The sequence below is a fragment of the Myxococcus sp. MISCRS1 genome, from assembly GCF_026626605.1.
Lineage (GTDB): Bacteria > Myxococcota > Myxococcia > Myxococcales > Myxococcaceae > Myxococcus > Myxococcus fulvus.
Map to the genome: position 1 here is coordinate 5,968,013 of NZ_JAPNKB010000001.1, position 229,213 is coordinate 6,197,225.

A 229,213-nucleotide genomic window follows, 5' to 3' on the forward strand; every position below is an offset into this window, starting at 1 on the left:
GGACGCCTGCACGCTGGCCTGCGCCTCGCCGGCCGAGGCCACCCGCCGCTTGTTCTTCACTCCCGCCATCTTGGTCCGGACCGCCATGTCGCCCTCCTTCCCTGGAGAGGTAAGGACGGCTCCACGGCTTGTCCAACCCGGAGGCCAGGGGCTCAAGGGCCCCACCCGTGACGCCCGCCTGGCCGCCCGCGAGGGCTCCCCCGAGGGAGAGGGCCCGGCCACGGGGTCGACCCGGAGCCGTGGGGCCCGCTGCCCTCGGCGGAAAGAGGATGCCGCGCTTTACGTCGACGAGCGCTTGCCGCGCCGGGGAGGCCGCGTGCTCGTGGTCGTCTCGGGCGGGAACAGCCAGCCCTCCTCGCTGTGCGAGGCGGTGTTCGTCTGGGTCGACTCGCTGGGCTCCAGGTGCTGGCCCCGGCAGCCGCGGCACCAGGACTGGGGCCGGCGCTCGCCGCGCATCACGCGGAAGCCGAAGTCCTGCTCCGTGGGGCCCACGTGGTCGCACCGCGGGCAGCGGCTCAGCGACGTGACGCCAATCTCCTTGGCCTTCTGGCGGCCATGCTCCACCACCAGCGCCAGCGCCGCGGCGAAGCCCAGCCGCTTCTCGGAGGCGACGTGGAAACGACGGGCGCGCTTGCGCCCACCCCGGCCGAGCACGGGCATGAGGTCCATCCCCCCGAGCAGGTTGCGCTGCTCGAGCACACGCGACGACGAAGAGCTGTCCTGGGTTGATCGGCTCACCCGACAACTCATAGCGGAGGGGTCTGACACGCCCTTTCAGAGGGGAGATGCCTGCCTGCCCTCACGCAAACCCTACTGAACGAAAATCCAGTGAGTCCGCGCACTTGGGCCTCCCCGAGAGCAGCCAGGCGAGCTCGGGGAGGCCTGGTGGGCCGTGGGGCTACTCGGCGTCGGCCATGCCCCCGCCGCTGTCGGTGGCGGGGAAGACGGGGGTGCCGCCGGGGAGGCTCGGGTCGTGCGGCAGGCTGCCTCGGGGGCTTCGCAGGTAGACGAAGGGCGTGGCGAACAGGAAGTTGGAGACGCGCGACGTGTAGATGTCCGCGTAGCGCTCCACCTGGCGGGCCAGGTGGCTCTTGTCGTTGCCGGCGCGGGTGAGCAGGCCCCAGATGGGGTTGGACAGCTCGGTGGCGGCGCGGGCCATGGGGCCCAGCTCCGCGTCCAGCGCCTCCAGCTCCTCGCGCAGCGTGCCCAGCTTCGCCACCAGCTCCTGCTCGGTGGGCGAGTCCGTGCGCGGGCCGTAGTCACCGCGGCGGCGCTGCAGCTCCAGCCGCAGCTGGCAGCTGTCCCACTCCAGGCGCTCCTTGAGGACCATGCGCTCGGCGAGCCGGGCCTCGGTGGGGCGGAACGACGCAATGGCGCGCACCTCGTCCTCCAACTCGCGGAGGATGAGCGCCGTGCGCCAGCGCAGCGCGCTCTTGGACACGTGCACGTCGCCGAACATGTGGTCGCCCACGTAGAGGACCTCGTCGCCGCTGATGCCCAGGTGGCGCTCGAGCTCCACGGCGCTGCCGCCGAAGTACGGCTTGCCCTCCTTGAACGGCCCCGAGTGCGGACGCAGGAGCGCCTCGCCGTTGGTCTCCACCACCTCGAACAGCGCCGAGCGCGTGGTGAAGAACTCCGGCTTGCGCGCGGAGACGATGACCACGTCGAACAGCTGCCGCCACGTCATGCCGGCGGGCAGGTGCTTGTCGAAGGCGAAGTGCATCATGGGCTCGGTGTAGGCCCACTCGCTGTTGGTGATGAGCAGCAGCTTCTTGCCCGCGTTGCGCTGGTCCAAAAGCGCCAGCGGCGTCTCCGGGTCGTCGATGACGTAGCGCTCCGGGTCCGCGATGATTTCCGCCTTGAGCCGGCCCTGCATGTGCGTGGCGTCCAGGTTCTTGCGCACGTGCTCGTAGAGGTCCGCGTAGCCCATGGGGCCGGGCAATTGCCCCGCGTCCAGCCGGTCCACCAGCTGCGCGTAGAGGCACGCCTCCGACAGGGAGAAGAGCGTGTTGAGGAACACCCACCGCCGCTCGTGCAGGTCGATGACGACGTGCGAGTACTCGTCCCGCTGGGTGATGAAGTCCAGGGTGCGCGTGCCGTGCAGCGCCTTCTTCACGAACCCGAAGCGGTTGGCCTTGAGCAGGTTGCCCTTCTCGGTGTCGATGATAAGGCCGCGGATGGCGAGCGCCGGGTCGAACTGGAGGTCACCCACGGGCCAGCCCTGCGCGACGAGCCGGTCCCGGATGTGCTCGTACGCGCGGCGCTCCCACGCCTCCACCCGGTAGTGGATGAGCGTGTAGTCCATGTCGTAGCCCACGGCCTTGATGGCGCGCAGGTTGAGGGTGCGGTTGCAGAACAGGCCCCGCTCGGGCGGGGGACCAGCAGGTTGCGAGCGCATAGGAGGCTTGGATTGCCCCGTCCCGAGGCAAAAGTCGATGCCTCTGTGCGGGCCCGTCCGCTGCCTCGCACCGCCGGGTGGCGTTGGCCCCATTCCCAGGCGTGTCGGATGCACGGCACTCGCCCCCGGGGGCCAGGGAGGGAGCGTGACTTCCTTGACTAGTTTGGTCGACCTCTCAACCCCCTGAAGCGAGGTCCGTGCATGGCCTGGATGATTCGCGGTCTGTTGGTGAGCGCGCTGTTCATGGTGGGGTGCAGGCACTCGGCGCCCGCCGTCACGCCGGAGCCGTCGACGCCGGTGGCGCTGAGCTGTGACGAGCGGCAGTCGGAGCTCTCCCGGGAGGCGGACCAGCGGGCGTCGCCGTACGGCATCGAGCAGCACCTGGCGAAGAACTTCCCGGAGGGCTCGGTGTCGTGGCTGATGAAGGATACGCAGTATCAGCAGTACGTGGTGCAGACGGGGGCGACGAACTTCGGGCGCTGTGACGACAGCGGCTGCTACCTGTTCGCGGCGCCGTCGTCGGTCATCCGGGACGCGGTGAAGAAGGCGTCGTCGGGCGGGACGCATGACCCGGCGGTGCTGGGGCAGGCGCTGGGGCTGCCGGCGAAGAACTTCGAGGGTCCGCTTCGCATGATGACGTTGGATTTGCGCGCGGCGGCGCCGTGCGTGCGGCTGCCGGTGGACAGCGACCCGGGCGCGTGGAAGTGCCAGTCGGAGCAGGACACGGACTGCTTCAAGTTCGGCGGCTACACGTCGGGCGGGTTGCCGGAGGTCATGATCATCAACGCGCCAGTGTCCCAGGCCGTCGTGACCGAGGTGCCGTGAGCGCCGAGCACGTCATCCACCAGAGCCCCTTGCTCTACCGCGTGCTTCGCGAGGAGGGCGGGGGCCTGGTCATCGAGGTCGTCGTGGGCGGCGTCGCGATGACGGCGGTGCGCGTGCGCCTGACGGCCGAGGAGGCACGGGCCTTCGGCCGTGAGGGCCCCGCGTATAGTGACAGGCTGGCCCGGGACATCATGGCGCGGCCGTCCTTCGGGGGCAGGTCCTACGACGCGCCCGGGTGAACGTTCCCCTCGCGCGCGCGGGTGATGGACCCCTGTTGGGTGATGCGCAGGTTGGCGTGTGGCCATGGGGAGGGGACGGATGCGCGGGGTCGCCTGGATGTTGATGGGGTTTTCGCTCGTCCTCGCGAGCGGGTGTGCGTCCTCGCAGCGCGCGTCCACGGACGACACGGCGCGGGGGCACGCGGACGTCGCGGCGTCCTCGAAGGACCCGCTCCCCTCCTGGACGGAGGGCCCCACGAAGGCGGCGCTCCTGGACTTCGTGGAGCGGGTGACTCGCGAGGGCGGACCGGACTTCGTGCCCGCCTCCGAGCGTATCGCCGTGTTCGACAACGACGGCACGCTGTGGTCCGAGCAGCCCCTCGTGGCCGAGCTGGCCTTCGTCATCGACCGGGTGAAGGCGCTCGCGCCCCAGCACCCCGAGTGGCGCACGCGCCAGCCCTTCCAGGGCGTGCTCGAGGGTGATGTGGAGTCGGTGAAGGCGAGCGGCAAGCGCGGGCTGATGGAGCTGTTCGCGGCCACGCATGCGGGCATGACGACGGAGCAGTTCGAGCGGACGGTCTCGGACTGGCTCGTCACCGCGCGCCACCCCACGCTGCATCGCCCGTACACGGACCTCGTCTACCAGCCGATGCTGGAGCTGTTGTCATTCCTGCGGGCGCGGGGCTTCAAGACCTTCGTCGTCTCCGGTGGGGACGTGGGCTTCATGCGCCCCTGGATGGAGCGGGTGTACGGCGTGCCGCGCGAGCAGGTGGTGGGCAGCCGGGTGAAGCTGCGCTACCAGGCCACCGGAGGCGCGCCCTCGGTCCTTCGACTCGCGGAGCTGGACCTGCTCGATGACGGAGCAGGCAAGCCCGTGGGCATCGAGCAGGGGGTGGGACGCAGGCCCCTGGCGGCCTTCGGGAACTCCGATGGGGACTTCGAGATGCTCGAGTGGACCACCTCCGGTCCGGGGCCGCGCCTGGGGCTGCTCGTCCACCACACCGATGCCGAGCGCGAGTGGGCCTATGATCGGGAGGCCCGCGTGGGGAAGCTCGCCCGGGGGTTGGACGAGGCGCCTGGACGGGGCTGGCTCGTCGTGGACATGCGGCGTGACTGGAAGGTCATCCATCCGTTCGAGCGCGCGACGCCGCGGTGAGGGCGGGCCGCAAGGGCTGCGGAGCCTCGTCGGGGCGCGCGCAAGGCTTGCGGAGGGGCTGGGGGGAGGCATGAGGGCCCCACGTGGCATGGTTTCTGTACTGCTTGCTCCCCACACGCCTTCTTCTGGGAAGTGCGTCGCGATGAGCGCGGCGGCGGTGCCCGGCGAGGGTCGCGGGAGGCGAAGATGGACAGTCTGGCTCGTGAGGCGCGTGACGCCCTGGTGCAGCGCGGCGAACGGCTCCGGTCACGGACGCGTCTCGTGGCCGTCCGGGGAGCGGACGAGCTCCTGTCCGAGGCGGAGCGCCAGGAGCTGCTCGACATCGAGGCGGCGCTCACCCGCATCGCGGTGGGACAGTTCGGCCGCTGCGAGCGGTGCGGAGGCGCCATGGGACGCCACCGCCTGCGCGCCATCCCCGAGGCCCGCTTCTGCATGACGTGCTCGGCCCTGGGCCGGTGAGTCCGCCCCGTCAAAGTTCGGGGAAGCTCACCGGGCCCAGGTGCAACGGGGGCGAAGTGGTGTCCTCGCGCAGCTCGAGGAGGTAGCGGCCTCGGAGCTCGATGGATTTGGCCTCGGTCTCCAGGACGAGCAGCACATCGGTGTCCTGGTCTCCGAGCGGACGTGACTGCCAGACGAGGAGCTTCCGGACGTGACGTCCCGTCGCGGTGATGAGCGCCGCTTCTCGCGGAGTCCACGGCGAATGCCCTCCAACGGAGGCGAGCAGCAGCACCACTGCGACCCGTGAGCTCGTCCGGTGTGCGTATGCGGACGTCGAGGTCGACAGGATGGGCGTGGTGGGTGCGACGATGGGGCCGAGCGGACGTGTGGCGAGGCCCCGAACATCGAGTGCTCCGGCGATGTACATCACGCTGAATGGCCCTCGCGAGGGTGTGTCGGAGGATCGCGTGGAAGGGGCTTGAACGCTCGGGGCCTGCGGAGCGGAGACGTCAGGCTCGATGGCACGCTCCTGAAGAGGGGAGCCTCCGGTGTTGGAGGCGTGGAGCAGGACGAGCCAGGTCACGAGGCGCAAGCGCCTGGCTTCATCACCAATCCTTCCCACGAATCTCCCGGAAGCGCTCCACGACGCGGACGTGCAGGAGGTTGAAGATGACCGCGTGTTCCTCGTCTCCCCCCGGGAGCCTCTGCCGCCCCACGTCGCTGAACTCGTAGAACACCATGCAGACCGGATACACATCGTCGCCGACACGCATCTCCCGGATGCGGCCATAGACGCGCTCGTTGGTGAAGATGATTTCGGTGACGAGTTGTGCGCCCGCGGGGAGCTTCTTGAATTTGCGGTGCACGTTCGTCATCAGGTACCCCTCCTTCACCGTGATGTTCCGGAAGGGCGTGCCGAAGTTCTCTCCGATGGAGCCCTCGAACTGGTCCCCCTGGTCGAGTCCGAAGCGCTCGATGGTCTCATCCGCGCCCGCGGGGCACTCGGCCACGGGAGGGATGGGCCGATGCTGCACGTAGGGCGTGCTGCTGGAGCAGGCGAGCCCGGTGCAGGCCAGGGCCACCTTGGACAGACGGGCGAGTGACAACGCGCGAGGCTTCGCGGGGAGAGCGGGAGGCTTCATCACGGGAGTGGGGTCCTGGAGTGGCGGCGCCACGGGGGCGACGGTCACGGGGATGGGATTCGCCCGGGGCGAATCGGTGACTGACTCACTGTGATGCGATTCCGCATGTCTGGCTATTTTCTGACCTCCCAGGGAGTCGATTTGTTGGGCGACTCCTGGAGTTGTCTGTCTCCAGCCGTGGAGGAACCACCCCACCGCCAGGAGCAGGAGCACCGCGGGCAGGGCGAGAACCCGGGGGTGTAGGAGACGGGTTCGCAGGCGCTGGACACGTGCGCGCGCCGGGGAGGGGGGCTTGCGCGGGGGCGCGGGTGTGTCCGTGCCGAAGAGCGGCGTGTCCCAAGCCTCGGCGGTGAAGCGGCTGGGCGCCAGGGCGGAGGCAAGCTCCGCGCCGCTCTGGAAGCGTTGCTCCGGGAGCTTCTCGAGGAGTCGCAGGATGATGGCGTCGAGCTCGGGAGGGATGCGCGGGTTCAGCTCCGACGGGGCGGCGGGTGGCTGCGAGGTGATGGCGGCGCACAGCACGTCCGCGGGCCAGTCCGGAGGGAAGGGGTAGTGGCCCGTGGCCGCGCGGTAGAGGCACACGCCCAGGGCATAGAGGTCATCGGTGGCGACGGACAGGTAGCGGGCGTCCGGGTGGCGCCAGTGGCGCTGATGGAAGCGGATGGCCTCGGGGCTGCGCAGGTGGCGCGTGCCTGGAGGTAGGGGACCCGTGGTCAGCGTGGGCGCGCCGATGTACGCGCTTGCGCCCAGGTCGATGAGGACGGGGTCTCCTTCGGTGTCTCGCAGCAGGATGTGCTCCGGCTTGAGGTCCCGGTGCAGCACGTCCCCGGCGTGCAGGGTGTCCAGCGCCAGGGCGACCCGGCGGAAGGTCTCCGCCAACTGTCGGAAGGAGGGGTTGTGCCGCTCCGCCCAGACGTGGATCGGTGGCCCGGGCACCCAGTCCATGACGAAGTAGAAGTGGCCCGTGACGATGTCCGGCCAGCGGCCGCAGGCGTGGACCGCGACCACGTTGGGATGGACGGCCCGGTCCAACAGGAGCGTGAGCTCGCGCAGGGCGCGGCCCTCGGCGGTGTGGCGAGTGAGCTTGAGCGCGAAGTAGCGCCCCGGCGAGTCCACCGGCTCCACGCGATAGACGACGCCGTAGCCGCCCACGCCCAGTCTCTCGAGGATGCGCCAGCCTCCCGTCAGGACGAATCCCGGGGGCAGGGCTTCCGGGGGCATCGACGATGGATGCGGACTCATGGACGTCAGAGGTCTCCTGGACTCTGACGAATCTAGCAGGTTGAATACCTCTGGGGTGGCCCGCTGCCATGGCCATCCCACGAGTTACCCTGACGTCAGGGCGCGGGGCGCTCCTGGGAGACGTGTGTCAGCGGGGGCTCGAGGTGAGGTCGCGCATCATCACGACCTTGGGGTAGGCGACGAAGAACCCCAGGCGCTCCATGTTCCGCTGTGAGGGACTGGCGGGCAGCGTGCTGCTCGACGCCAGGGTGCAGCCCTGACGGGTGGCCCAGTCGAGGCGGGTGGAGATGAGGGCCTGCTGGAGTCCTCGGCCGCGGAAGCGCTCGCGCACGCCGGTGCCGGACAGGGTGGCCACGCCGTCGTGTATGGCCACGGTGCCGCCTCCCGCGGGCTCTCCGTCCACGAGCGCGAGGAAGCACGTGGTGCCGGGCATGGTCGCGGTGCCCAGCATGAGCGAGGCCTCCTCGTCGGAGACCTCGTCACGTCCCATGAAGCCCTGGGCCACGGTGCGCGAGAAGACCTGGGCCTCACCGGGGCGGAGCGGACGAAGCTCGATGCCGGGTGCGGTGGGAGGAGGCGGACTCGCGGGCAGGGCGCGCACGAACACCTGCTGGAACTCACCGACGCGGTAGCCACGACGGGCCAGCTCCTGCGCGAGCGACGGGTCGGCGAAGGGGAGCAGGTCGAGTTGGAGGAGACCGCCCTGTTGTCCCAGGTGGGCCTCCACACGGTCGAGGGACTCGGCGCTGACGGGACCTTCGAGTCCGAGCGCGAGCGCCTGGGTGAGGGGCGAGTTGGCGCCATTGAAGAGGGCGAGGCCGCCTGCGAGCTCGAGGATGCCGTGTGTCGGTGTGGCGGCGCGGTTCTGCGCGGCCTGGGCCAGCTCCACGCGGCGGACCAGCGCGGCGTCCACGGTGGGGCGAGAGGAGGGGAGTGACATGGGGCCACCCTCGTCCACGTCGCGTCGGGGCGTCTATCAGGTTCCTGCTTCGTCTATCGGGTTCGTGCCATTCGCTGAGTCCGTCACTTCGCGGCGGAAGCGGGCGGGCGTGAGCGCGTGGCGCGCGCGGAACAGGGCGGTGAAGTGGCTCTGGCTGGAGAAGCCCGTGGCTTGCGCGATGTCGCTCAACGGGAGCGCGGTGGTTTCGAGCAGCTCGCGTGCGCGTTCCAGGCGCCGGGTCAGGACGAACTGGTGTGGCGTGTTGCCGGTGGTTCGTTTGAAGCCTCGCGAGAAGTGGGACGGGCTCAGGTCGACCACGGCGGCGAGGGACTCCAGGCCGAGGGCCGTGTCCAGGTTCGCCTCGACGAAGTCCGTCACGCGCCGGAGCTGCCAGGGCGCGAGCCCCACGGGCTTCACTCCGGACCTCGGGCGCTGGCCGTCGAGACGTAGCAGTCGCAGGCCCAGCACGGTGGCGAGCGCGTCCACTTCGAGTCGCGAGGGTGGACGTCCCTCGTGCAGTGCCTCGCCGCTGGCGCGCAGCAGCTCACGGAGCACCGGGTCCGTCAGTCGTGATGGGCCCACGGAGCACAGGGCGTGCTCCAGGCCATGTTCTCCGGCGAGCGAGGACAGTCGCTCGGGGGGGAGGAAGAAGGACACCACCCGCGCGCCCGCGTCCCAGGCGAAGGCATGCGGCAGGTCGGAGCCGACGACGCCCACTTCCTCGCGGACGAGTCGCACGTCCACCGCGCGGTCGACGGAGCGCCAGCGCCCACGGACAGCAGGACGGCCGAGGGGCATGAGCAGTTGCAGCGACCGGTGTTGATGCTCGCCCGTGTCTATCTGCTGGTGGCGGTAGAGGGCAACGCCCATTCCCTGCCACGCCACGGTGAGCGGCTTGTCGGCTCTGTGCTCCATGCGTCGGTCGACTCCGCCTATCGAGCAAACTCCGCTGGAAGCTCCCAGGCAAAAACAACGACACACCCGGCTTCGTGATTCACGACCACGCGATAGCTGCCTTCAGGAAACTCCGCGACATCCCCTGCGGCGAACTGGACAGCCTGCGTGCCGAATTCCATCTGGCAGTGCCCAGCCAGCACGTAAACCGTACCGGCCCGCATCGAGCCACCAAAATCCTCTACCGATGAATACCGATCAACGCTCACCCGATACTTCTTCGCGGGCAAGTGCAGCGCACGCACACTCTCTTCCGAGAGGGGTTGGTTGGAGAGTTCGGACCAGCGTCGCACCGTGACCTGTTTCGATTCCATCCTGCACCTCACTGCGGAAAGGTCATGCCAATCTTGGCGAACGCAGCCCGAGTTGACGCCACGTTCGGCAAGCCGCTGTTCTCAGTGGCAGCGAACTCCGTGCCCTGGAGGCAAGCCTACATCGACTCCGTGGATACCCGAGCTTTGACGAACGGGCCATGGATGGGAGACAGCGAAGAATGTCGACTGCGAGGACTCATTGATTCGGATCGAGTTCGAGACTGGGGCGGTGCTCGAGTTGGATCTCGAGCACCTGGTCGGGGCGGACCTGCGCGGGCTGTCGCTCCACCGGGCGCTGCTCGGCAAGCTGAACCTCTCACGCGCGAACCTCCGAGAGGTCGACCTGCGCTCCGCTTCCCTGGACGAAGCGGACCTGTCCGAGGCCAACCTCGAAGGTGCTCGGCTCATGGCCGCGGGGCTTCGTCGCGCGACGGTGATGCGAAGTCGCCTGCACAGGGCCTGGCTCAACGGCGCGGACCTTCAAGGTGCGGACCTGCGGGACGCGGACCTGAGTGAAGCGGACCTCGGCGGCGCCAACCTGTCCGGCGCGGACCTCCGGGGGGCGGACCTGCGGACTCATCGCCTCGACCTCGCGAAGCTGGACGGCTCCGTGTCCGATGCCACGGCGAAGTGGCCCTCGGGTTTCGACCCCAGCGCGCACGGAGTCCTCATCCGCTGACGCGGCCGTGGCCCAGGCGAGCGAGGGCCCCCCTCGTGGCACCCCGCACCCTGTCGTCCACAGGTCGCCCGGCAGCCCACCCTCCGAGGGGGCGGAAAGAAGCCGTGCGCCCGGGCGTGTCTACGGGTATAGACAACCCCCTCATGTGTCCCATGGTGAAGACGGAAGACCTCATCGACGCCCAGGGCGTGGCCGGCCTGCTGCAGCTGCGCCACACCAACAGCGTCAGCACCTATCTGCGCCGCTACCCGGACATGCCCCGCCCCATCCTGGACCTGGGCACCGGACGCCCACGCTTGTGGCTGCGTCCCCAGGTGCTGCGCTGGCTCCGCGCCCGCAGGTCCGACATGGCTTCCATCGGAGTTGAGAGATGACCACCGCCATTCCCCGTACCCCTCCCGCCGTCCTCCCCGGCCCCAATGACACCTGCTGGTGCGGCAGCGGCACCAAGTACAAGAAGTGCCACCGCGGCGCCGACGCCGTCGAGGCACGCAAGAAGGGCCCCGACGTCGCGCGCAAGGGCATCCGCCCGGGCCTCATCAGCCCCCGCCGCGACGTGCCCCTGCACATCCCCCGCCCCGACTACGCCGTGTCCGGCCGCCCCCAGCGCCGCCCGAGCGACTCCGAGATCCGCTCGCCGGATGTCATCGCCCGCATGCGCAAGGCCTGCAAGGCCGCCGCCGAGGTGCTCCAGGAAGTCGCCTCCCACGTGCGCCCGGGCATCACCACCGACGAGCTGGACGCCATCACCCACGAGGCCTACATCCGCCGGGGCGGCTACCCGAGCACGCTCAACTACCACGGCTTCCCCAAGTCCCTGTGCACCTCGGTCAACGAGGTCATCTGCCACGGCATCCCCGACAACCGCGCGCTCGAGGACGGTGACATCGTCAACCTGGACATCACCATCTACCTGGATGGCGTCCACGGCGACTGCTCGGCCACCCACTTCGTGGGCAAGGTGGACCCGGAGAGCGAGCGGCTGGTGCGCGTCACCCGCGAGTGCATGGAGCTGGGCATCGCCGCGGTGAAGCCCGGCCGGCCCATCAGCGACATCGGCCGCGCGATTGAAGACCACGCCACCAAGAACGGCATGAGCGTGGTGCGCGCCTACTGCGGCCACGGCATCGGCGAGACGTTCCACACGTCCCTCCAGATTCCGCACTACTACGAGCCCGAGGCCGACACCATCATGCAGCCGGGGATGATCTTCACCGTCGAGCCGATGATCAACCTCGGCGGCTGGGGCCACCGCACGTGGGACGACGGGTGGACCGCCGTCACCGCCGACGGCAGCCGCAGCGCCCAGTTCGAGCACACGCTGCTCGTCACCGAGCAGGGCCCCGAGATCCTCACCGTGGCCTGAAGTCCCGAGCGCCCCACGGTAGACCGTGGGGCGAAGCCACCGTGTGACGGGCGACAGTCCTCCACGGTGGCCGTCACCGGCCGGACGTCCCCTCGAAACCTCTCGGCGCTCCGCGCGCGCCCGCGCTATCCACGCGCTCCAGGCCCGAGGTCCCGAGAGGTACACCATGTCCCTCGATATCGCCGTCGACGCCGACCGTCTCAAGAGCGTCCAGGACGTCCTCCAAGTGTTGGAGGACTCCTTCCAGGTCGACTTCATCCCAGGCATCTTCAAGAAGCTGGACGAGAAGCTGCTCGTCGAGCGCGCCGCGTTCCGGACGAACACAGTCGCTCAGCGCTACGAGCTGGACGTCTACTTCGGGCTGAAGGGCCCCGAGGCGAGCGCCCGCTCACCGTTCCTCAAGGTGGGCATGTGCATCACCATCCAGTCCGAGGTCGCCGTGCGCGGCCGCCGCCCGGCCCGCTACGACGGCACGCTGGAGGTCCCCCTCGCCGAAGACGCCATCACCCACGTGCCGTTCGCGCTCTACCTGCGCCGCGCCGCCCGGGGCTCGCTCACGACACCTCCCTCGGAGTGAGCCCGGCTCACCCGGCGCAGGGCGCAAGCGACGTCCCCAGGCAGAAGCGCGCCGACCTCAGCGCTTGCACCACCACCTGGCCGCCGTGGTCCAGGGGCACGCTGCTCCCGCGCTCCAGCACGTAGTCCCGAGGGTCCGACTCGAAGGTGAGCCAGAGCCGGCCCTCGGTACACGTGAGCAGCAGGCCCTCGTCCCCCTGGATGCGCCGACTCCAGAGCGTCCCCTCGCGCAGCCCCTGGCCGCCCGTCTCCACTCCGGGGCGAGCCTGGGGCTTCAGGTGATTCCACAGCGAGCTCCAGAAGCCTCGCCGCGCCGACATGAGCTTGGACTCCATGGCACCACGACCTCCTCATGGCTCACCATGCGCCCCGCCGGGGAAACAGAACAGAGGCAGCAATCCAGCATTGTGACCAGTACAGTTGAAGTCCAAGGAACTGTACTGGTCCGTCCAGTGGGCAGGTGTGTCTGGGCAGCGGAGGCCGGGCCCGTTACCGATACGGATTGGCGGGAGACGGACTTCGCATCGGGGACGGCATGGGCGCGCTGGCACACAAACCGAAGTTGTACGAGCAGGTGGCGGAGCGACTGGAGGACGCCATCAACGCGGGCACGCTGCGCGCGGGAGACAGGCTGCCCTCCGTGCGTCAGCTCAGCCTGCGTGAGCAGGTGAGCATCTCCACGGTGCTCCAGGCGTATCTGCACCTGGAGTCGGTGGGGCTCATCGAGACGCGGCCGCAGTCGGGCCACTACGTGCGCCGGCGCGAGCGTCCCCGCCTCGCGGAGCCGCAGGTGTCCCGTCCCGCGACGAGCGCCACGCCCGTCACGGTGAGCGCGCTGGTGTCGCGCGTGTACCAGTCGATGCGCGACCCGAACCTGGTGCAGATGGGCGGCGCGTGGCCGTCCACGGAGCTGCTCCCCACGCGCCGGCTGTACCGGGAGCTCAACGCGCTCACCCGCGAGAGGGGTGACGCGGGGATGCTGTACGACGTGCCTCCGGGGTGTCCGGAGCTGCGGCGGCAGCTTGCGCGGCGCTCGTTGGACTGGGGCGCGGCGCTGTCGCCCGAGGACTTCATCATCACCGTCGGCGCGGCGGAGGCCATCCACCTGTGCCTGCTCGCCGTGGCCCGGCAGGGGGACACCATCGCGATTGAGTCACCGGCGTACTACGGCACGCTCCAGGCCATCGAGTCGCTCGGGCTGCGCGCGCTGGAGATTCCGTGCTCACCGCGCCACGGCATGGAGCTGGATGCGCTCCAGGCGGCGCTGGAGCGGCGGCGCGTGGCGGCGGTGCTGGTGGTGCCCAGCTACAGCAACCCGGTGGGCAGCTGCATGCCGACGGCGAACCGCCAGCGACTGGTGGCCATGCTCGAGGAGCGCGGGGTGCCGCTCATCGAGGATGACCTGTACGGTGACCTGCACTTCGACGAGCGCAGGCCGCGCACGTGCAAGTCGTTCGACACGACGGGCAACGTGATGCTGTGTGGCTCGTTCTCGAAGACGCTCGCGCCGGGCTTCCGCGTGGGGTACGTGGCGCCGGGTCGGCTCCGGGAGCGGGTGGAGCTGCTGAAGTTCTCGCACACGGTGGCCTCGCCCACGCTGCTGCCGCTGGCGATTGCTCGCTTCCTGGAGGAGGGCGGGTATGACCGGCACCTGCGCGCGCTGCGGCGCCGGCTGTCGGAGCAGGTGGCGCGCATGGCGGAGGGCGTGGCTGAGCACTTCCCGGAGGGCACGCGCGTGGCGCGGCCAGCGGGGGGCTCGCTGTTGTGGGTGGAGCTGCCGTCCACGGTGGACTCGCTGGTGCTGCACGGACGCGCGCTGGATGCGGGCGTGAGCATCGCGCCGGGGCCCATCTTCTCGCCCCGGCCGGACTCGTACCGGAACTTCATCCGCATGTCGTGTGGACAGCCGTGGACGCCGCGCATCGAGGGCGCGATGGCCACGGTGGGCCGGCTGGTGCGTACCCTGATGTGAGGTCAGCGTGCGAAGAGCAGGCCCGCGCCCTGGCGTGAGGCCTTGTCCAGCGCCTGCGTCACGGCGTCGAGCGCTCGCGCGGGGTCTCCGCGCCGGGTGACGCGGCGCAGGCGGGAGGTGAAGCGGGCCCAGCCTCGGACGGGCTGATAGGTGGGCGCGCCGTCGAGGTGCTCGCGCAGGCCGTCGCGCAGTTGGCGCACCTCGGCGTTCGTCCAGTAGCCGAGGTTCGGGTTGATGCGCCGCAGGTCGTCGGTGGCGCCCTCCTGCTCGGGGACCCGGCCCCAGACGGTGTGGCGCCAGAGGTGGTGGAGCGTGTCCGGGCAGGCCGCGCGGACGACGGCCTCGGCGGCCTGGAGGTCGTCGGCGTCGGGGCGCTGCGAGGTGGCCTGCTCCAGGCGCTCGCTCCGGGGCTCCTTGTCGGTGTGGACCAGGTCCTCGGCGAGCACGTCGAGCAGCTCCAGCACCTCGTCACCGAGCGGCTCGGGCAGCCGCGTCAGCGCGGCGCCGCCGTGTTGGGAGAGGTGGTCCATGAGCGCGAGCAGCACCTCCTCGTCCTCCATCGCCTCCGGGTCCTCGCGCACCACCGCGGCGCGCAGGGACGCGAGCCGGGACGGCGTCAACACCCCGGCGAGGCCCTCGGCGGGAATCAGGAAGAAGGTGACAGGGGTGCTCATGGCCCTTGTCTATACCTCCTGGACTCAGAGCGACGAGAAGATGTCGCCGAGGGTGGCGATCATCGACTCCGAGTCGCGCACCTGGAACGTCGCGGCCTGGACGCTCGCGGCTTCGATTCGGTCGACGCGGAGCATGCGCACCGCGCCGCGCAGGTGGTCCCAGACGAGCAGGTACCACTCGGGCCAGCTGAGCAGGAGGTAGTGGGGCTCCACGACGCGCACCGTGCTGGTGTCGCTCGCGCGGTAGGTCAGCTCCAGGGCGCGCTGCTCGAAGAAGGCTTCCTGGAGGGGACGCAGCACCGCGGCCCTGGGGGCCTTCCACGTCGCGCTGATGCTGCGCATTCCAGGAAGGGGTGGGAAATCGGGCCCGCAGTAGCGTCGCTAAGTTCGCCCCGGAGGCATAGATGACGTCTGCAGGCGCCCAGGGCTGGGTGCGCAACTGGGCCTGTTATAGTGTACTCGACAAGCAAGACACTCAGTCGGTATCTGGGGATCGAGGGTGCCTAGAATAGAATGCCTCAAATGCGTTTCCGATCAATGCATTCCGCGAGATTACGCGCATAGTGGAACGCGTTGTTTTTTCAATGAGCCTGTAGTTGAACTCATCAACCTCCAAGTCGAACTCCAAGGAGTTGCCAAGGAGCATTCTCAAGAGATGGCCGCAGGAGTCTACTGAACGGACCACAAGGATTCCATTGAGTACTCCTGTGCTTAATATGACTTGGAGAGCTAGAGGATGCTGTTCACGGAATAGCTTAGCTCGTCGCTCAAAGCCAATGGCTGTTGCCACGAGAATCCCGATTACGTGTCCCTGTAGGGTCTTGCTCGGTTCCGTTGTTTTGTTGTGCTTGATGAGGTCGTCAAGCCAGCTGCGAAACGCTGCGCGTTCGTTCTCGTCTTTGATCCTGACGTCTTCACCGTAGAGGTCGAAGTCAGCCCAATGGGTCTTGATTGTTTTTGCAAGTGATTCGGCAGGCAATTGTTGGAGTCGTGCGGTTAATAGGAGGCTAAAAAGAGACTGGTCATCCAATGCGTCGTCGGCGTCGATAGAGTGTTCGCGAGACAGCAGCAACTTTAAATCCGCACGAGATCTTCGACCGAGTTCCTCAGAGTCGATGCCTGCAGACTGCACATGTAGTCGGGGGACATAGACGATTACTGGTTTGCCTTGTCCGAGTGCAACCGATGCTTCGGAGTCTTTTCCGAAAGTATCGATCTTTTGTGCCATGTAAATCGTCAGTGACGAGCGCCGGAGCATAAGTGCTTCGACTAGACCCTTGGCGACTCGGTCTTCAATCCAGGACTGTGTGGGGTTGAAGAACCTTAGCTTAAGGGGGCGCACACTTTCATGTGCGAAGAGTGAACTCACAAATGCACTCACGGAAACGTAGTCTGCTTCGGAGCGCATCGAAGTGGCTACATAGACGTCGAGATGGTCTGCGGAGAGATATCGCGCGAGATTCCGTTGGGCTAAAGCTTGCGTCTCTTCCATCCTGGCGATATCTGTAGCGCCTTTCGGCGCCAGTACATCCGCCTCGCGACGTAGTGCGTCTGCATCTGGGGCAAACAGTGGTGACAAAAAGCCATGTTGGATTTTTGACTGAAACTGACGAAGAAGAGAGTCCATTCGTCGAAGCATTTTCTCTGGGTATCGTTGAAGAGCAGTCGCTTTCTCGATCTCGAATTTTTCTGCAAGTTCCCTCAAGAAATCGGCTAGTTCTTGACGGTCTTCGCGCTGTTGCTTTGCCCTGCTCGCAGATATGTAACCGAGATCCGGCAATCGAATGTCTGAGATAGTCTCGATTTTCCAAGAGGAGCGTCGATGATATTCGTCGTCCGAACGAGGCTCTAGTTGTTTCAACTCGCGCTCAAGAGCGCCAGGTGCATTGAGTCGAGCATATGCCTCCGTAAATGTGCTAAACAGGCGAATGGCGTCTTTTTGGTACTTCCTAACGCCAGACAGAAGTGCCTGTGTGGAACGAAAGGCATCCGGGCCGAGATACTCATGGAAAAACTCTTTAACAACTTGACGGATGTCGTAGAAGACTAGTGTGGAATTGAAGCGCTCGAAAATCTGCTCGGGCGTTAAGTCTGTCCCGAATAGTTCGCGAATTTGCATTTGCGCAACGGCGACACTGTGCTCATCGTGAAAGCGCAATGTTACTGGGCGTCCTACCATTTCGCCGAGAGCTTCTTCAAATCCGAGCAGTAGTTGGTAGTCTTCGTGCAGAAAACCCTTCCAGTACTTCGCGGGTAACTGTAGCGACTCGCAAATGGCCTGGAGCGTCTCCGGTGCAGGTAGTCGCTGCCCGAGCTCTAGATAAGCGATGGTTGCTCGATTGGTTGGTGTCGATGTTGATAGGGATTTTGCAAGATCTTCCTGAGAGAGCTTCTTCTCTTCGCGCGCTGCCTTGGCTAGCTCTCCTAACTCCCGAAGCGATATTGCCACAGTCAATCCCCCAGTCGAACCATTGTCGCTGTCGCGTAAGTCCTAGTGCTGTAAATTCTCCCGAATGTCGGACAGTTCTCAAAGCCCTGTCAAGAGGCTACTTCCCAGGTACTGCAGTTGACGGAGGCTGCGGATTAGTCGTTCTATGTGGGTCTGGTGGGACCCTGTATTCTCGGCAAGGATGCAGATTTTTGACACAGGCTGCTGCCTGGGCGAAGGTGGGTAGGTGCCAATGCGACTTACAAGTGGTGTGCTTGTGGCCATCGAAGGAATTGACGGGGCTGGTAAGACGACTCAAGCAGAGCGTCTGACGACTCTGTTGAGTGCCGCAGGATTAGACGTTGTCAGAACAAAAGAGCCCACAGATGGAACTTGGGGGCGAAAACTAAGAGAGTCAGCACAATCCGGTCGACTCTCGGCTGAAGAAGAACTCGCCTATTTTATCAAGGACCGACAAGAGCATGTGCAGAAACTTCTCGTGCCTGCGCTGGCCGAAGGTAAAATAGTGATTGTCGATCGCTACTATTTTTCTACGGTAGCGTATCAGGGAGCTCGTGGTTTGGACCCTGCTGAGTTGCTGCGAATGAATGAGGCATTCGCTCCGCTGCCAGATCTGTTGGTGATTATCGATGTGGCTCCCAAGGTAGGTATACGTCGAATTCAGGAACGCGGAGATAAAGGAAATCATTTCGAGGAGGAAGGGAATCTAAATGCAGTGGCGAAAGTCTTTGGTGAAATGGATTTCAATTATCTATTTAGGGTCGACGGGGAACGAGAAGTCGATGATGTGACGCTCTCGATACTCGACAGGCTGTATAGCGGTTTGCTGTCGACAAGAAGTATTGTGTCTGGCGGTGTGCGCTTGCTTAAGGGTAGGGATGCTATGAGTAACGACGATTTGTGGCGTAGATTGATTGCGCCTATTCATTCGTCGAAGAGACCTGCGCCAGGCGGCGTGAATTGATAATCAGGGGTGCTTGGATGTTGTGTGTTCTCTGTCATGGTTTTTGACTGATTCGTTGGGTGTCGAAAGGTGCGGTCAGTCAATTTGTAATCTAAGCTGCTGACATTTTTGGGGCGGTTAGCGTTCTGCTCGAACTGTTGAGTAGTGAGTAGAGGCGGTCTCAGAATTGAGCGAGCAAGCATGAGGACTCAGGGCGGGCCGCTGTTCGACATGGGGGATGGGCCATGTTGGAAGCTGACAGGTGGACCTGACGAATGAACAGTGGAGCCTGATTGATCCGCTGCTTCCCGCGCGGAAGCTGAAGCGGGAGGACCGGCCAGGGCGAACGCCCACGCTCTCTTGAGCGCTGCTTCTCCCCACGAAACCCGGCTTCTCGAAGCCACGCTCGACGAGAGCCTCATCGACAAGCTTTCCGAGCGGCTCATCGACGACAAGGCCTACGACGCCGACAAGCTCGACGAGCGGCTGTGGCACGAGCGCGGTAACCGACCGACGGGCGGCGTTCGAAGGGTGCACCCTTCCGTTCGCGCCGCGTGATAGCCGCGCACCGAGTTCTTCGACGCCGAGGCCTGCGTGACTTCAGGAGGAGTCTGGCGAGGAGGCAGAGGCCGGTTGCCAGCGGTGCGGCAGCAACTCGTCCAGGCGTGACGCGGGGTGGCTGCCCAGGCGCATCAGCACGTCGGCGAGGTACGCCTCGGGGTTGACGCCGTTGGCCTCGCACGTGGCGACCAGGGAACTCAGCCCCGCCAGGTTGCGACCTGCCTCGTCATTGCCGACGAAGAGATAGTTCTTCCTGCCCAGGGCCATGGCGCGTAGCGCTCGCTCCGCGGCGTTGTTGTCGAGAGGCAGGCTGGGGCACTCCACAAATCGCGTCAGGGCGTCCCATTGTCCCTTCGTGTAGCGAAGGGCCATGCCCAGAGGACTCTTCGGCGGGTGGAGTGGAAGCTGTTCATCCACCCACGTGGCCAGTTGCTCGAGGACACGCGCGCTGGTCGTGCGGCGAGCGTGGAGGTGCGCCTGCGTGCCGAGCGTCCCCGCCTCTCGGGCCGAGTGCTCGACGTGGTACAGCGCGAGGATGAAGTCGAGCGCCGTCCTGGACTCGGGGGCGGTGGGCAGGGCGTCGAAGAATTTGCGGCGCACGTGAGCCCAGCAGCCCACGCGGACCCGCCCCTCCGGCAACGTCACGCGGTTGTAGCCCGTATAGCCATCCACCAGCAGGTAGCCCTGGGTTCCTCCGAGGACGTCCATGGGCGTCACGCCGGAGCGACTGGCGCTGTGGACGTAGGCGATGAGCTCGTCGGTGCGGAATGTCCAGACGTATGCCCGGCGCGCCTTGCCCTCGTCCAGCACGCGTTGGGGCGTCTCGTCGGCGTGCACCAGACGGGCCTCTGCCACCAGGGCCAAGAGGCGCTCGCCGAGCGGCGCCGTGGCTCGGCCCACCTCGTGGAAGATGTCGCACAGCGTGGTGCGCGCGATGGGCATGCCCGCTCGTGCGAGGGCCTTGGCCTGGCGATACAGCGGAATCGAGTCGCAGCACTTCGCCGTCACCACGTGCGCCAGCAAGCCCGGGCCGTACCGGCCCTGCTCAATGGCCTTCGGCGCGGGCGCGGTGACAATGCCCGCACCGCACGGGCAGGCGAGTGTCTCTCGCAGGTGGACCTGCCGCTCCACGTGCGCGGGCACATACTCGAGGAGCTCGGTGCGCTTGCCGGGGCCCAGCGGCTTGAGCTCCGTGCCGCCGCAGGACGGACACCGCCGGGCCTCGTCGGGAACACGGTGGTGAATCACCCTCTCGGGCAGTGTCGCGCGCGCCTCGCGCTTGAGGCGCCTCTCCTTCAGCGTCGCTTCCCGCGACCTGAGGGGCGCGCCCGGGGCCTTGCGCAGCTCGTCCTCGACACGGGGGAGCTTCTCGCTCTTCTTGCCGAAGACGGTGCGCTGGAGGAGCGCGAGCTGGGATTCGATGCTGCCCATGCGCTGCTTGAGGGTGAGGTTCTCCCGCTCGAGCCCTTCGGCTCGCTCACGCCACTCGCACTGGTGCGTCTGGGAGAGCGCTGCCATCTGTCTGGGAGAACCAGCCCACCCGTGGCGGGCATTGCCTCGGCACCGGGGGGCGGCGCCCACTTGCCTGCTCTGCGGACGTGCGTGACGTCGATTCCGTCCAGCAGCATGGACAACTGGGTGGCGTCCAACTGCACTCCCAACGCGTCCCCGACGAAGGCAGGCAGGCGGAAGCGGCCCTGCTCCAAGCGCTTGTAGGTGAGGACGAAGCCGCCCGCGTCCCAGGAGAGAATCTTCACCTTGTCCCCTCGCCGCGAGACGAAGACGAAGAGGTGGCCGGCGTAGAGGTTCTCTTTCCACTCGGCACGCACAATCGCCGCCAGCCCATCGATGCTGTTCCTCATGTCGGCGGGCTCACGTGCCAGCAGGATTCGCACCGCCCGGGGCAACAGCAGCATCAGCCGAGCACCGCCACCAGGTGCGCGAGGTACTCGGCCTGCGTGCCCTCCGGGAAGCGCAGGAGGAGCCCGCGCGGCAGCGCCACCTCGAGCAGCAGTCCTTCTCGGACTCGCGGCGCGGGGGATGCGACCACCTCCACGGGAAGAAACGCGGCTCGCGGACGGCCTGCCGTCTCGGACCGCCGGACCGGCGTGGCCCGCGACTTCTTGTACCGCCAGTACTGGAAGCCTCCGAGCGAGACCTGGTGCCGGACCGCGAACTCCTTCTGCGTCAGTCCGCTCGCCTCGAACTCCTCCACCAACTGCTTCCACTCATCCGGATTGGGGCGTCTCATGCCCCAGTGAACCGGCGAAGCCACCTCGGCTCAGGACGCCGGCCGTCGGTCGCTTACCGAGCGCGGAGTGAAGTTGATTGCCCCGCACCGCCGCGGACGCAAGACGAATACGCAGGATGGACGTGAGCTTCGCCGGTACCGACGACGATGGAAGGTGGATCGACTCTTCGACCGGCTCCAGAACTTCCGTCGTCTCGTGACTCGCTACGAGGTGAAGGTGGAGAACTTCCTCGGCTTCCTCCACCTTGGGTGCTTCCTCATCCTCTTGAGGCTAGTCTGAGGTCACCTCTGGTCGCAAGAAAGCCCTCGGTCATGGCTCGTCTGTCCATTGGGCGCAGGTTAGCTGGTCAGTTCCTCGAGAGAAGTAGTGGCACTTGCCTGAGTTGACGCAGCCCTTTTTTGTATCGGCTAGGTAGTTGGGATTCGCGATGAGGTCTCGACAAAGTCCAATGTGTAAGTTCGATGGGAGATCTTGTTGAGATGCTAGCAAAGCTCGGCCCGATAGAATGAAGCGTCGACTGGGAAACCGGCAGGCAAGCGCAATCGTTTCAGCCCGACGGGCTCGAAGTAAGTCAGGCCGTCCGGGGTAAATCAGCTGCTTGTTGATATTGTAGAAGCCCGACGAGACGTCGATGAAGTCGAAGGGAAGTCCTGCAATTTGCTCATAGAAGAGGTCGCGCCCATTGGCGTCAAAATGCTCATCACCACTGCGCAGTGAGATTCGGATTGAAGTTTCCACATGAACTGCTGTTAGGCGCATGGCCCATCTTGCCAGTTGACTTCGCACCTCTGCGGCATTTTCATTGAGCCTGTGATCAATCAGTAAGTTAAATAGATAGCCATGAGCTGCATGAATCTGAAGATGGCGAAAGCCTGCGTCTAAGGCGATGTTAGTTGCGTCGTCGAGTGACCCGAGGATGGATGTGATTTTTTTGGATCCGAGTTGGCGGACGACCTGTCGAGAACGATCGATTGTCTCATGTGCTGTCGATGGTCGAAAGCTTTTCGAGCCGATATAGCCCTCCCATGTCGTGGCAAGTTGGATGCCTGGAAGAGTTCCTTGTTCCTTGATGGCACTGGCAACCGTTGTCCACACTGGTGTGTGTGAGAGCGTTGGAGTTTTAGTGTTGCTGCCGAATCCACCCGGAATCACTACATTGCCGATGATCGCGCAGTGCAACGCAGGAGAACTACGGCGTCGATAGAACTCTATATATCTTTCGTCGGGGTGGCCATGCGTTACGTATCCTGTGTTGAGGCCGACGAAGAATTTGAGCTTGCCGCTACTCAAGTGGACTGTACCTGGCGTCGTTTGCCTTCATTTTGTCGATCAGGTCGTTTTCTAGATCTCCACTCAGGACGGTCGATAGACGTATCAGATAGATGAGCGCATCAGCTAACTCCTCACGGAGTTCTGGAGTGACATCTCTGAGGGCGGGGCCCTTGTAATTGGCGTGAGCAATTGTGAGGCGAACCTTCTTGAGGACGTTGGCGAACTCGCCGATTTCCCCCATGAGTCCGACGAGATCCATTTCAAGTTGGGTGACCTGGTCGGCTTCACTGACGAAGTCGACTTGAAACCCACGGCGCTTGTCTGCAGCAATTTGATCCGCGATGAGTTTTGAGAATTCCATATCATCCTATCCGCCTCGTGGAGAACACAAAGATACCAGTAATCGCGCTTGCGACAAGGTTTCCAATGAGTCCTTGAATGTTGGTGAGGAATTCATTTCCCACCATGAATATTATGAGCGCATTGAAGAGTACTGCAAACAAAATTGCGCTATCGACGTATATGCGTCGTTTCTCTAGTCGTCGTATCACCGCGGCCGTCGCATGAGGAAGGAGTAGATACCCCTCCTCCTGTTCGCTACGGACTCGAGGGTCTTTTGCTATCTCTTTGTATGATTTCTGGAGTTGATGTTTTATTGGCCAGATCTGGGTCCGGAATCCGTGTTGGCCGAGGTACGGGCGTTCCGCTGGAGTTGTCAATTTTGTAAAGTCAGCCTTGGCTATCGGTTCGAGTTGCGGCAGTAGGATGTATTTGTTGCTGATGTTTTGAGTGACAATTCCGATGTTTCCGGAGAATCCAGGATCGGCATAAGTGGCAACGGGACTTAGTCCGATGCTGAATAGAGAGCCTTTGCTGGCGATTCGTGTGACTACGTCTTCCGGAACGTCGAGTTCTTCGTGCGTAATGAGTACTACGCGGTGCCCTGGCTTGATGAGTGCGTCTTGGCCTGGTGTTAATTTGATTGGGTGGTCGCTTTCCGTTAAGTCATAGTAGACGTTTCCGAGACGCAGTTCGTAGCATGCACCGGAGAGCTGTTTTGCGTCGCCGTTCTTGATTAATTGGCCGTGCGCCATTGCGTCTCTGATGTCGGTGTCGCTTAGAGTCATCGTTCGTTCTCCATGTCCTCATTCTAAAGCAAGTCGTAGGATGAGAGTAGCATGGAGGGTGTTGGTGGTGACTGTCCCCATGCACTGGGCGTTAGTTGGTGCGGGTGTCTGTTTTGACCCGATCTGGTTTTTTTGGCAGAGGACCGTGCGCAACATGCTGAAGGCGGGGATCCCGCTGCGCGAGGACGGCTCGGAGCATACGCTGGTCTTCGGCGTGGATGCCTTCGACAACTACGTGAGCTTGGGGTTGACCTAGTCGGTGTTGTCGAACTTCCTGGCCTTCCTCCACATCGTCGCGCGGGCCATCGGCGGACGCTTTACGCACAACCAACCCCTGCCGGTGTTGGGGGCCACCAATCAGGGTGGAGGCGTGGACCGGGTGGATCTCCAGCACGCCCTGACTTACCTCGACTTCCCTGTTCCGCCGACGCCCGCCTCCGCAGATGTGGAGAGTGATGGGGCGGTAGACAAACTCGACTACATGTTGGTGGTGAATGCTTGGAAACAGGGACGTGCCGTCCTGGCGTCGTTCTCGCGTGAGGTGCCTTGATATGCATCGAGGAGTGTCTGGAGTGGTGACGCGGGCGATGGGGGTCGCTCTGGGGGCTGCTCAGAGCGCCGCGAAGATGTCGCCGAGGGTGGCAATCATGGACTCCGAGTCGCGCACCTGGAACGTCGCGGCCTGGAGGCTCGCGGCCTCGATGCGGTCGACGCGGAGCATGCGCACCGCTCCGCGCAGGTGGTCCCAGACGAGCAGGTACCACGCGGGCCAGCTGAGCAGGAGGTAGGGGGGCTCCACGACGCGCACCGTGCTCGTGTCGCTCGCGCGGTAGGTCAGCTCCAGCGCGCGCTGCTCGAAGAAGGCCTCCTGGAGGGGGCGCAGCACCGCGGCCCGGGGGGGCTTCCACGTCGCGCTGATGCTGCGCGCGGTGGGGCCCACGAGGATGCGCTGGCGCAGCTTGCCGACGCGGGCGCGCTCCTCGGGTGGGAACGACGCGGCGAGCTTCTGGCGCAGGCTCTTGAGCGTCGAGAGCAGGAGCGGGGACTCGAGCCGCTCGGCGAGCGCCAGGGCGAGCAGCAGGTCGAGCAGCTCCTGGGCGTTGAGCTGCACGCGCCCGAGCCCTGTCCTCGGCGGGACGCGGATGCCGCCGCCCCGGCCCGCGTCCGACTCGATGGGGACGCCGCGCGCGGAGAGCCGGGACAAGTCCCGCCGGATGGTGCGCACGCAGACGCCCAGCTCCTCCGCCAGCTCCGGGGCCGTCCAGGACGGGCGGGAGGCGAGGAGGCCCAGGACCCGGTCCAGACGGTCGGTGACGGGCTCGCGCTTCAAAGGTGACTCATTCTGTCACGTTCTGGGGCCATGTTCATGGGGTCGCGAACGAGCGCGGCCAGGACACACGGAGACAAACGCCATGACCCACACCTTGCGCGGAATGTGCACCTTCAACCTCTGGGCGGATGACCTCCAGGCGGCGACGCGCTGGTACGCGGAGCTGCTCGGCATGCAGCCCTACTTCCGCAGCGAGGACGTGGGGCGCGGGCCCGGGTATGTGGAGTTCCGCATCGGCGACTACCAGCACGAGCTGGGCATCATCGACCGGAGGTTCGCGCCGCCGGGGCTCGCCACGGCTCAGGGCGGGACGGTGGTCTACTGGCACGTCGACGACATCGCGGGGACGCTCGCGCGGGTGCTCGCGATGGGGGCGCAGCTCCTGGATGGCGTCACCGAGCGCGGGCCGGGCTTCGTCACGGCGTCGGTCACCGACCCGTTCGGGAACGTGCTGGGCCTGATGTTCAACCGCCACTACCTGGACGTGCTGGGAGGCGCCCATGGCCAGCGCTGAAGGAGGGGCGCCGGTGATTGCGTTCCGGGGCGCGGCGGAGTTCGAGGCCTGGCTCCAGACGCACGTCGATGCGTCCGCAGGGGTCTGGTTGAAGCTCGCGAAGAAGGGGACGCAGATTGCCTCGCTCACCGATGACGAGGCGGTCGACGTGGGGCTGTGCTTCGGGTGGATTTCGGGGCAGCGCAAGTCGCTCGACGCGCGCTTCTACCTGCAGAAGTACGTCCCGCGCCGGCCGCGCAGCCGCTGGTCCTGTGTGAACGTGCGCAAGGTGGAGGCACTCACGCGCGCGGGCCGGATGCGGCCCTCGGGGCTCGCGGAGGTCGAGGCCGCGAAGGCGGATGGGCGCTGGGACGCGGCCTACGAGTCGCAGAAGAACGCCACGGTGCCGGAGGACCTCACGGCGGCGCTGGCGGAGAGCCCTCGGGCGGCGCGGGCGTTCGAGGCGCTCGGCAGGACGCGGCGGTACGGGCTGGTCCTCAAGGTGCTGACGGCGAGGACCCAGAAGGGGCGCGAAGGCCAGGTCCGCCGCGTCGTCGCGGAGCTCGACGCGGCGGAGTGAGACTTCAGTCCGCGGACATGGCCACGCCGGGCGACACCTTCGACGCGCGGCGGGCGGGCAGCCAGCTCGCCAGCGAGACGACGGTGAGCAGCAGCAGCGGCACGGCGAGGAAGGTCAGCGGGTCCGTGGCGCTCACGTCGTACAGCAGGCCCTCCAGCAGCCGCGACAGCCCGAGCGCCAGCGCGAGCCCGACGCCCAGGCCCAGCGCGCACATCCGCAGGGCCTGCTTCATCACCAGCCGCACCACGTCCGAGGGCAGCGCCCCCAGCGCCAGGCGGATGCCCAGCTCCCGTCGACGCTGCGCCACGCTGTACGCCATCAACCCGTAGATGCCGAGCGAGGCCAGCGCCACCGCCGACACCGCGAAGGCGAGCAGGAGCACCCGCTGGAAGCTCCGGTCCGCCACCGAGCGCTCCAGGCCCAGCGCCAGCGTCGTCGTCTTCGGCAGCGTCAGCTGCGAGTCGAGCTGCCGCATCTCGCCCTTCACCAACGCCGTCACGCGCTCCAGCGGGAGCTTGCTGCGCACCACCACGGACGTCATGGCCCAGGGCGTCTGGGCGAGCGGTGCGTACAGCTCCGGCTCCGCGGGCTCGTCCAGCGCGCGCGCGCGGACATCCCCCACCACGCCCACGATTTCACGCTCCTTGAGCGGGCGGCCGAAGGCGATGACGACCCGCTTGCCGATGGCGTCCTCGTTGGGGAAGTGGCGCCGCGCGAAGGACTCGTTCACCACGACCACCGGCGGCGCGTCCGCGGTGTCCTGCCGCGTGAAGTCCCGCCCCTGCTTGAGCGGAATCCCCAGCGTGGCGAAGACGCCATCGCTCATCGCCCGGTAGCCGGTGACGAGCTTCTCCCCCGAGGGCGAGGGCTTGCCCGGCAGCTCCAGCGACAGGCCGATGGCGCCGCCCGTCACGATGCCCGGCGTCACCAGCGACGCGGCCTCCACGCCCGGCTGCGCGCGCACCTGCTCCAGCAGTCGCTCGTAGAAGGTCGCAATCGTGTCCCGCGGGTAGCGCGCGGCCGGGAGGTTGACGCCCATCAGCGACACGCCGTCGGGCCGGTAGCCCGGGTCCACGTCGGCCAGCCGCTGCGCGCTGCGCACCAGCAGCCCCGCGCCCACCAGCAGCACCAGCGCGAGCGCCACCTGCGTGGAGACGAGCATCGCGCGCCAGCGCAGCGCCGCCTTGTTCGCGCTCGTGCCGCGCGTGCTCTGGAGCAGGCCGCCCAGGTTGGCCTTGAGCGCGGTGCCCAGCGGTGCGAGGCCGCACATCAGCGACACCGCGAGCACCAGCGCCGCCGTGTACGCCAGCGCGCGCCCATCCACGCGCACCGCCTGCACCTGACGCACGGACTCCGGCAGCATCGCGCTCAGCATGTCCGTGCCCCACAGGCCCAGGAGCAACCCCAGCGCGCCTCCCGCCAGGGCCAGCAGCGAGCCCTCCGCCAGCAGCTGTCGGGCGAGCGCGCCCTTGCCCGCGCCCAGCGCGGCGCGCACGGCGAACTCCTGCTGCCGGGTCATCGCGCGGGCGAGGAGCAGCTGCGCCACGTTGACGCAGGCGATGAGCAGCAGCAGCGCCACCGCGCCGAGCAGCAGGAGCGCGGGGCGGCGGGTCTTCTGGGACAGGCGCTCCTGCAGGCCGCGCACGCTCACGCTCGCCTGGGTGTTGGTGTCCGGGTACGTCTGCGACAGGGCCCGCATCACGCCCTGGGCCTCCTGGTGGGCCTGCTCGGCGTTGAAGCCCGGGGCCAGCCGGGCCACGCCGGAGAGCAGGTGGGTGCCGCGGCTCTCCCAGTTGGAGCGGACGAAGTCGCGCGCGGACAGCGGGGCCCACAGGCCGACGGGCTCCTGCGAGTCCTCCCGGGGGAAGTCGAAGCCCTCGGGCATCACGCCGACGACCTCGTAGGTGTTGCCGTCCAGCTCCATCGTGCGGCCGAGCACGCTCGGGTCCGCGCCGAAGCGTCGGGTCCAGAGGCCGTGCGAGAGCACCACGGCGCGCGGGCCGTTGAGCTGGAACTCGGGGTCCTCGAGCGTCCGGCCGAGCACGGGGCGCACGCCGGCGACGCGGAAGAAGTCCTCCGACACCGCCGCGCCCTCCACCCGCTCGGGTTCCTGGTGGGGGCCGGTGAGGGTGAAGCCGCCGGTGTCGTAGACGGCGAACGCGGCGAAGGCCTTCACCTTCTGCCGGAGGTCCTCGGAGTCCAGGCGGGACAGGGCGTTGTTGCCGTCGGGCTCGCGTGGGTCGAAGCCCCACACGGAGACGAGCTGCTCGGGCTGGGGGAGGGGGAGCGGGCGCAGGAGCAGCGCGCTCACCACGCTGAAGAGCAGCGTGTTCGCGCCGATGCCGAAGGCCAGCGCGAGCACCGTGGCCAGGGTGAAGCCCGGGCTGCGGCGCAGGGAGCGGAAGCCGTGGCGCAGGTCCTGGAGGAAGGAAGGCATGGGCGACCTCAGAGCCAATCGCGTGCCAACGCCCCATCCGCCCCAAGGGCGCGATGTGACGACGGGCCCGCCAGCCTCAGGGTGTACCCGTTGTGCGCTTGTGGGACGAGCCCTGTTCGGAGGTGACACGTCCTGGGAGGACGGTTGCCTGTGGAGGTACCCCGTCAAGTCCGGACAGGTGGGCGGCTCGACGATGCGCTCCTGTCACACCTGTTCTGAAAAACGCTTCTTCCACTCCTCTGGCAACACGGGTGGGCCGCCCAGCTCGAGAAGCTGCCGCAAGTCCTGCTTGAAGCGCCGGAGTGCCGCGCCCAGGTCGTCCCAGGCAAACGCCGCGTTCTGCCAATCGGGATGTGGGGCGCCACCCCCTGTGCCGGCGACGATGGAGAGGTAGAGGGACGCGTCCGTGCGCTCGAAGAGGAAGGCGGGGTCGCCCTGCTCGCACGTGTCGAGGGTGTAGGGCTGTCCGTCGGAAAGTGCCGCTACGGCCCTGGTGAGTTCGTCCCACCACTGCCCGAGGCACACATCGTCCGGTCCCCAGAAGCCCATGCAGGGCACGCGTCGCTCGCCGAGGGTCCACGCCAATTCGCCATGAACGTGAGGCTCATCTTCGCAGAGCGCTGCCAGGGGCCGACGCTCGTTGCCTTCCCCGGGCACGTGGGCGCTGCGGAGTTCAAGCTGCATCGATGGGGAGCCTGACGACATCAGTCGACCTCCGTTGGACAGGCGCCTGCGGCCACTGCCCTCTCGAAGATGCCTCCGTGACGACCTGACCTGGCCAACCCGTGTGCCCGCAGGCACACGGGGACAGCCTGGCTCAGCCCATCTTCTCGCGCAGGTAGCCCTCCAGCTCGGAGATCGCGACGCGCTCCTGGGCCATGGAGTCGCGGTGGCGCACGGTGACGGTGTCCTTGGTGGACGCGTCCTTTCCGTCCCCCAGCGTGTCGAAGTCCACCGTGACGCAGAAGGGCGTCCCGATTTCATCCTGCCGCCGGTACAGCTTCCCGATGGCGCCCGTGTCGTCGTACACGACGCGCATCGAGCCCGAGGACTGGAGCCGGCGGCGGATGCCCTTCGCCACGTCCACGATGCCCGCGTGGTTCTTCTTCAGCGGCAACACCGCCACCTTGATGGGCGCCAGGCGCGGCTTGAAGTGCAGCACCGTCCGGTAGAACTCGTCGACCACCGGGTCCACCTGGCCGCGCAGCTTCTTCGCCACCTCGATGCTCTCCGCCCCCGGCATCGACAACAGCCCCGTTATCGACGCGAGCCGCTCGCCCAGCGCGCCGGAGATTCGCTCACCCTCCGCGAGCAGCGCGTTCTTCGCGTCCGCCGTGAGCTTCTCGTTGCGGCTCACGGACTTGAGGAACGTGCCCAGCGCCTCCTCCACCGGCTTGAGCCGGTCCGCCGGCGCGGGCTTCACCTGCTCCTCCGCGTACGCTTCGCTCAACACCGCGAGCACCCCGCGGTCCACGCCCGCCGACGGCTCGATGACGAACGGCACCACGTGCTGCTTCGTCTCCGCGTCGAAGTACGTGAGCTTCTCCGTGCTGTGGCTGTTGGGCGCCACCCGCGCCTTCAACCCGAGCGAGCCCTGGTCCTTGCTGTGCGAACCCAGGTCGTAGTCCGTCCGGTTCGCGATGCCCTCCAGTTCCTCCAGCCCGTGCGGGAAGCGGTAGAGCAGGTCCACCGTCGCCTTCGCGTAGTGCGCCAGCTCGTTCGCCTTCTGGTGGTACGGCACCAGGTTGTCCTTGGACAACCCCACCGACAGCCACCAGTTGATGCGGTCCTCCACCCACTTCTGGTGCCATGCCTCGTCCTCGCCGGGCTTCACGAAGAACTCGATCTCCATCTGCTCGAACTCACGCACGCGGAAGATGAAGTTGCGCGGCGTGATTTCGTTGCGGAAGGACTTGCCCATCTGCGCGATGCCGAAGGGCAGCTTGCGCGACGTCGAGTCGAGCACGTGCTTGAAGTTGAGGAAGATGCCCTGCGCCGTCTCCGGGCGCAGATAGGAGAAGGACTCCGGGTCCGGCACCGGCCCCACCTGCGTCTTGAACATCAGGTTGAAGGGGCGCGGCTCGGTCAGCTCCGCGCTGCCGCAGCTGGGACACTTGCCGGCGATCTGGTCCGCGCGCCAGCGCATCTTGCAGCCCTTGCAGTCCACCATCGGGTCCACGAAGGTCTCTTCGTGCCCCGAATAGCGCCACGTGAGCTTGTTCATGAGGATGGAGGCGTCGATGCCCTCCATGTCCTCGCGCTCCCAGACGTTGGCGCGCCACCAGGCCAGCTTCAGGTTGTTCTTCAGCTCGACGCCGAGCGGACCGTAGTCGTACGTGCCCTGCAGGCCCCCGTAGATGGCGGAGCCCGGGAAGATGAAGCCCCGGCGCTTGGACAGGGAAACCAGCTGCTCCATCGTCTGTGCGGCCATCGGCGTACGGCTCCTTCGTGAGCGGTGAGCCCCGGAGGCTACACCGTTCCCGGAAGCCGCGGACCCTAGACGCGGATGGGCGGCTCGATGAGCGCCGGAGGCGTGGCCTTGGCGTCATCCGGCTCGTACGCCGGGGCGTGAGGCCCCGCATGCGTGCGCTTCCACCGGCGCGGCACCCGCTCGATACCCACCGGGTAGACGGTGAGCTGTCCCTTCTCGTCGATGTGCAGGCGCAGGAAGTTCTTCCAGTCCGGCAGCGCCAACGAGATGAACGCCTCGTTCGAGTGGGCCCCGAACAGGTTGACACTCAGCCACAGGTACAACCCCATGACGAAGGGGCCCACCAGGAAGCCACCCAGGAAGGTGAGCGCCGAGGACACCAGGAACTTGCCCGCCAGGTGCGCCCAGCCCGCCGTGCAGTTGAGGCCGTCCGGCGTCAGGTCCGGGCAGATGCCCATCCCGCTCACCGCCAGGTACGTGCCTCCCCACGCGACGAAGAACGCCGCGAGGATGTGGGCCACGCCGTGCAGCGTGCCCGCGAGCCACCGGAACTTCCCGAACGCGGCGTCGGCCAGGCCGATGAGCCCGCCGATGGTGCCCAGGCCCAGCACCATGGTCCACGGGCGGCTCACCATGCTGTTGGCCACGGCCATGATGACGTCGCCCAGCTGGGAGAAGCCCAGCGAGCCCACCTCCGCGTACGCGGCCAGCGCGAGCAGCAGGTACAGCGCGCCCGTCATCAGGCCGAACAGCGGGCTGTAGCGGATGAGGAACAGGTTCTTCCTGGCGAGCGCGCGTGAGGTGCGCTCGTCGGGGAAGCTCTTCTCCAGCCGGTAGCCGTCGCGCAGCACGTGCGCCTTGGGCGCGTGCGTGGGGTGCATGAAGGCGCCGCCGCCGCCGGCCGTGATCTTCTGCCGGCCCGCAGGGTCCTCGTGGCGGCGGTAGTGGTGCAGGTCACCCGCGAGGAAGATGCTGATGCGCCGGCCGAGCACCTTCTCCTGGAGGTACTCCAGGTTGTTCTCCAGGTAGCTGCCCTTGCGCCGCTGCGTGGCGGCGAGAATCCACGCGGGCTCCGCGTTGCACAGGATGACGCGGTCGTCGGGGCCCATGCTGTCGGCCACCTGGCGGAAGTACTCCACCTGGGGCACGTCGATGTCGCTGTTGAGCTGCACGTCCGTGCCGATGAGCCACCAGCGATGCGGCAGCTTGAGCGCGAAGTAGCTGCGGCTCTGCCGCGTGCGTCGGCCCGCAATCCAGCGGTTGGCGCAGAACAGCCGCATGAAGGCGGACAGGCCGTCGTACCAGTCGTGGTTGCCCGGGATGACGAACAGGTCCGGGTTGGGCGCGACGGAGCGCCGCATGGCGGCCTCGTACGGCTGGATGAGGCGCTCCTCGTAGGCCTCGCGGCTGGCGCCGGGGTACACGCCGTCGCCGCCGAAGATGAGGACGCGGCCACGCTCGGTCTCGAACTCGCCGACGCGGGGCTGGCCTCGCACGGGGAGCTTCAGCTCGGGCAGCGCGAGCAGCCGCGCCACCGTGTACGTGGAGTCCCAGCCGTCGCCGGTGTCGGAGACGTAGTCGAGCCAGAAGTCTCCCTGGGGGCGCGTCTCCTCGGAGTAGTCGAAGTAGGGGACCTGTGGGCGCACCACGGCCTCGATGAGGCGATGGTCCGCGCGGGCGCCGAAGACGGCGGCGACGACCGCGTCCAGGCCCGTGCGAATCAGCTGCGACGGGTGCAGCCAGCGCACCATGGGGGCGTGGCGCTGGGGATGGGTGGCCGTGCCGCTGTCGGAGATGAGGGCGGTCTCGTTGCGGGACGGGACGAGGTGCGGACGCTCGACTGGTGTCGAGTCGGTGGGAGGCTGGGAGGGCTCGTTCCGCTGGCGCGCCGCCGAGGATTCGCGCTCAGCGGCCATGAGGGGCGTTCTCCCGGGGGCCCTGCGTGAAGCGCTGCTCGGGGCCCGGGCCCGCGTAGACCTGCACGGCCCTGAAGGGCGCGCCGGGCGACACCACGCGGGCGGAGTGCTTCGCGCCCGCGGGGATGTAGACGGCGTCCCCCTTGCTCACGCGCAACGTCTGGCCGGACACCGTCATGTCGGCGGCGCCGTCCTCGATGTAGAGAATCTCCGCGCTCGACTCGTGCGTGTGCTCGGGGACCTCGCCGCCGGGCTGGAGTTCCAGGAGCGTCAGCGACGCGGCGGTGGCGCCGGTGGACTCGTTGAGGAACAGCGTCGCGCGGCCCTTGCCGTTCGCGATGATGTGGCGCGGAGCCTCGGCGGCCGTGACGCGGTGGCGCACCGTGGGCTTCGCTTCCGCAGGGCGCGGGCTCGGCGCAGCGGAGCCGGGCGCGGTGGTGCTTGGCGTAGAGCCCGGTGCGGTAGTGCTCGGAGTGGAGCCTGGTGCGGAGAAGCCGGGCGCGGTGGTGCTCGGTGCAGCGGCGCTGGGCGCGGTGGTGCTTGGCGTAGAGCCCGGCGCGGTGGTGCTCGGCGCGGCGGACCAGCGTTGCGCGTTGATGCTCGGTGCCGCGGTCCTCGGCGCCGCGCTCCAGTGCGGCGGAGTGACGTTCTGCGTGGACGAGGTCGGGGCCGAGGTCTCGGTCGCGGCGAGGCCCGGCGTGACGGCCCTGACGACCCAGCGTTGCGCGGTGATGCTCGGCGCGACGGTGCCCGGCGCGGCGGCCCAGGCTGGCGCCGTGACACCTGGCGTGGATGCCGCCCTGCCGACGGCGCTCGTCGTGGTGGCCGCGACGGACTCGATGGACTCCGGGCTCGCGACCCAGCGTCGCGCGGTGATGTTCGGTGAGACGGTCCACTCGGGCACGGAGCTGATGCGAGCCCCCGTCGCGGCCATGACCTCCGAGGAGGCCTCACTCGCCCAGGCGGGCGGGTTGATACCGAGGCCCGTGAGGGCCAGCGCGGACATCAGGAGTCGTGGACTCATCGTGTTGCTGGATTATCACGACACCGGCCCCTGGCTGGAGAGCAGGCAGGCGGTGTTCTTCGTTCCCTCATGGCCGCGAGTGGGGCACCCTGCCCGCCATGGCGGACCTCACCCCCAAGGACTTCCCCGTCGTCGTCCCCTTCACCCTGCACTGGAGTGAAATGGACGCGTTCGGCCACGCGAACAACGCTCGCACCTTCACGTGGTTCGAGACCGCACGCATCGCCTACCTCGCCCGCATCGGCATGACGGGCCCCTCGGGCGCCGGCGAGACGCGCATCCAGGGAGGCGTCGGCCCCATCCTCAAGGCCACCCAGGCCGAGTACGTGCGCCCCGTCGTCTTCCCCGTGCGCCTGGTCGCCAGCGCCCGCGTCTCGCGCATCGGCAATACCTCCGTCACGCTGGAGCACGCCGTGTTCGGCGAGGAGGACGGCACGCTCTACACGAAGGGCACCGCCGTCATCGTCACCCTCGACTACGTCAAGAACGAGCCGGTGCCGTTGCCCGCCCCCGTGCGCGTCGCCATCGAGGCGCTGGAGGGGCGGACGTTCGGCCCATGAGTCCCCCGGCCGTCACCAGGACGCACGTCGTCGAGGAGCGCGCGCATGGCTGAGTCCGTGCTCGAGTTCTACGACGGGCTCGCCGAGGAGTATCACCTGCTCTTCGCCAACTGGGCCCAGACGGTGGAGCGCCAGGGCGCCGCGCTGGACGCGCTGCTGCGTCGGTGCGGCGCGCCTCCGCCGCGTCGGGTGTTGGATTGCGCGTGTGGCATCGGCACGCAGGCGCTGGGGCTCGCGGGGCGCGGCTACGTGGTGCACGCCACGGACCTCAGCCCCGCCGCCGTGGCCCGCGCCGAGCGCGAGGCGCGCACCCTGGGCGTCACCCTCACCACCGGCGTCGCGGACATGCGGACGCTGGACACGCAGGTGTCGGGGATGTTCCAGGTGGTGCTCGCGTTCGACAACGCGGTGCCGCACCTGCTCACGGATGAGGACCTGGACGCCGCCGCGCATGCGATGGCCTCCAAGCTCGCGCCCGGGGGCCTGCTGGCGCTGAGCGTGCGCGACTACGACGCGCTGATGGCCGACCAGCCACGCTTCACGTCGGAGCGGGTGCTCGACGCGCCCGAGGGCCGACGCATCCTCTTCCAGGTCTGGGATTGGGCCGCTGACGGCAGGACGTACACGGTCCACCAGTTCATCCTGCGCCCCGAGGGCAAGGGCTGGCAGGCCACGGAGCACACTGGCGTGTATCGCGCGCTCCAGCGGGTGGAGGTGGAGCGCGCGCTGACACGGGCGGGGCTCGTCGACACGCGTTGGTATTCGCCGGAGGAGACGGGCTTCTATCAGCCCATCCTCACCGCGCGCAGACCGTGAGGCCGTGTCTCAGTTCCAGGTCACCGTCGAGGAGTCGTTGCTCACCACGCCTCCCCGGCAATAGGCATAGAAGGACCAGCGCGACTTGCGGCCGGGGTTCCACCAGTACTCCCAGCCCGAGCCCAGCGGGATGGAGAGCGAGCCTTCCACGGCGTAGACATCCACCGTGCCGCTGGCGACCGGGGTGCCCCAGCCGTTGTAGAAGACGCCGATGTGGACGTTCGTCCCGTTGGCGACGGTGGCGCTCTGCGACCACGGCGTCGACGTGTTGGGCTGCACGCGCACCTGGATGGAGGTGTACGGACACGCGGCCTCGGCGGCCAGCGGGGCACTCACGGCCGTCACCAATCCCAGCGCGTACATCAGGCTCTTCGTCTTCATGCGGTCTCCCCCCTGCGAGTCGAATGACAAACGCTGCGCGCAGGTGGTTCATGTTAAGCATGAAATACGGATTATACACAATGACGATTGGGTAAACCCGGGACGGGTGGGATTCAGCCGCTGCGGCGGGCCTCGGCGGGGGCGTTGGGGTGGCGGGTGAGCAGCATGCGCAGCTGCGGCTGCCTTCGCACGGCCTCCTGCTTGAGCAGGTGGGCGATGAGGGCCGGGGGCGCGGCGCTCCAGCGCGCGATGTTCTGGATGAGCATGGGCGAGCGGTAGGTGCGTCCGCACAGCAGTGACGCGGTCTTCCCATCCACGGACATGCCGATGAGCGACGCGAGCGCGCGGCCCTCGGTGTTGAGGATGAGCTCCACCTTCTCCTCCGAGGGGCCGGTGGTGAAGCGCTGACGGAGCACCTCGCGCGACGAGCGCCGCGTGGACTCGGGCACGTCGCGGTCCACCGTCACCTTGTACAGCTCCATCAACCGGCGCGCGCTCCAGAGCCTGCGGAACAGGCTGGCGGGGAGCTGCGGGTTGCGCACGAGCCAGCGCCGCACGCCCGTGTCCGCCGCGAAGGCCGCGCGGGCGCAGAGCGACTCCAGGCCCACGGGGTTGCGGTGGTTGCGCGCGATGAGGCGCGCATGGGCGAGCCCGACACGGGGATTCTCCATCACCGCCTTGATGACGGACGGCAGCGGGTCGAAGCACAGCGCGGACAGCTCCGGGTCCTGCGCGGTGTGCGCCAGCGCGACGCGCTGGTCCTCGGGGTGCGGATGCAACCGCGTCTCGAAGAGCTGGCGGAAGTTGCCCAGCGCGACCTCGGGCACGTCCTCGGCGTCGGCCTCGGAATCGGGGGGCTCGGCGGGGACGACGTCGGACTCGGAGGTCTCCAGGACGTCGGAGTCACCCGCGTCGGCCTCCTGCGGGAGCAGCTCCAGCGTGGGGAGCTCCTCGTCCGGCGGCGTGTGGGGCGCGGTGGGGGCGAGGGGCTCGTAGCCGGGGCTCACGGCGGGGGCGGACGCCCGCGGCGGGCCGGGAGGGTTGATCCCGGGGGCGGGCCCGGGGGTCGTGGCGAGGGGCAGCAGGGCGCCCTGGGAGACGAGCCGGGTGAGGATGCCCTGGAGTCGCTCGGGGGGCAGCCCGGTGAGCGCGGGGAGGTTCCTGGCCGCCGTGGCGCCGTCGAGCCGCGAGAGCACGAAGCCCTCCTCCGGGCTGAGCACCAGCGTGCGCAGGTCCACCGTCGGGTTCGGCTTGGGAATCCAATCCGTCATTGCTCCCGAGTCTCCCACGACCCGTGCGTTCAGGGGAGTCGGGTCGCCTTCGCGATGCTCGGGTTGCCAGCGCAGCGCAAAACTGTAGGAGGGCGGCAGTGGTCAGTCGTCGACACACGTGACCCGACAAGCCCTTTCAGCCAGGTCCACCCGCGCTGACGATGGGGTCGGGCGCCGCGCCCTCCGCGAGGTCCTTGGTGAGTTGCTGATGCGACAGCGCCGACATCGCACCATCCACCAGGATGCGGACTTGAAGGAACAGTGAGGGAGAGCAGTGACCCTCACAAGCCTGGAGGTGGCTGGTGCGGACACTCCTGACCTGGTCCGCATAGAAATAGGTATCTTTCTCGAGGCGCAGGGCTTTTCCCGCGGCGGACTGGTACGGCACCTCGATGACGGCCAATTCTGTCCGGCGCGTGCCGGTCCCGCAGAGGACCGTGGCGCGACCTTCGTTCAGAGCGAACTGGACCAGGATGGCGGGGCGTGGCTTGCCATTGATTTCGACGAGCACGACCCCGCGTTCGCGGAGCGAGGGTTTAGCGTGCGGAGGGGTATACCGATTCACCCGAGCGCTCCGCGTCCGCATGGAATTGTTCGTAGGCGTCACGCAGGGCGTGGCCTTGTTGCACCAGCTGCTGGATGTCGAGCCGCTCTTCTGGAGGCAAGATGCTGATGGGTAGGTCAGCTCCAGTTATTGCTGCGAACAGTGCCAGCATGCTTCGAGAGTTTTCTGCAAGGGACTCCGCAATTGCGAGTCCAAGCCAAGGCTCGATATTTCTCGGCTGGATAAGCACTGTGCCCACCGCAGTTTGAAGCGCATTGACTCGAAACATTGAGAGCAGTGCCTGCGCTATAGGAACAGGTGTTGCCGTATCGCTTAGAAATGCTAGTGGATCGTAGTCTTCCGAGAAGGATGTAGGCAGGCCTGTTGCGATAGCGATTTCTTGTTGTTTCGCAATGTCGCTCATGCACAAAACGATCTCCTGCAAGCATAAGTGAGCCTTGTACAGGGATGGCTGTGCTGCGAGACCGAGCGCCGATGTCCAGTCTGGAACTTCCTTTGTCTCAACCGTCAGAAGCGTCGTAAAGTCGTCGAGAAGGTTCGAGTCAAGCAGTTGATTGACGAATAGCAGGATGTCGTCATGAAAGCGGCGATCTTCGATAAGGATATCGACCCTTGATTGGAGATCCTTCCGGTCGGTTGCCTCTAAGAGGTATGGCCCGTAAGTCCCAACCTGAGCGATTGCTTGCTCCATTACTGCGTGCTGTTGAGCTGTGATGCGTGGCGCATCGCTCGCGAAGAAGGCCAGGAGCGTCTCAAAGAGCGCGACGAGCCCTGGGCCCAGTGGCAGTGACAATGGTGGGGGAAGTGTTGCTGAGTGCGACATGCTGAGAAAGGAATTTACCTCACTCTCCCCGTACGACAAGGACCTAGCTGTGCGTCATGCCCCTTTCTCGAACTTAAGGTTGGCTACAGTTGAGAATGGCTCGATAGTCGCTGTGTCACTAGGGGAGAGGCCGTTTACCCGGCCGCCTGCTTTGGAGAGGAGTAGGCCTGCGGTGGTGATTTGCCTACAGGGGCCTACTTGAAGCGGGTTGACGCCGAGCCCCTGCCTGGACACAACTTCACTTCATGTCCAAGCCCACCCTCCAGACCTATGCCGAGTTCTGGCCGTTCTACCTGCGCGAGCACTCGCTGCCCGTGACGCGCCGGTTCCACTTCGTGGGCACCAGCCTGGGCGTGGCCACGGGCATCGCGGCCATCGCCATGGGGCGCGCGGCGCTGATTCCGGCGGCGCTGGTCTCGGCATACGGCTTCGCGTGGTTCAGCCACTTCTTCATCGAGAAGAACAAGCCGGCGAGCTTCAAGTACCCGCTGTGGTCGTTCATCTCGGACTTCCGGATGGCGGGGCTGATGGCCGTGGGGCAGCTCGACGCGCACATGGAGCGCGCCTTCGCCAACGGTGCGCAGGGCACGGGCGCCAACAGCATGGCCCCCGCGTCCCGGCCGGCGCCCCAGGCGGCGGCGCAGCAGGTCCGCTGAAGTCCTTGGGGCCCGTCGTCGACGGGCCCTGTCTTCCGGGTGGATGACGGCGGGTGCGTGGGCCCTCGGGGGCCTGCGCCCGTGCGTGTCGTCCCCGGGTCGAACGTCGGGAGGACGCCGCCCCGCACACGAAGCGCGGGCGCTCCAGCCGAGTTGCGCTAGATTGGCCGGGCCCTTTACAGCAACCACCCTTCTTCACCTGGGGCGCGCCTGGCGCCCCCTCTCTTCGCGAGTCGCTCGACCCATGGGACGCATTTTCGAGACACGCAAGGCCACGATGATGGCCCGCTGGAACAAGATGGCGAAGGTCTTCACGCGCATCAGCAAGGACATTGCGATCGCGGTGAAGGCCGGCGGGCCCAACCCGGACTCGAACTCCACGCTGCGGCGGGTGTTGCAGAACGCGCGCGCGGCGAACATGCCGAAGGACAAGGTCGAGGCGGCCATCAAGCGCGCCAGCGGCCAGACGGCGACGCAGTACGAAATCGTCCTCTACGAGGGCTATGGGCCTCACGGCATCGCGCTGCTGGTGGAGACGGCCACGGACAACGTGGTGCGCACGGTGGCGAACGTGCGGATGCACTTCAACCAGAACGGCGGGAACATGGGCACCACGGGCAGCGTGGGGTTCATGTTCAAGCGCATGGGGGTGTTCCGGTTGAACCCGGAGGGCCTCAACCAGGAGGAGCTGGAGCTGGAGCTCATCGACCACGGGTTGCAGGAGATGGGCGAGGGCACGGGCGAGAAGGGGGAGAAGCAGCTCATCATCCGGTGTGACTTCGCGGACTTCGGCAAGCTCCAGGCGGCCATCGAGGCGAAGGGGCTGGCGCCCATCTCCGCCGACTCCGAGTACATCGCGGAGAACCTCATCGAACTGCCCGAGGACAAGGCCACCGAGGTGCTTGAGCTCGTCGACGCCCTGGAGCAGGACGACGACGTCCAGCGCGTGTTCCACAACCTGGGCTGAGCCGTCGTCGCGGCCCGGGACGCGAGCGGGCGCTCGTGATGAGCGCCCCCGTCTCCAGGCCTTCGGCTGTCCTCACCGCGCCACGTCGTAGGTCTTGCGGATGACCGTGCCTCCGCGGTCGATGGACACCACCACGCGCTTCGCCGTGTCGAGCTGGGCGTAGGCCTCCAGCGCCTTCTCCGGCGTCTCCAGGGTGATGCCGTTGATGCTCTGCACCACGTCCCGCTCCTGGAACCCGAGCTTCGCGTAGATGGAACCGGGCCGCACGGCGAAGAGCTTGAACCCCACTGCCTTGCCGTCCTTGAACGAAGGCACGAACCGCGCGTCCCCGCTCTGCGTGCACGTCTTCTCGTGCTCCGCCTTCGGGTTGCGCCGCACCGAGTACGTGTTCTCCCCCGTCGCCTTCACCTCGAGGTCCTCGGGCCCGTGAGAGAGCGCCTGGACGAAGTTCGGCGCCGCCTGGGGAACATCCACCGGCGGACTCGCCAACGAGACGAACGGCGCGCTCGCCAGGATGATGGCACTGCCCCACTGACACATCTGCTTCCGGAATGAGCAACTCATCGTGTCCTGCCTCCTTCCCCATCGCGGGGGTGCACGGGACAAAAGCAATCACGATGCCAGGGCACGTCTTCACTCTGAGGACCGCGCCGCCTGAGGCGAGGGCGCATCCCACGAGAGCCTGTCCTGTCAGCCCTCCTCGCCCGCACGATGACAGCCTGTCGTGACAGCTTGTCACTCGCGCCGCAGGGCCCTCAGTCCCGATAGGCCACGACAGGCGCGGACCCACCCGCGTCACGCTGGTCCTGCAGCCAGACCTCGGGGCCGAGCGTCTCCAGTGCCTCCACGCTCGATTCGTCCAACAGGTTCTCCGTGAGGACCAGCATCTCCAGATGCGTGAACGCGCCCGCGTTCCCCGAGAGCGCCGTCGCACCCACGCGCGTCATCGTGCCCAACGACAGGTCCAGCCGCGTGAGCCGCCGCAGCACCGGCGCCGACGGCAACGCCTCGCACACCGCATCCGTGAACCCCGCGTTGCACAGCCCCAGGTGCACGAGCCTCGGCATCCCCGTGCCCTCCAGCAGCGGCCGCACGTCCTCGAACGTGACGTCACCCCCGTGCTCGGGCGACCCGAACCAGAGCACCAGCTTCTCCAGCTTCGGCCAGCTCGCCGACAGGATGGACCGCAGGGATTCGCGCGACAGCCCCGAGGTCTCGAGGGTCAACTCCCGCAGCTCCGGCAGGTGCATGGCGCCCAGCACCATGTTCCCCCGCAGCGTCAGCGTGCGCAGCCTCGGCAGCGCCGCGTACAGGGACGACACATCCCCGAGCCGCACGCGCGAGAGGCCGAACTCGTTCTCCAGCACGTCCGCGACCTTCAGCTCCCGCAGCGTCGCGGGCGCGTGTCGCACGATGTGCTGGAGGATGCCCTCGTAGTGATTCGAATCCGCGTCGTTGTCGAGCAACCCCACCGTCAACGCACGCAAGAAGCGAGCGGAGGGATGCGTGAGCAGCTCCGTCAGCACCCGAGGCACGTCCAGCGAGTAGGCGTGGTTGCTCCCGAGCCACGCCCGCTGGATGAAGCCCAGGTGCCAGTGCCAGTACACGCGGCCGCTCGACAGTCCCGAGTAGCGTGAGGGATGGAGGCTGTCCCGGAAGTACAGCTCCCCGAGCAACCTCTGCGCATGGCGCTCCAGGAAGTCGCCGACCTGCTTCTCCAGTTCCTTCTTCTCGGGCCCCGTGGCGAGCAACGCCGCATGCTGGAGCGCCACCAGCTCGCCGCGCGGGGCTCCGTGCGCCTGCAGCCAATCCCCATAGACGAGATAGCCGTCGTCGTCCTCCGGCTCACGGAGGATGGCGGCCTCCAGCTCCGGCTCACGAAGCTCCGGGGGCACATCGTGCACCGGAGCAGGAGCCGGCGTGACCGGGTCGAATCCCGAGAAGAAGTCATCCAGCACCTGGATGACCCGTTCCAGCACCTTCTCGTAGCTGGGTTTCGACATGACTCCCCACACCTGTGCGTCCGCTCCCCGAGGAGAACGGACGCGAGCCCCGGGAGTCGCGTTACGGGACGTACCAGAACGCGCCGTAGCCGTTCACCCGCGAAGTCATCGAAATCTGGCGGTCGGCCTTGGTGGTGCTGCATTCCTCGCCCGGCTTGCACTTGGTGATCTCCGCGAGCACGCCGGTGTACTCGATGACGTAGTCATCCGGATTGATGGAGTAGCCGATGGGCGGGCAGGTCACCCCGGGGTTCGAGCACTTGCACTTGCCCGTCTCCAGGTTCCCCGCGGCGTCAACGGTGCACAGCTGGTTGTTGATGCGCTGCACGAGATTGATGAGGTTCTGCCGGGTGTAGTGGACGCGGAAGAAGCGCAGGTCCGAGAACTGGGAGTTGGTGCTCGTCGCGCCCGTGTAGCGCACGGTGGACAGGTCCGTGTTGCACAGGGCGTTGCCGGTGAACCAGGCCCCGTTTGGATAGTCGTAGAGGATGGTGGCCCGGCCATGGGCGGGACAGGGCGACGTGGGGATGTTGTTCGCGTAGGCCCCCGCGAGCACGCCGATGGGACGCAGGTTCGGATGCGAGGTGTCGCGCAGGTACGCGAACATGCTCAGCTGCGCGGCGCCCGAGTTGTAGACGTCCCCGGGTCCTGGGTTGCTGATGCCGTTCCACGTCGTGCCCCCGTCGGGCGAGTTCCAGCCCGTGACCAGGGGCACCGCCATGTTCCCCTGGAGCACCAGCTCCGTGGGCCACATCCCGAGCACGCCGTTGCGCGCCGTGAAGAGCTTGAAGGGGCGAGGGCGGTTCGCCGGGCTCCACGCGTAGCCGAACATGTCGTTGTAGCCGCCGCCCTCCACGGGGGTCGACGTGGGCGACGTCCACGTGTTGAGCAACATGCCCGCGTCGTGGCAGTACACCTGGGCCGCGGGAGTCCCCGACGCGGACTCGGGCTGCTGTCCCCGCTGCCACGCGGAGAAGGGCGCGGGGACGCTCAGGCCCGTGAAGGTCCCCACGTTGTAGGACACCGGCGTCGAGGCGATGTTGCCCTGCCAGCGCATCAGCATGGACCACGCGTCCTGCCGCACGCCGTTGTTCGGGTCCAGGTACTGGCCTCCCGTGGTGAACAGCGGCGCCACCTGCGTGTGGCACACCGTCGGCGTCATGGGATGGAAGTCCGCCGCGCTCGCGCTGCCGGTGGTCAGCAAGACGAGCGTGGCGGGAAGGATTCGCTGGAGCTGCATGGTGGTTCCCCCTCTAGAGAGGTCCCTCCACGGATGCGGAGGGACCTCTTCTTGGGGTACGCGCCACACGCTCCGTGATTTCCAGGAGCGGACTATTTGGTGAAGGTGATGGGGCCGCTGGAGAGCGTGGCGTTGTTCGCCCCGTCCACCGCCCGCACCCGCCAGGTGTGGCTGCCCGTGGACAGGCCCGTGAGCGTCGCCTGCTCCGTGCCCACGCCGTACACCTCGAGCTCCCACAGCGAGTACCCGTAGCCCGTGCCGCGCTCGATGCCGCGCATGCGGACGTATCTCCCCACGCCGCTCAGCCCCGTCAGGTCATCCTGCCCGCCGTTGCCGTTGGTCTCCGTGTACACCGTGCGCCACGTGGCCCCGTCCACCGACGCGTCGATGGCGTACTGCTTCCCGTACGCCGCCTCCCAGAGCAGGTTCACCCGCTTGAGCGAGTACACCGCGCCCAGGTCCACGGTGATGGACTCGGTGTTGGGAGAGGGCACGTCCGTGCGACTGGCCCAGCGCGTCGTCGTGGCGTTGCCGTCCACCGCGTCGTTGGGGCTGCCGAACTCCGACGACGTCGCGGAGACGTTCTTCCCGAGCGCCAGGTTCGTCGTCGTGCCCACGTACGCCTTGGGCGTCACGTCCGGCGTCCTGTCCACGCCGTCCACCACCAGCACGTACTTCGACACGCCCGCGCCCACGTCCGTCGTCTGCTCCCAGATGAACGTGGTGGAGGCGCCCGGCACCGACGCTCCCGCCGAGGGCACCAGCGCCGCGAAGGCCGCCGGCGGCGCCGTGTCGTTGAGCGTGAAGGTCGCCGTCGCCGACTGCGTGACGCCGCCCGCCCAGTTGTACGCGCGCACGAACCAGGTGTGCTGGCCGTTGCCCAGCGCCGCGTTGATGACCGGCGCGGAGTTCGTGCGCGTCGTGGCCACGGGGAACGGGCTGCCGTCGAGGAACACCTCGTAGCGGTGAATGCCCGTCTGCGGGTCGCTGCTCGCCGTCCACGTGAAGTTCGGCCGCGTGGTGAGGGTGGAGCCCGGCGCCGGCGTCAGCAGCGTGAAGGCCGTGGGCGGCGTCGAGTCCGACAGCCCGAAGCCCTCGATGCCCGCGCCGTACTGGAACAGCGGGTTGCCGTAGATGGGCAGCACCGGCAGGCCCTGCGCGATGCGCGAGCGAATCTCCGCGCGCTGCGCCGCCGTGGCCCCCAGGTCGAACGGGAGGTCCCACTGCTCCAACTGGTTGTTCTCCACGTCGGTGCCAATCTGGTCCAGCGAGCGCGGCAGCTGCCAGGGCAGCTTGCCTCGCGGGAACACGTCACCGAAGAGCACGTCCGCCACCGCGGGCCCGCCCGAGTCTCCCGGCCGGTACGCCACGAGCAACGCGTTGGTCTGCGGCACCACGTTGGTGAGGATGTACGGACGCGGCAGGATGAGCACCGTCGTCGTGGGGATGTTGCGCGCGCGGAAGCCCGTGATGAGGCCGTACTGGTTGCCCCACTTGGCGTCGTGCGCGGGGCCGATGGGGTCTCCGGGCAGGTAGGGCTTCTCCTTGTCCCACTCGGTGCCGTGGGTGAAGTAGCTCTCGCCCACCACGACGATGGCGGCGCTGGGCGTCACGCCCGCGGGCGCGTTGTCCTTGTACACCGTGATTCCGGCCGCCTCGGCGCGCTGCTTGATGGCCTGGTAGATGGTCAGGTCCCCGAACTCCGTGCCGTGGAAGTCCGAGCGCCACGTCACCATGCACGGCCCCGCGTCCGCGCACGGCCCCGCCACGACGATGCTCGAGCCCGCGCCGAGCCGGATCGGCAAGGCACCATCGTTCTTCAGCAGCGTCATCGCGTTCTGCGCCGCGCGGCGCACCAGCGCCTTGTGGTCCGCCGTGTGCCACTCGGACGTGCCCGCGGGCCCCCGGCGGTACGGGTCCTCGAAGATGCCCAGGCGGAACTTCAGGTCCAGGATCCTGCGCACCGACTCGTTGATGCGGGCAATCGGCACCGCCGTCTCGAAGTCGCCCATCTGCGCGGGGTTCGCGCCGCCCATGACGTCCGAGCCCGCCGTCGCCGAGCGCACCCACGCCCCCGACGGCAGCCAGTCCGAGCAGATGACGCCCTGGTAGCCGAGCTTCACGCGCAGGTAGTTGAGGATGCCCACGCTGTCGCCCGCGCCGTAGCCCTCCGGGCCGAGCAGCCAGCTTCCCGCGTAGCCGGGCATGATGCCGCTGGTGCCGGCCTCCAGCGCCGCGTGCCACGGACGCATGTGGTAGTGGATGGTGGTGCCGTCGTAGGTGATGCCGGCCTCACCGCCCGCGCCCTGGCCGGGCCAGTGCTTGGTGGTGACCCAGATGGAGTGCGGGTTCACCTCGGGGCCGCCCTGCAGGCCCGCGATGAGCGCGCGGGTGATGCCCGCCGCCAGGTCCGCGTCCTCGCCGTTGCCCTCCTGGATGCGCGGATAGAGCACCTTGGTGCCCACCTCCGCCAGCGGCGACAGCGTGCCCCGGCTGCCCACCGCGAGCTGCTCGCGGCGCTGCATGTCACCCAGCTCGTAGATGGTGTCCAGGTCCCGCGAGGCCGCGAGCGCCGGCTGTGTGGGCCAGCTCGTCTTGAAGCCGTGGATGGAGTCGCCCGCGTCGATGTTCGGGATTCCCAGCCGCGTCGCCGCGGAGGCCCGCTGGAAGGCGACGATGTCCGTGGGGCTCAGCGGCCCCATGGTGAAGCCCGCCTCGGGGAAGGTCTTCGCCTCGTAGAACATCTGCAGCGCCTTCTCGCGCGGGGTCATCCGCGCCATCAGGTCATTGACGCGCGTGGCGATGGGGTTGCGCCAGTCCTCGTACGGGTCGATGACGCCGTTCTTGTTCAAGTCGCGCATGCCGTTGATGAGCGCGACGCCGTCGTCCGCCGTCTCCACGACGGGCAGGTACAGGCTGAAGGTGCGCAGGTCCGAGCGGCTGGTGGCGCCGCTGGCTTGCGTGGCCACCACGTACCACTTGTACGTCCAGCGGTCGGGCAAGTCGCGGTCCAGCGTCCACGACGTCGCCGTGGTGGTGGTCATCAGCGTGTAGCGGTCCAGCAGGCTGCCCGCCGCCATCCAGTCGTAGTCGTCACGGCTGATGTTCAGGTAGACCTTGTAGTTCGCCGCGCCGGAGACGGCGGCCCACTGGAGCGTGGGACGGCGCGTGCTCGTCACCATGGCGGCGTTGGCCGGCGCGACGAGCGCGAATGCTCCCGACACGGGCGGCGGCGCGGGCGCGACATACGGGTCCGGGATGATGGTGCGGTCGCGGTCGGGGCCGGTGCCCGTCGAATAGATCTCCACCTTCCACTCGGCGCCCTGCACCGCGAGCGCGGTGACGCTCTGTCCGCGCAGCACCGTGCCGTTGGCCGCGGTGACGACCAGCCGGATGTCCGTGTTGGGCGCGGTGGGGGAGAACTGGTTCTTCGACAGCGTCACGGTGGTGTTGGGCGCGAAGGTGATTTCGTACGTGAAGGGACCGGGCGGGTTGCGCACCGATGGCGTGGTGTTGCCCTCCTCGGGCGTCGGCGTGACGCTCACCGGCGCGGGCGAGACGTTGATCTTCGCGTACGCCAGCTCCGGGAACATCAACTTGATGGTCTGGTTCGTCGTCTGCGGCTGCGGCTCCTGCGGGCCCTGGCCGGGCGCGTAGATTTCGAAGTCCCAGAGGGAGATGCCGTAGCCGGTGCCCTTGGTGAGCGCGCGCACGCGCACGTAGCGGGCCGAGCCCGACACCGTGACCTCCCGCCGCCCCGGCGCGCCGTCGGTGATGTTGGACGCGAGGGGCGCCCAGGTGGAGTCGTTCGTCGAGCCCTCGACGACGTACGTCGCCGCGTAGGCGCCCTCCCAGTTGAGCACCACCTTGCCCAGGGTCTGCGCGCTGCCCAGGTCCACGCGAATCCACGGCTGGGCCTCCACCTCCGACGAGGACCAGCGCGTCGTCGTGTTGCCGTCCACCGCGTAGCCGGGCGCCAGGTGCGCCGCGTTGGCCTCCACGCTGGACGCCGTGGCGGGGCGGTTCTTCGCCAGGTCTCCGGTGGTGGAGGTGCCGCCGCCGTAGATGGCCAGCTCCCACAGCGAGTACCCGTAGTCGATGGCGCCCCGCTGCGTGCAGAGGATGCGCACGTAGCGGCCCGTGCCCGTCACCGTCAGGTCATCCGTGCCGCCGTCGCCGTCCGTCACCGCGCGGATGTCCGTCCAGTTCGTCGCGTCCGTGGACGTCTGCACCGTGTAGGCACGCGCGTACGCGGTCTCCCACGTGAGCACGACGCGGTTGATGGAGGTGCTCGCGCCGAGGTCGACGTAGAGCCACTCGTTGTTGGTGAACGCGCTGCCCCAGCGCGTGCCGCCGTCTCCGTCCACGGCGTAGGTGCCCCCGAGCCCGGGCTCGGAGGACGACGTCACCGTGGGCCGGTTGAGGGCGAGGTTGCCCGCCTGGGCGCTCGCGTCCGAGGCGAACCCCGCCACACCCACCACCACCGCCACGGCGCATGCTCGCGTCAGCGCATTCCTGACACGGTGCAGTGCCTGCAAGAGAGGAGTTGGTAATCGCATGGAATGAAAAGCGGGCCGCTGGAGAAAGTGGGGGATGGGATGAACAAACGCATACCGGGATGGGGCTGCGTCCGAGCGGTCCTTTCCTTTCGCGGCTGATTCTATTTCTTCGGACGAAAAAGAAAGTCAAACCAGGACCTGATAACGCGTTAAGTCGAGAAATGCCCGCGGCGCGGCCATGCAGGATTTCCATCAGGGTGTGTGGCCGCCGCGTCGCGTCGCGGACAGTGAGCCCGAGGGGGCGCGGACGTGGCGCGTGCGGCTGTCGGGTACCGACGGCGTCGCGGCGCGAGGGAGCTCCTCGGCGCCCCCGCGCTCATCGCTGTCCCGAGACGTGGAGTGGAGGGCTCGCCTCGGGGCGGGAGCGCGGCGAGGCGGGCCGCGCTCCCGGACCGGAGGGCGCTGCTCAGGGCGACTCGTGCTGCTTCGCCCACGCGGCGACGTCGGGCGTGCGCTGCTGCACCCAGGCGCGGAACTCGTCGCCCTGGGAGCGGTACTGCTCACCACCGCCCGCGCCGCCCGAGGGCGGGTGTCCGAAGAACAGCGTGTGCACCTCGCGGCCGAGCGTCGCCATGTCGACGCCGTGGGCCTTGGCGAGCCGCTCGAGGAACTCCTGGAAGTGCGCTCCCTTCATCTTCATCGCGCTGGCGGCCTGGGCGAGGCTGTCCAGGTGGAGGGAGTCCTGGGCCACGTCCGGGTGCGCGGTGAGGAAGGTCTGCACCTGCTCGGGTGACATGCCCGCGCCCTGGACCAGGCGGCTGTCGAGGAGGTCGGGGCCCAGGTGGATGAGGCCCTTCGCGAGTCCCGGGGCCATGCCGCTGGCGGTGAGCAGCTTCACCTGCTCTTCGCGCAGGCGCGCGTCCGCGGGGTCCAGGTACTTCAGCCCGAGCCCGCCGAGGAACAGCGCCGCCCCCAGGATCTGGAAGCCCGGCGCCATGCCGAACAGCGAGGCTCCCGCCATCAGCGCGCCGCCGAGCGCCTGGGCTCCCGAGGAGGCGGCCTTCCACCCGTCGCCCTTCCGCAGGAACTGGAGGCTCTGCATCGCGTCGCCGGCCGCGCCCAGCACCGCGCCCAGGGCGGACACCTTGCCGAAGGCCGAGACGGCCGAGGACCAGCGCGCCGTGTTGCCGAGCACGCTGGTGATGACCGTGGCCCCGTCGCCAGTGACGCTCAGGCCGTCGCCGACGACCTTGAGCCTCGACGCGAGGTCCGCCTGGCTCCAGCCCGTCGCGTCTCCGACGAACGCGGTGGTGGTGACGAGCATGCCCAGGGTCCGCAGCGCCTGCCCGCGAGGGGAGTCCGGCGCGAACGGCAGGCCCGTCTCCTGGTCCGTGAGCAGCGCCTTGAGCGACTTCGTCGTCTCGAGCACCTGCGCGTCGGTGGAGCCGGGCTTGATGTCGCGCAGCAGCCGGAAGTACGACTTCATGTCGCTCGACTTCATCCCGAACACGTCGGCGTAGCGCGCGAGCCCGTCGAAGACCTTCCGCGCCTCAGCGGGCGACTTGTCGCCGGCGGAGATGAGGGCCACCGTGCCCGCGCTCTTCACCAGCGCGAGCGCGAGCTTCTCGTCGAAGTCCTTGCCGTCCTTCAGCGCGCCCACCACGTCGAGGAAGAGCGGCTTGTCCTCCGCCTTCGCGGTGAGCTGCGCGGCGAGGTACTCGGCGCCGCCCTTCGTCTCGGCCAGTCGGGGGAGCTCGCGCGCGAGCGCCTTGACGCGCGCATCGTCCGAGCCCACGGGCACGCCATCCGGCGCGGCGGTGGAGAGCAGCTTGCCCAGGCGCTCGTGCTCCGCGAGGTCCTGCTGGACGCTGCCCTGGCGCAGGTACGTGTCGATGAAGGCCTTCTGCTGCTCGGGCGAGAGGACGGCGGCGGGGCCGCTGAGCAGCTCGGTGAGCCGCTGCTGGTGCAGCTGCGCCTTGTCCGCCGCGGCGGTGAACTGGCCGCGGATGCCGTCGAGGGTGCTCCACAGCGTCTGGTGCAGCGCCGCCTGGGCCGTGCCGTAGGAGGGCGCGGTGCTGCCCGGGGGGATGACCTCTTCGCGACTGAGGGAGCGCTCGATGTCGAACGCGAGCCGCGAGCCGAGACCGAAGTTGAGGGACGTGCGCACCGCGCTCGTCAGCGACAGGTTGACGAGCGTGGGCGGCGCGTCGCGCGTGAAGGCCTTGCCCACGCGTCCGGCCGTCGGGTCCTTGAGGTGCTCGGTGGCGCGCGCGAGGGCGTAGTACGTCTCGTGCTCGATGCGCGTCTCCTCGTTCGCGAGCTTCTCGAGCACCTTGCGGTCATTGAGGTCCGGCGGCTTCTGCGCGCCGGGCGGATGGAGCTTGCGGTTCGTCTCCGGGGACACGCCGGCGAAGAGCTGGCCCATCTTCGCGAGGGACGGCTCCGCCGCGCGAACGAAGGCCTCCTGGTAGACGGGGTCCGGGTTGCTGGCGATGAGCCGCTCGAACTGACGCGCGCCCTGCTCCAGGCTCGTCTGGAGGGTGGCCTCCAGCGCCTTCGCGTCCTGGGCCGCGCGGGTCTTCACGTCCGTGCCGGAGCCGCCGACGCTGCTCACGCCGGGGTTCGGGAGGAAGGGCTCGGGCTTCGGCGCGGGGACGTCGCGGGCGGCGTCCTCCAGGCGCTTCGCCACCGCCGCGCCCACGCTGCCTCCCGCGCGTGCACCCGCGTCCGCGGCCGGGTTCGTGGAGGCACCCTGGAGCGCGGTGAAGGACGGCTGTCCTCGCGTGGGCGAGAAGAAGACGCCCAGCTGCTCGCGCGTCATGGCCACCGGGCCGCCGGTGTGGAGCGGGTCGGCGACCAGGTACTTCCCATCCGAGGTCTTGCCGAGAATCGCGTTGAGGTGGCCGATGTCGCCGGAGCCCATGCGCTCGGGGAACTGCTCGCGCCAGGCCGCGTTCGTCCGGCCGTTGGCGACCACGGGGTTGCCCGCGGCGAGCTGGCGGTCCAGCTCCTCCCAGCCCTGGCCGTAGCGCGCGTCGAGCCCCGCGCCCTTGACGCCGTCGCTCACCATGGTGCCGCCGGTGAGCTCGCGGTCACGGTCGAGCTGCGGCACGCGGGTGCCGTCGGAGGCCTTCACGTAGGTGAACTCGCTCTCGCGGCGCGGGCTCATCAACGCGCGCGCGTAGTCGACCTGTTGCTCCTTGGTGAGTCCCGCGGGCATGTGGCCCGTGTATGCCAGCGACATGGCGAGGCTCGCGGTGCCGCAGTTGGTGCTGCCGCGAGGGCCGGTCGGGTTGTACTCGGAGGTGAACTGGGTGATGAACGCGTCCTCGGCGGACATGGCGGGGCGACGCGCGCCGCCGGAGGACTTCGCTTCCGTGAGGGCCTTGCCGAGCGCCTCGCGCGTCCTGCCCGCATAGTCACCGGAGGCCGTGAGGCCGTGCTCGGCCTGGAAGCGCTCCAGCGCGGCCTCGGTCTTCGGGCCGAACTGTCCGGGGCCCGTGGCCACCTGCTCCTCGGTGAGGTAGCCCAGCTTCACCAGCGCGTCCTGCACCGCCTTCACGTCGGGGCCGGTGTCGCCGCGCTTCAGGTCCCGGAGCGGGAGGGGGGCGGGCTCCTCTTCCTTCTCTTCGGGAGGTGGCGGTGGAGGCGGCGGCGGTTGGAGCCGCTCGCGGTGGACCGCGCCGCCGTTGTCCTCCTCGAAGCTGGAGGTCGAATCGAAGCCCTCCGCGCGAGAGGACTCCTCCTTGACGACGTTGTTCTCGGTGCGGGTCTCGGTCCGGGCTGTTTCAGTTGCGCCTTCGGATGAGACGGATTGCGTCGGGCGTGATGAGCCGTCGACACGCATGTTGTGACTCCCCCTCTGATACATCACCGGGACGTGGTGTCCCTGGCTGGATTATCCGCTGGCGTGACGCGGTGTTGCGTCTCGTCACGCCGTCCCGGCGGAACATACCGGATGCGAAGCCGATACGGATGAATCACGAAGCCATTGCGGACACGTGTGTGGCTCCAATGAATCTCGGTTCGTGAGAGCGTGTGTATTCGTCACGGTGGGTCGACGGGACCCACCGGTCCCACGCTCGTTGACGGGTTCTGCCGCGGGTTCCAGAGTCCAGAGGGACGACACACGTGGAGGCGTCCCATGACCATCACCCTGAGAATCGTCGAGCCACCCGACTCGTTGCCGGATTGGTATCCGCCGCTCGACCCGGAGCATCCGGTCGACTACCGCCTGCGGTACGTCGAGCTGGACATGCTCATCGAGGCGATGATTTTGCTCGGGGTCGTGGCCGAGGAGCCTGCGGACGGGTCGGAGCTCCTGGCGATGGACCGGTTCGGTGAGGCGGGCAACCAGTTCGACCCCGATGAGTGCGTGCGCATCTCGCGGAGCATGCGCCGCTTCATGCAGGAGGAGGTGCCCTCGGAGTTCTTCGCTACGCTCCAGGAGCGCTGGAACGACACGCAAGCGGAGCTGCGTCAGGCGGTCGAGGCGCGCGGCGAGCTCGTGGTCTCCGGGTTCGAGTCGTTCCCGCACGATGGCAAGTCGCTGCGCAACGCTTTGCTGCACTGGGGCGCGTTCACCGCCATCGCCGCCGACAACGGTGGGCTGGAAGTGGTGGAGTAGCGCCGCGCGGGAGGCACGCGAGGTGCCTCCCGGGGCTTCACGTCACGGGCTCAGGCGCTGACGCCCACGCCGATGGGGCAGCTCACGCCCGTGCCGCCCAGGCCGCAGTACCCGCCGGGGTTCTTCTCCAGGTACTGCTGGTGGTAGTCCTCGGCGTAGTAGTACGCGGGCGCGGGGAGGATCTCCGTGGTGATGGTCCCCACGCCCTTCGCCGCGAGCGCCTTCTGGTACGCGTCCCGGCTGGCCTCCGCGATGCGCTTCTGCGATTCGCTGGTGTAGTAGATGCCCGAGCGGTACTGCGTCCCCTCGTCGTTGCCCTGACGCATGCCCTGCGTGGGATTGTGGTTCTCCCAGAACACCCGCAGCAGCTGCTCGTACGAGAGCTTCTTCGGGTCGAACACCACGCGGACCACCTCGTTGTGCCCGGTGAGCCCGCTGCACACCTCGCGATAGGTGGGGTTGGGCGTCAGCCCGCCCGCATACCCCACGGACGTGCTGTACACGCCCGGCGTCTGCCAGAACTTCCGCTCCGCGCCCCAGAAGCACCCGAGCCCGAGGATGGCGACTTCATACCCCTCCGGCACCGGCCCCTTCAGCGGCGTGCCCAGCACCTCGTGCTTGGGCGGAACAGGCATCTCGTCCGTCCGGCCAGGCAGCGCCTCCGCCGGGGACGGCATCCTCAGCTTCTTGGTCGTGTCGAAGAACATGCCTGGAGGAATAGCGCTCCCGCCCTCCGGTTTCACCCCCATGGGGAGCGGGCGGACTGACGGGCGTCACTTGGGGAAGCAACCCTTCCGCCGAGGTAGGACGACCTGCCCTCTTGAAATAGGGTCTCCCACCGCCATGCGCCTCCCCATCGCCGCCGCCCTCTGCTGTCTGGTCCCCTCCGCCGCGCTCGCGGCTCCGGACCCCCGCTGCCAGGGCACCCCCAAGGCCCGCGCCGCCCGCTTCTCAGAGGACGCCATGAAGGGCGCAAGCCCCCAGGCCCGCCACGCCGCCTACGTGCAGGCCTGCGCCCTGGACGAGGTCGTCGCGCTCACCAAGGAGCTGGTGCGCTTCAAGACCGTCAGCAGCGAGGCCCCCGCGCCGAAGAACCCCGGCATCGCCGCCATGGGCCGCTTCCTCCAGAAGTGGGCCAAGGCCCACGACATGGCCTGGCGCGCCGTGGGCGCCAACGAGGTGTTCGAGATTGCCTGGGGCAAGGGCGCCCCCGCCCTGGGCCTGGTCTTCCACGGCGACGTGGTGCCCGCCCCCGCGCACGAGTGGAAGCGCCCGCCCTTCGAGCCCTACGTCCAGGACGGCCGCCTGTACGGCCGGGGCGTCGAGGACGACAAGGGGCCGCTGGCCTCCGCGCTGGTGGCGCTCGACTACGCGCGGCAGCTCGGCCTCGAGCCGCAGGGCAAGGTGCTCGTCATCATCGGCAACGGCGAGGAGAGCGACTGGACGGGGATGCTGAAGTACGCGGCCATGGAGCCCAAGGCCCCGCACGTCATCTCCGTCGACTCGAGCTTCCCCGTCGTCGCCGCGCAGTCGGGCTTCGTCGCGTGGAACCTGTCGGCGCCCGTGGGGCCCGCGCGCAAGTCCTCCAAGTTCGCGCTGCGCCCGGTGGACGCCAAGGGCGGCGAGTTCCTCACGCAGGTCCCCGGCACCGCCACCCTCAAGCTGCTCCCGGGTGAGGGCAGCTCGCTGCCCGTCGCGCTGGAGACCGTGCGCGCCGCCGTCGCCGACGAGCAGCGCACGCGCTCCTGGCTCAAGGCCGACGTGAAGGAGGAGGGCGGCGCGGTGCTGCTCACCGTGCACGGCAAGGCGGTGCACTCCTCCGTCGCCAACGAGGGCGTCAACGCGCTGTGGGGCCTGTCCGCCGTCTCCTCGCGCCTCATCCTGGAGGACAACGGCATCGCCGCCATGCTGCGCGTGCTGTTCCTGCGCTTCGAGGGCGACCACCACGGCCAGAAGCTGGCCGTCGAGTACTCGGACGCAGCGCTGATGGGGCCGCTGCTCGTCGCGCCCACGATGCTGCGCGTGGCCGACGGGAAGGTGAACCTGGGCGTCAACATGCGCCGCCCCCGCGGCCAGGACGCCGCCCGGTTCAACGCCGCGCTGGACCAGGCCGCCCTGCTCGTGGGGCAGGACTCGGACGGCCGCGTGACGGAGTCCGGCGAGCGCTACGTGGGTGACCCGCACGTGGCCGACACCACCGGGCCGCTCGTCACCACGCTGATGGCCATCTACAAGCGTCACCGCGACGACCCGGACGCCGTCCCCACGTCCGTGCGCGGCGGCACCTACGCGCGCCTGTTCCCCAAGGCCGTGGACTTCGGCCCCGGCTTCCCCGGCGACGAGTACACCGGCCACGCGCCCGATGAGTCCATCTCGCTGGAGAACCTGGACCTGACCACGCGCATGCTCGCCGAGGCCGTGTACCTGCTGGCCGTGGCCCCCGAGCCCGTCTCCGCGCCGGGGAAGTGACGCCCGTCAGGCGGTGCGACGCGGCCAGTACACCCGGAACGTGGTGCCCTCCTCCCGCGAGGAGCGCACCTCCACGCGGCCTCCGTGCGCGCGCGCGATCTGATGGACGATGTAGAGCCCCAGGCCCAGGCTGCGCTGCTTCTGGTACGACGATGAGGCGCCCACCGACGGCTTGAACGGGTCGAAGAGGCGCGGCTGCAGCTCCGCCGGAATCGGCTCGCCCTGGTTGTGGACCTCCATCAGCACGACGTCCGCCGCCTCGCACCGACGTGGCCACCGGTGAGTCGAGCCCGCCGTGCTGGAGCGCGTTGGCCACCAGGTTGCCCAGCACCTGCGCCACGCGGTCCGGGTCCCACTGGCCCGAGGTGTCGCCGGACGACTCGAACAGGAGCCTGCGCTCGGGGTGGCTCACCTGGAGCTCGTCCAGTGTCGCCTGGCAGATGTCCGCCAGGTTCATCGACTGACGCGAGACGGGGATGCCCGAGCCCAGCTTGCTGCGCGCGAAGTCGAGGATGTCTGTAATCATCCGCCCCATGCGCCCGGCGGACTTGCGGATGCGCTCCACGGCCCGACGCTCGGGCGCCTCCAGCTCCTCGGCGCGCGCGAGCTGGAACGCGGACGCGCTGATGGCGTTGAGCGGGTTGCGCAGGTCATGGCCCAGGATGGCGAGCAGCTGCTCGCGGAAGTCCACCGCCCGCTGGAGCGCGGCCTCCGTCTGCTTGTGCTGGGTGATGTCCACCACGGCGCAGCCCAGGCCCAACAGCCGCGAGCCCAGGGGCGCGAGCACCGGGTAGAACGTCGCCTGCCACACGCGCTTGCCGCGCTGGGGAATCAGGGACGGGGGCGTGGCGAACTCGAACCCGTTCAGCGGCTCACCCGTGCGCAGCACGCGCAGGAGCAGCGGCTCCAGCAGGTCTGCCAGCTCCGGAGGCTGCATCTGCCGGAAGGTCCTCCCCAGGTGCGCCTCGGGCGGCGCGCCGTTGATGTCCGCGAGCGTCTGGTTGATGCGCAGGTAGCGCAGGTCCAGGTCCAGGAACGCCATGCCCAGGGGCGCGGCCGCGAGGAGCGCGTCCAGCAGCGCCAGCGAGCGCTGGGCCTCCACCCTCGCCTCGCGCTCCAGGTCCTGGATGTCGCGCTGACGCTCCACCGCGAAGCGCCGCACCGTGCGCACCACGGCGTGGTCCAGGGCTTCCTCCATCCGCTCCAGCTCACCCACGTCGAGCGGCCGGGGCTGTCCTTCCAGGCGCCGCAGGATGCACTTGCGCAACAGCGCGTACTCGGCCGCCACCTCGCCCACGTCGAAGCCCTGCTCCAGTCGCACCGTGGCGTGCTCGTCCGACAGCGGGTCGGCGCGCTCGTGCTCCCCGTGCTCCAGCGCGTCCGCGAGCGAGGCGAGCAGCAGGGGCATGTGGTCCAGGAGCCACGAGGGGCGCTGGGGGTTCTCGGCGTGGAGCGCGCTCATGGCCTCCAGCCAGTCCGAGAGCACCCCGTGGTGGTGCGCGCGCAGGAACTCCGAGGCCCGGCGCGGCGACTCGCGCTCGGCTCCACCGTGCTCCGCGGCGCCTGTGTCCGGCCCCAGCATCACCGACCTCCCGAGTCCCCATCCGGTCATCCCGCCACGAATCTGGGCACGAGGGTCTTCATGGGTATGTCCGCCCTGGGGGGCTGGCGGGCGTCGGCTTCCCGAGCGCCGTGTTGGACTCCCGGGGACGCACCGGGCCGCGCTGCGCTCGCGGCCGACGCGCCCCGTGGGGCCAGGGCTTCGTCCGTCGTCCGCTCATCGCTTCGCCCTGGAGGATGAGGTCCGGGGCTGTGGCGCCGCGCGGGCTCGGTTAGGGTGGATGACAGATGCGCACCCTCCTGCTCACCCGCTCCGATGTGTCCCGAAACCTCCAGGCGCTCTCCCTGTTGGAGGACCTGCGAGAGGCCTTCCGCACCGATGCCCTGGCTCGCACGGTGGCCCCCCAGCGCATCCGCGCGCCCCTGCACGCCGAGGGCACGGTGATGGCGCTGTTGCCCGGCAGCCTGCCCGGCGTGCCCGCGTACACGGTGAAGGTGCACTCGAAGTTCCCGGCGAGGACGCCGGCCATCCAGGGTGTGCTGCACCTGCACGACCTGGTGACGGGCGAGCTGATGGCGGTGATGGACTCCGGGCACCTGACGGCGGTGCGCACGGGCGTGGTGGGCGCGCTCGCCGCGGACGTGCTGGCGCGGCCGGACGCGAGCCGGGTGGCCATCATCGGCGCGGGGGTGCAGGGCGGCATCCAGCTCAAGTCCCTGCGGCTGGTGCGCTCGCTGTCACACGTGCGCGTGTTCGACGTGGACGCTGGCCGGGCCAACGCGTTCGCCACCCGGATGTACAAGGACTTGAGCCTGCCGGTGCGGCCGGCGGAGTCGGTGGCGGAGGCGGTGGAGGACGCGGACATCGTGGTCGCCGCGACGTGGAGCCGCGAGCCCCTCTTGCGCTCCGGGATGGTGCGGCCGGGCACGCACATCACCACGCTGGGCGCGGACGAGCCGGGTAAGGCGGAGGTCTCCGCGGAGCTCTTGCGTGAGGCGCGCTTCTTCTGTGACCACCGGGGCCTGGCCGTCTCGCAGGGCGCGGTGGGCAACGTGGGGTTGGGTGAGGAGGTCATCCGCGCGGAGCTGGGCGAGGTGCTCGCGGGCTTGAAACCCGGGCGTGTGTCGGCGGAGGACGTGACGGTGTTCGGCGCGGTGGGGCTGCCGTTCCAGGACCTGGCCGCCGCGTGGCACGTGTACCAGGCGGCGACGGGGGATGACGCCATCGGCGGGGTGGACTTCAGCGCATGAGTGCCTGGGGCGCGCTGATGTCGAGGATGGGGCTCACGCGGCCGGAGCTGCGCGCGTGGGCCTGGTACGACTGGGCCAACTCCGCCTACGTCACCACGGTCGTCGCCGTCGTGTTCCCCATCTATTACAAGTCCGTGGCGGCCAAGGGCCTGCCGAGCGACGTGGCCTCCAGTCGCTTCGCGCTCGTCACCGCGCTGGCGCTGGGCACGGTGGCGGTGCTGTCGCCCGTGCTGGGCGCGCTGAGCGACAGGGCGGGGCGGCTCAAGACGCTCCTGGGGGTGTTCCTGACGTTGGGCGTGGTGTCCACGGTGGGGCTGGCCCTGGTGGGGCCCGGCGATTGGAAGTGGGCGCTGGGGTGCTTCGGCATCGGCAACGTGGGGCTGACGGGGTCCATCGTCTTCTCCGATGCGCTGCTGCGCCACGTGGCCCGGGACGAGGAGCTGGACCGGGTGTCCACCGCGGGCTACGCGCTGGGCTACCTGGGCGGCGGGGTGTTGCTGGCGGTGCAGCTGGTGATGCTGGTGAAGCCCGCGTGGTTCGGGCTCGCGGACGCGGCGTCGGCCTCGCGCGTGGCGTTCCTCACCGTCGCGGTGTGGTGGGCGGCGTTCTCGGTGCCGCTGTTCCTGCGCATCCCCGAGCCCCGGCCCACGGGGGACGCGCAGGTGCCGCGGCTGTCATTGGGTGGGGTGTTCGCGCAGCTGGCGGAGACCTTCCGCGCGCTGCGCCAGTACCGCGAGGCGTTGCTGTTGCTCGTGGCGTACCTGCTCTACAGCGACGGCATCGGCACCATCATCCGGTTGTCCACGCTGTATGGGACGGAGCTGGGCATCGGCCAGGGGGCGCTGATGGGAGCGCTCCTGATGACGCAGGCGGTGGGGGTGCCGTGCGCGGTGCTCTTCGGCCGCGCGGCGTCGCGGGTGGGGCCGAAGCCGGCGCTGATGTTCTCGCTGGCGGTGTACGTGGTGGTGACGTTCCTGGGCTACTTCATGCGCTCGCCGGTGCACTTCTTCGCGCTGGCGCTGCTGGTGGGCATGGTGCAGGGCGGCAGCCAGGCGCTGAGCCGTTCGATGTTCGCGCAGATGATTCCGCGTCACCGCGCGGCGGAGATGTTCGGGCTCTTCAGCGTCTTCGAGAAGGTGACGGCGGTGGCGGGGCCGCTGGTGTTCGCGGCGACGGTGGAGCTGACGGGCTCCAGCCGGCAGGCGGTGCTGTCGCTGCTGGTCTTCTTCGGCTCGGGCGCGCTGGTGCTGTGGCGCGTGGATGTCGCGGAGGGCAAGCGCGCGGCGCGCGAGTCCGAGGCTCGCGCGGGCTGGAGTCAGGCCCCGCTGACGGCGGAGGCGGCCGAGGCGGTGCGCGCGGAGTAGCGCTCAGTGCTGCACGTGGGCCACTTCGCGGGGCGCGGAGAAGAGGCTGTCGCGGCCGTGGTGGAGGACCACCTCGCCGTGGAGCACCTCGCTCACGTCGTCGAACGACACCGCGAAGTCGTGACGACGCAGCAGGCCCTTCTCGACGATGAGCTCCTTCTCCGTGATGTCGACGATGTGGCCGATGACGTGGCCGTCATTGCCTCGGACCTTCATGCCCTTGTGAATCTCTGCGCGGGTGAACATGGGAGCTCCCTGGGGGCGTGGGAAGTACCCCTCGACGTGAAGCTGGGGCGCCACCCCGCACCGTGCACCACCGGACGTCATGACAGACCTCCCGGTCTCCTGGTGCCGCGCCGTGCGCCCGTCCGGCGGCCTGCTTCCCGGCTGGATACGCAGCATCACCCCGTGGTCGCTCGCCGGAGCGTGCCCATCTTGGCCCGGGGAGGTGTGCGCATGGTCGTCGGCTTCATGGCATCGCGGACGGGACGTTGGCTTCGAATCGTGACCGGGTCCTGTCTGGTGCTGGGAGGACTGCGCGCGGGGTCGGCGAAGGGCGCGGGGCTGGCCCTGCTGGGGCTCGGCCCCCTGGTCGCCGCCTCGCTGGACCTGGTGCTGATGGGGCCCCTGTTCGGCCTGCCCCTGCGCGGCGAGGACATCCGCCGCGAGCTGGGCGTGAACGAGGAGGCCTCGCTGCTCAACGGCCACCGCCGCGCGGCCTCGTCACGCGCGGCGATGCTGCTGCACTGAGCCTCAGCGCTTGCCCACCTGGAACGGGATGTCGAGCGTGCCCAGCGACTCACCGCTGTTCGCGTCGACGGGCCGCGCCTCCAGCACGACGCCGCTCTCGCGGCCCGTGACCACCTGGAAGTAGATGAAGCCCTGCACCGTGCCGCCGTCGCCCAGCGTTCCCTCGGGCAGCGCCTGACGGAGCATGTCCTGGGTCGGCAGCGGCTCCTCGCACTGGTACGCGTAGGGGCCCGGGCCGTACGGCCCATAGAACGGGTAGAACGGGCTGCCCCAGCGTGGGCCGAAGCGCGAGCCCCACCGGAGCCCTCCGCCCAGGTACACCCATGAGCGCCCCGAGCCCCCCGTGCCTTCGTCCATCGACGAGAGGGCCGGCTGCCTGAGCGAGAAGGGCGCCAGCGCGGAGTAGCGGAAGCGCGACTCGGTGCCCACGAGCGAGAAGTCCTCGTAGCGGATGCGCAGCGTCCTGCCGCTCTGGTTCTCCAGCCGGATGTAGACGGGCGTGAGGGTGCGCTCCAGGTTCGCCGGCGAGCCCTTCCACGCGGAGGCGTCCGCCACCAACCTCACCCCCGCGCCCTCCGCGACGGCCGAGTCCTGGTCCGCGGGCAGCACCTGGGCCTGCGTGGTGGGCTTCAACGTGTTGGTGTTCGAGGCACAGCCCGCCGCCACCAACAGGGCGACGAGCGGCACGAGCGCGCGCATGGGGTGTCTCTCCTTTGCTGGAAAGGTAACCCTCGCGTGCCTCACGCCGCCCGAGGGAGCGGCGCCACCCCGGAACGCCGCCGAGCGCAGAGGGGCCTCACTGACTGGCGGGCGGCGTGGGCTCCGCGGCCGCGTGCGGCCACGCGGGGGACGTCAGGCTGCTCCAGTCCTGCTGCCGCGCCCAGTCCTCGAACGTGTGCCAGCGCACGTCCGGATAGTCGTGCCGCAGCGTGAGGATGTCCGCGTGGTAGCCCACCCGGTCCAGCCACTCGTACATCGCCGCCAGGTCCTCGCTGCGCTCGCGGATGTACTCCAGCGGCAGTTGCTCGAAGTGGATGCGGTGCCCGCTCACCATGGAGAGCAGCCCGGCCGCCTGCTGTCCGGTCACCTCGTCCGAGGCCACGTCGATGCGCTGCTCCAGGTGTCGCTCGCCGTTCTCCAGCACCTTCACGGCGAAGGCGGCCAGGTCCTCGACGGTCACCATCTGCAGCCCGCGCGTGGGCGGCAGGCCGATGGCGAACACGCCGGCGCGCAGGCCCTCCTCGAACATGGGGCTGGTGAGGTTCTCCATGAAGAACGTGGGCCCCAGGATGGTGAAGGGCAGGCCGCTCTGGCGCAGGTGCAGCTCCACGCGGTGCTTGCTGTCGAAGTGGGGGATGCCCGTGAGCCGGTCGGCCCCGGCGACGGAGGTGTAGACGAAGTGCTTCACCTCGGCGAGCCGCGCGGCGTTCACCTGGTTCATGCCATGGCGTATCTCCATCGCCACGCCGGACTCGAACGGCGTGGCCATGGCGTAGAAGGCGTCCACGCCCTCGGCGACGCGGGCGAGCGTGTCCACGTCGTCGAAGGTGCCCACGGCCAGCTCGGCGCCCAGCGTCTCCAGCGCGCGCGCGCCGGGAGCGTCGGGGTTGCGGACATAGGCGACGACGCGGTGTCCGCGGTGGAGCAGGTGGCGCGCCACGGCACCGCCCTGCCGGCCGGTGGCGCCGGTGACGAGCACGGAGAAGGAGTGGGCCCTGGTCATGTGTGAACCTCGCGACAGACAGCACTACGGGATGTCGGGAAGGTGGGGACGATGAGGGCCTCTGGCGAGCGTGGAGGAGGCGGCGCTTGTGCCCTCGCCCGAGCCCGCCGGGCAGCAAGGCGTGCAGGCCCCACTCGTTTCCCTCCCAAGTCCTCCCCCGGCCGGGCCGCGTGCGTGCGATGGTGCCGCCGCTCATGAGCAAGCGAGACAAACCGCAGGAATCCACGCTGGTCACGGCCGCCCGCTCCCTCGACGAGGGACTGGAGCGGTTCGAGGCCCTGGCCCAGCAGCTCCAGGACGCGCCCCTCCAGGCGGAGAAGCACCTGGAGAAGGCCTCCGCCACCCTCAAGGCGCTGGCGGACATGGACGAGGAGCTGCGCGCCCGCGTCGCCGGACTGGTGGGCGCCATCTCCCAGGTGCGTGACCGGCAGCAGACCCAGGCGGAGGCGGTGCAGGCGCGCGCGATGGAGCTGCAGCAGCGCACCGAAATCTTCAAGGACCTGCTCGTGCGCTACGGCTCGCTGGGGCAGAGCGCCGGTGAGCTCAACGTGCGGATGCAGGAGTTCGCCGCGCAGCGCCAGCAGGCGAAGACGCCCGAGGAGAACGCGGCGCTGGCCACGTCGTTCCAGTCGCTCCAGGACCGCATGGGCGAGGTGGCCGACGAGGCCCAGTCGCTGAGCCAGGCCGCGGAGGAGAAGGACTTCAACGACATCTCGCGGCAGGCGGAGTCGCTGCGTCAGCAGCTGATGTCCGCGCGCAACAAGCTGTCGCTCTTGCAGAAGAGCTTCGGCGGGTGAGGGCGCTCAGCTCAGGTAGGTGGGGGCGAACTCGTCCGGGCTGTTGATGGGGCGTCGTCCCGAGAAGCCGTCATACATGCCGTGCCAGTGCGAGACGGCGGGCTCGCCGATGCGCCAGCACAGGTAGACGGGCTCTTCACCGCGGTGGGCCCGGAAGTCGACGAGCCCCTGCGCGCCTTTGATTTCCAGGCCCATCTCGTGGAACTGGCGCAGCTCGACGCGGACCTTCTCGAGCAGCGCGTCGCGCTCCTCGCGCAGGGCCTCGTGGTTGGCCAGGGCCTTGCCCTCGGGCGTGCCGAGCGTCTCCACGAGCTGTTGCACCCGCTCCACCCAGGGGCGGATGTGCTCGAAGGTGCGGCTCAGGAGCGGCACCAGTCGATTGGCCTCGTCGACGCTGAAGTAGCGCATGGCCGGGGAGCATGCAGGGCGCTCGGGCGCATGACCATCCGTGGTGTGGCCGGAGCGCGCGCGTTTGCGCACGGCCTGACGCTCAGCCGCGCAAGAGGGAGGTGTGGTTGTCCTGAAGCCAGCGTTGCGCGGCGTCCTTCAGGGGGAAGGTGTCCTCCCGTTGAAGGAACGCGGGCGAGTGTCCCGGCGCGCAGCGGCCCTGGGCGTCCAGGCCGTCGCCGTCCTCCTCGTGGAGGTCGGCGTGGAGCATGGAGTGGAAGACGAGGTAGTCCACGACGAAGGCGGGGACGTGGGGCCGGTCCAGCGCGGGGTGGATGCGGATTTCCCTCAGGCGCGCGTCGTAGCCGCCCAGGTGGATGGAGCGCCGGCGGCCCTTCGACGGGCGACGCGCCCAGCCGATGTCCACCTGGACCCTGTCGTCGAACCAGTCCGCGTTGAGGCGCGACTGGACGGCGCGCAGGTCGAAGCAGCGGCCACGTGAGCGCAGCGCCTTGCCGGGGCGGCGCTCGCGGCGCACGAGGTCCTGGTGCTCGCGTGCGTAGGCTTCGAGGAGCGCGCCCGCGCTGGCGTCGGAGCGCGCGGCGTAGCGCGCGATGGCGCGCACGACGTCGTCAGGGGCTTCGAGGAAGAGGTGGTGCACGCGCAGCCGCAGGCCCTGGGGGACGCGGCGGAAGCTCACCAGCGTGGCTCGGTTGTCGGTGAGGCGCAGGTGCACGGGCGCGCCGAGGAGCTGTGAGAGACGTCGCGCGAGGCTCGCGGCCTGGAGGAGCGCGTCCTCGCGCTCCGGGAGGCGGCGTCCGTCGTGCTGCTCCGCGCGGGGAGGTGACGCCGGCTCGACATCGAGGCCGTATTGGAGCGGGGGAAGGCGGCGTCCGTCGTTCGGTCTCGCAGCGGGCGGCGACGCCGGCTCGACTTCATGACCTCGTTTCAGAGGCAGCGGGCTTTGCTGTTCGTCGACGACGCGGGCGGCACGGTGCGCGGCCCGGTCGGATGACGCGGTTGGCGTCAGCGGCTCGCTGTCCGTTCGTGGTGCTCGCGGCCCGTGGGCGGGGCGGGTGCTGGCGCGCGGATGGGACTCCGCGCGCGCGGGCCCGGCCGGGTCGAACAGTCCGAGCTGTGAGGGGGGCGGGGCTCCCATCGCCCCGAAAAGGTATGCCCGAGAGGGGGGAGGTTTCCAGCGGGATGCTCGTCCGGCTGGTCGCCATGCGACAGGCTATGCGGGACGCGTCCTGAACGGACCCGACACCTCGTACGTCACGCCGCGCCCATCCGTGCCGCGCTGCGAGCTGAGGTAGAGCCGCTTGCCATCGGGGCTGAAGGCCGCGCCCGCCAGCTCCGAACCGGGGTGCCCCACCACTTGGAGGAATGGCGTCACCTTCCGGTCCGGCGTGAGCAGGCACAGCTGCATGTCATCGCCGTCCTCGCAGACGAACACCTCGCGGGCCTTGGACAGGGTGAGGTTGTCCACGCCTCGCAGCGGCGCGCTCGGGTACGTCGCCGCGTCGTAGAGCACCTCGATCCGGCTGGTCAGCGGCGTGTACGCCCAGACGCGGTTGTCGTGCTTCGTCGTGAAGTACACGATGCCGCCTTCACTCCAGCAGCCCTCGCCACCGGCGAACACCGTCGTCTCCTTCGCGTTGGCCTGCTGCGCGGCGGACGTCAGCGGCGAGACGGGCACCCAGCGCACCCGCGCGCCCGAGCGCGCATCGCTGATGACCTGCGCGGCCTCCAGCGTGCCCTCCTCGAGCGACGGCCACTTCGCCGACGTGAAGCGATAGAAGCGCCCGGTGGGCGTGTCCTCCGTGAGGTACAGGCGCCGGCCCAGCTCGTCCACGGCCGCGGCCTCGTGCACGAAGGCGCCCAGCATGGGCCTCGCCACACCCTGTCCCGGCTTCGTCGGGTCGCACTCCCAGACGAGCCCCTGGCGGTGCTCCTCGCACGACAGCCACGTCCCCCAGGGCGTGGGACCGCCCGCGCAGTTGAGGTGGGTGCCCGAGAGGATGCGCCACGCGCCCGTGACTTGCCCCTTCGCGTCGAAGCGCACCGAGGACACGCCACCGTCCGGGGACACCTCGCTGTTGCTCGCGTAGAGCCACCCGCCATCCGGCTGGGCGAAGCAGGCCCCGCCGTCCGGTGCCATGTGCCACACGTAGTCCGTTCCCGGCACCATGTCGCCGCTGCGCGCGATGACTCGGGAGGTGAAGCCACGCGGCAGGCGAAGCCCGTTCGCGTCCGCGACGTCCGCCAGGGCGCCATATGGGCCGATGCCCGGCGTGGGCGGCGCGGCGTACACGTTGCGCCAGAAGCCCAGGCTGCCGAGGGCCAACGTGCCGCCCCCCAGGGCGCCGAATCGCAGGAAGTGACGACGGTGCATGCCCCTGTTGTCGCCCATGTCCTCCGCGAGGGGAAGCGCCACGGAGTGGCGGACGTCGGTGATGCTCCCGCCATGCAGGCAGGCACCTCGTCGGCCTGCTGCCTTCGTGTGCGGACCCACGTTCCCGGGCGGCCTCAGCGCCCCGGCTGCAGGTAGCTCACGCGAGACGACTCCTCGACGGCGCTCTCGGTGACGCGGGCCTCGACGAACTCATAGCCCATCAACGCGAAGACGCGGTCCCGGTAGAAGATGGGGCGCGCGTTGCCGTACCAGTCCGTGCACGACCTGGTGCACCCGTCATCACGAGCTTCCGTGGACGCCTCCAGCGCGCCCAGGCTCGACAATCGCAATCCCGCGTCCACCCGCAGGAAGGACACCTCCGCGGAGCCGTATCTCAAGTGACTCCACGAGCCCCCCTGCATCCGCACGGGCAAGCCCATGACGCCGCCCCCCGTCCCATCCGGCTTGAAGAAGAACCCGTGACTGCGTGTCTCGCCCTGGGTCGCTCCGGGGCGCGAGAGCGAGTCACTCCTCACGGGCCCACCTTCCGTGAGCGCCAGCGTGCTCAGCGTCAGCCCGAACACATCCTGTCCCACGACCAGCGCGCCCGTGCTCCCCAGCGGCTCCAGCCGCGTCACCGAGTGCTCCAGCGCCAGCCGGTGCACGTCCGAGGGCACGCGCACGTCCGTCACCCACACCGCGTGCTCGCCTCGACTCGAACCCTTGTTCGTCGGATCTCCCGAACCCCACAGCACATGGTCCCCCACGAAGCGATTCCGCAGCGTGCCCGTCACCGGTCCCGGCAGCACCGTGAAGTGCTCCGCGCGCAGCCCGCGCAGCTCCGCGTCGAACGCCGCCACCGGCGCACGCAGGAGCGCGAAGCGTCCATCGCCCCGCGTCAGCTCCGGCCCCCACATCGAATCGCCCTGGCCCGTGGCCACGAGCAGCGCATCCAGATGTCCATCCTCGTTCTGCCGGAACGAGAACTGGTCGATGGGCACCCCGCGCGCGCGAAGCGCCCCGGGCTCACTCCCGTCCAATGGCAGCCGATACACCACCGAGTCCCGAGCCGTGCTCCGCGTCCCGTCCTCCACCGCCCACCACTCGAATCCCGGAGACACCCACAGGTACACGGCGTCCCGCGACACGTAGAAGGTCCGCGAGACGGGCGCCATCAACGCGCTGGCCGTGCACGTGAACTCCGCCGCGTCCAGGTCACACCGCACCACCGTGTGCAGCATCGGCTGCAACGTGGTCTGCACCGGCTTGAACACCTCCAGTCGCGAGAGGATGGGGCGCCAGGCCGTCGTCTCGTTGCCGCGCACCCACGCGCGCGTGGACGGCAGCGACACCGTGCCGCCCGACAGGGGATGATAGGGCAGGTAGAACACCAACGTGCCGCCCACCAACCGGCTCGTGTAGTTGCGGCTGGAGTAGTAGTCGCTCGAGCTGATGAAGTGCGTGGCCTCGTGGGTCAGCCCACCCGCGTCGTCCAGGCGGAACAGGCCAATCTCGGTCGCATTCACCGAATAGCTGTAGCCCACGACGACGATGCGCCGTCCGTACACCAGCATCTCGTCGTACCAGGAGCCTCGGGTGAAGCCCGGCGCGTACGCGTCCACCTGCGTCACCGGCTCCAGCGCGCCCCCCCCCTGGCGCACCGTGAAGAGCCGTCCCCGCCGCAGCACCACGAACCAGTCCCCCACCGCCTTGACGATGTCGCCCTCGTCGACGCCGGCCTCCTGGTTGTGGGTGATGGAGGGCTCCGGCTCGTCGGGTGTCTGCGGTGACGGCTCACCGTCCGCGTGCTCACCGCCGCAGCCGAGGACGGGGCCACCTCCCGTGGCCAGACTCGAGCGAATCGCCTCCACCCGCGCCAGGTGCGCGTCGAGCTCCGCCTCCGAGCTGAAGCGCTCCAGCCGCGTGAAGGTGATGGACTCCACCTCCGCGCGCGTGAGGGCGCGACGCTCCGGGGGACACGCCGAGATGACGAGGGCGAGCAGCAACCCCGTCACCAGATGATGACTCCGAGGACGACGCGATGGGCGCATGGGTCCGCCCATCCAGCAAGGCCCATACCAGGGGGCGTGGACCTCGGCCCCAGAGCGACAGTCACACGCGGGGGACACGACGCGGTCACACGAGCGCGACGCGCGTGTCAGGGGTGCTCACGACTCGCGGCACAGCCGGTCCACGCGGCCCAGCAGGGTGGGCATGCGCGAGGCGCCGTGCATGCGCTGGATGGACCCGGCGGCGGCGGTGGTGCTCAGGCCCACCGCGCTGACGAACAGCGGGCGCTGGCTCTGGCCGCGCAGCACCGGCAGGGCGACATCGCTGGAGTGGAAGGACGTCTTGGCCACGCCGATGATGGGGACGGCGCGACCCAGCGCCTCGTGCAGGTGGGCTCCCAGGCCCGGCTTGTCCTGGCCGAGCCAGACATAGCCGTCGACGACGATGGCCTCCAGAGGCTCCGTCACCAGGGCGAGCACCCGCAGGAGGTGGGGCAGCTCGCGGCGGTAGAACTGGCCGGGCTCGTACTCCGCCGCGCGAGGCCCGCGGTCCACGTGGTGCCCGGCCTCCACGCCGTCCGCCCAATCGCGAAACAAGACACACGCGGCCACGGTGAGGTCTTCGCGGTAGTCCACATCCACGCAGGCGAGCATCGTCATCTCCTCGGGTCGTCGACGGCCCGGCGCTGACGCGCGGGCCGTCGGTCGGCTGACCTCAGGGGCCGGTGATGCTGTCGGGCTGCACCCCGGCGGCGCGCAGCTTCTCGAGCACGGCGTCGTCCGGCCAGGACAGCGTCCGGTGTCGCGGAGGCCACGCCCCGGGCACCGGCGTCAGGCAGTGGCCCGCCACCCGGAGCACCTCGGAGAAGGGCACCATGCACAACTCCTCGTCCGTGCCATCCTCGGCGAACTGGATGAAGACCACGTCCGTCTCCGGCAGCATCGAGTCCACCTCCCGGCCCCAGCTGCACCAGGTGATGGGCCGGTGGTCCCGCTCGCGCACGATGGCGCTGAAGCTGGCGACGAACACATCCAGGCCGCTCTTCTCGTGCTGGGCCTCGAGCAGCGCCTTCTGCTCGCCGTACTCCCCCATGGCGAAGCGCACGTGGTTGCCGCGGATGCGCTGCGCGAGCGCGTCGTCGCCCAGGCGCCGGTACGGCACCACGTGGCCCGCGTCATCCACCGTGTAGAGCGCGAAGGAGATGCCGCGCGAGCTGGCCTCGTGCTCCCGCTCCGCCACGTCGCACAGGCGCTCCAACATCACCGGGTCCTGGTCCCCGGTGATGAGCATCATGGAGCGCGTGGGGATGGCCGCCACGGGGCGCCCCTTCACCTTGCCCGCGAAGGACGCGAGGAAGCCCGGCAGGAGCAGCCGCGACGCCTCGTAGGTGTCGTTCGAGTCCACCGACCACAGCGGGCTGGGGCGCTCCTCCTGCAGCTCCACGCCCACGTCGCGCAGGGTGTCCAGGTGGGCGTACGCGGCCTGGAAGGCCTCGTCCACGCTGACGCCCCACTGCTCCAGCAGGTCGGGCTGCACGTACATGCTCGTCTCCGGCAGGTCGACCACCAGGAGCTCGCGCAGGAAGGGGATGGTGCGCCGCTCCACCATGAAGCTGGAGGCGTGCGCGCCCGTCGGCATCTGGCCGCCGAACGAGGCCGCGCGCGGCACGGGCAACAGCCGCTCGCGAGCCTCCTCCCAGGTGAGCGAGCTGCCACTCGGGCTGGAGATGGCGCTGATGAAGCGCTCGATGATGCGCGTGCGCTCCTCGGGAGAGACCTCGCGCGTCTCCGCGAAGAGGTTCTCCAGGTACGTGCGCATCTCCTTGCCGTGGTACAGGAAGCTCAACCCGTACTCGCCCGGCAGTCGCGTCACCTGCGACACGGCGGGGTCGGCGTTCAACACCGACTCCGTCTCGCGCAGCAGGTACTCCCGAGGGTCCACCGCCGCCTGCGTGTCCTCGACCTTCTTCCCGAACCCGAACAGCTTCTTGAAGAAACCCATGCGGGTTTCCTACTACAGCCCCAGGTACGTCAGCAGCGCTCCCATGTCCGCATCGGAGAGGGCCTCCAGGCTGTAGGCGGGCATGTTGCCGCCGATGTGGAAGAACTGGCCGTGTCTCACCTTCTCGATGACGACGAGCGAGTGGGGGATACCCGGGAAGAGCTCGTCATAATCCCGCGTCACCTCCGGCAGGATGGAGGCCAGCTCCGTCAGGCGCCCCGCGCCCGTGTGGAGTTCACCGTGGCATTCCTGGCAGGCCGCGCGATACACGGTTTGTCCGTGCTCCATGCTGCCGCGAGGCACCTCCACGATGTCCTTCACCACGGTGTAGGGCAGGGCGGGCGCCTGGGCATCCGGGCTGATGCTCACCAGGTACTCGTACAGCGCGCGGCTCTGGGGCGAGTCCACCGGCAGCGGCTGCACGCCGCGCATGAAGCTGACGTAGCAGAAGTTCACCGCGTCCAGCAGGTTCGTCTCGTAGCCGCCCCACCAGTCCGGACGCGACACCACGTTGTGCAGCGTGTAGCCGGAGTCCATGCGACCATCGAGCGGCGTGGGCGTCGTCGCGTGACAGGTGGCGCAGGAGAAGGCGTTGAACTGGCTCTCCGACAGGCGCGCGTCGCGGAACAAGAGCTCGCCGTACTGCGCCGCGGTGGGCGGCTCGACCTCGTCACCACACGCGGAGGCGAACAGCGAGAGCGCCACGCAGGGCCACAGCTTCCAGGATGCGCGGCTCATCGTCGACCTCCGAGGATGCTCACCGAGTCCGGGAAGATGCCCACGCGCACGGTGTTCACCACCGCGCCGTCGGCCAGGTTCACCGCGTGCAGCGTGCCGGGGCCCACGTGGTCGCCCTCGCAGACGACGAGCGCGTGGCTGCCATCCGGCGTCAGCGTCGCTTGATGCGCGTTGAGACAGCCCTCGGGCGCCAGGTCGATTTCGCGTTGGATGTTGCCTGTGGCCGCGTCGATGACGAGCAGCGCCTCCACGCCCTGGTACGGCACGTAGAGCGTCTTCCCGTCCTGGCTGAAGTCCCCGAACATGGGCGCGCCCGCGAGGCGAATCGTGCGCGCGGCGTTCATCGTGTTCGTCGCGGACTCCAACACCTGCAGCTCGCGGCTCGCCATGGAGCTGACCCAGACATCGCCCGTGGTGGGCGACATCGTCAGCGCGTAGGGCTGGTGCCGGGGGGCGATGGCGGTGCCCGCGCCGGGGGCCACCTTCACGCGCCGGGGCTTCTCGGTGAGCGCCGTGAGGTCGACGATGGCCACCTCGTCGGACCAGCAGGCGATGTACGCGGTGCGCTCGTCCGGGGACAGGCGGATGGCGTGCGGCGCCGGACACACGGAGACCATGCCCTTCCGGGTCATCGTCTCCGCGTCGATGATGGCCAGCCGCGCGTGCATCTCCTCCTCGGTGCCGCCGCGCCGCGCCACCTCGACAATCTTCAGCGTGTCGAAGTGCGACTGGTACAGCGTCTTGCCGTCCTTGCTGACGATGACGTCGCCGGGGTTGGGGTCCACGCGCACCGCGCCGACCCGCCGGTTGTCGCGCGCGTCCAGCTTCAGGCAATAGCCGTCATCCGAGCCCGTGCCGTGCGCGCCGTGGGGACCCGAGCCGCCGCCCGGCACGTAGTTGGAGATGCCCACGTAATAGAAGGCGCCATCCGGTGACACCGCCGTGTGGTGGGGGCCCTCCAGCTCCACCGGGTTGAGCCCCACCGGCACGCGCGCCAGCTCCCGCCAGCCCGGCGTGGTGGCGCCATCCAGTTCCAACAGACTCACGGTGTCATCCAGGCTGTTGGTCACCAGGACGCGTCCGCCCGGACCGGGAGGGGGCACGGTGCTGCCCTCGGTCCACGGCGTCTCGTGCTCGTACTGGAGGCCGTCCGGCGGCTTCACGCCGTCGAAGGGGCTCTTCTCCTCGGAGCAGGCGCCGAGCAGCAGTCCCAGCGCGGGCACCCACGCGCGCGCGAGTCGTCGCGTCATGGCGCCTCCGGCTCGATGCGGAAGGTGACGGGCTGGGCCAACAGGTACGGCCCCTCCTGGATGCGGTTCTGGAGCAGGTACGCGCTCGTCACCTGCACGGACAGGTCCTTGCCGGCGTTGGCCTTGAGCGTGTCCCACGTCGCGGCGTCGAGCTGCCAGGACAGGTTCGAGGTGAGCATCTCCACCGGACACTCGCGCCCGGGCACCGTCACCTGCACCCAGTAGATGTCACCGGTGAAGGGCGGCAGGTGCGCGTGCGCGGTGGGCAGCAGCCACTGTCCCGCCGTCGCCAGCATCGTGCGCGCGGTGTCGAGGAGGCCCGCGGGCCTGGAGCGGGGCAGTGCCTGGGCGAGCGACGAGTCCCACGTCCACGTCGGCGCCGCCGCGTCGAAGGCGTAGCGCGCGTTGCTCTGGGGCGAGGACAGCGCCGTGGCCTCCGCGTCCGCCTTCGCCAGGTTCCGTGCGTCCACGAGCGCTCGCCAGGCCTCGTCCGTGGCGTCTCCTCCGTAGAGCGGCTCGCCACACTGGGAGCCGGTGGGCTCGTCGTCACCGCAGGCGGAGGTCAGGGCCAGCAGGGCGGCCGCGGAGGTGGTCCAGAGGAGGCTGCGCGAGAGGGGCTTCATGGGAGGGGACCTGTCGTGGAGTGCACACGCCGCCGACCACGGCGCAGCAGGGTGAAGAGGGACAGCAACATCAGCAGCGGCGCCATGTTCCCACCCATCGCCCCGCAGCCTCCCGACCCCTTGGGACCAGGCGGGGGTTCAGGAGTGGAGCCTGCATCGGTGGTGCCCGCGTCGGGCGTGCCCGCGTCGGGCGTGCCCGCGTCCTCGGGTGTCGGCTCCTCGACGCCGCCATCCGGATACAGCGGCGCGCCGAGCTGCTCGGCCAGCTGGGGCCAGCGGCTGGGGCAGAGGTCCCGCACCGGCGTGCCGCGAGGACAGTGGTGCGTGCCCTGGATTTCGTAGAGGCCGAACAGGTGCTCCCACGTGCTGCCCTGGTCCGTGCTGCGCGCGAGCGCCCAGTCGTGCAGCCACGTGGAGCCGCAGCCGTAGAGCGTGTCGCCCTGGCGCAGCACGCACGCGTTGCCCGTGGGCAGCGTCAGCATGTCCAGCGGGCCCGTGGAGGGACCGCGGAAGAAGTGGTTGAGCGTGCCGACCCACGTCGTCTTGCCGTCGGCGGACAGCTCCATGTTGATGAAGACGTCCTGGATTTCGGAGACGTTGACGAACGTCTCGCCGCCGTCGTCGCTGCGCAGCATGAAGGTGGAGCCCTGCGATGACACGCGCGCCCACACGATGTCCGCCGACACCGGGTCCGCCGCCTCCACCATCAAGTCGTAAGGCAACAAGAGCGGCGCCAGCGTGTGCACCACCTCGCGCCACGTCTCGCCCGCGTCGTCGCTGCGCAGCAGGAGCATCCGGCCCTCCTCCTTGCCCGTCGCGTACAGGCGCTGGGGGTTCGCCGGGGACACGCGCACCGCGTTGAGCACCAGGCCCTGGCGCAGCAGGGGAGACGGGGCCCACGTCTCGCCGCCGTCCTGGGAGCGGTACAGGCCATTGGGCCTGCCGTGCCGCGAGGTGACGACGTACAGCACGCGGTCATCGGTGGGGTGCGCCGCGAGGCCGGAGACCCAGGTGTCCTTGAAGTAGGGGTGCGTGTTCCACGAGCAGCCGCCGTCGGGGGAGCGCAGCAGCGCGCTGCCCGTGGCCGCCATGAGGTCGCCGGCCTCACGCCACAGGTAGGCCGTGGGGTTCCAGCCGCCGTAGCCCATCGCGTCCGGGCATATCCACCGGAAGGTCTTGCCGGCGTCGCGCGAAATCACCGCGCCGAACGTCGCGCCCAGGAAGAAGTCCTCCGGGTGGCCTCGGCGGAGGGTGACGTTGGACGTCTCGGGCAGGCCCGCGTGGGCGCTCGCCGTCGTCCCGGCGCACACGGCCAGCAGGCAGAGGACCTGGCTCCAACGGTGGGGGTGCTGATGCGACATGACGGGGCTCCCGGGATGGTGACGGCCCATCCCGGACCTTAACGATTGGGCCTCCCACATATAGCGGAGGGTTTCGTGCGGACGGGTGCGGCGCTTTGCCACCCCACCCCACGTGGCGATGGTGTGGGCGGAAGGTTTTGCAGCCACCACTTCACGGGTGCGGGTGACCCGTGGGGGACTCGCCTCGTGGCGGCCGGTCTGCTACGCACGACGCAGACTTGTGGCAGGGGGGAGCACGACATGGCGGGGGCCGCGGAGAGGTCCGACCTCATTCCCGAGGAGGGCGCCCGGGGGCGACGTCTGCCCATGGGTGGCCCTGCACGTTCGGTGTGGGAGGCGGTGATGCAGGGAGCGGTGGACGTGGCGGTGCGGGCCTACGAGGACCTGTCCCCCGGGCAGCGCGAGCGCGTGCTGGTGGACTCCGCGAACGTGCCCGCACAGGCGCGCACGGCGCTGGTGGACGTGCTGCGGCGGGCCCGGGACTTCGCGGGCGCGGCGCGGCTCCTGGAGGCCCAGGGCGCGGACGCCGAGGCCGCGACGCTGCATGAGCAGGCGGGCTCGTTGCTGATGGCGGCGGAGGCGTGGCTTCGCGCGGGAGAGCCCGCGAGAGCGGCGGCGGCCTTCGAGCGCGGCGGCGCGCTGGAGCGGGCGCTGGAGCTGTACCGCTCCCTGGAGGCGCGCGAGTCCATGGCGCACTGCCTGACGCGGCTGCAGCGTCCCCTGGAGGCCGCGGAGGTGTACCACGCGCTGGGCTACGCGCACGCGGAGCTGGAGGCGCTGCGCGGCGTGCCGTCCGAGCACTCCCGCCGACGCGAGGCGGTGCTGCGCATGTGCGCGCTGCTCGACGAGCAGGGGGAGTCCATGCGCGCGCTGGTGCTGCTGGCGGATGCGCGGCAGGAGTCCGCGGCCGCGCGCGAGGACGAGGTGCTCAAGGCCGAGCACCTGCGGCTGCTCCGGCACCTGGGCTTGAGTGATGGCTCGCCCGCGTCCGGGGAGTCCTCGTCGCCGGTGGCCGAGCGGCCGGGCGCGACGCCCGACGGGTACGAGTACCTCAAGGCGATTCCCATCTTCGGGGAGCTGGCGCTGGAGGACCTCAAGGACCTCTACCGCGTGGCGCGGCAGGTGGTCATCCCCGAGGACACCACGGTGCTGGAGAAGGGCGCGCGGGGCACGGGGCTGCTGGTGCTGCTGGAGGGCACGGTGGAGGTGTCGAGCGGTCCGGGGCCGGACGCCCGGCGGCTCAACACGCTGGGGCCCGGCGCGTGGCTGGGGGAAATCTCCCTCATCCTGGATGGGCCCACGTCCGCGCACGTGCGCTCCAGCTCCACGGTGAGGGCCCTGCGTGTGACGCGCGCGGACTTCCAGCACTACCTGGCCACCCACGAGGCGGCGGCCCTGCGCATCTACCGGCTGTTCACCCACAACCTGGCGGAGCGGGTGCGGGTGCTCAGCACGTAGGACGCGCGGGGACGGTAGGATGGCGGGATGGCGGACACGCGTGTCGAGGGGAGGGCGCGGGCGGTCCAGCTCGCCCGGCAGGGCCAGCTGGAGGCGGCGCTCGCCGAGTACCAGGCGCTCTTGAAGCACGCCCCCGACGACGCGGAGGTGCGCCAGCAGGTGGCGGAGCTGCTCGAGTGGCTCGGCCGTACGAGCGACGCCGCGGCCGCGCACGAGGCCGCCGCGCTGGCCTGGGCCAAGGCGTTGCAACCCCTGCGCGCGGTGGCCGCGTGCGTGGCCCTGGGGCGCCTGGGTGCGCCGGCCTCCGTGAGGGCGCGCACCCAGGCGGCGCTGGCCGAGCGCTTCGCGCTGTGCTCGGAGGCGTGTGAGGACGGCGTCGCGGGGCTGTTCTCCCGACTGGGCCGCGAGGACTTCGTCGCGCTGGTGGACGTGCTCCAGGCGCGCGCCTTCTTCCCCGGACAGCCGGTGGTGCAAGAGGGCGAGGCGGGCGCGTCCATGTTCGTGCTGGTGGAGGGCCGCGCGGACGTCGCGCGCGCGCTGGAGAACGGGGAGCGCGCCGTGGTGGGCGCGGTGGCGCCCGGGGACGTCTTCGGCGAGCTGGCGCTGGTGTCCGAGGGTCCGCGGCTGGCGAGCGTCGTCGTCACCGAGCGCGCGGTGCTGCTGGAGCTGACGCGGGAGGCGCTCTCGTCCGTGTCCGCGCGCCAGCCGCGCGTGGCGCGGGTGGTGGAGGACTTCTACCGGCGCAGGCTGGTGGACAACCTCTTGCGCAGCAACCCGCTGCTCAGCCGGCTGACGCCCGCGCAGAAGGCCGCGCTCAGCCTGGACTTCAGCCTGCGCCCCATCGCCGAGGGCGAGGTGCTGCTGACACAGGGGCAGCCGGGTGACGCCTTCTACGTGCTCCTGCGTGGACGGTGCACGCCGTGGCTGCTTCATCCGGATGGCCGACGGGTGGCGCTGGTGGAGCTGCACGAGGGGGACGTGTTCGGCGAAATCTCCCTGCTGCTCGACAAGCCGGTGTCCGCGACGGTGCGCGCGGAGGGCGTGGGCGTGGTGCTGCGGTTGCCTCGCGCCGCGTTCGAGAAGCACCTGCTCAGCCAGCCGGGCCTGAAGGGACAGCTGATGCGCATGGGCACCGAGCGGCTGCAGCGCTCCGCGCGCGTGCTGGCGTCGGGCCGCGTGCTGCACGACGGGGATTTGCGCGTCTGAAGCGCGGGCCCCCAAAACGACGACGCCCGGGCTCCCCATGAGGGAGACCCGGGCGGGTCGCGACGCGGCCGGCCCGACGGAGCGGACCGGCGCGGCGTCAGCCGACTACATGGAGTAGCCGAGCGTCAGGCCGAACACGTGCGCGGAGCCGTTGTAGACGCCGGACATGCCCGGGGCCGAGCTCTCCTTGTCGGAGAGGCTGACGAACTGGTACGCGAAGTCCGCGCGCAGCCCGTTCCAGTTGTAGCCGAGGCCACCGGACACGCCGAAGCGGTTCGCGTCCGGCAGGTCCGGCGTCAGCGTGCTGCCCGGGCTGGGGGCCGGGTCGTAGATGAGGCCGGCGCGGACCTGGAAGGCCTGCGTCACGCCGTACTCGGCGCCCAGGTGGTAGTTCCACTTCGCGCGCCACTGCTTGGGCAGCGGGTTGTTGATGGCCGGGTTGTCCGGGAACTCGATGGCGAGCTCCTGGAACGAGGACCAGTCCACCCAGTTCGCGTCGAAGGCGATCTTGAGATTTTCCAGCGGCGTGACGGCGATGCCCGCGGCGATGGTGGCCGGCAGCGTGACGTCACCCTGCACGCGCGTGTCCGGCAGGCGCGTCTGGAACTCCACCGGCACGTTCTGGAAGTCCGCCTGGCCCTTGAACGACAGGTCCGCGGCGCTGCGGTAGTGCAGGCCGAACGTCACCAGCTTGGGCCACAGCACGGCCTGGACGCCGATGTTGTAGCCCCAGCCCCAGTCGCTGCCGCCCAGGTGCACCTGGCCCTCGGACTCGACGAAGCCCAGGGCGCGCTTGAGCTCCAGGGTGGAGCGGTAGATGTTGATGCCGCCGCCCACGCGGAAGCGCTCGTGGAGCTGGTACGCCGCCGTCGGGTTGATGTTGTAGACGGACAGCGCGGACTCCTGGGCGCGGAAGCGGCCCACGAACCCATCCTCCCAGCGGCTGCGCGCGCCGAAGGGCGTGTAGATGCCCAGACCCACCGCGGCCCGGTCGAACGGCTTGTAGACCAGGAACAGGTGCGGCGGAGGCGACAGGGTCGTCTTCTGACCCTGCTCGGTGCCGTTGTCGGGCGTGAACTTGATGGCCGGCAGGATGCCGGTGTCACCAATCTGCACGTCCAGCTTGTTCACACCGAGGATGTTCGCGGCGTTCGAGTAGATGGCCGACGAGTCGTCCAGCCACGCGGCCGCCGCGTTGCCCATGCCCGAGGAGCGGGCGCTCTGGGTGTTGATCTGAAAGCCGGCCGCCTGGGAGCTACCCGCGGCCAGGAGCGCGACGAGGGACAGTGTCTTCTTCATGTGAGTCATTCCCCTATTTCCTGTCCGTCAGGACTACTCGTTCGCCGTGCCCGTGTTGAGGAACTGGATGACCTGGGCCTGGGCCGTGTCACGCACGCTCCGGAGGAACGCGTTACCCGGGTCCTGCGCGTTGATGATGAGCAGGAACGCGTGGCGGGCGGACGTGGGCAGCGGGTCGATCTGCGCCATGTAGCTCTGCACCGTGCGCGTCGCGCCCGTGCGGTTGGCGGACGCGATGAGACCCTGCGTCACCGGGTTCGGAATCACCTCGTCACCCTGGATGTACTGGATGAACGCCTCGCGGCCCTCGGGGGCCTTGTCGAAGTTCTCCAGGTACCAGCCGTAGTTGCGCGGCGCGGCCGGGTCCAGGATGGTGCGCGCCAGGACGATGAACTCGTCGAAGCCGGGGGTGCCGGAGACGCGGCCCACGGACTCGAGGAAGGACAGGAAGCCCTCGCGGCGCGCGGCGAACGTCGGGTTGGTGGACGTCAGCAGCGTGTCCACCAGGTCGCCGCCCGGGACGTTGAGGGCGACGCGGCGCATGCGCTCGTTGACGGACGCGGACAGGGTGCCCTGGAAGCCGCCCAGGCTCTGGCCCACGTAGTCCACCGTGGTGGCGTTGATGTAGTTGCCCTCGGACATCTGGTTGAGCATGCCGCGCAGGCCGTCGCTCGCCAGCACGCGCGTGAACTGGGAGATGTCCAGCACGTGGTGACGGAAGTTGTCGCGCGTGGCGAACAGGTTGGTGAGGTTGAGGAAGTTCCAGCTGGAGACGACCGGGGGGCTGCCCGCGGAGGCGCGGCGGAAGTCGCCACCCTCGCACTTGCCGGTGTTGAGGCACACGCCCTGGCCGGCCGCGGCGCACGTGGCGTCGCCGCCACCCACCGGGTTGCAGGCGATGGCCGTGTCCGGCGCGACGCAGCGGCCGAAGGTGGCGCTGCCCGGCGTCACGTCGCAGGTGCCGGTGGAGCAGGCCATGTCGGGCGTGGTGATGGGGCCCGTGCCGGAGGCGGCGGTGATGCCCGCGCAGCTGGTGCGCTCGCCGTGGAACACGGTGTCGATGGCGGCGACCGCGTAGCCGGCCTCGTTGAGCTTGTTGGTGATGGCCAGCGCGTCGGTGCGGTTGCCGCCCAGGCCGTGGCCGAAGACCACCGTCTTGTAGCCGCCCGCGGGAGCGGGCGTGGCCGGCAGGATGAGCAGGAACGGGATGTGGTCCAGGTGCTGGGGACGCGCGGGGTTGAGCGCGCCGTTCACGTCATCCAGGAGGAAGGGCGACAGGAACGTGCCCGCGAGCGCGCGGCCCACGTGCTGGTGCTCCAGGCTGAGCGCCTCCATGGCGCCGATGATGTTGGCCGTCTGGTCCACCAGCGACACCGGGGAGTCCGGCAGCGGCGAGGCGGGCACCTTGTGCAGCGAGTCCAGCACGGTGTGCGTGCTCTGGGTGGTGAAGGCCCACGCCAGCAGGATGTCCTTGCGCGCGATGCCGTTGGCGGCCAGCGCGTCGAACAGGGGCTTCATGGCGGCGCGAGCGGGCTCCACCGCGGCGGCGGTGGCGTCCGGCACGGCCGAAATCTGGCTCTTGCCGTCCACGAACAGCGGCGAGGCGAGCTTCATCAGGGCCTGGGCCGCGGGGACCGCGACGGCGCGGGCCTTGGCGCCCTCGGCGGCCTGCTCCTTCACGCCGCGCAGCACCACCACGGCGTACTGGCTGGCGGGGTCGAGCGGAATCTCGGGGATGATCTGCAGCTGCTGGGGCGCGGGGTCCGCGGCCGAGCCGTCCCGCTTGGAGCTGGACGCGCAGTTGATGCAGACCTTGACCTTGGGCTGGCTGCCGCCCGGGGTCAGCTTGACGAACAGCACCTGCTTGCCCAGCGCGACGGTGGCCGGGTCGACCTTGAGGTCCGCCTCGATGATGCCGCGGGTGGGGCCGTTCTCGGAGATGATGGGGGCCGTGGTGGACCAGCCATCCAGGGTGTTCAGGCCCTTGATGAGGTCCTGCACCGTGCCCGTGCCCGGGGGGACCGGCAGGTTCAGGCGCGCGGGGGCGGTGGCCGTGCGCGGCACGCGCAGGAGGTCGTTGGGGAAGGGGATGATGCTGTTCGTGGGGTCGAACGTCATCTCCGGCTGGTTCATGATGCTGAACGTCCAGGCCAGCACCAGGTCGTTGCGGTCCAGGCCGTTCTGCGCGGACACCAGGTCCAGCAGGGGCGCGTAGCCGCGGCGCATCTGCTCCAGGCGCTTGGCGCTGTTGAGCTGGTCCGCCAGGCGCTCGGCCGGGTCACGCTTGCTGGAGGGGATGAGCTCCGTGGCCAGCGTGCAGTTGTCGGAGGCCAGGTTGTTGTCGGGACAGTTGACCAGCGGCAGCGTGGAGCTGGCGAGCGACCAGGTGGCGGTGCCGATGATGGACTTGCCGTCCTTGGTCTTCACGCCCTTGTCGCCGCCCACGATGACGACGGCGTACTTGCCGCCCTTGGGCCAGCCCTGGGGCTGCGGCGGGATGACGGTGATCTGATTCGTCGCCTCGCGGTAGCCGATGGTCGGCGTCACCGGGCCGGTCACGGCCGCCGACAGGTTGATGAACTTGACCGTCGACGCGTTCACCGTCTCCGGGTTCAGGTTCTTCACCACCGTGGTGGCGATGACCGTCGTCGGGAAGCCGTTGAGCGTGTTGAGGTAGTCCCGCGTGAACTCCTGCTCCGCGGCGGGCGTGTTCGGGTTGACGGGAGCGTTGACGATGGGGTCGCCATTGGCATCCACCCCCATGGCCAGGTCATTCGGAGACGGGACGACGGCCGGCGACGCGGAGGGGTCGAACTCCGCGACCTGGACGTCGGCCGGGTTCACCGCCGGGTCCTGCGCGATCTCTGGATCACACGCTACCGTGCCCAGGGCCAGAGCCCCGAGGAACAACGCCTTTTTCATGGATACAACCCCCTCCGAGTCCAGGATTGGACTGCAGGACTAGGTGACAGTCGCGTGGCGTACCACGTAAGTGGGTTGGCCGAAAGCGATGGGACTTGACGCGTCGTGTCAGTCCTGCACGACCGTATGCCCGAGTGGCACCGTCTGTCTTTGACACACTGCGCCGGGCTCGAACACCGGTACGCTCAGCGGATGAACCGACTGCTGAGTGTGCTGGTGACGTGCGTGGCGATGGTGGCGTCGGCCCAGGAGGCCGGAGGGCTGACGTGGACGGCGCCGAAGGAGTGGGAAGCGCAGGGTGAGCGGCCGATGCGCGCGGCGACGTACAAGCTGCCGGCGGCGAAGGGCGACGCGGAGGGGGGCGAACTGGCGGTGTTCTACTTTGGCCAGGGCCAGGGCGGCGCGGTGGACGCCAACGTGAAGCGGTGGCTGGGCCAGTTCCAGACGGCGGACGGCAAGCCGGTGGACAAGGTGGCCAAGACGAAGACGGAGAAGCTCAACGGCATGCCGGTGACGACGGTGGACGTGAAGGGCACGTACGCGGGCGGCGGCCCGATGATGGGCCCGTCCACGCCCAAGCCCGGCTACCGGCTGTTGGGCGCCATCGTGGAGGGGCCCGAGGGCGCGCTGTTCTTCAAGCTCACCGGGCCGGAGAAGAGCGTGGCGGCGTCTGAGAAGGCCTTCCGCAAGCTGCTCGAGTCCGTGAAGAAGAAGTAGCGGGGCTGCCCGCGTGAGACATGTTTCAGGCCCAGGGGGCGTGTCACATGTCTCACGCGTGTCTTGGCTTCAGCGCGTGTCGCGCGCCGTCCTCACGCCGGCCTTCTTCGCCGCGAGGTCGGGGATGAGCAGGACCTCGATGCGGCGGTTGCGCGCGCGGCCCTGCGGGGTGGCGTTGGCGGAGATGGGGCGCATCTCGCCATAGCCCGCGGCGAGCATCCGGCGCGCCGGCACGTTGCCGTGCTCCTGGAGGAAGCGCACCACGTTGACGGCGCGCGCCACCGACAGCTCCCAGTTGGTGGGGAAGGTCGTCTGCAGCTTCTGCGACGGCGGCGAGTCGTCCGTGTGGCCCGACACCTGGATGGCCTTGTCATCCACCTTGGCCAGCACGCCGCCCAGCCGCTTGAGGACCTCCTGGCCGCGCTTGCTGATGCTCGCGTCGCCGGAGTCGAAGAGCACCTTGTCCACCAGGTCCACCTGGATGCGGCCCTGGGCCTGCGACAGCTTGATGGCGCCCTCCGCGATTTCGGCCTTCATCTTGTCCTGCAGGTCGTCATAGGTGGCCTTGAGCTTGGCGAGCTCCGCCTCCTGCTCCTGCACCGTCTGGGTGAGCTGCTCCTTCTCCGTATTGAGCTGCTCCTTCTCCGTCGTCAGCTTCGTGTGCTCGGTCTGCAGCGCCGCGAGCTTCTCCTCGGCCTGCTGACGGGCGGCGTCCGCGTCACGGGCGCGCGCGGTGGCCTCGTCCGCCGCCTTGCGCGCCTCCTCCGCCTGCGCCTGGGCCTGCACCGAGCCCCGGTGCGCCAGGTACAGCACGCCACCCGCGAGCAGCACCACCAGCACCGTCACCAGCCAGGGCACCCAGGCCCGCCCTCGCTCCGCTTGCATTCAGGACCTCCAAGGGGATGTTCCTGAAACACCGTAATGACGACACCCGGGTGCGCAGCAAGGCGCCCCGGGTGGGTCCAGGTATCCGGAGGTGCAAGGTTGCAGCGGGGGCGCAAACCCCGCACCGCGCGTCAGAACGGGAGCCAGGAGGGCCGCACGCTGCGCACGTCGCTGAGGACGTGGGACAGCTGCGCGTCGAAGTCCTTGAACGTCTGTCCATCCAACCAGAGGGCTTCAATCTGTTTCTGACCGAGCCGGACCTCGTGACGTTTGCCATTGGCGGCGGTGGCGACGACGGTGTCCCCGCCGCTGTACGTCACCTGGAACTTCTCGCCCCAGATCTGGACGTCCTCGCTGAACTTCAGGTCCTTGGGGACCTGGGTGACGAGGTTGGTGCCGCGCGAGCCGGGGACCTTCATGTCGTCCATGAACTCGCGCAGGAAGTCGCGCGTCACCTGGCGCGTCTGCGTGTCCAGCTTGGGGTCCACCTTGGCGTCGTAGCCGAAGCCGAGCACGCTGTTGCCCTGCTTGGGGTCATCCAGGTTCCACGTGGGCACGGCGAGCATGAACTGGTTGGCGCCGGGCTTCGCCTTGTCGCGCCAGTCCTGGGCCTCGGTGGCGTTGTCCTTGAGCATCGCGTAGCCGTTGAAGCCGTTCCAGAGGGCGTCGTCGGTGTCGAGCTGGCCGGTGGGCAGCGGCTTGGGCTGCGCGGTGCCGTTGGACGGGTGCGTGCCGCCGCGCGACTGCAGCGACGCGCCGATCTGCGGCAGGTCGTTCTTCGCGTAGCCCATGGGCAGGTTGTCCAGCGTGCCGCCGTCCACCAGGTGCATCTGGCGGCCGGTGACGGGGTCCACCACCTGCACCGGGTCGAACACGCCGGGGATGGCCATGGAGGCGCGCATGGCGAGCGCCACGGGCGTGTCCGGCGTGGTCTCCTGGCTGAAGACGAAGATGCGGTCCTGCGCGCTCTTGAAGCCGCCGTCCGGCACCGCGCTGTCGTAGGCCTTGGCGGCGACCAGCTGCAGGGGAATCTTCAGGTCCGCGAAGGTGACGGGCCGGTCGGTGATGCCGGTCAGCTCGCGCAGCTTCTGGTCGAACAGGTCGAACGCGGCCTGGCCATCCAGGAGGCCACCGTCGTTCAGGTCCAGGTCGAAGTCATACAGCTGGCCCAGGCGCGGGTCCTTGGCCACGTCTTCAATCTGCTGCGGCGTGGCGCCCGTGGCGGCGAACGCGGCGGCGATGGAGCCCGCGGACGTGCCCGTCAGGCTCACCGGCACCACGCCCAGGTCGCGCATCTCCGCGAACATGGCCGCGTAGCGCTTGCCCTTGCCACCACCGCCCTCCAGGCTCAGGTGCACGCCCATGGGCTCGCCGCCCTGCACCGGCATCCCCGCCTCGGCGCGGTTCCGCGCGACGGAGGCCGTGTACTCGGCGGCCTTCTTCGCGTCGCCACCCGACACGATGTCCAGCGCGGAGGGCGGCTTCGTCACCGGCGTGCCCGTGGGGAAGCGGCTCGCGTGGACCTGGCCGCCGGGCAGCTCCTTGGCGAGGAACTGCGGATCCAACCACAGCGAGCCGGGGCGCGGCGCGGTGGCGCGCGTGTAGCCCGTCGTCTGGGTGAGCTGCGCCTCCGCCTTCTCCAGCGCGGCCTTCACTTGCGGATAGCGCGGGTGCGTGGAGGGCAGCATGTCCAGCTGCGCGGCCAGCGAGCGCACCTGGCCCAGCGTGTCGCGGAAGTCCTTCGTCTGCGCGACGAGCTGCTTGCCCTGCTTGTCGTCGATCTTCGGCGGCAGGATGCGCTCGAGCACCTTGCGCAAATCCCCCAGGTCGACCTGCAGCAGCTTGTCGAGCGGAATCTGGAGCGGCTTGCCCGTCAGGGTGATGCCGGCCCACGGCGTGTTCCCCGCGCCCGGCAGCTTCGGCAGACCCAGGCGCGACAGGTCCGGCAGCTTCGCCTCGAAGCCGTCCACCAGCCGGTTGGCCTCGCGCGCGACGTTCTGCAGCCCCTGGCCCATCCGCTCGAGCAGGTTGGGCTTGGGCGCCTCCGCCGGGCGCGCGGCCACGGGCTCGGGAGTACGACGCGCCGCGGCAGACGACGTGGAGGAGGGCAGGGGCTTGATGCTCATCGCGGTGACTCCACGGACGCGTCGAGGGGTGGCTGCGGTCGCAAGGGGGATTATCGCGCATCCGGCGTCGCGGGTTGTGTGTCGACTGGCGAACCGTCATCCAGGCCCGGCAAGGCACTTGCTACGGGGGTGGATCAGAGGCGCCTGACGCCTGCTTTCTGGAGGCCTTCCGTGACGATGTGCCGCAGCCCTGAGTTCGAGATGCTCGTTTCCCGCGCCGTGACGCTCTTCCCGGAGGACACCGTCCTCTCGGCGCTCCAGGTGATGCACCACCACGCGGTGCACGCGCTGTCCGTCGTGGATGGCCGTGACGGCGCGTGGTTGGGGGAGGTGTCCGAGGACGAGCTGCGCCGGCTGTCCGCCTTCGCGCCGCTGGCGCGGCTGGCTGAAATTCTGACCGCCAAGGCGCTGGCGGGGACGGAAGAAAAGACGGTGGCCCCCGCGACGACGCTGCTGCTCCACGCGCCATCACCCCGGTGGCTGCATTGAAGCGCGCCAGGCCCTCCGGGCCCCGGGCAGGGGAAGCAAGCCTCCGGGGCGGTGCGGACGAGCAGGCGGGCCGTGCGTCTGCAGAGGGCGCACGCTCCAGCTCTCGCCACTCGGACGCGGCGCGGGAAGTGACTGGGGGCCGGCTGACGGCTCGCACCGAGGGGTGGGCTCAAAATCCCCCCGAGAGGTCACAGCCTGTTCCCGGTGGCCCCGGGCCAAGAGGCACTCGATTCCCCGGGGGACGGAGGAGGCTTGGTATGAAGGCAGTGGCGATCATCCTCGCAGCGGGCGAGGCCCGGCGGATGGCCCACCCCAAGGCGCTCATCCTGCACGAAGGCGACAAGAGCTTCCTTCAGTCGCTGGCGTCGACCTTCGTCAAGGCGGGCTGTCAGGTGCTGGGTGTGGTGGGGAAGGACGCGGAGGCCATTCGCAAGCAGCATCCAGGGATGGACCTCCGGGAGTCCGAGCAGTGGCGCGACAGCCAGATGGCCTCGGTGAAGACGGGGCTGGACGCGGCGCTGGCGGAGGGGGCGGACGTGGTGGTGCTGCATCCGGTGGACATGCCGGCGCTCAGGACCAACACGGTGAAGTCGATGCTCAAGCTGATGGGGGACTCCGACGAGATGCTGCGTCCGGAGTTCGAGGGCGCGCCGGGGTGGCCGGTGATGATGTCGCGCGGGATGGCGGAGCGGCTGCGCGCGGCGGACGGCGAGCAATTGGAGACGGTGCTCAAGGGCATGCGCGTGCGCCGCGTGCCCATGAAGGACCCGGGGGTGCTGGTGAACATCAACGCGCCGGAGACGTACGAGCGGCTGTTCGGCTCGGCGCCGACGCTCGCGCCCCCGCCCGCGCCGCCCAAGCGCAAGGGCAGTGGCAAGCGCGGCTCGGGGCTCACCACGGTGTCGGACGTCGGCGAGGGCGCTTCGGCGCCCATGGCCGCGGCGTCGGACGAGTAGTCGGAGCAGGGGGTCGGAGCCTTCCTCGTGGAAGGTGGCTCCGGCCTGTCGTCGTCGTCGCGCGCTGGGCGGCGAGCGCTCGCCCATCGCGCGCGGGAGGTCAGAAGGTGAGGCCCAGGCCGAAGTAGGGTCCGCCGAAGCCCTCTTCATGCTCGACGCCGTCCAGGTGTCCGGCGTCGTTGAGGTACAGCGCGCGCCAGCCGCCGCGCACGTTGAAGCCGCCCAGGTGCGCCGCCAGGCCCGCCTGGATGTCCACCTGTCGATGCGGGAAGGGCGTGGCGTTGAGCCTTGCCTCCACGTCCAGGGGGGACGCGCCGATGCACGCCTCCACGGACGCGCCGAAGCTGGGCCCCACGAAGATGATGCCGGGCGCGTGCGCGCTCGACAGGCCCGCCTCCACGCGCATCCGGCCCCGGGCGCTGGCCCACAGCGCCGCCGTCAGTCGCGCGCTCAACAGGGTGATTCGGTCCTCGGTGTCGGAGCCGTCCTCGGCCTTCAGCGACAGGCCGGTGAGGCGCGTGTCCACGCCCAGCCGCCGCCCCTCCATGGCCATGAACACGCCCATGCCGCTGCCGTCCTTGAGCCACTCCGCCTGCGCGCCCATGCGCACCAGCAGGGGCACCGGCTCGTCGCGCCGGCGCGTGGTGCTCGCGCTGGAGCGCAGCGTGGACGTGCCCGTCGCCGCGGCGCCCACGCCCACGAGCGCGCCCGTCGCCGGGGCCCTCACGCGCCGGCGTCTCCTCCGGGGCGCGTCGTCGTCGTCCGCGCGCGGGGGCTTCGTGTCGATGGCCGTCGCGGGGTGGGGCGCGGGCGCGCCGTCGCGAGGTTGTCCCGCGGGGGAGGAGGGGTGCTCGCGGCGCGGCGACCCGCGCCCGGCACGGCCGGGGGACGACGAGGAGGAGCGCTTGCCGAAGCGGGCCTCGGCGAGGGCGGGCTCCAGCAGGACGGTGGCGGCGAGCACACAGCCCAGCACGGCCTTGGATGAGGGCAAGGTGCACTCCTCGGGGACGGGGACGACGGGGAGCGACATTCAAGGGCGCCCGGCCCTTGCCGGCCATGGCCCCCGAGGGCGGACGGCCGTTGGCCAGCCGCTGCTGTACGGCCGTGGGCAGCGCACACGGCGCCGAGTGCGCACGACGTGACAGCCGGGCCGCGCGAGGCTCGTGTACCCGACGCTCACGGGTGCGCAGCGCCCGCGCGCGGTGCATCTCCTCCCACGGGCGCCGGGCGTATCCGCCTGCTCGCACCGTGCGGATGCTCACGGTTCGACAATGAGGCGCCGTGGGGTGGAACGAGGCGTGTCAGCCCGGGAAGGAGGCACTAGGGTGGCAATCGTGACCCATGTGGTGATGCAGCCGACCGTGCTCCTGGTGGAGGACGACCCGGACCTCCGGGGCGTGATGGCGGAGGCGCTCCAGGCCGAAGGCTATGACGTGAACATGGCCATCAACGCCCGCGAGGCCGTGCGGGTGCTGGCGGCCACGGAGGTGCCGTGTCTGGTGTTGGTGGACCTGGAGGCGCCGTGTGTCCAGGGGCCGTCGCTCCTGGAGACGTTGAAGCAGGACGCGCGCTTCGCCAGCTCGCGGGTGGTGGGGATGCGCGCGGAGTCCGGCCCGTGTCCCCCGGGGGCGGTGGCGCTTCTGCGCAAGCCCGTGCGGCTCAAGGACCTGATGGCCGTGGTCCAGGCGCACTGCCCGGACCCTCGGCAGGAGACCGCTCAGCGCGTCAGTAGGTGAGGCCCAGGCCGAAGAAGGGGCCGTGGAAGCCGTCGCGGTGCACCACGCCGTCCACCTGGCCCGCGTCGTCGAGCACCATCCCCCGGTAGCCGCCGCGCAGCACGAGCGCGCCCAGGTGCAGCGCCAGCGCGGCGCTCGCGTCCACCTGCCGGTACGGGAAGGGCGTCATCTGGGCGCGGGCCTCGAAGTCCAGCGGGCCGGCCAGGCACGCCTCCAGGGACAGGCCCAGGCTGGGGCCCACGAAGGTGATGTCCGGCGCGTTGGCGGTGCTCACGCCCGCCTCCAGGCGCAGCCGCGCGCGCTCCAGGGAGACGAGCGCCCACGTCAGGTGCACCTCCACCAGGGTGAGGTTGTCGGTCTCGTCGGTGCCGTCGTCGGCGTCCACGGCGATGCCGGTGACGCGCGCGTCGAAGCCGAAGCGCCGGCCCTCCAGGCCGATGAAGAAGTCCCCCGCGCCGCCGCTGTTGACGGGGCCGCCCTGCAGGCCCAGGCGGAAGGAGAGGGGCGCGGCGTGGCGCTCCTGGCGCAGCTCCCCGCGCTGCCGGGGCTCGTCCACGACGGTCAGCCGGTGGTTGCCGCTGGAGAGCACGAAGGCGAGGAAGCCCAGGCCCTCCACCACGTCGCCCGCGCCGGAGGAGACGTGGCGGCGGTGGTTGCTCCGGCGGCGACGGGGCCGGTCATCGTCGTCGTCATCCCGCGAGCCCACCGGCGAGGCCTCGTGGGTGTCGTCGTTCTTGTCGTCGTCCTTCTTCGAGTCGCTCTGCGACGGCCGGGAGCGCTTGCCGAAGCGCGCCTCCGCCGACGTCGTGCCCAGCAGCAGGCCCAGCGCGAGGAAGGCACACAAGGCGGAACGAAGAGAGAACACGGCGGGGCTCCTGGGGCGGTGGCCGTCGGGCGGCAACACGGGTCGGGACGGCCGTCCGCCTGCTTTATTCATACACCTGGGGTGTACGGGCCGTCGCCCACCCCCCGCGGGCCCGAGGTGGAGCCCGGGAGGTGGGCGACGACCCTCCCGGGGCCCTGGGGGGTTACTTCTTGCCGCAGAGCTTGGGGTTCTTCACGCAGGCCACCGCCAGGCACTGGGAGGCGGAGCGCTGCTCACAGCCCTTCTTGCAGCGGGGCGGGGAGTAGCTGAAGTCGCACATCGCGGGGTCGCACGTGACGCGGTCGCTGGGGGGCAGCGCGTCACAGGGGCTGTTGAGCACGGTGGTGATGGACTCGAGGTGGTAGGCGCCCTCCGTGTCGGCGCAGACCTCGAAGTCACCGTCGGCGGTGACGACGGGGCCGTCGTTCACGTCGCAGGCCGCCTTGGGGGTGAAGGCGTCGGGCTCGCAGGGGCCCACGGTGCGCGCCAGGCAGCCGTACGCGTTGCGCCCGCCGACGATGGCGTTGGCGCAGACGCGCGAGGCCAGGTGCACGTCGCCCGCCACCCAGTCCCGCGAGTAGCACGCGTGGGCGTTCTGGTACGGGTAGCCGTCGAAGTCGGGCTTGGACAGGAAGGGCGCGTAGGTGTCCATGTTGATGTGCACCTCCACGTTGAGTCCCTTGGGGTCCAGGATGTTTCCGAAGAAGGCGCCCTCGCGGAAGGTGAACGCGCCGAAGGACTCGGTGGGGTAGCGGCCGTGGGTGACGGCGGGGCGCACCCAGGAGCCGGGCGGCGAGGAGCGGTCATATGGCGCGGACATGACGCTGTACCTGCCGCCGCGGGGGCAGGTGAAGGTGGCGCTGGGCTGCGCGCCGCCGCAGTCGTTGCCCTCGCCGAGCGCCAGGGAGCTGGCGGCCTCGCAGCCCCGGGGCTGGGCGCACACGCGCAGCACGCGGTCGCCGTCGCCGGAGCCCAGCGTCGTCGTGCACGACGTGTCCAGCCGGGGCGCGCCCGCGGCGATGGTGACCTGCTCGCCCGGCGTGCAGCTGCCCACGCCCTCACCCACCCAGCCGCACTCCTCCCACGCGCCGCGGCCTCCGTGCGCGCAGGGCAGGAACATGGGGTGCCACTGCTGGGTGACGCCGGTGGGGTTGAAGAGCCGGGAGTCCTTCGGGTGCTCGCCGCGCATCGAAATCTCCACCGTGTGGCCGTAGGCGTTGTTGCGCGACAGCAGGCACGCGCTCACGTAGCCCAGGCACTGGGCGCTCGGCGCGCGCACGCCCCACTCCGGGCACAGGCCCACGCCGCCCGAGAAGGAGTGGACCTCCTTCTTGCGGTCCATCCACTCCACCTTGGCGGTGGCGGGCAGGGCGCACTCCACCAGGTAGTGCATGACGTTGCGCGCGGCCGGGTCCTCCAGCTGGTGGCGCAGGCGCGCGTCCGCCTCGAAGGCGTACGTGGTCAGCGGCTGCGAGGTGAGGGCCTCCAGCGAGCGGGAGTTGGTGGTGAGGGCGTTGAAGGCCAGGTCCGCGGTGGACAGCGAGTTGAGGATGCGGATGCCCGGCTCGGCGCTGGCGCGCGAGAGCGGCAGGAGCGCGGTGAGGCACAGCGCGGTCAACAGGAGCCTGGAGGGAGCTCGGAACTGGAGGGACGACATGGGGTGAGGACCTCGCGCGGAAGATGACGCGAAGCCCCAGGTAGCACGTGGCGGGCCGTGCACCGCGTCACAGTCCTTCCAGGGGGTTGCGCGCGCGGGAGGGGCAGGGGCTGTTGCCTCCAGGTCCACACGGGCCGGCGGGTGTGGACCTGGGGTCCACGCCCGAAGGGACTCTCAGCGGCGGTGGGCCTTCTTGCCCTTGGTGGTCCGGCGGGGCTCGGCGCGGCCCTGGGCGGGGGGCGGCTCGGCGGGGGGCGCGGCGCAGGCGGCGGCCGCGCTGAGGGCCTCCTCGCGGGCCGTCTGGTGTTGCTGCTCCAGCACGCGCAGCCGCCGGGCCATGGCCTCGCGCAGGGCCTGGAGCTCCGCCACGCGGGCCTCGGACTCGGCCGCCTCGCGCTCCAACTGGACGCGGCGCTCGTGCAGCGCCGACACGGAGCGCGAGCCCGCCCAGGCGCCCGTCGCGCCCAGCACGCACGCTCCGGCCAGCAGCCCCCAGGGCAACCACGCCCGGCGCCACCGCGCCGCCTCGTTTCGCCGTGTCGCTTCCATGCCCCCCGAAGGCTAGCGAGTCCCCCGCTGTAGGCCTCAAGGTGGCGGCCCTGCCACCGATTTACAGGGAGGCCTCAAGTTTACAGGGCGGAAACCGGAGTCACGGGCTTGATTCGCGGGCCGTGGCGGGGCGTCATCCGGCCCCTTTCCTCCAACTTCGGGAGACGGTGGGCTGATGGCGATTGCTTGCGTGGTGCTGGACTTCGACGGGACCTTCACGGACGTGGCGACGGAGAGCGCGCCCTTCCTGACACACTTTCGTGACGGGCTGGCCCACGCGTTGGGGCAGGGCGTGGAGCAGGCGTGGGAGGAAGAAGTCGCGGCGCTGCGCGCGGGTGCGGACCTCCTCGGCTGGAACCTGGGCGGCAGGGTGGTGGCGCCCGCCACGGCGGACCCGTACCTGACGGCGACGACGGCCGCGCACCGCATCTTCCAGCGGCTGTCGGTGGGCACGAACGAGGCCACGCGCTCGGAGGCGGTGCAGAAGCTGTATCGCGACTCGTACGTGCACTCGGCCACGGCCTTCAAGCCGGAGGCGAAGGAGGTGCTGGAGGCGCTGCTCGCCACGGGGCTGCCCGTCACGGTGGTGACGAACGCGCACACGGAGCTGGTGGTGAAGAAGCTCGACACCTTGGCCCCCAAGGGCCGCGAGCGGCTCAAGGTGTCCGGCGACGCGCGCAAGTTCCTGTTGGACCCGCCGGACGTGGCGGACGCGCGCTTCGACGCGCTGCCGGAGACGCAGACGCTGGACGGGGTGCTGCGCCGGCCGGTGTACCTGCGCCGGGGCCGCTACTTCGAGGCGCTCAAGCGCATCTGGGACACCACCGGCACGCGGCCGGACCAGACGCTGGTGGCGGGTGACATCTACGAGCTGGACCTGGCGCTGCCGGCCGCCCTGGGCGCGCACGTGCAACTGGTCGCGCGCGACAACGTGCTGCCGTACGAGCTGAAGGCCATCGAGCAGCTCGGCGCCCGTGGCGGCGTGGACAAGAGCCTGCACGCGCTCTTGCCCCGGCTGCGCTGAGCGCGCGCGATATGGTGGGCCCGGAGGCCGCGTTGAGTCAGGAGGCGGGGCCTCGAATGCCCCGCGTCCTCGCGATTCGGCAACAGGGGTGTCCATGGGCCCGCGTCGTCCGCTGTCGATGTGCCTCTTCGCCGCGGTGCTCGGGGCCGCGTGCGCGTCCTCGCCGCAGACGGTGGTGAGCCGGCCGCAGGCCTCCGTCACGCGTCCCGCGAAGGCGCCCGGCTGCGCGTTCGAGGTCTTCGAGCAGGGCGAGCCATCCAGGCCCTACGCCGAGGTGGGCACGCTGTCGATGACGACCAACGAGTACCTGGGCGAGGAGGGCCGCAAGGAGCTTCTCCAGGAGACCGTGTGTCTGATGGGCGCGGACGCGGTGCTGCTGCCCCACCCGGCGGAGCGCAAGCTGGCGGGGGGCCAGCGTGTGCGCGAGTTCGAGGCGCGCTTCATCTCCTGGACGGACGTGCCCGCGCCCGAGGCCGGGGACCCTCCGCCGCTCGACGACCGCCCCGCGCCCAAGGCCGAGGACGGCTACCTCATCATCCCCGTGGACCCCGAGTGGACGGGCGAGTCCATCGGCACCGCGGTGCGCGAGGTGCCGGCCCGCGCGGAGGGGGCGAAGTAGCGGCTCAGCACATCGCGCGAGGCACTCCAGCGTCCGCGCTGTGGGCACCACGGACGCCAGGCACCAGCGCGCGAGGACAAGGCGAAGCAGCAGGTTACCGCGACCACGCCAGGCACCCCCCTGCCCGCGGCATCGGCACCACGGACGCGAGGCACCAGCGCGGCGAGGACGCGGCGAAGTCGCGGACCACGAGCCCCCGCCGCACCCGGAAACACGAAGCCCCGCCTCCCGGTGAAGGGAGCGCGGGGCTCGGTGCGTCGGGCCTTGGCGGCCGGAGCTCTGCCTAGACCTTCGCGCCCGGGGTGGGCTGGAAGACGTCGTTGAACTCGGAGATGGCCTTGTTCAGCGCCGCCTTGATGTCGTTGGTCAGCTCGCGCTTGGAGGCGATGTCCTTCGCGACGTTCGGGTGCTTGCCGTCCGCGAACTCCAGGAACTCACGCATCCAGCGCACCACGTCGGAGACGGGGATGTCGCGCACCCAGCCGCGCTTCTTGGGGTCGTCGCGGTTGGTGGCGGCGTAGATCTGCATGACCTGACGCTCGACGGAGAGCGGCTCGTACTGGCCCTGCTTGAGCAGCTCCACCATGCGGGCGCCACGGGCCAGGGTCTCCTGGGTGGCCTTGTCGAGGTCCGAGCCGAACTGGGCGAAGGCGGCCAGCTCGCGGTACTGCGCGAGGTCCAGCTTCATGGTGCCGGCCACCTGCTTCATCGCCTTGATCTGCGCGGCGGAGCCGACGCGGGACACCGACAGACCGACGTTGATGGCCGGGCGGACGCCGGAGAAGAACAGGTCCGTCTCGAGGAAGATCTGCCCGTCAGTGATGGAGATGACGTTCGTCGGGATGTAGGCGGACACGTCGCCGGCCTGCGTCTCGATGATGGGCAGCGCGGTGAGCGAGCCCGCGCCCTCCTCGTCCGACAGCTTGGCGGCGCGCTCCAGCAGGCGGCTGTGCACGTAGAACACGTCGCCCGGGTACGCCTCGCGGCCCGGCGGGCGGCGCAAGAGCAGCGACAGCTGGCGGTACGCCACGGCCTGCTTGGACAGGTCGTCGTAGATGATGAGGGCGTGCATCTTGTTGTCGCGGAAGTACTCGCCCATGGCCACGCCGGCGTACGGCGCGAAGAACTGCATCGGGGCCGGGTCGGAGGCGTTCGCCGCCACCACCGTGGTGAACTCCATGGCGCCGAAGCGGTTGAGCTTCTCCACGACCTGGGCGACGGTCGACTGCTTCTGACCGATGGCCACGTAGATGCAGTAAACGTTCAGGCCCTTCTGGTTGATGATGGTGTCGATGGCGACGGCCGTCTTGCCCGTCTGGCGGTCACCGATGATGAGCTCGCGCTGACCACGACCCACCGGCACCAGCGCGTCCAGCGCCTTGATGCCCGTCTGCAGGGGCTCGTGCACGCTCTTGCGCTTCACGATGCCGGGCGCCTTCACCTCCAGGCGGCGCGTCTCGGTCCCCTCGATGGGGCCCTTGCCGTCCAGGGGCTGACCGAGCGGGTCCACCACGCGGCCGAGCAGGCCCTTGCCCACGGGCACGGAGGCGATCTGCTGGGTGCGCTTGACGGTGTCGCCCTCGCGGATGGTCTGGAAGTCACCCATGATGGCGACGCCGACGTTGTCCTCCTCGAGGTTGAGGACCAGGCCCTTCACGCCGTTGGTGAACTCCACCAGCTCACCGGCCAGCACGCCCTCCAGGCCGTAGATGCGCGCGATACCGTCGCCGACGGACAGCACGGTGCCCGTCTCCGCGACGGTGACCTTCTTGCCGTAGTCCTTGATCTGCTCCCGGATGATTCTGCTGATCTCGTCGGCGCGGATTTCCATGGGCGTTTTGCGTCCTCGAACAGGGGGCGGGCCGGGTCGGTTCGGGTCCGCCAAAGCTTAAGAAGTCGGGGCCCCTTACCACGCACCCCCGGCCCCTGCAATGCGCACGACATTCGGGGCTCTCGGGGCATTATCAACCCCTTAAGTCCCGGCGCTCCCACACCGGCCGAGCGAGGGCGGGCGGGCGCTCGCGGCGCCCTAGCGGACGGAGGATTCGCGGGGCAGCCAGACGACGAAGCGCGTTCCGCCCTGGGAGGACTCCACGGTGAGCCGGCCCCCGTGGGCCACGGCCACCTGCCGGGCGATGAACAGGCCCAGACCCAGGCCCTCGGCGCTGGCGGGGCGGCCCCGGCGGAAGGGCTCGAAGAGGGTGGCGTGCTCCTCCTGCGGCACCATCAGCGAGTCGTTGCGGATGGACAGCGTCACGCCCCCCACCGCGCCCACCAGCTTGAGCCACACCGGGGTGGGCTCCGGGCTGTGCTGGAGCACGCTGCCCAGCAGCGTGTCCGCCAGCTGGGTGATGCGCCCCGCGTCCCAGTGGCCCCGCAAATCCCCCTGCGTCTCCATCAGCAGCGTGCGGCCCGGGTGCACCTGCCGCCGCTCCTCCAGGACCTTCTCCACCAGCCGGTCCAGCACCAGCGGCTCCGGGCGCACCGGCAGCCCGCCGGACAGCCGGGCCCGGGTGAAGTCGAGCAGCTCGTGGATCATCCGCTCCATGCGCCGCGCGGCCTGGGCCACGTGCCCCACCAGCCGCTGCTGGGGCTCCTCCAGGTTCTCCAGCCGCTGCAGGGCGCTCGTGCCGGACTGGATGCTCTCCAGCGGGGAGCGCAAATCGTGGCCCACCACGCCCAGCAGCTGCTCCCGGAAGTGCTCGGTGCGCTCGGCGCGCTCCTCCGCCGCCTTGCGCCCGCTGATGTCCCAGATGGCGGCCAGCCGCACCTGCCGGCCCTCCCACGTCACGAACTTCCCCAGCACTTCTAAGGGGATGCGCTGGCCATCGCGCCGCACGCACATGACCTCGTAGGGTGTCTCCACCCCCCGGGCCACCGCGGACATGACGGCGGGCCGGTACTCCGGCGCCACCCATTCGACCAGGTGGTGGCCGATCAACTCCCGGGGCGAGTCGTGGCCCAGGAGGTGCGCCAGCGCGCGGTTGGCGTCCAGCACCACGCCGTTCTCGTGCAGGAAGTGCCCGTCACAGGCCACGTCGGCCAGGCTGCGCATGTGCGCCTCGCGCTCGCGCAGCCGGGCCTCGTCGCGCACGCGCTCCGTCTCGTCGCGCACCCACAGCACCACGCCCGCCAGCACCCCGGCCTGGTGCGCCGGGGACAGCCCCACCCGCAGGTGCTTCTCACCCGAGCCCGCGGCCAGCACCCCCGTCAGCGGCGCCTCCACCACGTTCTCCCCCGAGAGGGCACGCGTCAGCAGCGGGGCCAGCGAGAAGGCCACCTTCGGCCAGACGTCCACCAGGGGACGCCCCAGATAGGCCCGGGTCTCCAGCCCCGACAGCGACGTCAGCGCGCCATTCACCCACACGGGCCTGAGCTCCCTGTCCAGCAGGGCGATGCCACAACCCGTCGCGTTCAGCAGCGCGCCGAGGAAGGGCCAGGCCTCCTCGGGGGCCACGGCGAACATCGGGCCACCGGGAAGGGGGTGAAACAGGGACTGCGGCATGTTGAGGTCGTCCAGAAAACCCGGGGTTGCCCCGTGTTCCCCCGAGTATACCTCTGTCCCAGGGCTGCTGGAAATGCCGGTTTGCCCCGGACTACCGGGTGCGTGGACGACCTGGGGCGTTGGCCGCGAGGATGCGGCCGCACGCCCCGGACTGGGGGTGCTACTTCAGCTCGCGGCGCATCTGGTCCAACTGGGTGCGCAGGCTGCCGTCGTAGAGGACGCTGCCCACCTGGGCGGACACGCCACCGAGCAGGCTGGGGTCCACGCGCGTCTCCAGGATGACGTCGCGCTGGGTGAGCTGCTGCAGCGTCTGGCGCAGCTGGGCCAGGGTGTCGGCCGGGAGGGCGGCGGCGCTGGTGACGTTGCCGCGGACGCGGCCAGCGCGGGCATCCGCCATGTCGCGGAAGAGGCGGGCGATGTCGTGCGCGTAGACCAGCCGGTTGCGGTCCACCAGCAGGCGCAGGGTGTTGGCCAGCACTGGCTCCAGGCCGGGGACGAGCTTCATCACCCCTTCCACGACCTGGCTGCGCTGGGCGCGCGAGTAGGCGGGGTTGTGGAGCACGTCCGCCAGCTCGGGGTTCTTCGCGAGGATGTCCGCGAAGGCGGTGAGCTGCTCGGCGACGGCATCGATGCGGCCCGCCTCCGACGAGACGTCGAGGAGGGCACGGGCGTAGCGGCGGGCGATGGAGACGTTCACCATGACGGGTCGCGCCCTTAGCATGGCGCCCCATGGCCGTCCACCCCCGTGGCCGTCGTGCCCGGGCGGGCAGGGAAGCGACAGGCGGAGGATAGGTCCGACGCGAGGGGGCTTGGCGAGGAGGCGGGAAGACCCGTACCGTGGGGTCCCGACCGCCCCCCATGCACGACCCCGTCATCGGCATCGACCTGGGTACCACCAATAGCGCCGTGGCCACCGTGGAAGATGGCCGGCCGCGCCTCATCCCCTCGCGCGCGGGGGGCCGGCTCACGCCCTCCGTGCTCGGGGTCACCAAGAGCGGCGAGCGCGTCGTGGGCCAGCAGGCCCAGGTGCTGGCGGAGGAGCACCCGGACGCGGTGGTCTGGGCCACCAAGCGCTTTCTCGGGCGACGCTACACGCCGGAGCTGGTGCAGCAGGCGAAGGCGCTGGTGCCCTATCCGCTCGTCGCGGGCCCCGCGGGGGACGTGCGCGTGAAGCTGGCCGGGCGCGTGATGCCCTGCACGCAGGTCTCCGCGATGATTCTGGGCGAGCTGGCGCTGGACGCGCAGGCGCACTTCGGCCGCCCCGTCAGCAAGTGTGTCATCACCGTCCCCGCCAACTTCGACGACAACCAGCGCCAGGCCACGCGCGAGGCGGCCTCCATCGCGGGCCTGGAGGTGGTGCGGCTGGTGAACGAGCCCACCGCGGCGGCGCTCGCGTACGGGCTGTCGCGAGGCTTCGAGGGCAACGCGCTGGTGTTCGACCTGGGCGGTGGCACCTTCGATGTGTCCATCCTCGACGTGAAGTCCGGTGTCTTCGAGGTGCGCGCCACCGGCGGCGACCCCCGGCTGGGCGGCGAGGACTTCGATCAGCGAATCGTCCAGTGGCTCCTGGCCCAGGTGGACGATGAGCTGCGCCACGTGGTGTCGCAGGACGCGCAGAGCCTGAGGCGCCTGAAGGTCGCCGCCGAGGCCGCCAAGCGCGAGCTCACCGAGCACGAGGAGTCCACCATCTCCGTGACGGGGCTGGGCGACCACTCGGGCAAGGGCGGGCGCACGACGGAGCTGGAGACGGTGCTCACGCGCTCGTTCTTCGAGACGCTGTCGGAGCCCTTGTCGCGCCGCTGCCTGGAGGTGTGCGAGGGCGTGATGCGCGAGGCGAAGATGGACCCGCGCTCGGTGGACGTGGTGCTGCTGGTGGGCGGCATGACGCGCGTGCCGCTGGTGCGCCGGCTCGTCGCCGACTTCTTCGGCCGGCAGCCGTCCACGGACGTGCACCCGGACGAGGCCGTGGCGCTGGGCGCCGCGGTGCAGGCGGACGAACTGCTCCGTCAGTCCGGTCAGGCGCTGCTGCTGGACGTGGCCAGCCAGAGCCTGGGCGTGGGCGTGCTGGGCGGGCGCGTGAAGCGGCTCATCGCGAAGAACACGGGCGTGCCCGTCGTCGCGCGCGACATCTTCTTCCCCGGCACCTCCGGCCAGCACGAGGCGCGCATCCCCGTGTACCAGGGCGAGAGCGAGTTCCAGGACGAGAACCACAAGCTGGGCGAGGTGGTGCTCAAGAACCTGCACGTGGCCGCGCGCGGAGACGTGCCGCTGGAGGTCGTCTTCGAGCTGTCCGGTGAGGCGATTCTCTCCGTGAAGGCCACGGACCTGACGACCGGCAACATGGAGACGGTGCGCCTGGAGGCGCGCGCGGGCCTGCCGCACGGCGAGGCGGAGAAGCTGGGCGCGGAGCAGGCGAACTACGCGAAGTCGCAGGGCGTGGTGGACGCGAAGCGTGCCGAGGAGCTGTTCCGCAAGCTGCTGGAGCGCGGCGAGAAGCTGGCGCGGATGCTCCAGAAGAGCGCGCAGGAGAACCCCAGCCCGGAGGCCGAGGCCGCGGTGGGCACGGTGCAGAAGCTGCTCGACGGCGGGCGCACCGCGCTGGACAGCAAGGACGCGGCGAAGTGCGCCGCCATCGCCCGGCAGCTCACGCAGCTGTTGTCCGGCGGCAAGCAGGAGCCGCGGGCCTGATGAATGCGCCCGGCTCCACCACGCGGGAAGCCGTGTTCGTGGTGGACGACTCGCGCACCGCGCGCGAGGTGGTGCGGCTGCACCTGGCCCGGCTGGGCTGCGAGCCGGTGACGCTGGAGGGCGGCGAGGCGTGTCTGGCGGAGCTGGCCCGCCGCGCGCCCATGCTCATCCTGATGGACCTGCGCATGGAGCGCATGCAGGGCGACGAGGTGTGCCGCGCGGTGAAGTCACACCCCGCGGGCCGCAACGTGCCCGTCATCATGTTCACCTCCGCCGGCGAGCCGCACGAGGTGATGCACTGCTGGCGCGCGGGCGCGGATGACTTCCTGCCCAAGCCCGTCGCGCTCGAGGCGCTGCAGGCCAAGCTGGTGGCGGTGCGCAACGCCCGTGAGCGCGCGAAGGAGGGGCCTCCCAAGGGCCGCCGCGTGCTGCTCGTCGAGGGCGGCCGCTTCCTGCACACGTTCCTGGGCGGCTCGCTGGAGCAGGAGGGCCTGCACGTCCTCTACGCACGCGACGCGCAGGACGCGGAGGCGCTCGCGGCGGAGCACGGCGCGCAGCTCGACGGCTTCCTCGTCGACGTGTCGCGGGCCCCGCGCGAGACGCTGGCCCTGGCCGCGCGGCTGCGCGACGCGAACCCGAAGAAGCCGCTGGTGCTCCTGTCGCGCGCGGAGGAGTCCGGTGAGGTGCTCGCCCGTGCGCAGGCCTTGTCGGGCGCGCCGCTGCTCGAGAAGCGCCACCTGGGCGCCGATGAGCTGCTCGGGCGCGTGCTGTCGCGGCTGACGCCCGACCGCGTCCCCCTGCGGGCCGCCGAGCGCGTGCCCTTCTTCACCGTGGTGGAGTTCGCCCCGCTGGCCGGGGGCGCCGCGCTGACGGGCTTCAGCCACGACGCCAGCCCCGAGGCCCTCTTCGTGCGCACGCTCACCCCGGCGCGCGAGGGCACCCGGTTGTCGTTGAAGGTGTCGCTCGCCGGACAGCGCTCACCGTGCTCGGCGGAGGCCACCGTCGTCTGGGCCAACCCGCCGCGCGCCCCTGGCGCCTTCCGTGCACCGGCGGGCATGGGCCTGCGCCTGGAGCGCATGGACCCGGCGCTGACGCAGCAGTTCGTCCGCTTCGTGCCGCGGACTCACGGATTTCCCCCCACGGGGAATCCGCGCGCCTCAGGTTTCTGAGAGGCCCTGGCGCCCGCAAGCCCCTGGAAATCCCGGTGTCCCGAGTCAGCGTGGTTGCTGGCATGGGGGTGGCAAGAGCGCGCCCGGGCCGTGCCGTCATCCGGGCATGGCGGGCTGGGGGATTCCAGCTCGCGCCGCGGATGGGGCCAACAGACACGAACCGGGAGGAATCTCATGCGGCGATGGAAGCGCTACGGATGGGTGGGGCTGGTGGCGGTGGCTGCGGTGGGTTGTGACGACGACAAGACGTATCCGCAGGTGGAGAACGAGCCGGTGGCGCAGGAGGCGCGGCTGGATGCCTTCGAGGGCTGCGAGGCGCTGGAGCGGCACATCGAGGACACGGCGACGAAGCGGATGCGCGCGTCGGTGGAGTCGATGCGGCCCCGCGGTCTGCAGTGGTGGTTCGGCGACGGCGCGGCGCCCCCCACGGGCGTGCCCATGCCCTCCGAGGACAACGGCGGTGCTGGCGCGCCGCGCGGCCCCGACGACTACACGGGCACCAACAACCAGGTGGCCGGCGTGCACGAGGCGGACTTCGTGCAGAACGACGGCAACCACATCTTCGTGCTGTCCGGGTCCAAGCTGTATGTGAATCGCTCCTGGCCCGCGGACCAGCTCACGCGCGTGTCGTCGCTGGCCATCGAAGGTCAGCCGCGCGAGATGCTCTACGACAAGGAGCGCCAGCGGCTGGTCATCGCGTCGCAGGTGTACGAGGAGCGTCCCGGTCGCCCCTCGGTGTGGGGGGATTCTCCGATGATGGGCGCGCCCCTGCCCGACTGCGCGGGTCTGCGCTGCGGCTACATGCAGGGCGGCACGCTGAAGGTGACGGTGGTGGACGTGTCGGACCTGGCGTCGCCCCAGGTGAAGCAGCAGGTGTTCCTGCCGGGCGGCTACCTCACCGCGCGCCGCGTGGACAGCGCCGTGCGGCTGGTGATGACGGACGAGTTCCGCTGGCCCTCGGACGTGCGCTTCTACCCCGAGTACTCCCGTGAGCTGGAGAACCGCGACAAGATGAACGCGGCGCTCGACGCGCTCATCGTCAAGAACGAGAAGCTCATCCGCGACCAGACGCTGGCGGACTGGGTGGAGCCCGGTCGCCGGGTGGCGGCGGACGGCACCACCACCGCGCTGCCCTTCTCCTGCTCGGACTTCTTCCACGCCAACGCGCCCACGGGGCTGGGCTTCGTGACGGTGCTGTCGCTGGACCTGGACACGGTGGAAGGCGCCGCGCCGCTGGGCCGCACCAGCGTGGTGTCCGCGCCGGGCGTGGTGTACGCGTCCACCGAGTCCCTGTACCTGTCCGCCAACCACTGGTGGTGGCAGCAGGTGGCGGAGCAGTCCGACCACTCGTACATCCACAAGTTCGACATCCGTGAGCCGGCGCGCGCCACGTACGTGGGCAGCGGCTCGGTGGCCGGAGTGCTGGTCAACCAGTTCGCCATGGACGAGCACGAGGGCGTGCTGCGCGTGGCCACCACGGTGACGACGTGGCGCACGGCGGGCAATGGTGACGGCGTGTCGACGCCCACCACCAGCGGCCCGGACACCGTGAGCCGGCTGGTGACGTTCGCCCCGAAGAACGGGCGGCTGGAGGAGCTGGGGCGCAGCGAGGACCTGGCGCCGACCGAGCGCATCTTCAGCGCGCGCTTCGTGGGCAAGAAGGGCTACATCGTGACCTTCCGCCAGACGGACCCGCTCTTCACCTTCGACCTGAGCGACCCGGCGCACCCGCGCAAGGTGGGCGAGCTGAAGATTCCGGGCTTCTCCACGTACATCCACCCGCTGGGCGACACGCACCTGCTCACCTTCGGCGAGGACCGCGACGAGGACGGCGGCTGGCGCAACCGCGCGCTGAAGCTGTCGCTGTTCGACGTGAGCGATCTGGCCAACCCCCGCGAGGCCTTCACCCACCGGATGGGGACGAGCGGCTCCAACAGCGAGGCCCTGCACGACCACAAGGCGTTCAACTACTTCGCGGCCAAGGGCCTGGTGGCGGTGCCCTTCGTGGACTGGGACTACAGCCGCCCCGACTACTGGTCCGGCTTCACCAGCGAGCTGCGCGTGTTCCGCGTGGACACGGCCACGGGCTTCACGCCGGTGGGCGCGGTGTCGGCGCGGGACATGTTCCAGCGCTTCGAGCACCCGCACTGGAGCTGGTACTGGGCGCCGGAGGTGCGCCGCAGTGTGATGGCGGATGACTTCGTGTACGCCATCACCGACGCGGGCATCCGCGTGGCCAACGTGGGGGCCCTCCAGACGCCCCTGGCCACCACGTACTTCGACGCGCCGGTGCCCTGAGGCACCGGTGTGACGGCTCGGGGCCTCGGGACACGATGTGGGTCCCGGGGCCCCTTCGTTTCGTGGGCACCCCAGGGGTCAGGAGAGGGAGCGCGGGGGCGTCGCTCTCGGCTGGCGCATTCCATGGCGGAAGGCGCTATAGGCCGAGGCCGCCATGTCCACCGCCGTCGCACCCTCCTCGTCGTCGCCCCGGCCCGGCTCCCGTCGCGCCGCCATCCTGGCGGAGCTGCGCGCGCTCTCTCGCCTGGCCATCCCCATCGCGATTGCCCAGGGCGGCCAGTCGCTCATGGGGCTGGTGGACACGCTGGTGGTGGGGCGGGCGGGCACGTCGGCGCTGGCCTCCGTGGGGCTGGGCAACGGCCTGTTCTTCGCCGTCAGCGGCTTCGGCATGGGGCTGATGATGGGGTTCGACCCGCTCCTGTCCCAGGCGGTGGGCGGGCGCGCCATGGCGAGGGCGCGGGGGCTGCTGTGGCAAGGCGGCTGGATGTCGCTGTTCGCCGGGCTGCTGCTGTTCAGCCTGCTGATGTTGTCGCCCCTGCTCCTGCCGCTCGCGGGCATCGGCGAGACGGAAATCGCGGGGGCCTGGGACTACCTGCTGTGGCGCGGGCCGAGCCTGCCGCTGATGCTGGCCTTCCTGACGATGCGCTCCTATCTCCAGTCCACCGCGTACACGCGGCCGCTGGTGGTGGCGACGGTGCTGGCGAACGTGCTGAACCTGGGCGCGGACATCCTGCTGGTGTTCGGCGGCGCGAACCTGCCCGGGTACCTCGGCCCCCTGCGGGCCGTGCCGGCGATGGGCGTGGCCGGGTCGGCGCTGGCCTCGACGCTGTGCACGATGTTGCAACTGGGCGTGGTGGTGCTGGCCATCGCGAAGCTGCCCGCGCCGGAGGGCGAGCGGCCCGTGCGTCGGCCCGTGTGGAGCGACCTGGCCCAGGCGATCCGGGTGGGCGTGCCCATCGGCCTGCACATCGCCGCGGAGATTGGCGTCTTCGCGCTGGCGGGCGTGCTGTCCGCGGGGCTGGGGCCCGCGAGCGTGGGGGCGCATCAAATCGCCATCGCGTACTCGAGCGTCACCTTCACGGTGGCCATGGGCATCGGCAACGCGGGGAGCGTGCGGGTGGGCTGGGCGGTGGGCGCGCACGACACGCCCCGGGCGCGGCTCAGCGGCTTCATCGCCTTCGCGGGCGGCGCGGGCTTCATGGCGCTGGGGGCGCTGGCGTTCGCGCTCTTCCCCGGGGCCCTGGCCCGGCTGGCGGGCGCCCCCGAGGACGTGCTCCCGCTGGTGGTGCCCCTGCTGATGGTGAGCGCCATCTTCCAGGTGTTCGACGGGGTGCAGGGCGTGGGCGCGGGCGTGCTGCGCGGCGCGGGCGACACGCGCTTCACGTTCCTGGCGAACATGGTGGGGCACTACGCCATCGGCCTGCCGCTCACGCTGCTGCTGGGCTTCAAGCTGGGGCTGGGCGTGGTGGGCATCTGGTGGGGCCTGTGCGCGGGGCTCATCGCGGTGGCGCTGTCGCTGCTCTGGCGCTTCAACCGCATCAGCGCCGGCACGCTGCGCCCGCTCGAGTCGTGAGCGGGCGCGGCGTCCTCGCCGGCTACCAGGGCAGGTACTGCTGAATCATCTCCCGCCAGACGGGCCAGTCGTGGTTGCCGCCCTGCCAGATGGCGAGCTGGTGGCCGATGTCCTTCTTCCACAACAGGCTGGAGAGGTGCTCGTTGGAGGGGCGGCAGAAGTCGTGCTCGCCCACCGCCAGCACCATCTCCACGCGCTGGAGCGCGGCGAGCTGGCTGTTGTCGTGGACGTTGGGCAGCCACTGCGTGGCGGAGTGGAAGTAGACGTCGTTGTCCTGGTGGCCGTCGAGGAACTCGTCCGTCTCGAACTTGCCGCCCATGGAGATGAGCCGGCGGAAGACGTGCGGGTGGCGCAGGCCCACGTTGTACGTGTGGAAGCCGCCGAAGCTGCACCCGGCCAGGGTGAGGCGCCCGCCGGTGCTGCGGCTCATCAGCAGCGGCACCACCTCGTTGAGCAGGTATTGCTCCCACTCCTGGTGCCGGGCGATGCGGTCATGCGGGTGCACGGACGTGTTGAACCAGGACTCTTCGTCCACGGAGTCCGGGCACACGATGACGTAGCGGCCGGACTGGACGCGGTCGGCGATGGCGCCGATGAGGCCGAAGTCCTCGGCCTGGAAGAAGCGGCCGCGACTGGTGGGCAGCAGCAGCACGGGTTCTCCCGAGTGGCCGTAGAGCAGGAGCTCCATGTCCCGATGCAGGCGCGCGCTATGCCAGCGGTGGTATTCGCGGTTCATGGGGCGCGAGCTTAACCGCGCCGCGTCAAGGACGGGCAACGTCAGGTGCGTGTGGTCCTGACGGACCTCGCTTTCGCCGCGGCGGGTGTCGGGTGCTGGAAGGATGCCCCCGGGGAGTTCAGTCCGGCCAGTTCCCCTCGAGGGCATGGGGGCCTTCGGTGAAGGCGTGCACCAGGTGGGTGCCACCGACGAAGGCGCCGGCCCAGGAGCCGCCCTTGCCGCCGAAGGGCTCCTCGCGGTCTCCGCGCGAGCGCAGCCTGTTGATGCCGACCTTGAAGGCCTGCAGCTGGGAGGCGAGGCGCTCGGCGAGCTGGGGGTCATCGGTGGCCACGGAGGCGACGAGCGCGCCTTGGGAGACATTGGCTTCGCGGATGAGCTCCTCCTCGGAGTCCACGGACATGAGGACGTCGACGGGGCCGAAGGGCTCGCGCAGGTAGAGCTCGCTGTCGCGAGGCACGCCGAAGAGCAGGGTGGGGGCGATGTAGCTCCCGCGCGACTGGCCCGGGGTGAAGGCGTCGTCGGCGAGCGTGCCCTCGTGTAGCACCGCGGCGCCGCGCTCGCGGGCGTCGTCGATGAGCGCGCGCAGCTCCGCCACCTTGCTGGCGGAGATGAGCGGGCCGAAGTCCACGTCGCCGCCGAGCAGTGGGTGGCCCACGCGCAGCGAGGACGCGGCGTCCACGTAGGCGCGCACGAACCGGGGGACGAGGGACTTCTCGACGACCCAGCGGGTGTAGGCGGTGCAGCGCTGCTTGCCGAAGTCGAAGCCCGCGCGAATCTGGCGGGAGAGGCCGTCCCAGTCGGTGAACCGGGTGATGGCGTAGGCGTTCACGCCCTCCATCTCCAGGGCGTAGCGCTTGTTCGTGTCGCGCAGGCGGCGGTGGACCTCGGCGCCGTTGGCGCGGCCGCCGATGAAGGCGACCCCGGCGATGAGCGGGTGGCCCACGAGGGCCTCGGAGAGGTCCTTGCCGCGACCGCCCGCGAGCGACACGGGCAGGCCCGCGCGGCGCATCAGCGCGAAGGCGAGGGTGAGCGAGACGCCGCCCCCTTGCGTGGGAATCTTCGCGATGACCGAGTTCCCCGCGAGCGTCTGCACGAGCACGTTGAGCAGCAGGACGGAGAAGGGATAGTTCCAGGAGGCGATGTTCGACACGAGGCCGAGCGGCGCGCGGGACTCGAGCATCGGACCGATGTTCTCCAGGTACCACTCGAGGCCGGTGAGGCAGCGGTCCACGTCGTTGCTGGCCGTGGGCAGCGTCTTGCCGATGTCCCAGGCGAGGACGCGGACGAGCAGGTCCCGGTGGTCCTCGAGCGAGTCCAGCGCGTCGAGCACGGCGTGCATGCGCGCGTTGAGCGAGCGGGCGGACCAGGGGAGGAACTCGCCGGCGGCCTTCTCCACGGCCTGGACGGCCTGGGCTTGAGAGAGCAGCGGCAGTGACGCGAGCACCTTGCCGTCGATGGGCGAGCGCGCGTCGAACCACGCGGGCGGGTGGACCCAGGAGCCCGCGATGGGGGAGAGCAGACGGCCTTGGGCGTCGAAGGCCTCGGGGACGACTCGGCGGGCTTCGGCCAGCAGGCGGGAGCTTTCGAGGTGAAGCAGGGGCTCGCCAACGAGTTCAATCTGCGACATGGGTCCACCTCCTCGCGCGTCGGGATTCGCTGCGAAGAATCGAGGCCGCGTTCATGACGGGTCGCGGCATGGGCGAATATCGTCACGCGCGCGCAGGATGTCTGGGCAAGCGGGCGAGGCCCTGGGTGGACGGCTCCGCCGGGTGGGCGGGTGACGTCAGGGATTGCGACGCCAGAGCTCCGCGTCGCGGGTGAAGTGCTCGCGGACCCATTGCTCGCTGGTGTCGGAGAGCTGCCACTCGCCACGGCCGAGGAGGAGCAGGACGTCGCAGCGTGGGAGCAGCTGGAGCGCGGTGCGTTGCGAGTGCGCGTCCTGGAAGGCGGCCTCCGCGTTGGGGAAGCGCGTGGGCGCGGAGAGCGCGTCGTTCAGCATGAGGCCGTACGGGTCGACGAACGCGGGATTGCCGTGGGGCAGGCCGGGGAGTCTGTCGGCGGCGATGGCCCACGCGGGCTCGAAGGCGCAGAGCACTGCATCCGTGGGGACGGTGGACCTGAGCGTGTCACCGAGCGGGAGGAGGAAGCGGTCCTTCTGTTTCGCGGCGTGGAGGACGCCGGGGAGGGGGGTGAGGACGAGGAGGGCGGTGACGGCGAGGGCGATTCGCTGGGCGCGCGCGCCGTGGAGTTGGCGCGCGATGAAGTCCGCGCCGAGGCCCGTGAGGACGGCGGTGGTGGGGGCGAGGTGCGCGTTGTACTGGGACCAGTAGCTCTTGGAGGCGAGGAAGGTGGCGACGGTGAGGAGCCACGCGGCGCTGAAGAGGCGCTCGGTGACGGCGTCCTGCTGACGCGTGCGCGCGAGGGCCGCGGTGACGCCGATGACGGTGACGAGGGTGAGGCCCAGGCGTCCGTCGACGAGGATGGAGAGCAGGCGGCTGGTGAGGCTCGAGTCTCCGTCGGGAGGGCGGAGGAGCTGGAAGCGCAGCAGGCCCTGGAGCATCGCGTCCGGGGCGAGGAGGAAGAAGGGGCCGAGCCACAACAGGCCCATGCCCGCGGCGACGAGGATGACGCGGGCGACGCGCGAGCCTTCGCGTGACATGCCGCGAGCCCAGGCGACGGCGAGGACCCAGGCACCCGCGGTCAGCTTGATGGCGCAGGCGGTGGCGAGCAGGGCTCCGGCGAGGACGTCTCGGCGGGGTGTCTGTCTTTGCGTGGCGGTGGGGCGGAGCCAGATCCACGCGAGGGTGAGACAGGTGAGGTTGAGGAGGGGCTCGAGGAAGGGGCCACGCTCGGTGGACACGGCCTCGGGGTAGACGGCGTAGGCGAGCGCGGCGACCAGGCCCGCGCGAGTGCCCCAGCGCTGCTGGGCGATGCGGCCACTGAGCAGGGTGCTGAGTGCGCCCGCGAGCGGCATGAGCCAGCGGACGACGGAGAAGGCGAGGGCGGGGCCGAGGCCGTGTGAGAGCGCGGCCACGGGGGAGAGCAGCACGGTGATGCCGGGCGGGTGGACGAAGAAGTAGTCGCGATAGGGCAGCAGGCCCTGGGAGAGGAGCGCGGCGGCGCTGAAGTAGACACCCTCGTCATAGTCGACGGGGTGGCCGAGCGCGCCGCCCCGGTGGAAGAAGCCCGCGATGCGCAGGAGCCACGCGCCGGCCGCGACGAGCAGCAGGGGCCACCAGGGCTGACGATGCGCGGGCTCGCGGTGCACTGGACGGCGCGTACCAGATGCCCCTGGGTGTGTCGAGGTGAACCCCGGCTCCCGGGCGCGGTTGACTCAGGGGACGTCTGGGGCGGTGACTGTCTTTATCGCGGGACGGTCCATACCCCCGGGGAGGTAGGGACGACCTTTCATGAAGCTGTCATAGCTCCCTGCGTGCGATGGAAACGCGCGTGGGTTTGTGTCATGGCTATGGACAGTGACAAGGGATTGGACCTGCGATGGCAGGTGGTGGGGGGATGATGTCTGGTGATGTGTCTTCGCGCGGGGTGACGGCGGAGCCGCTGGCTCACGTCACGGCGGAGGGTCGTCCACATCTGCTCCGCGAGCACTTGATGGAGGTGGGGCGCCTGGCCGCGCTGTTCGCGGCGCGCGAGGACATGCGCGTGTTCTGTGAGCTGGCGGGACGCTGGCATGACCTGGGCAAGTACCGGCCTCATTTCCAGTCGCGCATCCGCAAGGAGAACGGCTTCGAGGCCCACCTGGAGGTGGGGAGCTCCTCGGACAAGGACCATGCGACGGCGGGCGCGCTGTGGGCCTTGCGCATGGAGCGGCGGCTGGGGCCCCTGGCGATGGCCATCGCGGGACACCACGGTGGACTGCGTGACGCGGAGAAGTTCCGGAGTCGCGTAGGAGACCCCGAGAAGCTGAAGCTCCTGGAGGAAGCGCTGACGGCGGGCGTTCCGGAAGACCTGCGCGCGCTGACGCCAGGGCTGGACTTCAGCTGGCTCGAGAAGCTCTCCAAGCACCGGCTCGAGTTCTGGACGCGGATGCTGTTCTCGTCCCTGTGCGACGCGGACTTCCTGGACACGGAGGCCTTCTACGACACGTCCCGGGTCGAAGCGCGGCGCGTCGGCGCGACGTTGGAGCAGCTCGCGCGAGCGCTGCGGGCCTTCATGGACCAGAAGCAGAGCGGTGCGCCGGACACGCCGGTGAACCGGGTCCGACGCGAGGTGCTCTCGGCGGTGCTCGCGCGCGCACCGGGTCCGCCGGGAGTCTTCAGCCTCACCGTGCCCACGGGCGGCGGCAAGACGCTGACCTCCATGGCGTTCGCGCTGGAGCATGCTCGGGCACGAGGGCTTCGGCGGGTCATCGTCGCCATCCCCTACACGTCCATCATCGAGCAGAGCTCGGGGGTGTATCGGGAGGCCTTTGGCGAGCTGGGGAGCGCTGTCATCGAGCACCACTCGTCCGTGGACCCCAAGCGGGAGACGGCGCTCAACCGCGTTGCCAGCGAGAACTGGGACGCGCCGGTCATCGTCACCACCACGGTGCAGTTGTTGGAGAGCCTGTTCGCCTGTCGGACCTCGGCGTGCCGCAAGCTGCACAACATCGCCGGGAGCGTCATCGTATTGGACGAGGCGCAGACGCTGCCTCCCGCGCTGCTGACCACCATCCTGGATGGGTTGAAGACGCTGGTGGAGGACTACGGCTGCTCGGTGGTCATCTGCACCGCGACCCAGCCCGCGCTGGGCATGCGTCCTGGGTTTCCCGAGGGCTTTCCCTCGGTCCAGGAGCTGGTGCCGCCGGAGCTGAACGCCTTCGAGCGTCTGCGCCGCGTGACGGTGCGCTGGCCCGAGAGCCGCGAGCCCATGTCCTATGAAGCGCTGGCCGAGGCCGTGGCCGGCGAGCGCGATGTGCTCGCGGTGGTCCACCGTCGGGATGACGCACGCGAGCTGTGCGCGCTGGTGGACGCGCGTGTCGGTGAGGGGACGACGCTGCACCTGTCCGCGCTGATGTGCCCGGAGCACCGCTCCAGGGTGCTGGCGGACATCCAGAAGCGGAAGCGGCGCGGGGAGCCGGTGCGGCTGGTGGCGACGCAGTTGGTCGAGGCCGGCGTGGACCTGGACTTCGCCGTCGTCTACCGGAGCCTGGCGGGGCTGGACTCGCTGGCTCAGGCGGCGGGGCGCTGCAATCGCGAGGGTCGGCTGGAGACGCTCGGCGAGCTCCGTGTGTACGAGGCGAAGACGCAGCCGCCCCCCGGCGTGCCGCAGGCGGCGCTGGCGGTGACCCGGACGCTGCTGGCGCAGGACCCCGCGCTGGACCTGTTCTCACCCGACAGCTTCCGTCGGTACTTCGAGCGGCTCTACGCGAACGCGGCTCGGGATGGGAAGGGCATCCAGGAGGCTCGGGCGGCGCTCAAGTACGAAGAGGTCTCCACGAAGTTCCGGCTCGTGGAGGACGACTGGAGCGCGCCCGTGGTGGTGCCCTTCGAGGGCTGTGAGGCGGTGCTCGACGAGGTGCGGCGACTGGGGCCCTCGCGTGAGCGGCTGCGGGCCTTGCAGCGCTTCACGGTGACGGTGCCGCGCAAGCTCCGCGAGGTCTGGGTGGAGCGGGAGCTGGCGGGCGTCGCGGCGGAGACGGTGGTGTTCCTCGGGCCCGAGCATCGGTCCGCCTACGACGAGACCTTCGGGCTGCTGCGCGACCGGGTGGGCGTGCTCGACCCGGCCTTCCTCATTCCCGGCTGACGAACTTCAGGAGGTGTGTGGATGAAGACGAGCAAGCGGTTTCGCGTGCGGGCCCGAGGGCCCGTGGCCTGCTTCACCCGACCGGAGATGAAGGCCGAGCGGGTGAGCTACGAGGTGATGACGCCCTCGGCGGCGCGGGGCGTATTGGAGGCCATCCTCTGGAAGCCGGCCATCCGCTGGCAGGTCCACGAGATCGCCGTCCTCGCGCCCGTACGGTGGACGAGCTTCCGCCGCAACGAGGTGAACAGCCGCGCGGTGGTGGGGAAGTTCGACTACGCGGCGGACGAGGATCGCGCGCAGCGCAACACGGTGGCGCTGCGAGATGTGGACTACGCCATCACCGCGTCGTTCTCGCTCGTGGCGGGCAAGGCGGGCCCCGAGGACAACGTCCGCAAGTTCGAGGAGATGTTCGAGCGGCGGCTGGAGAAGGGGCAGTTCTTCCACGCGCCGTACCTGGGCTGCCGCGAGTTCGCCGCGCGCGTGGAGCCGATGGTGGAGGACGTCCGGCCCGTGGACCTGGAGGTCGAGCGCAGGCCTCTGGGGCTCGTGTTCTACGACTTCGAGTTCGGTGAAGCGACGCGCCCGCTGTTCTTCGAGGCGTCCCTGGACCGGGGCGTGCTCCACGTGCCGGGCCGGGACGAAGTGCTCAAGCAGAACGGAGGCCAGCCATGATGCTCACGGCGCTCAACGACTTCGCGCGCGAGCGCGGGTTGGTGGACGACCCGCTCTACGAGACGAAGCCCGTGGACTTCCTCATCCGCCTGAGCGCGAAGGGGAAGCTGCTGGGACTGGAGCCCACGCAGGACGAGAAGGGACGGGGCAAGCCCCTGTCGATTCCGAGACTGCCAACGCGCGCCGTGAACATCGCCGCGGGCTTCCTGGCGGACAACACCAAGTACGTCCTGGGCCATGACCCCGAGGCCCGGGAGGGCAAGGCCGACAAGGGTGCGCCACGGCTGGCTGCCTTCGTGAAGCTGGTGAAGGAGGCGGCGGCGGACACGAAGGTGCCCGAGCTGCGCGCCGTGGAGAAGTTCCTCGAAGACGACGCGGCGCGCGCGAAGGTCGTCGAGGAGCGCGCGGCGGACGAGTGGACGGGCTCGGAGTTGTTCGCCTTCGTCGTGGGCGATTCGATCGACCCCGTGCATCAGCTCCCCGAGGTCCGTGCATGGTGGGAGAAGCGGAGCGCGCACGCCGCCGCCCAGGGCAAGGTCGGTCTGTGTCTGGTGACCGGGACCGTGGGCGTGGTGGCGCGGACCCATCCGAAGTTGAAGAACATCCCGGAGGCCCAGGGCGCGGGGGCGGCCCTGGTGTCGTTCAACGCGGACGCCTTCGAGTCGCATGGGATGGAGCAGGGAGACAACGCACCCGTCTCGCAGCAGGCCGCGCTCGGGTACGTGCTCGCGCTCAACGACCTGCTCCGCAAGTCGGAGACCCGCCGGTTCCGACAAGGCATCCAGCTGGGGGATGGCTCGGTGTTGGTGTTCTGGACCAACAGCACCGCCGAGCAGGAGAGCCAGCTGCTGGCCCTGCTCGACCCCACGGAGGAAGACCTGCGGCGCTTGCTGGAGGCGCCACTCATCGGCCTGGAGCCTGGAGCGCTGGATACGAGGCGCTTCTATGCCGTCACCCTCGCTGGCAACTCCGGCCGTGTCGCCGTGCGCGACTGGTTCCAGACCAGCGTCGGTGAGGTGAAGGAGAGCCTTCGCCGGTACTTCGCGGATCTGCGGCTGGGCGCGGTGGCACAGGACAAGCCCACGCCCATCTGGCGCCTGCTCAAGGCCGTCGAGGCCCCGTCTGGACGCGGGCTGAGTCCCGACGTCGCGACGCGGATGCTGGGCGCGGCGTTGAGGGGACATCCCTTCCCGCGACAGCTGCTCTCAGCGGCGTTGGACCGTCTGCGGCTTCCCCCCTCGGACGACAAGCTCGAGCGCGAGCAGCTCCGCCTCCGCGTCGCGCTCATCAAGGCCACCCTCATCCGGCTTCCCCGCAGTGGACCCACTTCCCTGGAGGTCTCCGTGTCATTGGACAAGAGCAACACGTCCCAGTCGTATGTCCTCGGTCGGCTCTTCGCCGTGCTGGAGCGCCTGCAGGGCGCGGCGCTGGGCGACATCAACGCCAGCATTCGTGATCGATATTTCGGTGCGGCCTCGCGCAACCCCGTCACCGTCTTCCCCCGGTTGCTCCAGCTCTCCGTGCACCACGCCTCGAAGGCGGAGGCTGGCGGCTGGTTGGAGAAGAAGAAGGGCGAGGTGATGGCGCTGCTGCCCTCGGAGAATCCCTTCCCGCCCGTGCTCTCGCTCGAGAACCAGGGGCTCTTCGCGGTGGGCTACTACCACCAGCGCGAGGATTTCTTCACGAAGCGCCCGCAGGCCGAAAGCAAGGCCGCGAAGGACGCTCCCTCCAAGTCTGACGACTGACCACCGCTTCCACGATTCCCATACGAGAGAGAGAACGCCATGTCCGAGCTCAAGAACCGCCACGACTTCGTCCTGCTGTTCGACGTCCAGGATGGCAACCCCAATGGAGACCCCGACGCGGGGAACCTGCCGCGCATCGACCCGGAGACGGGAGACGGCCTGGTCACGGATGTCAGCCTCAAGCGCAAGGTGCGCAACTTCATCCTGCTCACTCAGGAGAAGAAGCCCGGGTTCGACATCTTCGTGAAGGAGAAGGCCGTCCTGAACTCCACCATCGCCCAGGCCTACAAGGACCTGGGCGTCGACCTGAACGAGAAGCCCAAGAGCGACAAGGATGGCAAGAAGCGCAACACCAAGGGCGAGGCCCAGGGCTCCGAGGTGGACCAGGGCCGTGCGTGGATGTGCAAGACGTTCTTCGACGTGCGGACGTTCGGCGCCGTCATGTCCACGGGCGCCAACGCGGGACAGGTCCGCGGGCCGGTGCAGCTCACGTTCGCCCGCTCCGTGACGCCCATCGTCTCGCTGGAGCACTCCATCACCCGCATGGCCGTGGCCACCGAGGCGGAGGCGGAGAAGCAGGGCGGCGACAACCGCACCATGGGGCGGAAGAACACGGTGCCGTATGGGCTCTACCGCGCGCATGGCTTCGTCTCGCCGCACCTGGCGAAGCAGACGGGCTTCAGCTCGGGCGACCTGGACCTGCTGTTCAAGGCCTTCCTGAACATGTTCGAGCTGGACCGCAGCGCGGCGCGCGGCCTGATGTCCATGCGCAAGGTCATCGTGTTCAAGCACGGCTCGGAGCTGGGCAATGCGCCCGCGCACGCGCTGTTCGACCGGGTGCAGGTGACGCCCGTGAACGGGGAGAAGCCCGCGCGCTCGTTCAAGGACTACACGGTGAAGGTGGACACCGCGAAGCTGCCGCAGGGCATCGAGGTGATGGAACTGGCGGGATGACCTCCGCTCGCGAGACGTGGGTGGCGCTGTCCGCCTTGCAGCACCTGTTGTTCTGTGAGCGGCAGGCGGCGCTCATCCACGTGGAGCAGCTCTGGCGGGAGGATGTGCGCACCGCGACGGGGCGGCTGCTCCATGAGCGGGTGGACCAGCCCGGGCATGATGCTCGGCCCGGGCGGCGCGTGGAGCGCGCGGTGCGGCTGGGGTGTGAGCGGCTGCGATTGGTGGGGCGCGCGGACCTGGTGGAGTACCACCCGGATGCCTCGAGCCCCACCGGGTGGCGGCCGTATCCCGTGGAGGTGAAGCGGGCGAAGCGCAAGTCACTCGAGGCGGACTGTGTGCAGCTCTGTGCCCAGGCGCTGTGCCTGGAGGAGATGCACGGTGTCCCTGTTCCCGAGGGCGCGCTGTTCCATGGCGCGCAGCATCGGCGGCAGGTGATTGTGCTGGATGCGCGGCTGCGGGCCCGGACGGAGGAGGCGGTGGCTCGGATGCATGAGCTGCTGGCGCGGGGGAGCGTGCCCGTGGTGGCGAGGGCTCCGAAGTGTGAGTCGTGCTCGCTGGAGCCGCTGTGCCTGCCGCACGTCACGGCGGGACAGCGGCGTGCCTCCGAGCATCTGCGGCGGATGGTGGAACTGGTGGACCCAAAGGAGGTGTCGTGACCACCGCGCTCAATACGCTGTTCATCACCGTGGAGGGCACCCGCCTGAACAAGGAAGGGGAGCGGGTGGTGGTGACGGTCCAGGACGTGAAGAAGGCGGAGGTGCCGCTGCGACACCTGCGCTCGGTGGTGTGCCTGACTCGGGCCTGGATGACGCCGGAGCTGTTGGAGAGCTGTGTCGAGGCGGGCATCCACGTGTCCTTCTTCGGGATGACGGGGCGCTTCCTGGCGCGCGTCGAGGGGCTTCCGGGGGGAAATGTGCTGCTGCGCCGCGAGCAGTATCGCGCGGCGGATGATGGGGGGAGGACGTTGGCCATCGCTCGGGCGATGGTGGTGGGGAAGGTGAGCAACGCGCGGCAGTTTCTCCTGCATGCGAAGCGGGACGCGGCGGCGGAGCAGGCGCAGCCGTTGGAGGAGGCGGCGCGGAAGCTCGCCGAGCACTTGCGTGCGGTGGGGCGAGCGGAGGAACTGGCGCAGGTGCGCGGGCTGGAGGGCATCGCGGCCCGGGACTACTTCGAGGTGTTCCCGAGCCTGCTCAAGGGTGGGGCGCGACGGTTCGGGTTCGATGGGCGCAACCGGCGGCCTCCGAGGGACCCGCTGAATGCGCTGCTGTCGTTTGGTTATGCGCTGCTGGCGCAGGACTGCGCGGGGGCGCTGGCGGGAGTGGGGTTGGACCCGGCGGTGGGGTTTCTTCATGAGGACCGGCCGGGGCGGCTGTCGCTGGCGTTGGACTTGATGGAGGAGCTGCGTGCGCCCGTGGTGGACCGGCTGGTGTTCTCGCTGGTGAACCGGGGGCAGCTCAAGCCGGAGGACTTCAAGGAGGAGGCCGCGGGTGCGGTGATGCTGCGGGACGAGGCGCGCAAGGCGTTCCTCGTGGCGTACCAGGCGGCGAAGCAGGTGGAAGTGCAGCATGTCTTCCTGGGGCAGCAGACGAGCTGGGGGCTGGTGCCGCACCTGCAGGCGTTGTTGCTGGCGAGGACCCTCCGAGGCGAGCTGGACGGATATCCTCCGTTCGCGGTGCGCTGATGCGGAAGGTCACCGTGCTCGTCTGTTACGACGTTCAGGTGAGTGACCCGACGGGACCCAAGCGGCTCCGGCGGATGGCTCGGATGTGCAAGGACCATGGGGTCCGGGTGCAGTACTCGGTGTTCGAGTGCGTGCTGGAGCCGAAGGACTGGGTCGTGCTGCGCGCACGGCTGCTCTCGGAGATGGATGCGGAGAGCGACAGTCTGCGGTTCTACTTCTTGAGCGAGGATGTCGCTCGGAAGACGGAGCACCATGGCACGCGGATTCCATTGGATGTCGAGGGGCCGCTCATCCTGTGAGCGGCTTGCCTGTCCTGACTGGGGCGCGCGAACCTGTCTCGGTGCGTGCTTCGTCGGAGGTTCGCGCTCTTTGAAATCTCCAATAGTCGTAGGGCGTTATGTCGTGTGGACCGGGAATGTGGACTGGGTGGACTGTTCTGTGGACCCAGGTTCGCGCGGACCGGCCGGATTCCCGAGTGATTGTGGTAGCTTGGACGGGCAGGGTCGCTCCTCGTGACCGCGAGGAGCGTGGGTTGAAACCCGTCATCGCGCGCCTGGGCGCGCTGCTGATTATGAGTCGCTCCTCGTGACCGCGAGGAGCGTGGGTTGAAACACGCTCGACGTCTGCGCCACGCCTGAGAACGCCGTCGCTCCTCGTGACCGCGAGGAGCGTGGGTTGAAACGTCTTGCCGGCGCCCTTCGCCGCGGCGGACATGGTCGCTCCTCGTGACCGCGAGGAGCGTGGGTTGAAACAGGCAAGGGCAGGCCGAGGGCGCGAATGGCATGGTGTCGCTCCTCGTGACCGCGAGGAGCGTGGGTTGAAACTACTTCGGGACGACGGACGGGCGCGTCCTCATCAGTCGCTCCTCGTGACCGCGAGGAGCGTGGGTTGAAACTCGAAGACCGTCACGGCAATGACGCCAGGCACCGTCGCTCCTCGTGACCGCGAGGAGCGTGGGTTGAAACTCGTAGGCGCGCTCACAGGCATGCACGTCAAGGTCGCTCCTCGTGACCGCGAGGAGCGTGGGTTGAAACCAGATGCCCGTGTCCAACGTCAGCAGGAGCACCGTCGCTCCTCGTGACCGCGAGGAGCGTGGGTTGAAACTCGACGCGGGTGTCGCAGTCGAACTCCTTGGACGGTCGCTCCTCGTGACCGCGAGGAGCGTGGGTTGAAACTCCGCCGTCCAGAACTTGCGCGGCGCCTGCCCCGGTCGCTCCTCGTGACCGCGAGGAGCGTGGGTTGAAACCACACCGAGTGGACCTTGCTCCGAGGTGGCAGGTCGCTCCTCGTGACCGCGAGGAGCGTGGGTTGAAACTTCATCCCGGCGGCGAACTGCTCGTTCTCGACGCCGTCGCTCCTCGTGACCGCGAGGAGCGTGGGTTGAAACTCCTCAATGACGAAGCGTCGCCCTAGAGCGTGCAGGTCGCTCCTCGTGACCGCGAGGAGCGTGGGTTGAAACTGGAGAATGGCGCCTTGCTGCGCGCGGTTGGCCTGTCGCTCCTCGTGACCGCGAGGAGCGTGGGTTGAAACACCGCCTTCCTCAACTCGCGCAACGTGGCGAAGGTCGCTCCTCGTGACCGCGAGGAGCGTGGGTTGAAACCCCGTGGACACCGTCGTCATTCACGGCGGTGCAGGTCGCTCCTCGTGACCGCGAGGAGCGTGGGTTGAAACCGCTCTACGCTTGTCGTCCCACAGCATGGACTCGGTCGCTCCTCGTGACCGCGAGGAGCGTGGGTTGAAACTCACTGAGACGCCATGGCCCTCGGACTCCCTCCGTCGCTCCTCGTGACCGCGAGGAGCGTGGGTTGAAACTACGCGAACTGCGCCGTGCGCTCGCTGAATGACCCGAGTCGCTCCTCGTGACCGCGAGGAGCGTGGGTTGAAACCTCAAGGCCCCGCCGTCGGGTGACCCGGGGCCCAGTCGCTCCTCGTGACCGCGAGGAGCGTGGGTAGAAACGCGGATGCACCGTCATGGCGTGAGTACAGCGAGTCGCTCCTCGTGACCGCGAGGAGCGTGGGTTGAAACTCGCCACGCACCAGGTAGTGCCATTGCAAGCCGGTCGCTCCTCGTGACCGCGAGGAGCGTGGGTTGAAACAGCTCTCCCTGGGCCAGCGGAAGCGAGTCTTGGTCGCTCCTCGTGACCGCGAGGAGCGTGGGTTGAAACGCGGCAGCGAGGAACGGATCCCCGCGGTGGTGGTCGCTCCTCGTGACCGCGAGGAGCGTGGGTTGAAACCGCATCGTCCGCAACAACCTGGTGCTGTACCCGGTGGTCGCTCCTCGTGACCGCGAGGAGCGTGGGTTGAAACAACCAGGGAGCCAACGACACGGGCTGGAAGGCCGGTCGCTCCTCGTGACCGCGAGGAGCGTGGGTTGAAACGTCGACGTCTCCACCGGCCGCGACGGGAAGGCCGGTCGCTCCTCGTGACCGCGAGGAGCGTGGGTTGAAACAGTTTGAGGCCACCGAGAAGTCGAATGCCGACGTCGCTCCTCGTGACCGCAAGGAGCGTGGGTTGAAACCATGCTTTGGGCGCGGGCGCCTCGGTGCCGGCAGGTCGCTCCTCGTGACCGCGAGGAGCGTGGGTTGAAACTTGGGCAGCGCCTCGCCAGCGAGAAGGCGAAGCGTCGCTCCTCGTGACCGCGAGGAGCGTGGGTTGAAACCTCGACTCGCACTATGGCCACATGCCGGTGAAGGGTCGCTCCTCGTGACCGCGAGGAGCGTGGGTTGAAACAGCAGCGCATTCGCCAGCACGTTGGTGATTCGCTGTCGCTCCTCGTGACCGCGAGGAGCGTGGGTTGAAACGAGGCGGCCCGGCTCGCGGACGGCACGCGGTTCAAATACGTCGCTCCTCGTGACCGCGAGGAGCGTGGGTTGAAACAATCTTTCCGCTGATGGGTCGCGAGAATCCAAGAGTCGCTCCTCGTGACCGCGAGGAGCGTGGGTTGAAACGCGATGCCCGGGGTGATGGGTAGGCCAGCCTTGTCGCTCCTCGTGACCGCGAGGAGCGTGGGTTGAAACTGGAATTCCGCTCCAGTGTGGACATTGAGGCCATGTCGCTCCTCGTGACCGCGAGGAGCGTGGGTTGAAACTATTCCTGTTCGAACAGCGTTCGGCCGAGCGGGTCGCTCCTCGTGACCGCGAGGAGCGTGGGTTGAAACACTTGCGCTCCCGCGCCGCCAGCATGGCATCGGCAATGTCGCTCCTCGTGACCGCGAGGAGCGTGGGTTGAAACTCAAGCACGCCGAGGTTGAGGCCAACCCCTCGGGTCGCTCCTCGTGACCGCGAGGAGCGTGGGTTGAAACACATCGAAGCAGGGGCCCATGGAGGGGCGCTCGTCGCTCCTCGTGACCGCGAGGAGCGTGGGTTGAAACTCGGCGTAGACGGTCCGGATGACCTCGGGGAAGAGTCGCTCCTCGTGACCGCGAGGAGCGTGGGTTGAAACAGCACGGGCGCCATGGCGGCGCGGATGCGACTCCGTCGCTCCTCGTGACCGCGAGGAGCGTGGGTTGAAACGAGAGCGGCACACGGCTGGGAAACCACGTCCGGGTCGCTCCTCGTGACCGCGAGGAGCGTGGGTTGAAACTGCTCGCGCGCAGCATCTGCCTCTTCGCGCACCGTCGCTCCTCGTGACCGCGAGGAGCGTGGGTTGAAACTCGGCGTGGTATCAGGACCTCGTGCGTCGCTGCCTCGGTCGCTCCTCGTGACCGCGAGGAGCGTGGGTTGAAACTGGCGCAGCCAGGTGCTGGACATGCCGGCGCTGGTCGCTCCTCGTGACCGCGAGGAGCGTGGGTTGAAACAGGAAGTACATGGTGTTGGTGCCGGCGAAGCCGGTCGCTCCTCGTGACCGCGAGGAGCGTGGGTTGAAACATATGTAAATGTGAGTCGGAGTGGCAGTGCCTGTCGCTCCTCGTGACCGCGAGGAGCGTGGGTTGAAACGCGGCGTACTCCAGCTCGGCGAAGGCGTTGACGCTCAGTCGCTCCTCGTGACCGCGAGGAGCGTGGGTTGAAACTGGACCTGCAGGGCCAGGCGGACCTGGTCCGCGATGTCGCTCCTCGTGACCGCGAGGAGCGTGGGTTGAAACGGGCCCATGGTGGCCATCGACGGTGTGGCGATCGTCGCTCCTCGTGACCGCGAGGAGCGTGGGTTGAAACCTGAACCGGACGTGGGCAGTCTCGCGACGTCGTCGCTCCTCGTGACCGCGAGGAGCGTGGGTTGAAACATCCGCTCGTCGCCGCGCACCTTCGACTCGGCAGTCGCTCCTCGTGACCGCGAGGAGCGTGGGTTGAAACTGCTGGTAGAGCAGGGCGTAGATGTCCTCGTAGTGTCGCTCCTCGTGACCGCGAGGAGCGTGGGTTGAAACTTCTCGGTGAGCCGCTGAATCGCCTCGTACTCGGGTCGCTCCTCGTGACCGCGAGGAGCGTGGGTTGAAACGAGTACGTCACCAGTGCGTGGGTGCAGCCGACGGGGTCGCTCCTCGTGACCGCGAGGAGCGTGGGTTGAAACAGGCGTACATCGACGAGCGCCGGCCGGTGACGGGTCGCTCCTCGTGACCGCGAGGAGCGTGGGTTGAAACGCGGGCCAGCGGCCGAGGCCCGCCGTTGCTTCGTCGCTCCTCGTGACCGCGAGGAGCGTGGGTTGAAACATGCTCTCGTGAAGGCGTTGCACGGCCTCCGCGGTCGCTCCTCGTGACCGCGAGGAGCGTGGGTTGAAACGGGTGCTCGCCTAGCGCTGGCTCCCATCGCGCCGTCGCTCCTCGTGACCGCGAGGAGCGTGGGTTGAAACCCCTGCCGCTGAGCGCCCGGAGGTGCCGGCGGGTGTCGCTCCTCGTGACCGCGAGGAGCGTGGGTTGAAACGCGACGTGGCATGCGTCGCTGTCTGCTGCGCACCGTCGCTCCTCGTGACCGCGAGGAGCGTGGGTTGAAACGTGTAGCCAACGCGGGCGGACTTGATGACGCTGGTGTCGCTCCTCGTGACCGCGAGGAGCGTGGGTTGAAACTTGCGTCGTGCCGCCAGTCCGTGTCGCGGACCCAGTCGCTCCTCGTGACCGCGAGGAGCGTGGGTTGAAACGTCTTGCACACCTGGATCACATCCTCGAGGTGGTGTCGCTCCTCGTGACCGCGAGGAGCGTGGGTTGAAACGCAGGCGGCGCTGTCCGCGAAGCAACTGGGCGCCGGTCGCTCCTCGTGACCGCGAGGAGCGTGGGTTGAAACTGGGTGAAGCAGAGGTGGGGCAATGAGCCGCTCCGTCGCTCCTCGTGACCGCGAGGAGCGTGGGTTGAAACCAGGCGCTTCAGCCCGTGCGCGGCTCCGCGGGGTCGCTCCTCGTGACCGCGAGGAGCGTGGGTTGAAACCACCTTCCTCCCCCAGATGGTCTCCGGGTTGGTCAGTCGCTCCTCGTGACCGCGAGGAGCGTGGGTTGAAACGAGGACACGCTCGTCAACGAGGCCAAGAAGGACAGTCGCTCCTCGTGACCGCGAGGAGCGTGAGTTGAAACTGGTCGGCGCGTGCAGTGAGAGAGGACCGCGTCCGTCGCTTCTCGTGACCGCGAGGAGCGTGGGTTGAAACCTCGGTGTCTGCGCGGGCGAGCGCTACATCGACAGTCGCTTCTCGTGACCGCGAGGAGCGTGGGTTGAAACTTCTTCGGCGGCCGCCCGCTCGGGGCGCGGCCGTCGCTCCTCGTCACCGCGAGGAGCGTGGGTTGAAACGGGTTGGGCTGCTCGCGAGCCCACGCCACCCACGTCGCCCCTCGTGACCGCGAGGAGCGTGGGTTGAAACGCGCCCAGTGGCGTGGTGCAGACGGGCGCGGACAAGTCGCTCCTCGTGACCGCGAGGAGCGTGGGTTGAAACACATGCAAATTCCGGAGATAGCGGGGGCGGCGTGTCGCTCCTCGTGACCGCGAGGAGCGTGGGTTGAAACATCGCCCTGGGCGTGGCCACCCGCGATGCGGCGCAGTCGCTCCTCGTGACCGCGAGGAGCGTGGGTTGAAACTACGTGGGGAACAAGCCCCAGTTCGCCGCGACGGTGTCGCTCCTTGTGACCGCGAGGAACGTGGGTTGAAACGCCAGCACGGCGCGGCGCACCCAGGCGCGGTACGTCGCTCCTCGTGACCGCGAAGAGCATGGGTTGAAACAGTTAGCCGAGAGGTCGACAGCTTTCGTGATGACGGTCGCTCCTCGTGACCGCGAGGAGCGCGGGTTGAAACTTCTCTCCGGTGGCGGGGTCGACGCTCACCACGATGTCGCTCCTCGTAATCGCGAGGAACGTGGGTTGAAACCAGCATGCTGGTTCAGTTGCATTGCGAGAGGTCGCTCCTCCTCGTTTTCAGGAGCGTGGGTTGAAACGACTGTGTCGGACCACTCATGCAAACGCGGCTCGTTTGCTAGGGGGATGGGGCGAGGTCATGGAAGCCTCCACATGGGAGGGGCGTGCAGTACCCAGTCCCCCAGCCGGTTCGACGACAGACCGGGATGGTAGGTCCTGTTGCCTATGCCCTCCCTTCGACCCCTCTGTCTCTGGCTGCTTACCCTTTTCTGGCTGGGATGCGCCACCAACGAGAAGCCTCCAGTGCAAATGGCATGGGAGGCGGCGGAGCTGGAGTGCGAGGATCCCCGAGAAGACCAGTGCGTCTTTCTCGCGTGCCTCGGAGATGCCTGCGGCTTCTACCGCTGCGAAGACAGTCCCGGAACGTTCGAACTGGCCAGGTTCCCGCCTGCTCGGCCACCCGCGGCTGCCGCCTCACCCGGCAGTCCGAGGAGAAACTGGGGAGCAGCGCAGAAACTCCCTCCAGGGGCCGTCATGACGTTCCCGAACTGGAACGGAGCCCCTGAGCGGGTCGTGCCACCGTCACGTCAGCTCCCCACCGGGCGCTGGGAAAAGCACCACATCTTTCCTCAAGAGCGGGAGCTGCGAGAGTGGTTCGAGGCACAGGGAGTCAAGATCCACAACTATGTCCTCCCTCTTCCCTACGAAGTCCACCAGCGCATCCACAGGGTCGGAGGTCGCGGCGGCGAGTGGAACGAAGCCTGGCGGCAGTTCAAGAGGCAGAACGCTGAAGCGAAGCCCGAGGAGATTTTCAGGCACGCCGGCGAACTCATCCATCGGTTCCAGCTCATCGGCGGTCCAATTCAGCCTTACTATTCAAGGCCGGGAACGTGAGGGCGGATGGTTCGATTCTTCTGGGTGGACGAGGACAACGCGGCCGTGCGCCGGCATGGCGGTGAGGTTCATGGCGGGCGCAAGTGGAAGCTCCCTGGGTTGCTGCGGTGCCCGACGTGTGATGCCACGTGGAGTGGCTCCGGACATTTCTTCCCTGGCGTGGACCTGTCCTCGCTGCCAGAGCGTCGTGAACTCGAGAGGGCGAGGCCCGAGCCTCTTCCCGAGCTCGACCGCTTGCGTGCGCTGGTTCGCCCTTTCACCCCCTCAGGTGCCGCACTGCCTCCCGGTACAGGCTTCGGACCGCTGGAGGGCACGGGGTTCGGAAAGCTCCCGGCGTTTGCCTGGGTCGTCGAGGTGCTGCTCGTCCACCAGCAAGCACTGGAGATGCTCCAGGCGGAAGGTCTCAGAAGTCTTCAGGGCTTCCCTGCCGAGCTGAGGTTCAGACAGAAGAATCCACCAACTCTGGTCGAGCTGCATGCTCCGCCCCTGGGGCGATTGCACACGGATTGCTTTCCTCCGAGTCATCCGCCTCCCTGCCCGACCTGTGGTCGGCTGGGACTCCGACGGCCTGATGAACCCCTCCTGGAGGTGGCTTCTCTTCCCACGGACATCGACCTGTTCCGCGTGGGCAACTTCGCCACGATGGTGATCGGCACCTCGCGCTTCAAGGAGGCAGTCGAACAACTCGGGCTCGATGGCCTCACCTTCCGCGAACTCCCTGTGCGTTGAGGCTCGTTCGGGCGACTGCGTGGGACTGTGCGAGGATGTCAGCTGACTTTCCGACTCCATGTCGTGAGCTTCGACGCTCGATTGTTCCCAGTGAGGGTGGTGGATGTCCGGTGAGAACTTCTACGACCTGGGGATTGCGGATCTACCTCAGTGGGTCCTGGAGCTACCTGTGCCGGCTGCTGGTGGGGAACTGGACGACCCCTGGATGTTCGGAGACGGAAGACATCTTCCCAACCCAGGACCGCTGAGGAGCAGCCCGCTCCGTGATGGACCGCAGCGGTCCTTCTCCGTGGCGAACGCAGGGCGAACTCCTATCGCGGATGAACAGGTCGCGAGGGTCTTTCTCACGCTGGCCCCAGACGACGTCCAGGCCTTCCTCATCGAGGTCGAGGGCGCGAAGACGGCGCTCTACATCATCAATGCAACCCGGTGCTTCAATTGCGTCGATGAGGAGAACTCCTTGGAAGTGCAGCGCTACCCTCCAGAGGGTGTCGCGCCCGAAAGGGTGGGGACGTACCGCGCTATTCACGGGCTGCGCATCGACCCGTCCAAGACAGCGGGAGCCCGTGTCTTTCGGATACAGGGGTACTCCTCCGCGCTCATCGTCTCCGAGGAGATCAAGAACGCACTGGAGGAAGTCGGGAATCTTGGCGTGACATTCGAGCGTGTCACAGGACCGCGCTGAAGCTGGATGAAGGGAGGTCACATGGGGCGGTTCTTCTGCATCGGTGAAGACACGGAGGTCATCGAGGGGTACGGCGGGAACTTTGATGCCGAGCATCGGTGGTTCCTGCCTGGAGTGCAGGACTGTCCCGGCTGTCGCGCGAGCTGGAGTGACCTCGGCTGCTCCTACCCCAGTGTCGACCTGTCCTCTCTCTCGGAACACCGCTCGTTCGAGGAGAACAGGTCTGAACCCTTCACGGAGTTCGCGCGACTGCGTGAGCTCGTCCGCCCGCTGTTCCCTCCTGGTTCCCCACTGCCTCCAGGCACGGAGCTCGGTCCCCTCACCGGCAAGGCGCTCGGGAAGTTCCCTTCGTTCTCCTGGTTCATCGCTTCGCTCGTCGTGAACCTCGGGGACCTGGAATCACTCCAGGAACAGGGACTGACGGGACTCGTCGGTCATCCCACCGCCCTGACAGCCCGCAAGAAGCCCGTGACGGACCTGGTGGAACTCGAGCTCCTCTCTCGCGGCTCCCTGCATCCCGCTTGCTTCCCTCGGAACACACCCGCGCCTTGCTCGACCTGCGGTCGGCTCGCGCTCCGTCGTCCCGACAAGCCCATCCTCGACGCGGCCTCACTGCCCACCGACCTGAACCTGTTCCGCCTCACGAACTTCTCCGCGCTGCTCATCGTCACCGAGCGCTTCAAGGACGCCGTCGAAGCGCTGGGACTCGATGGCCTCACCTTCCTGGAAGTGACCTCACGCTGAACCGCCCCAGGGCCGCAGGAACGCCTCCGTCTGCTCGAGGATGAAGGGCAGGGACGCGGTCAGCTCGTGCCCGTCGTCCACCTCCACCAGCTTCACGTTGCGACGGCCCTGGGCCCACTGGCGCGAGTTGGCGATGTCACACGTGTCGTCCGCTCGCCCGTGGATGAGCAGCGTGGGCACCCTCACGTCGGGCCAGTTCCCCAGGCGCTCGTCCAACGCCAGCGCGTCCTCGACGAAGCCCCAGTGGACTTTCGACGTGCGCTTCTCCACGAAGTCCTCCGTCGGAATCCAGCCCGACGTCCGCCAGTGCTCCCAGAGCGCCTCGCCCATCCTCTTTCGCAGCTGCGTCACGATGTGGAACGCCGGCGCCATCAACACCAGGCCACACACCCGCGCGTCCTCCGCCGCGACTCTCGCCGCCGTCAGCCCTCCCAGGCTCGAACCCAACAACACCACCCGGTCCTGCTTCCCACCCAGCGCCGCTCGCACCGTGTCCGTGATGGCGCTCAGCTTCAGCTCCTCGAACGAGGGCACCCGCAGGTTCAACCGCTCGATGTGGAGACCCCTGGGCTCGAAGTGGCGGCTCAACGCCAACCCCTTCGTCGAGTCCGGCCCCGAGGCGAAGCCATGCAGATACATGAAGCGAGGAGCCAGGGGCACGGGCGCTGGAGGAAGGTCGCTCATGTCCTCCACTGTAACGTCGCCCCGGGCCCCCGGCTCAGGTGATTACCCGGTCACTTCACCTCGCGCGCGAGCCGCGAGTCCCACGGGCACCAATGGCCACCCGGCAGGAACGCGCCTCCCGCTTCGTCCAGGTGGTCCTCCACGTACGTCATGTTCGCGTCGCAGACCTCGATGGCCACCTCGAAGAACTGGATGGTCGATGGGTCCAGGTGGAACGAGAACCTCGGGTTGTAAGGCTGGGGCCGCTTCATGATGCGCCCATGCACGTGGATTCGGTTCTTCTCCTCGCCGGAGAGAATCCTCCGGGCGTGGGCAATCGTGTTCTCGTCCGTCAGCTCGATGACGAACTCGACACCGGGGGAGCTCGGCTGCGTGAAGGCGAAGCGGGCGGCGTTGGCCATGGGGCGACTCCTGTGAGGGTGAGGAGCGCCGATGTAGAGGCCCTTCAACTCCCTCACCACGCGCCCGCAGGGCAGGTGTGGAGAACCGGTGCATTCCTCGCGCTCCCCCGCAGCCTTTTCGACAGCGGGCCACTCACCCTCGCGGCTTGCGTCGCCTCGCGAGACGAGCCGCGTGCTCCGGATTCAACATCTTCACGTACGCCAGCATCCCGTCGATGCGCGCGCGCTGCTTCGCGTCCCCGCCGTCCTCCTGGTGGATCATCGCCCGCAGCTTGCGCCGCTCCTCGCGAGACAGCCCGAGCCCCGCGTTCACCGTCACGCCCGTGACGCGCTGTCGTCCACCCCGACGCTGCACCCGCGTCTTCGCGGCGTTCACCTCGAAGCCCTCGTCCCTCACGTACCTCGCGGCGAGCGCTCGCACCTTCTCCATCGCCCCCACGTCATCCCCGGAGAACGTCAGGTCATCCGCGTAGCGCGTATAGGTATACCCATACCGCCGCGCCAGCCCCGCGAGCCGCCGGTCCAAGCGCATCACCACCGCGTTGCACAGCCCGGGGCTCGTCGGCGCGCCCTGCACGCACGAGCGCGGCCCCACCGGCACGTGGAACACCGTCCCCTCCACCTCCACCGGCTGACGCTCCGCCTCCGTCATCAACACCGCCAGCGTCGCCGCCACCGGATAGCCATACCCCAACGCGAGCAGCAGCCCGCGCACCCGCCCCACCGTGACCGACGGGAAGAAGTCCTTCACGTCCAGCTTCAACACCACCCGGCGCCCCACGTGCGGCGCCGCCCCCGTCTTGATGGAGCGCCCCGACACGAAGCCGTGCGCGTGCTCGCTCCGCGGCAGCTTCGCCACCAGCAACGTCAGGAGCCGACGCTGCACCGCCTTGAGCTTGCGCTTGGGCGCATGCAGCAGCCGCGTGCCCCCCGAGCGCTTCGGCACCGAGAACGTCACGTAGTGCGCCACCCGCTCCCGGACCCGGTGCGTCGCGTAGTGCCGGAGCTGGCCCACGGTGAGCTCCAGCGCCGCCGCCACGTCCTCCTCCGTCCGCCACACCGGCAGCCCGTAGCGCGTCAGCTGTGCCTCGTCCGTCAGCAGGTCGCGCACGTCGCGGTTGCGCGTGCGGAACGTCGTGGAGAAGAAGCGCCGCGCCTCACCCCGGGTCATCAGGGGCTTGCGGCCCGGGGTGTAGACGCGCCTGCCCTTGGGCAGGAGCCGCGCGTCGCGGATGATTTCGCGCCGGTGTCCGGGCTTCAGCGGGCCCGAGGTGGCCACCGTCTCCCGCACCACGTCCGCCGCGCGTCCGCTCGCGTCGCGCGTGGAGGCGTCGAGCCGCGAGACATCCCGCGTCACCGGCTTCGGGGTGAAGAGCCCCTTGAACCAACCCAGCGTCGAGTCGAACCAGCTCATGGTGCTCCGGGAGGGGCCAGGGGACGACCTGCGAGGCGCTGGACCCGGGGCTCCCTGCGTTCCGTACGCAGGGACCCTGGAGAAGAAGTGGGGACAAAACACCGCCGCGGCGAAACACCGCGGCACCGACGGCTCATCTGTGAGCCCCAGCCCCTCCCGTGAGCGTCACCGGTTATCGTCATCGCCGCCGTCCTCGTCAAGCGTCTCGCCCTCGCCGTCCTGTTCGCTCCGGGCCTCGGGCCTCTCCGCCTGTCGGAGCGCCTCCAGCGCGGCCTCCGAGGGCGCCGCCGAGCTCGCTCGCTCCTGGCGCCGTGCCTTCGCCAGCCGCAGCAGCGCGAGCAGGTGCGCGCACGGCCCGTGGTTCATCAGGTTCTCGCGGAAGAACTCGCACCTGCACGTGCCGAACAGCAGCCGGTCCTCGTCGTTCAGCACCAGCTCCACGGCGGTCTGCGGACCCACGCTCCCGTGCACCACCCAGTCGCGATGCACGACCTCGCGCAGCACGTGGCCCTCGGGCGTCGGCAGCTTGCGCACCTTGCGCGTCTCGCGCACGTCCTCGCTCGTCACGACCACCTGGCCCACCGCCGTCAGCCGCTCCGCCTCCTCGCGCCTCGGGTCCGGCGGATACATCCGTCCCAGGTCCACCGGCGTCGCGAACAGCTCACGGTGACGCCAGCGCCGCGCCTCGACGTCGAACATCACCCGTCCCGCCGCGCACTGCGCCGCCAGCGCTGTCGCCACTCGCGCCTTGTCCGCGCCCAGGGCCTGAACGACCTCCTCCGTGGACGCGTGGAAGCGCTCGCGCAGGAGCCCGAGCACGCGTGCCGCCAGCGCCTCGTCCCGCTCGGGCTCCAGGAGCAGGTCCATCCCCGCCGTGCCCGTCCACCGGTTCGCCGTCCACCCGGACAGCCCCAGCACGAAGCGCACGCGCGGCCCCAGGTGCACGCTGTAGAAGTGCGGCAGCGCGCGGCCCTTCAGATAGACCTCCACCGAGTCCGCGTACGGCAGCAGCGGCTCGAGCAATCGCAGCCGACGCCGACCCCACGTGCGCACCGTGCGCGGCTCCGTGTGGCCATGCACCGCGCCTCGCAGCGGCACCACCTGCTCCCAGGGCTCCAGCACCAGCCTCGCGTCCTGGTCCGGCGTGAACTCGTACCGCAGCGCTCTCGGTGACACCCGCGCCTTGGTGAACGTGAGGAAGCGCACCGCGGCGAGCAGGTCCACCGGACGCACCGTCAGCTTCGTGCCCGGCATCGCCATGCCGCCCTGGAGCTGGAGGAAGCCTCGCACCCAGTCGTCCGGCACCTCCACCTTCTGCTCGAAGCGTCCGCCCGCGCGCTCCGTGCGCACCTCGAAGCCCTCGGCGCCCACGCGCAGGTGCGTGTCCCGGCTGGTGCGCAGCTCCCCCAGCGCGGACCACAGCCACGCGGTGAAGTCCACGTTCGTCGTGCCGCAGGCCACCTCGCCCTCGGGCTCGAAGCACTCGCGGTCCACGATGACCATCCCGTACGCGCTCTGGTCCTGGCTGAACGCCTCGAAGAAGACCCGGTCCGGGTGCACGGTGATGATGGGGTCCAGCACTCCCCACCACGTCGAGGTCCACTCGTCCGAGTGCCAGATGAGCTGCCCCAGCGCCTGCAGCGCCAGTCGCAAGGGCAGCACGTCCTTCGCCACCTTCGCGTGGAAGCGCACCGGCCGGTGCTGGTCCACTGACAGGCCCAACAGTGAGCGCTCGCGCGTGGACTCGAAGACGGAGGGCGTCGCATACGACAGGCCAAAGGTCGTCATGGCGAGGTCTCCTTCGTGGGCGCTGAGAAGACGCGGGGTGTCTCGGCGGGGCCGCGCAGCTCGGGCCAGCGCCGGAGCACCTTCGCCAGCAGCTCCACCAGCTCCTCCTTGGGATAGCGCTGGTCGGGCAGCGCGAAGGCGTCGCGCATCCGGGCGAGCAGCCTTCGCGCCGTGTCCACGTCATGCAGCGCCGCGTTGGTCAGCGCGCCGAAGGCCATCAGCCGCGTGCGACGGTGCAGGGGCCGCAGGAGCGCGGCCTGGAGCACGTCCGTGTTGCTCGCGGCGAGCTCACGCGCGCGCGGGGCGTCGCGACCGAGCAGCCGGAACGCGAGCGCCTGCACGTGAATCTGCGGCGACTCCAGCAGGTCCCTCACCGCCCGCGGGTCCGCGAGGTAGAGGTCATCCGAGCGCATGAGCAACAGCCGCGCGAGCCGGTTCTGCGACAGGAGCGTCTTGTCCGCCCAGATGGCGTACGCCGGTATCGCCCCGAGCACGTTGGCGGCGCGGCGCGCGAAGACGCCGTCCTCCTTCGGCAGTTCCTCGTAGTGCGTGGCGAGCGCGTCCAGGACCCGAATCCACTCGCGCTGCCGCTTGTTGCCCGCGTGCGTGGGCTGGGCCTGCGTCGCCGCGCGGCTGGCGAGGAAGTCCAGCAGCTCCTCGTCCCGGCGCTCCAGCGCGCGCCCCACCAGCTCCGGGTACGACGAGTGCCAGCCGGAGGACACGTGCATGCGGAACGGGCCGCGGAGCAGCTCCGGGAAGCGCGCGTACAGCATCACCGCCGTGGAGTCCGTCAGCGGCAGCACGCGGGTGACGCCGAGGCCGGGCCGGTTCCACTCGCCGCCGGTGCCCGCGACCTGGAGCAGCCGCCCGCGCGTCACCGCCGGGTCCGCCTTCGCGTCGTGCACCAGCTTGAGCACTTCCTGGTCGAAGGTCTCCGCCGTCGCCGACGTGCGCAGCGCCGCGCCCCACACGTCCTCCCAGCCGCGCACCCGGCACAGCTCCAGCAGGTCCGGCAGGCCCTTGGCGTTCTTGGCTCTGGCGCGAAGGCCGGCCCAACGCGGGAAGACCGTGGACAGGTGCGCGAGCAGGTAGGGCACCACGTCGCGCCCGCGCTTCTCCGCCAGCTCCACGAAGACCTCCGCCGCTCCCGTCGGCGCGACGTCCGGGTGGTGCTCCTCCAGCGCGCGCACCAGCGCCTGGGAGTCCTTCACCGACTGCGTGAGCGCGAACACGTCCGCGCGCCACGCGTCCTCGGTGACGAGCCGGCGATAGAGGGCCCAGGCGAGCTCGGTGTCGCCGCGCGCGAGCAGCCGCTCCCGCAGCGTGGTCCACATCGCGTGCTGCTTCTCCTGGGGAACCCCGGGACCCCACGCGAAGGGCAGGCGTTGACGGATGAAGGGCCTCGCCAGCTCCGCGTCCACGTCATCCAGCGCGAGCGCCGTCGCCTCGTCGAGGCGCCCCGTCTCCACGTCCAGCTTGGTCAGCACCAGCTGCCGAGCCGCCCGCGTCCTGGCGTCACGGAAGCGCTGGGTGAGGTCCTCGCGCCAGCGGGCCTCGGCCTTCTTCAGGCCCAGGCCCTGCTGCCGCCACTCGTACAGCCGACGGAAGACCTCCACGTCGTCGTGGCGGTCCGCGTCCGCGAGCCACGTCTCCAGCGCGGCGGCGTTCTCGCCCTGCCAGGGGTCCACCCACTTCCCGGTCGCGGTGAGGTTGCCCACCCTCAGCCACGACAGGATGAGCGGACGGAACAGCACGCGGTCCCGCACGTGCAGCGACGGGCCCCACAGCCAGGAGAACTCCCGGAACCAGGGCCGCTGCGCGAGCGCCTCCAGCTGTGCGCGCAGCTCCGCGTTGGACTGTCTGCGCGCGAAGGTGCTCCGGATGGCGGCGTCCATCTCCCGCGCCTCGCGTCGTCTGCGCTGCTCCCAGCTCTCGCTCACACGTGGAGGTCTACACCGTCCGGCCGAGGGTGCGCACGATGGAAGGTGAGGCTCAGAAGCGGACCACCGGACCGACAATCACGGACTGGAGGAGCTTGGCGCACTCGTTCACCGACTCGCGCGTGAGCTTCACGTCGCAGAACTGGAACGCGGTGGCGGCGGAGATGCCCCAGCGCGAGCTGAACCAGCCATCCACGCCCACGCGGAAGGCCATGCTCGTGGTGTCCACGTTCTTGCGCAGGAAGGTGCCGAACTCGTCCGGCGCGAAGGTGCTGCCCCAGCTCTTCGACAGCCTGGCGCCCACCCACGGGTTGATGGGCTTGTCCCGGAAGAAGCGCAGCCGCGCCTCGATTCCCACCGCCTTGTAATCCAGTTGCGTCCGCTCCAGGCGGTCCTGCCGGGCCGCGTCCCGCAGCTCGTTGCCCCACGTCTCGGAGACCTCCGCGAGCAGGCCGATGGACAGCCCTGGCGGCGACTCCACGCCCAGGTAGCCGTGCAGCGCGGGGCCCTTCGCGCGCAGGTCGCTCAGGTGGTCCAGGGTGATGCCCGCTCCCAGCGACGCGTAGCCATGCCAGCCATCCGCCACCGCTTGCGTGCCCACACCGAGCACGCCCACCAGCGCCACCCACTTCGACATCTTTTTCATGGAACGCAGTCTATGTCCGACCTGACGCCGGGGCATGAAGTGGTGTGTCGTGTCATGAAGGCCGGTGGCGTCCCGTCACGAAGGCGCCCCCGGTCGGCCTCGTGGCCATTCCTCTCGCGCTGGAATCCCGGCACCGCGAGGCAGGTGTGTGTCGACTGGAGGGTGTCCGGGGACTCTTCGCGCCGGCCAAGTCCGGCGGTTAGGCTTTCGTGCATGTCCGTCACCTTCGAAGCCGCGGCCAGCGCCGTCCGCGATGCCCTCTCCGACGCGGGTCGGGGGCTGGTCGAGCGCGAGGCCATGGTGGAGCTCATCGCGCTGTCCGCGGTCGCCGGTGAGCACCTGCTCGTCATCGGGCCTCCCGGCACCGCCAAGAGCGAGGCCGTCCGCCGCACCGCTCGCGCGCTGGGCGGCTCCTACTTCGAGTACCTGCTGGGCCGCTTCACCGAGCCGTCGGAGCTGTTCGGTCCGGTGGACCTGCGCAAGCTGCGCGAGGGCCTGGTGGAGACGCAGACCACGGGCATGTTGCCGGAGGCGGACGTCGCGTTCCTCGACGAGGTCTTCCTCGGCTCCACGGCCATCCTGAACACGCTGTTGGGGTTGCTCAACGAGCGGACGTTCCGGCGGGGGCACACGCGGATGAAGTGCCCGCTGCGCGTCTGCGTGGGCGCGGCGAACGCGCTGCCGGAGGACGAGTCGCTCGCGGCGTTCGCGGACCGGTTCCTGGCGCGCATCTTCGTCGAGCCGGTGCCGGACCCGCGACTGGAGGACCTGCTCACCGGCGGCGCGATGCCGTGGGACGCGGAGGGCGGGCGGTGGGTGTCGTTGGAGACGCTCGATGTGCTCTCGCGAGCGGCGCGCGAGGCGGACCTCGCGGGCGTCCGGCCGCAGTTGGCGCATGCGCTGCGCTCGCTGCGCGCGGCGGGGCTGGGGTTGTCGGACCGGCGCGCGGTGAAGGCGCAGCGGCTGGTGGCGGCCGCGGGGGTGCTCGCGGGGCGCTTGGTGCCCACGGCCTCGGACTTGTGGCCGCTGGTGTACGTGGTGCCGACGAAGGAAGGGCAGGCGCTCGCGCGCGACGTGCTGCGGGAGGTGCTGGCCTCGTCGGAGAACCCGGCGCTCGCGGCGGCGGCGCTGGAGGCGAGTGCCGGTCCCCGGGCTCGCGCGCAGCGGCTCGCGCAGGCGGGACAGGCGCTGCTCGCCGAGCGGCCCGCGTCGGACTCGGCGGAGGCGCTCGCGGTCTGGCGACTGAAGCTGGAGGGCGTGGCGCGGGAGATGGACGCGAGCTTCGCTCCGGAGTCGCTGAGCGATGACCTGAAGGTGCTGCGCGCGGGGCTCACCGAGGCGCTCGCCGTGAATGGGGCGGCGACTTCCGAGACGGTGGCCCGGGTGCAAGGGGTCTGAGGCGCACCGAGGGGTCTTCTGGCCCCGGTGCTCGGACCCTGGCGAGGACAGGCTGTGGGGAGGCGTGTGTGTCGAAGCATGGACAGGCGCGGCGTGACGCGGGTGCTCGCCGGGAGCGGACGATGAGCGGGTGTGCGGCGGAGCACGGACAGGCGCCGTGGGGCGCACGATGCCGCGCTGATGCGGCAGGCTTTCGGCTCGGAGTGCCCGGTGCGAGGCGTGTGGTGCAACACCGGCAGGCGCGGTGGGAGACAGGGCACTTCGTGGGCGCGGCGGTCTGCTCGTCGGATGGCGCGCGGTGGTGCACGGACATGCGTGGTGAGTCGTGGGGCGCTTCGTGGGTGCGGCAGGCTTGCGCTTGGCGTTGCTCGTCGGACGGCGCGCGGTGGAACACGGACATGAGTGGTGAGTCGTGGGGCGCTTCGCGGGTGCGGCAGGCTCAAGCTCGGCCTTGCTCGTCGGGCGGCGCGCGGTGGAACACGGACATGAGTGGTGAGTCGTGGGGCGCTTCGCGGGTGCGGCAGGCTCAAGCTCGGCCTTGCTCGTCGGACGGCGCGCAGGGTGGAGCACGGGCATGAGCAGTGAGACTCAGGGTGCCCTGCCGGTGCGGTGGGGCCCGCGCGCGCAGCCGTTGGAGCCGCTGGCCGTGGTGGGCGTGGGGGACGTGGCCCGTGCGCTTGCCCGGCGCGTGCTCCTGGAGGATGACGCTCGGCTGTCCACGTGGAGTGGTGTCGCGGGACGGGGTGTGCTCGTGCTGCTGGGCGCCTCCGAGTCCCTGCCGTGGGTGGATGGCGTCACGTACCTGGGGCGAGACGTCTCCGCGCCGTCGCTGTTGCTGCCGTGCGCGCTGGCTCCCGAGGTGCTGGTGTCCGTGCTGGAGCGGGCGCTGCTCTCGCGCGTGGAGGTCGGTGGCACGCCGTGGGCCGTGCTGCCCTCGGGGCCCTGGTTGCTGTCCGTCGCGTCGGCCCGGCCGGTGCACCGCGCCACGCTCGCCGCGTGGCTCGCGGACGAGGAGGGCGGGGCTTCATGAGCGCGCTGCCTCCCTCCCTGAGTCCCTGGGCCGAGTCCCTGTCGCTGTTCCCCGAGCCCCTGTCACTCCACGTGGGTGCCTATGTGGCGCGACTGGCGGCGGCCGTGGGTGGGATGCGCTCGCGCTCCAACATGGAGGGCGGTGAGCCCGAGGGTTATGACGGGCTGTCCCGGCGCGGCTCGTTCGACCGACTGCTCGTCAGTGAGTGGCTCTGGGCGCTGGAGGCTCCCGAGGAGCTGGTGCGTCGCGCCGCCTTCGGAGAGCTGTCGTACCTGAAGCCCTCGTTCCGACAGCCGCAGGGCGCGCGTCGCACGGTGGTGCTGCTGGACGCGGGGCCGGACCAGCTCGGCAACCCGCGCATCGCGCACCTGGCGCTGCTCATCGTCATGGCCCGCCGCGCCGAGGCAGCGGGGGCGGCGTTCACGTGGGGCGTGCTCCAGGCGCCTCCTCCGAAGCAGCGCCCGTACTCCGAGGTGACGTCGTCGCTGGTGTTGTCCTGGCTCGGCGCGAGGGACCTCGCGCCGCCCTCGGAGGAGCAGCTCGCCGCGTGGCGTGAGGCGCTCGCGCTGGAGGCCACTCCGGAAGATGCGTGGCTCGTGGGCGATGCCCGGCTGGCGCGGCTTCCGAGCGCACGCGGGTTGTCTCGCGTGGAGGTGGGCGAGGTGATGGAGCCTGGCGAGCGCAAGCTCCAGGTGGACGTGCGCCCCGCGTCGCGTGAGGTGCGCTCGGTGGTGTTGGACTTGCCGCCCGCGGACGACTGCGTCCGGCTCCTGAGAGACCCGTTCCAGGCGCGCGTCGCGAAGCCCGTGGTGCGCCTGTCCGAGGACCGGCCCACGTCGTTCCACTTCTCCGCGGAGGGCCGCCGGCTGGTGACGTTCCACGCGGATGGCAGTGTGTCCGCGATGGCCATCCCCGCCTCGCCGACGGCCACCCTCCCCAAGCCCCGGCGCATCAAGGTGAAGCCGAACCAGACGGTGCTGGCCGCGGGCTGGCGTCCGAATGGCGGGCTGCTCACGTTGATGGAGCGCGAGGACCGCTACGTGCTCCACGGCACGCTCTCCCAGCCGCGCATCCACCGGGGCGTGGGGTCGGCCGAAATCATCGGCGGCTGGTCGTCCGGCTATGCGCCCACGTTCCCCTCCGCGACCCCGGGACCGGGGCGCCTGTTCTCCTGGAGGGACCGGGGCCGTCACGAGATGGTGCTGCTGCTGACGCGCACCGGCGGGCTCTTCCTCGTGTATCGCGTCGAGGCCGAGCAGCGCATCGAGATGGTGGCGCTCGACTACCCGGTGACGGCGATGGTGGAGGTGGGCAACAAGCTCGTCTACATCCGTGGCGGCGCGAAGGTGCCCGTCAGCTCGCGGCTGGAGCGACTGAGGCGTGAGCCCTGGCAGACGGGGGACGCCGGCAAGCCGGTGTTCGTGCTCGCGCCGCAGGAGGATGCGCCCGCGCCTCCGCCCCGGACGTCGCTGCACGTCATGGGCACCTGGGACGCCGAGGACGTGGTGCTGAACGTGAAGCAGGGCGAGGCCTGTTTCGGTTGGGCGAGTGATGTCCCGGTGGTCCAGGGCATGGGGCTGCTCGCGGCGCGACACGCATCGAATGTGTGGCGCATGTTCCTCGCGGACCACCAGGTGGACATCACCGTGCCGGAAGGGGCGCGGGTCGTGGGCGTGGGCGGCTGTCACGTCGCGGAGCACCAGGTGGGACTGTTCGTCCTGGCCGCGGACCAGCGCACGCTCCTGTGGCTGACGGAGAAGCGCGAGACCGTGTTGAGGAAGGCGTCGGATGTGGTGACACACGCCGAGGTCAGCCACTCCGCGCCGCTGCTCGCGTGGCTGACGCGAAGTGGAGAGCTGGTGGTGATGGACCTGACGATGGGGCGGGTGCTCTACCGCGCGACGACGGGAGGGATGTGATGCGTCCTTCTCCCTCGCCACGTCAGCACCTGCATCGGGGCACGGTGAGCGCCGTGGCGTTCTGGTTCGACCCGGTGCTGCTCTCGGAGGACGAGGCGCGTCGGCGGGTGATGTCGCTGTGGGCGCCGGGGGCCTCCGTGCTGTGGGTCGCCAACGGGTACCTGCTGCGGCTGCCTGTCGCGCGTCGCTGTGACGCGGGGACGAGTCCGGGCCTCGCGCTCACGCTGGAGCGAGGGGTGCTCGTCTCGGCGCCGCTGTCGTCCGCGGAGTGGGAGCGGGTGGAGGCGCGGCCGGGTTCGCTCGTGCTCGTGCGAGGAGGCCGGGCCTGTGTGCATCCGGTGACGGGCGCGCTGCCGGTGGATGTGGCCTCGTGGCTGGACGTGTCGGCGTGGACGGCGGTGCCCACGCGGGGACTGGGTGCGCCACCGGCCCCCGTGGTGTCCGTGGTGGAGCCGAAGGCGCCGCTCACCCGGGCCTTCTTCGGCTCCGCGGTCCCCGAGCTGTCGACGGAGGCGAAGGAGGTGCTGGCGCGCATGCAGGGGCGCGTGGCGGAGGCGCCCGCCACGGTGAAGCCCGTGGGGTGGAGGGAGCGACTGCGCGCGGCGTTCGGACGAGGCGAGGACTCCAAGTCCGGTGAAGGCATGCGTCCCGGCGTGCTGTCTCGACTGAGCGCCGCGTTCGGACGAGGAGCTGCTTCCGAGGGTTCCCGGCCTGGGGTGTTGTCGCGTCTGCGCGCGGCCTTCGGGCGAGGCGAGGGCGCTCGTCCAGGTTCGAGGTCGAGCTCGTCCGCCGTCAGGCGTGAAGGCCCGGCGGGGTGGTGGAGTCGGCTTCGCGCCGCGTTCGGCGGAGGTGCTGACGGCGCGCAGGCACGTGAGCCGGCGGCGCTGACCCGGGCCTCTGGTGGGAACACGGGAAGCTGGCTCGGTCGGTTCGCGGCATGGCTCGGGAGCGGTGGCACCACGAGCGACGGCGCGCTCACCTCGGGAAAGCCGTCCTGGTTGGGTCGATGGTTGTCGTCCCTGTTCTCCACCGTGGAGGACGCGCAACCTTCGGGCACTCGCGCCCAGGCTCCGGGGCCGCGTCCCGCTCCTCCGAGCCCGGGTGTGTTCTCGCGCCTGTCCCAATGGCTCATCCACCAGTCTCCGCTGAGCCAACTGCTCCTGCGTCGCAAGGCGGAGTACCTGCGCCGCCTCTTCGAGATGTTCGAGGACGGGGACCTGCGAGAAGCCCTGCGCCACGCCGTGCCGCTGGGCGGAGGCGCCCCCGATGCGAACACCCGCGAGGCGCTCGGACTGCCGGGGCCTCGCGAGAAGCTCACGCTGCAGTTGGGGCCCCGGGGGCCCGCCACCACCTTCGCGGGCGGCGAGGACCTCTACGAGGCGCTGCGCCAACGCTACCGCGCGGCCTTCCAACGCTTCGAGCGCGAGGGCCGCATCGATGAGGCCGTGTTCGTGCTCTCCGAGCTGCTCGGCGCGCACCTGGAGGCCGTCGCCTTCCTGGAGAAGCACGGCCGCTTCCAGCTCGCCGCGGAGCTCGCCGAGGGCCGCGCCCTGGGCCCCGGGCTCGTCGTGCGCCAGTGGTTCCTCGCGAAGGACCCCCAACGCGCGGTGGCCATCGCCCGGCGCAGTGGCTGTTTCGCGGACGCGGTGCTCCGGCTGGAGCGCACGCACCCCGAGGAGGCCCGCGCGCTCAGGCTCCTCTGGGCCCAGGACCACGCCGACGCGGGCAACTGGTCGCAGGCCGTGCAGGTCATCTGGCCCGTGGTGGAGAAGCGCGAGCTCGCGCGCGGGTGGCTGGAGCGCGGCGTCGAAGTGGGGGGCCCCACCGGTTCGCGGCTGCTGGCCCGCTGGGCCTGCGCGTTCCCGGATGGCCTGTCCTCCACGCGCGCTCGCGTGTCGGCCCTGCTGGATGACGAGACGCCCCAGGGCGGCCTGGAGCGGCTCGCCTTCGCCGAGGCCCTGTCACAGGAGTCCGTCTCCGCCATGCGCGCGACGCTGCTCCAGCCCACGGTGCGCGCCCTGCTGAAGGACCGCGCCGCGGGCCGCGCGCACGTCACCGTCGACCTCCTCGAGCGACTGCTCAAGGAGCTGCTCGACGGCGCCCTGCGCGCGGACCTGCCCACGCTGCCCGCGCAGCGCCTCCCGGCCTGGGGCTCGGACCCGAAGCAGCCTCCCGTCGTCGCGTCCGCCTCGCTCGCCGACGCGGGGACCCACTTCGTCCACGACGCCGTGGCCCTGGCTGGCGGCCGCGTGCTGCTCGCGCTGGGGGAGGCGGGCGCGGTGCTGCTCAACGCCGAGGGCCGCAGGCTCGCGCACCTGGATGTCCCCGCCTTCTCGCTGGTGGCCTCGCTGCACGCGGACCGCGTGCTGGCCCTGGCGCCCCGGGGCGAGCTGTACCGCGTGTCCCGCGTCGACGTGATGGCGCGCACGGCCACCCACTGGTGCGACCTCGCCATGGAGAGCTGGGCGCCCACCTACGACGGCGGGAGCTGGTTCGTCGTGTCCGGCCACACGGTGATGATGCTGGACGCCCGGTCCCCCGACGCGCGGGCCCTGTGGCGCGTGGCGGACGTGCCTGGCACCGTGCGCTCCCTGGCCGTGGATGACGCGTGGCTGAGCTTCACCACCAGCCACCTGGAGCGCTGGACGTACGAGCTGCGCAACGGCCCCACGCTGCGCGCGCGCGGACCGCTGGTGTCGGGACCGGCGGAGGAGGTGCTGGGGCTGCGCTCCTGCGCCCTCACCCCGGACGGCGAGGCCCGCGCGGCCGTGCTCATGGTCGACGAAGGGCCGCTGTTCCGCCGCGTCGACTGGCTGTGGCTGCCGCCCAACATCCCCCGACAAGCCACGCCGTGGGTCTCCGAGGCCGGGCTCGGTGAGCCCGTGCACCAGGTCCTCACCTCGACGTGGCGCGCGGAGGTGGTGCGCTGCGTGGAGGGCTGGGACGCGCGACTGCTCGACGCCCGGGGTGTCCTGCGCGCCCGGCTCACCCTCACCTTCGAGGGAGACACGCCGCCGCGCGTGCGGCTGGGAGGCTCGACGCTGCTCGTGTACGACGTGCACGGCCGCGTGCTGTGCCTGGACCTGGAGCACGGCGCCGTGCGCCACGTCGTCGCCGCGTGACGACGGGGACGCTCAGGAGCGGGTGAGCAGGTCCGGCGGCACATCGACGGAGGTGCCGCGCAGCACGCGGGCCTCGTCGTCCACGTCCAGCACCACGCGCACGCCCTCGATGGAGACGAGCAGCGCGGGAGGCGTGCCCGGCAGCGCCATCAGCCACGTGGACGCCATGGGCAGCTCGGAGCCCACCAGCTCCGCGGCGCGCAAGAGGTGCATGCGGACCGAGTGTCCCACCGGCGCGGGCAACAGGCGCAGCGGCAGGGACACGTCCTCGCGCAGCTCCAGCGAGTACGCGCCGGCCGGCTCGCGCGCGGGGAGCTCCGCCGCGAAGCGCAGGCGCGAGCGCACCGCGCCCATCATCGACTCGGGCACGGGTGGCTTGTGCAGGTAGCCCACCACGCCGCCCAGCGGCACCTCCTGGCCGTGCAGCGCCTCGGAGAACATCAGCACGTTCAGGTGCCGCAGCCGCGCATCCATGCGCAGCTGCCCGTACAGCTCCCATCCATCCATGCGGGGCAGCATCAGGTCCAACAGGATGAGGTCGGGGTGCCCGGCGCGCGGGTGGGTGCGCAGCCAGTCCAGGGCCTCCACCCCGTCCGAGGCGTGGGTCACGGCGACGCCCTCCGCGTGGGCGGCGTCGGCCAGCCGCTTCCGCCAGGAAGGGTCATCCTCGACGAGGAGGAGATGGCGTACGGAGTGAGACATGAGGGATGGGGGGGAGGAGACCCGTTCTCATTAGCGCGCGCCACCTTTTCGCGCTCGTGGCCGCCGAATCCCGTCGTTGGCTGGCGGACAGCCTGGCACTGACGCGCGGCGGCTCGCGGGAAATCCAGATTCGTGGAAGTTGGAAACGAACGAGTGCCTTGGACCCCAGGCACGTCTTGTTCCAGGGGGCCGAGGTGGTCAACCTGACATGGACCATGGCACTGCGACTCCAGCTCATGCCCGAGGCCTTGTGTACGCTCTGCGAGTGTTCCGCGCCGGTCCGGCAGCAGCTCCAGGGGGAGCTGGCCGCGCTGGCCGCGGGGCTGCCGCTGGAAGGTCCCCTGTCTCCGGGACAGGCGGGCCTGGTGGTCCTGGGTTCGGGCTTCCGGGTCCATTACCTGCTGGAGCAGGAGCACCGCCTGCTGCGGCTGACGGAGGTCACCGCGCCCACCTCCCCGTGGGGGTGAGAGACAGGGCGTGAAGTGTGGGCTGGATGGCGCAAGCCATCTCGGCGGTTGTCCGGGCTCCGTGAGTGACCTAGACCCGGGGCACCCCCTGTGCCCGGAACCCCACCCCGACACGCCCTTGCCCATCCCCCTGGCTGACTTCCTGCTGAAGAACCGCGACGCCATCATGTCGGCCTGGGAGGTGGAGGTGCGCTCCATCCCCGCCGCCCAGGCGCTGGCGGGCCCCGCGCTGCGCAACGGCCTGCCCCGGTTGCTGGAGACCATCGCGTTGATGATGCGCGAGCCCCGCCCGGAGCTGACGACGGGGCTGGGCGCCATCAGCGACCACCACGCGCTGGAGCGGCTGGGCGAGGGCTTCGACCTGCGTCAGGTGGTGGCGGAGTACCGGCTGTTGCGCTCGTGCGTGCTGCGCCTGTGGTCCTCGCGCGGGAGCGCCACGCCGCGGCCGGAGGAGGAGCGCATCTTCCACGAGGCCATGGACGAGGCGGTGGCCGCGTCCGTCAGCCGCTACACCCGCGCGCGCGAGCGCACGCTCCAGGCGCTGGACCGCATCAGCGCGGCGGCGCTGGGCAGCCCCGACGTGGCGGGCTTCCTGCCCCGGCTGCTCCAGGTGCTGCGCGAGACGGTGGTCGCGGTGGACGTGGCCGTGGTGCTGCTGCGCGAGGGCGACGACCTGCTGCGCGTGGAGAGCGCCGTGGGTGAGGGCGTGGACGTGGGGGGCCGCGTCCCGGTGGGCCAGGGCTTCGCCGGCACCATCGCCGCCACCCGCAAGCCCCTGCTGGTGCACGACGCGAGCCGTGACGTGCGCGCCCGCTCGGACGTGGTGCGCACCTCCGACGTGCGCGCGCTGTACGGCGTGCCGCTGGTGCTCGACGACGCGCTCATCGGCGTGGCGCTGATGGGCAGCCGCGCCACCAGCGAGCTGTCCGAGGAGGACTTGTTGTTGTTCCGCGCGATGGCGAACCGGGCCACCGCGCTGCTCGCGCAGGCGCAGGCGCACGCCCGCGAGCGCGAGGCCCACGAGGAGGCGGAGGTGTCGCTGGGGCGGCTTCGCGAGAGCGAGGCGGGCCTCAAGCGCTGGGAGGAGGTCTTCTTCCGCCTGGGCGTGGGCGTGGTGGTGGTGGCCGGCGAGCACGACGTGCTGCTGGACGTGAACCCCGCCTTCGCGCGCATGCACGGGGCCACGCCCGAGGAGCTGGTGGGCAAGCCGCTGGAGACGGTCATCGCCCCGGAGGCGCGCGGCATGCTCCCGCGTCACGCGGCGGCGGCGCGCTCCAAGCCCTCGCACGAGTACGAGTCCCTGCACCTGCGCAAGGACGGCAGCCGCTTCCCCGCCTTCACCCACGTGACGGCCTTCCGCGACGAGACGGGCAAGGTGTCCCAGCGCGTGGCCACGGTGATGGACATCACCCAGCGGCGCGCGGTGGAGACGGACCGGCAGCGGCTCTTGTCCACCATCGAGTCGGAGCGCGCGCGGCTGGCGGCGGTGCTCGAGCAGCTCCCCGCGGGCGTGGTCATCGCGGACGCGGCCAGCGGCCGGCTGGCGCTCGCCAACCGGCAGGTCTCCACGCTCACCGGCCGCCCGTTCCAGCCCATGTCCAGCGTGGACGCCTTCGCGGGGGACTACGGCGCCTGCCACCTGGACGGGCGCCCGTACGCGCCGGAGCAGTGGCCCCTGTCGCGCAGCCTGCGCACGGGCGAGGTGGTGCAGGGCGAGGAGGGGATGCTGCGGCACGAGGATGGCCGCTCGATGACGGTGCTCGTCTCCAGCGCGCCCATCCGCGACAGGGACGGGGACATCATCGCGGGCGTGGCCACGCTGACGGACGTCACCGAGCGCCGGCGCGCCCAGGAGGCCGCGCTGCAGGCGGCGCGCTTCGGCGAGCGGCTCATCGCCATCGTCAGCCACGACCTGCGCAACCCCCTCAACGCCATCCACCTGTCCACCACGCAGCTCTTGCACAGCGAGGCCCTGCCCGAGCGCGAGCGCCGGCTCGTCACGCGCATCGCCCGCTCCAGCGCGCGGATGACGCGGATGATTTCGGAGCTCCTGGACTTCACGCGCGGCCGGCTGGGTGGCGGCATCCCCGTGCATCGCACCGCGGGGGATTTGCGCGCCGTGGTGCGCCAGGGCGTGGAGGAGCTGGAGGCCGCGTGGCCGGAGCGCACCCTGCGCGTGGCGGGCGGCAGCGGGCGCTACGAGGGGCAGTGGGACGCGGACCGGCTGCTGCAGGTGGTGAGCAACCTGGGCGGCAACGCGCTCCAGTACAGCGCGGCGGATGTGCCCGTCACCCTCACGCTGACGGACCAGGGCGACACGGTGGTGCTGGAGGTGCACAACCCGGGCGAGCCCATCTCCCCGGACGCGCTGCCCCACCTGTTCGACCCGTTCCGCCGCGCGGGCCACAGCCATCAGGGAGGCGGCAACAGCGGGGGCCTGGGCCTGGGGCTCTACATCGTCGAGCAGGTGGTGAAGGGCCACGGGGGCCACATCGAGGTGACGTCCACGCAAGAGACCGGCACGGTGTTCCGGGTGACGCTGCCGCGCGCGCCGCCGGCCTGAGGCAGGGCGGGGGCCTCCTTCAGCCCTGCGTGCTCACCACGCGGGCCAGCGTGGCGCGCAGCTCGGAGAGGTCCACCGGCTTGGGCACGGTGCCCTGGATGCCCTCGGGCAGGGCCTGGTGGTTGCCCGCGCCGGAGACGACGACGACGGGCAGCTGCTTGAGCCGGTCATCCTCGCGCACGTGGCGCATCAGCTCCCAGCCGCTCATCACCGGCATCATCAGGTCCAGCAGCACCGCGTCCGGACAGGGCAGCCGCGACAGGCGCTCCAGCGCGGACTGGCCGTTGCCGGCCGTCTCCACGGTGAAGCCCTCCAGGGTCAGGAACTCCTCCAGGAGTTCCCGACTGTCGACGTGGTCTTCCACCAGGAGGACGAGGCTGGGCGTGCACATGGAGACTCAGCCTCGTACCGGCGTCCGACATCCGCCAGCCGCGGCGCGTCGAGACGTCCTCGCGTGGACGTCCCAGGTGTCCACCCGTGAACATCGGGCGATTCGGAGGTGAGCGAAGCTCAGCTCGCGGGGTCCTCCTCCGGCAGCAGCCTGTCCTCCAGCACCTCCTCCGGGGACTCGCCCGCCTGCACGCGCAGCGCCGCGTAGCGCAGGCCCGTCACCTCCGCGAGCGCCTCCGCCCGGCCGAAGACCAGCCCCGCGCGGCGCGCGTACAGCCGCAGGGCCCGCGCCAGCTCCGCGCCCGTGGAGAAGCGCTCCTCGCGCGCCGGCGCCAGCGTGCCCCTCAGCAGCGGCTGGAAGGCCGCCGGCACCGAGCGCAGCGCGTCCTCCAAATCATCATGGCCGTAGGCGCGGATGCGGCGGCGCAGCTCCCGGGCGGCGGCCAGGCCCACCGCGTTCTTCATGGCGTCCTCCAGCGCCTCGCCGGCGTTGGACGGCGGCTGGGTGAGCGCGCGCTCGTGGCGGTGGCGGCGCTCGGCCTCGAAGCGGTCCGCGCCCTCGAAGAGGTGGCGGCCGGTGAGCAATTGCAGCAGCACCAGCCCCAGGCCGAACAGGTCCGCGCGGCCGTCCAGCGGCTGGCGCGCGACGTGCTCGGGCGCGGCGTAGGCCAGGCTCACGGGGGGCGCGGCGTGCGCTGTGTCCCCGGAGAACACGCAGGTGGCGGCGCCGAAGTCGAGCAGCTTCACCGCGCCGTGCTCGGTGACGAGGATGTTGTGGGGCGCCACGTCGCGGTGGACCACGCGCAGCGGGTGGCCGTGCTCGTCGGTGAGGGTGTGGGCGTGGTGGAGCGCCTCGGCGATCTCGGCGGCGACGTAGAGCGCGAAGCCCTCCGAGAAGGGCAGGTGCGAGCGGGAGGACGCCTCCAGCAGCGCGTCCAGCCGGTGGCCGGGCGTGTGCTCGAAGACGAGCACCGGCGTGTCGTCCGGGCCCTTGAGGTGGTGCACGGAGACGACGTTGGGGTGGTGCAGGAGCGCGGTGAGCCGGCCCTCCTCCAGCAGCCGGTGGATGGCCGCGGCGTCCTCGCCCAGCGGGCGCTTGATGACCGCGTAGCCGCAGAAGTCCGCCTCGTAGCGACGACGGGCGAGCAGCAGCTCCCCATGGTGCGCGGCCCCCAAGGACTTCACGAGCTCATACGACGCGCGGCCGGAGCGCAGCAGGACTTCCGGAGGCATGGAGGCGTCGGACGACGGGGGCGACATGGTCGGCTCTCCTTGCGACGGCGATGGGCCCGATGGGCCCGTGGGCGCACCGTGAAAAGTATGTTCGTCCTCCGGCTGGAAGTCACCCCATGGGTAGTGCGTGCCCCGTCCACCGCGGCCGGCTCCCAGCGCCCGTTCCTTTCGCGCGCCATCCATCCGCTGACGGTGGAGCCCCTGCCCGGGGTGGTTCCTGTTTCCGACCTTGAACAGTTTTGGGTCGAAGTCTTGATTTTCAGTTTTGCGAATGGGAGGTGTGAGGTGGGCTCCGAGGGATGTCCAGGACCTGGGAGGGCGGCCCCGGATGGCCAGGGAAGTCCAGCGGTGTACGCTGGACGTCCCAGGTCGGATGGAGCGAGGCCCACCGAGGGGCGGCGGGGGGAGGGCGGTGGACGCGCGAGGCCGGGGTGGGAGGGGTGGCGGGAGGGCTGGACCCGGGTCCGAGGACTACCCGGCGTATCGGTATTTCGCCTGATGACGTGGTGGGTTATAAGCCGGTCCGGACACACGTCCGAGGGAGGCCTGAGGCGGTGCAGGCCGGGGCCTCGGTCCGAACTCACAAGGTTGACGCGGTGAAGACCCACCCTGCAGGTTCCTCCACCCCTCGCAAGTCGTCCCGCGCGTCCAGCAAGGGCCGACCGAGCGACCGTGCCCGTCAGTCGCGTCAGCAGCTGGAGCGGCGGCTGGCGGTGAGCGTGGGCGAGGAGGCCCGCTCGGCGCGGATGCGCGCGGGGCTGACCCAGGCGGACGTGGCCGAGCGCATCGGCATCGCCGCGGAGGTCTACGGGCGGATGGAGCGCGGGAAGATGATGCCCAGCGTGCCCACGCTGTTCCGGCTCTGCCTGGCGCTGCGGCTGTCGGCGGACGTGGGGCTGGGGCTCGTGACGGCGGCCTCGGTGGGGGCGGCGCTGTGGGAGGAGGACTCGCGGGACAAGGACCACCTGCCGGAGATGCGGCGCCTCTTGCGCACGCTGCGGCGCATGTCCCGCGGACAGCTCAAGCTCGTCAACCAGGTGGCCGCCGCCATCCTGCCGCAGCGCTGAGCGTCAGCGGCTCGGCAGGCAGAGCGTGTCGGCCGGGCAGCGCTCGGGGAGCGGTGCTCCGGGGCGCACGGACTCCCCCGGGTGCGTGGGCGTCTCACGGGGAGCCCGGGTCTGCTCCGCGGTGAGCGCGCCCCGCGCGGTGGACTCGGCCGAGGCGGCGGGCATGAAGCTCAGCGCCACCAGCACCAGCAACACGCCCAGCAGCAGCTGGAGCAGGCGACCTCGCAGGATGCGGAGGGAAGGCGGGGCGATCATCTCGCGAGCCTCCGCGCGGCGCGCGCTCGGGCGAGGACGACGCCCCGGCCCACCGGAGAGGCCGAGGACACGAGGGGAGACGGGGACGACGACGGGGCGATGACGGCCCGCCGGCACCAGGACAGGGACAGACGAAAACGCATGACGCGGGGCTCCGGAGTGCGGGGAAGTTGGTGAGCCCTCCCTCTGGTGTCCTCCCTCCCTCCGGGACAGGCCCGTTGTTCACCCCAGGACGCGCCACGTCCCCTCCGTCCGGCACCGGACGCGGGGCGCGCGCGACGATTGCCCGTGCTCTCCGGGTGACGCCTCGGCGGCCTGGGCGCTTGTCACCCCGCCGGGTCCCTGGCCTCATGGAGTCTTGAGGGGCCCACGAGAAGCGACGTGACGGATTCGATTCGGGGAAGGCGGCGGCGAGGACGCTGGCCGCGCGTGCTCATGGCGGTGTGGCTGCTGGTGCTGTGCGCGCCGGTGGGCCGCGCGAGCGCCCAGGCCCCGTCCACCCCCGACGCGGGCGTGCCCCCCGTGGCCGCCGAGGTGGACCTCTCGCGCACGGACGCGGGTTGGACGGTGGACACGGGGCCCTCCGACGCGGGGTCCGTGTTCCTGCCCCCCGCGCTCGCGCAGGACGCTCCCGCGCCGTATCCGCCCCAGCTCGCCGCCGAGCGCGTCTCGGGCGTCGTCCGGCTGGAGCTGCTCATCGACGCGTCCGGCGAGGTGGAGTCCGCCACCCTGGTCCAGGGCATCCACCCGCTGCTGGACCGGGCCGCGCTGCACGCCGCGCCGGGCCTGCGCTTCACGCCGGCCACCGTGGACGGCCAGCCGGTGGCGGTGCGGCTGGGCTTCGAGTACCGCTTCGAGGCGCCCGTGCTCGCGCCCGACGCCGTGGCCCAGGCCCCCGTCACGCTGAGCGGGCGCGTGCGCACCAAGGGCAACCGGCGCCCCGTCGTCGGCGCCACGCTGGTGTCCGAGGCCGTCCCCGACGCGCCGGTGCAGACGGACGCGCAAGGGGTCTTCCAGGCGCGCTGGCCCGCGGGGGAGCACCGCGTGCGCGTGTCCGCGCCGGGCCACAAGGCGGGGACCTTCCGCGAGGTGTTGAAGGCGCAGGAGGCGCTGGAGGTGGTGTACGGGCTGGAGCCGCTGGTCATCAACCCGTACGAGACGGTGGTGCGCGCGGACCGCGAGCGCACCGAGGTCAGCCGCGTGACGCTGCACGACGCGGAGCTGCGCGAGGTGCCCGGCACCATGGGCGACCCGTTCCGCGTCGTCATGCTGCTGCCGGGCGTGGGCAGCATGCTGTCCGGCGTGGCCTACCCGGTGGTGCGCGGCAGCCAGCCCGCGGCCACGGGCTACTTCCTGGACGGCATCCGGGTTCCCATCCTGTTCCACCTGTTCCTCGGCCCCGCCGTCATCCACCCGGACTTCATCGACACCATCGACTTCTTCCCGGGCTCGCCGCCGCCGCGCTACGGGCGGCTGCTGGGCGGCGCCATCGAGGGCCGGCTGAGCCGTCCGCGCGATGACCGCGTCCACGGCAGCGCGTACGCGGACCTCATCAACGCGGGCTTCTTCCTGGAGACGCCGTTCCCGTCCACCGGCACCAACGTCAGCGTGGCGGGCCGCTACTCCTATACGCCGTGGCTCATCGCGCTGGCGGCCAACAAGCTGCAGGACCCGCCCGCGCCGGGGCGGCTCAACGAGAAGGTGGTGCTCGACTTCTGGGACTACCAGCTGCGCGTGGAGCAGGACGTGGGCCGGGGCAAGCTGCGGCTGTTCGCGTTCGGCTCGTCGGACACCTTCGGCACCGAGGCCCAGGATGCGTTCGGCGACACGGCGATGCAGTCCATCGTCTTCCACCGCATGGACCTGCGCCACCGCCACCCGCTGGGGGGCGGAGAGCTGGAGCTGGGCGTGACGTGGGGACTGGACCGCTTCGCCATCGTCAGCAGCGACCCGCCGAGCGACGCCACCGCCATCCACATCGACCAGGGCACGTGGGCCGCGCGCGCGGGCTACACCGTGCCGTTGGACCCCGCCGTGACGCTGCGGCTGGGCGGGGACGTGGACCACAAGCGCGCCATCGTCGACTTCTACGAGCTGACGCCCGACGAGCAGACCGAGCAGCTGGCCCCCGTGGCGCTGGCCACGTTCATGGGCGCGTGGGCGGAGCTGGTGTACCAGCCCTCGCCCCGGTGGTCCTTCGTGCCGGGCCTGCGCGTGGACAACTACCACCTGTCGCCCGGCATCGACCACGCGGTGCTGGAGCCCCGGCTCACCGTGCGCCACCAGTTCAACGACGCGCTGGTGCTCAAGGGCTCCGCGGGCCTGTTCCACCAGCCGCCCACGTCCCTCATCAGCCTGCCCGTGGTGGACGTGGGCAGCCTGCTGTTGGGCCTGCAGCGCGGCGTGCAGCTGTCGCTGGGCGCCGAGTGGAAGGCCTTCAAGGGCCTGGAGCTGGGCGTGGACGCGTACGTCAACCCGCTGGTGCGCACGATTGAGCTCACGCCCTTCTCCGACGAGGGCCTGACGGACGAGGAGACGCCGCTGCCGGACCCGGAGCCCGGCATCCCCGACCGGGGCGACATCGACTTCCCGGACTTCCAGAGCAGCGGCGTGGCCTACGGCCTGGAGCTGCTCATCCGCCACCCGCTGGGGGACAACTGGTTCGGCTGGCTGTCGTACACGCTGCAGCGCAGCCTGCGCCGCACGCGCTTCTACCGGTACGACTTCGAGGGCAACGTCATGGGCGAGGCGACGGGGGATTTGCCCTTCGCGTTCGACCAGACGCACGTGCTCAACCTGGTGCTCAGCTACAAGTTCTCCAACAGCGTCACGCTGGGCGGGGTGCTGCACTTCAACACCGGCCGCCCCGAGTACGGGACGCTGGGCACCCAGACGCACCGCCCGGGACGCGACGCCACGGGCCGGCCGTCGTGGGTGAAGGCGGACCGGGACGCGGTGGACCGGCTGCCGCCGTTCTTCCGCTTCGACATGCGCCTGTCGAAGGCCTGGGTCTACGAGACGTTCAGCCTGGAGGCCTACCTGGACATGCTCAATGTCACCATCAGTCAGGAGACGGTGAGCTTCGAGTACGACGGGGGCGGCGGCCGGCCGCTGTCCAAGAAAGCCGTGGGGCTGCCCATCGTCCTGCCCATCCTGGGGATGAAGGGGCGATACTGAACCCCACGATTGATGGATAGCGCACGCTTGCCGGCCCTCCCCGCGAGCGGCTTGCCCCAGGAGGGGGAGGGCACGGTTTGATTCGGGCCTGGAGCGTGTTGAAGGGAGCCGACCTGCCCCCAGGACGGATGGACACTCCCAGGCTCGACGGTGGACCGCCCGACATCAGGTGAAGACGCCATGTTCCACGAAGGGATTGCGACGACGATGTCGGAACGGCCGCCGCGGCGGGAGACGTCCCCGCGCGGCGTGATGGGGCTGGCCAGCCTCCCCGCGCCGCAGGACAGTGCTTCCGACAACACCCTGCTGCGGGGCGCCGAGGCGCCCGGCGTGCTGGTGGTGGACGACAACCCCGCCAACCTGGTCTCGCTGGAGGCCATCCTCGAGCCGCTCGGCGTGCGCCTGACGAAGGCGAGCTCGGGGGAGCAGGCGCTGCGCTTCCTGTTGCGCGAGGACTACGCGGTCATCCTGCTGGACGTGCGGATGACGGGGATGAACGGCTTCGAGACCGCGTCGCTCATCAAGCAGCGCGAGCGCACGCGCAACGTGCCCATCATCTTCCTCACCGCGTACGGCCGCGACGACACGGAGCTCGTCACCGGCTACTCCACCGGCGCGGTGGACTTCCTGCAGAAGCCCTTCCCGCCGGAGGTGCTGCGCTCCAAGGTGTCCGTCTTCGTGGAGCTGTTCCGCGCGCAGCACCAGGTGCGGGCGCAGGCGGAGCTGCTCCGGCAGAAGGAGGCGGAGGCGCGGGAGCTGGCGCACCGGGCCGCGGGGCACATCGACCGGCTGCGCGACTTCACCGCGCGGCTGTCGGAGGCGAGCACCGTGGCGGAGGTGTGCCGGGCCCTGTTCGAGCAGGGGCTGGTGGCCGCGGGCGCCAAGGCGGGCGCGGTGAATCTCTTGAGCGATGACGGCGAGGCGCTCGAAATCGTGGACGCGGTGGGCTACCCGGAGCAGGTGCTGTCGCGCTGGCGGCGCATCCCCTTGTCCCAGCGCGTGCCCCTGACGGAGGCGGTGCGCGAGCAGAAGCCCATCTGGCTGGGCTCGCTGGAGGAGTGGACCGAGCGCTACCCGCACCTCAACGCGCACGGCATCCACGAGTCCGCCATCGCGCTGCCGCTGCTGGTGAAGGGCCGGGCGCTGGGCGTCATCGGCCTGTCGTTCGCGCGGGCGCGGCTGTTCACGGAGATGGACCGGGCGTTCTTCTCCGCGCTGGCGCACGCGTGCGCGCAGGCGCTGGAGCAGGTGCGCCTCGTCACCGAGGAGCGCCGCGTGCACGAGGAGCTGCGGCGGCGCTCGGAGTTCGAGCAGCAGCTGGTGGGAATCGTCAGCCACGATTTGCGCAACCCCCTGGCCGCCATCTCCATGTCGGTGGGGCTGCTGGAGAAGAAGAACGAGCTGTCCGACAGCCAGAAGCGCACGGTGCAGCGCATCGGCCAGGCCTCCGAGCGCGCGGCGCGGATGATTCGCGACCTGCTCGACTTCACCAAGGCGCGGCTGGGCGGCGGCATCGCCCTGCACCGCCAGCCCACGGACCTGAAGGACGTGGTGACCCAGGTGCTGGACGAGGTGCAGGTGGCCCACCCCGGGCGGCATGTCGACGTGGAGGTGGCGTCGGACGTGCGCGGGGAGTGGGACCCGGACCGCATCGCCCAGGTGCTGACGAACCTGCTCTCCAACGCGCTGGCCTACAGCCCGCAGGGCGCGCCCGTGCGGCTGCGCACGTTCGCGGAAGGGGGCCACGCGCTCATCAGCGTCTACAACGGCGGGGACCCGATTCCGCACGAGCTGTTGTCGCGGCTGTTCGAGCCGATGACGCGCGGCTCGCTCAAGGAGGGGCAGTCCAGCCGCAGCATCGGCCTGGGGCTCTACATCGTCCGGGACATCGTCCGGGGGCATGGGGGCAGCGTGGACGTGGTGTCCTCCCCGTCCGACGGGACGACCTTCACGGTCCGCCTGCCCCGACTGACCGGGTGAGTCAGGTCCTGGCCCCTGTGGGTGCGGCGCCTTCCTGCCCTGGGGGGCAGTGGCGGGTGTCACCCGGGGTGCATTTTGCTTCGGGGCGCGGGTCGGTAGGGGGCCGCGCCCTGGGGGCATCGGGGCCGTGGGGCGGAGTCAGTCTCGCCAGCGCAGTGCTTACGGGTGAGCACTGCGGGAAGGGCTGTACCCGAGGACAAGTTCGCGACACCTCGGACATGGCACTCTCTGCCAACGCGCGGTGCGCGCCCCGGTCCCGGCACGTGGGCTCCAGGGGTGCTGCTCGCCGGGGGGAAGTCGATGGTGAGCCTGTCGTCGCTGCCGGGGCCTGCCCTGGCACGGTCGCTCCATGCCGCAAGTCCCGCCCCGTGCATCCGCCTGGAGGCCGTGCGGGGGAGCTCGGGAGAGGTGCTCGACTTCGAGTGCGCGTCGCTCAACGCGGCCGCGGAGCACCTGGTGCGCGACTGGGGCGTGCCCTCGTGTGTCTCGCGCTGGGCCCAGCAGGGGCTGGGCGGCGTGGACCTGGAGGCGTGCGTGCGCACGGCGTCGTCCGGCGTGCCCCTGGCCGCGACGCTGCGGCTGACGCGCGACGGGCTGCGTGGACGCTTCCAGGTGGTGGGTATGAGGGAGGCGGAAGGGCTGGTGCTGTGGCTGCTGGAGCCGGAGGGGGAGGACCCGGCGGTGGTGGAGGGCGCGCTGGAGCGCGAGCGCGAGGCGCGGCGTCGGGCGGAGGCGGCGCTGGAGGCCGCGCGCGACGCGCTGGCTCGCGAGGAGCTGCTGCGACAGGCCTTGTCCAAGGCGCGCATGGTGGCGTGGGAGTGGACCGAGGCGCGGCGCGCGGTGACCTGGTCCCAGGACGCGGCGGGCTTCTTCGGCCAGTCGCCGGGCGCGCTGGGCGGCTCGCTGCCGTCCTTCCTGTCCTGCGTCGTGGTGGAGGACCGGCCCCGGGTGGCGCGGGGCATCGAGCAGGCGCTGGCGATGGACGGCGCGTACTCGCTCAAGTTCCGCTGCCGTCACCAGGACGGCACCACGCACTGGTACGAGGCGGTGGGCCAGAGCTTCCACGAGGAGGAGCGGCCCCACCGCATGGTGGGGGTGGTGGCGGACTGCACCGAGCGCGAGGCGGCGGAGGCGGTGCTGCGCGAGGCGGAGGAGCGCTACCGGCTGGCGGCGCGCGCCACCCATGACGTGTTGTGGGATTGCGATTTGGAGACGGGCCGGGTGCGCTGGGACGGGGGCCAGGAGGAGCTGTTCGGCTACGGCCCGGAGGCGGCGGACCACGACTTCGCGTGGTGGACCCAGCGGCTGCACCCCGACGAGCGGGAGTCGGTGTCCCGGGGCCTGCACGACTTCATCGCGTCCGACGAGGACGCGTGGCAGGCGGAGTACCGCTTCCGCAAGGACGACGGCGGCTGGGTCCACGTCCTGGACCGGGGCGTGCTGTCGCGCGACGCGGCCGGGCGGCCGGTGCGGATGATTGGCTCCATGATGGACATCACCGAGCGCAAGCGCACGCTGGAGCGGCTGGCGGAGGAGGCGGAGTTCCGCGAGCGCTTCATCGGTATCCTCGGCCACGACTTGCGCAACCCCCTCAACGCGATAACGCTGTCCGCGCGCGCCCTGCGCCGGCGCGCGCCCCTGAGCTCCACCCAACAGCAGATGGCCCAGCGCATCGAGGCGAGCGCCGAGCGCATGGGCACCATGATTTCGGACATCCTCGATTTGACGCGCGCGCGGCTGTCCGGCGGCATCCCCTTGCAGGTGGCGCCGGCCAACCTGTCCAACGTGTGTCGACAGGTGGTGGAGGAGCTGTCGGCGGTGCATCCGGACCGCTACATCGCCTTCGACGTGGACGGCCGCTCCGACGGGCTCTGGGACGCGGACCGGCTGGCGCAGGTGCTCAGCAACCTGGTGGGTAATGCCCTGGAGCACGGCGCCCAGGATGCCCCCGTGCTGCTGCGATGTCTGGATTTGGAGACCCGGCAGGTGGTGGAGGTCCACAACCCCGGGGCGCCCATCCCCGCGCCGCAGCTGGCGACGCTGTTCGACCCGTTCCGTCAGGCGGGCGCCGCGCGAGAGAAGGGCCGGCGCCGCGGCGGGCTGGGCCTGGGCCTCTTCATCGTCCGGGAAATCGTCCACGCGCATGGCGGCAGCGTGGACGTGCGCTCCTCCGAGCTGGACGGCACCACCTTCACCGTGACGCTCCCGCGCGACGCGCGACGCGCGAGCCGGTAGATGTTTCACGCACGGCTCGCGGTGTGTCACGGCCCGTGAATCACCGTCCACCGTGAGGCGATACACGGCGCAAGCGTCAGCCGTCTCACGCTGACGCTGTCTGGCGAAGGACTTCCTCCCAGGAATTGGACGTGAGGACACCTGTCACCTCCGGCGACAGGGACTACCCGTTGTCTCAGCCGCGGAGGTGCCGCGGTGACCCCCAACGCGGAGCTTGTCCCATGCGCTTGTCCTTCATCCGTTCCCAGTCTCGTGGTTTCTCGTCCCGTCTCGTCCGCGCGTGGGCCCTGCCCGCGCTCCTCGCCGGCGCCGTCGGCTGTGGCCCGGAGGGCGTGAGCCCGGTCGACCCGAGCGAGTCGGTGGATACCCACGAAGCCGGCCTGGTGTCGACGAACGGCTTGTCGACGAACGGGCTCTCCACCAACGGGCTGTCGACGAACGGCCTGTCCACCAATGGCTTGTCGACGAACGGGCTCTCCACCAACGGGCTGTCGACGAACGGGTTGTTCAATACATGGTTCAGCTCGAACCCGGCGGCGGGCGACCAGCTGATGCGCTACGTGGCCCGCTGCGCACTGTCGTCCTCCCAGACCCTGACGTACACCCATAACGGAACGACGTACTCGTGGCCCGGCTCACTGGGGCTGGCGCCGACCTGGTCCACCACGAACCAGCCCGCGTCGGTGGCGGAGCAGCAGGTGGTGTCCGCGTGCCTGGCGGCGCACGCGAACAAGTTCGGTGTGCACGTGAACATCTCCGTGCAGGGGCGCGGCGCGACGAACGTGAGCATCCCCACCACGACGGAGGAGGTCCAGACGTACAGCCAGAAGGAGGCGTGCTTCTTTGGCAACCTGTTCAACAACGAGGGCCTCTTCGCGGCGAACGACGCCAACTACCTGGCCTATGACCAGAGCACGGTGCGCACCTGCGGCCTGTCGTCGTGGAGCGGCGACGCGGCGTGCGCGCCCACCATCCAGCACGTGGGCTCCTGCCTGGACCACTGCCAGCTGGACGCGACGCGCACGCACTACTCGCGCTGCACGTACAACGGCGTCGAGTACAAGCCGCTCGTCACGCGCATCCGTCCCCAGGACATCTACCGCTGCGGCGACGGCGTCTGCCAGGTCTCCGAGAAGTGCGGCACGGGCGTGACGCCGGACAGCTGCAAGGCGGACTGCGGCACCTGCCAGTGAGCTTCCTGGCGACACGCCCATGACACGCGGCTCCCCGCGCCGCGCGGAAGCGTGAGGCCCAACCCCGGGTGTCCTCCCCCTTCCCGATGAAGCAGCACCCCGAGCGTCTGTCCCGGACGCGCGAGTCGAGCCTTCCCCCATTCAGCACGCCCAGGTCTTCGCGAGGGACTTCCCCCGAAGTCTCCGAAGCCCGGGTCCCCCTCCTCGGTGAGTCGACTGCCCCTGGTTCCTGACCAGGCGGGCGGACGTGTGCGCCGGGATGACGGGGGGGACCCGAGGGCACGTCTGGCGGGGGACTGGCGATATGTCCGGATTCCGGCGGCGTTTGCGCCCCGGGGCTCCCGCCCGACGGCGGACATTCCCGCCGCGACAACATGCCACAGCCGGCGGGTGTCCCCTTGCTGGTACCCATGCCTCATCGCTGAGTCACCGTCCTGGAGGTCATCTCGATGAACGCCGTCTGGAAGCCCCTGTCGCGAGCCCTGCTGCCCGCCCTGCTGCTCGCCGCCCAGGGCTGCGGCGGAGACGATGACGTCGAGTCCAAGGCGTACACCGTGCGCTTCAGCCCGCAGGTCCGGCAGGAGGCGCTGTCGTGCACCACCAGCTTCACCGACATCGGCACGTCGCGCGGCGTCATCGAGCTGCTGGACTTCCGCATGTACGTGCGCGACGTCACCCTCATCCGCGCCAACGGCGAGCGCCACGCGCTGAAGCTCGCGCAGGACGGCGAGTGGCAGCGTGACGCCATCGCGCTCCTGGACTTCGAGGACGGCACTGGCACCTGCCGCACGGGCAGCCCCGGGACGCACCGCGAGGTGACGGGCACGGCGCCCGAGCACGACGACTACACGGGCCTGGAGTTCAAGGTGGGCCTGCCCCCCGACAGGAACCACCTGGACGTGGAGGTCGAGCCCGCGCCCCTGGACGTGCGTGACATGTGGTGGAGCTGGCAGGGCGGCTACAAGTTCGTGAAGCTGGACATCCGCTCGCAGCAGAACGCGACGTACTACTTCCACCTGGGCGCGTCCGGCTGTCAGGGCTCCAACGCGGACGGCTACACGTGCGGCGCGGCCAACCAGGCCACCGTCGCGCTGGACGGCTTCGACCCGGAGACGAACCAGGTGGTGCTGGACGTCGCGGGCCTGCTGTCGGAGCTGGACGTGAATCGCACGCCGACGGGCTCGGACATGATGCCCGGCTGCATGTCCGGCCCCACGGACCCGGAGTGCCCGCCGCTGTTGTCGCAGTTCGGCCTGAACGCGGACGGCACCCCCAAGGCGCTGCCGAAGACGTTCTTCAAGGTGCGCTGAGAGAAGGAGCGGGCTGATGTCTTCGCGTGCGGGGAAGCTGAGCGTGGCCGTGGCCCTGCTGTCGGCCGCGGGCTGTGGGGGTGACGCGCCGGGGCGTCCGGCGCCGCCGGCCTACGCGTGGAGCCTGCCCGCGGGCTTCCCCGAGCCCTTCGTGCCCGAGGACAACCCCATGTCCGTGGAGAAGGTGGAGCTGGGGCGCCACCTCTTCCACGACACGCGGCTGTCGGGCAACGGCACCATGTCCTGCGCGAGCTGCCACGAGCAGGCCCGGGCCTTCTCCGACGGCAAGGCCACGCCCACGGGCTCCACGGGGGACCACGTCGCGCGCAACTCGCCGGGCCTGGCCAACGTGGCGTACCTGGGCACGTACACCTGGGCCAACCCGCTCCTGGAGACGCTGGAGTCGCAGGCGCTGGTGCCGCTGTTCAACGAGTTCCCCACCGAGCTGGGGCTGACGCCGAAGCTGGAGGAGGCGCTCGAGCGGCTGCGCGCTGACGCGAAGTACCCGGAGCTGTTCCGCGCGGCGTTCCCGGACGCACCGGAGCCGGTGAGCCAGGGCTCCATCGTGAAGGCGCTCGCGTCCTTCCAGCGCACGCTGCTGTCGGGGAACTCGCCGTATGACCGCTACCTGCAGGGCGACAACGCGGCGCTGTCTCGCTCGGCCCGGCGGGGCATGGAGCTGTTCTTCGGCGAGCGGGCGGAGTGCTACCACTGCCACAGCGGCCGGCACCTCTCGAACTCGTTCCGCGCCAAGGACACCAAGCCCCAGGTGGCGCAGTTCTTCAACACGGGCCTGTACGACTTGGACGGCAAGGGCGCGTACCCGCCCGACAACCCGGGCCTGTTCGAGTTCACCCACGACGCGCTGGACCACGGCCGCTTCCGCGTGCCGCAGCTGCGCAACGTGGAGCTGACGGCGCCGTACATGCACGACGGCAGCATCCCCACGCTGGAGGCCGTCATCGAGCACTACACGTCCGGTGGCCGCAACGTGACGGAGGGGCCGCTGGCGGGTGACGGGCGCAACAACCCGAACAAGGACCCGCTGGTGCGGCCCTTCGAGCTGACCGACGAGGAGAAGCAGGACCTCATCGCCTTCCTGAAGAGCCTCACGGACACCGACTTCACCACCGACCCGCGCTTCTCCAATCCGTGGAAGTAGGGGCCATGTTCAGCGTGGCTCCGGAGGCAGGCCCCACAGGCCCACGGTGCCGTCGTCCTCGCCCCACGCGATGACGGTGCCGTCCGGGCTGAAGGCCGCGTTGGCGGCGTAGAAGTCGTTGTCCACCTCGTGGCGGAACACGCGCGTGCTCGTCCGCGCGTCGAGCACGCTGAAGCCGTACCGGGTGACGGTGAGCAGTCCGCCGTCGGGGCTGAAGGTCGCCTGGCTCGAGCCCGCCACCGGGCCCCGGAGCGTCCCGGCGAGGCCCCCGTCGCTCAGGCGGAAGCGCTGGATGCGCGGGCCGGTCGTCGTGGCGACCAGCTCCGTGCCCGCGGGGTGGAAGGCGACCGAGACGAACTGCTCGTCGGCCTCCACGTGCACGAGGATGGGATTGCCGCTCGCCACGTCCCAGACGACGACGTGGCCGCGCAGGCAGGCGGCGGCCAGCAGCCGCCCGTCCGGCGAGAACGCGAGCCTGGCGACCTCCTGCTGGGGCCCCTGGAGCTGACCGAGCGACGTCCAGGTCCGCGTGTCCCACAACAGCACGCTGCCGGTGAGGTCGTGCATCGCCAGCCGGGTGCCGTCGGGGCTCACCTCCAGCCCGCGCACCTCGTAGTCCGGTACGCGGCTCAGCCGCAGCGGCCGGCCGTCCTCCAGCGAGTACAGCCCGACCTGGAAGCGCGCGTCCGTCACCGCGAGGCCGCCGAGCGAGGGCAGCGCCTGCACCGCCACGCCTTGGGAGACGGTGACCTCGCCCAGCTGCCGCTCCTCCCGCCAGCGCCACCAGCGCAGCCGCTCGCCGCCCTTCTGCTCCAGCGCCACCAGCAGCTCTCCGTCGGAGGAGAAGGCGACCTGCTGGAACTCGACGGGGCCGGGCGCGGGCGTGCCCAGCCGGGAGCGCTGAATCCAGCGCGGGCCATTGTCGGAACGGAGGACCTGCGTCATTCGGCGGACTCCCGATACAAGAGACACGAAGGCCCCGGGCCACCCGTGGTGTGTCACGGATGGCCCGGGGATTCATCATCGCACTACGGCAGCAGGTCGAAGTGCGTCTGCTTCATCCAGACCTTCTCCAGCTCGTTGATGGCGTCGGGGTACTTGCTCAGCACCTCGTCGGGGCGCACGTTCATCGTCGCGGCGAACCAGTTGCGGACCTGGAGCATGGCGCCCGCCGAGTCCGTCCACTCGGGCGGACTGAAGACGTCCTCGTCGATGGGATACCCGTCGTCGTCGAACTTCTTGGCGCCCGTCACCTTGGCCACGATGGCATCCCGGTTGATGTTGCCCGCGGGGTCGGCGATCTCCCGTCGGAAATAGGCGGGCCGGGAGGGGGTGGCCGCTTGGATGCGGACGACGGAGCCATCCACGTGGACCCAGTTTCCGGACCCCGCCGGAGCCAGCTCCGTGAAGTTCAATTGCTGCAGCCGCGTCTTGAGCTCCGCCACCGTCTTGCCGGGCATGGTGCCCAGCGCCTTGACCGCCTGGCCATGCGTCAGGGCGTACTGGCGCTTGAGCGCGGGGAGGCTGAGCATGCTCATCTCCTCCAGCTCCCGCAGGCCCTTCTTCTTGAGGAGCTGGGCGAGCTTGCTGACGTGCTCCTCGCCCACGTTGACCATGATGCGTTTGACTTCCTTGCCGGTCAGCCCGCCCACGTGGGGGATGGCCTGGGGTCCCAGCGCCTGCACCATGTGCATGCGGGTGAAGTTGTCGGGGAGGTCGTTCCAGGCCCGGATGAGCGTCTCGCACTCGTTGGCGATGGCCTTGCCCAGGGGCGCCACGGCGTCGGCCACGCCGCGCCAGAACTTGCCGCTGCCGACGATGAGGCCCAGGCCGGAGAACATGCGCTCCCCCACCTCGAGCCGCCTGCCGCCGGGGATGCAGTGCTCCCAGCCGGTGACCACCTCGCACAGGTCGATGAAGTCGCCGACCGGCGTCAGCGCCAGGCCGAAGAACGCCACCTCCTTGATGATGACCTGGGCCTCCTCGCCGATGCCGAACAGCCGCGTGATGATGTTCGGGTCCTCGGCCATCGCGCCGTTCTCCACCGCCTGCCAGCCGCCGCGCAGACCGTCGAGCGTCTCCAGGATGGCGTCCTGCTGCGCGGTGGGCGAAGCGCCCTGCCAGAGGTTGAGGTTGGCCTGCAGCCCGTCCGCCTGGTTGCGGGTGTCCGCGCGTCCGCGCAGGTACTCGATGAGCGCCTTCGTGGACGGGCGCACCGGCGTGTCGAGGAACCAGCCCTCCTCGTCCATGTGCTGCCGCACCGTGTTCAGCACCAGGGTGCGGGCGTTGATGAACGCGCCCACCTCCTCCTGGGACACCGCCGAGCCGCGGCCCTGGATGGCCTTCTCGAAGATGTCCTGGTTCTGGCGCCAGGAGCGGGTGATGCTCATGAATCCCGAGCGGTTGACCACCGCGCCGTTCTGCCGCGTCGTCTCCAGCTGCTGGAGCACCTGCTGCGCGTAGGCGAGGTACGGGTCGTTGTCCGGGTCGAAGTCGTCGGGCACGTTGAGGTCCGGCAGCTCCACGTCCGGGATGTCCTCGGCGTCCTTGCCCGGCTGGTAGGTGCCGGAGTCGCCCAGGTCCGGGCCGCTCGGCGGCGGCGTGCCCGCGAGCCAGTCATCCAGCCCGCCCAGCTGCCCGCGGAACTCGTCCATGATGCGCGTCAGCTCCGTGCGCAGCGCCTCCAGGTCCTTCTTCAAGTCCCGGAGCAGCTGCTGGAGCGCGCCGCGCACGCGCGGGTCGATGTCGCCGTAGCGCGAGAGGATGTCGTTGAGGTCCGCCTCGGTGATGGAGTCGAGCGGGCGCTTGGACAGCTCGTCGATCTCCGCCTTCAGCTCGGCGAGCCGGTCCAGCTCCGCCTGCGCGGCGGCGAGGTCGCCGCCGAGGCTGAGCAGCTGCGCCTTGCGGTCGTGCAGCGTCTGCTCCAGCCGCTCCAGGTTCGCCGACAGCCCGGGGTTGATCTCCTTCAGGTCGAGCATCACCGAGGACTCGCCCTCGAAGTGGGTGCCCCGGCGCTTGACCATGAAGAGGGGGCGGGCCGACAGGCCGCCCGTCTCCAGCGTGACGAAGTCATCCGCGATGACACACGTCTGCGTGGAGCCGGTGACGGCGGCGCCGAAGTAGAAGTGGTTCGCGCCCCAGCGCAGCAGCGTGGCGTTGAAGCCCGCCGTGAAGATGTTGGAGTCGTCGCCGTTGCCGTAGAGCACGTAGCGGTTCGGCGCGGTGTACGTGGGCAGGGGGACGGCGTTGACGGAGAAGTTCGCCTGGCCCTCCTGCGCCAGCCCGGTCGTGACCTGGCAGCTCCCCTGGCTGCGGAAGGACGTGGACTTCCAGGCGATGGCGTAGTTGCGGTAGGTGGCGTCCGCGTCGTCGGGCGCCAGGGCCGTGCCCGCGAGCAGCAGGGCCAGGGCCCGTGACAGGAATGGTCTCATGGGTGGGGTCCTCACAGGTCCGAGGCGCGCAGCGCGACGTCGTGCGAGAGCACGGCCTGGCGCAGGTTGCCGTTGTTGAGGTGGGTGTCCACGTCCACCAGGAGCGCCTCGGTGACACCGGCGCGGCGCATCTGGGTGACGTTGAGCCGCACCATGTTGGGCAGCGTCGTGTTGAGGTAGTTGCGCGCGCTGGTGAACTGGCGCCGGAGCGCGATGCAGCCCGACTCCATCCAGCCCGTGGCGTTGGGGCCCACGTGGAGGCACAGGGGCTCCAGCTGGAGGATGCTCTCGAAGTCCACGTGCTTGGTGGCCAGGAAGAACAGGTTGAGCGTCTGGCTGCGGGGCGGCAGCTGCCACAGCGCGGTGGTGCGCGCGTTGGCGCTGGCGAGGAACTCCTGGGACGCCTTCAGCGTGGCCGCGTTGGCCATCGTCTGGCGCGTGGCCAGGTCCGCCTGGGCCGCCACGAGCGCCGTCTGACGCGCCGTCAGGCCCTGCAAGAGCTTCTTCACCACCTCCGCGACGCGGGCGTAGCGCGCGTCCGAGTAGCCGGCGATGTTGTTGAGGATGACGCCGGAGCGCTCCGTGAGGTTCACCTGGGGGATGGCGTGCCGGGTGATGAAGTCCGCGTAGTGCGCGAGCCTCGCCTGGTGCAGCGTCTGGAGCTGCGACAGCGCGTTGCCCAGCCGGCGCGACTCCATCCAGAGCTCCTGGGGCCGCTGGCTCTCGGTGCGGGCGAGCGTCACCAGCTCCAACTGCAGGGGGCCCATCTGGGCGATGGTCGAGGTGGAGGCGCGCTGGGCGATGTCCTCGAGCTGCGCGAAGACGGCGGCCTCCGTGCCGCGGTAGGTGACGAAGTCCTCGTAGACGTCGGTGATGGCGGGCGCCAGGGCCTGCACGGCGGAGTGATAGGCGTTGAAGGTGGCCTCGTAGGCGGAGAGCAGCTCGCGCTGCTCGGCCAGGTCCGCCTTGGCGGTGCCCTGCTCGGCGGCCGCGCGCGCCTTGAGCTTCTCACCCAGCTGTCCCCGGCGCTCGGTGATGCGCGTGCGCCGCCGCTTGAGCTCCTCCTCGGACGGGCCGGTCATCTCCGAGGCGAGGTCCGCCATCTTCGACAGGCTCTCCTCGTAGATGGTCATGGAGGCGCCCATCGACAGCCGGAAGTAGGACTGCACGCTCTCCACGTCGGCAATCCACTGGAGCGGCGCGGCGGGGTTGCCCTTCGGGACGAAGACGTAGGGCGATTTGCCGAGGCACTGCTGCCGCAGCTCGGCGTTCTGCTCCTGGTTGCACATGGCCTCCTGCAGGGGGCGGAAGTCGGCCAGGAGGGTGTCGATGCTGGTGCCCAGGGGCTTGCACAGCTTGCGGTCCCTGCCCCAGAAGAACATCTGGACGCAGACGTCGCTGGTCGACAGGGATTGCTCGGTGGGAGCGGCGGGTGTCTGGGGCTCGACGGCGGGCGGCGTGCTCGCGTCGGTGCCGCAGCCGGCGGCCCCCAGGCAAAGCAGCAGCGAACCGAGGACGCGGGTCCTCGCGGGTCTTCTCGACATGGTGTGACTCCGAGGTTCGGAAAATGGGGAGACGGACTAGAGGCAGGCGCCGCCGTTGGCGAAGTCCGGGTAGCACTGGGCGCCGAACATGCGGACCTTCCACAGCAGGTAGCGCATCTCGTGGTCCGCGCGGGCCTTGCCGCTCACCACGAAGCGCACCTCCTGGTTCGGGTACACGACGGCCTGGAGCTCATGCATCTGGCGCAGGTTGGTGATGGCGATGTGGCTGGTCGCCTTGTTCACCCAGACGCCGTTCTCCTGGACCTGGAGGGCGAGCGTGATCTCGCTGGTGGCGGCACCGGGCAGCGGCCACTGGTTGGGGACGAGCAGCTCCACCGAGCCTCGCACCAGGCCCGGGAGGTCCTGCGGGTGGCTGTAGTAGCCCATCGTCTGCGCCATGGGCACGAAGCCGTCCGTGGCGGGCAGCTGCGTCATCAGCCGGCTGTAATAGAAGACATCCTCCTGGTACCAGCTGTCCCGGCTCGCGTGGAACACGCTGTTGCCGCCGAGCCAGTCCATGGTGGCCTTGCCCGCGCCGTTGCACGGCCAGATGTGTCCACCTCCCTCGACGTAGACGTAGCACCAGCCCGCGGGCAGCATCGACGGCCTGAACAGCGGCAGGTCGATTTCATAGCCATGCACGATGATGGGCGGGGGCGGGTCCTCCTCGCCGCCTCCGCCGCCGCCGCCCGGACACGTCTCGCAGCGCGCCTGCTGCTCGGTGGTGTCGAGCGACGCGCCCGTGTCGTCGGAGACGTCGGTGGAGGAGGGGGCGCCGCACGCGGTGGCGCCGAGGAACAGCAGGGTGCACAGGCTCTGGATGAAGGTCTTCATGAGGGTGTTGTCCTGGGAAAAGAGGGGTCAGGGGTTGAGCCAGGGGGCCAGCTGCGCGGTGGCCAGGTCGACCTGGGCCTGGGCGGCGGCGGCCTCCTGGGCGGCGACCAGGTACTGCGCCTGGTACTGCTCCTTGGCGCCGGCCGCGGAGAGCTGGGAGAGCTTCTGGATGACGGGCAGCGCCGCGGGGCCGATGAGCTCCTCGAGCGTCTTGGGCGAGCCGTCCGGGTGGTGGTACTTCGTGGGGTCGCCCAGCGAGCCGAGCACGAAGTAGAAGTTGGTGAGGGTGATGCTCTCCTCGGGGGTGAGCACGCCGCCGCAGCCCATGGCCGCCTGGAAGATGACGGGGCCGGCCTCCAGCGCCTGGGCGTGCAGCGCGTGCGCCGTCTCGTTGTTGAGGTCCACGAGGAAGCTGTTGGACAGCGTCTTCATGTAGTCGAAGGCGGCGCTGTACTCGACCAGGCTGGCCAGGTGCTCGCGCTGCGCCACCTTGGTGGCGAGCGTGCTTTGCAGGCCCTGGAGGATGGACTGCGCCTGGGCGGCGGAGTCCACGTCCACCTCGTTCCAGGTGATGTTGAGCGACACGCGGCACGTCTCGTTGAACGCGGCCGCGTTCGTCCACGGCGAGGAGTCCTTCAGCTCCAGCGAGGCGATGAGCTCGCGGTCCAGGTCCCTCAGGACGAGCTCCGGGGTGCCCAGGAAGGTGTAGCGGGTGCCGGCGTTGCCCGGCGGCGTGAGTGTCACCTCCAGCGGGTACTGGGTGGAGCAGTTGCCGGTGAGCACGCGCCGCACGGTGGTGCGCAGCGGCACGGCGCTGGTGAACGGCGTGGCGTTCAGCGTCTGCGTGGGAATGGCGCAGCGGGTGAGCCGGCCGCCGCTGAGCGTGCAGCGCGACGGTGAGATGAGGTCCACGACGGACGTCTCCGCGAGCGCGGGCGCGCTCCAGACGAACGTGGACAGGACTCCAACGGAGAGTGCGGTGGTGAGTTTCATGGCTGTCTTTGCGCGCGCTCCCGCTGACCGGGCGGGTCAGGGAAAAGCCGCGTGGAATGGCCCCCGCCGCTATACGCGCCGATGCGCCCGGGTTGGTCGTGGAGGGGGTCACCGGGAAAGTTCCGGGCGGTGGACAGTCGGGGTGGTGGGTGGCGCACACCGGGCCGTGTCCGCGGGGTGGTGTGAGCGTCCGTCAGCGTCGCTTGGGCGCGGGGCCGGATGGGCTTGCCGGGGCGGGCTTCCTATCTGGGGGAGCAACGCGAAGTCGGGAGTGGTGGCCATGCGCAGAAGTCTGTTGGCGGCGGTGATGGTGCTTCTCTCCGCGCTCGCCCTCACGTCGACCTTCGATGTGTCGGCGGGGAGCGGGGAGGAGGAGCGGGGGGCGTCCCGGGAACAGGTGGCCGCCGCCGTCGCCGAGCCGAGCGCGAAGAGCGAGCTGGGGAGCGTGGTCGTCACGTGCCCGGTGGGGGTGAGCCAGGCGTCGTACCTGCCGGGGCTGTCGGAGGGGGCGAAGGACGTGACGGTGGCGGGGGCCACCACGTTGAGCAACTGCGTGACGATTCCGGCGTCCGGGGTGAAGTCCGCGAGCCTGCCGCTCGAGTCGAGCCTGCTGGCGGGCTACTCGTGCGCGGACCTGCTGACGCCCCGGACGGTGCGGCAGGTGGTGCGGTGGAACACGGGGGAGACGTCCACGTTGGTGTTCAGCCAGTCGCGGGAGCTGGCGCAGGGGCCGCTGACGGTCTTCACGCTGACGGGCACGGTGGAGTCGGGGGCCTTCCTGGAGTCGATGGCCATCCTGACGGTGACGTACCTGAACGCGGACATCGAGAAGGGCTGTGACTCACCGGGCGGGCTCATCTGGTTGAGCGGACCGGCGACGCTCGAGCTCATCCGCACCGTGACTTGAACCAGGGGGGGATGCACATGCGTGGGACGTCGGCGTGCGCGGTGTTGCTGCTCGGGGTGCTGGCCTGTGGAGGGGAGGGGCGTCAGGCGGCGGGGCCGCTGATGGAGGGTACGGGGGGGAGCGGGATGACGCTCGAGCGTCCGTTGGAGAAGGTGCTCATCACCTGTCCGCTCGGGCTGGGCGAGGCGAAGTACGGCACGGGGCTCAAGGGGGAGCCGGGGGACAGCGAGGTGTCGTTCCTGGCGAGCGTGAGCGGGTGCGTGACGGTGCTGGGCTCGGCGGTGACGTCGGCGACGCTGGGCTCGGAGACGCCCAGCCTGGTGCGGGGGCTGTCGTGCGCGGACCTGTCGCGCGCGGGGGCGGGCCGGCAGGTGGTGACGTGGAACACGGCGGAGACGTCCACGGTGTTGATGGGGCAGTCCCACGTGTCCGTGCAGGAGGCGACGACGCTGGTGACGCAGACGGGGAAGGTGCTGTCGGGCAAGTTCCAGGGCGCCACCGCGGTGCGGACCACCACGTACCTGACGGCCGACGTGGAGAAGGGGTGCCGCTCCGCGGAGGGCCTGAAGTACCTGAAGGGGCCGGTGACGTTCAGCGTGACGTATCCGTGAGCGCGGGGGGATGCGCTCCTGGCCCTGTCGGGTGTGAGCTGCGCCTTCCTGTCGCGCGGCCAGGGACCGGGCCCGCGTCGCGTGTGAGGCGCGTCAGCGAGCAGGCGGGTATTTCTGCAGCTCTCGCTGGAGGGCCGGGCCCGCGTCGCGTGTGAGGCGCGTCAGCGAGCGGGCGGGTATTTCTGCAGCTCGCGCTGGAGGGCCGAGCCCGCGTCGCGTGTGAGGCGCGTCAGCGAGCGGGCGGGTATTTCTGCAGCTTGCGCTGGAGCGAGCGGCGGTGGATGCCGAGCTTGCGCGAGGCCTCGGAGATGTTGCCCGCGCAGTCCGCGAGCACGCGGTGGATGTGCTCCCACTCCGCGCGCGCGAGTGACGGTGCCTCGAAGGTCTCGGGCGCGGCGAGCGAGGGCTCACCGCTGGCCCGCGCGAAGGCCGCGAGGATGTCGTCCACGTCCGCGGGCTTGGGCAGGTAGTTCACCGCGCCCAGGCGGATGGCATCCACCGTGGTGGCGATGCTCCCATAGCCCGTGAGCACGATGGCCTTGGTGGACGCGTCCACGGCGAGCAGGTCCTTCACCACCTCCAGCCCGCTGCGTCCGGGCATGCGCAGGTCCACCACCGCGTACTCAGGGGACTCGCGCTTCGCGGCGGTCAGCGCCTCGTCGTAGTCGCCCGCCGTCGTCACTTCCCATCCGCGCTCGCGGAACGCCCGCGCGAGCCGCTCGCGCAGTGTCGCGTCGTCGTCCACGAGCAGGAGGCTCGGGTGGTGGCCATCACCGACAGAGGTGCTCACGGCTTCGTCTCCCGAGCGTGCGGCGCATCCGCATCATGCGCGAGGCCTCGCGCCGCGCACGTTCGCGAGACGAGCGATTCGTCCCGAACCTGCCGAGGACCTTCAGCGCATGTCACGGACGCTGCATTCCCGCGCGCGACGATGTGCACCGGGCGCATCACGACGCCACCTCCGTGACGACGGGCGCACCGAGCGGAAGCGCCAGGCTCGCCACCGTGCCCTGTCCCGGCGTGGAGCGCAGCTCCAGCGACCCCCCGAGCTGCTCCGCCAGCGTGCGCGCCAGGAACAACCCCAGGCCCATGCCCTCGCCCGGCGCCTTCGTCGTGAAGAACGGCTCACCCGCGCGCGCCAGCACATCCGCGGGCATCCCTGCCCCCCCGTCGCGCACCTCCAGCCTCGCGCCGCCCTGGCCCTCCACCACCCGCAGCTCCACCGCCTTCGACGGAGGCGACGCCTGCAGCGCGTTCTTCACCAACCCGCGCACCACCCGCGCCAGCGCGCGCGGCGGCCCCTGCACCCACCGCCCGCTCAGCGCCGTCGGCAGCTCCACCTTCACCCGCTCCACCCCCGCCAGCTCCGCCAGCGAGTCCTCCACCAGCCTGCCCAGCGGCATCGGATGGAAGGCCTCGCCCGTCGTCTGTCCCGCGTCCGCGGACATCTGCACCAGCACGTCGCGGCAGCGGTCCACCTGCTGCCGGATGAGCCTCAAGTCCTCACGCACCGCCTCGGATGTCCCCGCCGACGCCAGCGCCCGCTCCACTTCCTTCGACACCACCGCGATGGTCGACAGCGGCGTCGACAGCTCGTGCGCCGCGCCCGCCGCCAGCGTCGCCAGCGAGGCCACCTTCTCCCGCCGCGCATGCTGCACGCGCGCCTGCGCCAGCTCCTCCTCGCGCTCCTCCAGCGCCCGCGTCACCCGCTGCACGAAGTACACGATGAAGCCCGCCGCCACCGCGAACGCCACCCACATGCCGTTCAGGTGCAGCCGCATCAGCGCCGCGTGGTCCGGACGCGACAGCCCCGGCACCAGCTCCACGTCCTGCAACACGAACAGCGAGCCGAACGCCGTCAACGTGAAGCCCAACAGGCCCCACATCCACCGCGCCGGCAGCAGCACCGTGCCCAGCGCCACGTTCACCAGGTACAGCGTCGTGAAGGGGTTGTGCGTCCCTCCACTGAGCGCCAGCAGGCCCGTGAGCACCAGCGTGTCCCACAACATCAGCTTGCCGATGGTGGCCTCGCTCACCCGAGCCCGGCCGAGCCACGCGCGCACCGCCACGTTCGTCGCGGCCTCCAGCCCCAACAGCCCCGCCAGCACCGCCACCGGCAGCGCCAGCTCCAGCCCGTACGCCGCCAGCGCGATGACCAGCGCCTGCCCGAGCAGCAGGCCCCAGCGCAGCCGCAAGAGCCACTCCAGGTTGATGCGGGCGCGAGAGGCGGGCTCGTTGGCGACAGGAGGCGTCATGGCACGACAGGAGGTTGCAGCGAGGCGGACCGGGCCACGTTGCCCAGCATGTCCACGTTGCGCGGCGACTCGCCGGGGCCCACGCCATCCAGCCACGAATCCCACGCCAGTGTGAAGACCCGCTCCGCCCTCGGCGAGGCCTCCGACAGCTCCACCCCATCCAACACCACGTCCACCGACGAGCGCCCGCGCGTCTCGAACTCGAAGTCGCGCGCCTCTCCGTCCTCGAGCGTCCCGCGGACATGCAGGCTCAACCCCAGCATGTCCACCGGCCGCGCGCCCTGGAGCGCCGCGCCCAGGCCCTCCGCGTCCGAGTCCGCCGGCTCGAAGGTCAGCCGCGCCCGGCAGTAGCGCCCCGGCGGAGGATGCAGCACCCCGAGCGCCACCACCGCGCCGTCCGACTCACCCAGGGACACCACGTGCGGCGTGCCCAGCCGCAGCGCGTTCGTCGTCGAGTGCGCCCACGCCGTGCCCACCGGCGACAGCGCCCGCAGCCATTGACGCAGGCCCGTCTCCTCGCACCTGAACAGCTCCACGCTGCCCAGCGTGACGAGTGCCCTGGCGAGCGTGGCGCGAGCTCCCTCGTCCGTGACGAGCGTGCGAGCCCCCGCCGCCTCCGGGACGCTCCGCGCTCGGCCCGTGGTGAGCCCCAGGCTCAACTGCATCCCCTCGATGCGCTCCCCGCCGCCACAGCCGGTGAGACACACGAGCAGCACGAACGGCTTCACGACAGAGGCCATGGCGTCAGAGGTCGTACGCGACGGACAGCATCGCGATGGGAGTGGGCGCCACGCGACCGCGGAGCCGGTTGAAGAAGGGGACCCGCACACCCGCGGCCACCACCAGGTCCATCCGAGGACTGAAGAGGATGTCGGGAGACGCATATCCGATGACGCCCCCGCCGTTCTCCTCCTTCTCGCCGTCGATGTCCGCCGCCGCCTCGATGCGCCCGTCGAGCCCCAGCCGCAGGGCCCACCGCTCCGCCGGCTGGTACTGCGCGGCCATCGTCGTGCGCACCGACGCGCCCGCCCGGTAGCCCAGGATGCCGCGCGTCGGGAGGAAGCCCGTGGCGCTCACCAGGAACGACCAGCTCCCCCGGAAGTGCTGGTACGCGAGCCCCGCCAGCGGGTCCACCGAGCCGCTGCCCAGCTGCGTGTCCAGGTCCATCAGCGTCCCGTCCTCCAGCCGCAGCTTCGGCGCGGTGGGCAGCTTCACGCCGACGAGCACACTGAAGAGGTGGTCCGCCGAGAACGCGCGGTCCTGGTACAGGAACGCCTTCGCCGTCAGCTCCACGTCGCCCACGCCCCAGCCCCGCTCGCGCGCCAGGCTCACCGAGCGCACCTCGCGCGCCTGCAGGGGCAGCGTCGCCGACAGGAACAGCCACGGCAGGGGGGCGTACGCCACCGCCACGTCCATGCGCGCCTCGCGCAGCCGCAGCGCGTCCACGTGGTCCTGTCCCACCGTGTGCCCCCAGCCCCGCAGGGTGGAGGAGAAGCGCAGCCGGCCCGAGAACGGCTGCTCGGTGCCCATGGACATGAGCGTGGGGTCGCCACACGCACAGGTGGCACACGCCCAGGCGGACGACACGGGCGCGAGGGCCAGCACCGCGCCCAGCAGGGAGGACAGGAGGGAGAGTGGGGCTTTCACGACGAGGAGCACCCTACGCCCCCGGCCCGCCCCCCGCGTGTGGCGTGTTGTCGCAGCTGTCCGGGACACAAGGCGGCGGCCCCCAGGGCACGAAGGAGGGCAGGCAGGAGGCCGGGCGCCGGCTGCCCCGCGGGAAGTCATGGGCAGGTTGAGAATGACTTCCACGCCCCGGCGTTGGTGGGACACAGGAGGCCATCCAATGGGAGTGCTCGTGCCGCTTGCTCGATTGCTGTTCTCAGCCATCTTCATCACCAGCGGCTTGAACCACTTCATCCAGCTCGACGCGCTGACGACCGTGGCCCAGAACGCGGGCGTGCCCGAGCCCCGCTGGGCGGTGCTGGTGTCCGGCGCGGCGCTGGTGCTCGGGGGGCTGTCGGTGCTGCTCGGTGTGCTCGCGCGCCTGGGGGCCGCGGCCATCGCCATCTTCCTGGTGACGGCCGCCTTCATGGTCCACCGCTTCTGGCTCGTCGCGGACCCGGTGCAGGCGCAGGATCAGCTCATCCACTTCATGAAGAACCTCTCCATGGCGGGAGGCGCGCTCTTCATCGTCTACTTCGGCTCGGGCCCCTTCAGCCTCCGGCGCGGAGGACGGCAGGAGAGCGGCCTGGGCGGTGGACGGCTGGGCTCGCCCTTGAGGCACTGAGCGCGCGAAGGCTCTCGGGCCCGCGCGCGCTCAAGAGCCCCGCTCAGCTGGCCACGGCCACGTGCGCCTGGGCCCGCAGGGTGAAGAACGCGACCTCCGGCTCGCTGCCCCGGCGCAGGTACGGCCCGCCGAAGCCGAAGCCCAGGCCCCGGTTCACGTACAGCTGGTTGCCATTCACGTGGTAGTGGCCGCGGATGTAGGGCTGCCCCGCGCGGCGGAAGATGGCCTCCGTCAGCCCCTGCACGATGAACTGGCCGCCGTGCGTGTGCCCGGAGAACTGCACCAGCCCCGCGTGCGCCGGCAGCTTGTCCACCGTGGGCGGCGTGTGGGCCAGCACCAGCCGCGTGCCGGACTCCGGCGCGCCCCGGAACGTGGCCTCCACGTCGTCGCGGCCCGTGCGCCCGTCATCCACGCCCAGCACCGTCACCGGCGCGCCCTTCACGTGCACCACGCGGTGCTCGTTCTGCAGGACGGTGTAGCCCAGCCGCTCGAAGCTCTCGCGCAGGTAGGGCGCGTTCACCTGGTGGTCATGGTTGCCCAGCACCACGAAGACCTGGCCCTTGAGGCCGCTGAGCACGTCGCGCACGCGGGGCAGGGGCTTGGGGCTGTGGGTGACGTAGTCGCCGGTGAGGAAGACCAGGTCCGGGGCCTCCGCGTTGACGGCCTCCACCGCGCGGCGGATGCGCACGTCGCTGGTGGCCTGACCCACGTGCACGTCGGACAGCTGCGCCACGCGCAGGCCGTCATGGTGGCCCGTCAGGTGCGGCAGGTGGAGCAGGTTCTCCGTGAGGGAGAAGTGGTCCCTCCAGCGCAGGCGTCGCTCGGGACGCAGTGGGTCCGCGCCGCTCCAGGCCACCACCTCGTTGCGTCCTCCGGCGACGGGCTCCAGGGGGGACTCACGGGACGGGGAGGCGGGGCGACGGCGGGCCAGACGTCTCAAGCGCATGCGGTGCGGTTCCTTTCCGGGCCGGGGAGGGACGGCGATTCTACGAAGCCAGGGGAGGTGGGTTGAAGCAGGTGTCCCGCGCACGCCTGCCCTCCTGTCGACCGGCTCACGGGGTGAGGGAAAAACCCCAAGGATTCGAGGAAGATTCCGGACGAGCGTGGGAGCTTTCTTCCACCATTGGACACACGGCCAGGGGGCGAGCGGTGACGGCGTCCAGCGACGTTGGTACACAGCCGAGGACGATGAGCCCCCGGCTTGGAGTGGCCCCTGATCTCGGCCCGGATGTGACGATGCCAGCCGGTGAGAGACCGCGGAATGCATCGCTCGGTCCGGGCGCCGTCTGCCTCGCGGACCTGATGTCCACCATGCCCGTGGGCATGGCGGTGGTGGACCGGGAGCTGCGCTTCGTGGAGGTCAGCGAGACGCTCGCGGCCCTCAACGGCCGGCCGCGCGAGGCCCACCTCGGGCGCCACATGGACGAGGTGATGAACCCCCACTCCTCGCTCGGCGACACCTCGCGCCGCGTGCGCCGCGTGCTGGAGACGGGCGAGCCGCTGGACGGCGTCGAAATCATCCACCGCGAGCCGGGCGGCGGCGTGGAGCGCACGCGCGTCTTCCGCGCCAGCTACCACCCGGTGCGCCGCGACGGCGTGGTCATCGCCGCGTGCCTCTACGTGGAGGACCTCACCGAGCGCCGCCGCGTGGAGGCCCAGCGTGACGCGGGCGCGGCCCGGGAGCGCGCCGTGCGCGAGCAGGCCCTGCGCGAGACGCAGGAGGCGGTGCGCGCCCGCGACGAGTTCCTCAGCGTGGCCGCCCACGAGCTCAGGACGCCCCTGACCAGCATGCGGTTGCATCTGCAGCTCCTGCTGCGTCAGGTGGCGGGCGCGCAGCCCGCGCTGGGCCAGGAGCTGGCGCCCCGGGGCCAGGTGCTGGAGCGGCAGCTGTCGCGGCTGGGCAGCCTGGTGAACACGCTGCTGGACGTGTCGCGCGTGGCGGCGGGCAAGCTGAGCCTGGAGCCGCGCGAGCTGGACCTGGTGCAGGTGGTGCGGCAGATGGTGGACGCCTTCTCGGAGGAGTTCGCCCGCGCCGGCTGCGAATTGTCCGTGCACGTCTCCGGCACGCTGCCCGGGCAGTGGGATCCGCTGCGCGTGGAGCAGGTGCTGGTGAACCTGCTCTCCAACGCGGCCAAGTACGGCGCGGGCCGCCCGGTGGAGGTGTCGCTGGTGGGCGAGGGCACGATGGCGGTGCTGGCCGTGAAGGACCACGGCATCGGCATCTCCGAGGACGGCATGGCGCGGCTGTTCGGCAAGTTCGAGCGCGCCGTCTCCGAGCGCCACTACGGCGGCCTGGGCCTGGGGCTCTACATCACCCGTCAAATCGTGGAGGCCATGGGCGGCAGCATCACCGTGCGCTCCGCGCAGGGCCAGGGCTCCACCTTCATCCTGCGGCTGCCCACCCAGCCCCGCGCGGCCACCGCGCAGGGCGCCTCGGCGAGCCGGGCCCGCTGACTTGCGCGAAAGCGCCAGCGGGCGCCCCCGGAGTGTCCGGAAGGCGCCCGCCGTCACCGCGTCACGCTCCAGCGCGTCTTCAGTGCCCGCGCAGCACGTACACCTTGCCGTCGACCAGGACGTACAGCGCGCTGGGCGTCACGCGCGGGTCGTAGACCAGCTGCTGCACCTTGGAGCCGCCCACGCCCGGGACCTTCTCCAGCTGCTTCTGCGGCGTCAGGCGCCACAGGCCGCGTCCCTCGGTGCCCACGAAGAGCGAGCCGTCGTCGGTGGCCGCCAGCGCGGTGTAGCGGTCCGTGCCCGCGCCGTCGATGCGGACGTAGTCGGTGTCCGCGCTCTTGGTCGGGTCGTGCCGCGTGGGCTCGGCCTTGAACTGCCACAGGCCGCTGCCGAGCCCGGCCACGTAGTACAGGCCGTCCTTCGTCTGCTGGAAGCCGCGCCAGCGGTTCTGCGGGGCGACCTCCCAGCGCCTGTCCTCGGGCCCCGGGTTGACGGGGTCCACGAAGGTGTTGAGCCGGTAGATGGACAGCTCCGTGCCCTCGGGGATGCCCGCCTCGGGCTTCTCCCGGTCCCACCACTTGAGCTCCTTGTTGGGCGGGAGGATTCCAATCTTCCAGTCGTTGGCGATGAGCAGCTCGCCGGCCTGCGAGTAGCCCAGGCCGTAGGTGAAGCCCGCGCGCTGCGACTCCTTGACGACCTCCTGGTTCGGGTCCGTCGGGTGCGGCGTCCGGGTGAGCAGCCACCAGGCCGGGTGGCGGTGGCTGCTGTACTCGAGGTCGCGGATGCGCGTCACGCCGTGGTTGGTGCCGATATAGACCTCACCCTCGTACGGGCCCTTCATGACCCGCATGCAGGACAGGACGGAGCGGTCCTCGTCGTAGTGGAAGTCGTTGCTGTTGCGGATGCCGATGGCCTCGTTGCGGCTGGGACGGCTGGTGCCCACCGAGCGGTACAGGTGCTCGCGCAGCACGATGTCCGTGCCGTCGCCGTTGAGCTGCACCAGGTCCATGTCGCCCTTCTGGAACTCGAAGTAGCGCGCCTCGTCGAAGTCGGCCTCGCCCCGGCCGGCGATGCGCTGGCCTCCCGGCACGTTGTCGTACGTGAGGTAGCCCACGTACGCCTCGCCCGCCTTGCCGCCGCAGATGACGGTGGAGCCGGTGGCCAGCTGGTGCGGCTCCGAGCCGAAGCCCAGGCTGGCCTGGCCGACGGGCTGGCTCGTCCACACGAGCTTCTGCGTGTCCGCGCGCAGCACGCCGATGCGGTCCCCATCCAGCACCCAGATGTTGTGCGCGCCGTCCACGCCCACCGAGGCGACCTTGGGGATGCCGTACTTCGACGAGTAGTCCGTCAGCGCGTCCGTGGGCCACGGGCCCTCGGGCGTGGTGGGCACGCCGCCGTCCGGCACGGGGTCCGTGCCGCCATCGCCGCTGCCCGCGTCGGGCACCGGGTCCGTGCCGCCATCGCCGCTGCCCGCGTCGGGCACCGGGTCCGTGCCTCCATCCCCCGCGTCCGGAGTGCCCGCGTCATCCGGAGGAGCCTGGACGTCGCCATCCGTCGGCCCCTTGCCGGTGCCGTCCGAGCTGTCGCAGGCCACCGCCGTCATCATCACCGCCACACCGACACACGCGCCCAACAGTCGTCGAATCACCGCTTCCTCCCGTCCCCGGTGTGGAGCAAGCGGCGTACCGGCCCTTGCGCACATGCACCGTCATGGAAAGAGGGAAGCGGGCTTCCCACCGTGGGCACCCGGGCGGCGTGACGTGGCACTGGAAATGACCAGGCCCGCCCCCGGAAGGGAGCGGGCCCGTGAGACTGTCATTCGGGCGACGGCGCCCGGACTCAGTGCACGGCGTCGTCGACGTCCTGCTTCACGTCCTCGCCGGCCTCCTCCACCTTGTCGCCGGCCTTCTTGGCGTCCTTCTTCATGGTGTCCACGGCGCCGGAGCCGCCCGTGCCCTTGGGGCTGGTGGCGCGCAGCTCCACGGCGACGGCGTTGTCACCGTCCAGCTGGAAGCGCGCGCGCACCTCGGAGCCCTCCGGAATCTGGTCGGCCCGCACCTTCTTGCCGTCCAGCATCACCACCGTCTGGGCCTTCACGTCCAGCTCGGCGTCGGGCAAATCCTTGCGCGTCAGGTTCACGCTGTCGTCGTCGGCCTTCTTCAAGGTGCCCTTGAGGCTCAGCGAGTGCTCCTTCTTGAAGAGGTTGTCCTGCGCTTGCGCGTTGGAGGCCTCGCGGGTGGCGCCGCTGATGCCGCGGCCCACGTCGGTGGCGTTCACGCCCGTGTCCACGCGCGTGCTCGGGCTGGGAATCTGCGTCTGCGACGGCGCCGGTGCGCTCTGCGCGAAGGCGGCGGTTCCCAGACACATGGCGAACGTGGCGATGAGCTTCTTCATATGAGCGTCCCTCTCCCTTGGGTCCGTTGGATGACTTCTGGGAGCAAGGGTGGGGAGCCTGCCTCCCTCCGCCAACCCGCCCTGCATGGCCCCAGGGGCGGCCCGTCCGCAGGGCAGCCGGGCGAAGCAGGGACGACTTCAGTCGCCCTGGCTCAGCCGCTTCACCGTGGACAACAGCTCGTGCAGGTCCAGGGGCTTGCGCAGGCATCCGGCCACGTCCAGCTCGCGGGCGGCGGACTCCAGGTGCAGGTCCGCGCTGGCCACGACGACGGGGATGTCCGCCAGCGCCGTGTCATGGCGCAAGGCCTCGCGGAAGGCGAAGCCGTCCATGCGCGGCATCATCAGGTCCAGCAGGATGAGGTGCGGCGGCGTGTCCTGCTGGCGCAGCTGCGCGAGCGCCTCCAGCCCGTCCGCGGCCAGCAGCACCGCGTAGCCCTCCAGCTCGAAGGCGTCCTGCAGCGCGTCCCGGATGTCCAGGTCGTCGTCCACGACGAGCAGTGTCTGAAGCGCTTGCACCGGTCTCCCCACCCTGGTCGGGGCCGACTCGCTCCCACACCTCCTCAACCATGGGGCCGCGGGTGTCAGGACGGAAGCTTCCGGCGGCCGGGCGGGGTGAATCACGGTTCACCAGCCGACGCCTGCCCCCCCCACCGCCCGCCCGGAGTGCGGGATTTGCAATGGAGTTGCTTTAATCGAGATACACGGAAGCAGTTTTTATATCGGTTTGCTCGTATTCCTGGATGCCGTGAAGATGGCGGCGGCGACCCGTCTCCCAGGCGGGCGCTCATTTCCAGGGAGCAGTCCTCATGCGAACCATGTCTCGAGTTGCGGGCAGGAAGCTGTTGGGAACGATGCTGTGCGCGTTGACGATTTCGGCCTGCGGTCCGGCGCCGGAGCAGCAGGGCGAGCCGCAGCCGGAGCAGCCGCAGACGGACACCACGCAGCAGCCGGTGGTGTACGGCACCGACGACCGCCAGGACGTGTACGCGCACCCGGACGCGACGCTGCGCCAGCGCGCCGAGCAGTCCACCGTGGCGCTGATGACGACGTCCGACTACACGGTGGGGAGCAACGGCAACGTGACGTTCAATGCGTCCACGCTGCAGTCGGCGTACAACCTGTGCTCCAACCAGCGCTTCCTCACCGACCTGACGCCGGCGTTCTGCTCCGGCACGCTCATCGATGACGACCTGGTGCTGACGGCCGGCCACTGCATCACCAGCGCCTCGGCCTGCACCAGCACGCGCGTGGTGTTCAACTTCTACAAGACGGCGGCCAACACGCTCAAGCAGGTGACGAGCGCGGACATCTTCTCCTGCCAGTCCATCGTGGTGCGCCAGCAGACCAGCGGCACGCCCAACCTGGACTACGCCATCATCAAGCTGGACCGCGCCGCCACGCCGCGCTTCGTGCCCGCGCCCATCCGCGCCGGCAACGCCGCGCTGCCGGTGGGCACGGGCGTGACGGTCATCGGCTCGGGCAGCGGCATCCCGTTCAAGATTGATTCGGGCGGCAAGGTGCGCGACGCGCGCGCGGGCTCGCTGGACTACTTCATCGCGACCACGGACACCTTCGGTGGCAACTCCGGCTCGGGCGTGTACGAGAACACCGGCTACACGGTGGCGGGCATCCTGGTGCGCGGCGAGACGGACTACGTGTCGAGCGGCAGCTGCCGCATCGTCAACACGTGCACGGAGACGGGCTGCAGCGGCGAGGACATCACCTACGTGCGTCCCGCGGTGAACGCGTACTGCGCGGTGGCCGGCAGCCTGCGGCTGTGCGGCACCACCCAGCCCCCGCCGTCCACCACCTTCACCTTCACCGCGTCCAACACCAACAACGCGCAGCAGAACACCACCAACCGCGCGGTGACGCTGGCGGCGGGCCAGACGATTCGCGTGGGCACCTGCTCGGTGAGCGGCGCCTCCGGCACGGGTGACACCTACCTGCGGCTGAGCAACGCGGCGGGCACGTCGGTGGCGAGCAACGACGACTCCTGCGGCACGCTGTCGTTCTTCTCGTACACTGCCACCACGGCGGGCACGTACACCATCCGCGCGGGCTGCTACTCCAGCAACAGCTGCAGCGGCACGGTGGCGTACACCATCCAGTAGTCCGCCGTCTCATGGGCACGGGGCCAGCAAGCGCCCGTGCCGCGTGTCACACGCTCGGGCCGTCCCTCTTGCAGGAGTCGGGAGGGCCCGGGCGTTCGTGTTTCATCCCGGCCAGCGCGCGTGGCGGCGCGGGGGGAGGTCCTTCAGGCGCAGCGGTCGCAGAGGCCGCGCAGCTGCACGTCCACGCTCTTCTGGGCCACCGCGCGCGGCACGCCCTTGGAGGACGCGATGCGGATGGACTCCTCCGGCAGACACGCGACGGTGCCGCAGTCGGTGCAGGTGAAGTGCGGGTGGTTGCCGCTGTGCTCGTCGCCCGAGCGTCGCAGCTCGAAGCGCCACACGTGGTCTCCCAGGTCCGCGCGCACCACCAGCCCGGCCTCCGTGAGGTCCGTGAGGTTGCGGTAGATGGTCACCCGGTCATAGCCCTCGTCACCCAGTGCATCCACCAGGTCGGCGTGGCTCATTGGCGCGGTGGCCGACTCCAGCTCCCGGAGCACCGCCACGCGGGGCGCGGTGCTGCGCAGACCCGACGCGCGGATCCTCTCCTGGAAATCAGCGAGCTTCGGCTGCACGGCGATTCGTTTTGCTCCCATGATGTCTTTTCGCATAACCCATCTGCGGGACACTTTCACCTCGCCCGGAGTACGACGTCCGGCCTCGAGGACTGGAGTGGCTTGCCCGCCGGGTCCCCCCAGACTCCTGGATACGAGAGTGAGCACCAGGAGTCCAGGATACTGGTGCAATCCTTGTGCGTAATGATTCACCGCGCTTCCCGACTTCCGGTCAGTCACGCCTGGACGTCGGTGGACCCCGGATGCCTTGGAGTGGCCACGCCAGCGTCGCGAACCGGCGCGGGGGTGTCCGGCGCACGACAGTTTCCGCCAGGTGTCCCAGGGCCTCCCCGCGCGCGGCGAGGTGTCCGGGAGTCGAGTGAATCCAGGGTGCAGTTGCAACTCATGAGTCACCGGTGACGCGGTGCCCCGAGCACGGCGGCGACCGGGTGGGTGCGGCCGGGCCCGGGCGCGTCGCGATGGCCCCGGCCGAGCGGAGCGGGGGGCCGGGGGGCGGGCGGTGGCGCGGGGGCGGGGTGGCGGGCGGGGCTTCATTTCGTATCTGAGTTGTAAAAGCATATTAGGTGTTCTTGTCGCAGGCATCCGCTGGGAAGAGGAGGGGAGGGCCCCCTGGGGTCGCCTGGAGGGCGACGGCGGGTGTTGGACCGGCGAACAGTCCCTCCCGCGCTCCTTGACTGGGAGCGATGAGTGCCCACACTTGCGCCTTTGTCGTTCCGTCGGGGCCTCGACAGGCCCTGTTGCTCGTGTCTCCGGGTCCCCCTCGCCGTGACGAAGCCCAGTCTCCTGCTCATCGAAGAAGCCAGTGTGGCCCGGGAGCTCCAGGTGCTCGCGCTGGAGAGCCAGGGATGGCAGGTCGTGGCCCTGGCGGACGTGGCGGCGGCCGCCTCGCTGATGCAGACGCAGCCGGTGTTGCTCGTGGTGGCGGCGGCGGGCGTGCTGGCGGCGGGCAGGGAGGCGCTGGAGGCGTTCCGCGGCGCGCTGGAGGCGGCGTCGGTGGGGCTGTACGTGCGCGCCTTCCCCGCCGAGGAGGAGGTGGTGCGCAGGCTGGCGCTGCCGCTCACCGGCTTCTTCTGGCGGCCCCTGTCCCTGGGCGGGCTGGTGGAGAAGGTCCGACGCGTGGTGCCGGAGGAGGGCCCCCCGGAGGCGCGGCCGCTGGTGCTGGTGGCGGACGACGACCCGGTGTCGCGCAAGCTGTTGCAGTTGATGATGGTGCCCTTCCGCTTCCGGGTGGTGTCCGCGGACGACGGGATGCAGGCGCTGGAGGTCGCGAGGAGGCGGCGGCCCGACGTGGTGCTGGCGGACGCGCTGATGCCGCGCATGGACGGCTACAGGCTGTGCATGGCGCTCAGGCAGGAGTCGCGCTTCGCGCGCGTGCCGCTCATCCTCACGCACGCGCTGACGCCGGACGAGCTGGATTTGCGCATGGCCCACAACGTGGGCGCCAACGGCTTCGTGCGCCGCGCGCAGGACGGGGACGAGCTGGTGGGCGTGCTGCTGCGCGCGCTGAAGGCCGGGCCGCCCACGCCGCTGGGGCCCGCGCCGCCGGTGGGGCCCGCGCTGGAGCTGAACACCGAGGACCACCTGTACCGGATGGTGCGCCAGCTGGAGCGGCGCGTGGGGCTGCTCGAGCAGGCGGAGCGCGGCACGCGCGAGAGCGAGGAGCGCTTCCGCCTGGTGGTGGAGGGCTCCTACGACGGCATCTGGGACTGGGACTTGCGGCGGGGCACGCTGTACTGGAGCCCGCGCCTCCTGGAGATGCTGGGGCTGACGCCCGGGACGTTCGCCGGCACGCACGAGGCCTTCGTGGAGCTGCTCCACCCGGAGGACCGCGCCGGCGTGCTCGCGGCCATGACGGAGCACCTGGAGCGCGGGGCGCCGTACGACGTGGCCTTCCGGCTCCGGCACGCCACGGGCGGCTATCGCTCGTGCGTGGGACGGGGGCGCGCGCTGCGCGACGAGCAGGGCCGGCCGGTGCGCATGGCGGGCATCATCGGCGACGTGACGGAGCAGCTGCGGCTCTACCGCGAGGCGAACGAGGCGGTGCGCGTGCGCGACGACTTCCTCAGCGTGGCGGCGCACGAGCTGAGAACGCCCCTGGCCGCGCTGCGCTTGCGGGTGCAGGGCGCGCAAGGGGCGCTGCGCATGCTGGGCGCGGCCCAGGCGGCGCCGCGGCTGGAGCGCGCGCTGGAGGCCGCGGACCGTCAGGTGCAGCGGATGTCGGACCTGGTGGAGTCGCTCCTGGACGTGTCCCAGGCGCAGGGCGGACCGCCCAGGCTGCAGCTGGAGGTGGTGGACCTGTCCAACGTCGTGCGCGACGCGGTGACGCGCTCGGAGCCGGCCGCGGCGAGAGCGGGGTGTGAGCTGGTGCTCGGGCCCATGCCGCCCACGCCGGGCCGGTGGGACGGCGCCCGGCTGGGGCAGGTGGTGCGCCACCTGTTGTCCAACGCGATGAAGTTCGGCCCGGGCCGCCCCGTGGAGGTGGCGCTGGAGCAGCAGGACGCCACGGCCACGTTGGTGGTGAAGGACCACGGCATCGGCATCTCCCCGGAGCGGGTGGACGGGCTGTTCCGCCGCTTCGAGCGCGCGGTGCCGGTGCGGCACTACGGCGGCCTGGGGCTGGGCCTGTACCGCCTGCGCCGCATCGTCGAGGCGCACGGCGGTCAGGTGTCCGTGGACAGCACGCCCGGCGAGGGCTCCACGTTCCGCGTGCGCCTGCCCCTGGGCGGCCCCCCCGTCGCCCGCGCCTGACTCAGAGCGAGTCGAGGAAGGCCACCAGCGCCTCGCGCTCCTGGCGCGACAGCGCCTTCACCTGCTCGCGCGAGGACTCGGCCTCGCCCCCGTGCCACAGCACGGCCTCCAGCGGCGTGCGCGCCCGTCCGTCATGCAGGAGGCGCGAGTGTCCGCTCACCGTCCGCGTCAGGCCCAGGCCCCACAAGGGCGGAGTGCGCCACTCGCGGCCGCTGGCGAGGAAGTCCGGACGTCCGTCCGCGAGCCCCTCTCCCAGGTCATGCAGCAGCAGGTCCGAGTACGGCCAGATGAGCTGCCCGGACAGCTCCGGGTAGCCCTCCAGCGTGCCGGTGGTGACCGACGGCTTGTGGCACCTGGCGCAGCCCACGCGGTGGAACACGGCCTTGCCCTGGAGCACCCGGGCGTCGTCGACGCCCGCGCGCGTGGGGAGCGCCACCGTGTGCGAGTAGAAGTCGAGCGCCGTCAGCTGCCGGTCCGTCACCTCGGGTTCACCGCCGTGGGGCGCCGCGAGGCACACGGCCTGCGCCTCGGTGCACGTGTCCTTTGGAAACAGCGTGGTGGTGAGGCCCAGGTCGCCCAGCAGCGCGGACGCGTTCTGGTGCTCGATGTCCGGCTGGTTGGCCTTCCACCCGAAGCGGCCCAGCGCCACGCGGTTCGTGCGCCCGTTCCACACGCGGTTGACCCGGCCGGACACGCCGTCGCCGTCCGCGTCGTCCGGGTCCGCCCACGCCAGCAGCGTCTCGTTGGGGATGGCCGCCAGCAGGCCCAGGCCCACCATGTTCTGGGCCACGCGCGCGGACATCATCGTGTCCGCCGACAGGGGCCCGTAGGCCAGGTCCGTCAGCACCAGCGTGGGGGACTGGAGCGTGTAGGGCTCCCCGTCCGCGAAGGTGCCGGAGACTTCGGTCCACTCCACCCGCGCCTGTCCCTCCGCGGGCACGCCGGGGATGCCCCGGGGCTGGAGCTGGTCTCCATAGGTGGGCTCGGGCACGGGCTCGCCGTGGGGGCCGGTGCCCGGGATGGACAGGCGCACGAGCAGCGTGTCCGCCACCTCGTCGCCCTCGGGCGGACGGCCGCGGCCGTTGCCCAGGTGGCAGGCGAGACACGAGACGGAGTGGAACAGCGGGCCCAGGCCGTCCCGGTCCTGCTGCGAGGTGCTGGGCGCGCGCACCCAGTCCGCCTCGAAGACGGACTCGCCCACGAAGAACTCGGCGCGCCGGGCCAGGCCGAGGTTGGCCGCCGGCTGGGTGAAGGCGCCCGCGCCCGTCACCGTCACGCTGGTGGCTCCGCCGGGGTGGTCCTCGCCCGCTTCCACCACGTCGAAGCGGGGCGGAGGGGGCGGCTCGGGAGGAGGCGGCTCCGGGGGCGGCTCACCCGGAGGCGTGATGGAGGGCGGGGCCCCGGAGTCACCGCACGCGGCGGCGGCCCCGAGGAGCGCCAACAACAGACCCAGACCGACGGCGTGCTTCACGGCAGGGGGACCGGGATGGGGTCGGTGTAGGACCAGCGGTCGATGACGCCGTCCGGGCCGAGCGAGCCGTTGAGGTTCCAGCCCCAGGCGAACACCGAGCCGTCCTCGCGCACGGCGATGACGTGGGTGGCGCCCATGCCCATGGCCGTCAGCGGCGTCAGCGTCCCGGAGGAGGCGCGCGCCTCCAGCTCGTTCGTCTCCTTGATGCCGATGCCCAGCTGGCCGTTGAAGTTCGAGCCCCAGCCCAACAGCGAGCCGTCCTCGCGGCGCGCGAAGCTGTAGTTGCCGTTGGCGAACACGGCCGTCGCGTCGGTGACGCCCTTCACCTTCACCGGGGTGGCGCTCTCGCCGCCCGCGCTGAGCGCGCCCGTGCCCAGCTGGCCGGTGGCGTCCAGGCCCCACGCGGACACGGTGCCGTCCTTGTGCACCGCGAGGATGTGGTCGCGGCCGTTGGCGATGTCCACCACGTCGGTGATTCCCGGGACCTGGCCAGGCAGCGGGTGGCTGTCGCTGTCCACCACGCCCGTGCCCAGGTTGCCGTAGTCGTTGCGGCCCCACACCCAGACGGTGCCGTCGGCCTTGAGCGCCACCGAGTGCATGGAGCCGCCCAGCACCTTCACCACGTTCGTCAGGCCCTGCACCGGCATCGGGTAGCCGCGCGCCACGGTGGTGCCGTCGCCCAGCTGGCCGTTGGCGTTGTTGCCGAAGCTCTGCACCGTGCCGTCCTCCATCAGGATGAGCGCGTGGCGGAAGCCGTTCGCCACCGACACCGCGCCCGTCAGGTTGGGAATCCTCGTCGCCACGTAGCGCGGGGTGACGTCGGGGGTGCCCGGCGTCTCGCCCGAGGGCGGGGTGGACAGGCCCAGCTGGCTGTCGTTGTTCTCGCCCCAGGACCACACGCTGCCGTCGGCCGTCAGCGCCATGGCGAAGTTCTGGTTGAAGGCGATGGCCGTCGCGTTCTCCAGGCCCGGCACCGGCTGGGGTTGGGTCTGGTCCGTGCGCACGTCGTCCCCCAGGCCCAGCTGGCCCCGGTTGTTGCGGCCCCACGTGTACACGCGGCCGTTCTTGAGCGTGCCGCTGTGCAGGCCACCGGCCGAGGCAAGCTGGCCGAAGTGGAACGACACCGCCTGCTCGGCCTCATTGCCCGCCGCGTCCCGGGCGTGCAGCACCACGGTGTTGCGGCCGGCGCGCGGCGTCACCTCGAAGGACACCGGCTCGCCCGCGGTGGCCGGCAGCGTGAGCGCCTGCTCGGTGCCGTCGTTGAGCGTGTACGCAAGCTGGGTCACCGCCACGTTGTCCGTGGCCGTGAACTCCACGTGCATCCGCCGCACCGTGGTGGCCACGCCCTCGCGGGGCGAGCGGACCTGGACCACCGGCGCCTCGTCGAAGCGCAGCGCCAGCGTGCGCTCCGTGCGCGCGCCCGTCTGGTCCACCGCCGCCAGGGTGATGTCGTTGTCGCCCTCCCCCAGGGTCAGCTCCAGCGTGAAGCTCGCGCTCGTGGGCGTGCTCGTCTGGAACTCCACCGCGCGCGGCTCGCCGCCGTTGAGCCGCGCCGTGAGCTCCGCGAGCCTTCCCGGCGCGCTCACCGAGCCTTGCAGCTTCACCTGCGCGCTCTCGGCGCTGGCGCCGGAGACGTGCGAGTGCAGCTGGACGTACGGCGCCACGGGCACGCCGGGCGTGGTCTCCACATCCGACCCACACGCCGCCAGCCACACGGCCGCCAGCGCGAGGACACAGGCTCGGGACTTCATCAGGACTCCTGGTTTGTTGAGTTTTATTGAGATTGATTTGCAGAGTCAGAAAGTGCCCGAGCTCATACCCCTCGCACCTCGGGGCACGCAAGCGGCCGGCGGCTCAATTTGGCGTTTGCTCCCGGGGATTTCCCGAGGGAGAAGCACCTGCCGGAAAGCCGGTGAAGTGCTTCAGCTTCCGCGGAGTGGGGCTGAAGTCGGGGTACGCGGAGCTTTGGGGGCAGGGTGCCCATCCACTCGGGAAGCGTGGGGGCGTCCGAGGGCTCGCACTGCGGGTGCCTGTCCCAACGTACGATTGTCGACCACTGGAAGGTGGCGGACGGGGGGCCTCGCCGTTCTCTTTCCCGCCCGGGAAATCGCTCTAGGGTCGCGGCTCGTCTTCAGGGGAATCCATGGCAGAGGTGCTCGTCGTCGATGACAGCAAGGTGATGCGGGACATGGTGGTGGCCTGCCTCAGGCCCTACCCGGGGCTGAACTTCACCCATGCCTCGAGCGGGCTGGAGGCCATCGAGCGGTTGTCGCTGAGCCCGTACGATTTGCTGGTGCTGGACCTGAACATGCCGGACATCGGAGGCATCGAGGTGGTGGAGTTCGTGCGGGGGCAGGACAAGCTGCGCACGCTGCCCATCATCATCGTGACCACGCGGGGGGACGAGGCGTCGCGCGCGCGGGCGCTGGAGGCGGGCGCCAACCGCTTCATGACCAAGCCCTTCACCCCCGACGCCATCCTCGCGGAGGCGCGGGGGCTGCTGGAAGAGACGCGGGCTTGACCGCTTCCGTGGACCTCGCGGACTTCCTCCCCGCCTATCTGGCGGAGGTGGAGGAGCTGCTCGACTCGGCGCACCGCCACCTGCTCGCGGTGGAGGCCAGCGCGCGTCGGGGCGCGGCCCACCCCAAGGCCGTGCGGGAGCTGTTCCGGGCGCTGCACACCATCAAGGGCCTGTCCGCCATGGTGGACGTGGAGCCCATCGTCTCCATCTCTCACTGGATGGAGACGTCCCTGCGTCAGGCGGACCAGGCCGGCGGCCGGCTCCCGGAGTCCAGCGTGGAGCCGCTGATGGAGGGCCTGCGCGCGGTGGAGCAGCGCATGCGCCAGCTCGCCTCCGGCAAGCCCGCGGCCCCGGTGCCCTCGGGGCTCCTGGAGCGGCTGGAGGCGCTGGAGGCCTCCGAGACGGCGCCGGCGGCCTCGCGGCCCGTCGCGGTGGTGCTCGACGAGACGCTGGCGCTCGGCGCCAAGCTGACGCCCACCGAGCGCGAGCAGCTCACCGCCACCGCGGGCGGCCGCCGCCCCGTGCGGGTGGACTTCATCCCCGGCGCCGAGCGCGCCGCCAAGGGCGTCACCATCAACAGCGTGCGCGAGCGGCTGGCGGCGCTGGGCGAGCTGGTGAAGGTCGTCCCGCTGTCGGGGCCCGTGCCCGGGGGCGGCTCGCTCACCTTCGTGCTGCTGCTCAGCACCGAGGCCGCGGACGGCGTGTTGATGGACGCCGCCGGGGGCGAGCCCGCCCTGGTGCGCCCGCTGGCCGTCGAGCAGGCCCTGTCGCCCGTGCCCGTGGTGAGCACGCCCGCGCGGCTGGACGGGGAACTGGACGAGGAGCCGGAGGAGCTGCGGCGCGGGGGCGGCACCCTGCGGGTGGAGGTGTCCCGGCTGGACGAGGCGCTGGAGCGGCTGGCGGCGCTCGTCGTCAACCGCTCGCGGCTGCAGCGCGCGGTGGCGGACCTGACGGCGGCGGGCGCGCCCACGCGGGAGCTGCGCGCCATCCTCCAGGAGAACTCGCGCCAGCTGCGCGACATGCGCGCGGCGATCCTCCGGCTGCGCATGGTGCGCGTGGGGGACGTGCTGGAGCGGCTGCCCCTCCTGGTGCGCGGGCTGCGCCGGGCCACGGGCAAGGCGGTGCGGCTGGAGCTGGACGTGGGCGACGCGGAGCTGGACAAGGCGGTGGCGGACCGGCTGATGCCCGCGCTGGTGCACCTGGTGCGCAACGCGGTGGACCACGCCCTGGAGTCGCCCGAGGAGCGCCGCGTGCTGGGCAAGGCCCCGGAGGGGCTGGTGCGCCTGGCGTGTCACGCCCAGGCCAACGGCTTCGTGGAGCTGCTCGTGCGCGACGACGGGCGCGGCGTGGACGGGGCGGCGGTGGCCAGGCGCGCGGGCGCGCCGGCCCCGCGCACGGACGATGACGTGCTGGAGCTGCTCTGCCGGCCGGGCTTCTCCACGCGCGAGTCGGTCACCGCCACCAGCGGGCGCGGCATGGGCATGGACATCGTCCGGCGCATCGTCGTGGACCAGCTGGGCGGGGAGCTGCGCATGGAGACGCGGCCCGGCGTGGGCACGACGTTCCGGCTGCGCGTGCCGCTGACGATTACCCTGCTGGACGCCATCGTCTTCGAGTGCGCCGGCGCGCGCTACGCGGTGGCGGTGTCGTGCGTGGAGGAGCTCTTCGAGGTGGACGCCTCCCGCGTGGTGCGTCCCCCGGGCGGCCGGGGCGTGGCCCTGGTGGAGCGGCGCGGACAGGCGGTGCCGCTGCTGTGGCTCGAGCGGCTGTTGGGGCAGGGGACGGCCAGCGCGGCGGACGCGGTGCCCGCGCGGGCGCTATTGGTGCGTCAGCGCGGGGAGTTGGTGGCGTTCGGCGTGGGACGGTTGCTCGGGCAGCAGGAAATCGTCCTGCGCCCGCTGGAGGACCCGTTGGTGAGGGTGCCCGGCGTGTCGGGCGCCACGGACCTGGGAGATGGCCAGCCCACGCTGGTGCTGGACCTGCCCACGCTGGGCGCGTCGCGCCGGGCAGGGGGCGGGGGACGAGAGGAGCGCGCGACATGAGCGTGCTGCATGTGGTGTTCAAGGTGGATGGCGCCGAGTACGTGCTGCCGGCGTCGAATGTCCTCCAGATGGAGTCCTTCAACGGCGCCACGCCCGTGCCGGGCGCGCCCTCGCACGTGGCGGGGCTGGTGCAGGTGCGCGGCCGGGTCATCCCGGTGGTGGACGCGCGGCGCAGGTTCGGCCTGCCGCCCGCGGAGCGCTCGCTCGACACGCGGGTGGTGGTGGGGCAGCTGGGCGCGCGTGTGGTCGGGCTGCTCGTCGACAGCGCGCGCGAGGTGCTGAAGGTGGACCCGGGCCAGTTCAAGCCGCCGCCGCCGCTGGTCACCGAGGGCGCGCAAGGTTTCGTGAAGGCCGTGGCGCAGGTGGGTCCGCGGCTGGTGATGCTCATCGATTTCCCCCGAGTCATCGGGGAGGAGACGCCGGATGGCGACGCAGGACACTGACGCCCCCAAGGGGCAGGACGACGCGCGGGGCCTGGCCGAGCGCCTGGCCCGGAGCCTTCGCGAGAGCACCACGCTCCTCCAGGAATTGGAGGCCATGGCCACGCGCGTGGCGGGCAGCGGCAACGAGCAGGCCGCCGGCACCGAGCAGGTGCGCGCCGCCATCGAGTCGGTGGCGAGCCACGTGGAGCAGACGGGGCTGGCGGTGCAGTCGCTCGTGCGCACCCAGCGCACGGTGAGCGACTCCTCGCGCCAGCTGCAGCAGGAGTCGGAGGCGACGGCGGGCTCGGTGGAGGAGGTGAGCGCGTCGGTGTCGTCGGTGCGCAAGGACGCCACCCACCTGGCGACGGAGGCGGACACCACCGCGGCCACGCTGGAGCAGGTGTCGCGCTCGGTGAAGGGCGTCAGCTCCAACGCCGAGGACCTGGCCGCCTCCAGCGAGGAGCTGCTCGCGTCCATGACGGAGATGAACGCCACCGTCGCGGACCTGGTGACGCGCAACCAGTCCGGCGCCGCCTCCGCCGAGCAGGTGGGTGCGACCATCGAGGAGATGGCCAAGGGCATCGCCCGGCTCGCCTCGGACGCGCAGGGCGTGGGCGAGCGCGCCACGCAGGTCGCCCACGCGGTGGGACTGCTGGGCCGCTCGCTGGGGGACGTGGCGCGCGACTCCACCTCCATGGCCTCCAGCGTGGAGGAGGTGGCCGCCACCGCGGAGGAGCTGGCGCGCAGCGTGCGCGGCGTGGCGGAGAGCGCGCGCGTGCTGGAGACGCACGCGACCTCCAACGCCTCCGCCATGGAGGAGGTGGCCGCCAGCGTGGAGGAGGTGGCCGCCACCGCGGAGAAGAACGCCGCCGTGGTGGACGCCAACGCCTCCACCATCGAGGAGCTGGCGCGCTCGGCGCAGTCGGTGGCCAAGGCCGCCGAGGCCATCAACGGCCAGGCCGCCTCCGGGGCCACGGCCTCCACCCAGCTGGAGTCCTCCACGCGCCGCGTGGCGCAGATGATGGAGGAGGCCCGCGCCACCGCGGACCGGGTGGGCACCATCGCCCGAGAGGGCGGCGCCACGGTGGGGCGCTCCATGGCGGGCTTCGGCCGCATCCGTCAGTCCATCGTCGAATCGTCGGGCGTGATGAAGGAGATGGCCAAGCGCGCCGAGGAGATTGGCGACATCGTCCAGACCATCAACCTCATCGCCGACCGCACGAATCTCTTGTCCCTCAACGCGAGCATCGAGGCGGCGCGCGCCGGGGAGCACGGCCGGGGCTTCGCGGTGGTGGCGGAGGAGATTCGCGCGCTGGCGGACCGGGCGGCGGCGGCCAGCTCGGACGTGGCGAAAATCGTGCGCGGGCTCCAGACGACGGCGCGCGAGGCGGCGGCCGCCACGGGCGAGGGCATGCGCGCCGCGGACGAGGGCTCGGCGCTGGCCTCCGAGGCGGAGAAGGCGCTGACCACCATCCTCAAGGGCGTGGATGACCTGGGGCAGAACGTGCGCGAGGTGAGCCGCGCCACGGGCGAGCAGGTGCAGGCGGCGCAGGCGCTGGCGCAGGGCAACGTGCGGATGAGCGAGCAGGGCCGCGTCATCGCCGCGTCCGCGACGGAGCAGGCCCAGGCCGCGCAGTCCCTGTCCCAGGGCGGCTCGGAGATGCGGCGCATGGCGCGCCAGACGATGCAGGCCTCCGGGGAGCAGGCGCGCGCGCTGCGCGACGTGGTGCGCGCCAACGGGCAGCTCGCGGAGGTCTCCCAGAAGGTCGCGCGCGCGGTGCAGGAGCAGGCCGCCGCGTCGGCGGACCTGTCCAAGGCCGCGGCGCAGATGCGCCAGTTGGTGCAGACCGTCAGCAACGTGGTGGGGACGCAGAGCAAGGAGACGACGGGCGTGAGCGCGCTGGCGCAGGACATGGCCAGCTCCACGCAGCGCACGCTGGCGGGCCTGTCCGAGCAGGCCAAGGCGGCGGCGGAGGTGACGCGGGCCATGGACGCCACGCGCAAGGAGGTGGCCCAGTCCGCGCGCGGCATGGCGGAGCAGGCGCGCGCGCTCAAGCAGGGCGAGGCGGCCAGCCGTCAGGTGGCGCAGCTGGCGGGCTCGGTGACGCGGGCCACCGACGAGCAGGCCCAGGCGCTCGTCGCGCTGGTGAAGGGCGCGGACGAGGTGCGCCGGGTGGCCAAGAGCACGGCGCGCGCGCTGGACGAGCAGGCGGAGGTGCTCGGCTCGCTGGCGGTGTCCGCGCAGCGGCAGGCCACCGGCATCGCCTCCGTGGCGCGCGCCAGCGCGGAGGCCACCCAGGTGACGGAGGGGCTGGCCCGGGGCGTGGAGGAGATGCGCACGCGGGCGCGGGAAATCACCGTCACCACCGCGCAGCAGGTCCGCGCCGCGGCGGGCAACGCGGCCGAGGTGCGCGAGGTGTCCAACCGCCTGGGGCAGCTGTCGCGGCTTCAGACGGAGCAGCTGGAGAGCCTGTCCCGGATGGGGGGCGTGAGGCCCCCCGAGTCGGCGGGTGTCGAGTTGACGAGGGAGCGGCAGGCATGACGGCGACGACGTCTTCGGCGGTGGGCGCCTCGCCCCTGTTCCTCTCCGCGGAGGACCGGGCGCAGGTGGACGCGGTGGAGCAGCTGGCGCGCGGCGGCGCGGACAACCTGGCGCGGCTGGTGGCCGGGCTGGACACGCCGAGCTGGGCGGTGCGCCGCGCCGTCGTCGCGGCCCTGGCGAAGCTGGGCACCCAGGCGGTGCCGCCCCTGTGCGAGGTGTTGAGGAGCCGCCGCGACAGCGAGGCGCGGCTGGCCGCGGCGGTGGAGGCGCTGGTGGCCTCCACGGGCGCGGTGGAGGAGTCGCTCGAGGTGCTGGCGGACAGCCCCGTCGCGGCCATCGTCTGTGACGCGGCCCAGGTGCTGGGCCGCAGGCGCAGCCGGCGCTCGGTGCCGCTGCTCGCCCGGCTCACGGTGCATCCGGACGACAACGTCGCGGTGGCGGCGATTGAGGCGCTGGGCCGCATCGGCGGCGGGGCGGCGGTGGACGCGCTGCTGGCGGCCCTGGGCAGCGGCAACTTCTTCCGCATCTTCCCCGCCATCGACGTGCTGGGCCGCTGCGGCGACCCGACGGTGGTGCCCGCGCTGCTGGGCCTGCTCGCGGACCCCTTCTATTCGCTGGAGGCCGCCAGGGCGCTGGGCCGCACGGGCCAGGACGCGGCCGTGCCCGCGCTGGTGGGGCTCTTGCGCCGGGGTAACGACAGCCTGGTGCGCGTGGTGGCGGTGGCGCTGGTGGACATCCACGAGGCGCAGGTGCAGCGCTTCGGCGGCGCGCGCGCGGTGCAGGCGGCGCTGCGCTCCGGCGGGGACCTGTCCGTGCTGGGCCGCAAGCTGGCGCAGGCCATCAGCACCGCGGACTCCGCGGAGCGCGCCGCGCTGGCCAGGCTGCTCGGCTGGATTGGTGGCCAGGACGCGGCGGCGGGGCTCTTGCGCCTGCTCGACGCGCCGGACCCGACGGTGGCGCGCGCGGCGGCGGCGGCCCTGGCGGAGCTGGGCTCGGACGCGGACGAGCAGATCCTGCAGGCGCTGCGCGACGGGGACAGCGCCCGGCGCCGGGTGCTCCTGCCGCTGGTGGGGCGCCGCGTGGCGTCCGTGCCGGAGGTGCTGGTGTGCCTGGAGGACCGGGACGCGTCGGTGCGCGCCATGGCGGCGGACACGCTGTCGCGCATCGGCGACGCGTCCGCGGTGGGCGCGCTCTTCGAGCGCCTGGTGGACGACGACCCGCGCGTGGTGCAGGCCGCCACGGGCGCCATCCAGTCGCTGGGCAGCGACGACACGGAGGCGCTGGCGCTCCAGGCGGCGCGCTCTCCGGACGCGCGGCTGCGCCGGGCGGCGCTGCGCATCATCTCCTACTTCGGCTATCCGCGCGGGCTGGAGGTGCTGTTGTCGGCCATGCGCGACTCGGACGAGCGGCTGCGCGACGCGGCCATCTACGGCCTGCCCTTCATCGAGGACCCGCGCGCGGTGGACGCGCTGCTCACGGCGGCCACGCACGAGTCGGAGCGCACGCGCGCGGCGGCCATGCGCGCCCTGGGACAGACGCAGAAGGAGGCCCGCATCACCAGCATGCTGCTGGGAGGCCTCAATGATCGCGACCCGTGGGTGCGCTACTACGCGTGCCAGTCGCTGGGGAAGCTCAACGAGGAGGCCGCCGCGGACGCCATCGTCGCGCTGGCGGACGACGACGCGGGCCAGGTGCGCGTGGCCGTGGTGGACGCGCTGGCCCACATGCACACGGAGAGCGCCATGACGGCGCTGCGGCGCGCGGCGGCCAGCGCGGACGCGGACGTGCGGCGCGCGGCGCTCCTGGGCCTGGGCGTGGCGCGCCGGCAGGACGCGCTGCCGGTGCTCCTGGAGGCCGCCTCGTCCGAGGACGCGGCCACGCGCCTGGTCGCCCTGTCCGCGGTGGCCGAGTACGAGGCCCCGGAGACCCTGCCCGCGCTCCTGCGCGCCGCCAGCGACCGGGACGACAGCGTGCGCAGCGCGGCGGTGGGCTTCCTGGCCACGCGGCCGGGCATCCCCTCCACCCAGGCGCTGGTGTCGCTGCTGGGAGATTTGACGGTGCGCGAGCGGGTGGTGAGCGCGCTGGCCCTGCCCATGGAGGGACGGCTGCCGGGGCTGCTCGCCGCGCTGGACGCCGCGGACGAGGTGACGGCGCCGCTGCTGGTGGCGGCGCTGGCGCGCATGCGCCGGGCGGACGCGCGCGCGGGCCTGCTCCAGGCGCTGGAGACGGCCAGCCCCTCGGGGCGCCGCGCGGCGGTGCCCGCGGTGGGGGCGCTGGGCACGGTGGAGGCGCGCGACGCGCTGGAGCGCGCCTCGCTCCGGGACGAGGACGAGGAAGTGCGCCGCGCCTGTCTCGTGGCGCTGGGGCGGTGACAAGGACGCCATGCCTTCGTTGCCGATGTCTCCCCAGGTGTTCGCCATCCTCGCGGCGCTCATCGAGCAGCGCGCCGGGCTGCACTACTCGCCCGAGGACCGGGAGTTGATGGCGGACAAGGTGTCGGACCGCGCGCTGGAGGCGGGGTTCGACTCGTTGCTCGACTACTACTACTTCCTTCGCTACGACCCGGCGGGCGCCGAGGCGCTGGACGCGCTGGTGGACTCGCTGCTGGTCCACGAGACGTACTTCTTCCGCGAGGCCCAGCCCCTGCAGGTGCTGGTGGAGGACGTGCTGGTGCCCCTGGCGAAGCAGGGGCGCAAGCCGCGCGTCTGGTGCGCGGCGTGCTCCACCGGCGAGGAGCCCCTGACGCTGGCCATGATGCTGGCGGACCGCGGCGCGCTGGCCGGCGTGGAAATCGTCGCCAGCGACTTGAGCTCCCGGGTCCTGGAGCGCGCGCGCGCGGGGGACCACAACCTGCGCTCGCTGCGCGCCCTGCCTCCGGGCGTGGAGGGGCGCTGGCTGGAGCGCGGCGTGGAGGGGCGCGTGCGGGTGAAGCCGGAGCTGGTGGACAGGGTGCAGTGGATGCGCGTCAACCTGGTGGACGAGGCCGCGGTGGCGCGGCTGGGCGCCTTCGACGCCATCCTCTGCCGCAACGTGCTCATCTACTTCCAGGACGCCACGGCGCGCCGGGTGGTGGAGTCGCTGGCGAGCGCGCTCAAGCCCCACGGCCAGCTGCTGGTGGGCACCTCCGAGTCGCTCATGCGCTTCGGCACCGCGCTCTGCTGCGAGGAGCGCCGGGGCGTCTTCTTCTACAACAAGGCGGACACATGATGACCCCGGCCCCCATCCGCGTGCTGGTGGTCGACGACTCGGCCTTCGCGCGCAAGGTGCTCAAGCAGGTGCTGTCCAACGCGCCGGACATCCAGGTGGTGGACACCGCCCGGGACGGCCTGGACGCACTGGAGAAGGTGGCGGAGCTGTCGCCGGACGTGCTCACGCTGGACCTGGTGATGCCCAACCTGGACGGGCTGGGCGTGCTGCGCGCCCTGTCCTCCATGGAGCTCGCGCCGCGCGTCGTCGTGGTCAGCAGCGCGGGCGAGGAGAGCGAGCTGGCGGTGGCGGCCCTCCAGAACGGCGCGGTGGAGCTGGTGCACAAGCCCACCGCGCTGGCCACGGACCGGCTCTACGAGCTGGGCGCGGAGCTGGTGGAGAAGGTGCGCATCGCGGCCCGCGCCGCCCGGCGCCCCGTGGCCTCGCCCGTGGCCCCCTCGTCCTTCGCGTCCCCGGACGCGCTCCCGCCCGCCCGGCAGCTGGTGGTGGTGGGGACCTCCACGGGCGGCCCGCAGGCCCTGACGAAGCTGCTGTCGGAGCTGCCCGCGGACTTCCCCGCGCCCATGGCGCTCGCGCTGCACATCCCCCCCGGCTACACGGAGGCGGTGGCGCGGCGGCTGGACGCGCTGTGTCCGCTGGAGGTGCGCGAGGCGGAGGACGGCATGGAGCTGTTCCCCGGGCGCGTCGTGCTCGCCCGCGCCGGCCAGCACCTCAAGGTGGAGCGTCACGGCGCGCTCAGCCTGGTGCGCCTGGACCGTCACCCCCTGCGCATGCCCCACCACCCCTCCGTGGACGTGCTCTTCCAGAGCGCCGCCCGCGTCTGGGGCAAGGACACGGTGGGCGTGGTGCTCACCGGAATGGGAGACGACGGCCGCGACGGCGCGCGCGCCATCCGCGAGGCGGGCGGCGTGGTGCTCACCGAGTCGGAGAGCTCCTGCGTCGTCTACGGCATGCCCCGCGCCGTCGACGATGCGGGCCTGGCCACCGCGAGCGCGCCCCTGGGCGGCATGGTGGAGCTCCTGCGCTCGCACCTGCACTGAAATCCCTGGAAGCGAGGGTGGGGAGAGCGTCGCCCGCTCTCCTACACGGCGAGGGGGAGAGGGAGGCCCCGCTGGAGGGCGAGCGATAGATTTGGGCCTTCACTGTGGCGTAAGGCACACTGCGCGCCATGCTCCGTTACAGCGCCGACATCCGCACCCTCCTCTGGTGCCTGGCGATGCCCGTGGTGGCCCTCACGATGTTCTGGGACCCCGGGCTCATCCCCTACCTGTGCCCGCTGGCGTGCTACCTGGCGCTGTCGGCGGGTGTCATCGCCCACAACCACAATCACTGCCCCACCTTCCGCAACCGGAAGATGAACGAGGCGATGGGCATGTGGCTGTCGCTGTTCTACGGCTACCCGACCTTCGTGTGGATTCCGACGCACAACCTGAACCACCACAAGTTCGTGAACAAGGCGGGCGACGCCACCATCACCTGGCGCTACTCGAAGAAGCACAACTTCCTCGTCGCCTTCTTCTTCCCCTTCGTCTCCACCTACTGGCAGCAGGAGCCCACCAAGGCCTTCATCGACAAGGCCCGCGCGCGCAACCCCGCCCTGTTCCGCCAGATTGTCCTCCAGTACGTCGTCTGGGGCGGCACCCACGCGGCGCTCGTCGCGCTCGCCATCTACCTGCACGGCATCGGTGGTGGCCTGCGCGTCTGGGCCTTCGCGTTCCTGATTCCGGCGTTCTTCTCGCTGTGGACCATCATGTTCTTCAACTACATCCAGCACGTCCACGCGGACCCCTGGAGCGAGCACGACCACAGCCGCAGCTTCACCGGCCGCCTCATCAACTTCTTCCTCTTCAACAACGGGCTGCACGCGGTGCACCACGAGACGCCGGGGCTGCACTGGAGCCTGTTGCCGGAGGCGCACGCGAAGATTGCCGCCTCCATCGACCCCCGGCTCAAGCCGGTGAGCTTCTTCGGCTGGTGCTTCCGCTCCTACGTGCTGGCGCCGCTGTTCCCCCGCTTCGGCACCACCCAGGTCGGCCGCGCGCCCTATGACCCGCCCCAGGGCGGCGCCGTGGACGTGTCCTTCGGCGACGAGCTGCAGGCGGTGGACTCGGGAGTGAACGTCGCCCGCGTCTGACGTCGCCCGCACCGAAAGGTCGGGCTGATTCTCTCTGTCCTGTATTCCTCACCTCTCCCTGGAATCCGACCAGGGGGAGTATTCACCGTGTGGCTGTTTCCCATATCTCGCCAACAACGCGAGTGGCGGGGCCGGGGGGAACCAGACACGGAGAATCCGCATGAGGATGGCCTCAGGCCCGGTCCGGCCCGTCATTGGCGAGACGCCCGGGGCGCCTCGTGTGCTGTGGGTGGGCGTGGTGGGCGAGGCGTGGCTGTGTCTGTCGCGCGCCGCCCGGGCGCTGGGGTGTGAGCCGGTGCAGGCGGCCGTCGCGGGTGGAGTGGCGGGTGAGCCCTCCTCGCGAGCCCGGCCCCGGCTGGTGCTGGTCCACTGGCGGCACGTGCGTGAGCGCGGCCCCGGAGGGCTGGGGGGGCTGAAGGCGCGCGTGGGCGCGTCCGGCGCGCCGCTGGTGCTGGTGGCCGAGCCGGAGACGCCCGCGGAGGTGCTGGAGGCGGCGGACGCCGAGGGCATCGAGGACTGCCTGGTGACGCCGGTGAGCGAGGCGGCCGTGCGCGCCCGGCTGTCCGCGCTGCTGGGCAAGAGCCCCGCAGCCCCCGCGAGCGAGCGCTACAGCCCGCGCGTGGTGCTGCTCGCGGGCGCGGGCGGCGCGCGCACGTGGACGGGGCTGGGCTCGCTGCTGGAGGCCTGTGGCCATCACCTGCTGTACAGCGCCACCGTGGAGGGCGCCGCCTCGCGCGTGGAGGAGCACGGCGCCCGGCCCCACCTGCTCGTCGTCGCGGGTGACGGCGCCTGGGGTGGGGTGTGGGCCCGCGCGAGCGCCACGGCGCGCGCGCTCCTGGACGGAGTGCCGACCTTGTCGGTGACGCCCGCGGAGTGCGCGCGGGCGGGGGCGCTCCTGCCGCGCGTGCACACGCTCCTGGGCCGCGACGGCGCGTCGCTCCGGGTGGAGGAGCGGGTGCCCTTCTGCTGTCCGGTGGAGTTCGCGGAGGGCGAGAGCAAGGCCGCACCCTGGACGTCGGGCGTGTCCTTCGCGATGAGCCCCGCGGGCCTCTTCGTGCGCACGCTGGTGCCGGCGCGCCCCGGCGCGGCGGTGACGCTGCGGCTTCACCTGCCCACCACGGGTGAGCGGCTGGAGTCCCACGGCGTGGTGGCGTGGGCCAACCCCTGCGCGCAGCGCGAGAGCCTGTGCGCGCCCCACGGCATGGGGGTGCGCTTCCTGGGCATGGGCCCTCCGCGCCTGATGCACCTTCGTCAGCTCTGCCAGGCCACGTCCCCCGCGTGAGCCCTGGTCCCATCGAGGAGACGTCATGCGGCGCAAGAAGGTCCTGCTCGTCGACGACTCGCACACGGTGTTGATGCTCCACCAGATGATGATGGTGGAGCGCGGCTACGAGACGCTCATCGCCCGCGACGGGCTGGAGGCGCTGGCGCGCGTGGAGGTGGAGGCGCCGGACCTCGTCGTGCTGGACATCCACATGCCGCACCTGGATGGCCTGCAGACCTGCCGCGCGCTGCGCGAGCGCGAGCCCACGCGCCACACGCCCATCATCCTGTGCAGCACGCGCATGGAGCCCGCGAGCGTGCAGGCGGGCTTCGACAGCGGCTGCACCGACTACCTCACCAAGCCCTTCGCGGGCTCGGAGCTGGCGGCGCTGCTCAACCGCTACCTGGGCTCGGAGCGCGGCACCCGCGGCGACTGAGCCTGGGGCCGGGCGGGCAGCGAGCGGCGCGGCAGCGTCACCGTGAAGGACGTGCCGTCCTCCTCGGTGGAGCTGACCTCGATGCCCCCGCCGTGCGCCTGGACGATCTCCCGCACGATGTAGAGCCCCAGCCCGTAGCTCATCTTCAGCGTGCGCGTCGTCTGCGGGCCGCTGCGGAAGGGCTCGAACAGGTGCGGCAGCAGGTGCGCGGGGATGGGCCGCCCGCCGTTGTGCACCTCCAGCACCACCTTGTTGCCGCGCGTGGCCCGGACCTCCAGCTTCACCGGCGTGTCCGAGGGGCCGAACTTCAGCGCGTTCTCCAGCAGGTTGCTGGCCACCTGCCCCAGCCGGTCCGGGTCCCACATGCCCTGCGTGTTGCCCTTGTGCTCCACCTCGATGACGCGCTCGGGGTAGGCCACACGGAACTCGTGCGCCACGCGCAGCGCCAGGTCCTTCAAGTCCATGGGCCTGGGCTCAATCGCCACGCCGCCCATCAGCCGGGTGCGCGTGAAGTCGAGCAGCAGGCGCGTGAGCCGCTCGATGCGCACCGCCGCGGTGGCGATGCGCTGGCTGGTGCGCCGCGCGTCCTCGGCGGTGCCGGACTCGGCCATGACGCGCGACCAGTTCATGATGGCGCCCAGGGGGCTCCTGATGTCGTGGCTGACGATGCCCATCAGCTGCTCCTGGAACTCGGAGTGGCGGCGCGCCTCCTCCTCGGCCCACTTGCGCTGGGTGATGTCGCGGCTGATGCCGAACAGCCCCACCACCTTGCCGTCACCGTCGCGCAGCACGCCCTTGGTGCTCAGCCACACGCGCGGGCCCTCCACGCCCGGCTGCGCGTCCTCGTACGTGACGGTGCGGCCGAAGGCGAGCACCTCCCGGTCGTTGGCGGCGTTGACGCGGGCGACCTCGGGCGCGAACAGCTCGTGGTCCGTGCGGCCCACCATCTGCTCCACCTCGTAGCCCACCGCGCGCGCGCCCGAGGCGTTGATGAGCTGGTAGCGGCCCTCCAAATCCTTCGTGTAGACGGAGTCCGTCGTCCCCTCGTGGATGGCGCGGAACACCTCGCTGGCGCGGCGCAGCTCCTCCTTCGCGCGCTTCTCCCCGCTGATGTCCCGGCAGTGGACCAACAGCCCCCCGGGCACCACGCGCGCGCGCACGTCGAACGTCGAGTCCCGCTCCGGCCAGCCGTGCTCGAAGCGCGTGGCGGGCTGCTGGGTGGCGGGCTGCTCGAAGCGCAGGTGGCGGCGCAAATCCAGCAGCTGGGGGCACGCGCGGCGCACGTCGTCGCCGACCGTGGCGGAGCCCTCCAGCAGCTCCGCCATGCGCGGGCTCAGGTAGGTGAAGCGCCAGCCGGCGTCGAGCGTGAAGAACGCATCCGGCAGTCCCTCCAGGAGCGCATGCAGCGGTACGCCGGCCGACGCCTCGGAGGGGAGGGCCGGGGCCGGGGATCGCGGGCGCTTCTTGGCGGGGGTGGAGGGCATGCGTCGTGGGTTTTCGCGGGAGGAGCTGGAGGTCGAGGAGAGGAGGCGGGGCCGTGTCAGGAGGGAGGACAGGCTGCCTCGGGATTCTCCGGGCTCCTCGTCGAGAAGGTGCTCCGCGCAAAGGGGCGGCATGGCGCGGCGGCCGTCCCCCGCGCACGGGGTGACGTCGTCAGCGCGTGGCATCCCCGCGCTTCCGCGTGGGCCGAGGCACGGAAGGGGGTGGGCTTGAGTGCTGCGGTGAGGCCGAAACGCATCCGGGCAGAACCATACTCCGCTCCGTGTCTGGCGCGAGCGGCCCCCGCTGCTCCTTCCTCGCTCGGTGCGCTCCAGGTCCCTGCCTGCCGTTCCGAACGGCCGGTTCTTGCAGCGTGACTGCAATTCGGCCGGCCGGATGCGCCCGGGGTGAATGCGGGTTCAGATAACCCGGGAAACGGGGTGGGTCTGGGATGTAGCGTTTTCGTCTGGAGTCCGGAATCCCAGGGAGGTGGGTCAGTCCAGGTCGGACGTGATGAGGGGCGCTGTCCGGGAGCACCCGGCTCGCGAGGGTGGGGCGGCTCAGGCGGACTTCTTCTGCTCGGCGTCGTCCTCTTCGAAGAGGCGCTCCAGCTCCTTGCGGGCGCGGGCGGCGGCCTCCACCAGCCTGGCCTCGTCGCGGTGGAAGCGGGCCGTCTCGCGCAGGAGCTTCTCGTCGTGCTCTCGCAGGCGCTCCATGACGCGGTGGCTCTCGGAGAAGGTGAGCCCCATCGTCTGGAGGATGTCGCCGCCCAGCTCCATGCTGCCGGCGAACGTCTCCCGCATGACGTGCTCGATGCCCAGGTCCAGCAGCTGGTAGGCGTGCACGCGGTTGCGGGCGCGCGCGAAGATGACCAGGTGGGGGAAGTGCTCCTTCACCGTCTTCGCGGTGCGCAGGGACGCCTCCATGTCGTCGATGGCGAGCACGAAGACGCGGGCCTTGTCGGCGCGGGCGGCGCGCAGCAGGTCCAGCCGGGACGCGTCGCCGTAGAACACCTGGCTGCCGAAGCGCTTCATGAAGTCGATGTGCTCGGGGCTCGCGTCGATGGCGGTGAACCCGATGCGCTTGGCGCGCAGGAGCCGGCCCACCACCTGACCCACGCGGCCGAAGCCGGCGATGATGACGGGGTGGTCCTCCTGGGGCGCCACGTCGAACTCGCGCGTCTGGGCCTTCTTCTGGAAGCGGGGGCGGACGTAGCGCTCGTAGGCCGCGTAGAGCATGGGGGTGGTGGCCATGGACAGGCCCACGACGACGACGAGCAGGTCCGCCTCCTGGGCGCTCATGACGTGGAAGGACACGGCGAGCGCGAAGAGGACGAAGGCGAACTCGCCGCCCTGGGAGATGACCACGCCCAGGCTGAGCGAGGGCTCGTTCTGCTTGAGGCTGAAGCGGCCCAGGCCGTAGAGCACGGCGCCCTTGAGGGCCACCAGCCCCAGGACGAGGGCGGTGACGAGCACGGGCTGCTCGACGATGAGGCGCAGGTTGACGCTCATGCCCACGGCGATGAAGAACAGGCCGAGCAGCAGGCCCTTGAAGGGCTCGATGTCGGCCTCCAGCTCGTGGCGGTACTCGGACTCGGACAGGAGCACGCCGGCGAGGAACGCGCCGAGCGCCATGGACAGGCCTACGGCGTGGAGCAGGGCGGCGGTGCCCACGACGACGAGCAGCGCGGTGGCGGTGAACAGCTCCTGGCTGTGGAACGAGGCCACGGCGCGGAAGAGGGGGCGCAAGAGGAAGCGGCCCGCGAGCACCACGCCCGTGAGCACGGCCACGACCTTGAGGCCGGTGAGCCAGCCGGGCTCGGGTGACGCGGTGCTCGCGTGGCCCAGCAGGGGCAGCAGCGCGAGCAGCGGGATGACGGCCAGGTCCTGGAACAGGAGGATGCCGAAGGCGAGGCGTCCGTAGCCGGTGGTGAGCTGGTTGCGCTCGGCGAGCAGCTGGAGGGCGAAGGCGGTGGAGGAGAGCGACAGGCCGAAGCCCGCGATGATGGCCGCCCCGGGGGACAGGCCGAACAGCCAGCTGACGCTCGCGAGCAGGGCGCCGGTGACGACGACCTGGGCGCCGCCGATGCCGAAGACGGAGTGGCGCAGGCTCCAGAGGCGCGAGGGTTGCAGCTCCAGGCCGATGACGAACAGCAGCAGCACCACGCCCAGCTCGGAGAAGTGGAGCACGTTCTGCACGTCGCCGATGAGCTTCGCGCCCGAGGGGCCGATGACGGCGCCCGCGACGAGGTAGCCCAGCACCGAGCCCAGGCCGAGCCGCTTGAACAGCGGGACGGACACCACCGCGGCTGCCAGGAACACCAGCGCCTGATGCAGGAAGGACATGAACCCGCTTCCTGTCACGGACGCCTGGGACGAGCAATCACAGCCACGGCGGCACGCCAATGATTCGACGGCAAAGCATCGGCGCTCCGGCCGGGCCCAGCGCACGCGTGCCTACTCGTCCTCCTGCTGCCCGAAGAGCAGGCGCAACAGCGGCAGGTCCTCCGCGTGGCCGAAGACATACACGTGGTCACCGGGCTGGAACACGGTGTCGCCCTTGGGCGCGAGCAGCTCCTGTCCGCGCACCAGCAGCATCGCCGCCGAGCCCGGCGGGAAGGGCAGGTCCGCCAGCCGCTCGCCCGCCACCGCCGACGCCTTGTCGATGTAGAACGAGCTCAGCTCCCCCTTGAGCAGCTGCGTGGACGCAATCTCCAGCACCGCCTGGGGCGGCTCGGGCACGTTGGCCGCCAGGCCCAGCTTCTTCGTCACCCACGGCACCGTCGCCCCGGGGATGAGCCCGTTCACCACCACGATGAAGAACACGATGTTGAAGATGTCCCGCGAGCCCGGCGCGTTCGCCAGCACCGGGAACGTCGCCAGGATGATGGGCACCGCGCCCCTCAACCCCACCCAGCCCGTGTAGACCATCTCCCCGAAGGGGAAGCGGAACGGCAGCAGGCACAGGAACACCGCCAGCGGCCGCGCCAGGAACGCGAGCACCAGGCCCAACCCCAGCCCCTCCCACGCCACCTCCACCAGGTTGCGCGGATACACCAGCAACCCGAGCACCAGGAACATCAACACCTGCGACAGCCACGCCAGCGCGTCGTGCACGCGCAGCAGGCCCGTGCGGTAGCGGATGCTCTCGTTGCCCAGCGCGATGCCCACCACGTACACCGCCAGAAAGCCGCTGCCGTGCAGCAGCGTGGGCAGGCCGAAGGACAGCAGCGCCAGCGCCAGCGTCATCACCGGGTACAGCCCCGCCACGCGCAGCCGCAGGCGCTTGAGCAGGAGCCTCGCGCCCATGCCCATCGCGAGCCCCAGCCCCGCGCCCACCACCATCTGCACCACCGCCTCCACCGCCAGGTCCCACCCCGGCGGCTTGCCGCTCGCCAGCGTGTGCGTCAGGCCCGTGGTGAGGATGACGGCCATCGGGTCGTTCAACCCCGACTCCAATTCCAGCGTCGTGCCCACCCGCCGCTTCAGGTGCAGCCCGCTGCCGCGCAGCACGGAGAACACCGCCGCCGCGTCCGTGGACGACACGATGGCGCCGAGCAGCAGGGACTGCGTCCACCCGAAGCCGAAGATGAAGTGCGCCGCCGCGCCCATCAGCGCCGCGGTCGCCACCACGCCCACCGTCGCCAGCACCGCCGCCGGCTTCAGCGCGGAGTGGATGGCGGCCAGGGGCGTGTTGAGCCCGCCGTCGAACAGGATGAGCACCAGCGCCACCGTGCCCAGCCGGAACGCGAAGCCGTAGTTGTCGAAGGCGATGCCGCCCGGGCCGTCCGAGCCCGCCGCCATGCCCACGCCCAGGAACAAGAGCGCCACGGGGATGCCGAAGCGGCCGGACGCCCGGCTGAACAACACGCTGAGCGCCAGCAGCGCGCCGCAGACGGCGAGCAGGAACGCGGTGGGGAGCGGCTCCGTGGTGATGGGCATGACCGGGCGAGGACTCTAGCCGTCCTCGCCCCGTCTCAGGCGTCCAGTCGCGCGCGGGACGCGCCGGAGTGCGGCGCGGTGGACACGCCCGTCAGCGGCAGCGTGAAGGAGAAGGTGCTGCCCTCGCCCTTCGTGCTGCGCGCGTGGATGTGGCCGCCATGCGCCTCCACCAGCCCCTTGGCGATGGCCAGCCCCAGCCCCGTGCCCCGACTGGCCGCGTCGCGCGCCTGCCAGTACCGGTCGAAGATGTGCGGCAGCGCCTCCGGGTCGATGCCCGAGCCCGTGTCGCGCACGTGGATGCACACCTCGCCGTTGCGCACGGACACCCCCGCCTCCAGGTCTCCCCCCGGCGGGGTGAACTTCACCGCGTTGCCCAGCAGGTTGCCCAGCACCTGGAGCACCCGCGTGCGGTCGCACTTCGCGCGCACGTCGTCCTCGGTGGAGCGCGTGTGCAGGTGCAGCCCCTTGGCCTCGGCCAGCGGCCGGATGGCGTCCATCGCCTCCGTCACGAGCGCCGTCATGGAATGCTCGCCCAGCTCCAGCGGCAGCCCCCCCGCCTCCAGCCGTCCCCAGTCCAGCAGGTCCGAGATGAGGCGCGACATCCGGTCCGTCGCGTCCTGGATGCGCGTGGCCTGCTTGGCCACCATCTCCCCGCCCGGCCGCGCGCCCGGCCCGCGCAAGAGCAGCGCCGAGCCCAGCTGCACCACGCCCAGCGGGTTCTTCAGGTCGTGCGACACCACCGCGAGCAGGTCCTCACGCGCCCGGGCCGCGCGGCGCGACTCGCCCACCAGCCGCGCGTTGTCGATGGCCAGGCTCGCGCGAAGGCACAGGTCCTCCGCCAGCGCCAGGTCATCCGGCCCGTACCGCCGGCCCGAGCCCGAGGCCACGAACGTCACCGCGCCCAGCGTGTTCCCGCGCGCGCGCAGCGGGATGATCATGTACGAGCGCGCCTGCAGCGTGCGCAGGAGCGCCGGGTGCGCGGGCTCGGCCGCCGCCGCGCGCAGCAGCGAGTCCGTCACCGCCGGCACCAGCTCCGGCTCCCCGGTGCGCAGGACGCGCAAGAGCCCCACGGGCGCGTCGTCGCGCCGCTCCATCCGCTGGGGCAGCGCGGCCGCGCGCTCCTGCTGCGTCGGGTCCAGGCACGCCACCGCGACCCGCGACACCCAGTTGCCCTGCTCCAGCGCGTCCACCAGACACCAGTCCGCCAGGTCCGGCACCGCCAGGTGCGCCAGCAGCGTGTACATGCCGTGCGGGTCGGGCGGGTGGGTGAACAGCGTCGTCATCGCCTGGTAGAGGAACGAGCGTCGACGCTCGGCCTGCTCCACCTCCGCGCGCGCCAGCTGCTCCAGCTCCAGCGCGCGCGAGTACACCGCCTCCGCCTCCGTCAGCGGCCGCGCCGTCACCAGCACCAGGCCCTGCTCGCTGTCGGACGCGGGCAGCGGGGTGAGCACCAGCGCGTGCCGCCGCAGGCCCGAATCCATGGGCCAGGGCAGCTCCACCGTGACGCTGTCCCCCAGCGACGAGGCCCGCGCTCGCGCGGACTCCAGCCTCGCGGCGTCCTCGACCGGCAGGCCCAGCTCACTCCAGCTCCGGCCCACCAGCCCCTCGGGCCCCTGTCCGAAGGCCCGTGCGCCCGAGGCGCTCGTCGCCATGAGTCGCCCCACCGCGTCCAGGACGTAGGCGGGGTCGGGGAGCGCCATGAAGGCGGACAGGAAGGAAGGCAGGGATGTGCTCATTGGAACGGGGGGATGGGCCTGATGGGATATTGACACCCCTCGACACGAAGACCATTCCTCCGTGTCCAGTCAGGCTCCAAGATTTAACAAGCGGATATTATGGCTCACCCCGACTGTGCGCCTGCCCGGACGGCGAGCGTCAGTCGGGCGGGCAGCGAGGCCAGGGAGACGACCTCGTCCGCCAGCCCCGCCCCCACCACCACGCCCGGCATGCCGAAGACGACGGAGGACTCCTCGTCCTGCGCCAGCACCCGGCCCCCCGCCTCGCGCAGCTCGCGAATCCCCTCCAGCCCGTCCTGGCCCATGCCCGTCAGCACCACCGCGAGCGACTCCGCCCCATGCGCCCTGGCCACCGAGCGGAACAGCCACGTCGCCGAGGGGCGGAAGCCGTTGACGGGCGCCGCCTTGGACACCTGCGCGCGGCCGTCCTGGATGCCGAGGTGTCGGTCGTCCGGCGCCAGGTAGACGTGGCCGGGCAAGAGCAGCTCTCCCTCCTCCGCCACCCGCACGGGCAGGGGCCCCGCCGTGGCCAGCCAGGACGCCAGGCCCTGACCGAAGCCGAGCGCGATGTGCTGCACCACCAGCACGGGCGAGGGGAAGTCCGAGGGCAGCTCCGACAGCAGCCGGAACAGCGCGGCCGGTCCTCCCGTCGACGCCGCCAGCGCCACCACCGCCGTGCGCGGCGGCGACTTGCGGGGCGCGGGCGTGGCGGGAGGAGGCGGCACGGGCGCGGTGCCCCGGTCCGGCCAGCGGCGCACCACCTTCACCTCCGCCATGGCCTTCAGGGTGTCGCGCAGTCGACGGCTCTCCGCGTCGAAGTCCGGGGACTCGGGGCCCAGGGGCTTCTGGAGCACCGCGAGCGCGCCGGCGCGCAGCGCGGCCATGGACGTCTGGATGTCGCGCTCCACCAGCGTGGACACGACGACGACGGGGGTGGGCACCTCCGTCATGATCCGGCGCGTGGCCTCCAGGCCGTCCATGCGCGGCATCTGGATGTCCATCGTCACCAGGTGGGGCCGCAGCCGCTGGGCCAGCTCCACCGCCTCCACGCCGTCCTTCGCCTCGCCCACCACGCTCAGCGCGGGGTCGGCGCGCAGGATTTCCACCAGCAGCCGGCGGGCGGTGGGCGAGTCCTCGGCCACCACGATGCGCAACGGTTCAGTCCTCATAGCAGTCGTCTCAGGGTCTCCAGCAGGCTCGTCGGGTCGAACGCGCTTTTCACAAGATAGGCACTGGCCCCCGCTTGCAGCCCGCGCGCCTTGTCCTCGGGCTTGCCCCGGGCGGTGACCAGCACCACCGGCAGCCGCGAGAAGCGGGGGGAGGCACGCACGGCCTCGGTGAGCGCGATGCCGTCCATGCGCGGCATCTCCACGTCGAGCACGAGCGCCTCGGCGCCGACGGTCTGCAGCCGCTCCCAGGCCTCGGCCCCGTCCGCGCACGCCACCACGTCGTAGCCGGCGCCCTCCAGGATGCTCTGCTCGAGCGCGCGCGTGGTGGGCGAGTCGTCCGCCAGGAGGATGCGCCGCCGCGCCGCCCGGGCCGCCGGGGTGGGGAACAGCGCCGTGGAGGGTCGTCCCCCCGCGGCCCGCACCAGCGAGGCGGGGTTGAGCAGCAGGGACAGCCGTCCGTCCGGCAGCACCGCCGCCGCCGACACGTGACGCGCGCGGCGCACCCGGGGGCCCAGCGCGCGGACGAGGGCCTCCTGCTCGGCCAGCACCTCGTCCACCACCAGCGCGGCGCGCGCGGTGCCGGCCGCCAGCACCACCGCTCCCCGGCGCTGACGCGGAGGCCCCGCGGGCAGGCCCAGCACGTCCGACAGCGAGGCCAGGGGCACCAGCGCGTCCTCGGCCACCCAGGTGGGGCGGCCCTCCACGTCGCGCACCTCCTCGGGCGCCAGCCGCACCAGCCGGGCCACGCCCTCGCTGGCCAGGGCCAGCGTCTGTCCTCCGGTAGACACCAGCAGCACCCGCAGGGTGCTCAGCGTGAGGGGCACGTCGAGCGTGAAGCGCGCGCCCTTGCCGGGCTCGGTGGCCACCTCCACCGTGCCGCGCATCGTCTCCACCTGGGTGCGCACCACGTCCAGGCCCACGCCGCGCCCGGCGACCTCCGTCACCCGCGACGTGGTGGACAGGCCCGCGTGGAAGGCGAGCCGCGCCGCGTCCGCGTCGTCCTCGGGGACCTCGATGCCCCGCTCGAGGGCGCGCGCGCGCAGCGCCTGGAGGTCCAGGCCGCGCCCGTCGTCCTCCACGGTGACCTCCACGCGGCTGCCGCGCAGGCGCGCCGACAGCGTGACGAGCCCCTCCTCGGGCTTGCCCGCGCGCTCGCGCTCCTCGGGGGACTCCAGGCCGTGCGCCACGGCGTTGCGGACCAGGTGCAGCATCGGCTCGCGCAGGGACTGGAGCAGGGAGCGGTCCAGCTCCAGCGCGCCGCCCTGGATTTCCAGGCGGACCTTCTTGCCCTCGGAGCGGGCCACGTCGCGCGCGGCGCGCTCCAGGCCGCTGCAGCCTTCGACGAAGGGCAGGGTGCGCGCGCGGCGGACCTCGTCATCCATGCCGGTGGCCACGCCGCCGAGGGCGCGCTGGTCAGCGGCCAGCTCGCGCGCCACCCGCGCCAGCTCCGTCTCCGCGCGGCGCAGCGCGGCCTCGCCGTCGGTGCCGCGCACGGCGTCGCGCACGCGGGCGAGCTCCTCGCGCACCGTCTCCAGCGTCTCGGCGCGGCCCTCCAGTCGCAGCGCGGCGACCCGCAGCTCGCCGCTGCGCGACAAGAGCGCGTCCAGCTTCTGCGCGGACACGCGCACCGGCAGCGTCGTCTCCAGGCCGGCGCCACCGGACGAGGACTCCAACGGCTCCGCGCCCGGAGCGCGAGAGGACCCCGCGTCACGAGAGGCGTCCGCACCACCGGCACCCGGAGCGCGTGAACCTCCACCGTCGCGAGAGGACTCCGCGCCGCCGGCACCCGGAGCGCGTGAACCTCCACCGTCGCGAGAGGACTCCGCGCCGCCGGCACCCGGAGCGCGTGGACCTCCACCGTCGCGAGAGGACTCCGCGCCGCCGGCACCCGGAGCGCGTGAACCTCCATCGTCGCGAGAGGACTCCGCACCGCCGGCGCCCGGAGCGCGTGAACCTCCCGCGTCACGCGTGGAGGAAGGCCCGCTGGCACCCGGCGCGCGTGAGGCGCCCCCGTCGTGCGCGGACGCCGCACCGCCGGCGCCCGGAGCGCGTGAACCTCCACCGTCGCGAGAGGACTCCGCACCGCCGGCGCCCGGAGCGCGTGAACCTCCCGCGTCACGCGTGGAGGAAGGCCCGCTGGCACCCGGCGCGCGTGAGGCGCCCCCGTCGTGCGCGGACGCCGCACCGCCGGCCCCCGAGTTGCCCACGCTCCCGCTCGTGCGCGAGCCCTCCGACGCCGAGGGACGTGCCGGCGCCGCCGCGTCCTGGGCCGCGCGCTCCAGGTCCGGCAGCAGCAACTCCAGCGGCGAGCCCGTCAGCTCCTGCCGCGAAGCCAGCCGCCGCCCCGCGTCGTCCAGCGCGTCCACGGCGGCGAAGCACAGCTCATACAGCTCCGGAGGCGCGGTGCGCCGGTCGCGCAAGGGCTCGAGCACCTCCTCCAGCCGGTGACAGGCCGTCTCCACCAGGAGGGCGCTGGCCGCACGCGCGGCGCCCTTCACGCTGTGCAGCGTGCGCAGGAGCGCCGACACGCGCTCGGTGGCGGGCGGTGTCCCCTGCTCCCGCTCCAGCGCGAGCAGGTCGCGGTTGAGCGACGTCACATGTCCCTCGAGCTCCTCGAGGAACGTGGCGAGCAACGCCTGTGCGAGCCTGTCGCGGTCCATCAGCGGCCGTACTCTTCGAGCAGACCCTTGAGCTTCTGCCCCATGCCGTTGATGTCCTGCATGGCCCGCTCCGTCTGGCGCGACGACAACAGGCCCTGCTGCGTGGCCTGGTTGACGTCATGCATGGCCTGGCGGATCTGCGCGATGCCCGTGGCCTGCTGGTTGGCGGAGGCGGCGATCTGCGCGGCGGTGAGCGACGCCTGCGCGAGCAGGTCCGACAGCGTCTGGATGGTGGCGCCCGCCTCGGACACCACGCGGGTGGCGGTGGCCACGCTCTTGGTGCCCTCCTCGGTGGTCATCACCGCGCCGTGCGTGGCCTTCTGAATCTGTCCGAGAATCTGCCGCACCTGGCTGGTGGCCTTCTTGGACTGGTCCGCCAGCGCCTTCACCTCGGCGGCGACGACGGCGAAGCCCCGGCCGTTCTCCCCCGCGCGGCTGGCCTCGATGGAGGCGTTGAGCGCGAGCATGTGCGTCTGCTCGGAGATGTCGTTGACGGTGGTGATGATGTCGCCGATGGCCTGCGCCTGCTCGGCGAGCGCGAGGATGCGCTGGGCGATGGACTCCACCTGCTCGCGCACGGTGCCCATGGAGGACACGGCCTCCTCCACGGAGCGACGGCCGGAGCGGCCCACCTCCTCGGCGTGGCGCGCGGAGTCGCTGACGTTGCGCGCGCGGCCGGCGGCCTCCTCGGACGTCTTGGTGATCTCCTCGATGGTGCTCACCGTCTCCGTCACCGCGCTGCCCTGCTCCTGGGCGCCGGCCACCTGCTCGGTGGTGCTGGCGAGAATCTGCGAGCTGGCGCCCGCGAGCTGATTGACGAACTCCGCCACGGTGCGCAGCGTGTGCTCGCGCTGCTCGGACTGCCGGGCGATCTGCGCCTCGGATTGCTGACGGCGCTCGGCCATGTCGTTGAAGGCGCGCGCCAGCTCCGCCGTCTCGTCGCGGCCCTTGATGTCGATGCGGTGGGCCAGCTTCCCCGAGCCCAGCTGCTCCACGCCCAGCATCAGCCGGCGCAGCGGCACGGTGATGCTGCGGGTGATGACGTAGCTGCCCACGGAGACGATGAGCAGACCCATCACGGCGCAGATGGCGAGCACCCACATGATCTGCCGCGCGGCGGCCTGGGCGGCGTCGGCGTGCTCCTTCCAGCGCTCCTGCTCCTCGGCGAGCATCTCGTTGATGACGCCGCGAATCTGGTCCATCAGCTCCTTGCCCCGGTGCCCCCGGACGATGGGCAGCGCGTTCTCCAGGCCCTTGTCGCGGCGCTGGCGGATGCCCTCCTCGAGCAGGGCCAGCCGCCCCGTGATGAGCGGCTCCAGGCGCACCATGCGGTCGCGCTGCTGGCGGAAGGGCGCCATCGCGTCGCGCAGCAGGTTGATGTCCTGCTGGAGCGTGGCGACCGCCTGCTGATAGGGCTCCAGGTAGGAGTCCTCGCCGGTGAGCAGGAAGCCGCGCTGTCCCGTCTCCGCGTCGACGATGAGCGCGCGCACCTCGCGCACCAGCTTGTAGTTCTCGTGGGCCTTGAGCAGGCCTTCGGTGGTCTCGTTGAGCTGGCGGGCTCCCTGGAACGCGACGACGGCCAGGATGAGCAGCACCATCAATGAGAGTCCGAAGCCGACCGCGATGCGGTTCCCGATGTTCATACGACTCCTTCGTCGGACAAATCGAACACGAGGCGACTGTCACTCAGCAACGCGTCGCCCTCCAGCAAGAGAGTTCCATCCCTGTCGGCCGCGAACACCAGACCGCCGGCGGTATCCACGAGGGCCTCGGGGGTGGGCAGCAGGTCCAGGCTGGACACCTGGGTGACCTCCTGGACTTCCTCGGTGCGCACGCCCAGCTCGGCCCGGTGCGTGCCCACGACGAGCAGGGGGCCGGTGGCGCTCGACGGCGCGCGGCCGAAGAGCGGAGCCAGCTCGACGACGGGGAGCACCTCCCCGTGCAGCAGCGTGAGGCCGCGCAGCGCGGCGGGGGCGCCGGGCAGGGGGATGACCTCCGCGGAGCGGACGACCTCGAGCACGAACCGGGACTCCAGGGCGTAGGTCTGGCCGGAGGCGCCAAAGCGCACCACCTCGCGCAGGGTGTCCGGGGCGAGGTCGGGCGTGAGGGGGCGGCCGAGGGCGCGGGCGCGCTCGTCGAGCAGCGCGGCCTCCTCCTCGGGGGTGAGGTCGCCCTGGGCCTCGCGAGAGGACTCCAGCTCGGCGAGCCGGGCCCGGACGGCGGTCCAGTCGATGTTCTTGGAGTGCGGCATCAGGAGCCTTCCATGCGGACGCGCTCGTCGCGGGCGGCGCGTGCCAGCTCACGTGCGCGCTCGCCCTCCGCGAGTGGCACGGCGGTGTCGGGGGGCAGGGCCTCGCAGAGCGTCTCGGCCTCGCGCAGGGCCTTCCGGGCGCCGGGGAGGTCGCCGAGCCGGCGCAGCACGCGTCCGAGGACGAGCCAGGCGACGGCGAGGGTGGGCTCCAGGTAGAGGGCCTGACGGACGGCGCGCTCGGCGTCGGGGAGGCGGCCCTGGCCGAGGAGGAGGAGGGCTTCGAGGTAGCGCAGGCCGGGCACGAGCGGATGGCGGGTGGCGGCCTCGGCGCTGACGTAGAGGGCGGCCTGGGCATCCAGGTTGGCGATGGCGCGCACGGCGGTGGTGGCGATGTCCGGGTCGGGGTCCAGCGCGCCCAACCGTGTCGCGGCCTCGCGCCAGTCGCCGCGCTCCAGCGCGCGACGCGCGGTGGACAGCTCCGCGGGATGGAGGACCCGGGGGTGGGGGCCACGAGGCGCGGAGCCCTGCGTGTTCGCACCGGAAACCGTGGCCGCGGACGAGGCGCCCGGTCCGCGGTTGACTGCGCCCGCCTGACCCGGCAACGCGCCCGCGGAGCCGGCATCCTGCGCGGAGCCTGGCCCGCGCTGGAACGCACCGGCATCGCCTGTCGCGGCGCCGGCATCGCGCGCAGAGCCCTGCTCGCGCTGAAACGCGCCCGCATCGTACGGAGCGCCCGGCCCGCGCTGAAACGCGCCACCCTGTCCCGCGCCACCCGCCTCGGGATGAGCGCCCGAGCCCTGCGCCCAGGCGCCGCCCACGGGCTGCGACGGCCACGTTTCATGCGGTGCCCGAGCCCCATGACCCTCATGCGCCGCACCCGCCGGGTGCGCGCCGAACGGCGCCCCATCGGGAACGGCCACGGTGGTGCCGGGAGGAAGCCGCCGATAGAACACGCCCCACTCGGTGAGCACGGGCTCCAGCGGAGCCAGCCCCCCGAGCGGCGGGTCCGAGGGACCGGTGAACAGACACCCTCCCTCCGTCAGCGACGCATGGAGGCGGCGGGCCACGGCCTCGATGGTGGCGTCGTTGAAGTAGATGAGGACGTTGCGACAGAACACGACATCCAGCCGCCAGATGCCGGAGTCGGGCGAGGGCCACGTGTCGAGCGCGAGGTTCAGGTAGCTGAAGCGCACGTGCTGTTTCACCTCGGGGGCCAGGATGTACTGGCGGCCCTCGGGGCGCAGGTGCGCGCGCATCCGCTCGGCCCAGGGGCCCCGAAGGGACCACTCGCCGTAGTGCGCGCGCCGTGCGCGAGCGAGCGCCGTGCGCGACACGTCCGTGGCGAGCACCGTCATGTGCTGGCCCCAGCCCTCGTTCATCATCAGGGCCGCCAGCGAGTACGGCTCCTCGCCGGACGAGCACGCCGCGCTCCACAGGCGCGCGCTGTAGTCCTGTCCATGGCGCTCGCGCAGACCGGGGAGCACGACGCGGCGCAGGTGCTCGAAGTGCTCGGGGGTGCGGAAGAAGTACGTCTCACCGATGGTGAGCTCGGTGAGCAGGTCGTCCATCGCGGCCGCGTCATCGCTGATGCGCAGGCGATAGGTCTCGAAGTCCCGGACGCCGGCGCGAGCCATGGCGCGGCTGATGCCTTCCTCGGCGGAGGCGGGGCAGGAGGGTGGAGCGAGCCCCGCGCGCTCCTCGACGAGCGCGAGCACGGCGGGAAAGCCCGGATGGCTCCACGGCCCTTGCCTCACGCACGCTCCGTCGAGGACGCGAGCGCCGCGTCCAGGGCCAGGGACTCGGCCTCGGAGAGGAACCCGCGCAGGTCGTGGACCAGGACCAGGCCGTCCTCCAGCTTGGCGGCGCCGGTGACGTAGCCGACGCCGGGCAGCTCGCGGGGCGTCTCGTCCCACTCCTCGGGGGCGACCACCCGCAGGCCCTCGGCGCGGTCCACGCGCAGGGCGACCTGTCGGGGGCCGGCCTGGGCGATGATGAGGTGGTCGAAGGAGGACAGGGGCCGGGCGGGGTGCCGGAAGCGCCGGCGCAGGTCGAGCACGGGGAGCAGCTGACCGTGCAGGTTGAGCAGTCCCTCGACGACATCCGGTGCTTGGGGCAGGGGTGTCAGGCGCACGGCGCGCACCAGCTCACGCACGTCCTCGGTGGGGAGGCCGTAGCGTTGACCTGCCAGGGTGAACAGCAGCACCTCTCGCGGAGCGGACACCATGCAAGGGAGGACATAGACGCTGGTTTGCGGGCTGTCGAACCCGGCGTGGACCCCGCACGTCCTCTGTCCACCAGTGCCCAATGGCGCAAGCCCCGTGTCTCACCGCCCGTGTCCCCCTGGTCGGTCAAGAGGGGGGCGACGGACGACCAGGTTGGAGCGGCATGTCGCTACCGACGAGGCCCCCCCAGAGGTATGGTGCCATCCCACCGATGACGCGCATCCACCGGAAGATCGACCAACGTAATCTCGTTCGCGAACTCGCCAACAACAAGGTGGACGCGCTTGAGCTCATCCGTGAGGCCCTGGCCAACGCCCGGGACCACGGTGCGTCCTCGGTGTGGATTCGTACCCGTCGGGGAGCGCCGCCACTGCTCCCCATCGACGTCATGCTTATCAATGACGGGGACGGGATGACCGAGGCCCAGCTTGAGGCTTTCTGGGGAATCTCCGCCTCGGTGAAACCTCCCGGTGGGAATGCCATTGGCTACAAAGGACATGGCACGAAGCTCTACTTCGCCGCGAAGCGCTTGAGCGTCGCTTCTCGCGTCGAAGGGGCATCTGAGTGGACGCTGACGACGCTCGAGAATCCCATCGAATCCGATTCAAAGGACGTGGAGCAGGTCTCGTTACCTGCGGACCATCCATTGAGCGTTGAACTCGCGAGCCTGGATTTGCTGTCGCGCAAGGGCGTGGCGATCCTGGTCGAGGGTTGCCATTTCCGTGATGCGGCCGAGCGGTTCATGTCACGCCGCGCCATCGAGACCTACTGCGACTGGTTCACGGTCCTCGGAGACGTCCGCTCCGGCGTGTTCCGGTCCAGGCGTGAGTTCCACGATGTCGTCCATGAGAAGAAGGACCTGGCTCGGCTTCGCATTCATGATTCGCCGCTCGTCCCATTGACGGTCTACCTGCGTATCAATGGAGAGGATGCATATCGACCGCTGGGGTTCGGCCCCACCAAACCCGCCGCTGACTTCCTGCTTGCATGGAAGGACGACAAGGACCACTGGGCCAGGATAAACCCAGGGATGGCGGCCTTCGGTCATCGGTTCGCCGACCATCACGAGGCGGAGCGAGGAGCTGTCCGCGTTCGCGATGACCTGACCGCGCTCTGTCTGACGACTGTCGAGAGCTTCATGGACGAATCGCCGTATGCCATGGTGATTCGGGTCGAGGGACAGCGCCGACAGCTCAACTCCTACCTGGAAGGCTCTCGTGCGCCGGTCGGAGGCGAGTACGACTTCGATGAGCGGTTTGGCCTCTGGTTGTGCAAGGACTTCGTTCCGGCCGTGCAGCGCAATGACCTGCTTCAGGCCGCGCTGACCAGCGCGACCGAAAAGGTAAAGAAGAGGCTGCGCTTCGACCTAAGTCGAACCCGCTTTTGGCAGGTCTTCGTGAATCACCAAGCGCTGGTGCTCACGGCGAATCGCAACGGCGTGGCGAATGTCCGCGAGCACGAGGAGCGCATCATCTCCCTGGTCTCCGACAGAATCGCGGAGGCGCTCAAGGAGGATGCGTTCCGCGAATGGATCATGAACCTGCAGACGGCCGTGGTCCAAGGGCGACGCTCGAAGGAAATCGACGCGATGAACGTCCGAGAGGAGGCGGTCACCCAATGGTTCAAGAAGAGTGGGAACGACGTCCAGCCGACTCAGGTCACTGCGCTCGAATTTCTCGATGACGAAGCCTCTCTGCGCTTGCCCAAGCCCACCAACGAGCAGGAGGTCTTCCTGCTTTACATGGTGTTGTCCGGACGGTATCGCGTACCGCTGCGGGTAATTGAGTACGACACCCGCCTTGGCGTGGATGCGATAGCACAGGTTGTCGACCACAAGCTATTCGAGCCGCCCAGGGCTTGCGCGCGGGTGGAGTTGAAGTTCACGCTCCAAGGTAGCCGCGCCATCAATCACTTCTTCGATGCGATTGATGCCTTCATCTGCTGGAGTGTGTCGAGTACGGGTGAGATCCCCGAGGCGGGAGATGCTCCACGCTCAGGGACGCTCCGCAAGAGGGCGAAGCCATTGTTGTCCTCGGGGTTGGATGCCTATGAAGTGGAGTATATCGACCCCAAGGGCAATGCTCGGGTTCTTCCCGTACTGGTGCTCGAACGGCTCTTCATGGGTTCGAAGAAACCCGCGAAGAAGACCGGCAAAGTGAAGTGACGCGCTTGAAGGCGGCTCCGTGAGCGAGCCACCCCTGTCCCCGCGCCTCTTCGATTCCCCGCCCCTGCCCGGAGAGGTGCCCCCGCGTCTGCCCAGCCCCTTCGCGCCCGGGGCGCCCGGGCCGCTCGCCCGGAGGGCCGCCGAGATGCTCCGTCAGCGCCTCGAGCTCGAGGCCCCTCGCTGGGAGTCCCTGTGGCGTCCGGGTGGAGGAAAGATGTTCGGCGTCCTGGTCGTCTCCACGCCGCAAGGGCCACCAGGCTTCCTGAGCGCCTTCTCAGGGATGCTCGGAGGCCGCTGGGAGGTGGACGGCTTCGCGCCCCCACTCTTCGACTTGAGCGCGCGAAAGACCTTCCTGCCCCGGGGCGAAGTGGAGCTGGCCGAGCTGGGCCACCGGCTGCGCGAGTTGTCCAAGGACCACGAGCGCGCCGTCCTGGACTCGGGGCCCTCCAGCGCCCGGGCACGAGCGCTCAGCGAACGTCGAGACGCCCTGTCCCATGAACGCGCGGAGCGCTCACGGGCCCTGTGGCACCGGCTCACCTGGGACTACGACATCCCCAACGCGCGAGGAGGCTGGGTCCCCCTGGCGAGCCTGTTCGACCCGCGTCCCGTCCCCGGAGGCGCGGGGGAGTGCGCGGCGCCCAAGCTGCTGGCGCAGGCCTACCGTCATGGCCTGAAGCCCCTCGCGCTCGCGGAGTTCTGGTGGGGCGCACAGCCCGAGGGCGGCGGCCGGGTCTCCGGGGCGTACTACCCGGCGTGTGACAGCAAGTGCCGCGTGGTCCTCGGCTTCATGCTGGAGGGGCTCGACGTGGACCCCGCTCCGCCGCTCCCCACCGGAGGCGCGGTGAGGGTGGTGCACGAGGACGCGGCATTGCTCGTGGTGGACAAGGACGCGGGGCTCGCCTCGGTGCCGGGGCGTCATGCCCCGGGCCGGGACTCCGTGCTCGTCCGCCTCCAGTCGCGCTACCCCGAGCTGACCTCCGCGCATTTCCTCCACGCGCTGGACGCGGAGGTCTCCGGCCTCCAGGTGCTCGCGCGGGACGTCGAGACGCGGGCCGCGCTCCAGCGCCAGCTCGCGCGGGGGGAAGCGGAGCATCGCCATGTCGCCTGGGTCGAAGGGGGACTCCCGGGCACGGAGGGCCGAATCGACCTGCCGCTGCGAGGCACCACCTCCGGCGCGCTCGAGTCCCTGGCGGGTCGCGCCCACGGCAAGCACGCGGTGACGGACTGGCGTGTCGTGGAGTCACACGTGGGCCGCACGCGCGTCTGGCTCTGGCCGAGGACGCGCCACGCCTGGCAGCTGCGCATCCACACCGCGCATCCCGAGGGGCTCGGTGCCCCCATCGTCGGAGACACCCGCTTCGGGAGCGAAGCCGGGCCCTGGCGATTGCACGCCGAGGGACTCGTCTTCACGCATCCGCGCACGGGCGCGCGACACGACTTCCACGCCCCAGCCCCCTTCTGACGTGACGGCCGAGCGTCTCAAGCCATCCGCTGGATATGAAGAGGAGCGGGTCTTTCTGACGGACGAGCACCTGTCGCTCCACCACGGCGTCGAAGACTCGCTCTCGCGGCAGTGACGCCATGTCGCAATGCTGGAACCGTACCTGCGACAGCCCTCGCTCCCGAGCGCGGCGCCAGGCCCACTCGAGGGACTGCGCGGCGCCATCGATGCCCACCACCTCGCCCGAGGGACCGACGAACTCCGCGGTGAGGGGGCTCACCTCACCTCCCCACGCCACAGCCGACGTCCAGGACCCGCATCCCGGGCCGCAGCCCCGCGGCCCGGAGCACGCCCTCCGTCAGCGGACGGAAGACGCTCGCCTGGTACTCCATCGCCTCATCTCCTCGTCCGAGTGGCCTGGCTGATACCCGGTGGTGTCCGCGCTCATGTCTCGTCTCCGGTGTCTGTCTTCATCCAAGGACAGTGTTCACGGGGCGAGCACATCCCACATCCCGAGGGCTGGTTTCCTGAACGAGCCACTCGGGAGAGGTCTTTCAGCGCTTGGCGGGATTGGACGAGGGGGGCAGGTCCGGTGCGGGGAACGAGGTGTCGCCGGTGTGGGCCTGTCTGTCATTGCGGGGCCCTTCGTGAAACGACGACGGGCCCGGTGGAGCGCACCGGGCCCGTCCTGATGTCTCACGCGGCGGAGCGGCTCAGCCGCCGAGCGCCACGTTCTCCAGCACGCCCAGCGCGTCGGGGACGAGCACGGCGGCGGAGTAGTAGGTGCTCACCAGGTACTGGGTGAGGGCCTGGTCGTTGATGGCCATGCGCTTGACGGTGAGGCTCGCCTCCACTTCATCCGGGATGCCCGCGTTGTGCAGGCCCACCACGCCCTGGTCTTCCTGGCCGGTGCGCATGGCGATGATGGACGTCGTGTTCTCCCGGCTGATGGGCAGCTTGTCGCACGGGAGGATGGGCACCCCGCGCCACGCCTGGAACTTCGCCCCGCCCACGTCCACCACCGTCGGGTACAGGCCGCGCCTGGTGCACTCCCGGCCGAACGCCGCGATGGCGCGCGGGTGCGCCAGGAAGTAGCGCGTCTTGCGACGGCGCGTCACCAACTCGTCCATGTCGTCCGGCGTCGGCGGCCCCGAGCGCGTGTTGAGGCGCTGCTTGAGGTCCGCGTTGTGCAACAGGCCGAACTCCGGGTTGTTGATGAGCTCCCACTCCTTGCGCTCCTTCAGCGCCTCGATGGTCAGCCGCAGCTGCTCCTGCGTCTGGTTCATCGGGTCGTTGAAGATGTCCGACACGCGGGTGTGCACGCGAAGGATGGTCTGCGCCACGCTCAGCTCGTACTCGCGCGGCTTGAGCTCGTAGTCCACGAAGCCACCCTGCAGCACGGGCTCGCCGTGGTGGCCGGCCGACATCGGGATGGCCGCCTGGCCCGCCTTGTCCTGGGGCTTCTTGAGCTTCGCCTTGTAGCCGTCCACGTGCGCCTTGAGCGCCGGGGACTGGACGATGAGCGCCTCGAACACGTCCTGCGGCAGCGCCATCACCGTGCAGGCCGTGAGCGCCTTGACGGTGAAGGGCCACACGTCGTTGGACTCCACCACCGCCTGGTCGCCGAAGTGGTCGCCGTCCGCCAGCGTGTCCAGCACCAGCGGGTCGCCGTACTTGCCCTTCGAGAGCTTCTGCGCCTTGCCGTGCGCGATGAGGAACACCTGGTGCGCGGACGTGCCCGCCTCGACGATGACGTCCCCGGCCTTGTACTGCTGCTGGGTGAAGCGTCCCGCCAGCGTGCGGATGAGCAGGTCATCCGCGTCCTGGAAGCCCCGCATCAGCGGCAGCTTCAGCAGCTCCTGCGGAATCACCTCCACCTTGACGCCGATGTTGCTGAAGTTCAGCCGGTCGTCACCCGCCGCGTACGTCAGCCGCCGGTTGACGCGGTACGTGCCGCCCGACACCTGCACCCACGGCAGGATGCTCAAGAGGTAGCGGGGCGAAATGCCCTGCATCACCGGCTGCGTCTTCGTCGTCGTCGCCAGCTGCCGCGCGCCGGCCGTGCTCAGGCTGGTGCCCTCGTGGGCCGTCAGCTCTCTGTCTGGATTCGCCATGAAGTCGTCCTCCTTGGTTCGGATGCGACGACTACGAGCGCCCCAGCTCCACGCTCTCCAGGATGCCCAGCGCGTCCGGCGTCAGCACCGCCGCGGAGAAGTACGCCGTCACCAGGTAGTTCATGATGGCCTTCTCGTTGATGCCCATGAAGCGCACGTTGAGGCTGGGCTCGATTTCGTCGGGGATTCCCGCCTGGTGCAGGCCCACCACGCCCTGGTTCTTCTCGCCCGCGCGCATCAGCATGATGGACGTGGTGCGCGTCTCGGAGATGGGCAGCTTGTTGCAGGAAACAATCGGCACGCCGCGCCACGCGGGCACGTGGTTGCCGTTCATCTCCACGCTGGTGGGGTAGATGCCCCGCTTGTTGCACTCCTGGCCGAAGGCGGCGATGGCGCGCGGGTGCGCCAGGAAGAACGACGGCTCCTTCCACACCGTCGCGAGCAGCTCGTCCATGTCGTCCGGCGTCGGCGCGCCCGAGCGGGTGTGGATGCGCTGCTTGAGGTCCGCGTTGTGCAGGAGGCCGAACTCGCGGTTGTTGATGAGCTCGTGCTCCTTGCGCTCCTTGAGCGCCTCCACCGTCAGGCGCAGCTGCTGCTGCGTCTGGTTCATCGGGTCGTTGAAGAGGTCCGCCACTCGGGTGTGAATCTGGAGCACCGTCTGGGCGACGGACAGCTCGTACTCGCGGGGGCTCGTCTCGTAGTCCACGAAGGTGCCGGGCAGCACCGGCTCGCCGTGGTGGCCCGCCGCCAGCTCAATCGCCTTCTGGCCCGAGTGGTCCTGCTTCTTCTTGGCGCGCGCCTTGAACTTCTCGAGGTGCTTCTGCAGCGACGGCACCTGCGCCACCACCGTCTCGAAGGCGGACTGCTGGAGCACCAGCGCAATCACGGGCGTGACGGCCTTGGCGGTGAACTGCCAGTAGTCCTGCGACTCCAGCAGCGCCTGGTAGCTGTAGTGGTCGCCGTCCGCCAGCGTCTCCAGCACCACCGGCTCCCCGTACTTGCCGGTGCCGATGCGGTTCACCTTGCCGTGCGCGATGAGGACGATGGAGTCGGCCTCCTTGCCCGCCTCGGTGATGACCTCGCCCGCCTTGAACTCCTTCTGCTCGAAGCGGTTGGCCAGCGCGGTGAGCGCGTCCACGTCCTCGTACCCGCGCAAGAGAGGCAGCTCGCCCAGCTCCTGCGGAATCACCGCCACCTTGGCGCCCGTGCTGGTGAAGGTGACGCGGCCGTCGCCCACCGCGTACGTCATGCGGCGGTTGACGCGGTACGTGCCGCCGGACACCTGCACCCACGGCAGCAGCTTGAGCAGCCACCGCGAGGAGATGCCCTGCATCTGCGGCTCGGACTTGGTCGTCGTCGCCAGCTGCCGCGCCGCCTGCGTGCCCAGGCTCTGGTTGTTGTCGTCGAACTTCTTCGAATCATTGGACATGGGTCACCCTTCTTCGGAGTTGAAGACTCGAAATCACTTCGGAATGTGTCTGGGGACTTCTCAGGGGCGCGTGGCGCGAAGCAGCTCGGCGATGCGCATCGCCGACGTGCCCAGCGGGGCGGGCTTGCCCGTCTTGAGCTTCGGCGCCGCGTCGTGGATGAGCTCCACCTCGGTGTAGCGCGTCACGCCCGCGTGCCACCGGGGGATGCCCGCCATCCACTGCTGCAACTGCTCCACGTACTTGTGCAGCTTGCCTTGCGCCTTCTCGTCCAGCTCGAAGGTGCGGATGACGGCGGGCAGCTCCTTGGCCACCAGGTGCTCGAACTGCTTCATGCGCGCGGTCATCATCTGGTTGACCACCTGCACCGCCGCGTCCTTGTCCACGCCCAGGAACTTCTGCACGACGAGAACGCAGTTGTTCAGCTCACCCTCGAACTGAATCTCCTTCTGGTAGGAGTACAGGTCGTTGACGAAGCAGGCGTAGTCCGCGGCGGAGTTCTCCAGCGCCCGCAACGTGCGGGTGTTGAAGACGTCCTCCGGCACCGCGTCGCCGTGGGACAGGCGCGCCAGCGACATGGTGAGGTCCGAGCCGAACGTCTTGCGGCGCATCTCCACGTAGTCCACCGGGTCCGGCACGCGGTTGAGCAGCTGGTTGTTCAGCTCCCACACCCAGCTGTCCGTCATGTCCTGGATGGCCTTGCGGAAGAGCTTTCGGCCGCGCGGCGTCAGCGGGCCCGCCGTGCGCTTCCACAGGTCCGCCAGGCTCAGCTCCACCGGGTTGAGGGGCACCGCGGCGCTGGCCGTCTCCACGTCGTCCGGCATGAACTGCCCCAGCCGCGCGGTGAAGGCCTTGGCGCCCGCCATGTCCCGGGTGTTCGCGTAGAGCAGGGGGAAGTAGTCGTCCGCGTACGTCCCCCACACCAGCCAGCAGGCCGTCAGCTCCAACTGCTCGGGCGTCGCGTCCGGGTGGATGAGCGCGCCGCAGAGGGCCACGTCCGCCGCGTCGAACTTGTGGTCATCCCAGACGTAGAAGCCCACGCCGGGCACCACCTCCAGCAGGCCCATCTTCCGCGCCCAGGCCTTGGAGGCCCTCCGCGCATGGTCCAGGTGGGGACTGAGGTACGTGCTGTACGGCATGTAGAACTTCGGCAACGTCGTGGGGCCCACGTGCTGGCGCGGCGTGTGGCTCAACGAGCGGGCGCGAGGCCCCATCCCCAGCGCGCCCGCCGTCAGCGGCAGCCGGAGCGCGGAGGTGCCCAGGCCCGCGGGCACCGGAATGGACAGCGCCGGGCGCTCCTCGGCGTGCTGGTTCATGTAGCGGTTGGAGCGCATGTGCCACTCGTGGCCGCCGGACTGCCAGTCCTGGAGGCCTCGCAGGTAGGTGAGCACCTGCGCCTGCTCCACCGGGTTGAGTCCGTACTCCGCGAAGAGCCACGGCAGCTCCGTGGCGAACGTCGTCTCGAACTGCTGCAGCCGCGACGTCAGCAAGTCGTTGACCAGGTCCGCGGCGCGCTGCGTGTCGCAGTCGAGGAACTTCTCCACCACCAGCACGCCGTTGGAGAGCTCGCCCTCCTCCAGGATTTCACGCTCGTAGGAGAACAAGTCGTTGCGCAGGTGCACCGCGTCGGAGAACGTGTCCTTGAAGACGCGCATCGGCCGGCTCTTCACCACCCGGTCCGGAATCTCCGCCGCGACGGCCACCTCCACCAAATCCGAGGACCAGGGCGCGCCGCCCACCTTGCGGCGCATCTCGATGTACTCGATGGGGTTGGAGACGCGCGCCTCGCTGATGTTCTCGATTTCCCACATCGACTCATCGAGCAGGTGCTTGGTGTTCTCGAAGAAGCGACGGCGCCAGTCCATGGACATGGCGGGCACCGTGCGCTGCCACAAGTCCCACAGGCCGCGCTCCACCGGGTTGACGGGCTCCGGCGGCGTCTGGCTCATGTCCAGCGGCATGAACAGCGGCAGCCGGTCCAGGTAGGCCTGGCCGCCCTTCACGTCGCGCGAGTACTTGAAGACCTCCAGGAAGTGGTCGTCGAAGTAGAAGACCCAGACGTACCAGTCCGTGACCAGGTCCAGCACCGGCCCCGGCGCCTCGGGGTGCGTGTACGCGCAGAGCAGCGCGTAGTCCATGCCGTCGAAGCGGCGCTCGGACCAGACCTCCCGGTCCGTCCCGTCCCTCGGCGGCCCCAGGATGCCCATCTGGTAGGACCACGCCTTGGTGTGCACACGGGCGGCTTCCAGGTTCGGGTTCAGCCGCGCCGGCCACGGCACGTAGAACTCAGGCAGCTGGAATGGTTGCTTCTGACGCGCCTTGGACATGCTCACCCCTCGTTGACTGCCAGGGCTTGTACTGTCGTCTTGTTGGCACTTCCACGGATATCATCGTTGACTCTGTAAGATGTTTTATCCGCGAGATAAGACATGGCGGGATGAACGATGACTCACCTTCTTCATAGGATGAGAAGAAGGGAGTTTCTCCCTCGGGGGTGCAATGGGAGCGTTTCATTATCGTGACGGCGGATGCGTCTGTCTTTGCGAACTTCTCAAAGACTGACAGCGGCCGAGACGTCGAGGGCCTCTTCCGCCAGGCCGCCTCCGCCGTGCGCGCGGGGGCGTGCGTCCCCAGCGTTACCCGGACCTGCACGCGGCGCGGCGGATGGCCGGGCCGCCTCGGAGGAGTCCGCTCATGGCCAGCAATCGCGGCGTCGTCTATCTCGGTCCCGGCAAAGTGGAAGTCCGCTCCATTGACTATCCCAAGATGGTCAACCCGGAAGGGAAGTCCATCGAGCACGGCGTCATCCTCAAGGTGGTCACCACCAACATCTGCGGCTCGGACCAGCACATGGTGCGCGGGCGCACCACGGCGCCCAAGGGGCTGGTGCTCGGGCATGAAATCACCGGGGAGATCGTCGAGAAGGGCAAGGACGTCGAGTACCTCTCCGTGGGTGACCTCGTCACGGTGCCCTTCAACGTCGCCTGTGGCCGCTGCCGCACGTGCCGCGAGCAGCAGACGGGCGTGTGCCTCAACGTGAACAAGGGGCGCGCTGGCGGCGCCTACGGCTACGTGGACATGGGCGGCTGGGTGGGCGGACAGGCCGAGTACGTCATGGTCCCCTACGCGGACTTCAACCTCATCCGGTTCCCCGACAAGGCGCAGGCGCTGGAGAAGATCCTCGACCTGACGATGCTGTCGGACATCCTGCCCACGGGCTTCCACGGCGCCGTCACGGCGGGCGTCGGCGTGGGCTCCACGGTGTACGTCGCGGGCGCGGGGCCGGTGGGGCTCGCGGCGGCGGCCTCGGCGCAGGTGCTGGGCGCGGCGGTGGTGATGGTGGGCGACATGAACGCGGACCGGCTCGCGCACGCGAAGTCGGTGGGCTTCGTGCCCATCGACCTGAAGAAGAGCGACAAGCTGGAGGACCTCATCGCCGCCGTCATCAAGGAGCCGGAGGTGGACGCGTCCATCGACGCGGTGGGCTTCGAGGCGCACGGCCATGGCGCGCAGGCCTCGTCCGAGGCGCCCGCCACGGTGCTCAACTCACTGATGGCCATCACCCGCGCGGCGGGGGCCATCGGCATCCCCGGCCTCTACGTCACCGAGGACCCGGGCTCCAAGGACGAGTCGGCGCGCCAGGGCAACCTGCGCATGCGCTTCGGCCTGGGCTGGGCCAAGTCCCACCGCTTCTACACGGGGCAGACGCCGGTGCTGCGCTACAACCGCCAGCTCATGCAGGCCATCCTCCACGGCCGGCTGAACATCGCGAAGGTGGTCAACGCCACCGTCATCTCGCTGGATGACGCGCCCCGGGGCTACCAGGAGTTCGACGCGGGCGTGGCGCGAAAGTTCGTCATCGACCCGCACGGGACGCTCAAGAAGAAGTAGGCCCGGAAGAGACGACGCCACCGCGCCCGACACGGCTGGACGGGCGCGGTGGGGCCTTCACCTCAGCTCACCCTTCCGGGACCTGCGGGCAGGTGGACGGGTCCTGCTGGCAGCCGGGCACGCAGTCCACGTAGCACCACGTGGCCTCGTTGCCCTGGCACAAGCCGTCACCGCACGACGCGGCGCAGTCGGCCGGGCAGCTCCCCGCCCACTCACCGCCGTTGCAGATGCCATCGCCGCACCAGGTGCTCGGGGCGGTGCAGTCCTGCGGGCACGTCACCCACGTCTCGCTCCCGTTGCAGATGCCGTCGCCGCACACCGGAGCCGCGACGCAGTCCTCGGGGCAGTTGGAGGCGCTCTCGCCGTTGGCGCTGTCGCAGGAGTTGTCGCCGCAGAGATAGGTGCACGGCAGACACGCGCCGCCTCCGGCGGAGCCGCACGGACACGGGTCGCCCATCGCGGACACGGTCGTCTCCGTCGTCTCCGGGGCGGCCTCGGTGGTGCCACACGCGGCGAAGAACCCCAGCGACACTCCCGCCACGAGAACCAGCAGATGCGACTTCATCGGTGACTCCTTTGAAAGGGAAACCCGGATGCTAGTGCATCCCAGGGACGACGTGACATGTCCGTGGCGAAGGGATGTTTCACGAGGCTCCGCCCGAGCAGGACTGCCCGGTCGGCCGTGACTCACGCCGCCGCGATGTCTCGGTGGTTGCCAGGGCGTGCGGGCGCGGGCACAAGGCGCGTGGCGACGCTCCTCGGGCGATGGCCGTCCGGAGGCGCCGCTCGTCGGAGGGCAGATGTCCCGTACGTGGTGGAGCATGGTGGCGGCCGTGGGTTTCATGGCCTGTGGCACGCAGGAGCCCGTCCCGGAGGCGCCGGAGCCGGTGTCCCGCGAGCAGGCATGGGAGGGCGAGCTGGAGGTCCGGGTGGTGGACTCGCCCTCGCTCGAGCACGCGTATCAGGAGTACTTCCTCGTGGCCGGCCGCGAGCGTCGCCCGGTGGTGTTCGCGGACACCGCGCCCCAGGGGCTGGTGAGCGGGCAGCGGGTGAGGCTGCGAGGCCGTGACTCGGACGGCGCCCTCGTGGCGCACGCGGTGGAGCTGGACCCGGAGCACCGCTCCGCGAGCGTCACCCCGGCCTGTGGGGTCACGGGTGTGCAGCGCACCCTGGTCATCCTCGCGGAGTTCCCGGGGCAACCCACGCCGTCGCTTCCGTTGTCCAGGGTGGAAGATGCGTTCTTCTCCACCACGCGCCGCTCGCTCGCGGGCTACTGGAGCGAGGTCTCCGAGGGGCGCACCACGACGACAGGTGATGTGGTGGGTTGGTACACCCTGGACCGCGCGTACTCGTGCTCGGAGACGAACGAGATGCGAAACGCGGCGATTCAAGCGGTGGGCGACGACGTGGACTTCACCGCGTATGACCGCATCTTCATCATCCACCCGCGCCCGCTCTCGGGCTGCTTCTACGGCGGGCTCGCCACGCTGTCGTGTGGACAGGTGCCGACGCCGTCGGGCACCGTGACGGCGTCCACCGCGTGGCTGGTCGCGGAGTCCATGGACACCTATGACCGCGCCGTGCACCTCATCACCCACGAGGCCGGGCACAACCTGTCGCTCAACCACTCGCAGTCGCGCGACTTCGGCGCGGAGCCGCTGGGACTGTTGAACGAGCTCGGCACGCTGGACGAGTACGGGGACATGTTCTCGACCATGGGCCGCTGGAACCTGGGGCACTACGCGGCGCCGCACAAGGCGCGCATCGGCTGGTTGGCCTCGACCTCGGTGACGCAGGTGGACGGCGTGGGCGGCACCTTCACGCTCGCGCCGGTGGTGTCCTCCACCGGGGTGAAGGCCCTCAAGGTGCGCCGGGGACAGGGCAACGGCGCGTGGCTGTGGCTGGAGTACCGCCAGCCGACGGGTGGCTACGAGCCGACGCTGCCCGCGCAGGTGTTCGGCGGCGCGCTGGTCCACTATCAGGACGGGGACACGCGCGATGGGACGCACCTGCTGGACTTCACGCCGGGGACGGCGTCCTGGAGCGACCCGGCGCTGCTGCCGGGCATCACCTGGGAGGACCCGTACAGCAACCTGTCGCTGCGCGTGGTGTCCGCGACCCCCGCCGGGCTCACCGTGGAGGTCCAGTACCGTCAGGGCTCCTGTGTCCGCGCGGCGCCTGAGATCGAGGTGACGCCGTTCGAGCCGACCGTCTACCCGGGCGCGCGCCCGGAGGTGGAGCTGTTCATCGTCAACCGCGACAGCCCGGCCTGTGGCCCCAGCACCTTCCAGCTCGCGTCCATCATCCCCACGGGCTGGAGCGCGGACCCGCTCTCCCCGCAGCGCACCATCGCCGCGTCCGGCTCCGTCTCCCTGACGCTGCAGCTCTACACGCCGTATTCGATGGCGCCGGGAACGTACACCACGGGCGTGGACGTCACCCGCTCCGGCCACACCGTGCGCGGCACCGCCACCCTCGACGTCCTCGCGCCCTGCGTGACGGCCGCGCCCACGCTGACGCTCTCGCCGACGACAGTGACGGCGGCGCCCGGCTCGCAGGTGACGTGGACCGTCCACGTGGCGAACCACGACGCGGCGTCGTGCCATTGGGTCTGGTACGACTTCTGGAACAACGACACCACGGGCTGGGACACGGAGTTCTCCGACTGGGGAGTGAACCTCCCGCCGGGCGGTGACTTCACCTTCACGATGACGAAGCACATCCCGTCGAGCGCCCGAGGGACTCACACCGTGGGCCTGGAGTTGTTCCAGGACGAGGTGGGCACCGTGGGCACGGCGATGGCCACGGTGAACGTCGTCCCCTAGCCTGTCTCACGGGAGGGGCGCCGTGGCCCCAGGCTCTCCTCCCGCCCGTGCGGACGGGCGACCCGTCGTCCGCGCGAGGGCCCCCGGGTCGCACCGCCGGGCCGCCCGCTTCGAGTCTGTGCAGCTTTGCCTTCACACACCCCACGGAGGGAACCCGCCATGTCCCAGAAGCTCCAGCGCATCACCCAGTGCCTCTGGTTCCAGAGCCACGAGCAGACGGAGGCCGCCGTCGCGCTCTACACGTCCGTCTTCCCCAACTCCCGCGTCATCACGCGCACGAAGTACACCGAGCAGAGCGCGGGACCGAGCGGTCAGCCGCCCGGCGCGGTGATGACCCTCCTCTTCTCGCTCGACGGCCAGGAACTGCTCGCGCTCAACGGCGGGCCCCACTACACGTTCACCGAGGCGATGTCGCTCATCGTCAACTGCGAGACCCAGGCGGAGGTGGACCACTACTGGTCCCGCCTGTCCGAGGGCGGCGACGAGAAGGCCCAGCAGTGTGGTTGGCTCAAGGACCGCTTCGGCGTGTCGTGGCAGGTGGTGCCCACCGAGCTGCCCCAGCTGCTGGCCAGCACGTCCCCCGAGAAGGGCGCCCGGGTGACACAGGCCCTGTTCAAGATGAAGAAGCTGGACCTGGACGCCCTGCGTCGCGCCGCCGGCTGAACGCGGCCGCGGTGTCTCAGGGCTCCGTGAGACACTCGCGCACAAGAGTCCTGGATGACTCAGTTTGTCGATGATGTCTCGTTTTGCTGGGTGGTGTTAGGGTATCGCCACCGGGGCGGAAGACAGCCCCGGTGGAGGATACACACGTGCGGAGCAGGAACATCCTGGGTGCGTTGCTGCTGGCGGCGGGCTTCATGGTGGGCTGTGGCGGCGCGGAGCCGCTGGAGGAGACGCAGGCGGAGCTCGACACGCGCGAGGACGCGCTGCCCTTCTGCGGAAACCAGTCCTACTGGATTGATTACTACTCCGACGCGACGCTGACGAAGTGGGTCGGCTACATGAGCTGCTCCTGCTACGAGACGGCGTACATCGGTGGCCGCCGCACGTCGTTCGCGGTGACCGAGTACTCCAGCACCTGCGGCTGAGCCGTCTTCGTGCGGGAGGTGTCCGCCCGGTGCTCACGATGGAGCGCCGGGCGGTCCTCGTCGCTCACGGACAGATGTTGTAGCAACTGCCCGCGTTGCGGGCCCTGCACTCCGCGGTGGTGGCGCAGGACGAGCAATCCCACGAACAGTAGCCGAGCGCACCCGAGGGCTCCTGGACCAGGAGCGACGGCTCCACGTCCTGGGCGCCCGACATGAGCCGCTGCTGGCGCGCGGCCTCACATGCGGTGGAGGCCGGTGGCCGTTCGTCCCCAGGTCGCTCCTCCTGCGAGAGGGTGGTGACGACCATTCCCACGGCGACGGTCAACGCCAACACGAACCCCGAGGCGGGCTTCAGCATCATGCGCGGCTCCTTGTGGAAGGACTCGAGGGCATGATGCCGAGGACTCCCGCATTGCCCGCATGCGTCACCGCGCATGCCTGTGTTGTGTTGAACAGCGCTCGACGGGTCCGTTCCGCCCCCGCGCTCACGGCGCGCTCTTCGCTCCGCGCCTCGAGCCCTGACGCTGCTGGATGCTCCGGCGCAGCTTGGCGATGAGCACCTCGGGGCTGGCCGAGCGCACGATGACGTCGTCGGCGCCGGCCTCCAGGCCCGCGGTGAAGACGACGGGGTCGTCCTTGTCGACGATGAGGAAGACGGGCAGGTCCTCGGTGGCAGGCGCCTTGCGCAGCGCCTGGAGCAGCGAGTGGAGGTCTCCGTCCGGCAGCGGGTCCGCGAGCACCGCCGCGTGTGCTCCGGCGCCCAGCGCCTTCTCCACCTCCGCCCGGGTCCGCGCGCGCACCGCGGCCATGCCCTCCGCCATCAGGCGGATCTGGAGCGTCAGCGCGTTGGTGCCGTCCGTCTCCGCCACCACGACGCGGAGCGCCGCCTTGTCCGTCTGCGCGGTGGACTCCAGCTCCGCGGTGAGCGCCTCCAGCGCGGGCGCGGGGAGTCGTGGGTCCTGACGCAGCGCCTGGAGCGCCTGGGCCGCGCGCGCCGGCGGAGCCTGGGGGCTCTGGACCTCCTGGACGAAGCGCGCCGCGCACAGCAGGGCGCCGGCGGTGCGGCTCGCGGGCGGCGTGCGGTCCTCGCCCTCCGGCAGGACGGAGACGAGCAGCTCGTTCACCTCGGGCGTGGTGCTGCCCACGAGCGCGAGCGCCCGGGCGCGCGAGGGCAGGGCGAAGCGACGCGGCTCCTCCAGCCGCGCGGCCAGGGCCAGCGCGCTGGCCGCGGTGGTGACCAGGACCTCCTCCACGCGCCCCGCGCCCATCCGCGTCGCCAGCCGCCGCGCCAGCTTCGTCAGGGCGGGCGCCAGCGTCCCGCTGCCCCCCAGCATCGACAGCACGCCGTCGAGCAGTCGGGACTGGACCTCGCCCAGCTTCGCCAGCGGGCCGCCCTCGCCTGTCAGCGCCGCGCTGTACGAGGGCAACAGCCGCACCTCGACCTTGGGGTGCGCGGCGCGCAGCTTCTGCGCCAGGGCTCCCGGCTCCGCGACTGTGTCCTCGAGCACCAGCACCAGGTCATAGCCCCCGAGCGCCAGCGCGCGAGCCGCGTCCGCCGCCGGGCTGGTGGCCGCCGCGAGCCCCTGGGACAGGAGCAGCTTCACCGCGGCCTCGCGCGGCTCGGAGGGCTCGGCCACCACCAGCACCATGCGCGCGCGCACGTCGCTCTTCACGGGCGTGGCGCGGCTGACGGGCTCTACGGGCGCGGGCTTGGGGCCCTCCAGCGTCTGTCCGTCGAGCACCCGGCGTCCGGTGAACTGCTCCGCGAACTGGAGCACGCGGGTGTCGCGCTCCTTCGCCTCGGCCGGCTCCTCCAGCTCGATGGGCGAGCGGTCCCGCACCTTCGGCATCTCGTTGTCATAGAAGCGGAGGATGGCCTTGCGGATGGCCTGCTCGGAGGCGAACAGCCCCTGCACCGACACGACGCCCGCCTTGAACTTCAGGTTGTTGGTGACCTCCACGTCGCGCGGGTCCAGCACCGCGCAGAGCAGCTCGCGGCCCTTGAGCCCGACGGGCAGGGCGCACAGCCGGTCGCACAGCTCGCGCGGCACCAGGCGCAAGAGCTCCTCCGGCACCGGCATCGTCATCAGCTGCTGCTCGGTGATGTGCGGCAGCCCGAACTGCTCGGACAGCGCGAGCACCAGGTTGTCGGGCTCCAGCCAGCGCTCGTGGACGAGCACCTGGCCCAGCCTGCCGCCGCGCTTCCTCTGAATCGTGAGCGCCTCGTTCAGGATGTGCGGCGTCACCATGCCGCGCGTCAGCAGGATGGCGCCCAATTGCTGTCGCGCCCGCACGACGCGGGTGCCGAGCAGCGGAGGCGAGCCCAGGCGCGTGGCCGGCTCGGCGCCCTGCACGGGCTGCCGGACCACGGACGTGGCCTGGGGGCCCGAGGGTGGCGGCGTCACCGGACGCAGCGTGGGCGGCGCGAGCGTGGCGGCCCCGGGGCGGCGCGCCTCCCGGGGCGGCAAAGGCGCGGGCGTCCGCATGCGCGCGAGGTCCTCGTCCACCAGGCGGATCTCCTCGCCCGGCGCGCCGGCCAGGTCCGCCAGCGGCGAGCGCCACTCGGGGAGCGCGCGGGCGAAGAGGCTGGCGATGTCGGCGGCGCCCACGCGCAGCCGGTGGTCGAAGAGGAAGCTCTGGATGCCCTCGGAGAACTCGCGGGCGGCGGGGCAGCGCGCGTCCGGGTTGGCCGCCAGCGCGCGCAGGAGCAAATCCCACAGCGGCGCGGGCACGCCCGGCAGCGGCTCCAGGGTGCGCTCGTCGAAGCTGCCCAGCGTGTGGATGATTTGCGGCGTGCTGCCCTCGAAGAGCCGCTTGCCCGCGAGCATCTCGTAGAGCAGCAGACCCAACAGGAAGATGTCGCTGCGCTGGTTCACGGGGCGCCCGTGCACCTGCTCGGGGGAGAGGTAGTTGATCTTCCCCTTGAGGATGCCGGCCTGCGTCTCCTGCCGCTCCTCGTCGGCCACCTTGGCGATGCCGAAGTCGGCCAGCTTCACGCCGCCGTTGCTGGCCACCATGACGTTGGCGGGGTTGATGTCGCGGTGGACGATGTCGAGCGGCGCGCCGGACGGGTCCGTGCGCCCATGGGCATACGCGAGCCCGTCGGCGACCTGCTGGGCGATGAAGCAGATTTCACGAAGGCCCAGGGGCACCTGTCGCTTGCGCGCCGCCTTGATGAGCGCGCTCAGGTTCTCCCCGTCCACGAACTCCATCACCATGTAGTACTGGCCCGCGCTCGTGCCCAGGTCCAGCACCTGCAAGACATTGCCGTGCTGCAGCGTGACGGCCAGCTTGGCCTCGCGCAGGAACAGCTCCACGAAGGACGTGTCCTGCACGAACGACGGCAGGATGCGCTTGACGGCGACAGGCTTCTCGAAGCCCTCCGCGCCCACCACCTTGCCGAGATAGACCTCGGCCATGCCTCCCGCGGCGAGCTTCTTGACGATCCGGTAGGTCCCCACGCTGTCTCCGGAAGTTGCAATGGCAGTGCAAGTGTTCCGAAGAGAGGAAAAGCCAGAATCCGGTAGACGTACGGAGGCCCCCGCCGAAAAGCTGTCGGACTGTCGGCTGCTCAACCCTTGGGAGTGGAGGGGTGTCTGATATTGGAAGGCGGGGTCGGTTGACGGATGCCGACGGTGAGGTAGGCATTGAACTGGACGACCTGTGCGCCGGGCCCCAGGTCCTGGGTGACCTTGTCCACGACGTTCTTCTCGATGTCTGGCCATTGCGCGCCCAGGGCGCGGCGGGCGAGGGCGACGGGGGCGGCGGCGCGCATCATGGCGTCGACCATGGCGGCGGTGGAGGGGTAGTGGGCGGGGACGGAGACCTGGTGGACGTGGACGTCATCGAAGCCGGCGGCGCCCATCTCCTGCTGGCAGGTGTCGGGGTCGGACAGGGGCATGACGCCGCCGCGGGGAGCGCCCTGGCCGGGAAGCTGTTCGGCGAAGCGCTGGTAGACCAGGTTCATGGCAGGGGAGTGCTCCATGGGGCGCCAGCTGGAGACGACGGCCCGGCCGCCGGGGCGCAGCACGCGGTACAGCTCGCGGAAGCCCCGGGGGCGGTCGGGGAAGAACATGAGGCCGAAGAGGGAGAAGGCGGCGTCGAAGGTCTGCTCGGACAGCTCCAGGGCCATGCCGTCGCCGACCTGCGCGTCGATGTCGAGC

At 70.3% G+C, this 229,213-nt stretch carries 188 protein-coding genes, 3 pseudogenes and 1 CRISPR repeat array (2 of these 192 cut by a window edge); of the genes and pseudogenes, 84 read left to right on the forward strand and 107 right to left on the reverse strand.

Going from position 1 to position 229,213, the window contains the following annotated elements:
• The 3 genes from OWM54_RS23660 to OWM54_RS23670 all read right to left on the reverse strand — a co-directional run.
• On the reverse strand, positions 1–87 hold the start of the coding sequence (locus tag OWM54_RS23660) for a hypothetical protein (RefSeq protein ID WP_194869461.1). The gene continues 213 nt to the left of window position 1, outside the view; only the first 87 of its 300 coding nucleotides appear in the window; it begins with the start codon at positions 85–87; its stop codon lies beyond the left edge, outside the window.
• 192 nt (positions 88–279) lie between these two features.
• Positions 280–738: a hypothetical protein gene (locus tag OWM54_RS23665; RefSeq protein WP_223751222.1), complete on the reverse strand. Its 459-nt coding sequence runs from the start codon at positions 736–738 to the stop codon at positions 280–282.
• Positions 739–898: 160 nt separating this feature from the next.
• On the reverse strand, positions 899–2,398 hold the full coding sequence (locus tag OWM54_RS23670) for an HAD-IG family 5'-nucleotidase (RefSeq protein WP_074958174.1): 1,500 nt from the start codon (positions 2,396–2,398) through the stop codon (positions 899–901).
• 201 nt (positions 2,399–2,599) lie between these two features.
• Here OWM54_RS23670 and OWM54_RS23675 point away from each other — a divergent pair, with 201 nt between their 5' ends.
• From OWM54_RS23675 to OWM54_RS23690, 4 genes are all read left to right on the forward strand, one after another.
• Positions 2,600–3,223, forward strand: a complete 624-nt coding sequence (locus OWM54_RS23675; protein ID WP_267698950.1) for a hypothetical protein — start codon at positions 2,600–2,602, stop codon at positions 3,221–3,223.
• On the forward strand, positions 3,220–3,462 hold the full coding sequence (locus OWM54_RS23680) for a hypothetical protein (RefSeq protein WP_223783860.1): 243 nt from the start codon (positions 3,220–3,222) through the stop codon (positions 3,460–3,462). Before OWM54_RS23675 ends, OWM54_RS23680 begins: the two co-directional genes overlap by 4 nt.
• Positions 3,463–3,541: 79 nt before the next feature.
• Entirely contained in the window at positions 3,542–4,597 is a 1,056-nt protein-coding gene (locus OWM54_RS23685; RefSeq protein ID WP_223751219.1) for an HAD family hydrolase, read from the forward strand.
• Between the two features lie 261 nt (positions 4,598–4,858).
• Entirely contained in the window at positions 4,859–5,056 is a 198-nt protein-coding gene (locus OWM54_RS23690) for a TraR/DksA family transcriptional regulator (RefSeq protein WP_223751218.1), read from the forward strand.
• Positions 5,057–5,066: 10 nt separating this feature from the next.
• On the opposite strand, the gene OWM54_RS23695 is transcribed toward OWM54_RS23690, so the two are convergent.
• The 5 genes from OWM54_RS23695 to OWM54_RS23715 form a co-directional block, all read right to left on the reverse strand.
• Positions 5,067–5,330 (reverse strand): hypothetical protein, encoded by a 264-nt coding sequence (locus OWM54_RS23695; RefSeq protein WP_407940369.1) that lies wholly within the window; start codon positions 5,328–5,330, stop codon positions 5,067–5,069.
• Positions 5,331–5,640: 310 nt separating this feature from the next.
• Positions 5,641–7,416 carry a serine/threonine protein kinase gene (locus tag OWM54_RS23700; protein ID WP_267698951.1) on the reverse strand — a complete coding sequence of 592 codons (1,776 nt, stop codon included), beginning with the start codon at positions 7,414–7,416 and terminating at the stop codon, positions 5,641–5,643.
• Between the two features lie 127 nt (positions 7,417–7,543).
• The gene (locus OWM54_RS23705) at positions 7,544–8,356 is read right to left on the reverse strand and encodes a GNAT family N-acetyltransferase (protein ID WP_223751216.1); all 813 of its coding nucleotides are present in this window, start codon (positions 8,354–8,356) and stop codon (positions 7,544–7,546) included.
• A 36-nt stretch (positions 8,357–8,392) separates the two neighbouring features.
• Positions 8,393–9,271, reverse strand: a complete 879-nt coding sequence (locus OWM54_RS23710) for an AraC family transcriptional regulator (protein WP_267698952.1) — start codon at positions 9,269–9,271, stop codon at positions 8,393–8,395.
• Positions 9,272–9,288: 17 nt separating this feature from the next.
• Positions 9,289–9,624 (reverse strand): hypothetical protein, encoded by a 336-nt coding sequence (locus tag OWM54_RS23715; RefSeq protein ID WP_223783865.1) that lies wholly within the window; start codon positions 9,622–9,624, stop codon positions 9,289–9,291.
• Positions 9,625–9,853: 229 nt separating this feature from the next.
• On the opposite strand from OWM54_RS23715, the gene OWM54_RS23720 reads away from it, so the two are divergent.
• The 4 genes from OWM54_RS23720 to OWM54_RS23735 all read left to right on the forward strand — a co-directional run bounded on the left by OWM54_RS23720 (position 9,854) and on the right by OWM54_RS23735 (position 12,246).
• On the forward strand, positions 9,854–10,303 hold the full coding sequence (locus tag OWM54_RS23720) for a pentapeptide repeat-containing protein (protein WP_267698953.1): 450 nt from the start codon (positions 9,854–9,856) through the stop codon (positions 10,301–10,303).
• A 152-nt stretch (positions 10,304–10,455) separates the two neighbouring features.
• Complete coding sequence (locus OWM54_RS23725) at positions 10,456–10,677, forward strand: hypothetical protein (protein WP_223751213.1); 222 nt, start codon at positions 10,456–10,458, stop codon at positions 10,675–10,677.
• Positions 10,674–11,669: a type I methionyl aminopeptidase gene (gene map, locus OWM54_RS23730; RefSeq protein ID WP_267698954.1), complete on the forward strand. Its 996-nt coding sequence runs from the start codon at positions 10,674–10,676 to the stop codon at positions 11,667–11,669. Before OWM54_RS23725 ends, map begins: the two co-directional genes overlap by 4 nt.
• Before the next feature lie 166 nt (positions 11,670–11,835).
• Complete coding sequence (locus OWM54_RS23735) at positions 11,836–12,246, forward strand: hypothetical protein (RefSeq protein ID WP_267698955.1); 411 nt, start codon at positions 11,836–11,838, stop codon at positions 12,244–12,246.
• A gap of 7 nt (positions 12,247–12,253) precedes the next feature.
• Here OWM54_RS23735 and OWM54_RS23740 read toward each other — a convergent pair whose 3' ends face one another.
• A complete protein-coding gene (locus OWM54_RS23740) occupies positions 12,254–12,580 on the reverse strand; it encodes a DUF2917 domain-containing protein (protein WP_267698956.1) in 327 nt (108 codons plus the stop codon).
• 200 nt (positions 12,581–12,780) lie between these two features.
• Here OWM54_RS23740 and OWM54_RS23745 point away from each other — a divergent pair, with 200 nt between their 5' ends.
• Complete coding sequence (locus OWM54_RS23745) at positions 12,781–14,217, forward strand: PLP-dependent aminotransferase family protein (protein ID WP_223751209.1); 1,437 nt, start codon at positions 12,781–12,783, stop codon at positions 14,215–14,217.
• 2 nt (positions 14,218–14,219) lie between these two features.
• Here the strand turns inward: OWM54_RS23745 and OWM54_RS23750 are convergent, their stop codons facing one another.
• The 3 genes from OWM54_RS23750 to OWM54_RS23760 all read right to left on the reverse strand — a co-directional run bounded on the left by OWM54_RS23750 (position 14,220) and on the right by OWM54_RS23760 (position 17,340).
• Complete coding sequence (locus OWM54_RS23750) at positions 14,220–14,891, reverse strand: hypothetical protein (RefSeq protein WP_267698957.1); 672 nt, start codon at positions 14,889–14,891, stop codon at positions 14,220–14,222.
• A 24-nt stretch (positions 14,892–14,915) separates the two neighbouring features.
• Positions 14,916–15,233, reverse strand: coding sequence for a helix-turn-helix transcriptional regulator (locus tag OWM54_RS23755; RefSeq protein ID WP_267698958.1), 318 nt, complete (start codon positions 15,231–15,233; stop codon positions 14,916–14,918).
• Positions 15,234–15,366: 133 nt separating this feature from the next.
• Positions 15,367–17,340, reverse strand: a complete 1,974-nt coding sequence (locus OWM54_RS23760) for a helix-turn-helix domain-containing protein (protein WP_267698959.1) — start codon at positions 17,338–17,340, stop codon at positions 15,367–15,369.
• Between the two features lie 256 nt (positions 17,341–17,596).
• On the opposite strand from OWM54_RS23760, the gene tmk reads away from it, so the two are divergent.
• Positions 17,597–18,304, forward strand: a complete 708-nt coding sequence (gene tmk, locus OWM54_RS23765) for a dTMP kinase (protein ID WP_267698960.1) — start codon at positions 17,597–17,599, stop codon at positions 18,302–18,304.
• 339 nt (positions 18,305–18,643) lie between these two features.
• Positions 18,644–18,841, forward strand: a complete 198-nt coding sequence (locus OWM54_RS23770; RefSeq protein WP_267698961.1) for a hypothetical protein — start codon at positions 18,644–18,646, stop codon at positions 18,839–18,841.
• Between the two features lie 42 nt (positions 18,842–18,883).
• Here the strand turns inward: OWM54_RS23770 and tnpC are convergent, their stop codons facing one another.
• From tnpC to tnpA, 3 genes and pseudogenes are all read right to left on the reverse strand, one after another.
• The gene (gene tnpC / locus OWM54_RS23775; RefSeq protein WP_267696650.1) at positions 18,884–20,362 is read right to left on the reverse strand and encodes an IS66 family transposase; all 1,479 of its coding nucleotides are present in this window, start codon (positions 20,360–20,362) and stop codon (positions 18,884–18,886) included.
• An 86-nt stretch (positions 20,363–20,448) separates the two neighbouring features.
• Positions 20,449–20,760, reverse strand: a pseudogene (gene tnpB, locus OWM54_RS43415) (IS66 family insertion sequence element accessory protein TnpB); the annotation flags it as partial.
• Positions 20,760–21,095 (reverse strand): IS66 family insertion sequence element accessory protein TnpA, encoded by a 336-nt coding sequence (gene tnpA, locus OWM54_RS23780; RefSeq protein ID WP_267696649.1) that lies wholly within the window; start codon positions 21,093–21,095, stop codon positions 20,760–20,762. The gene tnpA and the pseudogene tnpB, both read right to left, overlap by 1 nt.
• A 64-nt stretch (positions 21,096–21,159) precedes the next feature.
• Here tnpA and OWM54_RS23785 point away from each other — a divergent pair.
• Positions 21,160–21,375: pseudogene (locus OWM54_RS23785) on the forward strand (IS5/IS1182 family transposase); the annotation flags it as partial.
• 30 nt (positions 21,376–21,405) lie between these two features.
• Here the strand turns inward: OWM54_RS23785 and OWM54_RS23790 are convergent.
• The 3 genes from OWM54_RS23790 to OWM54_RS23800 are packed head-to-tail and all read right to left on the reverse strand — an operon-like array spanning position 21,406 to position 23,495.
• Positions 21,406–22,386 (reverse strand): hypothetical protein, encoded by a 981-nt coding sequence (locus OWM54_RS23790; RefSeq protein ID WP_267698962.1) that lies wholly within the window; start codon positions 22,384–22,386, stop codon positions 21,406–21,408.
• Entirely contained in the window at positions 22,379–22,729 is a 351-nt protein-coding gene (locus tag OWM54_RS23795; protein ID WP_267698963.1) for a MazG nucleotide pyrophosphohydrolase domain-containing protein, read from the reverse strand. The genes OWM54_RS23790 and OWM54_RS23795 overlap by 8 nt, the downstream gene beginning before the upstream one ends.
• Before the next feature lies 1 nt (position 22,730).
• A complete protein-coding gene (locus OWM54_RS23800) occupies positions 22,731–23,495 on the reverse strand; it encodes a dCTP deaminase domain-containing protein (RefSeq protein ID WP_267698964.1) in 765 nt (254 codons plus the stop codon).
• Between the two features lie 259 nt (positions 23,496–23,754).
• Here OWM54_RS23800 and OWM54_RS23805 point away from each other — a divergent pair, with 259 nt between their 5' ends.
• Positions 23,755–24,045 carry a hypothetical protein gene (locus tag OWM54_RS23805; protein ID WP_267698965.1) on the forward strand — a complete coding sequence of 97 codons (291 nt, stop codon included), beginning with the start codon at positions 23,755–23,757 and terminating at the stop codon, positions 24,043–24,045.
• A gap of 60 nt (positions 24,046–24,105) precedes the next feature.
• Here the strand turns inward: OWM54_RS23805 and OWM54_RS23810 are convergent, their stop codons facing one another.
• Complete coding sequence (locus OWM54_RS23810) at positions 24,106–24,825, reverse strand: helix-turn-helix transcriptional regulator (protein ID WP_267698966.1); 720 nt, start codon at positions 24,823–24,825, stop codon at positions 24,106–24,108.
• 82 nt (positions 24,826–24,907) lie between these two features.
• Between OWM54_RS23810 and OWM54_RS23815 the strand changes: the two genes are divergently transcribed.
• Together OWM54_RS23815 and OWM54_RS23820 are read left to right on the forward strand one after the other, a co-directional pair.
• Positions 24,908–25,339, forward strand: coding sequence for a VOC family protein (locus OWM54_RS23815; protein WP_223751206.1), 432 nt, complete (start codon positions 24,908–24,910; stop codon positions 25,337–25,339).
• The gene (locus OWM54_RS23820) at positions 25,326–25,898 is read left to right on the forward strand and encodes a YdeI/OmpD-associated family protein (RefSeq protein WP_267698967.1); all 573 of its coding nucleotides are present in this window, start codon (positions 25,326–25,328) and stop codon (positions 25,896–25,898) included. Before OWM54_RS23815 ends, OWM54_RS23820 begins: the two co-directional genes overlap by 14 nt.
• 4 nt (positions 25,899–25,902) lie before the next feature.
• On the opposite strand, the gene OWM54_RS23825 is transcribed toward OWM54_RS23820, so the two are convergent.
• From OWM54_RS23825 to OWM54_RS23845, 5 genes are all read right to left on the reverse strand, one after another.
• Complete coding sequence (locus OWM54_RS23825; protein ID WP_267698968.1) at positions 25,903–28,335, reverse strand: ABC transporter permease; 2,433 nt, start codon at positions 28,333–28,335, stop codon at positions 25,903–25,905.
• A 204-nt stretch (positions 28,336–28,539) separates the two neighbouring features.
• A complete protein-coding gene (locus tag OWM54_RS23830; protein WP_267698969.1) occupies positions 28,540–29,019 on the reverse strand; it encodes a hypothetical protein in 480 nt (159 codons plus the stop codon).
• A gap of 133 nt (positions 29,020–29,152) precedes the next feature.
• Complete coding sequence (locus OWM54_RS23835; RefSeq protein WP_267698972.1) at positions 29,153–30,766, reverse strand: glycine--tRNA ligase; 1,614 nt, start codon at positions 30,764–30,766, stop codon at positions 29,153–29,155.
• A gap of 65 nt (positions 30,767–30,831) precedes the next feature.
• Positions 30,832–32,682 carry a metallophosphoesterase gene (locus tag OWM54_RS23840; RefSeq protein WP_267698973.1) on the reverse strand — a complete coding sequence of 617 codons (1,851 nt, stop codon included), beginning with the start codon at positions 32,680–32,682 and terminating at the stop codon, positions 30,832–30,834.
• Complete coding sequence (locus OWM54_RS23845) at positions 32,672–33,064, reverse strand: cupin domain-containing protein (RefSeq protein WP_267698974.1); 393 nt, start codon at positions 33,062–33,064, stop codon at positions 32,672–32,674. The genes OWM54_RS23840 and OWM54_RS23845 overlap by 11 nt, the downstream gene beginning before the upstream one ends.
• Positions 33,065–33,155: 91 nt before the next feature.
• Here OWM54_RS23845 and OWM54_RS23850 point away from each other — a divergent pair, with 91 nt between their 5' ends.
• The 3 genes from OWM54_RS23850 to OWM54_RS23860 are packed head-to-tail and all read left to right on the forward strand — an operon-like array spanning position 33,156 to position 35,082.
• A complete protein-coding gene (locus tag OWM54_RS23850; RefSeq protein ID WP_267698975.1) occupies positions 33,156–33,866 on the forward strand; it encodes a hypothetical protein in 711 nt (236 codons plus the stop codon).
• Positions 33,805–34,266, forward strand: a complete 462-nt coding sequence (locus OWM54_RS23855; RefSeq protein WP_267698976.1) for an acyl-CoA thioesterase — start codon at positions 33,805–33,807, stop codon at positions 34,264–34,266. The genes OWM54_RS23850 and OWM54_RS23855 overlap by 62 nt, the downstream gene beginning before the upstream one ends.
• Positions 34,267–34,311: 45 nt before the next feature.
• Positions 34,312–35,082 carry a class I SAM-dependent methyltransferase gene (locus tag OWM54_RS23860; RefSeq protein ID WP_267698977.1) on the forward strand — a complete coding sequence of 257 codons (771 nt, stop codon included), beginning with the start codon at positions 34,312–34,314 and terminating at the stop codon, positions 35,080–35,082.
• A 9-nt stretch (positions 35,083–35,091) separates the two neighbouring features.
• Here the strand turns inward: OWM54_RS23860 and OWM54_RS23865 are convergent, their stop codons facing one another.
• The 4 genes from OWM54_RS23865 to OWM54_RS23880 form a co-directional block, all read right to left on the reverse strand.
• Positions 35,092–35,463 (reverse strand): hypothetical protein, encoded by a 372-nt coding sequence (locus OWM54_RS23865; protein ID WP_267698978.1) that lies wholly within the window; start codon positions 35,461–35,463, stop codon positions 35,092–35,094.
• Between the two features lie 113 nt (positions 35,464–35,576).
• On the reverse strand, positions 35,577–36,734 hold the full coding sequence (locus OWM54_RS23870) for a hypothetical protein (protein ID WP_267698980.1): 1,158 nt from the start codon (positions 36,732–36,734) through the stop codon (positions 35,577–35,579).
• A gap of 136 nt (positions 36,735–36,870) precedes the next feature.
• The gene (locus OWM54_RS23875; protein WP_267698981.1) at positions 36,871–37,245 is read right to left on the reverse strand and encodes a hypothetical protein; all 375 of its coding nucleotides are present in this window, start codon (positions 37,243–37,245) and stop codon (positions 36,871–36,873) included.
• A gap of 25 nt (positions 37,246–37,270) precedes the next feature.
• Positions 37,271–37,990: a hypothetical protein gene (locus OWM54_RS23880; RefSeq protein WP_267698982.1), complete on the reverse strand. Its 720-nt coding sequence runs from the start codon at positions 37,988–37,990 to the stop codon at positions 37,271–37,273.
• Between the two features lie 377 nt (positions 37,991–38,367).
• On the opposite strand from OWM54_RS23880, the gene OWM54_RS23885 reads away from it, so the two are divergent.
• Together OWM54_RS23885 and OWM54_RS23890 are read left to right on the forward strand one after the other, a co-directional pair.
• Entirely contained in the window at positions 38,368–38,778 is a 411-nt protein-coding gene (locus tag OWM54_RS23885; protein WP_223751197.1) for a DUF962 domain-containing protein, read from the forward strand.
• Positions 38,779–39,022: 244 nt separating this feature from the next.
• Complete coding sequence (locus OWM54_RS23890) at positions 39,023–39,745, forward strand: YebC/PmpR family DNA-binding transcriptional regulator (RefSeq protein ID WP_141324285.1); 723 nt, start codon at positions 39,023–39,025, stop codon at positions 39,743–39,745.
• 72 nt (positions 39,746–39,817) lie between these two features.
• Here the strand turns inward: OWM54_RS23890 and OWM54_RS23895 are convergent, their stop codons facing one another.
• The 5 genes from OWM54_RS23895 to OWM54_RS23915 form a co-directional block, all read right to left on the reverse strand.
• Positions 39,818–40,309, reverse strand: coding sequence for a hypothetical protein (locus OWM54_RS23895; protein ID WP_223751195.1), 492 nt, complete (start codon positions 40,307–40,309; stop codon positions 39,818–39,820).
• 191 nt (positions 40,310–40,500) lie between these two features.
• Positions 40,501–41,748: a TIGR02996 domain-containing protein gene (locus OWM54_RS23900; RefSeq protein ID WP_267698984.1), complete on the reverse strand. Its 1,248-nt coding sequence runs from the start codon at positions 41,746–41,748 to the stop codon at positions 40,501–40,503.
• Between the two features lie 61 nt (positions 41,749–41,809).
• Positions 41,810–42,988, reverse strand: coding sequence for a hypothetical protein (locus tag OWM54_RS23905; RefSeq protein ID WP_267698985.1), 1,179 nt, complete (start codon positions 42,986–42,988; stop codon positions 41,810–41,812).
• 92 nt (positions 42,989–43,080) lie between these two features.
• Positions 43,081–47,547 (reverse strand): discoidin domain-containing protein, encoded by a 4,467-nt coding sequence (locus OWM54_RS23910; RefSeq protein WP_267698987.1) that lies wholly within the window; start codon positions 47,545–47,547, stop codon positions 43,081–43,083.
• Between the two features lie 406 nt (positions 47,548–47,953).
• On the reverse strand, positions 47,954–51,334 hold the full coding sequence (locus OWM54_RS23915) for a peptidoglycan-binding protein (RefSeq protein WP_267698989.1): 3,381 nt from the start codon (positions 51,332–51,334) through the stop codon (positions 47,954–47,956).
• A 297-nt stretch (positions 51,335–51,631) separates the two neighbouring features.
• On the opposite strand from OWM54_RS23915, the gene OWM54_RS23920 reads away from it, so the two are divergent.
• Entirely contained in the window at positions 51,632–52,114 is a 483-nt protein-coding gene (locus OWM54_RS23920) for a hypothetical protein (RefSeq protein ID WP_223783881.1), read from the forward strand.
• 50 nt (positions 52,115–52,164) lie between these two features.
• Here the strand turns inward: OWM54_RS23920 and msrA are convergent, their stop codons facing one another.
• A complete protein-coding gene (gene msrA, locus OWM54_RS23925; protein ID WP_141324280.1) occupies positions 52,165–52,821 on the reverse strand; it encodes a peptide-methionine (S)-S-oxide reductase MsrA in 657 nt (218 codons plus the stop codon).
• Positions 52,822–52,957: 136 nt separating this feature from the next.
• On the opposite strand from msrA, the gene OWM54_RS23930 reads away from it, so the two are divergent.
• A complete protein-coding gene (locus tag OWM54_RS23930; RefSeq protein WP_267698990.1) occupies positions 52,958–54,583 on the forward strand; it encodes a Sapep family Mn(2+)-dependent dipeptidase in 1,626 nt (541 codons plus the stop codon).
• Positions 54,584–54,589: 6 nt separating this feature from the next.
• On the opposite strand, the gene OWM54_RS23935 is transcribed toward OWM54_RS23930, so the two are convergent.
• Together OWM54_RS23935 and OWM54_RS23940 are read right to left on the reverse strand one after the other, a co-directional pair.
• Positions 54,590–54,823, reverse strand: a complete 234-nt coding sequence (locus OWM54_RS23935; protein ID WP_267701162.1) for a sensor histidine kinase — start codon at positions 54,821–54,823, stop codon at positions 54,590–54,592.
• Between the two features lie 310 nt (positions 54,824–55,133).
• Positions 55,134–56,195: pseudogene (locus OWM54_RS23940) on the reverse strand (PAS domain-containing protein); the annotation flags it as partial.
• 236 nt (positions 56,196–56,431) lie between these two features.
• Here OWM54_RS23940 and OWM54_RS23945 point away from each other — a divergent pair.
• Entirely contained in the window at positions 56,432–57,394 is a 963-nt protein-coding gene (locus OWM54_RS23945; RefSeq protein ID WP_046716845.1) for an ornithine cyclodeaminase family protein, read from the forward strand.
• The gene (locus tag OWM54_RS23950) at positions 57,391–58,758 is read left to right on the forward strand and encodes an MFS transporter (RefSeq protein ID WP_267698991.1); all 1,368 of its coding nucleotides are present in this window, start codon (positions 57,391–57,393) and stop codon (positions 58,756–58,758) included. Before OWM54_RS23945 ends, OWM54_RS23950 begins: the two co-directional genes overlap by 4 nt.
• Positions 58,759–58,761: 3 nt before the next feature.
• Here OWM54_RS23950 and OWM54_RS23955 read toward each other — a convergent pair whose 3' ends face one another.
• Positions 58,762–59,004, reverse strand: a complete 243-nt coding sequence (locus tag OWM54_RS23955; protein WP_046716841.1) for a hypothetical protein — start codon at positions 59,002–59,004, stop codon at positions 58,762–58,764.
• A gap of 258 nt (positions 59,005–59,262) precedes the next feature.
• On the opposite strand from OWM54_RS23955, the gene OWM54_RS23960 reads away from it, so the two are divergent.
• Positions 59,263–59,508 (forward strand): hypothetical protein, encoded by a 246-nt coding sequence (locus OWM54_RS23960; RefSeq protein ID WP_223751183.1) that lies wholly within the window; start codon positions 59,263–59,265, stop codon positions 59,506–59,508.
• Between the two features lie 3 nt (positions 59,509–59,511).
• Here the strand turns inward: OWM54_RS23960 and OWM54_RS23965 are convergent, their stop codons facing one another.
• Positions 59,512–60,207, reverse strand: a complete 696-nt coding sequence (locus OWM54_RS23965; RefSeq protein ID WP_267698992.1) for a hypothetical protein — start codon at positions 60,205–60,207, stop codon at positions 59,512–59,514.
• Positions 60,208–60,304: 97 nt separating this feature from the next.
• A complete protein-coding gene (locus OWM54_RS23970; protein WP_223751181.1) occupies positions 60,305–61,231 on the reverse strand; it encodes an NmrA/HSCARG family protein in 927 nt (308 codons plus the stop codon).
• Positions 61,232–61,425: 194 nt separating this feature from the next.
• Here OWM54_RS23970 and OWM54_RS23975 point away from each other — a divergent pair, with 194 nt between their 5' ends.
• Positions 61,426–62,028 carry a hypothetical protein gene (locus tag OWM54_RS23975; protein WP_223751180.1) on the forward strand — a complete coding sequence of 201 codons (603 nt, stop codon included), beginning with the start codon at positions 61,426–61,428 and terminating at the stop codon, positions 62,026–62,028.
• 6 nt (positions 62,029–62,034) lie between these two features.
• On the opposite strand, the gene OWM54_RS23980 is transcribed toward OWM54_RS23975, so the two are convergent.
• From OWM54_RS23980 to OWM54_RS24025, 10 genes are all read right to left on the reverse strand, one after another.
• Entirely contained in the window at positions 62,035–62,436 is a 402-nt protein-coding gene (locus tag OWM54_RS23980; protein ID WP_046716838.1) for a DUF2203 domain-containing protein, read from the reverse strand.
• 82 nt (positions 62,437–62,518) lie between these two features.
• Positions 62,519–63,151, reverse strand: a complete 633-nt coding sequence (locus tag OWM54_RS23985) for a hypothetical protein (protein WP_267698993.1) — start codon at positions 63,149–63,151, stop codon at positions 62,519–62,521.
• A 498-nt stretch (positions 63,152–63,649) separates the two neighbouring features.
• On the reverse strand, positions 63,650–64,828 hold the full coding sequence (locus OWM54_RS23990; RefSeq protein ID WP_267698994.1) for an alkaline phosphatase PhoX: 1,179 nt from the start codon (positions 64,826–64,828) through the stop codon (positions 63,650–63,652).
• Positions 64,829–64,944: 116 nt separating this feature from the next.
• Complete coding sequence (locus OWM54_RS23995; RefSeq protein WP_267698995.1) at positions 64,945–66,861, reverse strand: beta-propeller domain-containing protein; 1,917 nt, start codon at positions 66,859–66,861, stop codon at positions 64,945–64,947.
• 117 nt (positions 66,862–66,978) lie between these two features.
• On the reverse strand, positions 66,979–67,479 hold the full coding sequence (locus OWM54_RS24000; protein WP_324289142.1) for an endonuclease V: 501 nt from the start codon (positions 67,477–67,479) through the stop codon (positions 66,979–66,981).
• Between the two features lie 55 nt (positions 67,480–67,534).
• Positions 67,535–68,821 (reverse strand): DUF1444 family protein, encoded by a 1,287-nt coding sequence (locus OWM54_RS24005; RefSeq protein WP_267698997.1) that lies wholly within the window; start codon positions 68,819–68,821, stop codon positions 67,535–67,537.
• Between the two features lie 12 nt (positions 68,822–68,833).
• Positions 68,834–69,559, reverse strand: coding sequence for a c-type cytochrome (locus tag OWM54_RS24010; protein ID WP_267698998.1), 726 nt, complete (start codon positions 69,557–69,559; stop codon positions 68,834–68,836).
• Positions 69,556–70,809 (reverse strand): YncE family protein, encoded by a 1,254-nt coding sequence (locus tag OWM54_RS24015; protein WP_267698999.1) that lies wholly within the window; start codon positions 70,807–70,809, stop codon positions 69,556–69,558. Before OWM54_RS24015 ends, OWM54_RS24010 begins: the two co-directional genes overlap by 4 nt.
• On the reverse strand, positions 70,806–71,432 hold the full coding sequence (locus OWM54_RS24020; protein WP_267699000.1) for a hypothetical protein: 627 nt from the start codon (positions 71,430–71,432) through the stop codon (positions 70,806–70,808). The genes OWM54_RS24015 and OWM54_RS24020 overlap by 4 nt, the downstream gene beginning before the upstream one ends.
• A complete protein-coding gene (locus OWM54_RS24025; protein WP_267699001.1) occupies positions 71,429–72,793 on the reverse strand; it encodes a WD40/YVTN/BNR-like repeat-containing protein in 1,365 nt (454 codons plus the stop codon). Before OWM54_RS24025 ends, OWM54_RS24020 begins: the two co-directional genes overlap by 4 nt.
• A 240-nt stretch (positions 72,794–73,033) precedes the next feature.
• Here OWM54_RS24025 and OWM54_RS24030 point away from each other — a divergent pair, with 240 nt between their 5' ends.
• Positions 73,034–74,251, forward strand: a complete 1,218-nt coding sequence (locus tag OWM54_RS24030; RefSeq protein ID WP_420715343.1) for a cyclic nucleotide-binding domain-containing protein — start codon at positions 73,034–73,036, stop codon at positions 74,249–74,251.
• A 27-nt stretch (positions 74,252–74,278) separates the two neighbouring features.
• Complete coding sequence (locus OWM54_RS24035; RefSeq protein WP_267699003.1) at positions 74,279–75,457, forward strand: cyclic nucleotide-binding domain-containing protein; 1,179 nt, start codon at positions 74,279–74,281, stop codon at positions 75,455–75,457.
• A 105-nt stretch (positions 75,458–75,562) separates the two neighbouring features.
• Here the strand turns inward: OWM54_RS24035 and OWM54_RS24040 are convergent, their stop codons facing one another.
• Together OWM54_RS24040 and OWM54_RS24045 are read right to left on the reverse strand one after the other, a co-directional pair.
• The gene (locus OWM54_RS24040) at positions 75,563–76,756 is read right to left on the reverse strand and encodes an OmpP1/FadL family transporter (RefSeq protein WP_248545451.1); all 1,194 of its coding nucleotides are present in this window, start codon (positions 76,754–76,756) and stop codon (positions 75,563–75,565) included.
• Between the two features lie 33 nt (positions 76,757–76,789).
• Complete coding sequence (locus OWM54_RS24045; protein WP_267699004.1) at positions 76,790–79,678, reverse strand: hypothetical protein; 2,889 nt, start codon at positions 79,676–79,678, stop codon at positions 76,790–76,792.
• Positions 79,679–79,870: 192 nt separating this feature from the next.
• On the opposite strand from OWM54_RS24045, the gene OWM54_RS24050 reads away from it, so the two are divergent.
• A complete protein-coding gene (locus tag OWM54_RS24050) occupies positions 79,871–80,395 on the forward strand; it encodes a hypothetical protein (protein ID WP_223751166.1) in 525 nt (174 codons plus the stop codon).
• A 69-nt stretch (positions 80,396–80,464) separates the two neighbouring features.
• On the opposite strand, the gene OWM54_RS24055 is transcribed toward OWM54_RS24050, so the two are convergent.
• Together OWM54_RS24055 and OWM54_RS24060 are read right to left on the reverse strand one after the other, a co-directional pair.
• Complete coding sequence (locus tag OWM54_RS24055; protein ID WP_223751165.1) at positions 80,465–81,280, reverse strand: OmpA/MotB family protein; 816 nt, start codon at positions 81,278–81,280, stop codon at positions 80,465–80,467.
• 131 nt (positions 81,281–81,411) lie between these two features.
• Positions 81,412–83,406: a patatin-like phospholipase family protein gene (locus tag OWM54_RS24060; RefSeq protein ID WP_223783902.1), complete on the reverse strand. Its 1,995-nt coding sequence runs from the start codon at positions 83,404–83,406 to the stop codon at positions 81,412–81,414.
• Positions 83,407–83,583: 177 nt separating this feature from the next.
• Here OWM54_RS24060 and OWM54_RS24065 point away from each other — a divergent pair, with 177 nt between their 5' ends.
• Both OWM54_RS24065 and OWM54_RS24070 read left to right on the forward strand, forming a co-directional pair.
• Positions 83,584–83,895: a hypothetical protein gene (locus OWM54_RS24065; RefSeq protein ID WP_141324287.1), complete on the forward strand. Its 312-nt coding sequence runs from the start codon at positions 83,584–83,586 to the stop codon at positions 83,893–83,895.
• A gap of 257 nt (positions 83,896–84,152) precedes the next feature.
• Entirely contained in the window at positions 84,153–84,851 is a 699-nt protein-coding gene (locus OWM54_RS24070; RefSeq protein ID WP_141324256.1) for a nucleotidyltransferase family protein, read from the forward strand.
• Positions 84,852–84,951: 100 nt separating this feature from the next.
• Here OWM54_RS24070 and OWM54_RS24075 read toward each other — a convergent pair whose 3' ends face one another.
• On the reverse strand, positions 84,952–85,842 hold the full coding sequence (locus OWM54_RS24075; protein ID WP_267699005.1) for a hypothetical protein: 891 nt from the start codon (positions 85,840–85,842) through the stop codon (positions 84,952–84,954).
• A 334-nt stretch (positions 85,843–86,176) separates the two neighbouring features.
• On the opposite strand from OWM54_RS24075, the gene OWM54_RS24080 reads away from it, so the two are divergent.
• A complete protein-coding gene (locus tag OWM54_RS24080; RefSeq protein ID WP_223751162.1) occupies positions 86,177–86,587 on the forward strand; it encodes a response regulator transcription factor in 411 nt (136 codons plus the stop codon).
• Here the strand turns inward: OWM54_RS24080 and OWM54_RS24085 are convergent.
• From OWM54_RS24085 to OWM54_RS24095, 3 genes are all read right to left on the reverse strand, one after another.
• Complete coding sequence (locus OWM54_RS24085) at positions 86,577–87,452, reverse strand: hypothetical protein (RefSeq protein ID WP_267699006.1); 876 nt, start codon at positions 87,450–87,452, stop codon at positions 86,577–86,579. The two genes, OWM54_RS24080 and OWM54_RS24085, sit on opposite strands and share 11 nt — an antisense overlap.
• Before the next feature lie 163 nt (positions 87,453–87,615).
• Positions 87,616–89,109, reverse strand: coding sequence for a hypothetical protein (locus OWM54_RS24090; RefSeq protein ID WP_267699007.1), 1,494 nt, complete (start codon positions 89,107–89,109; stop codon positions 87,616–87,618).
• A 174-nt stretch (positions 89,110–89,283) separates the two neighbouring features.
• Entirely contained in the window at positions 89,284–89,658 is a 375-nt protein-coding gene (locus OWM54_RS24095) for a hypothetical protein (RefSeq protein WP_223751159.1), read from the reverse strand.
• 175 nt (positions 89,659–89,833) lie between these two features.
• Here OWM54_RS24095 and OWM54_RS24100 point away from each other — a divergent pair, with 175 nt between their 5' ends.
• Positions 89,834–90,682: a haloacid dehalogenase-like hydrolase gene (locus OWM54_RS24100; protein ID WP_223783905.1), complete on the forward strand. Its 849-nt coding sequence runs from the start codon at positions 89,834–89,836 to the stop codon at positions 90,680–90,682.
• A gap of 94 nt (positions 90,683–90,776) precedes the next feature.
• On the forward strand, positions 90,777–91,301 hold the full coding sequence (locus OWM54_RS24105; RefSeq protein WP_223751158.1) for a hypothetical protein: 525 nt from the start codon (positions 90,777–90,779) through the stop codon (positions 91,299–91,301).
• 283 nt (positions 91,302–91,584) lie between these two features.
• Here the strand turns inward: OWM54_RS24105 and atpA are convergent, their stop codons facing one another.
• From atpA to atpH, 3 genes are all read right to left on the reverse strand, one after another.
• Complete coding sequence (atpA, locus tag OWM54_RS24110; RefSeq protein WP_223751157.1) at positions 91,585–93,132, reverse strand: F0F1 ATP synthase subunit alpha; 1,548 nt, start codon at positions 93,130–93,132, stop codon at positions 91,585–91,587.
• 198 nt (positions 93,133–93,330) lie between these two features.
• On the reverse strand, positions 93,331–94,767 hold the full coding sequence (locus OWM54_RS24115) for a sensor histidine kinase (RefSeq protein ID WP_267699010.1): 1,437 nt from the start codon (positions 94,765–94,767) through the stop codon (positions 93,331–93,333).
• A gap of 199 nt (positions 94,768–94,966) precedes the next feature.
• Positions 94,967–95,506: an ATP synthase F1 subunit delta gene (gene atpH, locus OWM54_RS24120; RefSeq protein WP_267699011.1), complete on the reverse strand. Its 540-nt coding sequence runs from the start codon at positions 95,504–95,506 to the stop codon at positions 94,967–94,969.
• 158 nt (positions 95,507–95,664) lie between these two features.
• Here atpH and OWM54_RS24125 point away from each other — a divergent pair, with 158 nt between their 5' ends.
• From OWM54_RS24125 to OWM54_RS24140, 4 genes are all read left to right on the forward strand, one after another.
• Positions 95,665–97,494 carry an Hsp70 family protein gene (locus tag OWM54_RS24125; protein ID WP_046716815.1) on the forward strand — a complete coding sequence of 610 codons (1,830 nt, stop codon included), beginning with the start codon at positions 95,665–95,667 and terminating at the stop codon, positions 97,492–97,494.
• Positions 97,494–98,663, forward strand: a complete 1,170-nt coding sequence (locus OWM54_RS24130) for a TIGR02266 family protein (protein WP_223751155.1) — start codon at positions 97,494–97,496, stop codon at positions 98,661–98,663. The genes OWM54_RS24125 and OWM54_RS24130 overlap by 1 nt, the downstream gene beginning before the upstream one ends.
• A gap of 174 nt (positions 98,664–98,837) precedes the next feature.
• Complete coding sequence (locus tag OWM54_RS24135; RefSeq protein WP_267699012.1) at positions 98,838–100,961, forward strand: beta-propeller domain-containing protein; 2,124 nt, start codon at positions 98,838–98,840, stop codon at positions 100,959–100,961.
• A 154-nt stretch (positions 100,962–101,115) separates the two neighbouring features.
• The gene (locus OWM54_RS24140) at positions 101,116–102,534 is read left to right on the forward strand and encodes an MATE family efflux transporter (protein WP_267699013.1); all 1,419 of its coding nucleotides are present in this window, start codon (positions 101,116–101,118) and stop codon (positions 102,532–102,534) included.
• Positions 102,535–102,556: 22 nt separating this feature from the next.
• Here the strand turns inward: OWM54_RS24140 and OWM54_RS24145 are convergent, their stop codons facing one another.
• The 3 genes from OWM54_RS24145 to OWM54_RS24155 all read right to left on the reverse strand — a co-directional run bounded on the left by OWM54_RS24145 (position 102,557) and on the right by OWM54_RS24155 (position 106,538).
• Positions 102,557–103,270, reverse strand: coding sequence for an esterase family protein (locus OWM54_RS24145; RefSeq protein WP_267699014.1), 714 nt, complete (start codon positions 103,268–103,270; stop codon positions 102,557–102,559).
• 118 nt (positions 103,271–103,388) lie between these two features.
• Complete coding sequence (locus OWM54_RS24150) at positions 103,389–104,897, reverse strand: aldehyde dehydrogenase family protein (protein WP_267699015.1); 1,509 nt, start codon at positions 104,895–104,897, stop codon at positions 103,389–103,391.
• Positions 104,898–105,053: 156 nt separating this feature from the next.
• On the reverse strand, positions 105,054–106,538 hold the full coding sequence (locus tag OWM54_RS24155; protein ID WP_267699016.1) for an ArnT family glycosyltransferase: 1,485 nt from the start codon (positions 106,536–106,538) through the stop codon (positions 105,054–105,056).
• Positions 106,539–106,786: 248 nt separating this feature from the next.
• Here OWM54_RS24155 and cas3 point away from each other — a divergent pair, with 248 nt between their 5' ends.
• The 11 genes from cas3 (at position 106,787) to OWM54_RS24210 (ending at position 123,380) form a co-directional block, all read left to right on the forward strand.
• Positions 106,787–109,015 carry a CRISPR-associated helicase Cas3' gene (cas3, locus tag OWM54_RS24160; RefSeq protein WP_267699017.1) on the forward strand — a complete coding sequence of 743 codons (2,229 nt, stop codon included), beginning with the start codon at positions 106,787–106,789 and terminating at the stop codon, positions 109,013–109,015.
• A 21-nt stretch (positions 109,016–109,036) separates the two neighbouring features.
• Positions 109,037–109,687, forward strand: a complete 651-nt coding sequence (cas5c, locus tag OWM54_RS24165; RefSeq protein ID WP_223751148.1) for a type I-C CRISPR-associated protein Cas5c — start codon at positions 109,037–109,039, stop codon at positions 109,685–109,687.
• A complete protein-coding gene (gene cas8c, locus OWM54_RS24170; RefSeq protein WP_267699018.1) occupies positions 109,684–111,432 on the forward strand; it encodes a type I-C CRISPR-associated protein Cas8c/Csd1 in 1,749 nt (582 codons plus the stop codon). The genes cas5c and cas8c overlap by 4 nt, the downstream gene beginning before the upstream one ends.
• A gap of 39 nt (positions 111,433–111,471) precedes the next feature.
• On the forward strand, positions 111,472–112,386 hold the full coding sequence (cas7c, locus tag OWM54_RS24175) for a type I-C CRISPR-associated protein Cas7/Csd2 (RefSeq protein WP_223751146.1): 915 nt from the start codon (positions 111,472–111,474) through the stop codon (positions 112,384–112,386).
• Positions 112,383–113,042 carry a CRISPR-associated protein Cas4 gene (gene cas4 / locus OWM54_RS24180; RefSeq protein ID WP_267699019.1) on the forward strand — a complete coding sequence of 220 codons (660 nt, stop codon included), beginning with the start codon at positions 112,383–112,385 and terminating at the stop codon, positions 113,040–113,042. The genes cas7c and cas4 overlap by 4 nt, the downstream gene beginning before the upstream one ends.
• Entirely contained in the window at positions 113,039–114,067 is a 1,029-nt protein-coding gene (gene cas1c / locus OWM54_RS24185; protein ID WP_267699020.1) for a type I-C CRISPR-associated endonuclease Cas1c, read from the forward strand. Before cas4 ends, cas1c begins: the two co-directional genes overlap by 4 nt.
• Positions 114,067–114,366, forward strand: coding sequence for a CRISPR-associated endonuclease Cas2 (cas2, locus tag OWM54_RS24190; protein ID WP_223783915.1), 300 nt, complete (start codon positions 114,067–114,069; stop codon positions 114,364–114,366). The genes cas1c and cas2 overlap by 1 nt, the downstream gene beginning before the upstream one ends.
• 203 nt (positions 114,367–114,569) lie before the next feature.
• A CRISPR array of direct repeats spans positions 114,570–120,341; the repeat unit is 37 nt; unit sequence GTCGCTCCTCGTGACCGCGAGGAGCGTGGGTTGAAAC.
• A gap of 212 nt (positions 120,342–120,553) precedes the next feature.
• Positions 120,554–121,222 carry a TIGR02269 family lipoprotein gene (locus OWM54_RS24195; RefSeq protein ID WP_141323484.1) on the forward strand — a complete coding sequence of 223 codons (669 nt, stop codon included), beginning with the start codon at positions 120,554–120,556 and terminating at the stop codon, positions 121,220–121,222.
• 6 nt (positions 121,223–121,228) lie between these two features.
• Positions 121,229–121,951 (forward strand): double-CXXCG motif protein, encoded by a 723-nt coding sequence (locus tag OWM54_RS24200; RefSeq protein ID WP_267699021.1) that lies wholly within the window; start codon positions 121,229–121,231, stop codon positions 121,949–121,951.
• A 103-nt stretch (positions 121,952–122,054) separates the two neighbouring features.
• The gene (locus OWM54_RS24205; protein WP_267699022.1) at positions 122,055–122,636 is read left to right on the forward strand and encodes an imm11 family protein; all 582 of its coding nucleotides are present in this window, start codon (positions 122,055–122,057) and stop codon (positions 122,634–122,636) included.
• Between the two features lie 21 nt (positions 122,637–122,657).
• Positions 122,658–123,380, forward strand: a complete 723-nt coding sequence (locus OWM54_RS24210) for a double-CXXCG motif protein (RefSeq protein ID WP_267699023.1) — start codon at positions 122,658–122,660, stop codon at positions 123,378–123,380.
• On the opposite strand, the gene OWM54_RS24215 is transcribed toward OWM54_RS24210, so the two are convergent.
• From OWM54_RS24215 to OWM54_RS24240, 6 genes are all read right to left on the reverse strand, one after another.
• Complete coding sequence (locus OWM54_RS24215; protein WP_267699024.1) at positions 123,372–124,064, reverse strand: YqiA/YcfP family alpha/beta fold hydrolase; 693 nt, start codon at positions 124,062–124,064, stop codon at positions 123,372–123,374. The two genes, OWM54_RS24210 and OWM54_RS24215, sit on opposite strands and share 9 nt — an antisense overlap.
• Before the next feature lie 50 nt (positions 124,065–124,114).
• Positions 124,115–124,465, reverse strand: a complete 351-nt coding sequence (locus OWM54_RS24220) for a calmodulin (protein WP_267699026.1) — start codon at positions 124,463–124,465, stop codon at positions 124,115–124,117.
• A gap of 133 nt (positions 124,466–124,598) precedes the next feature.
• Positions 124,599–125,879, reverse strand: a complete 1,281-nt coding sequence (locus OWM54_RS24225; RefSeq protein WP_267699028.1) for a reverse transcriptase family protein — start codon at positions 125,877–125,879, stop codon at positions 124,599–124,601.
• Between the two features lie 165 nt (positions 125,880–126,044).
• Positions 126,045–127,667, reverse strand: coding sequence for an SWIM zinc finger family protein (locus OWM54_RS24230; protein ID WP_267699029.1), 1,623 nt, complete (start codon positions 127,665–127,667; stop codon positions 126,045–126,047).
• Positions 127,664–129,607 (reverse strand): gliding motility protein, encoded by a 1,944-nt coding sequence (locus tag OWM54_RS24235; RefSeq protein WP_267699030.1) that lies wholly within the window; start codon positions 129,605–129,607, stop codon positions 127,664–127,666. The genes OWM54_RS24230 and OWM54_RS24235 overlap by 4 nt, the downstream gene beginning before the upstream one ends.
• A gap of 52 nt (positions 129,608–129,659) precedes the next feature.
• Complete coding sequence (locus tag OWM54_RS24240) at positions 129,660–130,253, reverse strand: hypothetical protein (RefSeq protein WP_141323493.1); 594 nt, start codon at positions 130,251–130,253, stop codon at positions 129,660–129,662.
• 213 nt (positions 130,254–130,466) lie between these two features.
• Between OWM54_RS24240 and OWM54_RS24245 the strand changes: the two genes are divergently transcribed.
• From OWM54_RS24245 to OWM54_RS24260, 4 genes are all read left to right on the forward strand, one after another.
• Entirely contained in the window at positions 130,467–131,651 is a 1,185-nt protein-coding gene (locus OWM54_RS24245) for an AAA family ATPase (RefSeq protein WP_141323494.1), read from the forward strand.
• 574 nt (positions 131,652–132,225) lie between these two features.
• Positions 132,226–132,681: a hypothetical protein gene (locus OWM54_RS24250; RefSeq protein WP_267699031.1), complete on the forward strand. Its 456-nt coding sequence runs from the start codon at positions 132,226–132,228 to the stop codon at positions 132,679–132,681.
• On the forward strand, positions 132,678–134,600 hold the full coding sequence (locus OWM54_RS24255) for a hypothetical protein (protein ID WP_267699032.1): 1,923 nt from the start codon (positions 132,678–132,680) through the stop codon (positions 134,598–134,600). The genes OWM54_RS24250 and OWM54_RS24255 overlap by 4 nt, the downstream gene beginning before the upstream one ends.
• Entirely contained in the window at positions 134,600–137,722 is a 3,123-nt protein-coding gene (locus OWM54_RS24260) for a bpX6 domain-containing protein (RefSeq protein ID WP_267699033.1), read from the forward strand. The genes OWM54_RS24255 and OWM54_RS24260 overlap by 1 nt, the downstream gene beginning before the upstream one ends.
• A 12-nt stretch (positions 137,723–137,734) precedes the next feature.
• Here OWM54_RS24260 and OWM54_RS24265 read toward each other — a convergent pair whose 3' ends face one another.
• Positions 137,735–138,424 carry a response regulator gene (locus OWM54_RS24265; protein ID WP_267699034.1) on the reverse strand — a complete coding sequence of 230 codons (690 nt, stop codon included), beginning with the start codon at positions 138,422–138,424 and terminating at the stop codon, positions 137,735–137,737.
• A 215-nt stretch (positions 138,425–138,639) separates the two neighbouring features.
• Here OWM54_RS24265 and OWM54_RS24270 point away from each other — a divergent pair, with 215 nt between their 5' ends.
• Both OWM54_RS24270 and OWM54_RS24275 read left to right on the forward strand, forming a co-directional pair.
• A complete protein-coding gene (locus OWM54_RS24270) occupies positions 138,640–138,891 on the forward strand; it encodes a hypothetical protein (protein WP_143097427.1) in 252 nt (83 codons plus the stop codon).
• Between the two features lie 118 nt (positions 138,892–139,009).
• On the forward strand, positions 139,010–141,454 hold the full coding sequence (locus OWM54_RS24275; RefSeq protein ID WP_267699035.1) for a PAS domain S-box protein: 2,445 nt from the start codon (positions 139,010–139,012) through the stop codon (positions 141,452–141,454).
• 19 nt (positions 141,455–141,473) lie between these two features.
• Here OWM54_RS24275 and OWM54_RS24280 read toward each other — a convergent pair whose 3' ends face one another.
• Positions 141,474–141,845: a response regulator gene (locus OWM54_RS24280; RefSeq protein WP_267699036.1), complete on the reverse strand. Its 372-nt coding sequence runs from the start codon at positions 141,843–141,845 to the stop codon at positions 141,474–141,476.
• 119 nt (positions 141,846–141,964) lie between these two features.
• Entirely contained in the window at positions 141,965–143,104 is a 1,140-nt protein-coding gene (locus OWM54_RS24285) for a protein kinase domain-containing protein (protein WP_267699037.1), read from the reverse strand.
• Between the two features lie 569 nt (positions 143,105–143,673).
• On the opposite strand from OWM54_RS24285, the gene OWM54_RS24290 reads away from it, so the two are divergent.
• A complete protein-coding gene (locus tag OWM54_RS24290; protein ID WP_324289143.1) occupies positions 143,674–144,144 on the forward strand; it encodes a helix-turn-helix domain-containing protein in 471 nt (156 codons plus the stop codon).
• A 3-nt stretch (positions 144,145–144,147) separates the two neighbouring features.
• Here the strand turns inward: OWM54_RS24290 and OWM54_RS24295 are convergent, their stop codons facing one another.
• On the reverse strand, positions 144,148–144,399 hold the full coding sequence (locus OWM54_RS24295) for a hypothetical protein (RefSeq protein WP_223751933.1): 252 nt from the start codon (positions 144,397–144,399) through the stop codon (positions 144,148–144,150).
• Between the two features lie 435 nt (positions 144,400–144,834).
• Between OWM54_RS24295 and OWM54_RS24300 the strand changes: the two genes are divergently transcribed.
• The 6 genes from OWM54_RS24300 to OWM54_RS24325 all read left to right on the forward strand — a co-directional run bounded on the left by OWM54_RS24300 (position 144,835) and on the right by OWM54_RS24325 (position 155,456).
• A complete protein-coding gene (locus OWM54_RS24300) occupies positions 144,835–147,576 on the forward strand; it encodes a TonB-dependent receptor domain-containing protein (protein WP_267701163.1) in 2,742 nt (913 codons plus the stop codon).
• A 180-nt stretch (positions 147,577–147,756) separates the two neighbouring features.
• Positions 147,757–149,556 (forward strand): response regulator, encoded by a 1,800-nt coding sequence (locus OWM54_RS24305; RefSeq protein ID WP_267699038.1) that lies wholly within the window; start codon positions 147,757–147,759, stop codon positions 149,554–149,556.
• A 387-nt stretch (positions 149,557–149,943) separates the two neighbouring features.
• On the forward strand, positions 149,944–151,791 hold the full coding sequence (locus tag OWM54_RS24310) for a sensor histidine kinase (RefSeq protein ID WP_267699039.1): 1,848 nt from the start codon (positions 149,944–149,946) through the stop codon (positions 151,789–151,791).
• A 221-nt stretch (positions 151,792–152,012) separates the two neighbouring features.
• Positions 152,013–152,984, forward strand: coding sequence for a hypothetical protein (locus tag OWM54_RS24315; RefSeq protein WP_267699040.1), 972 nt, complete (start codon positions 152,013–152,015; stop codon positions 152,982–152,984).
• Positions 152,985–153,433: 449 nt separating this feature from the next.
• Complete coding sequence (locus tag OWM54_RS24320) at positions 153,434–154,294, forward strand: MbnP family copper-binding protein (protein ID WP_267699041.1); 861 nt, start codon at positions 153,434–153,436, stop codon at positions 154,292–154,294.
• Between the two features lie 16 nt (positions 154,295–154,310).
• Positions 154,311–155,456 (forward strand): methanobactin export MATE transporter MbnM, encoded by a 1,146-nt coding sequence (locus OWM54_RS24325; RefSeq protein WP_267699042.1) that lies wholly within the window; start codon positions 154,311–154,313, stop codon positions 155,454–155,456.
• 9 nt (positions 155,457–155,465) lie between these two features.
• Here OWM54_RS24325 and OWM54_RS24330 read toward each other — a convergent pair whose 3' ends face one another.
• From OWM54_RS24330 to OWM54_RS24350, 5 genes are all read right to left on the reverse strand, one after another.
• A complete protein-coding gene (locus OWM54_RS24330) occupies positions 155,466–156,401 on the reverse strand; it encodes a WD40 repeat domain-containing protein (RefSeq protein ID WP_267699043.1) in 936 nt (311 codons plus the stop codon).
• Positions 156,402–156,484: 83 nt separating this feature from the next.
• On the reverse strand, positions 156,485–158,887 hold the full coding sequence (locus OWM54_RS24335; protein ID WP_223751926.1) for a hypothetical protein: 2,403 nt from the start codon (positions 158,885–158,887) through the stop codon (positions 156,485–156,487).
• A gap of 11 nt (positions 158,888–158,898) precedes the next feature.
• A complete protein-coding gene (locus OWM54_RS24340) occupies positions 158,899–160,431 on the reverse strand; it encodes a hypothetical protein (protein ID WP_267699044.1) in 1,533 nt (510 codons plus the stop codon).
• 36 nt (positions 160,432–160,467) lie between these two features.
• The gene (locus tag OWM54_RS24345) at positions 160,468–161,265 is read right to left on the reverse strand and encodes a hypothetical protein (RefSeq protein WP_267699045.1); all 798 of its coding nucleotides are present in this window, start codon (positions 161,263–161,265) and stop codon (positions 160,468–160,470) included.
• Positions 161,266–161,292: 27 nt separating this feature from the next.
• On the reverse strand, positions 161,293–162,258 hold the full coding sequence (locus OWM54_RS24350; protein WP_223783928.1) for a hypothetical protein: 966 nt from the start codon (positions 162,256–162,258) through the stop codon (positions 161,293–161,295).
• 280 nt (positions 162,259–162,538) lie between these two features.
• Here OWM54_RS24350 and OWM54_RS24355 point away from each other — a divergent pair, with 280 nt between their 5' ends.
• A complete protein-coding gene (locus OWM54_RS24355) occupies positions 162,539–163,165 on the forward strand; it encodes a hypothetical protein (RefSeq protein WP_223751922.1) in 627 nt (208 codons plus the stop codon).
• A 17-nt stretch (positions 163,166–163,182) separates the two neighbouring features.
• A complete protein-coding gene (locus tag OWM54_RS24360; protein WP_267699046.1) occupies positions 163,183–163,776 on the forward strand; it encodes a hypothetical protein in 594 nt (197 codons plus the stop codon).
• Between the two features lie 229 nt (positions 163,777–164,005).
• Here the strand turns inward: OWM54_RS24360 and OWM54_RS24365 are convergent, their stop codons facing one another.
• The 4 genes from OWM54_RS24365 to OWM54_RS24380 form a co-directional block, all read right to left on the reverse strand.
• Complete coding sequence (locus tag OWM54_RS24365; RefSeq protein ID WP_248546672.1) at positions 164,006–164,566, reverse strand: response regulator transcription factor; 561 nt, start codon at positions 164,564–164,566, stop codon at positions 164,006–164,008.
• A gap of 157 nt (positions 164,567–164,723) precedes the next feature.
• Entirely contained in the window at positions 164,724–166,031 is a 1,308-nt protein-coding gene (locus tag OWM54_RS24370) for an ATP-binding protein (RefSeq protein ID WP_267699047.1), read from the reverse strand.
• Positions 166,028–166,771, reverse strand: a complete 744-nt coding sequence (locus tag OWM54_RS24375; protein ID WP_223751918.1) for a hypothetical protein — start codon at positions 166,769–166,771, stop codon at positions 166,028–166,030. The genes OWM54_RS24370 and OWM54_RS24375 overlap by 4 nt, the downstream gene beginning before the upstream one ends.
• A gap of 4 nt (positions 166,772–166,775) precedes the next feature.
• A complete protein-coding gene (locus OWM54_RS24380; protein ID WP_267699048.1) occupies positions 166,776–167,678 on the reverse strand; it encodes a transporter in 903 nt (300 codons plus the stop codon).
• Positions 167,679–167,877: 199 nt separating this feature from the next.
• On the opposite strand from OWM54_RS24380, the gene OWM54_RS24385 reads away from it, so the two are divergent.
• Positions 167,878–168,321, forward strand: a complete 444-nt coding sequence (locus OWM54_RS24385) for a DoxX family protein (protein ID WP_046716769.1) — start codon at positions 167,878–167,880, stop codon at positions 168,319–168,321.
• 43 nt (positions 168,322–168,364) lie between these two features.
• Here the strand turns inward: OWM54_RS24385 and OWM54_RS24390 are convergent, their stop codons facing one another.
• A complete protein-coding gene (locus OWM54_RS24390; protein ID WP_267699049.1) occupies positions 168,365–169,267 on the reverse strand; it encodes a metallophosphoesterase in 903 nt (300 codons plus the stop codon).
• Positions 169,268–169,623: 356 nt separating this feature from the next.
• Here OWM54_RS24390 and OWM54_RS24395 point away from each other — a divergent pair, with 356 nt between their 5' ends.
• Complete coding sequence (locus OWM54_RS24395; RefSeq protein WP_223783932.1) at positions 169,624–170,775, forward strand: PAS domain-containing sensor histidine kinase; 1,152 nt, start codon at positions 169,624–169,626, stop codon at positions 170,773–170,775.
• Positions 170,776–170,854: 79 nt separating this feature from the next.
• Here the strand turns inward: OWM54_RS24395 and OWM54_RS24400 are convergent, their stop codons facing one another.
• The 3 genes from OWM54_RS24400 to OWM54_RS24410 form a co-directional block, all read right to left on the reverse strand.
• A complete protein-coding gene (locus tag OWM54_RS24400; protein ID WP_223783933.1) occupies positions 170,855–172,423 on the reverse strand; it encodes a hypothetical protein in 1,569 nt (522 codons plus the stop codon).
• A gap of 191 nt (positions 172,424–172,614) precedes the next feature.
• Positions 172,615–173,169, reverse strand: a complete 555-nt coding sequence (locus tag OWM54_RS24405; RefSeq protein ID WP_267699050.1) for a hypothetical protein — start codon at positions 173,167–173,169, stop codon at positions 172,615–172,617.
• Between the two features lie 138 nt (positions 173,170–173,307).
• On the reverse strand, positions 173,308–173,685 hold the full coding sequence (locus OWM54_RS24410; protein WP_046716766.1) for a response regulator: 378 nt from the start codon (positions 173,683–173,685) through the stop codon (positions 173,308–173,310).
• A gap of 290 nt (positions 173,686–173,975) precedes the next feature.
• Between OWM54_RS24410 and OWM54_RS24415 the strand changes: the two genes are divergently transcribed.
• On the forward strand, positions 173,976–175,283 hold the full coding sequence (locus tag OWM54_RS24415; RefSeq protein WP_267699051.1) for a trypsin-like serine peptidase: 1,308 nt from the start codon (positions 173,976–173,978) through the stop codon (positions 175,281–175,283).
• 143 nt (positions 175,284–175,426) lie between these two features.
• On the opposite strand, the gene OWM54_RS24420 is transcribed toward OWM54_RS24415, so the two are convergent.
• Positions 175,427–175,876 carry a Fur family transcriptional regulator gene (locus OWM54_RS24420; protein ID WP_141332778.1) on the reverse strand — a complete coding sequence of 150 codons (450 nt, stop codon included), beginning with the start codon at positions 175,874–175,876 and terminating at the stop codon, positions 175,427–175,429.
• A 744-nt stretch (positions 175,877–176,620) separates the two neighbouring features.
• Here OWM54_RS24420 and OWM54_RS24425 point away from each other — a divergent pair.
• Positions 176,621–178,603: an ATP-binding protein gene (locus OWM54_RS24425; RefSeq protein ID WP_267699052.1), complete on the forward strand. Its 1,983-nt coding sequence runs from the start codon at positions 176,621–176,623 to the stop codon at positions 178,601–178,603.
• Between the two features lies 1 nt (position 178,604).
• Here OWM54_RS24425 and OWM54_RS24430 read toward each other — a convergent pair whose 3' ends face one another.
• The gene (locus OWM54_RS24430) at positions 178,605–180,074 is read right to left on the reverse strand and encodes a di-heme oxidoredictase family protein (RefSeq protein WP_267699053.1); all 1,470 of its coding nucleotides are present in this window, start codon (positions 180,072–180,074) and stop codon (positions 178,605–178,607) included.
• The gene (locus OWM54_RS24435; RefSeq protein ID WP_267699054.1) at positions 180,071–181,825 is read right to left on the reverse strand and encodes an RCC1 domain-containing protein; all 1,755 of its coding nucleotides are present in this window, start codon (positions 181,823–181,825) and stop codon (positions 180,071–180,073) included. Before OWM54_RS24435 ends, OWM54_RS24430 begins: the two co-directional genes overlap by 4 nt.
• Before the next feature lie 392 nt (positions 181,826–182,217).
• On the opposite strand from OWM54_RS24435, the gene OWM54_RS24440 reads away from it, so the two are divergent.
• The 10 genes from OWM54_RS24440 (at position 182,218) to OWM54_RS24485 (ending at position 194,642) form a co-directional block, all read left to right on the forward strand.
• Positions 182,218–182,595: a response regulator gene (locus tag OWM54_RS24440; RefSeq protein WP_141330663.1), complete on the forward strand. Its 378-nt coding sequence runs from the start codon at positions 182,218–182,220 to the stop codon at positions 182,593–182,595.
• Complete coding sequence (locus OWM54_RS24445) at positions 182,592–184,637, forward strand: chemotaxis protein CheA (RefSeq protein WP_267699055.1); 2,046 nt, start codon at positions 182,592–182,594, stop codon at positions 184,635–184,637. The genes OWM54_RS24440 and OWM54_RS24445 overlap by 4 nt, the downstream gene beginning before the upstream one ends.
• The gene (locus OWM54_RS24450; protein WP_267699056.1) at positions 184,634–185,080 is read left to right on the forward strand and encodes a chemotaxis protein CheW; all 447 of its coding nucleotides are present in this window, start codon (positions 184,634–184,636) and stop codon (positions 185,078–185,080) included. The genes OWM54_RS24445 and OWM54_RS24450 overlap by 4 nt, the downstream gene beginning before the upstream one ends.
• Positions 185,061–187,601 (forward strand): methyl-accepting chemotaxis protein, encoded by a 2,541-nt coding sequence (locus OWM54_RS24455; RefSeq protein WP_267699057.1) that lies wholly within the window; start codon positions 185,061–185,063, stop codon positions 187,599–187,601. Before OWM54_RS24450 ends, OWM54_RS24455 begins: the two co-directional genes overlap by 20 nt.
• Entirely contained in the window at positions 187,598–189,973 is a 2,376-nt protein-coding gene (locus OWM54_RS24460; protein ID WP_267699058.1) for a HEAT repeat domain-containing protein, read from the forward strand. Before OWM54_RS24455 ends, OWM54_RS24460 begins: the two co-directional genes overlap by 4 nt.
• Positions 189,974–189,983: 10 nt before the next feature.
• Positions 189,984–190,808 (forward strand): CheR family methyltransferase, encoded by an 825-nt coding sequence (locus OWM54_RS24465; protein ID WP_223751905.1) that lies wholly within the window; start codon positions 189,984–189,986, stop codon positions 190,806–190,808.
• Complete coding sequence (gene cheB, locus OWM54_RS24470) at positions 190,805–191,848, forward strand: chemotaxis-specific protein-glutamate methyltransferase CheB (protein WP_267699059.1); 1,044 nt, start codon at positions 190,805–190,807, stop codon at positions 191,846–191,848. The genes OWM54_RS24465 and cheB (OWM54_RS24470) overlap by 4 nt, the downstream gene beginning before the upstream one ends.
• Before the next feature lie 128 nt (positions 191,849–191,976).
• Positions 191,977–192,942 carry a fatty acid desaturase family protein gene (locus tag OWM54_RS24475; protein ID WP_267699060.1) on the forward strand — a complete coding sequence of 322 codons (966 nt, stop codon included), beginning with the start codon at positions 191,977–191,979 and terminating at the stop codon, positions 192,940–192,942.
• A 160-nt stretch (positions 192,943–193,102) separates the two neighbouring features.
• On the forward strand, positions 193,103–194,224 hold the full coding sequence (locus OWM54_RS24480) for a PilZ domain-containing protein (protein ID WP_223751902.1): 1,122 nt from the start codon (positions 193,103–193,105) through the stop codon (positions 194,222–194,224).
• 25 nt (positions 194,225–194,249) lie between these two features.
• Positions 194,250–194,642, forward strand: a complete 393-nt coding sequence (locus tag OWM54_RS24485) for a response regulator (protein ID WP_141330647.1) — start codon at positions 194,250–194,252, stop codon at positions 194,640–194,642.
• On the opposite strand, the gene OWM54_RS24490 is transcribed toward OWM54_RS24485, so the two are convergent.
• The 10 genes from OWM54_RS24490 to OWM54_RS24535 form a co-directional block, all read right to left on the reverse strand.
• The gene (locus OWM54_RS24490) at positions 194,606–196,126 is read right to left on the reverse strand and encodes a PAS domain-containing sensor histidine kinase (RefSeq protein ID WP_267699061.1); all 1,521 of its coding nucleotides are present in this window, start codon (positions 196,124–196,126) and stop codon (positions 194,606–194,608) included. The genes OWM54_RS24485 and OWM54_RS24490 overlap by 37 nt on opposite strands.
• Positions 196,127–196,681: 555 nt before the next feature.
• Entirely contained in the window at positions 196,682–198,466 is a 1,785-nt protein-coding gene (locus OWM54_RS24495; RefSeq protein ID WP_267699062.1) for a monovalent cation:proton antiporter-2 (CPA2) family protein, read from the reverse strand.
• Between the two features lie 111 nt (positions 198,467–198,577).
• Positions 198,578–200,062, reverse strand: coding sequence for a potassium/proton antiporter (locus OWM54_RS24500; protein WP_223751899.1), 1,485 nt, complete (start codon positions 200,060–200,062; stop codon positions 198,578–198,580).
• A 35-nt stretch (positions 200,063–200,097) separates the two neighbouring features.
• Positions 200,098–201,798: an ATP-binding protein gene (locus tag OWM54_RS24505; RefSeq protein ID WP_267699063.1), complete on the reverse strand. Its 1,701-nt coding sequence runs from the start codon at positions 201,796–201,798 to the stop codon at positions 200,098–200,100.
• A gap of 104 nt (positions 201,799–201,902) precedes the next feature.
• Complete coding sequence (gene cheB, locus OWM54_RS24510) at positions 201,903–202,967, reverse strand: chemotaxis-specific protein-glutamate methyltransferase CheB (protein ID WP_223751897.1); 1,065 nt, start codon at positions 202,965–202,967, stop codon at positions 201,903–201,905.
• Complete coding sequence (locus OWM54_RS24515; protein WP_267699064.1) at positions 202,964–205,627, reverse strand: hybrid sensor histidine kinase/response regulator; 2,664 nt, start codon at positions 205,625–205,627, stop codon at positions 202,964–202,966. Before OWM54_RS24515 ends, cheB (OWM54_RS24510) begins: the two co-directional genes overlap by 4 nt.
• Entirely contained in the window at positions 205,627–207,270 is a 1,644-nt protein-coding gene (locus OWM54_RS24520; protein ID WP_223783945.1) for a methyl-accepting chemotaxis protein, read from the reverse strand. Before OWM54_RS24520 ends, OWM54_RS24515 begins: the two co-directional genes overlap by 1 nt.
• Positions 207,267–207,878: a chemotaxis protein CheW gene (locus tag OWM54_RS24525; protein WP_223751894.1), complete on the reverse strand. Its 612-nt coding sequence runs from the start codon at positions 207,876–207,878 to the stop codon at positions 207,267–207,269. Before OWM54_RS24525 ends, OWM54_RS24520 begins: the two co-directional genes overlap by 4 nt.
• On the reverse strand, positions 207,878–209,632 hold the full coding sequence (locus OWM54_RS24530; RefSeq protein WP_267699065.1) for a CheR family methyltransferase: 1,755 nt from the start codon (positions 209,630–209,632) through the stop codon (positions 207,878–207,880). Before OWM54_RS24530 ends, OWM54_RS24525 begins: the two co-directional genes overlap by 1 nt.
• Positions 209,629–210,102: a chemotaxis protein CheW gene (locus OWM54_RS24535; RefSeq protein WP_141332646.1), complete on the reverse strand. Its 474-nt coding sequence runs from the start codon at positions 210,100–210,102 to the stop codon at positions 209,629–209,631. The genes OWM54_RS24530 and OWM54_RS24535 overlap by 4 nt, the downstream gene beginning before the upstream one ends.
• 209 nt (positions 210,103–210,311) lie before the next feature.
• Between OWM54_RS24535 and OWM54_RS24540 the strand changes: the two genes are divergently transcribed.
• On the forward strand, positions 210,312–212,264 hold the full coding sequence (locus OWM54_RS24540) for a hypothetical protein (RefSeq protein ID WP_267699066.1): 1,953 nt from the start codon (positions 210,312–210,314) through the stop codon (positions 212,262–212,264).
• A 19-nt stretch (positions 212,265–212,283) separates the two neighbouring features.
• On the forward strand, positions 212,284–213,726 hold the full coding sequence (locus tag OWM54_RS24545) for an RluA family pseudouridine synthase (protein ID WP_267699067.1): 1,443 nt from the start codon (positions 212,284–212,286) through the stop codon (positions 213,724–213,726).
• On the opposite strand, the gene OWM54_RS43420 is transcribed toward OWM54_RS24545, so the two are convergent.
• The 4 genes from OWM54_RS43420 to OWM54_RS24560 all read right to left on the reverse strand — a co-directional run bounded on the left by OWM54_RS43420 (position 213,671) and on the right by OWM54_RS24560 (position 219,573).
• A complete protein-coding gene (locus OWM54_RS43420; protein WP_420715344.1) occupies positions 213,671–214,003 on the reverse strand; it encodes a methyltransferase domain-containing protein in 333 nt (110 codons plus the stop codon). The two genes, OWM54_RS24545 and OWM54_RS43420, sit on opposite strands and share 56 nt — an antisense overlap.
• Positions 214,004–214,418: 415 nt before the next feature.
• Positions 214,419–215,819, reverse strand: a complete 1,401-nt coding sequence (locus tag OWM54_RS24550) for a family 2B encapsulin nanocompartment shell protein (protein ID WP_267699068.1) — start codon at positions 215,817–215,819, stop codon at positions 214,419–214,421.
• Positions 215,820–215,850: 31 nt separating this feature from the next.
• Positions 215,851–217,248: a family 2B encapsulin nanocompartment shell protein gene (locus tag OWM54_RS24555; RefSeq protein WP_267697269.1), complete on the reverse strand. Its 1,398-nt coding sequence runs from the start codon at positions 217,246–217,248 to the stop codon at positions 215,851–215,853.
• Positions 217,249–217,308: 60 nt separating this feature from the next.
• Entirely contained in the window at positions 217,309–219,573 is a 2,265-nt protein-coding gene (locus tag OWM54_RS24560) for a family 2 encapsulin nanocompartment cargo protein terpene cyclase (protein WP_267699069.1), read from the reverse strand.
• A 367-nt stretch (positions 219,574–219,940) separates the two neighbouring features.
• On the opposite strand from OWM54_RS24560, the gene fdhA reads away from it, so the two are divergent.
• Positions 219,941–221,137 (forward strand): formaldehyde dehydrogenase, glutathione-independent, encoded by a 1,197-nt coding sequence (gene fdhA, locus OWM54_RS24565; protein ID WP_141326887.1) that lies wholly within the window; start codon positions 219,941–219,943, stop codon positions 221,135–221,137.
• A 67-nt stretch (positions 221,138–221,204) separates the two neighbouring features.
• On the opposite strand, the gene OWM54_RS24570 is transcribed toward fdhA, so the two are convergent.
• Entirely contained in the window at positions 221,205–221,702 is a 498-nt protein-coding gene (locus OWM54_RS24570) for a tenascin-X (RefSeq protein ID WP_223749528.1), read from the reverse strand.
• Between the two features lie 235 nt (positions 221,703–221,937).
• Here OWM54_RS24570 and OWM54_RS24575 point away from each other — a divergent pair, with 235 nt between their 5' ends.
• The 3 genes from OWM54_RS24575 (at position 221,938) to OWM54_RS24585 (ending at position 225,050) form a co-directional block, all read left to right on the forward strand.
• On the forward strand, positions 221,938–223,962 hold the full coding sequence (locus tag OWM54_RS24575) for a hypothetical protein (protein ID WP_267699070.1): 2,025 nt from the start codon (positions 221,938–221,940) through the stop codon (positions 223,960–223,962).
• Positions 223,963–224,121: 159 nt separating this feature from the next.
• Positions 224,122–224,625, forward strand: coding sequence for a VOC family protein (locus OWM54_RS24580; protein WP_267699071.1), 504 nt, complete (start codon positions 224,122–224,124; stop codon positions 224,623–224,625).
• Between the two features lie 146 nt (positions 224,626–224,771).
• Positions 224,772–225,050, forward strand: coding sequence for a hypothetical protein (locus OWM54_RS24585; RefSeq protein ID WP_267699072.1), 279 nt, complete (start codon positions 224,772–224,774; stop codon positions 225,048–225,050).
• 64 nt (positions 225,051–225,114) lie between these two features.
• On the opposite strand, the gene OWM54_RS24590 is transcribed toward OWM54_RS24585, so the two are convergent.
• The 3 genes from OWM54_RS24590 to OWM54_RS24600 all read right to left on the reverse strand — a co-directional run.
• Positions 225,115–225,411, reverse strand: a complete 297-nt coding sequence (locus OWM54_RS24590; RefSeq protein WP_223749532.1) for a hypothetical protein — start codon at positions 225,409–225,411, stop codon at positions 225,115–225,117.
• A gap of 124 nt (positions 225,412–225,535) precedes the next feature.
• Entirely contained in the window at positions 225,536–228,511 is a 2,976-nt protein-coding gene (locus OWM54_RS24595) for a protein kinase domain-containing protein (protein WP_267699073.1), read from the reverse strand.
• Positions 228,512–228,621: 110 nt separating this feature from the next.
• On the reverse strand, positions 228,622–229,213 hold the 3' portion of the coding sequence (locus OWM54_RS24600; protein WP_141326876.1) for a class I SAM-dependent methyltransferase. It continues 269 nt past the right edge of the window; the window shows 592 of its 861 coding nt (coding positions 270–861); its start codon lies off the right edge, out of view — the gene reads right to left on this strand; it ends in the stop codon at positions 228,622–228,624.

Coding starts and splice junctions, on each gene's coding strand:
- OWM54_RS24125 (WP_046716815.1), top strand. CDS start 95,665: ATGCACGACCCCGTCATCGGCATCGACCTGGGTACCACCAATAGCGCC.
- OWM54_RS24210 (WP_267699023.1), top strand. CDS start 122,658: ATGGGGCGGTTCTTCTGCATCGGTGAAGACACGGAGGTCATCGAGGGG.
- OWM54_RS23740 (WP_267698956.1), bottom strand. CDS start 12,580: ATGGAGTCCAAGCTCATGTCGGCGCGGCGAGGCTTCTGGAGCTCGCTG.
- OWM54_RS24130 (WP_223751155.1), top strand. CDS start 97,494: ATGAATGCGCCCGGCTCCACCACGCGGGAAGCCGTGTTCGTGGTGGAC.
- OWM54_RS23675 (WP_267698950.1), top strand. CDS start 2,600: ATGGCCTGGATGATTCGCGGTCTGTTGGTGAGCGCGCTGTTCATGGTG.
- OWM54_RS23825 (WP_267698968.1), bottom strand. CDS start 28,335: ATGCCTTCCTTCCTCCAGGACCTGCGCCACGGCTTCCGCTCCCTGCGC.
- OWM54_RS24455 (WP_267699057.1), top strand. CDS start 185,061: ATGGCGACGCAGGACACTGACGCCCCCAAGGGGCAGGACGACGCGCGG.
- OWM54_RS24205 (WP_267699022.1), top strand. CDS start 122,055: ATGTCCGGTGAGAACTTCTACGACCTGGGGATTGCGGATCTACCTCAG.
- OWM54_RS24060 (WP_223783902.1), bottom strand. CDS start 83,406: ATGAGCATCAAGCCCCTGCCCTCCTCCACGTCGTCTGCCGCGGCGCGT.
- OWM54_RS23715 (WP_223783865.1), bottom strand. CDS start 9,624: ATGGAATCGAAACAGGTCACGGTGCGACGCTGGTCCGAACTCTCCAAC.
- OWM54_RS24395 (WP_223783932.1), top strand. CDS start 169,624: ATGTCCACCATGCCCGTGGGCATGGCGGTGGTGGACCGGGAGCTGCGC.
- cas3 (WP_267699017.1), top strand. CDS start 106,787: ATGATGTCTGGTGATGTGTCTTCGCGCGGGGTGACGGCGGAGCCGCTG.
- OWM54_RS24030 (WP_420715343.1), top strand. CDS start 73,034: ATGGCGGGGGCCGCGGAGAGGTCCGACCTCATTCCCGAGGAGGGCGCC.
- OWM54_RS24225 (WP_267699028.1), bottom strand. CDS start 125,879: ATGAGCTGGTTCGACTCGACGCTGGGTTGGTTCAAGGGGCTCTTCACC.
- OWM54_RS23930 (WP_267698990.1), top strand. CDS start 52,958: ATGCGCCTCCCCATCGCCGCCGCCCTCTGCTGTCTGGTCCCCTCCGCC.
- OWM54_RS23975 (WP_223751180.1), top strand. CDS start 61,426: ATGAGCAAGCGAGACAAACCGCAGGAATCCACGCTGGTCACGGCCGCC.
- OWM54_RS24315 (WP_267699040.1), top strand. CDS start 152,013: ATGCGCTTGTCCTTCATCCGTTCCCAGTCTCGTGGTTTCTCGTCCCGT.
- OWM54_RS23955 (WP_046716841.1), bottom strand. CDS start 59,004: ATGTTCACCCGCGCAGAGATTCACAAGGGCATGAAGGTCCGAGGCAAT.
- OWM54_RS23735 (WP_267698955.1), top strand. CDS start 11,836: ATGTCCCTCGATATCGCCGTCGACGCCGACCGTCTCAAGAGCGTCCAG.
- OWM54_RS24145 (WP_267699014.1), bottom strand. CDS start 103,270: ATGAACCGCGAATACCACCGCTGGCATAGCGCGCGCCTGCATCGGGAC.
- OWM54_RS24100 (WP_223783905.1), top strand. CDS start 89,834: ATGGCGATTGCTTGCGTGGTGCTGGACTTCGACGGGACCTTCACGGAC.
- OWM54_RS24475 (WP_267699060.1), top strand. CDS start 191,977: ATGCTCCGTTACAGCGCCGACATCCGCACCCTCCTCTGGTGCCTGGCG.
- OWM54_RS23815 (WP_223751206.1), top strand. CDS start 24,908: ATGACCCACACCTTGCGCGGAATGTGCACCTTCAACCTCTGGGCGGAT.
- OWM54_RS23745 (WP_223751209.1), top strand. CDS start 12,781: ATGGGCGCGCTGGCACACAAACCGAAGTTGTACGAGCAGGTGGCGGAG.
- OWM54_RS24105 (WP_223751158.1), top strand. CDS start 90,777: ATGGGCCCGCGTCGTCCGCTGTCGATGTGCCTCTTCGCCGCGGTGCTC.
- OWM54_RS23920 (WP_223783881.1), top strand. CDS start 51,632: ATGACCATCACCCTGAGAATCGTCGAGCCACCCGACTCGTTGCCGGAT.
- OWM54_RS23910 (WP_267698987.1), bottom strand. CDS start 47,547: ATGCGATTACCAACTCCTCTCTTGCAGGCACTGCACCGTGTCAGGAAT.
- OWM54_RS23980 (WP_046716838.1), bottom strand. CDS start 62,436: ATGCGCTACTTCAGCGTCGACGAGGCCAATCGACTGGTGCCGCTCCTG.
- OWM54_RS24435 (WP_267699054.1), bottom strand. CDS start 181,825: ATGAAGTCCCGAGCCTGTGTCCTCGCGCTGGCGGCCGTGTGGCTGGCG.
- OWM54_RS24305 (WP_267699038.1), top strand. CDS start 147,757: ATGTTCCACGAAGGGATTGCGACGACGATGTCGGAACGGCCGCCGCGG.
- cas2 (WP_223783915.1), top strand. CDS start 114,067: ATGCGGAAGGTCACCGTGCTCGTCTGTTACGACGTTCAGGTGAGTGAC.
- OWM54_RS24070 (WP_141324256.1), top strand. CDS start 84,153: ATGAAGGCAGTGGCGATCATCCTCGCAGCGGGCGAGGCCCGGCGGATG.
- OWM54_RS23965 (WP_267698992.1), bottom strand. CDS start 60,207: ATGCGCGCGCTCGTGCCGCTCGTCGCCCTGTTGGTGGCGGCGGGCTGT.
- OWM54_RS24355 (WP_223751922.1), top strand. CDS start 162,539: ATGCGCAGAAGTCTGTTGGCGGCGGTGATGGTGCTTCTCTCCGCGCTC.
- OWM54_RS24090 (WP_267699007.1), bottom strand. CDS start 89,109: ATGTCGTCCCTCCAGTTCCGAGCTCCCTCCAGGCTCCTGTTGACCGCG.
- OWM54_RS24345 (WP_267699045.1), bottom strand. CDS start 161,265: ATGAAGACCTTCATCCAGAGCCTGTGCACCCTGCTGTTCCTCGGCGCC.
- OWM54_RS24040 (WP_248545451.1), bottom strand. CDS start 76,756: ATGAAGAAGACACTGTCCCTCGTCGCGCTCCTGGCCGCGGGTAGCTCC.
- OWM54_RS23685 (WP_223751219.1), top strand. CDS start 3,542: ATGCGCGGGGTCGCCTGGATGTTGATGGGGTTTTCGCTCGTCCTCGCG.
- OWM54_RS24285 (WP_267699037.1), bottom strand. CDS start 143,104: ATGTCGCCCCCGTCGTCCGACGCCTCCATGCCTCCGGAAGTCCTGCTG.
- msrA (WP_141324280.1), bottom strand. CDS start 52,821: ATGTTCTTCGACACGACCAAGAAGCTGAGGATGCCGTCCCCGGCGGAG.
- OWM54_RS24590 (WP_223749532.1), bottom strand. CDS start 225,411: ATGATGCTGAAGCCCGCCTCGGGGTTCGTGTTGGCGTTGACCGTCGCC.
- OWM54_RS24360 (WP_267699046.1), top strand. CDS start 163,183: ATGCGTGGGACGTCGGCGTGCGCGGTGTTGCTGCTCGGGGTGCTGGCC.
- OWM54_RS24460 (WP_267699058.1), top strand. CDS start 187,598: ATGACGGCGACGACGTCTTCGGCGGTGGGCGCCTCGCCCCTGTTCCTC.
- atpA (WP_223751157.1), bottom strand. CDS start 93,132: ATGGAAATCCGCGCCGACGAGATCAGCAGAATCATCCGGGAGCAGATC.
- OWM54_RS24580 (WP_267699071.1), top strand. CDS start 224,122: ATGTCCCAGAAGCTCCAGCGCATCACCCAGTGCCTCTGGTTCCAGAGC.
- OWM54_RS24390 (WP_267699049.1), bottom strand. CDS start 169,267: ATGCGCTTGAGACGTCTGGCCCGCCGTCGCCCCGCCTCCCCGTCCCGT.
- OWM54_RS24525 (WP_223751894.1), bottom strand. CDS start 207,878: ATGCCGCACTCCAAGAACATCGACTGGACCGCCGTCCGGGCCCGGCTC.
- OWM54_RS23840 (WP_267698973.1), bottom strand. CDS start 32,682: ATGGCCGCTGAGCGCGAATCCTCGGCGGCGCGCCAGCGGAACGAGCCC.
- OWM54_RS24485 (WP_141330647.1), top strand. CDS start 194,250: ATGCGGCGCAAGAAGGTCCTGCTCGTCGACGACTCGCACACGGTGTTG.
- OWM54_RS24150 (WP_267699015.1), bottom strand. CDS start 104,897: ATGTCGCAGATTGAACTCGTTGGCGAGCCCCTGCTTCACCTCGAAAGC.
- OWM54_RS24020 (WP_267699000.1), bottom strand. CDS start 71,432: ATGAAGCCCCTCTCGCGCAGCCTCCTCTGGACCACCTCCGCGGCCGCC.
- cas4 (WP_267699019.1), top strand. CDS start 112,383: ATGACCTCCGCTCGCGAGACGTGGGTGGCGCTGTCCGCCTTGCAGCAC.
- OWM54_RS24195 (WP_141323484.1), top strand. CDS start 120,554: ATGCCCTCCCTTCGACCCCTCTGTCTCTGGCTGCTTACCCTTTTCTGG.
- OWM54_RS24035 (WP_267699003.1), top strand. CDS start 74,279: ATGGCGGACACGCGTGTCGAGGGGAGGGCGCGGGCGGTCCAGCTCGCC.
- OWM54_RS23880 (WP_267698982.1), bottom strand. CDS start 37,990: ATGGAGCAAGCAATCGCTCAGGTTGGGACTTACGGGCCATACCTCTTA.
- OWM54_RS23890 (WP_141324285.1), top strand. CDS start 39,023: ATGGGACGCATTTTCGAGACACGCAAGGCCACGATGATGGCCCGCTGG.
- OWM54_RS24295 (WP_223751933.1), bottom strand. CDS start 144,399: ATGATCGCCCCGCCTTCCCTCCGCATCCTGCGAGGTCGCCTGCTCCAG.
- OWM54_RS24480 (WP_223751902.1), top strand. CDS start 193,103: ATGAGGATGGCCTCAGGCCCGGTCCGGCCCGTCATTGGCGAGACGCCC.
- atpH (WP_267699011.1), bottom strand. CDS start 95,506: ATGGTGAACGTCTCCATCGCCCGCCGCTACGCCCGTGCCCTCCTCGAC.
- cheB (WP_223751897.1), bottom strand. CDS start 202,967: ATGAGGACTGAACCGTTGCGCATCGTGGTGGCCGAGGACTCGCCCACC.
- cas5c (WP_223751148.1), top strand. CDS start 109,037: ATGAAGACGAGCAAGCGGTTTCGCGTGCGGGCCCGAGGGCCCGTGGCC.
- OWM54_RS24010 (WP_267698998.1), bottom strand. CDS start 69,559: ATGAGCCGCGCATCCTGGAAGCTGTGGCCCTGCGTGGCGCTCTCGCTG.
- OWM54_RS24015 (WP_267698999.1), bottom strand. CDS start 70,809: ATGACGCGACGACTCGCGCGCGCGTGGGTGCCCGCGCTGGGACTGCTG.
- OWM54_RS24200 (WP_267699021.1), top strand. CDS start 121,229: ATGGTTCGATTCTTCTGGGTGGACGAGGACAACGCGGCCGTGCGCCGG.
- OWM54_RS24025 (WP_267699001.1), bottom strand. CDS start 72,793: ATGTCGCATCAGCACCCCCACCGTTGGAGCCAGGTCCTCTGCCTGCTG.
- OWM54_RS24255 (WP_267699032.1), top strand. CDS start 132,678: ATGAGCGCGCTGCCTCCCTCCCTGAGTCCCTGGGCCGAGTCCCTGTCG.
- OWM54_RS23905 (WP_267698985.1), bottom strand. CDS start 42,988: ATGCAGCTCCAGCGAATCCTTCCCGCCACGCTCGTCTTGCTGACCACC.
- OWM54_RS24570 (WP_223749528.1), bottom strand. CDS start 221,702: ATGAAGTCGCATCTGCTGGTTCTCGTGGCGGGAGTGTCGCTGGGGTTC.
- OWM54_RS24055 (WP_223751165.1), bottom strand. CDS start 81,280: ATGCAAGCGGAGCGAGGGCGGGCCTGGGTGCCCTGGCTGGTGACGGTG.
- OWM54_RS24050 (WP_223751166.1), top strand. CDS start 79,871: ATGAACCGACTGCTGAGTGTGCTGGTGACGTGCGTGGCGATGGTGGCG.
- OWM54_RS23915 (WP_267698989.1), bottom strand. CDS start 51,334: ATGCGTGTCGACGGCTCATCACGCCCGACGCAATCCGTCTCATCCGAA.
- OWM54_RS23830 (WP_267698969.1), bottom strand. CDS start 29,019: ATGCAGCTTGAACTCCGCAGCGCCCACGTGCCCGGGGAAGGCAACGAG.
- OWM54_RS24350 (WP_223783928.1), bottom strand. CDS start 162,258: ATGAAACTCACCACCGCACTCTCCGTTGGAGTCCTGTCCACGTTCGTC.
- OWM54_RS24300 (WP_267701163.1), top strand. CDS start 144,835: ATGGCGGTGTGGCTGCTGGTGCTGTGCGCGCCGGTGGGCCGCGCGAGC.
- OWM54_RS23750 (WP_267698957.1), bottom strand. CDS start 14,891: ATGAGCACCCCTGTCACCTTCTTCCTGATTCCCGCCGAGGGCCTCGCC.
- OWM54_RS24535 (WP_141332646.1), bottom strand. CDS start 210,102: ATGGTGTCCGCTCCGCGAGAGGTGCTGCTGTTCACCCTGGCAGGTCAA.
- OWM54_RS23755 (WP_267698958.1), bottom strand. CDS start 15,233: ATGCGCAGCATCAGCGCGACGTGGAAGGCCCCCAGGGCCGCGGTGCTG.
- OWM54_RS24550 (WP_267699068.1), bottom strand. CDS start 215,819: ATGGCGAATCCAGACAGAGAGCTGACGGCCCACGAGGGCACCAGCCTG.
- OWM54_RS23895 (WP_223751195.1), bottom strand. CDS start 40,309: ATGAGTTGCTCATTCCGGAAGCAGATGTGTCAGTGGGGCAGTGCCATC.
- OWM54_RS24555 (WP_267697269.1), bottom strand. CDS start 217,248: ATGTCCAATGATTCGAAGAAGTTCGACGACAACAACCAGAGCCTGGGC.
- OWM54_RS24220 (WP_267699026.1), bottom strand. CDS start 124,465: ATGGCCAACGCCGCCCGCTTCGCCTTCACGCAGCCGAGCTCCCCCGGT.
- OWM54_RS23970 (WP_223751181.1), bottom strand. CDS start 61,231: ATGACCAGGGCCCACTCCTTCTCCGTGCTCGTCACCGGCGCCACCGGC.
- OWM54_RS24420 (WP_141332778.1), bottom strand. CDS start 175,876: ATGGGAGCAAAACGAATCGCCGTGCAGCCGAAGCTCGCTGATTTCCAG.
- OWM54_RS24375 (WP_223751918.1), bottom strand. CDS start 166,771: ATGGCCTCTGTCGTGAAGCCGTTCGTGCTGCTCGTGTGTCTCACCGGC.
- OWM54_RS23860 (WP_267698977.1), top strand. CDS start 34,312: ATGGCTGAGTCCGTGCTCGAGTTCTACGACGGGCTCGCCGAGGAGTAT.
- OWM54_RS23995 (WP_267698995.1), bottom strand. CDS start 66,861: ATGCGCCCATCGCGTCGTCCTCGGAGTCATCATCTGGTGACGGGGTTG.
- OWM54_RS24340 (WP_267699044.1), bottom strand. CDS start 160,431: ATGTCGAGAAGACCCGCGAGGACCCGCGTCCTCGGTTCGCTGCTGCTT.
- OWM54_RS23865 (WP_267698978.1), bottom strand. CDS start 35,463: ATGAAGACGAAGAGCCTGATGTACGCGCTGGGATTGGTGACGGCCGTG.
- OWM54_RS23885 (WP_223751197.1), top strand. CDS start 38,368: ATGTCCAAGCCCACCCTCCAGACCTATGCCGAGTTCTGGCCGTTCTAC.
- OWM54_RS24045 (WP_267699004.1), bottom strand. CDS start 79,678: ATGAAAAAGGCGTTGTTCCTCGGGGCTCTGGCCCTGGGCACGGTAGCG.
- OWM54_RS24325 (WP_267699042.1), top strand. CDS start 154,311: ATGTCTTCGCGTGCGGGGAAGCTGAGCGTGGCCGTGGCCCTGCTGTCG.
- OWM54_RS24330 (WP_267699043.1), bottom strand. CDS start 156,401: ATGACGCAGGTCCTCCGTTCCGACAATGGCCCGCGCTGGATTCAGCGC.
- OWM54_RS24540 (WP_267699066.1), top strand. CDS start 210,312: ATGACGCGCATCCACCGGAAGATCGACCAACGTAATCTCGTTCGCGAA.
- OWM54_RS24265 (WP_267699034.1), bottom strand. CDS start 138,424: ATGTCTCACTCCGTACGCCATCTCCTCCTCGTCGAGGATGACCCTTCC.
- OWM54_RS24335 (WP_223751926.1), bottom strand. CDS start 158,887: ATGAGACCATTCCTGTCACGGGCCCTGGCCCTGCTGCTCGCGGGCACG.
- OWM54_RS23870 (WP_267698980.1), bottom strand. CDS start 36,734: ATGACGGATTGGATTCCCAAGCCGAACCCGACGGTGGACCTGCGCACG.
- OWM54_RS24095 (WP_223751159.1), bottom strand. CDS start 89,658: ATGGAAGCGACACGGCGAAACGAGGCGGCGCGGTGGCGCCGGGCGTGG.
- OWM54_RS24230 (WP_267699029.1), bottom strand. CDS start 127,667: ATGACGACCTTTGGCCTGTCGTATGCGACGCCCTCCGTCTTCGAGTCC.
- OWM54_RS23990 (WP_267698994.1), bottom strand. CDS start 64,828: ATGGGCGACAACAGGGGCATGCACCGTCGTCACTTCCTGCGATTCGGC.
- cas8c (WP_267699018.1), top strand. CDS start 109,684: ATGATGCTCACGGCGCTCAACGACTTCGCGCGCGAGCGCGGGTTGGTG.
- OWM54_RS24465 (WP_223751905.1), top strand. CDS start 189,984: ATGCCTTCGTTGCCGATGTCTCCCCAGGTGTTCGCCATCCTCGCGGCG.
- OWM54_RS24520 (WP_223783945.1), bottom strand. CDS start 207,270: ATGAACATCGGGAACCGCATCGCGGTCGGCTTCGGACTCTCATTGATG.
- OWM54_RS24135 (WP_267699012.1), top strand. CDS start 98,838: ATGCGGCGATGGAAGCGCTACGGATGGGTGGGGCTGGTGGCGGTGGCT.
- cheB (WP_267699059.1), top strand. CDS start 190,805: ATGATGACCCCGGCCCCCATCCGCGTGCTGGTGGTCGACGACTCGGCC.
- tnpA (WP_267696649.1), bottom strand. CDS start 21,095: ATGAGACGCCCCAATCCGGATGAGTGGAAGCAGTTGGTGGAGGAGTTC.
- OWM54_RS23700 (WP_267698951.1), bottom strand. CDS start 7,416: ATGAGTCCGCATCCATCGTCGATGCCCCCGGAAGCCCTGCCCCCGGGA.
- OWM54_RS23725 (WP_223751213.1), top strand. CDS start 10,456: ATGGTGAAGACGGAAGACCTCATCGACGCCCAGGGCGTGGCCGGCCTG.
- OWM54_RS24405 (WP_267699050.1), bottom strand. CDS start 173,169: ATGAAGAAGCTCATCGCCACGTTCGCCATGTGTCTGGGAACCGCCGCC.
- OWM54_RS24560 (WP_267699069.1), bottom strand. CDS start 219,573: ATGTCCAAGGCGCGTCAGAAGCAACCATTCCAGCTGCCTGAGTTCTAC.
- OWM54_RS24215 (WP_267699024.1), bottom strand. CDS start 124,064: ATGAGCGACCTTCCTCCAGCGCCCGTGCCCCTGGCTCCTCGCTTCATG.
- map (WP_267698954.1), top strand. CDS start 10,674: ATGACCACCGCCATTCCCCGTACCCCTCCCGCCGTCCTCCCCGGCCCC.
- OWM54_RS24250 (WP_267699031.1), top strand. CDS start 132,226: ATGAGCAGTGAGACTCAGGGTGCCCTGCCGGTGCGGTGGGGCCCGCGC.
- OWM54_RS24385 (WP_046716769.1), top strand. CDS start 167,878: ATGGGAGTGCTCGTGCCGCTTGCTCGATTGCTGTTCTCAGCCATCTTC.
- OWM54_RS23835 (WP_267698972.1), bottom strand. CDS start 30,766: ATGGCCGCACAGACGATGGAGCAGCTGGTTTCCCTGTCCAAGCGCCGG.
- fdhA (WP_141326887.1), top strand. CDS start 219,941: ATGGCCAGCAATCGCGGCGTCGTCTATCTCGGTCCCGGCAAAGTGGAA.
- OWM54_RS24245 (WP_141323494.1), top strand. CDS start 130,467: ATGTCCGTCACCTTCGAAGCCGCGGCCAGCGCCGTCCGCGATGCCCTC.
- OWM54_RS24005 (WP_267698997.1), bottom strand. CDS start 68,821: ATGGGTTTCTTCAAGAAGCTGTTCGGGTTCGGGAAGAAGGTCGAGGAC.
- OWM54_RS24575 (WP_267699070.1), top strand. CDS start 221,938: ATGTCCCGTACGTGGTGGAGCATGGTGGCGGCCGTGGGTTTCATGGCC.
- tnpC (WP_267696650.1), bottom strand. CDS start 20,362: ATGGCAGCGCTCTCCCAGACGCACCAGTGCGAGTGGCGTGAGCGAGCC.
- OWM54_RS24320 (WP_267699041.1), top strand. CDS start 153,434: ATGAACGCCGTCTGGAAGCCCCTGTCGCGAGCCCTGCTGCCCGCCCTG.
- OWM54_RS24240 (WP_141323493.1), bottom strand. CDS start 130,253: ATGAAAAAGATGTCGAAGTGGGTGGCGCTGGTGGGCGTGCTCGGTGTG.
- OWM54_RS24370 (WP_267699047.1), bottom strand. CDS start 166,031: ATGACGCCTCCTGTCGCCAACGAGCCCGCCTCTCGCGCCCGCATCAAC.
- OWM54_RS24140 (WP_267699013.1), top strand. CDS start 101,116: ATGTCCACCGCCGTCGCACCCTCCTCGTCGTCGCCCCGGCCCGGCTCC.
- OWM54_RS24000 (WP_324289142.1), bottom strand. CDS start 67,479: ATGACGATGCTCGCCTGCGTGGATGTGGACTACCGCGAAGACCTCACC.
- OWM54_RS24115 (WP_267699010.1), bottom strand. CDS start 94,767: ATGTTCGCCGTGGCCCCCGAGGAGGCCTGGCCCTTCCTCGGCGCGCTG.
- OWM54_RS23950 (WP_267698991.1), top strand. CDS start 57,391: ATGAGTGCCTGGGGCGCGCTGATGTCGAGGATGGGGCTCACGCGGCCG.
- OWM54_RS23710 (WP_267698952.1), bottom strand. CDS start 9,271: ATGGAGCACAGAGCCGACAAGCCGCTCACCGTGGCGTGGCAGGGAATG.
- OWM54_RS24515 (WP_267699064.1), bottom strand. CDS start 205,627: ATGGACCGCGACAGGCTCGCACAGGCGTTGCTCGCCACGTTCCTCGAG.
- OWM54_RS24415 (WP_267699051.1), top strand. CDS start 173,976: ATGCGAACCATGTCTCGAGTTGCGGGCAGGAAGCTGTTGGGAACGATG.
- OWM54_RS24440 (WP_141330663.1), top strand. CDS start 182,218: ATGGCAGAGGTGCTCGTCGTCGATGACAGCAAGGTGATGCGGGACATG.
- OWM54_RS23800 (WP_267698964.1), bottom strand. CDS start 23,495: ATGACTCTAAGCGACACCGACATCAGAGACGCAATGGCGCACGGCCAA.
- OWM54_RS23820 (WP_267698967.1), top strand. CDS start 25,326: ATGGCCAGCGCTGAAGGAGGGGCGCCGGTGATTGCGTTCCGGGGCGCG.
- OWM54_RS24280 (WP_267699036.1), bottom strand. CDS start 141,845: ATGTGCACGCCCAGCCTCGTCCTCCTGGTGGAAGACCACGTCGACAGT.
- OWM54_RS23945 (WP_046716845.1), top strand. CDS start 56,432: ATGCGCACCCTCCTGCTCACCCGCTCCGATGTGTCCCGAAACCTCCAG.
- OWM54_RS24500 (WP_223751899.1), bottom strand. CDS start 200,062: ATGCCCATCACCACGGAGCCGCTCCCCACCGCGTTCCTGCTCGCCGTC.
- OWM54_RS24260 (WP_267699033.1), top strand. CDS start 134,600: ATGCGTCCTTCTCCCTCGCCACGTCAGCACCTGCATCGGGGCACGGTG.
- OWM54_RS23855 (WP_267698976.1), top strand. CDS start 33,805: ATGGCGGACCTCACCCCCAAGGACTTCCCCGTCGTCGTCCCCTTCACC.
- OWM54_RS23705 (WP_223751216.1), bottom strand. CDS start 8,356: ATGTCACTCCCCTCCTCTCGCCCCACCGTGGACGCCGCGCTGGTCCGC.
- OWM54_RS23935 (WP_267701162.1), bottom strand. CDS start 54,823: ATGGAGGTCCACAACCAGGGCGAGCCGATTCCGGCGGAGCTGCAGCCG.
- OWM54_RS23670 (WP_074958174.1), bottom strand. CDS start 2,398: ATGCGCTCGCAACCTGCTGGTCCCCCGCCCGAGCGGGGCCTGTTCTGC.
- OWM54_RS23795 (WP_267698963.1), bottom strand. CDS start 22,729: ATGGAATTCTCAAAACTCATCGCGGATCAAATTGCTGCAGACAAGCGC.
- cas7c (WP_223751146.1), top strand. CDS start 111,472: ATGTCCGAGCTCAAGAACCGCCACGACTTCGTCCTGCTGTTCGACGTC.
- OWM54_RS24065 (WP_141324287.1), top strand. CDS start 83,584: ATGTGCCGCAGCCCTGAGTTCGAGATGCTCGTTTCCCGCGCCGTGACG.
- OWM54_RS23900 (WP_267698984.1), bottom strand. CDS start 41,748: ATGTCGAAACCCAGCTACGAGAAGGTGCTGGAACGGGTCATCCAGGTG.
- OWM54_RS24495 (WP_267699062.1), bottom strand. CDS start 198,466: ATGTCCTTCCTGCATCAGGCGCTGGTGTTCCTGGCAGCCGCGGTGGTG.
- OWM54_RS24505 (WP_267699063.1), bottom strand. CDS start 201,798: ATGAGCACATCCCTGCCTTCCTTCCTGTCCGCCTTCATGGCGCTCCCC.
- OWM54_RS24490 (WP_267699061.1), bottom strand. CDS start 196,126: ATGCCCTCCACCCCCGCCAAGAAGCGCCCGCGATCCCCGGCCCCGGCC.
- OWM54_RS24450 (WP_267699056.1), top strand. CDS start 184,634: ATGAGCGTGCTGCATGTGGTGTTCAAGGTGGATGGCGCCGAGTACGTG.
- OWM54_RS24270 (WP_143097427.1), top strand. CDS start 138,640: ATGGCACTGCGACTCCAGCTCATGCCCGAGGCCTTGTGTACGCTCTGC.